Below are 230,686 nucleotides of genomic sequence, written 5' to 3'. Positions count from 1 at the left end.
TCCCTTTCCCATTAACGACAATCACGGAAATATCGGAACGATTTTCAGGCTTTACCTTCACGCGAAACCCAGAAAGAGAGATATCTAATTGATCAATTTCATCTTTTTTCGCTGAAGCTGTTGTGACTGCTTTTTCACGGGAGAAACTCAAATGAAAGAGATCTTCATTTTTGAAAAGCATCCCAATCATTAAAAAGACACCTACAAGTATACAAATTAGACCGATTAACCGCTTCATTCGTACCATCCTTTTATCTTCTGACCTTTTCATTATAAGGAAAAGCGAAACAGAAAGAAATCAAATATCGGAAGAAAAATCCTGCTTTTCTTCCGATCTGACATCGATTCCTTAGTTTGCTTGCTGCTCAGGCTTCTTCTCCAGCTTGAGCTTCTGCCATTCTTTTTCAACCTCATCCGCATAGTCTAGATGAGCATATGCTCCTTGATCGGCAAATTGTGCATAGCTGCCCGCTTTTGTCTCCATTTCTTCGATACGGTTCTCCATTCGAAGAAATTCCTTATATGCACTTTCACTGTCTACTTTGTTCATGGATTCGTTCATATGCTGCTTTGCCTGTGCAGCATTTGCTCTTGCAATCAGAGCCTGCTTCTTGTCTTTAATATCACGCAGCTTCGTTTCTAACTGCTGCAATTGCTCTTTCAGCTCTTTCAATTGTTTCACAGAGTGCTGATAAGCTTCCTGATATTCCTGGTGCTTTTCTTCAAAATACTTCATTTCTGTGAGCGCTTTTCGTGCAAGTTCCTCTTCTCCCGCATGATATGCCAGCTCAGCCTGCTTCTTTCTTTTATCAGCAAATGCTTCTGTCTCTTCTGCTTTGTGCAGGAAGCCTTGTTGAATCGTTTGCTGTTTGATGATCGCATGTTTCGCTTTGGCAATATCGTCCTCCATATCACGAACGTACTGATTCAGCATGACACGCGGATTCTCCAATTTATCTAAGCCTTCATTGACCGTTGCAACAAACATATCTCTTACTCTTCTGAATACCATTTGATATTCCTCCTCTTATTTTTTCTTTAAAAAGTCTTCCCATTCTTGATCAAATGACGTGTGAATAGGTTCTTCCATTTTCGGTGCCGTGTTTGGCTCCATATATGATCTGCTTGATGATTCTTTTGCCTGTTCACCATTGATCATCGTCCAGCCGAAGTAGAGAAGCCCCCCAGCCAATGCGATTCCAAGGATAAATGGCAGAGATTGCACAACAATCAGTACACCAATGACCGCTAGAATGACACCGAAGGTTTGACTGCCTTTCTCATATTTCTTTACACCTACATAGATGAGCCATGCCCCAATCAGAATCGGGATCAGCCCTCCTAGTGAACCACCGAAGAAGATGGATAGACCGACAAACATTAAAATCGAACCGATGATGGTTTTACTTGTTATTTTCATCTTCATGCCTCCTTTCTTGCTCCTTGCTTTTACTTTAGTCAAAAAAGAGAGCTGGCAAAACGTGTCGCAGATTGATCTTTCATTGCGACCAGAGTCGTAACTTCGCTCAGACTAAGCGATAGAACCTAATAAAAAAGCACTCTTCTCATTCGAAGAGTGCTTCAGATTGTTGACAAAGGGCTAAAATGATCTTTATTTTAGCCCTTTGTCTTCTTTTCAGCGTGTAGACCGAAACACGTCTGCGCTTCGTTCATATTCAACATCAGCTTCACCGAGCCGATGATTCACGACTCGTGCGGCTGCAAATAAATAGTCGGATAGACGGTTCACATAGGTGAGTGTAACCGCTGGAATCTCCTCCTGCTTCGCAAGCGTCACAATATGCCTCTCTGCTCTTCTGACGACTGTCCGCGCCACATGTAAGAGAGCTGCTCCTGCCTGGCCGCCCGGTAAAATAAACTTTGTGAGAGGCGTGGCTTCTTCTACATAGATATCCATTCTTTGTTCAAGGACTGCCACTGATGCTTCAGTTAATTTGCCTTCTTTACGTGGTTTGACTGCTGCCAAATCACCGCCGCAGTCAAAGAGCTCGTGCTGTATCACAATCAGCTCTGACAAAATGTCTTGAAACAATTCTCCATGCTGACGTAAATGTGCATGTGCGAGTCCAATGAAGCTATTCGCCTCATCTAACGTGCCGTACGCCTCGACTCTTACATCATCTTTATCGGCTCTCCCGCCGATCAAGCCTGTTTGGCCTTGATCCCCTGTTTTTGTATAAAGTTTCATCGGTGTTCCTCCTTGTCTATTGCTTTGTCCTTTTAGTATAACCTGAAGTGAAAAGGATGTATTTGTTTAACTAAAGCACTGTGATTTTCATCGCATCATAAACAAAAAAGCGAACCCTTTGGTTCACTTTTGAATGGCATTCAATGTATAAAGAAGACGGTGCACTTTCTGTTTTAATCTTTCATGTAAATGCTCATCATCTTCTGTTTCCTGCATACCCGCAGCAGCGATACAAAGATGATGAATGGACATGCTCGTCTCCTGTTTAATCATGTGGACAAGCTGCCCCATGAGCTGAACAGACGATCCGTCTGATAAAGATTCTTTCAGTACAAGCCAAATGGTCAGCTCTTCTTGATGACGCATGCCGTAAAGCACCATGTCGTTTTCTGTGTCTTCAGCAGCAAATTGGTTTGGTCCACTCGTTTGGTAGTAAAACAATATTCCTTCACGATCATCCAGCTCGTCACGAAGTATCTCAGTTCCTGTTCCGAGAGATCTTTTCCAAAAAAAGCCGCCCCTTTTCTGATGTGAGGAAAGGACGCGGAGCGGCTGTTTGAGGGAAAACGTCATTCCTTCTGAGCCATACGTTTTCCAGCCATCCGCTAACTTTGCATTTGATGCTATAGAAGCCCCCGCAGGCTCAATGATCAGCTGAGGGTTTGCTCTTCGCGGGTGTTGGAGCGGTGTTACCTCTGTTTCATACACACGGTTGATTCGCTCAGGCGTCAAGACGTGATGCGGCAGTCCTATCATTTCCGTCTTTCCTTCATCAAGCAGCAGCAGCCGGTCACAATATAAACTGGCGATGTTCACATCATGAAACACGCCGATCACCGTTAGCCTAGAGGAAGTGGTCTCTTCTTTAATTAAATCAAGCAAGTCTTTTTGATAGGCCAAATCAAGAAAACTGGTTGGTTCATCCAGCAATAAATATTCAGGCTGCTGGGCTAATGCCTGTGCCAAGTACACACGCTGCTGTTCTCCCCCGCTCAACTCATGAATGGATTGATCCTTAAATTGTGCAACATCCGTTTGTTCCATTACTTTGTTTACGACCTGCATATCTTCTCGAGTAACAGATTGCAGCCATCCTTTTTGATATGGGTAACGACCGAATTGAACCGTTTCTTCCACTGTAAATGAGAAGGCTTGGTCCGTTTTCTGCGGTAGAACAGCCATTTTTTGCGCAAACGCCTTTGGACGGTAGGATTGAACCAATTGACCGCTCAGGCGTACCTCGCCACTCTCAGGTGCCAGCATCCCAGAAATCATTTTAAGCAAGGTCGACTTACCGCTCCCATTTGGACCAAGTATACCGAGAAATTCTCCTTGCTTTACCTCAAGACTGATCCCACGTATGACCTCTTTCTCTCCATATCCACCTCTGACTTCCTTCACTTGAATCATAGATGCGTCCCTCCTCTATATTTACGGATGAGGATGATGCCGAATACAGGGGCACCAATTAACGCAGTAATGATGCCAATCGGTAATTCAGTCGGTTCAATGATCGTACGGGATAACACATCTGCTAAAACGAGAAAGGAAGCGCCGTTCAGCATAGACAAAGGCAGGAGGTGCCGGTGGTCTGTGATGGCTAAGAGGCGAATAAAATGCGGAATCACAAGTCCCACAAATCCGATCGTCCCTGACACCGCTACCGCACTACCAGTCAGAATTGAGCCAGCAAGCAGCACTATATATTTGCTCCTTTTCACATGTACACCTAATAGCTGTGCCTTCTCCTCGCCATACGTCATGACATTCAAATCTCGTCCCATCAGCATTAATGCAAAGATCCCCACAAGAAAGAAAGGAAGGAAAAGCGCAATATAGCGCCAGCCCCTCATGGACACACTGCCGAGAAGCCAATGAATAATCTCTTTTAGATCATCACCTGTTAAAGCAATCATCAATGATATAAGCGCACCCAAAAAAGAGCTAAAAATCACCCCTGTTAAAATTAAAGAAGAGATGCTCATCCCCCGATGAACAAGACGCGCAAAAAAGAGGACGAGACATAGGGTCACAAGCGCTGTTGTCATACTGAAAAAAGGCAGTGTGAAACTGCCGAGCAAAGGGAGCTGCAAGCTGAAAAATAGTGTCGCGACGGCTCCAACTGATGCCCCTTGAGATACACCTAGCGTATATGGGTCAGCGAGAGGATTTTTTAATAAACCTTGAAAGGCTGCACCTGATAACGCCAGCGCTGCTCCGACTAGTGCCGCTAATATCACTCTCGGCAGCCGGATATTCATCATAATATTGCGATCAATTGAATCTATTGTGCCAATCTGCACCCCGAATAGTTCATGAACAAATATACGGAGAATAGAAGGAATGGGAATCCCTAAGCTTCCAAAGGAGATTCCCATTCCAATGCTCACCACAAGAAGTAAAACACTTAGTGTGTATGCGATGATGAATTTATTTGAACGTGTCAGGATAGATGCTTTTCGCAAGAGCCTCGACTCCTTCAACCAATCGCGGTCCCGGTCTTGATGCGAGATCCGTATTCAATTGAAAGACTTGTTTTTCCTTCACTGCTTTGATCGCATTCCAGCCGTCTCTCTTTTTCAGATCAGCTAAGCTGGAACCATCAATTGTGACGATCACATCAGGATTTCGTTTGATAATCGCTTCTTCTGTCATTTGCACCCAGCCAGTTTGATCGCCAGCAGCATTTTTCGCATGGATAACAGAAAGCATTTCGTCCATAAATGTATTTGTACCTGTTGTATAGATTTCAGGCGCACCTGATACTTCGACAAAGACTGTTTTTTGTTCGTCTTTGGAGATCGCCTCTGCTTGTTTCTTGATGTCATTCAATTTTGTTTTCATCTCATCTACAAGCTTTGTTGATGCTTCTTTTACACCTGTTGCTTCACCGATCATATTGATCGATTTGTACACATCCTTAAAGGAGGTGGCATCATTTATAGTCAGTACTTGAATTCCTGCATCTTCAAGCTGTTTAAATCCATCTTTTGATCCCATCTGCGATGCATGAGCTAATACTAGATCAGGCTTTAAGGAAATGACCTTCTCGACATTGAATTCAAGTCCGCCAATCTTCTCTACCTTTTCAACTTCCTTTGGATAATTGTCAAAATCTGATCGTCCAACCATTTTATCGCCAAGACCAAGCGCATAGGCAACCTCTGTATTACTTGGAATTAATGAAACAATACGCTTAGGCTGCTCTTTGATTTCGACTGTTTTACCAGCTGCATCTTTAATCGAGACAGGAAATGCCGCAGCCGCTGTTTCGTTATTTTGTGAACTCTTTGCTTTATGATCTGTCTCAGCACCTGTACATCCTGCTAAAACACCCATCACAAGCAATAGCGATAGCCAAATGGCCGTTAACTTTTTCATGAATGAACCCCCTGGTTTATGTACTGCTTGACGACATCTCTTCCGTCAATTCTTTTCTAATTTCGGGAATATTATACTACAGTGCAGATAGGTTGTATATGTGATTTCTAAAAGCGTCTTTTTCGTTCTTACTAAAAGAAAAACAGCCTCCGAAAAGACTGTTTTTCACTCATCTATCAATTGATTTGTTCCCCATTGATGACGACTTTCTGAAAAGAAGGAGATACTGCATGCTCCAAAGAAAGTGGATACGTCACATGATCTATGACACAATTTTTCATATTGAAGTGTGTAACGGGGGAATGTGAGTAGGCGGCTATTTTCACACCATATCGTCCGCCGCTGCTTTTCAATCCTTCTACTTCAATATGACGCACAACAGGACGATGTGGACCCGCATCCCCTTCCTCATACATCATGTCGATACAGACCACTTCATGCTTTAAGCTTTTGACTGTGTTGTTTTTAAAGTAAATATGTTCAATGGTACCGCCTCTGACAGAGTTGGTTTTAATACGCAGTGCCCGGTCAAGGTTCGGACTATCCATTACATTATTCTCTGCATATACATACCTGACCCCGCCAGAGATTTCACTCCCGATCGTCACTCCGCCGTGTCCATCACGCATCTCATTTCTACGAATGACAATGTTTTCAGATGAAACCCCTATTCTCCGCCCGTCCTCGTTTCTGCCAGATTTGATGGCAATACAATCGTCTCCATTATCAAAATAACAATCTTCAATGAGCACATTCCGGCAAGACTCCGGATTAACACCATCTGTATTTGGTCCATGCCCGATGATATGGACTCCACGGACGATGACATTTTCACTTAGCACAGGATGAATTTGCCACATCGGTGAATCCTTCACTGTCACTCCTTCAATGAGAACTTGCTGGCATTGGTAGGGCTGGATAAAGCTTGACCTTAAATAATGGCCTTCTCCAAACACTCTTTCTTCTACTGGTATCCTCTTTTCAGCCATTTCAAATAGAAGCTGCCGATCCCGGTCCTGAGACGGCTGGCCATTCGTGCCATACTTCCAAGGCCACCAATGATGTTCATCCCCTCTGCCATCAAGCGTTCCAGCTCCTGTGATGGCGATATTTTCTGCATGGTGTGCATAAATGAGAGGTGAATAATTATAAAGCTCAATCCCTTCATATCTTGTCAGTACAATCGGCAGATAATCCTTTGGATCTTGGCTGAATGCCACATAGGCTTTCTCATGCAAATGCAGCTCTACATGACTCTTCAATTCTAGAGCACCTGTCACAAACGTCCCTTCTGGAATAAGCACACGTCCCCCTTTCAAACGGTGCGCATCATCAATCGCAGACTGGATAGCATCTGTTGAAAGCTCTATCCCTTTCCCATCTGCACCATAATGAACCACATTAAATTCACGATCAGGGAACAGCGGCGCTTTTATCTGCTTTAACACTTGATCGATTCCGTTTGCTTTTTTGTCTTTCTTCTCTTGCCTTGCTAAACGCGTGAGTCCGATTCCTGTGAGTACCGTTCCTGCTGTGATATACATCAAATCCCGCATTTTAAACACGTTCTCATCCCCCAGTCGCCTTAAAGTGTGACACCTGTTTTGAAAATAGCCAGCTCTCTAAAATTGTTTTTTTCATGATTTAATAGCTTTCCGCTCGCCACATCAATGACAGTTGAAATGAATTTTTCTAATACAACATCTTCTGGTACATCTTCAAGCAGTTCTCCCGCATTAAAGTCAATCCAGTGCTTTTTTGTTTCATATAAGGCTGTATTCGTCGAGACTTTCATTGTAGGGACAAACGTACCAAATGGTGTCCCTCTTCCTGTTGTAAAAAGGACCAACTGACAGCCGGAAGCAGCAAGTGCGGATGAAGCAACCAAATCATTACCTGGCGCACTTAATAAATTCAGGCCCTTTCGCTTCAGCAATTCCCCATATTTCAATACATCTTGAATGTCAGAAGTCCCTGCTTTTTGTGTACAGCCGAGAGATTTATCCTCTAATGTCGAAATTCCACCAGCTTTATTTCCCGGGGAAGGATTTTCATATACTGGCTGTCGATGATCCATGAAGTATTGTTTAAAGTCATTGATCATTTGCACAATATTGTCGAAAGTCGCTTCTGATTCCGCTCTCTCCATTAAAATCGTTTCAGCTCCAAACATTTCGGGCACTTCTGTTAACACTGTCGTGCCGCCTTGAGCAACAATAAAATCGGACAGCCTTCCTAAAAGCGGATTTGCGGTAATGCCGGAGAATCCATCTGATCCTCCGCACTTCAAGCCGATTTTCAGCTCAGATAACGGGATCTCTTCACGGTGATCTTCTTTCGCCGCATCATAAATTTCCTTGAGTAAAGCGACTCCCGTCTCAATCTCATCTCCTACTTCTTGGCTTCTTAAAAATTTCACTCTCTCACGGTCATATTCACCTAATGTGGACTGAAAATCTTCAATATCATTATTTTCACAACCAAGTCCAAGGACGAGCACCCCTCCAGCGTTAGGATGCTTCACGGCATTTTGTAAAATGGTTTTTGTATTTTCATGATCGTCCCCAAGCTGGGAGCATCCATAATTGTGCTTTAATACGAGAGCTGTTTCAAACGGATGGATGTTTCCGCCCATTTCAGCGGTGAATATTTGGATGATTTGATCGGCAATGCCATTCACGCATCCAACGGTTGGGACAATCCAAAGCTCATTGCGAATCCCGCTTTCCCCATTTTTTCGTTTATATCCTTTAAATGTAAGATTCGTTTTTTCATAGGGGTTGTCTGTGAATGAAGGCTCGTATTCGTAATCGAGCTTTCCTGATAGATTGGTTTTGATATTATGCGTATGCACCCATTCTCCAGCAGAAATGGTAGTCGTTGCATGCCCAATGGGGTAGCCATATTTCATGATATTCTCTCTTTGCTTGATATCAGCCAAAGCAAACTTATGACCTTTGGGAACGTTCTCTTTTAAGACAACAGAGTGATCTTGATGATGCAGCTCCTCCCCTTGTTCAAGTACTTTTAATGCAATACCGACATTATCTGAAGGGTGAATCACAATAAAATCTTTCATGCCTTCTCCCCCTGACTTTCATATTGATGATGCAGCATTCGTTGAACAGCCGCTCTCATCCCTTGCTCCTGTATGAAGGTAAGCTGATCAGCTACAGCGTGACTCAAATCATCTACATCCGTTAAATTTTTCCCCCATAATGGCTCGCATGATAGAATCCTGGCTGCGATCGCTTCATTGGATTGGTTCTCCCCTTCCCAGGCTTCCTCCATAAATGCCATTACAGTCTCATCATCCTTTATCCTTTCTGCATATGCTCTGTAAAAATAAATGAGACTGCTGAGTGAAAACACGAGATTCATTGGCAGCTGTTTCTTTTGCTCAACATAATCAAGCAATGACGGAAGAACTCGGGTTCGGAACTTGGATATACCATTGAGCGCAATATCGAGCAATTGATGCTTCACAAATGGATTGCAAAAACGATCCCAAACCGATTGTGTATAAAGAAGAAGCTCATCTTGAGAGAGCTCAAGCCCTGGCAGTACTTCCTCCTCCAGCATACGCCGGATGAACGGACCAACATGCTTGTCATCCACAGCTTCTTTTACAGTGTCTATACCACATGAGTAAGCGATTGGCACCATTGCTGTATGTGCACCATTTAAAATTCGTACCTTGCTCATGCGATAAGGCGCAATATCTTCTACAAAAAGGACATTTAATCCTGCTTTTTGAAAGGGAAGCTCTTTTTGTACGAAGGCAGGTGCTTCAATAACAAAGAGGTGATAATATTCTGCCGTGACAAGCAACTCGTCGATATACCCATCTTCCTTTTGGACAATTTCAGCTGCTTCCTTAGAAAACCCAGGAACAATCCGATCCACAAGCGTATTACAAAACGTGTTGGCTTCTTTGATCCATGTGATAAACGCAGGCGGCAGGTCCCACTCAGCTGCCATGTCTATCACATATTCCTTCAAACGGTCACCGTTATGTTCGACCAGTTCACATGGAAGGATGATCAGCCCTTTTTGTTCATCTCCAGTAAATGCTTTAAACCGGTGATATAAGAACGCTGTCAGCTTTCCTGGAAAACTGGCTTGCGGTCGATCCTCCAAGCGATCCTCCTTTCTGAACATAAGTCCTGCCTCTGTCGTGTTTGAGAAGACAAAGCGGAGATCGGGGTTTTCAGCTACGTATAAAAAACCATCGTAATCCGTATACGTACTGATTCCTCTGCTGATCGATTGAATGATCATGCGCTCATTCATTTCTTGCTGGTCATGATAGCCCTGTATACATAAAGTATATAAGCCATCTTGTTCATTTAAAGCCGCAACGGATCCTTTTCGCGGAGGAACAACAACAGCTCTTCCTTTAAAATCTGTGCAGTCGTTCAGCTTCTGGATGTGCCAATTAATAAATCCTCGCATAAAATTCCCTTCACCGATCTGTAAAATCGTTTCCGGATACTCAGGCGCCGGGTACATGGCTTTTGATAAACGTTTCAAATGGATTCCCCTCTCTTCGTGATATGCACACGTGAACATTTATCTTTAAAAGGTGCTGATTACTGCACCTTTTTGACTGAATCTCTGATCATCAGCTCTGTGTGGACATAGATTTTTCCCATTTGATCTTCTTCCTGCTCTTCACCGTTTATGACTGATAGGATGGCTTCTGCTCCAAGTGCACACATTTTTTCGATAGGCTTTTTTACCGTTGTCAGTGCAGGCGTGGTGTAGGATGAGAATGCTATGTCATCAAAACCGATAATAGAGATATCACCTGGACATGTCTTGCCTTTTGCATATAAAGCATTCATTGCACCAATGGCCATGTCATCGTTAGAGCAAAAAAGCGCTGTTGGCGGATGATCAAGGGTCAGCAGGGATTCCATTGATTCATAGCCGCTTTTCATGTGGTAGTCACCTGTGATCATATATTCTTTCTTCATAGGAATATGGTGATCAATTAACGCTTGGAGAAAGCCGGCTTTTCTCTCCTGAGTCGATTTAAAGCCTTCTTTTCCTTCAATGATGGCGATTTGATGATGGCCTTGCTGAATGAAATAGTGCGCTGCCTGATATGCTCCTTGACTATCATCTGCTAATATATTCATCACTTCATTACTTTCTACACGGCGATTCAGCACAATGATTGGAATGCCCTGTTTCTTGACATGATGGATAAACGCTTCATCGTGCTCGCTTTGACTCATAAGCAAAATGCCATCGTAGCGCTGTTTATGAATGGTTGTGTAATCGTGAAAGTCGTCAATTCCCCTTACAAACAGATTATAATGCTCAGTCATCACGCTATTAACGCCCTTTAACGCATCTACAAAGAAGCTTGAAGATGTGCCTTCTGTTAAACTCGTAAAAAACAGACCGATTGTAAACGATTTTTGTGATACAAGGCCTCTGGCATGGACATTCGGTGAATAATTCAGCTGTTTTGCAATCGACAAAATCTTTTGTTTTGTCTTCTCTTTAATAAAAGGACTGTTATTCAAAGCCCTTGATACCGTAGTATGAGAGACGTTTGCCAATTTTGCTATGTCTTTAATTGTGACTGTCATGCTATTCCGCCTTTTATGATTTTTTTCCATCTTATCATAAAACCGCTTTCATTTTCTTACCTTTTTCTTCATGTGATTTTACTTTGATGCTGGAGCTGCTTTGCCCGGTCAAATTGAAAATATTGCTTGGCATTTTCATAGCTGATTCCTTTCACGATCCCCCCTAACAGCTCAAGGTCATAGGGGACTTCTCCTTTTTCTACCCAATCTCCGATGATATCACAAAGCAGTCTTCGGAAATATTCATGCCTTGTATACGACAAAAAGCTTCGTGAATCAGTCAGCATCCCGATGAAACGGCTGATCAGTCCAATACTGGAAAGAGCCATCATCTGCTCTGTCATTCCTTGCTTCGTATCATTAAACCACCAGGCTGTGCCGTGTTGCATCTTCCCCGGTGTCTTCCCGTCTTGAAAGCTTCCAGCCAATGTTGATATCACCACATTGTCCCTAGGATTCAAGGAATAGAGAATGGTGTTTGGCAATGCATCTTCTTGTTCTAAACGATCTAATATTCGGCAAAGCGGCTTTGCAATGTCCTCATCATTCATCGCATCATACCCCGTATCTGGTCCGAGCCGCTCAAACATTTTCGTATTGTTGTTTCTAAGCGCATTGATATGAAGCTGCATCGCCCAGCCACGCTCACAGTATGCCTGACCTAGCATAATGAATGTCTCTGTTTTAAACTTGATCTTCTCTTCTTCCGTCAATGGATGACCAGACATTCTTTTATGAAAGATGGTCTCCACTTCTTCTTCTGACGTTTCTTCATATGTCATTTCATTTATAGCATGATCTGAGATCAAACAGCCGTGTTCATGGAAGAAATCAATTCTTGCACGGAGTGCTTTTAAGAAGTCTTGGTAGGATTGTATTGGAGTAGCTGAAACCTCTGCCAGCTCGTGAACATATTTTGCAAACAGATCATTCGCTATATCGAGTGCTTTATCAGGTCGAAACCCTGGGAGCACTTGTACAGAGAATTCCTCTTCCCGCAGTTTTTGATGATAGTGAAGCGAATCGACCGGATCATCTGTTGTCACAACGGTTTCAACGTTTGATTTCACAATGAAGTCCCTCGCACCAAATCCCTCTCCTTGCAGCTTTTCATTGACTTTCTTCCAAATAATGTCTGCGTTTTTTTCGTTTAATAGGTCTTCGACTTCAAAATATCGTCTTAGCTCTAGATGAGTCCAGTGATAGAGTGGATTTCCAATGGTCATGGGTACGGTCTTCGCCCACGCCAAAAATTTCTCATGATCTGATGCATCCCCCGTAATGTGCGTTTCAGGGATGCCATTTGTTCTCATGGCACGCCATTTGTAATGATCTCCATAAAGCCATGCTTCGGTGATATTTTGAAAGGTTTTATTTTCATAGATGTCTTTAGGACTTAAATGACAATGGTAATCTATAATTGGAAGGTCCTTTGCAAACTCATGGTATAGCTTTTCCGCCGTTGGACTGTTTAGTAAAAACTGCTCATCTAAAAAGGCTCTCATCAAATTCCCCCATCCCTCTTATCGTATGAAAAATAATTTGTTCACGTTAACAATTTAATTGTAATCGTTTACAAAGTTGATTTCAATCCTAAAACAGGAAAAAACGATCTCCTTAAGAAAGGAAAATCGTTTTTTGCCTATTTTACAGAAGGTGATTTTTTTAGGATAATCGCAATAGTTGTTCCAGCACCTAGTTCGCTTTCCACTTGAATATCACCGTCATGCAGCAAGACAAGCTCTTTTGCTATTGCCAGCCCAAGTCCTGTTCCATTCGTTGGGTCATTTGTATTTGTCCCTCTGTAGTAGCGGTTAAATAAGTGATCTACCGTTTCTTGTGCCATTCCGCATCCGTTGTCTTTCATTTCGATCCGAACTTCTTCATTTGTTTCAGATAAAACAGCTGTAATATGAGTGCCTTTTTGGTTATGCTTGACTGCATTCGCCAGCAGGTTCTCAATCACTCGTCTGAACCAGGCTTTGTCGATCTCAAACATGACACCGTTTGTTTGATCTTCAAAAGAGGATGAAAAATCCTCAGAAAAGGAGCTTCTTGAAAACTCGTCCATAATAGAGGCTAAAAATTCACCCAGCTCGACCGGCTTTCGATTAATAGGCAAGGCCCCATTTTTCAATCGGTACGTGAGGTTTAAATCCTCAATCAAGGTCGACATGTATTCTGATTTCTCACGAATCACCTGTCCCATTTCCATGACTTCTTCCTTGGACCATTGATATTGATCAGATTCAAGCATGAGCCCATAGCCGTAAATCGTACTAAGAGGTGTTTTCAAATCATGAGACAATCCTGCAATCCATTCTTCCCTTGTGGTTTGAATTTTTCTTCGGTTTGCTTCATTCTCTTTTAATGTAAGCGTGAGCTGATCCATTGTTTTTAGGATATCCTCAAATAATCGGTATTCCCGCTTAATACGACCTTTTTTATTTTTACTGATTGGAATTCCTTTTCTATTTGTTGGTTCCTGCAATTTATTTCTAGATAAGAAAATCAGCCAGCGGATAATGTGATAGATCGGCAGACCATAGCGATACGAGTACCATAATGTCATGACGATAATAATAGTGAGTGCAAGACCTGCAATCAAGATGGTTCTATATTGATTTAAAGCATCTGTCTCTTTATCATACAATTCGTCTGGGCTATATACTTTGTTTGGTACCGAAACGATCAAATATAGACTTTTATTCACTCTGATATAAGATAGGTCACTTCTAAACTCCCAAGGCTTCGATTGGTACTTAAGCAATTCAACATCTGTTACGTTATGTTTCAAATCGTTTTTGGCTCGAATGCCTTTTAAGTATTTTCCTTCTTCATTAAACAGGTGTACCGATCCATTCATTCTTTTCAAGAACTCTATCGTTTCAAGCGAATATTGAGAAAGTGCAGCCAGATTTTTCTCATGCTGCTTAAGATAATTGGCTACCTTTGTGCTGTTCGTTTTGAACCCATATAACACGATAAAGCTTTCTTGATCAATCTCAATTGGCCAGAAGTACATCTTGTAATCTTTAAATTGTCTTTTTTCAAAGATCTTGATCATTTCATCCTTTTGATAGGATGTTGGAATATTTTTAGGAAGGTGATAGCTATATACGTTATGTTTTTTTGAATCAATCACTTGCAGCCAGCCGTCACGTTTTTTCACTGCTTGCTTGAGCTGATCTTCGGCTTCCATTTTGCCATCCTCGTTAAAATAGAGCCAGCTCATGAGTGTGTCCCCATCAGCCTTTGTTAAACCAGTTTCGGTCATATTCTCATAGTATTTTTTATAATATAGATTCTCAGTAAACGTATTCCCGATCAGCAGAATCGCAATGACGATAAACATCTGTCCGACAAAGTGAAAGAAAAGTTTTGTTCGTAAATTCATGAATTAATTAAGAACCTTCACAGGGTGCGGAATAAATTTATATCCCATACCACGGATGGTCACAATATATTCAGGCTGACTTGGATCTAATTCAATCTTTTCTCTCAGCTTTCGAATATGAACCATGACGGTGTTGTTATCACCATACGACGGGACGCCCCATACTTTCTCATAGATTTGATCTTTTGAAAGAACCACATTCGGATGATCACAAAAGTACTTCAGCAAGGATAGAAGCTGAGCTGAGCATGCCGTCATCTCTCCTCTCACTTTCAGTTCGGCTGAATGAGGATGATATGAGAAATGGGCATATTCATATTGGTTTTGAGCCTCTTCTTGCTCTTCCTGTAAGGAGATATATGTTCGGTTTAAGTGAGCCTTAATTCTAGCCACAAGCTCTAGCGGATTAAATGGCTTTGTAATGTAATCATCTGCCCCCTGCGCAAAGCCGGTCAGTTTATCTACATCAGACGTTCTTGCAGTTAAATAGAAAATGGGTGCTTTCGTATATTTTCTCATTTCAGGAAGAACATCAAAGCCAGACTTACCGGGCATCATCACATCTAGAAGTAAGAGGTGGATGTCCTCGTTTTTGACAACATCTAATGCTTCATCTGCATGGTAGGCTTTATAAATATGCTTGAATCCTTCTTTTTTTAATACGCGTTCAACCATTTTTACAATTGCTTCTTCGTCATCTGCAATCAATATTTTTGCTGTTTCCACGCATCTCTTTCCTTTCTAGCTATGATCTCTAACCGTATATTACCATTGTCTAAAGTAAAAAAGTACCTCTTTTCTGCATAAAAGCGAAAAAATATCAACTGGAGAAAATGGCAGTACTAGGAAGTTTCAGAGACGCAAAAAAACTCGGCTATTCCACCGAGTTCCTTTTACTTTTATTATCCATTCACAGCTTCTAGCTTTCTTTCATGATTCATTAAGTCATATGTTAAACAGATCGGCTTATTTGTTCTAGGATCAAGTACAATTTCTGCATCAATGTGGAATACCTGACCAAGCACCTCTTTGGTCATGACCTCATGAGGCGTCCCATCTTTGATGACTTTTCCTTGATTGAGGGCAATCATGTAATGAGAAAAACGTGCCGCATGATTCAAATCATGAATGACCATCAACACAGTTCGTCCCTGCTCTCTGTTTAACCGTTCTAACAGCTGAAGAATCTCGAGCTGATGCGCAAGATCCAAATACGTCGTTGGCTCATCTAATAGAAGCAGTTCTGTTTCCTGGGCAAGTGCCATCGCAATCCATACACGCTGACGCTGTCCACCGGAAAGTGCTTCAATTGGCCGGTCATGAAAAGCGATCATGCCCGTTTCCTCAAGTGCCCATCTGATGATTCGTTTATCTTCATTTGATAAGCGACCAAATCCATTTTGATGTGGGAAACGTCCATATGACACAAGCTCATACACTGTCAGTCCGCTTGGTGCTTCGGGCGTTTGCGGTAAGATCGCCATTTGTTTTGAAATTTCTTTTGTAGGCGTTTGATGAATAGCCTGACCATTTAAGTGAACAGCTCCTTGATGGGACTTCATGATCCGGGACATTGTTTTTAAAATCGTTGATTTCCCGCATCCATTCGGCCCGATCAGTGTTGTCACCTTGCCTTTTGGGATACTGATATTTAAATCATCTACAATCAAACGGTCCTGATAACCGATACAAAGCTTTTCTGTTTCGAGCGATTTCATATGTTTTTCTCCTTCCTCATTAGTTCGTTTTCATCAATAAGTAAATGAAGTAAGGTGCGCCTAAAGCAGAAACGACAAGGCCAACTGGCACCTCTGATGGTGCAAGTATGACGCGGCCAAGTGTATCTGCCAGTAATAATAACAGTGCGCCAATCAACGCGGAGGCCGGTATCATTCCTTGATGCTTTGGCCCAACAAGCTTTCTCGCCAAGTGCGGTGCGGCTAACCCTAGGAACGAGATACTACCTGCAACAGCGACACTTGCACCTGCTAATGCAACGGCAATCAGCATCAGAAAGCTTCTTTCTTTATGAACCGAGATCCCTAAGCCATAGGACAGCTGGTCACCTAAATTCATGATATTTAGGTAGCGTGCTCTCACAAGCGCTAACACAAGGAAAATGAGCATCCATGGCAGAACAGACAGGACATACGTCCAGCTTGAGCCCCAAATGCTTCCTGATAACCACACGATGGCTTGGTTAAAGTCATTTGGGCTCATTTTTAATTGGATGACCACAATCGCTGCTGAAAACGCAGCATTAACGCCAATTCCCGTTAAAATCAATCGAACAGGTGTGATGCCTTTTTTCCACGCTAACACATAGATGAGAAATGCAGCAAAGCCTGCACCTGCAAATGCGAAAAGCGGCAGTACAAAAATCGTCAAATTACCTAAGTTCGACATCGTGCCTTGGAATGCAAAGATAAAGAGCACAACGGCAAATCCTGCGCCCGCATTCACACCAAGAATACCGGGATCAGCCAAGCCGTTTTGAGAAACACCTTGCCAGATAGCTCCTGATACAGCGATGGAAGCACCAACAAGTAAAGCGATGATCATTCTTGGAAGTCTGAATTCGAACAGCACAAGCTCATCCATTTCACTTCCGAATCCAAAAAATGTTTTCAATGTATCTATCGGAGAAATACGAATTTCTCCGGTATTTAAACTAATCAGAAATACCGCGACGATGGCTAAAAAGATCATCAGCATCGTTCGTTTATATTTCTTTTTCTTTGCCTGCTGCACCATTTCCATTTAAATTCCGCTCCTTTCACGTCTAGCTAAATATAAGAAGAAAGGAACGCCTATAATCGCAGTAATGGCACCGACTGGCGTTTCAAATGGAGCATTGACTAGCCTTGCAGCAATGTCTGCATAAATTAACAAAATGGCACCTAAAATAGCTGAGCAAGGGATAATCCATCGATAGTCCACTCCGACCAAGAATCTAGTGACATGGGGAATGACAAGCCCGATAAAACCAATTGAGCCTGCCACCGACACAGCAGCACCGGTTAAAAGAATTACGACCAATATTCCTAGCACCTTGACCGTTTTCGTATACTGCCCGAGCCCTTTAGCCAATTCATCACCTAAGCTCAGTACAGTGATCGAGCGAGCAAGGATCATCGCAATCAAAAGTCCTGCAATAGCGACTGGAATAATGACCTGAATGTTGCTCCAATTCACACCTGCAACGCCGCCCGCATACCAAAAGCTCATGTCCTGAGCGACATCAAACCGGATGGCAATTGCTGAAGAGATGGAGCTTAAAAGTGCCCCAACCGCCGTACCTGCTAGTGCGAGCTTCACTGGGGTCAGTCCTCCCTTAGACAGAGTACCGACACCAAACACAATAGATGCACCGAGTGCGGCTCCAGCAAATGACCAAAGAATTAATGTGAAAGAAGATTGACCTGGGAAAAATGCAAATGCTATCGCAATCGCAAATGCAGAGCCATTTGTCACACCCATAATTTCAGGAGACGCAAGCGCATTTCTTGTCATCCCTTGCATGATGGCACCAGATACAGCTAAAAAGGCACCGACGAGTGCAGCCCCAACTGTACGCGGCAGCCTCAATTCCCGAATGATTTGATGTGAAGTTTGTTGTGGATCAAATTGAAAAATGGCTTCCCATACCGTGTGAAGATGAATATTTGCTGCTCCTAATGATACCGATAAAAAAAGACCAAATGCTAAAGCGATAATTCCTATGATGACAACAGCTGCTGTTCCAAAGGGTTTCGTGACAATATCCATTGCATCGTCCTTGGCTGGCAGCTGTTTATTCGATTGTGAGCCCAAAACCAGTCTCTTCCTTTCCGTTCATATCTATTCCTCATTAGTGATAATGATTATCAATCTCGAAGTCTAGTATATCATTTTCTTTTCTTTTTGAAATCATTGTTCTGAACATTTTCTTTATTTTCATCAAAAAACCGGGAGAAACTTACCATTTTTCTTTAGGTCCTAAAATAGCCGATGCATTTTTCATCCCATCATGTTACGATATAATTGAAATTGAGAATCATTATCAAAAGAAAGTGAATAGGAGAGAATCTTTGTGAAAAAACGATCGGGATTTCTTTTGATTTTCTTAGCCGTTCTTATGCTTTTTACAGCTGCTTGCGGCAGCACTTCAAATAAAAAATCTGGCGCCAACCAGAATGACACAATCACCTATCAGGATGTCAAAGGTGAGGTCAAACTCCCTAAAGATCCGAAACGAATTGTGCTTCTGGCGGAAAGCTACTATGGAGACCTCGTGACACTTGGCAAGACGCCAATTGCTGCAACTGCACCCATCTTTAAAAACCCTTTCTATAAGGGAAAAACGGATGGTGTCAAAAACCTTGGACCAACCCCTTCTGTCGAAAAGGTAGCGGCTTTGAAGCCAGATATGATTATCGCTTGGGGAGAAGACGAGAAATTTGATCAATACAAAAAAATTGCTCCAACCGTTGCAATTAAATACAATCAATATTCCTTTAAAGATCAGCTAAAAGAATTCGGTAAAATGACAGGTACACCGAAAAAAGCAGCAGAATGGATCACAAAATGGGATACAAAAATAGCTGAGGTAAAGCCTAAAGTAACAAAAGCGGTCGGCAGCAAAACCGTTTCAATCGTGTCGCCTTTTGATAAAGGTATTTATATCTTTGGAAACACCTTTGCGCGCGGAGGCGAAATCATTTATGACGAGCTGAAATTACGTGCGCCAAAGGCAGTTAAAAAAGACGCTATCGACAGCGGTGTCGGCTATGCAAACATTTCCCTTGAAAAGCTGCCAGAATACGCAGGCGACTATATTTTCACTAGTCCATGGAGTGGTTCAAAAAGTAAAGGAGACCAAGTGTATGAAAGCAGCATTTGGACATCACTGCCTGCTGTACAAAATAAACACGTATTTGAAATCGATCCTGTCGGTTATTTCTTTAATGACCCAGTGTCACTAGAAGGACAGCTTGAGTTTATTGTGGACCGATTAACATCCGCATCATAAAAAAACGTTTCTCCATATGTGGAGAAACGTTTCCCTTATTCCGTTCCTTTGGCGAATCCTTTTGACATGAATGGATAAAGCAAAATACCTACTAAGAACAGACCGATGCCAAGTCCAAATGTTTTCAAATCAGCTGTGCCTGAAATAATGACCCAAGCGGAATACCCCATCGCAACAAGCGCAATGATTCCGTCTCTTGTTCGCTTCCCTTTTTGAAGATCATACGTGTCACCTTGCATGATGACCTTAAAGCTATAGATCGAAGACACAATATACGGAATGAGATACGCAAGTGTCGCTGATGTCGTTAAAAAGGTAAAAGCTTCATTAATCGTACGGGACATCACTGAGAAAATAAACAGTTGTGACATGATATTTGTAACTGTCAAAGCAAAAACAGGACTGCCTTTTTTGTTTGTTTTTGCAAATACTGCTGGGAAATCGCCAGCCTTTGCTGCTTGATACGGTACTTCTGAACCAAGTAAGATCCAGCCAAGCATCGAGCCAAATAAACAAATGATCGCAAGCAGTGCCATGACTATTCCGCCAGCCGGTCCAATAATGAGCTGAAGCACGTCAACGAATGGTTTATCTGAGCCTTGCAACTGATCATGCGGCAGGACGCCCATTGTAATCAATGTAATAATCATGTAGATGGAAAGTGCGATTAAAAGACCTGTAATCGTTGCACGTTTCACATCGCGCTGCGAGGATGCTCTCCCTGATAAAATCACAGCTGATTCGATGCCAATAAATGCCCATAGTGTGGAAATGGCCGCATGATGAATTTGGCCTCCAAGTCCGAGCACTCCTTCGCCTTCTGCTGCAACTGGGAAGTAATAATGTTCAAATAATGCCGTTTGGAATGCAAATAATCCCGCAACAATAAAAAGGACGAATCCAAGTACCTTTGAAAAGGTCGTAATAAAGTTTAATTTACTTGCAGCGCTTAAGCTTGTAATTAAGATCGTATGTGTGCCCCAAAGAAGAATGGTACATACAATAAACGTTGTCAGCTGACCAAGTGTGATCGCTTCTTTTCCAAAGGTGAAAATCTCCGTCTTCACGGTGAGAATAGGGAAAAATGTCGTTAAATAACCGGCAAGACTCGTAATAATTGCGACATTACTAATCCAGCTTGCCACCCAATATCCCCAAACCATTGTAAAACCGGCCGCTTTCCCTTTTTTCGGATCGTTAAAAAGCGCTCTTGCATAACTTTGTGGTCCAGCCGTCAGCTGCGGCTTATGAATGGACAAATGCCCAAAAACAAGTGCAATCATCAGCACACCGCCACCTGTAACAAGCCATGCCATCGTCACACCTAAAGGACTGGCATGCTGGGCAAGTGTACTTGGCAGCATAAAGATGCCTGACCCTACCATATTTCCGACGACAAAAGCCGTCAATAACCAAAAACCCCATTTTTTTGTCTGTTCCATTTCCGTACCTCCGTTATATTCACTTCGGACCAGACCCGGCAGTATCTTCATTGATATATTCGTGAAGCAATGACTTGTATTCTTTATGTTCATCATGGGTCACTTTCTTAACAGCATACCCTTATCTTAGATACTCAGAACATAAAAAAAAGCCTGAACAACAGTCCATGCTTTTCAAAACATACACCTTGATCTCCGGATAGCCCTCCACGCTTCAAAGACGTGGCAGTCCTGCATTTATTCAATGCAGACCCAGCATAAAGAAAGTTGGAGCTCTCTCTACACTTCGGCGCTGATGCCTTTTTTCTCATGATCTTCGATTCCATCTCTCCCATGAGTGACTCATCATCCGCGCAACCTCTACCTCACTGAGACATAGCGTGAGGATTTCTATTCATTTTTACTACACGAAGGTTATCAAACATTCTCACATCTGTCAAAGGGAAAAACATAGAAAAAAGGCAGAGAATCATTTCTCTGCCTATTACCTGCTTATTGATCGTTGTTTTTCTTCTTTTGTACAGCTTCCTGAAGCGGATCGCCTGCTAGCTCTTTGCTTGCTTCTTCTAACAGCTGATCAACCTGCTTGTGGTCTTGCTCGCTTTTCGCCTTTTTATCCTTTTGGAAAAATGACATCGCTGTTTCCTCCCTTTTCATAAAATGCGGTTGCCTGTTTAATTTGTGCTACAGTGCGCCTCATTATACAAGGTGGAAAGGCTCAATCATCATGGAAGGTCTGTCTCATTTTTTGCAAATACGTCAAAAAGGTCTTTAAGTCTTCCTTTGTGAAGTCTGACATCATATGCTGAATCACCTTTCCGAAAAGACGTGTATGCTTTTCATAAATCGCTACCCCTTTTTCCGTAGCTTCTAACCGGACTAGCGTGGGGTCGTCTTTGTCACGTTCTCTCTGAATATAGCCCTGCTCACATAATTTATTGAGTGCAATGGAGGCTGCACCTGGGTTTAAGGAGAGTCTTTGTTTCAGCTCTTCGGCATGTGATACTTTGCCTTGTATCAAAATAGAAAGAGCATATATCTGCGGTGGCGTGATGTCTTTTTCTAACTCAAGTAACTTGCGGTTTAATTTACGGCTGACTTCATAATGTACGAGAACAATTTCTTTTAAAATGTCTGCATTACTCATCCGAATCGCATCCTTATCGTTAGTATCAACATGACTTCCCCCTTATTATAGAATGTTTTTCCAATCAGCCAACCCTTTTGTCCTCTTTTTCTTTAGAAATAAGCCTTGCTGAATGAATTCACCCTTGATATAGTGAGTACTTGAACAAAAGATAGAACAGGAGTACGCATCATGACAGGAAAAACACACATTATGGGCGGAATCGCCGCCTCAGCGGCCGTCGCCTACTACTACGGACTCGACCCAGTCATCATGGCTGCAGCTGGATCAGCAGGTGCTCTGATCCCCGATCTTTGCCATACAAAAAGTAAAATCGGCAGAAAATTTCCGCTGCTCTCGACACTAATCAGCAGCGTGTTCGGTCATCGCACGTTTACACACAGTTTATTATTTCTGCTGATCATTTATTTTCTCGCGACAACATACATTCCAAATGACAGCTTAAGTACCGGTTTACTCGTTGGAATGGCGAGCCACCTTATCCTTGATGCAGGAACAGTGAACGGCATTAAATTTTTATTTCCAGCTTCCATTAAAGTGCGTCTCCCCTTCTATGTCAAAACAGGCAGCACAGGAGAACAAGTCGTACTAGCTGCTCTCACCGTCGTCACCTGCTATTACATCGCCGTCATCTGCGGCATATCTATCCCAATCCAGTTCTAACAGAATAAAAAAAGAGTTTTGCGAAAAAGACAGGATATGAATTGATCATTCCTCATTTTTTTAGTAGGTTTAAGATAAGTGTTTTTGCCTTGCAGCTGAATACAGAATGGTGAGGAGATACATAAATGAAAGCGTTTTTCAAAAATCACTGGTTTTTAGTGTATTCCATCCTTTTCATGTGGATGAAAACATACATCATTTATCAATTCGGATTTCACATACGAACGGCCAATCTGTTTCATGAATGGCTGCTTTTGATCAATCCACTTAGCTTTTTGCTCCCTTTGTTTGGGATTGCTCTTTTTTTAAATGAAACCAACCAAAAGGTTTTTTTATTGACCGCAAATTTTATTCTAACGGCGATTCTCATCTCGAATACGATCTTTTATGGTTTTTATATTGATTTCATTACCATTCCCGTGTTATTCCAAGCGAAGAACATGGGAGATATGGGCAGCAGTATGACGGAATTATTCCACCCGCTCTTTGTGCTGATGCTCATTGATTTTGTGGTACTGGCATGGCTGCTCAAGCGCAAACCATTAGCCCCAAAAGCGTCATTCAAGACGATCAAAACGTATTATGCGGTCTGCTGCAGCTTCTTATTGTTTCATGTCAGCTCAGCTATGATGGATCACCCTCGATTTCTGACAAGCTCTTATGATCGTGAAGTCATTGTCAGAAACCTCGGGCTTTTCCAATTTCATCTGTATGACGGTGCTGCCCAAACGGCACGCATTGGACAAAAGGCCTTTGCAGATGAAGATACGCTTTCTACTGTAGCAAACTACACAAAGGCTGATTACAGCGCACCAAACGAAGAGTATTTTGGACTTGCTAAAGGCAAGAACGTTGTGTTCATTTCACTTGAATCGACGCAGCAATTTGTCATGAATCAAAAGGTGAATGGACAATCCATCACTCCCTTTTTAAATCAACTGGCTAAAAAGAGTTTTTATTTTGATGAATTTTATCAGCAGACAGAGCAGGGGAAGACGTCGGATTCAGAGTTTATTGTCGCTAATTCCCTCTACCCTTCTAGCAGCGGCGCTGTCTTTTTCACAGCGAGTGACAACGAATATGACACGTTATACAAGCAGTTGAAAAAGGAAAACTATCAATCCGTCCAATTTCATGCGAATAATAAAACGTTTTGGAATCGTGATGTGATGTATGAATCGCTTGGAATTGATCGTTTTTATGATGTCGATTCATATCATGTCAATGAACGGAATTCAACTGGCTGGGGCTTAAAAGATATCGACTTCTTTGATCAATCCATTGATCATTTAAAAAAGTTGAAGCAGCCTTATTACAGCACATTCATTACACTGACCAATCATTTTCCATTTGAAATTGACCCGAAGGATCAGTTTATTGATGAATATGATTCGTCCAGTACCATTTTAAACCGCTATGTGACGACCGTCCGCTATCAAGATGAAGCGGTTAAAATGTTTTTTGACCGTATGAAAGAAGAAGGATTGTATCACAATACGATGTTTGTCCTCATGGGTGACCACTATGGCATCTCAGAGGCACATCATGAGGCAATGGCACAGCTGCTCAATAAAGAGGAAATCACGCCGTTTGATGCGGTCAAACTGCAGCGGGTACCCTTTTTGATTTACATTCCAGGTGTCACGGATCAAGCACCGCAGACCATTTCTGAAACAGCTGGTCAAATGGACGTAAAGCCGACACTTCTTCACTTACTTGGGATTGAAACGAAGGATGCCATTCAATTCGGCAATGATTTATTTTCAAATGAACGTACGCCTTTCGCTGTACTGAGAAACGGGAACTTTATTACAGATGATTATCTCTATACAAAGAACACCTGCTATGATCAAAAAACAAAAGAACCTGTTGAACAGGATGAGGTGTGTCAGCCTTATATCGAAAAAGCCAATAAAGAGCTTTCCTTATCAGACAAAGTGATCAATGGGAATTTGCTGCGTTTTTATCAGAAGTAAACAGGATAAAACGATCCCTTTTATCTTCACGCTGAAAGTCGCCATTTGGCGGCTTTTTCTTTTCTCTTTTTACTGAAAGCCTATGAATGCTCAAATAAGTTTGCTTATAATAAAGGGAACCACATGATATTGAATGATAAGAGGTGTGAACATGAAGTATACATTCTTAGCCTTCATCTCCATATGTTTGCTCCTGAGTGGATGCCAAACAGAGATGATGCCATCTAATTCGAATAAAAAAACAGAGCTTGTGATTTCAGCAGCGGCAAGTCTTCAGGATGCACTAAAGGAAATTGAAGCCTCCTTTCACAAGCAACATCCGAATGTGTCATTAACGAATAACTTCGGGTCATCCGGCGCATTGAAGCAGCAAATCGCTCAAGGAGCAAAAGCGGATCTTTTTTTCTCAGCAGCTGAGGAGCCATTCGATGAACTTGTTCAATCTGGAGACATTGATCAAGATTATATCAAGGACGCTATACAAAACGAGCTAGTCCTTATTGTGCCAAAAGATTGCTCTTCCTCTATTAAAAGCTTTCAAGACGTCCGGCACGTAAAAGGAAAGATTGCTCTTGGTACACCTGAATCGGTTCCTGCTGGTACATATGGCAAAGAGATCTTCACACAACTGAACATATGGGACCAAGTGAAAAAGAATGCTGTCTACGGCAAGGATGTGCGGCAAGTCCTAAGCTACGTCGAAACAGGAAATGTAGAAGCAGGTGTTGTGTATAAAACAGACGCCCTCGTTTCCAAAAAAGTAAAGATTGCAGCTGAGGCAAATCCGGACATGCACTCCCCGATTATGTATCCAGTAGGGATTGTAAAAGAGACAGAACATCTAACGGAAGCCAAGGTCTTTTTTCAATTCCTTCAATCTGATAAAGCCAAATCCATTTTTAAGAAATACGGCTTTCAAGTGTCGTAATGGCTATGCTGACTGAAGAATTTCTACCACCCATTTGGCTGTCCATTCAAGTGTCCATCGTCAGCGGACTGTTGGCCACTGTTTTTGGCACAACGGTCGGCTTTTGGATGACGCGAACAACTTTTAAAGGGAAAATGATTGTGGAAACGTTCCTGATGATGCCGCTCGTTCTCCCACCAACAGTCGTTGGCTTTTTATTGCTCGTCGTATTCGGAAAACATAGTGTAATAGGGGGCGCGATTGAATGGATCTTCCATCAGCCGGTCATTTTCACATGGTGGGCGGCGGTCATTGCTTCGACAGTCGTGGCATTTCCGCTCATGTATCAATCAGCAAAGGCGGGCTTTTCTACAATTGAGTCAGATATTGAAGGGGCTGCAAAAGTTGATGGTGCTCATTCATTCCAAGTCTTTGCCTATATTACGGTACCTCTTGCCCTGCCTTCCCTGCTGTCTGGCAGCGTCCTCAGCTTTGCGAGAGCCCTAGGAGAATTCGGAGCGACCTTAATGTTTGCCGGCAACATCCCAGGAAAAACTCAAACACTCCCAACCGCTATCTATGTGGCGATTGACTCTGGACGAATGGAACTTGCTTGGGCCTGGACGATTTGTATTGTGATCTTATCTTTTATTATGCTTTTGGCTGTGCGCAGAAGCAGTACATAAAAAATCCCCTTTCTCATATGAGAAAGAGGATTTTTTTCATTTATTCAAACCCAACCGTCATCGTCTCTGGATTCGAGCCGACGCGCTCGTTATTGTTTAACGCATCGATTTTTTCCATGTCTTCTTTGGATAGTTCGAAATCAAAAATATCTGCATTTTGTTTAATGCGTTCTTCGTTGATTGATTTAGGAATCGTCACGACGCCGCTTTGCAGATCCCAGCGCAAGATGACTTGCGCAACAGATTTGTTGTAGCGTGCAGCAATGTCCTTCAATACGTCATGATCTAATAGCTTTCCTTGCATCAGCGGAGACCACGCTTCAATTTGAATGCCTTTTTCTTTTGCGTATTGACGCAGTTCGACAAGTGTCAGTTTCGGATGAAATTCAACTTGGTTCACGGCTGGAACAACCTCAGCATCTTTTAACAGCTCTTCTAAATGCTGAATGTAGAAGTTGCTGACGCCAATGGCTCTCACTTTCCCATCCTTGTAAAGCGTCTCAAGCGCACGCCATGTGTCTTTAAATGTATCTGCATTTGGGCCAGGCCAATGAATCAAATAGAGGTCTAAGTAATCAAGACCTAATCGATTCAAGCTTGCGTCAAACGCAGCCAGCGCTTTGTCATAGCCTTGATCCGTGTTCCATACTTTAGACGTAATGAACAAGTCTTCTCGTTTCACGCCAGATTCTTTAATCGCTTTGCCTACGCCTGTCTCATTTTTATAAACGGCAGCCGTATCAATACTGCGGTATCCGTTTCGTATGGCTGCTTTTACGGCATCTACCACTTGATTGCCGTCCTCCACTTTGAATACACCTAAACCAAACCAAGGCATTTCCACTCCGTTATTCAGTGTTACGGTATCATTCAAGCTTTTGACCATTTTAACAACCACCTTTTTCATAGATTCCATCTTTTTCATTATCTCACGTTGTCCATTAAAACTCTATTATCAGGCGTTTTTCTTCGCTTCGATGGCTAACAGCAAAGCACCTGTCATGCCGGCCTTGTCCTCAAGTCCAGGAGAGACAATGTATGTATCAAGCGGCGGCAGGTCTACATAATCATTGAGATAAGCAGCAAGCTTCTCTCGAATCAGTGGAAACAGCTGCTTTTGCTTCATGACACCCCCGCCCATCATGATGCGCTCTGGGCTTAAAATGAGCGAGTACTGCATCAGCGCCTGAGCCAAATAATCAGCTTCAAGTGCCCAAACTGATTCTTCCTCCGTGAGCTCTTTGGCAGATTTCCCCCACCTTTTCTCAATCGCTGGGCCAGCTGCCAGTCCTTCTAAACACGTCCCATGCGCTGGGCAGACTCCTTCAAACGGGTCTGATTCATGCTGCCTGACAAGGATGTGCCCCATCTCTGGGTGCGAATGACCGTGAAGAAGTTCGTTTTTTACAACAGCGCCAGCACCGATACCCGTACCGACCGTGATATACATACAGCTATTCAGCCCTTTGGCTGCTCCTTTTGTTAATTCACCTAATGCTGCCGCATTTACATCTGTTGTAAAAGATACTGGGACCCGTAATTGCTTCTCTAGCTCTGGAATGAACGGGTAATGCTTCCACTCTACTTTCGGCGTGTTCATGATATAACCGTAAGAAGGATCGTCTTTTTGAACACAGATTGGTCCAAAGGAGCCGACCCCTAATGCTTCAATGTCATGCTGCTCGAAAAATGGAATGAGCTTTTGTAATGTTTTTTCTGGGTGCTCTGTTGGAATCGTCATTTCCTCGAGAATGTCCCCATGCTCATTGCCGATTGCACAACAAAACTTTGTACCGCCAGCTTCAATTGCTCCATAATACGCCATCATTGATCTCCCCCTGCTTGTTCTCTTTCTTCATCATAAAACATAGGGGAGAAGATCACAACATTACGTATTAGTCAGGAGAACAGCTTCCATGTCATTGATATACTCCCTTAAATGATGGGCAATGTCACGATTGATTTCACCATCTTCATACAGAGTTTGAATTTCATTTCGTATTGTCTGTACAGCTTGGAAGTTAAGCTCTTTTTTCTTCCGGTCAAATGAACGGTCTTTTTGCTGAAAGAAGCTTGGACCGTGTTCACATCGATAAATGACTTGGTTGTAAAAACCAATCACTTGATGACACGTTTGTTTATTTTCATCGGTCATATGCTGTTTGATCGAGTCCACAGCAGCCTCAGCCGTTTTCTTACGGATTTGTTTGTACGAGCCCTCGTTTTCTAAAATGCCGCTGGAAACGTGCTGATTCGGCCGCCATAATTGGAGCCATTGAAGCAAGCGCAGAAACTTCACTTTTGAAAAACGGATTTTGAAGGAGTTTGAATACAGCATTTCTAGCTCATGAAATCTTTCTTGCAGCTCATAGGCTTCTTCTTTATCGATTTTCTCTTCCTCAATGAGCTGTTGCAGCTTCATCTGCTCAGCTTTGATTCCGTGCAGCCTGATCTTTCTCTCTTGTTTTCTCATCCCGAATTGATACGGTTCACGCTGGATATTGCGCAGCTTCATTCGGTAATCATTGATGAGTGCAAGAGACACTTCCCTATTGTCTTCATTCATTCCTTCTCTTAAGGTTTTAATGGCACTTCTTAGCAGCTTCCGTTTCGCATGCTGAATCTTTGTATCCAAATCCACAGCGATTTGCTTGTCTTTTTTCTCAGATAAAAGAGGCAGTAACACACTAGCTAAAATGAGTGTACATAAGATGACGCCTGCTGCGAGGAAAATAATCAAATGCCGTTCAGGAAACGGTGATCCGTCCGCAAGTGTAAATGGGATGGAGAAGGCACCGGCTAATGTCACAGCCCCACGAACACCAGAGAATGTCATGAGCATCGAGGCGCGAAGCTTCGGTTTTTTCACATTTTGCTTTTTCGTTGCACTCCAATTCCCTGCCCAGAACAGCCATACCCATAAGAACCTCAGGATCATAAGACACAGCGTGATGATTAAGATGTAACTGATGACCTGCATATTATTAAAGGCTTCATCCTGGAAAATGACCGTCGATACATCAGGAATCTGCAATCCAAGGATAACGAAAACAAGTCCGTTTAAAATAAATAAAATAATATTCCATGTGTTTGATGAAGCAATTTGCAGTTTGGCTAAATTTGCTTCCATTCGATCCTGCTCAATAGCGTGTGTCACACCGCCAGCAACAACCGCTAAAATACCGGACACACCGATTTCTTCCGCTGCTAAATAGATGACAAATGGTGTAAGAATTTGCAGGATGATGTGCATCGTGACATCGTCCATTCCTAGACGGCGGAGGAAATAGCGAAAACGAATGATAAAAAAGGATAGAATAAATCCAGTCAATAGACCACCTGCGGCAATCAGAACAAAGCTAAAGGATGCCTCAGCAATCGAAAAAGCGCCAGTCACTGTTGCAGCAATGGCAAATTTAAAGGCGACAAGTCCTGATGCATCGTTCATCAATCCCTCGCCTTCCAGCAGTCTCATGATACCCTTTGGCATGTTCACACGGCTGGAAAGAGCACTGACTGCTACCACATCTGTCGGTGATAAAATCGCTGCAAGCGCAAATGCGGCTGGAAGCGGAATGCTTGGGATCATCCAATGGATGGTATATCCTGCTACAATGACTGTCGCAAATACTAACCCTAGGGCTAACAGAAGAATCGGCGCTCTTAATTTCCACAGCTCGTCCCTTGGGGTACGCTTCCCGTCATTAAATAACAGCGGCGCAATGAATAAAACGAAGAATAGTTCGGGATTTAAAGAAATATGTAAACCTGAAGGAAAAGCCGCCACCAATATTCCTAAGCCCACTTGAATTAACGGGACTGGAATAAAGGGGACAAAACGATTGATAATATTAGATGATGCGATGAGTGCTAGTAATACAAGCACTGCCAAAAAAATCTCCACTAGTACGTGTCCCTCCTATTTCAATTTTTTCGTCAAGTTTTGCTTACATGCAAAGATGTGTTCATTCCATGTTGATTCATCCGTCCGATCATAGGTGCTTCTTTAGTATTCCGCAAAATGTGAAACCAACACATAACAATCCATCTAGGCAAAAAAAGCTGAATCCAGATATTCAGCCAGCTGACAAAATTTTCATCCCATGTATTGTTCCAATGATGAACAAAAAGACCCTGCTTTTATTTTACACGAAAACTCCATTACCTGCTGACATCCAGCTCGTATCAAACACAAAAAAAAGAGCGAAACCGCTCTTTTCTCGTTTTACCCTTTATTTAGAAAATAAGACCTAGCGGGAAGCCGCCATTTGAATAGGTAGGAACAAACCCTGCATACGACAAGGATGAGAAACAGCAAATACAAAGCAATCTCTCCTTGTGCTAAACCGAGTCCTACGAGTAAGCCGCCAAGTGCTGCCCAAACTGCGTAAATCTCCGCTTTTAGCACAAGCGGCTTTCGCCCTGCCAATAAATCACGCACAATTCCGCCTCCGCTTCCAGTCAAAATGGCTGCCACAATGACCGCACTGAGCGGAAGCTCTCTTTGCACAGCAAATAATGCACCTTGAATCGCAAACGCTGCTAAACCAATCGCATCCGAGAAATTCCCCCATGTGCTCCAGTGCTTGAGCAAAAGCTTTGGAAAAAGAAACACAATCGTAATGGATACAAGAGCAATGGTAAACATTTTGCCCTGTGACCATAAAGCAGACACCGGAAGACCGATTAATAGATTTCGAATCGCTCCACCGCCAAATGCTGTCACAATCCCTAAAATGTACACACCAAGAATATCGTACTCTTCCTCCATTGCTACTATCGCACCACTAATGGCGAATGCGATAATACCAATGATACTTAAGACTTCCCATGCCATTTTCCGCTTATCTCCTTACATGATCTGATCATCTAACACTACTCCCTTAATGTATATCTGACATAAGCGAAAAGCAATACAAATTTTCTTTAAATTTTATCTTTTTGCAAAAATAAAAAATAGCCCGCTTAAAAGCAGGCTATCTCTCAATCTTCTTTTGCATTTAACAGCAGCATACTGAGGATGATAAGAATAAATGCAATGAGAGCCAATAGTGGAATGGTAATAAAACCAAACCAGTTCAGATAATCAACGGAACAAGGAATGCCGCTTAAGCAAGGACGAATCGACGCAAAGCCCGGGATCTTTTGTTCCATATAATGATAGATGGAAAAGCCAGCACCGATCACAGCCAAAGGGAGTACGTAATACTTCACTTTGACATCGCCCCGGAACGTAGCAATTCCAAGTAAGAGCACGAGCGGGTACATGAAAATGCGCTGAAACCAGCACATATCGCATGGGATAAACTTCTTTATTTCACTTAAATACAGGCTGCTCATCGTCGCAACGATAGAGACAATCCAAGCACTGTATAAGTAAATGAGCTTATTCTTCATGATTTTTTCCCTTTGAGCTCTTGATCAATTAATTCTTTGATTTCATCATAGTCATAAAAGTTTTGAACTTGTTTATTGTTAATCAAAATCGTTGGTGTTGAATTCACTTTATATTTGTTCACAAGCTGATCGTCTGTGTTCAGCTGCGGCTGATACGTTTTCTTTGATAAGTTATCTTTGAGTTTGTCCGTATCAATTTTTGTTGTCTTTTTCGCTAGTTCAGTCAGCTTAGCAGGCGTAACCCATTCTGCTTCACTATCTGGCTGTGCTTGATAGACAGCTTCATGGAATGCCCAGAAGTTTTTTGGATCTTCTTTCCACACTTCTTCAGAAGCTAGTGCTGCTAACACTGCGCCATCTCCATGAACAGGCAGTGGTAAATTAATAAATGAAAAGGATACATCGCCTTTATCTATGTAGTCTGCTTTCAGCTTTGGGAAAATGTCTGTTTCAAATGATTTACATGACGGACATTTGTAGTCCCCAAACTCAACGACTTGCACCGCTGCGTTTTTGTCCCCTATGACAGGCTGTCCTTTAATCGAAGGCTTACTGTCAACTGTTTGTGCTTCTTGGCTGTTCTTGTTCCCAATCACAACAAATAGACCGATGAGAAGAGCTGCGATGATGGTTAAAATGACAGCAAATTTAATGGATGAAGATTGATTATTTTTCTTACTCACATAAGCACCTACCTTATCTTTTTCATTCCTTAAAAAAGAAAAAGGATAATAGCTTAGAAAAATGCCATTATCCAACTTCTTCTATTTTAACAAGAGGGGGTCGATTATGAAAGATGGTATTCATGAAATTTTCCTTACAATTTTATTTCATGACCCTCATGGCATTTAAAACAGCGAGTACGGTGACACCGACATCCGAGAAGACGGCTTCCCACATGGTCGCAATACCGAATGCACCGAGTAATAGGAAAATGCCTTTGACACCAAGGGCAAATGCGATATTCTGCCATACAATCCTTCTTGTTCGTTTCGCGACAGCGATGGCTTCTGCTACCTTTGATGGCTGGTCCGTCATGATGACGATATCAGCTGCTTCGACAGCTGCATCCGAACCAAGCCCGCCCATTGCAATTCCTATGTCCGCTCTTGCTAATACAGGTGTATCATTAATGCCGTCCCCAACAAATAACAGTTTTTCTTGAGGCGCTTTTTTCTGATCAATTTCTTCTAATTTCGTTACTTTATCCTGCGGCAATAATTCTGCATGTACTTCGTCGATACCAATTTGCTTGGCGACCGCAGTTCCGACTTGCTTAGCATCACCAGTGAGCATGACGGTTTGAATACCAGACGCTTTTAGAGCAGAAACGGCCTCGATTGCATCATCCTTCAATTCATCTGCAATCAAGATCGATCCGGCAAACTCACCGTTAATCGCCATGTATACAACAGTTCCACTTCTTTTTTCTTTTTCATACGCAATGCCTTCTCGCTCCATCAGGCGGTGATTTCCCGCTAAGACGTGAGAACCGCTGATGGTCGCTTTAATTCCATGTCCCGCGATATCCTCATATGCTTCAATCTGGCTTTCATCAAGCGGTGAGCTGTACGCCGCTTTAATCGATTCTGCAATGGGGTGAGAGGAATGGGCTTCTGCTAGTGCTGCAAAAGAAAGCAGCTCTTCTTCTGACCACTTGTCACTGGCTGTGGCAATATTGGTCACTGTAAAGTTTCCTTTTGTAAGCGTGCCTGTCTTATCAAATACCGCATATTTCACAGAATTCAATGCTTCTAAATAGTTACTGCCTTTGACAAGGATGCCTCGTTTAGACGCTGCCCCAATTCCCCCGAAAAACCCTAATGGAATGGACACAACAAGAGCACAAGGACAAGAGATCACGAGAAAGACAAGTGCCCGGTACACCCAATCAGACAATTGTGCTGATGGAATAAGAAGTGGCGGCACAAAGGCAAGCAATAAGGCGAGCACCACGACAGCCGGTGTATAATATTTTGCAAACTTTGTGATGAAATTTTCTGTCTGTGCTTTTCGGCTGCTTGCATTCTCAACCAAATCTAAAATTTTCGTCACTGCCGATTCGCTTAACTCTTTTTGCACTTCAATTTCAAGTATACCGTTTTGATTCACAAATCCTGCAAGAACTTCTTTTCCCGCTTCTACATCCCGCGGCACCGACTCCCCTGTTAATGCGGATGTATCAACAAGCGAGAAGCCTTCGATAACGAGCCCATCCAGCGGAATTTTTTCACCAGGCTTCACGACAATACGGTCACCGGCTTTTACTTCTTCTGGATTTACTTTTTTCGTTTCATTTCCGACTTTTAGATTCGCGTATTCTGGACGTATATTCATTAATTCACTTATTGAACGTCTTGAACGGTTCACTGCCGCCCCTTGGAAGAGCTCTCCAATTTGGTAAAAGAGCATGACAGCCAGCGCTTCAGGGTATTGCTGAATGACAAAAGCACCAACCGTTGCAATCGTCATTAAAAAGTTCTCATCAAAGACTTGACCTCGCACAATATTTTTCAGCGCTTTAAAAACCACATCACCGCCGACTAGTAAATATGCTGCGAAGAACATAATGAACTTTAATACACCATCTTCAGGTATAAAGAAAGCTGCTGTTCCAATGACTGCACCGCCAATTAATTTCAGCACAATCGTTTTTAAATTTTTCGTCCCATGATCATGATCGTGATGATGTCCTTCTTCTTTCGATGATACACTCACATGAGGTTCAATGGACTGAACGGTTTTTTCAATGCGCTTTGACATCGTTTCTTGCTTATCTGCATGCGTAACAGTCAATGTGCCTGTCGCAAAATTAACAGAGCAAGCTTCAACACCATCCATTTTGCTGACACCTGTTTCTATTTTACGTGCACAGTTGCCGCAATCAAGACCGCTTAATACGTATTCATCCTTCATCTTTTTCATGTTCTCACCTTTTTCTATATAAGTAGCCTTCCCTGATTCAATCAAACCTATCAGCTGCTGTGGATATTATATATGAGCACATATTCATATATTGAATTATCTTTATTATATGAGGAGTTCTGATCAGCTGTCAATCATTTATAAGCAAATGTTTGGTTTTTTTATGCCCAATCCTGCCACATGGATTTTCAATAATCCAAGCTCATGTCCCCCGCTCCCCGCATAACATAAAAACGATCGTTTGACCTCTGACAGAAAAAGTGCAGCTTTTCTCTTTACAAAAGAAGGACATACACTTAGAATGAAATAAAAGTTTCCCTAAGGAAACAAATTAGCATTAGAGAATCATTTCATCCTTTAGTCAAAATTATTTAATGTATGCATATATCTTTAGGAAGTGCAATGATGATTGAAAGGGGCCGCAAGACATGCCAAATGCTTTAACAATCGACCGTCTTCATGTCTCATATCACGGGCAGGATGCATTAGAGAACATCTCTCTTTCCATACAGGAAGGAACGATGACAGGAATCATAGGTCCAAATGGTGCCGGTAAATCGACTTTACTCAAGGCATGTTTGGATTTAATTGAAAAAGACCAAGGGGATATTCGCTTTTTTGAACAGCCCTTTAAACAAGTCAGAAAACAGATCGCCTATGTACCACAGAGAAATGATCTAGACTGGACGTTTCCTATTCATGTGCTGGATACCGTGCTACTTGGAACATATCCGAAGCTTGGCCTGATGAAACGTCCGAAAAAAGAAGACCGGGCATATGCGTACCACTGTTTAGAAAAGGTCGGTATGCAGGACTTTGCCAAAAGACAGATTGGTGAGTTATCCGGCGGTCAGCAGCAGCGTGTCTTCCTTGCAAGAGCACTTGCGCAAAACGCACAGCTCTTCTGTTTGGATGAACCGTTTGTTGGGATTGATATGGCCAGTGAAGAAACGATGGTTCGCATTTTGCAAGAATTACGGGATGAAGGAAAAACCATTTTGGTTGTCCATCATGATTTAAGTAAAGCCGATGATTACTTCAGCCACCTCGTTCTGTTAAATAAAAAACTCATCAAAGCTGGACCTGTACACGACATCCTTCGCCCAGAGGTCATGCTGGAGGCATATGAAACGCAGCTACCATTCTTAAAAACAGCAGGAGGAGACGTGTAATGGAATTTTTAACCGGACTCTTTGAATATGCGTTTTTACAAAAAGCGTTATTTACATCCGTCATGGTAGGCATTATTTGCGGGGTCATTGGCTGCTTTATCATTTTACGGGGCATGGCCCTGATGGGAGACGCCATTTCGCATGCAGTGTTGCCAGGTGTCGCCATCTCTTATATGCTGGGAATTAACTTTTTCTTCGGGGCCGTTTTAACTGGAGTGTTAACAGCGATTGGGATCGGATACGTGAGTCAAAACAGCCGCATTAAAAATGACTCTGCCATCGGCATTGTCTTCACCGCCTTTTTCTCAATCGGAATCATTTTTATCACATTTTTGAAAAGTTCCAGTGATTTATATCATATCTTGTTTGGAAACGTCCTAGCTGTTCGGTCATCTGATATGTGGATTACACTTGGCATCGGCATTTTTATCCTGCTGGCTGTTATCGTTTTCTACAAAGAACTGCTCATTAGTTCATTTGATCCGGTCATTTCTTCGGTTTACGGTTTACCGAATCGAATGATCCATTATTTTCTCATGACCTTGTTGACCCTTGTGACCGTTGCGTCACTGCAAACTGTTGGGATTATTCTTGTCGTTGCCATGCTTATTACGCCGGCAGCCACTGCTTATCTCTTAACAGACCGGCTATGGATCATGATTTATTTATCTGCTTTTTTCGGTGCAGTTTCTGCCGTCGTGGGACTTGGGCTTAGTTTTACGTATAACTTGTCGTCTGGCGCTTCTATCGTGCTGGTCGCGACCATTTTATTCGGGAGTGCCTTTATCTTTTCACCAAAGCAAGGAATTCTATGGAGATCATTAAATTCTAAACGAAAACGAACGCAGCTAAAAAAGGAAGCGTCTATGTAAAAGGAGGACATATATGAAGAAGGTATTTGCAATCCGTTTGATCGCAGTATTCATTGCCCTTGTGGTCATCGCAGGCTGTTCTACTAAACAAAATAATTCCGGCAAAGATGACGGCACATTAAAAGTCGTCACGACCTACTCCATTCTTTATGACATTGTGAAGGAAGTAGGCGGAGAGCACGTCTCTATTCACAGCATTGTTCCCATTGGTACAGACCCACATGAATTCGACCCACTGCCAAAGGATGTTCAGCATACAACGGATGCAGACCTTGTTCTATATAATGGCTTAAACCTTGAGACAGGGAACGGCTGGTTTCAAAAGCTGCTCGAATCGAGTGGCAAGGATGGGGATGATGCACCTGTAGCCGAACTAAGTAAAGGCGTCAAAGTAAAGCACTTGTCTTCAAAAGGACTCGAAAGCCAGCAGGACCCCCACGCCTGGCTGAATGTCGAAAATGGGATTCTTTATGCTCAAAATGCCCGGGATGCGCTTATTGAAGCGGACCCTGAGCATCAAGAGGATTACGAAAAAAATACAGAAGCCTATATCAAAAAGCTTCAAGCGCTTCACGATGAAGCAAAAGACAAGTTTGATCAGCTGCCAAAAGACAAAAAGCTCCTTGTGACAAGTGAGGGAGCCTTCAAGTATTTTGCAGATGCCTATGGACTGAAAGCAGGCTACATTTGGGAGATCAACACAGAAAATGAAGGAACACCTGGACAGATGAAGCGCATCATTCATTTTGTCAAAGATCATCAAGTGCCTGCGCTCTTTCTTGAAACAAGTGTCGATCAACGCAGCCTTGAAAGCCTATCTGAGGAAACCGGGGTTCCGATTAAAGGAAAAGTATTCACTGACTCTATTGGAAAGAAAGGTGAAGACGGAGACAGCTACTATAAGATGATGAAATGGAATATTGACACCATTTACAAAGGGCTTTCATCATAAGAAAAGACAGGCGGAGTGATTTCGCCTGTCTTTTTTATTAGCTGGCTATATTTTGCGGGTGTTTTTTCGGCCAGATCACATAGCTAATGCTAATGACGAAATCAATGGCTAAGACCATCCCCCACACACCGGCGAGCTGCATCAGTGATTCCGTTCGTTCTGGTGCTTGTATGAGATAGGATAAACCAAATAGCAGACCAGCTCCGATGACATAAGAGACGAAATGCCGCGTCCAGCTGACCATTTCATACACTGACCGTTCCTTCCCGTACTTAGGTCTTCCCTTCGGCTTAGGGCCTCCTGCAAATCGATAAGCAAACCGAGCATCTGCCCATTTCACCATTTGATGTCCAAAGGCGAGACTCACCCCAATATAAACAGCCGCAAGCCCGTGGATGACACTCGCCACAGCCCCTTGCCTTAAATCCATATAAGTAGCCGCAAGAAGGATTAGATCCAAAATCGGCGTACAGACCAGAAAGAAGGCGCCCCACTTTTTCTGTCTAAATACATAACGCAGTGTTAAACCCACCAGAATAAACAGCCAAAAACCAATTTCACATGCCACAATCAATAACCCGACCAATTTTCACCACATCCTTTTTAACACAATTGTATTAAATAAAAATAACACAACTGTGTTAAAAAAACAATAGCTGTGCTAAAATCAATGTATGCCAAAAATCGTCGATCACCATAAACAAAAACAAAAAGTCGCTCAAGCTGCCATGAGAGTGATTAAACAGGATGGATTGGAAAACGCTTCTGTACGAAAAGTAGCGGTAGAAGCTGGTATTTCAGCGGGCTCTATGCGTCATTATTTTTCCACACAGCAAGAGTTATTTCTTTTCTCTATGACATTGATTCAGGAAAGAGTCAAAGAGCGTATTACAGGACTTCAGCTTAATGGTTCAACGGAAGAAAATGTCCTCGCGTTATTGGAACAGGTTCTTCCACTTGATGAAGAACGAAGATTTGAAATGGAGGTGTGGCAGGCTTTTACAGTCAAGTCGCTGACTGAACCAGATTTACAGCCGCTCAATGCAAAGATGTATGACGAGCTTTTCCAAACGACCCAATATTGTTTAATGAAATTAAAAGAGGATGGGCTTTTGCTTGATCATATCGATCTTTTAGTCGAAACTGAGCGGCTTTATGCGGTCATCAATGGGCTTGCATTGAATGGAATCTTGCAGCCTCATCGTTTACCGCCTGAGCTCTTACGCTCCGTGCTGCAGATGCATCTGCAATCGATCACCAAAAAAGACATGTCTCCCTCATGAGGGAGCATGTCTTTTTTTAATCTTCCATAAAAATACGTTTTGCTTCATAGTAGAGCACCTGCACAAATTTCTTCACATTGATACGAGTATGTTCTTCTCTACCGCTCGTCTCTTTTGTTAATTCACTCATTTTCTTTCGCACGATGGTGAAATCAAAGAATTTAGATGCGTAATTTTCAAACGTTGGATGAGAAAAATCAGTTAACCCAAGTGATGCGATGTGTTTCAAAGATTGGTTGATCGCACGTCTTACCCGCTGTTCCGCTGCCTTCGCTTCTCTTGCAATGTCTGCTGATGTGTACGGCTCATTTAATTTATCCTCCGTGATTCCGGTAAAAATGATCTTTAAAGAAGGAAAGGAATCGTGATGATCGGTATGCAGCGCTACATACTGATCTGTGAAGAGAATCATATCTAATAAATCTTTAGACCCCTTCTCACCGACAATCCCAAGCTCCGCCAGCAAGAACTGACCTGCCTCTGCAAGACTTTTCCCCCGCTGCTTCGTTTTCGTCTGACCGCGCTGCTGAAACTGCATGACGGATTTGAGTGAGTGCTGAATGTTTTCAATTGAATGCTCTAAATGAAGACGTTCAATCATGAGATGGAGCACGCTTAAGACCTCTACACGATTGATTGGCTTTGTCACATAATACTCAACACCAAGCGTATACGCCTGGCCGATTAATTCCTTTGTTTCTACCTGCGACAGCATTAAGTATTTCCCATGAAACTCATCCTTAATGGCTCGAATCGTTTCAAGACCGTCTCTTTCCGGCATCAATAGATCAATACATAAGATATCAATGTGCAAATCATTTAAGTAGCTTGCCGTTAACTCTGCGCCATCCTCTGCTTCCCCTGCGACAATGCCAAGCTCTTCATCTTCAATGAGCTGAGCCAGTGAAGAACGCACGGCTTCATCATCATCAACAATAAAAAATCTCATCTCCCAATCCCCTCTTTTCTACTGACTTGATCCACTGGTATCGTTAACGTGAAAATCGTTTGTTTATTTGGGATACTCTTCATCTCAACACTTCCGCCAAGCTTCTCCGCTGTATCCTTCACATAGGAAAGCCCGATACCGCTTGATGGATTCCCAGCCTGGTCGTATTTTAAAGTAAAACCGGGTTTAAAAATCACATGATGATTACGCTCTTTAATGCCAGGCCCGTTGTCACTGATTTGAAAGATCACCTGGTTCTCTTTCTGTGAAATAGAGAGTGACACCTCTCCATCCACTGGAATGGCTTCGACAGCATTGGAAACGATATTATTTAACAAAGATAGAATGGTATACACGTGATAGGCGGGATGCTGCCCATCTTCATCATAATGAAAGACAATGTTTTTTTTAAGAGATTCTGCGTAATTTTCATGGATACGAATCACAAGCCCAGCAATATGGGCAGGACTTGCATAAGCCTGGAAATTTTCTTCATGAATCAGCTTTGATAATGCAGAAAAAATCCGCTGGTTATCCTTTTTGATCTCATGTACCTCTCCTGCAATTTGCAGGGCTGTTTTTCCGAGCTTTTTCAAATCCAATGATTCTGTATCCTTTGCGTGGTGCAGGGATTGATACAATTGATAGGATGTCGCTGTAATGTGCTCAGCATGTGCAAGTGTTTTATGAAAATATGTAGATTCCGTGTAAAGGTTAGACAGAAGCATCAGCAGATGTTCCTTTTCCTTTTTCATTTGACGCTCTCTCGCCTGCTCTTCATATAATCGAATCATTGTATAACAAGCCAACACGAAAAAGCTTCTGAAAATCGCCAAAACAAAAAGTTGAAACAGCGTCCGCATCGTTAAAATTTCATCGATGGTGCCACGAAGTGCAATCATCTCAACAACGCTCGCACACAGTTCCATGATGATGCCTGTCGCACCAATCAGCCAAGGCTGATCGCGGAAACGTCTGACCTGTAATAAATAAAAGAGCGTGCCATAGACGACATAATAAAGCAGGGAAGGAAATCTTAATGAAACCGCCTCTTCCAGCGGAAGATGACCTGTGACGGCTGTATCAAGAAGCACGCGAAACGCAAAAACAGATACCCCTGCAATAATACCGCTTGCCCATGCCGGGAATTTTTTCATTTGAAGCAGGATAAAGAAAAAGACAACGGTTCCAAAGCTGACCCGAAAGCTGTCCTCAAATGGATAAAATTTAAACTCTCCGCCAATCGGTGTCAGTACAATGAGCATCACAATTAAATAAGGCTCTGTATTCAGCCATTTTTTTAGTAGATTCAAACGCAGTCACATCCCTAATAATTGACGATAGTATACTATGTGAGCTTGAGAAAAACAAACATCCATGAAAAAGCGCACACCGGAACTTTGTCGGTGTGCGCTTCTCATGATGCCGCTTAATCTTCTAAACGATCCTTTTCTAAAAGTGATGCGCCAGCAATACCTGGTTTGGTCATTTCAAAAGGATTCAAGATGACGTCAAGCTCTTCTTCTGTTAACACATCATTTTGCAGACAAAGCTCACGTACAGATGCGCCTGTAAGAATCGCTTCTCTTGCAATTCGTGCAGCAGCTTCATAACCAATATGCGGATTCACCGCTGTCATGACACCAGCACTTCTTTCTACATATTCTTTTAATCTTGTTTCATCTGCTTTTAGATCACGCAAGCAGTTGTCCACGAAGGATTCGAATACATTTTTCATCATGCTGAGAGATTGCAGTAAGTTGAATATTAAAACTGGTTCCATGACGTTCAGTTCAAGCTGACCAGCCTCTGATGCAAGACAGATCGTGTGGTCATTTCCGATCACTTGGAATGCCACTTGGTTCATGACCTCAGGCATTACTGGGTTAACTTTCCCTGGCATGATAGATGAACCTGGCTGTCTCGGCGGCAGGTGAAGCTCACCAAAGCCTGCTCTTGGACCTGATGCCATCAAGCGAATATCATTCGCCATTTTGGACATATTCATCATACATACTTTCAGTGCAGCTGATACTTCTGTATAAGCATCCGTATTTTGCGTGGCATCGACTAAGTCTTCTGCTCCAACTAACGGTAATCCGCTAATGTCAGATAGATAGCCAACCACTTGGCGAATATATTTAGGATCAGCATTTAAGCCAGTTCCGACTGCTGTTGCTCCCATATTAACTTCATATAAATGCTGTCTAGACTGCTTGATACGTTTAATATCACGAGCAAGAACCTTTGCATAAGCACTAAACTCTTGACCAAGTCTGATTGGAACAGCGTCCTGAAGATGCGTACGCCCCATTTTAATGACATGATCGAATTCCTGCGCTTTTTCCGTCATGACTTGATGCATGTTTTCCATCGTATAAAGTAGTTTTTCAATCATATTCAATGTTGAAATATGAATCGCTGTTGGGAAAACGTCGTTTGTTGACTGCGACATGTTCACATGCGTGTTTGGACTTAGCTCAGTATAAGCGCCTTTTTCCTTTCCTAGTAGTTCAAGCGCTCTATTTGCAATGACTTCATTGGCATTCATATTCATTGAAGTGCCAGCCCCGCCTTGAATTGGATCGACAATAAATTGGTTGTTCCATTTTCCTTCAATAACCTCATCTGCGGCTTGAACAATTTTTTCTCCAAGACCAGAATATAGTCGCTTTGTATCCATATTTGCAAGTGCGGCTGCCTTTTTGACAATCCCTAATGCTTTGATGAGTTCCTCATGAACATGGTAGCCAGTAATTGGAAAGTTCTCTACTGCACGTAATGTTTGAATTCCATAATACGCTTGAGTGTCTACTTCCTTTTCACCTAGAAAGTCTCGTTCGATTCGAACTTGCTTGTCCTGTAGCTTCGTCATTTGAAAAGATCTCCTTTTACGCTGCTTTTGTTTGTTGTTTTAATTCCTCAATATACTTCTTCGATTTCTCTTGATCAAAAACTTTTTCCCACTTAGACATGACAATGGCTGCAAGTGAGTTACCAAATACGTTAACAGTTGTACGAACCATGTCAAGTATACGGTCGATCCCAACGATGAAGGCAAGTCCTTCAAGCGGCAGTCCCATTGCACCAAGTGTTGTGATGACAACAACGATTGATGCACCTGGTACACCAGCCATTCCTTTAGATGTCAGCATCAAGATTAATAGTAACGTAATTTGCTCATAGATGGAAAGCGGCATGCCGTACATTTGTGCAACAAATATGGCGGCAATGGATTGATAGATGGCACTTCCATCTAGGTTAAAGGTGTAGCCTGTTGGGATAACGAACGACGTGATCGCTTTCGGGCAGCCGAACTTCTCCATTTTATCCATAAGTCTAGGCAGTACAGCTTCTGAACTTGCTGTTGAGAATGCAAGAATGATTTCTTCTTTTAGCACTCTAAATAGTGTAAAGACGCTTGTTCCAGCTAATTTTGCGATAATGCCAAGTACGACAATGACGAAGAATGCCATTGTACCGTAAACGACAAGTACCAGTTTACCTAGCGGGAGAAGCGCTCCGACCCCGAATTTGATCACCGTCACACTGATGAGCGCGAATACACCAAATGGTGCAAACTTCATCACTTTATTGGTCACCCAGAACATGGCTTCGAGTATACCCTCAAAGAATCCTAATACTGGTTTCCCTTTGTCTCCTACTGCGGCAATTCCTAATCCGAATAAGACTGTAAAGAAGATCGTTGGTAATAGATCACCTTCTGCAATGGATTGGAAAACGTTTGTTGGCACTAGATGCACAATGGTTTCAGAGAAACTCGCTTTTTCGGAAGAAGCTTTCGATGTCTCTTCATATTTAGAGATATCGCCTTTTTCCATGTTGCTCATGTCAATTCCTGTACCAGGATGGAAGACGTTTGCTGCAAGCAGTCCCACTGCTAATGCAATCGTTGTCACAATTTCGAAGTAAAGAATGGTTTTTCCGCCGAGTCTTCCGATGGTTTTCATATCCCCTACACCAGCTACTGCTACAATCAACGCAGCAATAACAATTGGAAGAACGATCATTTTAATTAAATGGATGAATATATCGCCAATCGGCGTTAACACATTAATAACGGTTTCATTTTGATAAAACAGCGCTCCCACGATAACACCCAGAACAAGTGCAATGAGTATTTGAGAAGCTAACCCTAACTTTTTCATACGTGAACCCCCTTTTTTTGATAACGCTTTCTTTGTTGCTTAATCGCATCTTAACGATGAACCTACAAAAAACGACAAAAAGGAACAAAAAGAAGTGAATTTTTTATGAAAAATCTTTTAAAAGGTGGGTTTTTCCACAAAATTGTTAAAAAAAGACTTCGCTTTTGGCGAAGTCTTAATGATGTTGCATTTGTTCACTTGGCGGTTCTTGATAAAATTCATCATACATAGCATATCCAATAAGAACAAGAGCAACATAGAACAATGCACTAATCGTCCAAATCCATTTGACATTCAGCTTCATTGTGCCACTCCCTCTCTAACCGGTTTCAAACGCTGCAATCTGAGCGCATTCAATACAACCGACACGGAGCTAAAGGCCATTGCTGCTCCTGCAAGCCATGGCGCAAGAAGTCCAAAAGCAGCTATCGGTATCCCAATGCAGTTATAAGCAAGCGCCCAAAATAGATTTTGCTTGATGTTTCTCATTGTTTTTTTACTAAATTCAAGCGCATCTGCAATGGCATGGAGGTCTCCTGTCATGAGCGTGATATCTGCTGCTTCCATGGCAACATCTGTCCCTGTTCCAACTGCCATCCCAATATTCGCTGTCGCAAGAGCCGGGGCATCATTGATGCCATCTCCGACCATGGCGACTTTCTTTCCTTGTTCCTGAAGCGCCGCAATGTGAGCAGCCTTTTCCTCAGGCAGGACTTCCGCAATGACATGATCAATGCCCGCCTGTTTCGCAATCGCCTCTGCCGTCAGCTTGTTATCACCTGTCATCATCACAACGTGAATCCCTTGCTCTTTCAGACGCTTGATAGCTTGAGGTGAGGATGATTTGATCGTATCTGCCACTGCGACAATGCCGGCGACTTCGCCGTCAATCGCGACAAGCATAGCCGTTTTCCCTTGCTGCTCCAGTAGTGTGACGGATGCTTCGACTTGATCATATGGGATATGATGTTTCTGTAATAGCTTACGCGTTCCAATCAAAAGCTTGTGTCCTGCGGCCTTTGCTTCAATTCCATGGCCTGGGTCTGCTTGGAAGGCTTCGATCTCGACCGCTTCAAGACCTTGTTCCTTCATTCCGTCTGTGATCGCTCTGGCAAGCGGGTGTTCCGACTGCTGTTCTGCCGATCCTGCTAGCTGAAGCAGCGTATCTTCTGTCCAATTGTCAGATACCATCACATCTGTCAGACTCGGCTCCCCTTTTGTCACAGTCCCTGTTTTATCTAAAACCACCGTGTCAAGTGATTGGGTCACTTCTAAATGCTCCCCGCCTTTAAACAAAATGCCTGATTCAGCTGCACGGCCGCTGCCAGCCATTATAGAGGTTGGTGTGGCAAGACCGAGCGCACACGGACATGCGATGACGATGACTGCGATAAACGTTTCAAGGGCTGACGTCACATTTCCTGGGTCAATAAGGAAAAACCATATCAGGAACGTGAGCACAGCAATTCCTACAACGATGGGAACAAATATCCCTGATATTTGATCTGCCATCCTTTGAATCGGTGCTTTTGAGCCCTGTGCTTGTTCTACGACTCTGATAATCTGTGAAAGGGCGGTCTCTTTCCCAACCTTTGTCGCTTTCACTTTCATAAACCCATTTTTATTGATGGTTGCCCCGATGACCGCATCACCAGCCGTTTTATCAACAGGCAGACTTTCTCCCGTAATCATGGACTCATCAATTGCGGTTGTTCCCTCCACGATCTCTCCATCTACCGGCACTTTTTCCCCCGGTTTGACAAACACAAGATCATTCACTTTTACTTCGGTAATAGGCACGGTCATCTCTTTTCCATCTCGCTCGATGACCGCTTCTTTCGCTTGTAGGCCCATCAGCTTTTGAATCGCTTCTGATGATCTCCCTTTTGCTCTTGCTTCCATTAATTTTCCGAGCACGATCAACGTAATAAGCACAGCACTTGTTTCATAATAGAGGGCTGCCTCATGTGTGCCTTGAACCGCTGACTGAATGCTTTCGTATAAACTATAGAAAAACGCTGCTGATGTCCCAAGTGCGACAAGAACATCCATGTTGGCACCTTTATTACGTAAAGCTTTATATGCTCCTACATAGAAGGGCCAGCCGACAATGAATTGAACCGGCGCTGCTAAAGCCAGCTGAACCCATGGATTCATGAACGCTTCTGGCAGCCAAATAAAAGACGTGAAGGAAAAATGGCTGACCATTGCCCAAAGAAGCGGCAGTGACAGGATCATTGAAAATAAAAAGCGTGCCGTCTGCTTCTCTATTGCTGCTTGGCGATGATCTTTCTTTCCTTCTTCTGCTTCGTCTGCAGCTGGTTCAATTAAAGAATATCCAATGGACTGAACCGCCTCCTTTATATCACTTGTAGACGTTTGGCCAGGGTGATACGTGACCTGAAGTGTCTCAAGCGCAAAGTTCACAGATCCGTGATCAACACCATCCATCCGGTTAATTTTTTTCTCGATTCGGTTGGCACAAGCCGCACACGTCATTCCCTCTATATCAAACTCTGCTTGTTCCATCACCACACCGTAGCCAAAGGATTGAATTTTTTGCTTCAGATCATCTGGTGTTAGTTGTTCTGTTTCATACACAATGTGAGATGTTTCCAGAGCTAAATTCACATTGGCATCCTCCACACCTTCCAGCCTGTTCAATCCCTTTTCGATGCGTCCTGCACAGGCAGCACAGGTCATCCCCGTAATTTGAAAGTCGATTTCCTTTTTCATTGATCTCACCTCTCCACATACTCCATAGGGGTATCTTTTTTTGAAAAAAATACGCGCTGACACATGCAGCACGTATATCATTTATACGACATCATATCCCTGTTCTTCAATCACATCAGAGATTCGGTGTAACGTGACTTGATCAGGATGAAATGAAACATCCACCTGTCCCTTGTCTAAATGGACTTTCACCGATTCAACACCTGTTAATTCTCCTACATTTCCTTCGACTGCTTTCACGCAATGTCCACAAGACATGCCCTGCACTTGAAGTGTTGCTTGTTCCACTTCTCATCGCCTCCTTCAATCATTTACTACAACTTACTATACCCTAGTAGGGTATCGATGTAAACATAAATAATTCTTAATGTGCTACGATTTTGCCAGTTTCGTAAAGACGTTCATTAACTCTTCAATGGCTTCATCCCCATTGCCGCTCTTAATGGCATCCGCTACGCAGTGATGTGTATGCTTTTCCATCAATTGAAGACTGACTTTTTTCAAAGCCGCATTGACAGCGGAGATTTGATTGACAACATCTATACAGTAACGATCGTTTTCAATCATTTGCTGAATCCCGCGCACTTGTCCTTCCACTCGTTTCAACCGATTGATCAATTGATCTTTATCCTTCTCGGCTCTAGGCGAAGCCATATGTCTTTCTTCATGTTCTGTCATGTGATCACCTTTTTTCTAATAAGACTTGTTTTTATTTAAATTAAAGCATATCTTCACCGGAAAAGGCAAAGATATGCTGAACACACTCTATAGTGTTTGCCTTAGTTTGTTAATTGTTCAATGTCCTGCAATAGATTGACGGACTGCTGAAGCTGCTTGATCAACCCTTGCTGGTCCTCAAGCATAGCAGCAACGTCGATGTTGTCCGCTTTCAATTGCTGTAAATACGTTTGAATTTCCTCTGACAGCACCTTATTTTTTTCAATGATCTGCACATGCAGGTCTTCTGCTATTTTTGGTGCTGTCAGTTCATTAAATTCTTGAATGTCTGCTTTCAATGATTCAAGCTGCTGGGTTAATTCTGCTTTTTTGGCGGCGTTTTTTACAGCTTCTTCTGCGAGCTGTGGAAAGTCCTCCGTAAATTGCTGAATGTCCGTCACATACTCATTTGCCTCTGTGACATATGTCGTTGTATCACTTACTTGGTCAAGCAAACCGGAGCATCCACTTAATACAAGCGTGCCCGAAAATAACAAAGAGATCACATATTTTTTCAAGATCGATCATCCTTTCATCTGCGGTATTGAAAACATCATTTGTCCCGCTCCCCCATCACACAGATGCAATAAGACCTTAAAAAAGCCAGACCTTTGCCTCATGTGTGATAGGCAAAGGTCTGGCTAACATGTTCATGCCGGAATGGCCGAGAAACAACGTGAGTTTCTGTAATGACGACCAAACCGTAAAAGCTACTCCCCTTTAGGAAACCGTTCAAATGTTATGTTTATCATATCGAATGTCAGGACAACAGTCAATGAGAAGCTGGCGGTAGATCATGCTCTTCATACAGCATATAGTCCGCTCCAGTTGACGCATAAATCCGGTTGCGCCCTTGGCGTTTTGACATATACAAGGCTTGGTCCGCTTCAAATAGAAGAGTTTCTAATACATTTGGATCATAAGCTGTATGAGCGATTCCAAAGCTCGCTGTCACTCGCACTTTTTCCTCATCAGTCTCAAAGAAACTCGTCTCAAACGAATGTCTCATTCGCTCCGCAATATGACATGCCTCTTCAAATGAATGATGCGGCAGACAAATAGCAAACTCTTCTCCGCCATATCGTCCGAATAAATCGTCCATCTGTAAATGCTGCTGACAAATGGTGACAACATGACGCAGCGCCTCGTCTCCAATATGATGTCCATGCGTGTCATTGATTTGTTTAAAGAAATCAATATCAAACAGCAAGATCGCCGTATCCTGCGCATCCTCTTCCAAGATCATCTGCGTTCGTTCAATAAAAGAAGAACGATTGAAGATATTCGTCAACCCATCAATATACGCACGACGCTCCAGCTCTTCCTGCAGCAAACGCTGCTCTGTTACATCACTGATCACAATTTGCCTGCCCTCGATCTCTCCTCTTCTATTAAATAGGGACGATGCGGTCAAGTGATAATAGCTGGAATGATCTTTTTCCCTTTTAAACATTAAATCATATTGCGAATGATCCTGCGGAGAACGCAGCCACTGAATGAACGCGGTATCTTTGATGATCCCTGAGAAAATATCGTCAATTTTAAAGCCAATCCCCTTTTTATTAGAAAGTGCTGGAATGATCGATGCAGCAGCGGGGTTGTAATCTATGAGTGTCCGGTATCGATCTAAAATGAGAACCCCTTCAGACATATGCTCAAACACACGCTCCATTGCAATGGGAGAGAGCTTAAAGAGCTGGAACGACATAATCGCCCATAAGTAGAGTGCATTGGTTAAAAACATCACCACAGGGACCGGGTCAATGTGAAGAGGCGTAACGCCTAATAAATAGATAAAAGATGTCGTGATTGGCAGAAACATTCCCACTAGCAGAATGAGGATCTGCTTTAAATATTCTTTTTTTGTGACACGTAAAAACCAAACCAGCATAAAAATAGCGAGCATCGAACAGCCAAATGTATAGACGCCATGAATGATATACCAATAGCCAATCGTAAAATCAGCCAATAAAAAACCGTCTACTGGATTCATCGTGATGCTACGATAAAAGAGTGAATGAAAAGAGTTGGTGAACACCATAATGGTGGTGAGAGTTGGAATCAGTAAGATGAGAAGCACGCGGCGCTTTGTGAAATATTGATGGAATCCCGTAAATTGCAGCACAATCATCAGACTGAAGGGTGCGATGAACGGAAGACCTATGTATTGAAAACAAACCCAGAACATGATCTGTCCAGGTGTACTTGCCAATAATTCAAACGTGTGCCCAAAGATATAAATCGCAGTTGCTCCAGACATGTACATAAACAATTGACAGCCAATATACCGGCGGCGGTTCGCATGAGCAATGATTGATAATATCACGGACAGAATGCCAGAAACACTCATGATCACAATAAAATGTAAAACAATCGAATCCATGTAAACGCCCCAATTTCAGTTATTTAGAACTAGTCTAATCTTACTATATATGAGGAAGTCATAAATGGGAAGATGTGATTTTGATTTGGTTGGAGGTTTTTTAAACTCTTTATGACATTTGTCTATTCTTCTTTTTTTACAACACATCCCACAAGGGTCTTAAGGCACCTTTTTAACTAATTAAAAAATCGCCGAAAATTAACTTCCAGCTCAATATAAAACCTACTTTTTTACCCTTTTTTATAATAATGACCACACCATATTTTATTTGCAGTACAATGATGACAACATTAAATGGAAGGGGAAAATTTAATGAAGAAAAACAATCGTAGAAAGTTTTCTAAACTATTGATAGGCTTGTTAACAATTATCATATCCACAACGGGTTTTTCCAATGTAGGCTCTGCGGAAGAAAAAAAATCAGATGTTAACAACTCTGAACAAAATCAACCACTTCATTCTGAACAAAAAGATGTTAAAAAAACAAAGGTAAGTATGAAAGACATAAAGAAGATAGAGTCATATCTATATTTATCTAAAAAAGGAACACTTATTTTAAAGTCAAATTATACTGATTTGAATCTAGATCATTCAATAATTAAAGAAGTAAAAGCGTGGCTTAAGTATAGTAACCAATTAGTACTTGAAAAGAAAGCTGTTATTCAACCTGATTTTAGTATTAAAATGCTAGATGAATCTAACACTAATTCACTTGATCATAAGGTATCAACATTATCTAAAGGATGCGGGAAGAACGGTCACAATGTTTATTGGTGGGGATATAACTTATACTTTGATTGCAATGAGACCAGATCTTTATATCAGTCTTTCAAAGCTGGAGGAGGCGCTACTAGTGGAATCGCAGCCATTTCTAGATTCATACCGGTTCCTCCTACTCAACTAGCTAGTTCTATTGCTGGAGTAATAGGTGGAGGGCTTGTAGGCTTTGGTCAAATGATTCAAGATGAACATGAAGGACATGGCGTAAGAATAAGATTTACCGGATTAGGTTATGCAGCAGTTCCATCTGGTGTATTCCCACAATAAATATAGGGAGGTAAAAAAATGACCTTCATCATAATCATGGCAGGTTTATTTATGCTCATTCTTTTAGATAAACCGTTTCAAAAAAGAAAGTCTGGTTTACTATTCTTAGTATGTTATTTATTACTCATTTCATTGTATATCATTAATACAACGTTTATGAAATTTATATCAAATAAACTTCTACTCATTATAGCTATTTTCGTAGTTAGCCCTTTGTTTATTCGATTCCTTAAACCTTCTCAAAAAACTGAACAGTGATTACTACAAAAAAAGATGACGGACCGTCATCTTTTTTCTTATAGGACTTAGACAGATATTGCGATAGAATCATCATCGATTCACTTCTCCGTATACCTCATTTAACATGTCTTCCATAATATACGACTTAAATTCATCGTTCTCTAAAATCTTCATAAAGAACTCCTGATTGCTACTCATTCTGTCGATAACAAAATTCATAAATGTTTTTTCGAAAGCAAATTTGAAGTTTTCTTTTGTATTGTTTTTCGCTTTCTGACGAAGATCATCATCATTCAACATGTCCTCTTTCACTTGCTCACGAGAAAGAAAATCTGTTTCTGTAAATTGTGTACCAAAGCGCTCATTTAACTTTTCTAACACGCTTGATAATCGCACCTTCTCATCTTCAGCTACACCACCAGCACCATGCTTCTGTGGATCAAGTTCAATGCCTCCCGTTTTTTCCAGCTCGATGCTTCCTTCGAATACTTTTTGATTGCGGTAATATTCAAGTGCGATATCATCAGCTAAATAAACATCCTTATCACCAGTTGTACGAGGTAGTTTACGCAACAAGTATGTTAAATAAATATATTGCTTGTGTAAGCTTAGATCAATAAATGTTACAACTTGTAGCACAAAACTATACGTACGAATAAATTTTGTTGCGGCTTGTTTAAAATCAAACTGTTCTTCTTCTGAAAGCTTTTTATATCGCTCTACACCTTTGTCAAGAATTGCATTTAACTCTGTTTGCGCCTTAGTTGACTTTTTCACACCGTCTTTTACTTCAAGTTCATTAACCCTTTGCACCTCATCTTCCTTAAATACTTGATGAGGCTCGATATCAGCCTGCATATCATAAAGGATATTAGGGTCCGTAATTTCAGATAGACTTGTTGATTCGTAATATGGTTGGAACGAAGCTTTCATAACCTCTGGTTCATTTACAAAATCGAGTACGAATGTGTCCTCTTTACCTGGGCAAGTACGATTTAAACGAGATAGAGTTTGCACCGCTTTAATACCACTTAATGGCTTATCTACATACATCGTATGCAACAGTGGTTCATCAAATCCCGTTTGATATTTCTCAGCTACAAGCAATACTTTGAATTCATCTGAATTGAATTTATCAGGTAGCTCTTTTTCAGAGAAACTGTTCATGTCCGGCTCTGTATAATCTATTCCACCGTCTTTTACAGTACCTGAGAATGCCACAACTGTTTTTAAATCGTTATATCCCTTTTCATGAATATACTTATCAAAAGCAATTTTATAACGTACTGCATGTAAACGGCTTGCTGTCACGACCATTGCCTTGGCACGTCCACCAATTTTCCGCTGTACAAAATTCCGATAATGTTCAATGATAATTTCTGTTTTTTGTTCAATGCTGTGCGGATGCAATGAAACGTATTGAGCAAGCTTTTTGGTGGCTTGCTTCTTCGATACCTCCGGATCATCATCGACAGTCTTGGCAATTTTCCAGAACGTTTTATACGTCGTGTAGTTTTCAAGTACATCTAAAATAAACCCTTCTTCAATTGCTTGGCGCATTGTGTATTGATGAAAGGCCTCTGGCTTACCATCAATACCAACCGTACCAAACTTTTCTAAAGTCTTGGGCTTGGGAGTCGCTGTAAATGCAAAAAACGATACGTTATCCTGTTTCCCACTTTTCAAAATGGCTTCCACAATTTTCTCGTCTACATCAGCTAAGTTTTCTTCGGCAATGCGGTCTTCCTCATATGCTGCTTCTAACGTCTTATCTGATAGAACATTTGTTAACGCAGTAGATGCTTTACCACCTTGAGATGAGTGCGCTTCGTCGATAATAACTGCATATTTTTTTCGCTCTAAACCCGCTACTTTCTCCAAAATAAATGGGAACTTTTGGAGCGTTGTAATAATAATGCGTGTTTCACTATTAATAGCACGTGCTAATTGCTCTGAGTTTTTATCGACTGGTTCGACCATTCCTGCTTTATGCTCTAACTGATACACTGCGTCTTGCAATTGCTTATCTAACACTCGGCGATCGGTAATCACGATGACACTACTAAAGATCGATTCATTTTCCTCGTTATGTAGCTTAGCTAAACGGTGTGCAAGCCATGAGATCGAGTTCGTCTTACCAGATCCCGCAGAGTGCTGAATTAAATAATTATGACCGACAAGTTTTTGTGCAACATCTGCTTCTAACTTACGTACAACATCAAGCTGATGGAAACGAGGAAAAATGAGCATTTGACGCTCACCTATTGTTTCACCGTTTGAATCTTTAATGTCGTCTTTCTTAATAAAGATGAAGCGATATATAATATCGAGTAAGCTATCAGGTACTAAAATGTCTTCCCATAAATAATGCGTCCGATAGTTGTCACCATAAGTTAACGGATTGCCTTTCCCGCCATTATTGCCTTTGTTAAATGGGAGGAAGTAAGTTTTGCCTTTATCAAGCTTTGTTGTCATAAACACTTCATCGGGGTCAACGGCAAAGTAAACAGCAACACGCTCATTAAATTTAAATAGCTGCTCACGTGGATCACGATCATTCTTTAATTGTTTCATCGCATCTTCAACTGTTTGATTTGTTAATGGATTTTTCAGCTCCATCACTACAAGAGGTAAACCGTTTAAAAACAGCACCATATCTAAGCTATTGTTATGCTTATCACTGTAAAACACTTGGCGAGCAACATTAAAACGGTTTTTCCTATACTGCTGATTTAATGTTTTATTCATATCAGTGGGTGGCTGGTTATACGCAAGTTGTAATGTGACACCACGGTCTTTAATCCCTTTACGTAAACATTCAATCAAACCTTGTTTATGTAGCTGACCTTTAATGCGCTTTAACACTTGTTCTTTATAAGTAGGGCCATACGATTTTTCTAACGTACGCATCCGCTTTTCCTGCGTATCTTCTAAAAAAGCAAATAGCTCTTCTACGTCGATTGCATGCTGCTTGAAAGAACTACTTGCCTCACCTTCTAACACACGCTTTTTATAGCCATTCGCGATTAATGCTAATTCGATATTTGTCTCAAAACCTGTTTCTGTAGTATCGATCGCCATTACAATTCACCTCACTTCATCAAATTCCATATCACGTACGTCTATTTTGCCTGTTACTGCTTCGTAGATAAGGGATTGGCGGTATTCTTTTAGTTTTTCGATTTGACTTTTCACCTTTTCAATAGTACAACGAACTTCTTGATTAACGACATAGAGCTTTTCTGCAATTTCTAACTGTTCATTAAATGGTGGTAATGCGATCAAACCATTTTTTATCGCCTCTTTTGAAAGCCCAAATCGTGTAACACCATTAGCTCTTGTATAAAACTGTTCTCTTATTTGAACAGATTCTAAGGTGTAGTATAAATAATGACCTAATGTATTTTCGAAACAGCGAATCAATGAAAGATGATAACCGCAAACTACACCATCTAAGTCTTGAGAAACCCATGTTGGTATAGCAATATCTGTAGATGATTCGGAATCTTTTGTGATGATGACATCATGTTTTTTCAACGTAAAAGTTTTAATTTGTTCATCTTTAGCAGTTGCCTTCATAAAATCTATGTCAGCAGTTATTGAATCGTTATAATAAACGTCTACATAATTACAAAGTAAAACTTCTACTTCACCATCAACACTTTTTTTATCTACATTACTTGAATAGACATTGGCTATCTCTTTTATTTTTCGAATTTCCCAATGCTCAGGAATCTCACCAATCCACTCAACACCTGAATCTTTCATTTTCACATTCGGATTTAAACCTTTTGTAACAGCTTCTGTGATGATTGATTGGCGTTGTTCTTCTAATAGCTTTATATTAAGTTCCTTCATCTCAATAAGTTTATCAATCTGAACTACTTTATTTTCTATATAATGCACCAACTTTTCTTGCAAATGTAAAGGTGGTATTGAGATAAAAAGATTCTCAATTACCTTCATTCCTATATTTTGCTGCGTACCAAAGCTCCAACTAATTTCTACTTGTTCTCTAAATGCGGCTGAACCAATGAAATAATATAAATATTTCGGTTGTATTATCTCTTTATCTGCTCTAATTAATGCTAGTGGAGACCAAATACTGAACTCCTCATCAGTTTCAACCATAGCTACGTTGCCAGTGGTAGCACCCGACTTAATCATAAAAATATCATCACGTTGTGGCTTACACTTCTTTATATATTTTTCATGGTCTTCTCGAGAAATATATCCTCGTTTTAAATTAAAATCTATCTTTCCCTTTTTTACAGACTCAGCAGATAAAAAAGGGATACCTTCATCCAATAGTTCTGGAGTTTCATGAGGTCCATCAGTAATAGGCGTATCTAATACTCGCTTTATTTTTAATACTTTCCAATCAACATTAATTGCCGTTTTCTCCAATTCAAATAAAGGTCTCATCCCATCACCTTCTTCAACTGCTCAACAATCTCAGCTTCTAATGCACGAATCTCGTCCATAATTTCAGTTGAACTGCGTAATGCTGTGTATTTGTAGAATTGGCGAGTGAATGGAATTTCGTAGCCGATTTTTGTTTTTGATTCATCAATCCATGCGTCTGGTACATGTGGTAATACTTCACGTGCAAAGTAGTCATGAATGTTTTCTTTTAACGTTACGTTTTCAGTATCACGTAAATCTGTATCTGGTTCGATATCTGTTTTGTTTTTCATGCATACATCGGCTGTTTCATCTTTTTCAGAAAGCCCCGCTAAAATTGCCTTTAAAACTGGTGATCCGATAGTAATGCCCGCTTGTTTTAATGCACCTTTTAGTACTTTCGTGAACTCGTCACGATTTTTATATACTGTATCGCTTTCTAACGTGCGTAACACATATATAATTTGCGTTTGTAGCTTCTTACCTTCTTCAATTTCAAAGTGACCTGCATCGCCTTTTTTCTTCGATATTGCTAAGTTCTCAAAGCCTTTTTGCTCTACAACACGTGCCAAGCGCTCTTCATTTACTTGGAAGTTTAAACGTAATGGACGTTCTACTGTAATTTTCGAATAACCAAAGTCTTCATTCTCAAAAATCTTCACGTACTCGTTTGGCTGTGCATCGCCGTATAAACGAACAATCTCATTCATTTGCTCTTCCGTAATTTCGTTACGCTTGCTACCCATCGACTTTTTCATTTTTTTCGAGAAGTCTACAGCATTGACTAAACGTACTTTCCCTTTATGAAGTGGTGCTTTATTGTTTGTTAAAATCCAAATGTACGTTGCAATGCCTGTGTTGTAGAAAAGGTCGTTCGGCAGTGCCACAATCCCTTCTACTAAGTCGTTTTCAAGAACATACTTTCGAATTTCGCTTTCACCAGAACCTGCATCACCTGTAAATAACGGCGAACCATTCATAATAATAGCTAAACGAGAGCCTTGTGGATTTTCTACTGTGACTGGCTTCATTTTTGAGATTAAGTGCATGAGGAATAATAGCTGCCCATCACTTGTACGAGGCGTACCAGGTCCAAAACGACCATCAAAACCTTGTTTCTCATGTTCGTTTTTAATTGCTTTCTCATATGATTTCCAGTCCACTCCGTACGGTGGATTTGAAATTAAGTAATCGAATGTATCATGTGGGAATTGATCGTTTGATAACGTGTTTCCTAAACGAATGTTACGTGCATCTTCACCTTTAATAAGTAAGTCTGCCTTACAAATCGCATAGGATTCAGGGTTAATCTCTTGACCGAAAAATTCTAAATGTGCTGTTGGATTTTGATTAAGTAAATATTCTTGGGCAACTGAACCCATACCACCTGTACCAGCTGCACAGTCATACAATGTTTGTGTTAAACCTGGCTTCGTTAAAATACTCGCATCATCATGTAAAAATAACAAATGTGTCATTAAACGAATAACTTCACGTGGCGTGTAATGATCCCCTGCTTCTGCATACTCGTTGAAACGACGAATTAGTTCCTCAAATACATAACCCATCTCAATGTTTGAAACTGTTTCTGGATGTAAATCGATTTCACTAAAGCGTTTAATCGTTAAGTATAATAAGTCATTTTGATCAAGCTTATCGATTTGGCGATCGAAGTCGAAGTGCTCCATGATATCACGTGCCACTTTTGAGAAACCATTTATATAGTCACGTAAGTTATCAGCGATATTATCAGCATCTGTTAATAGCTTGTTAAAATCATACTTACTTATGTTGTGAAAGTTTTGCTTAGAAACACGATTTAAAATCTGCTCACGTGCTTCATCTGTCATATTTGGATACTGCTCTGCTTTCACTAACACTTCTTCTTTTGTGCTTTCTAATACGCAGTCAAAACGGCGTAATACAGCTAATGGCAAAATAATTTCACCGTAGTCTTCTGGCTTATATGGCCCACGTAGAATCTCTGCAATTGACCAAATGAAGCTTACTTTATCTTGGAAGTTGATCATGTTACGTACCTCATTTTAAATTTATTTTCCCGACAATAACCTTGTAAATATAATGCAATATTACATTCAATTATAAATGTTCCAACAACAAAACGTAACTGCAAAAAATAGAAACTTTAACCAAAGACATTGGAATTGGTAACTCTTCAGGTCAACCTGATATAAAGAACACTTATTATTAGCTCTCTACATTGTGAATTTTATAAATCACCGACAATAGAAAAAAGCCAAAACCCTTGATATGAAAGGACTTTGACCTCATTGATTTCCTTCGAAATCATATGTATGGAGACGGTGGGAGTCGAACCCACGTCCAGAGACATCGATTACTTAAGCGTCTACGAGCGTAGTCAACATATTTCGTGTTCACTCATCCGCATGCCTGCTGACGGGCGCTTGGAGAGCTAGTCTGATGGATCTCTTCTTACGTCCTCAGACGGAAACGTAAGCGTAGCCTACTTCATTGGGCTCCTCACAGACACATAGGCGATGTCAGGAAGAGCTCGCTGCGCTTATTAGGCAGCTAGTGCTAAGTTTTGGTTAAAACTTTTAGTTTTGCCAGTTACATTTAAGTGCGTGTTAACGAGATCGCCTCTCGGCTCGCAGCCTAAGCTCGAACCATCCCTGTCGAATCCGTAACGTCCCCTTGTAAAAGGGATATACGGGATGGAAACGTTCAGCTTAACTGCTTCCGTATATAACTATTATAACAATCTCTTCGCTTGAAACAACTGGTGGTTTCTGTAAGAAAAGCAATGATTGTTTACTGCATAACATATTGTAGCATAATGCTTCCGCTCTCAGCAAGCCATCTGCATGAATCTAGAATTGCTTTTGGCGATCACGGAAAGCACGCTCGATTTCACGTTTTGCATCTTTTTTCTTCAGATCGTCACGTTTATCATATTTCTTTTTCCCTTTACCAATTCCGATCAGCACTTTGGCAAAGCCATTTTTTAAATAGAGTTTCAGAGGCACGAGTGAGTAGCCCTCTTCCTTTGTCGCACCAATCAATTTGCTGATTTGCTTGCGATGAAGCAGCAGCTTTCTCGTTCTCAGCGGATCATGGTTATAACGGTTCCCCTGCTCGTATGGGCTTACGTGCATGTTGTGAAGAAACACTTCTCCTCGCTCGATTTTGGCAAAGGAATCTTTTAAATTCACTTTTCCTGCACGAATCGATTTGATTTCAGTTCCTTGTAACACAAGGCCGGCTTCATACGTTTCTTCTATAAAATAGTCATGATTTGCTTTTTTGTTTTGGGAAACAACCTTTCCCTCTCCCTTTGGCATTGGCGTACACCCTCCTTTTGACACAAACACGGTCCAAATCGTACGGATTATTTTATCAAACAATCCAGCTTTCGACAATGCTGACGCCATGTGGTCAAAAAGCAAATAGAGCGTGATGCCCTATTTGCTTTTTGGCACGTTACTTTTTCTTTTTGCGCTTTTGTTTTGGAGCGTTATCAAATACGCGTTTTTTCTTTTTTTTCTTCTTACTGCCTGTGAACCAGTCACTTCCGCCTTTATCTTCCTTTGGTTTATCCCCAGAGGCATTTTGACCTCCGCGCCCTTTTTTCGCTGGTGAATCTGTCCGTTTTTTGAACTTGAAATCTTTTGGCGATTTACGGCGGGTGCCTTTCATGCCGACGATTTCAAAATCAATGGAGTGCTCATCTTTATTAACACTAACCACTTTGACAGTGATTTCGTCACCGATGCGATATACATTTCCTGTCCGCTCACCGATCATGGCAAAATGCTGTTCATCAAAACGATAATAGTCGTCTGTCATGTAGCTGACATGGACAAGACCTTCAATTGTATTCGGCAGTTCAACAAATAGCCCAAAGTTCGTCACGGAACTAATCATGCCATCAAACTCTTCACCGATTTTATCAAGCATAAATTCTGCCTTCTTGAGGTCATCTGTTTCACGCTCTGCATCGACTGAACGGCGCTCCATTGTAGACGCATGATCTGCGATTTCAGGCAGCAGCTGGCCCCACTTTTCTAGGGTTGCTTCGTCTGTCTTTTTCTGAATCAAATAGGTTCTGATCAGTCTATGCACGATTAAATCCGGATAACGGCGGATCGGTGATGTAAAGTGCGTATAGAATTCCGTTGATAACCCAAAATGGCCGATGCTTTCTGGATCATACTTCGCCTGTTTCATAGAACGAAGCATCACGGTTTGTATCACAACTTCTTCTGGTTGATCCCTCACAGCATCAAGTACACTTTGAAGTGCACGCGGGTGGATGTTTGTCGACGTTCCTTTCACAATGTAACCAAACGTTGTCACGAACTCTAAAAAGCGCTGAAGCTTCTCAGGATTTGGTTCTTCGTGAATTCGATATATGAAAGGTACATTCAACCAGTGGAAATGCTCTGCAACCGTTTCGTTTGCAACAAGCATGAATTCTTCAATTAATTTCTCTGCGACAGATCGCTCACGAATGACAACGTCTTTCGCCGCTCCTTCATCATCTACAAGCACTTTTGCTTCCTTGAAGTCAAAGTCTACTGCCCCGCGCTCCATCCGTTTGTCTCGAAGAATCTCTGCAAGCTTCTCCATCTCTTGGAACATTGGCACAAGCGGCTCATATTTGTCTAAAAGCTCTTCGTCTTGGTCGACTAAAATCTTATTCACATCAGAATAGGTCATTCTTTCCGTCGTTTTGATCACACTTTGGAAAATCTCATGTTTGACGACCTTCCCATTTCGATCGATGACCATTTCACAAGACAGTGTGAGACGATCGACCTTCGGATTCAATGAGCAAATACCGTTTGACAGGCGGTGCGGGATCATCGGAATGACGCGGTCTACGAGATACACACTCGTTCCACGCTCATAAGCTTCCTGATCAATCGGGGAGTTCTCTGTGACATAATGAGAGACATCTGCAATATGCACCCCTAGCTTATATTTGCCATCATCCAGCTTTTGCACCGTAACGGCATCATCTAAGTCCTTCGCATCTGCTCCGTCAATTGTTACAATTGTTTCGTTGCGCAAGTCACGTCTGCCTTCCAGGTCTTTTTCATCAATCGTTTCAGGTGTGTCTACTGCCTGCTGAAGCGCTTCTTCTGGGAACTCACCTGGCAGGCCGTGTTTATGAATGATCGATAAAATATCAATGCCAGGGTCATTTTTATGACCGAGGATTTCAGTCACTTCGCCCTCTGCACTCATTCTTCCTTCTGGGTAGCTTGTCAGCGTCACGACCACTTTATGCCCTTCGACCGCTCCATTTTTAGCGGATTTCGGGATGAAGATATCGGTTGTGATTTTTTTATCATCAGGAATGACAAAGCCAAAGCTTTTCGTTTCTGTGTAGGTACCGACAACCGTCTGAGTATTACGCTCCAGAATTCGGATGACAGTTCCTTCTTTTTTTGTTCCGTTTGATTTGTGGCTGACACGAACCATGACCGTATCACCATTCATCGCTGTGCCTAGCTCATTAGGCGGAATGAAAATATCATCCTGTCCAAACTCTTCTGGTGTCACAAATGCAAAACCTTTTGCATGAGCAGACAGCTTTCCTTTTACCAAGTTCATTTTTTCTGGTACACCGTAGCGATCGCTGCGCGTGCGAACGATGAGTCCTTGATCTTCCAGCATCACAAGTGCTTTGACGAGCTCTTTATAATCATCAGGATTGGTAATCTCCATCATCACTTCCAGCTCTTGAACGGTTAACGGTTTATAAGCTTCATCTTTCATAAAAGCGAGTAATTCATCCATAAATTCTTCTTTTTGCACACTCTAACCCCCTATATATTTAAATTGACCAATTAAGTGATTCTAAGAATGCATATACATCCTGATGAACCTTCTCACGCTCTTTATCAAGCGTGATCACATGGCCTGATTCTTCATACCATTTCAAATGCTTTTGATCTGTCTCTACTTCGTTATAAATGATATTCGCACTGTCTGTATTAATCATATGATCGTGACGTGCCTGAACAACAAAAGTAGGTGAATAAATCATGTCGACATTGTTTCTGACATCTGCAATCAGTTCTTGCAGGCTTTTGAGTGTATCCATTGGCGTTTTCTTGAACTCTTCCATTTCCTGTTCAATCTGCTCCTCTGACTTACCCTCGAATTTCTTATAGTTACGGGCATATTCTAGTACACCCTGGTACATGACTTCTTCACTTTTTATGTACATAGGTGCACACATAGGTACAATTCCCTTTACAGGTACAGTGTAACCTAATTTCAATGAAAAAACTCCTCCGAGGGATAGTCCGCAAACCGCAATTTCCTCATAGCCTTCATCTTTTAAGAATTGATAGCCTTCTTCTACATCTTTCCACCAGTCAGCCGGGCCAGATTGGACAAGCTCTTCTGGCGGCACACCGTGTCCTTTATATTGAGGTGCATGGCATGTATACCCTCTTTCGTTCAAATAACGGCCTAGCATTCGAACATCGGCTGTATTCCCAGTAAAACCGTGAAGAAGAAGCACCGCCTTTTCTCCACCTTTAAACGTAAATGGTTTCGGTGTAACAACTTTCATGATGTGACTTCCTTTCCTTCTGATATGGTTTATATTTTCCACTTGTATGTATGAAACAAACACAAAAGAGTGCTGATAATAAAAAAAGGTCTGAAAAAAGATCAGACCTTCTGTTACTCGCGCCTTACACGCCTAGATATGCCAATGCAAGTGTTAAGATGAAGAAAAGCACTGACAAAATAACCGTTAATCGGTGAAGTATCAAGTCAAGGCCTCTCGCTTTTTGCTTACCGAAAAGCTGCTCGGCTCCACCTGAAATAGCGCCTGACAGTCCAGCACTTTTACTTGATTGTAACAATACAACGATGATAAGTGCGATACTGACAATTACGAGTAATGTGATAACAAATGCGTGCATGAAAACACCTCCAGACAAACTGGTACACATAACTTTATTTTACATGAAAACAAGGTGCATGTCACGAAACATCAAAATAAAGATTCCCTCTATATTGTCGACTTTATTCGTTATTTTGATTCAATTTCATTCCAAAGAGTAGTATGCAGCATTTTTTATATGCAATTTTCGGTTAAAAATACGTTTTTAACGGGTTGCTTCTTCTTTCAATAGCTGTTTTAATTCTACTAACAAACGTTCAGCTCCTTCAGGACTCAGCATCACATTCCCATTTCCATAGCTTTTGTTATACTTCGTCACTTGTCCAGTTAACAGGCAGCTCTTATCTGCATCATATTTTTTCAGCATAATGGTTTGATCTTCAATGAAAATTTCTAATAGCTGCTCTTCTTTAATATTGAGCACCTTGCGCATTTCTGAAGGCAGAACAATTCTGCCTAGTGAATCAATATGTCTGACCATCCCAGTTCTTTTCAACGACATTGCCTCCTTGATCATTTCATTCGTTGACTTTTGTCAATATCTTCATAGTAAAATAGATCTTCAAATTTTTTATCAAAGTAATGAATCATTTTGCCAATGACAAGCTGGCCTGGTTTCCGGTGACCATTTAATACCCTGCTGAGTGTGGCAGGAGAAATGCCAATTTCATCAGCGAGCTGATTTAAAGACATATCGTTTTCGATCATATACTGCATGACAAAAGCCCGCCTGATCTGAATCTTTTCGACCATCATTACAACCTCCTATGGAATCAATATGTACAACGTGCAGGTGCTCACTTGAAACAGACCATTAACTTAAGTCAACACTTTTACCCCTCTGCTATTTCCTTTGGTCAATGATCATACTAAAATAAGTCATATACTGAAATGTGAGGTTCGATGTCATGAATCACTTTGGTGAACAATTACGCATTTTAAGAGAAAATAGAAAAATGTCTGTCAATCAACTCGCCATGTATTCAGGTGTAAGCGCTGCTGGTATTTCTCGTATTGAAAATGGAAAGCGCGGTGTGCCAAAACCTTTGACTATCAAAAAATTAGCACATGCCTTGAAGGTGCCTTATGAGGATTTAATGCTGCTTGCCGGTCATATTGAACAGGAGCAAGTTCATGAAATGAAACCAAAATATGAATCCATGTTGAAAATCTATCAAACGGCGCTTCAAAAGGATGTAGAACATCTTCCCATTTTTGATGGGGACAAATGGGAAAGGCTCTCCGCACAAGACATCAGCCAGCTGAATGAATACTTTCTCACGCTCATCAACCAAAAAAAGGCGAACAAATAGCGGGGCATAAACCTAATGTACATCCACTATTAACTAATGTCAATATTTTCATGGTATACTTGTTGCCAATAGTCAACAAATCAGGTAAAATAGACATATCTAATCTATAACCATGTGAGGTTTTGCCTTGATGAACTTTGGTGCATATTTAAGAGCATTACGTGAGGAAAAGAAGCTGTCAGTGAACCAATTAGCGATGTATTCAGAGGTCAGCGCTGCTGGTATTTCTCGTATTGAAAACGGGAAACGCGGTATTCCAAAGCCTCCTACGATTAAAAAACTAGCCGGTGCATTAAAGGTCCCTTATGAGGAAATGATGCAGGCTGCGGGCTATATTGAGGAAGCCTCTTCTGTCCATCAGTTGAAGGAAGAGGAAATGGCATTATCCAAAATAAAGGAAGCTGCAGCGCTATATGAACTTGGTGATCTCGAAATATTTGATGGAGACATTTGGTCAACTCTTTCGAAAAAAGAAATAGAGGATCTTAACCGCTATCTGTTATTTATGTTAAACAGCCGTTCGTCATCATAGAATGTTTTGAGCATTGACAAGCTTTTCGAGCTGATTTATGACAGATTTACGGTATAATGAGTTCAGATTGGAGTGAAGAAAGATGAATCAATCTGACATGTGCCCGCGGTTTGAAAAAGCAGTTGAGTTATTGAGTAAACGCTGGGTTGCACTGATTGTTTTTCAGCTTCTCTCAGGTCCGCAGCGCTTTAGTGAAATTGAGGCTGCTCTGACAAATTTAAGCGGAAGAGTATTATCTGAGAGATTAAAAGAGCTGGAAGCAGCAGGCATTGTAAAACGGGAGGTTTTTGCTGAAACACCCGTGCGCATTGAGTATTCTTTAACTGATATGGGGCGTTCCCTTGCACCCGTTTTTGAGGAAATTTCGAAGTGGTCCTCTGAATGGATCACGCTTGAATCATAAAATACCTGCATGTGAACCGCCTGATCATCATAAAACAACCTCCCTTACAGATGTAAGGGAGGTTTTGTCTTTTTAACCGCTTAAGCAGATGTGATGTTTTTTGCAGCTAATGCTTTTCTTTCTTTTTTCTTGTTAGTTGGGCTTAAATAGCGTTCGAGCCAGCCCATGACTAGGTCAGCGATAATGGCCATGAGCGCAGTTGGAATAGCACCTGCTAAAATGATGGCTGTTCCATTTGTGGCGTTTGATCCTCTGATGATGATATCACCTAGACCTCCCGCACCAACAAATGTCCCAATCGCTGTAATGCCGATGGCGATGACAAGGGCGGTTCTTAAACCAGCCATAATGACCGATAAAGCAAGCGGTAATTCAACCATTCTCAGCACTTGCCATTTCGTCATGCCCATCGCTTTACCCGATTCTAAATAAGCATGTTCAATGCTGACAATCCCTGTATACGTGTTGCGGATGATCGGCAGAAGCGAATACAGAAAGAGTGATAAGATGACTGTATTTGCGCCAAGTCCTAATACAAGCATCAGCACGGAAAGCATCGCTAACGCCGGTATGGTTTGTATAACATTGGTAATGGCGAAGATCCAATTGCTCAGCTTACGGTAATGCGCCACAAAGATGCCTACTGGAATTCCGACAATCGCCGCAAACAGCACCCCATACGCTGACATGAGAAAATGCCGATAAAATTCTTCTAACACATATGAACCGTTCTGCTGATAATACGTCCATAATTGCTGCAGTGTGTCCATCAGCCGTGACACCTCCCCATCTTACTCAAAGTAATTGTGCTTTTTCAGGAAATTTTCCGCAACGGTGGCTGGTTCTTGAAGCTCCCCGTCGACTTGATAGTTAAGCTCTTGCATTTGCTCTGTATCGATTTTTCCGATCAGCCTGTTGATCACCTTATCAAGCCCTGGGTTCTCTTTTAGGACTTTTTCCGGGACAACTGGCGATGCATCATATGGCGGGAAAAACCGCTTATCATCTTTTAAAATTTTGAGGTCATAGGCTTTAATTCGTCCATCTGTTGAATAGGCAAGCACAATATCCATTTTTTCATTTTTTAATGCATCATAGACTAAACCAATCTGCATTGGATACGTGCTTCCAAATTCAATTCCGTATGTTTTCACGAATCCTTCATAACCGTCGCCTTTCTTTTTGAGCCAAATATTATCGACACCGAACCGGTAATTTTTCGCATTCTTTTTCAAGTCAGAGACGGTTTCTAACTTGTTTTCCTTCGCCATCTTTTGCGTCACGGCAAAGGCATACGTATTATCAAAGCCATAGGAATCAAACCATTTGTAATCATAGCGTTTCTTAAATTCTTTTTGGACGATCTCCATCGCACGCTCCGGGTCTTTTTCCGCATCCATTCCAAGCGTACTCGTCAAATCTGTCCCTGTATATCTTGTGGCAGAAATGTCGATATCTCCGTTTTCCATTGCTTTCTGCTGTACGGTATTAGAGCCTAGGTTTTTCACAATGGTTGTCTTTTTATCTGTGTAATGTTCGATGATATCGCTAACCATGTAGGCCATAATTTCTGATTCGGTAAAGTTTTGTGCTCCAATTCGCAGCGTATTGCCTGAAGAGCCGGCTAGTCCAGGTAGTGAACAGCCGCTTATCAATAGCAAGCATCCGGCAAGCAGTGCACTGATCCATCTTGTTTTTCGATTCTTCACATAAGCCAACTCCTTATGAAACTTCCTTCAATCCTTTTAAGCCTTCTGGTGTTACTTTTTTCTCCAGCTTCATCAATGTAAAGTCAATGATGACCGCTAAAATAGTGACTGGGATGGCACCCGCAATAATGTATTCCGGCTGATATAACTGAAGTCCAATTAAAATGTAGTCACCAAGACCTCCCCCACCGATAAAAGCAGCAAGTGTTGTCCAGCCAATTAAATAAATCGTTGACGTTCGGACACCTGCCATAATGATCGGTACAGCAAGCGGGAGCTCAACAAGACGAATTTGCTCCCATGTGGTCATACCGATCCCTTTACCGGATTCAAGCAAGTTTTTGTTTACACCTTGGACGCCGGCATACGTATTTCTCAAAATAGGCAATACCGAATAGAAAAAGAGCGCAACGATTGCAGGTATTTTCCCCACCCCCAAAATAGGAATAAAAAATGCAAGAATCGCTAAACTAGGGAGTGTTTGAAAGATATTCACGACACCGATAACAAAACCTGCGCCTCGTTTCATTCGTGTGAGAACGACGCCTAAAGGAACGGCAACGATAATTCCTAGCACGACGGCAATTAAGGAAATATATAAATGCTCCCACATTTTTGTGAGGAGTTCCCCACCATTTTTCTCTAGAAAATCGATGATTTGATCCATGTGTCCACCTCCCTTAGTTCATTTCAATGGCAGACGCCGGCGTATCGTCTCCCCAAATAGAGTCGTACACAACATCTACAAGACTTGCCCGTGTTACAATGCCTTTTAAATGCCCTTTGGCATCCACAACCGGTACATATTTAATACCGCGTATTAAGATTTTCCGAACGGTGTCTCTTAGAAGTGCGCCTTCTTGTACAGTATAGAACTCTGTATTTAAGATCTCACCAACGAAAGCCGCTTTTCTGCGGTTCGCATCGATTGTTTCAATATCGATATAGCCTTTTAGCACATGATGTTCATCTACTACAAGCAAGGAATCGACCCGCTTTTCTCTCATGATGTAGATGGCATCAGTCAACGTTTGTTCGACTGTAATGGTGACTGGTGACGTGTTCATCATTTGTTCTACACGTTCCATATTCGGATTTGATTGAAGCAGGCGTTCTTTTCCGATGAATTCTTCTACGAACTCGTTGGCGGGGTTACGCAAAATATCTTCAGGTGTGCCTACTTGGACAATCTCTCCATCTTTTAAAATCACAATTCGGTCAGCGAGTTTAATGGCTTCATCCATGTCATGTGTGACGAATACGATGGTTTTATTTAACGTTTTTTGCAGTTTCTTAAATTCTTCCTGCAATGTATCTCGTGTAATTGGATCAAGTGCACCAAATGGTTCATCCATGAGGATCAGAGGGGGTTCTGCTGCCAGTGCGCGAAGAACTCCGATGCGCTGCTGCTGTCCTCCACTGAGTTCATGAGGATAGCGCTCTAAAAATTCCGGGCCCATGTCGACGAGCTTCAGCAGTTCGCGAGCTCGTTCTTTCCGTTTTTCTTCCGGCCATTTTAAGAGCTTCGGCACAAGTGAGATGTTTTGCGCGATGGTCATATGGGGGAACAGTCCAATTTGCTGAATCACATAACCGATTTCTCTTCTTAATTGAACTGGATCTTTTTTCATAATATTTTCTCCCTCGATGAAAATGTTTCCTGAGGAAGGTTCAATGAGTCGGTTGATCATCTTCATGGTTGTTGTCTTACCACAGCCACTCGGTCCAATAAAACAAATAAATTCTCCTTTTGCTATTTCTAAATCAATATTTTTGACAGCTTTTTTTCCGCCTTTATACGTCTTAGATACATTCTCTAGTTTCAGCAAATGAGACACCTCCAATTAGTTGGATCTATATATTCAGAAAATTTACACCTTATTCATTATAGTGCAAACTTTATAAAATAAAAAGTTTATGATGTGTTTGTATTGCATAAGATTTATATAAAATTTTCAGTTAACGCTGTAATATCTAGAGATCTCTCCTTTTTCCTTCAAATTACTAGCAATTACTCAATATTTATTGTTTTCATCAACAAACAGGTATATGATATATTGTGTTACAAATTGTCAGTCGTGAAGGGATGAAGCGGGGAGTGGACAAGCAAGCGTTAGGCGCCATTCAAAAAGCACAGGATCATTATATTGAAAAAGCTGCGGAGAACATGAATGCCTTTGGTCTTTCTTCTACAGTGGGTAGAGTGCTTGGTATCATTCACATGAACCGTAAACCAATGACGCTGGAAGAGCTATCAGAGGCGACCGGCATGAGCAAAACGAGGATGAGTCAAGTCGTTCGAGAAATGCTCGATTTGAATATTGCGGAAAAGGTTTATGAAAAAGGAATACGTAAAGATCTTTATGAAGTTGAGCAAGATCAATACCAAACGTTTATTTCATTGTTTGCAGCCAATTGGTCCCGAGTTGTCAGCAAAAACCGTAAAGCACATAAGAAAACGTGCAAGGAATTGCAAGAGCTGCTTGAACAGGACGACTTACCTGAAGAAACAGAGGATAAAATCAATCTGCTTCTTTCAGAAATCAAGGAAAGTCTTGATTACTATGATTGGATTAGCCGCTTAATTGAATTCTTTGAAAGTGAAGAAGTATTTAAGCATGTGCCGAAACCTTAAAAAAAGCTGTTTTATTTTACATCATTGTAGAAAAAAAACAGCTTTTTTATATACACTTATGACATAAACATCGGAAACATCCCTTTTAAGCCTGCGCCGATCATCTCAACTGCCACTACAGCAAGAATTAATCCCATCAAACGCGTCACAACATTCATCTCTGTTTTCCCCATTTTCCGCATAATGAAACTGGAATAATGAAAGGCATAATACGTCATGGCAAGAACAATGACAATGCCGATTAGAATCGAAAACATGTGGAGCATCCCTTGACTTCCCGGGGTTAAACTCATTACTGTAGCGATTGTACCGGGCCCAGCGATGATCGGGATTGCCAGCGGCGTAACGGAGATATCTGCCTTCTCTTTGCTTTCTGCCTTTTCCTCCGAATGAGGATTTTGGACGTGTGATTCTTTTGCATTCAGCAAATTGTAAGCGATACCAAAAATAAAAATACCTCCGGCGATGCGGAGTGCATGAATATCGATCCCAAACAATTTGAATATGAGCCTGCCTGCCAATAGAAAGGCAATCAAAATAATGAAAGAGACCACGATGGCTTTTTTGGCTGTCTGAGCGCGTTCTTTCTCTGTATAGCCTTCTGTTAAGGTGATGAAAAGAGGCACGTTTCCAATGGGGTTTGATACAGCAAATAATGAGACCACAACATGAATCATAAAGGCAATCAACAGACACCCTCCTTTTTTCATAGTGTCTGCCAATCTGATGTGAATATTCCCTTTGATGTTAAAACCTGTTTATCTTTAACCGATGATAATAGAGGTTTAGAAAGGGGTTCACACTTGAAAAAACCATTACGATCATTCTTCTGTCTGTTGCGGTGTTAGGCGCAGCTGGCTGGATTGTTTGGCAGCAGCAGAGGAAAAACATCAGCAAGAAAGCAAAACGAACACTAAGCAGGTTTCGAAGTTAAAATCAGATCAAACGGATATGAAGCATGAAAACGATGATCAAAAAAAGCAAATAGCCACCGTCACAAAAAAGCTCAAAAAAGAAAGCCTATGAAAAAGAGGTCAAACAGCTTAAAGCGCTTGAGGTGAAAGTCGACCAGCTTCAAAAAGAGCAACAAAAACTGCTGCTCAAGCGAATAAGCAGACCGCACAGACTCCTAGGAAAACAACTGTCAAAAAAGACCCGAATGTCACTCATCACCCTCCCTCTCAGGTGGGTACAGGACCAATATGATTGGGGCGTGAAACAAGGGTATATGAAAGAATAGAAAGGATGAAAACATGTGATACAGATTCGACCATTATCTCATGATCAATCTCTCCCTATGGATCTTTTACTATTAGCTGATCCTTCAAAGAAAAAGGTTCTCGCGTATGTGCAATCCGGCTCTTGTTATGCCGCCTTTCATGAAGAGGATGTGATTGGTGTTTATGTGCTATCATCGCTACCTCAGCATACAGTCGAAATCATGAATGTTGCTGTGAAGGAGTCATGGCAAGGAAAGGGAATTGGGAAACAGCTGATCCGTCATGCGATCGCTGAAGCGAAAGCCGCTGGTTTCCATAGGATTGAAATCGGCACAGGCAACTCGAGTATTCAGCAGCTCGCACTTTATCAAAAATGCGGCTTCCGCCTGACTTCGATCGATCGCGATTTCTTCCTTAAGCATTATGATGAACCGATTTATGAAAACGGGATTCAATGTATGGATATGGTACGGCTGTCTCTCACTTTTCAAGCAGACTGACTATTTGCTCAGCCTGCTTTTTTTATGCTCTTCGCTTTTTCACAGCTTGAATCACATATTGAATGAAAAAGTATAGCACAGCGCCAGCTAAAAAGCAGACAACACATCCAAAAAGCGTCGCCTCTGAGCTGAATTGATACTCTTCAATTTTCATGATATAAAATGGCATACCAAACAGTGTTGGACTTGATTCAACATGATTGACCTCTAGCAGCAGTAAAAAGACAGGGGTCATAAACACAGCAAATATATACAGCATCGCAAGTGTTAAGCCGCTAGAAAACGAATGAAATACTTTGATCATCTTTTTCTCTCCTTCATCTCTTTTAAACTGGCTGTGATATTTTTCCCGTCTGGGCAAGCTGGATGCAGCATCACAGTGTTCAGTAAAGAAAAAAACAGCAGCTGATGACTCACCGGATGCTTCCACATTAAAAAAAGCATACTCGAGCAGAGCACAGGAAACAGCGGACCCGCAAGTGCCACCATCAGATTAAAGCTCGGCCGGGCAAATGTCTCATGGACGATCGCCACTTGCTTCCAATCAATCATCATCACAAAATCAAAAAGGGGTCTTTTTTCGAATTTGTTACACACCATGACCATCAACATATGACCGAGTTCGTGAATGAGCACAACCGCTAGTAAACTAATGACAAGCCCCATCATCGCAATACAGGCCTTTTTAACATCGCAGCATATATACAACTGAAAAAGGCAAGTGAACCAAGCAGATAAGCGGTGGCGAGAAGAGATACATCAGATGAAAGCCATTCTAATAAAAGCATATCGATAAAGCTGAATACAGCAATCATCAACACGATCACAAACAGCTTATTAAAATCACTGATTTTCACGACAAACCCTGTACAGGCCGCCATGGCGGTAATCAATAAAATGGACAAACTCGCCAATCCATGACCTTCACTTTCAATACCGATCACCAAATAGGCAAGCCCAATATACACAAAATATGTCAGCAGATTAATGGTGTAATAAAATAACATTCTCGACATTAAATAAGCGCCCTTTGATGTATTTAACATAAAGATGGCCCTTTGATTGATATGATATTCCCTGCCAATCATCAGCGGAAGCATGATCAATATTTCCTTTAACGCAAACTGCACAATAAAGGCATACAGCCAGCCAGTTTCTGCCGGGGTAAAAACAAATGGCAGCCCCACCGTCAAACAAATGAGAAAGAGAAACAAAATGCCTTGCTCTTTAAAAACAGCTGATCGGCTGAAATAGACCAATTCCTGCCGCAGATGCGTCAGAAAGGAAGAGTGCGTTCTGATTTTCTGGTAGGAAAACGACTTCACCTCTTTTTTCAGCTGCAAAAACATCTGATGAACATAGCAAGCTGCTAAACCCTTCACCCATAGCCATCCAGCGCTTAGGATGATGACAAGTAACAACAGATAGACAGCCGGCCATACATGGATCATCTCCACCGCTTTTTGAAAAAGGAGAAATATTAGTACATGAAGCGCCGCAAAGCCGATCGTTTGAAGCAGCAAATGCTCTTTTGTTTTTGATACGAAATGGCTCACACCGATCCGCAGCAGCATCCATGAAGAGACCGTATAAAGTGCCAATATGCAACATGTGATGCAGACAACGATGATCCAATACAGAGATGGGGTGACATCCGTGATCAAAAGACCTACTATAGTCGGTAAAAAAAGCAGTCCAGCCATGAGGAAACAAAAGAGCACTGGAAAGAAATACACGCAAAGGATAAATGGCACACTCTGAATCGCACTGTTTAAAAAGTAGAATTGATATTCTTGGCGCTTCAATTTATTGCGGGATAACACAATACCTGCCCCTAATAGTAAGAGCGACATTTTGACAAATTGGAGGTATAGCGTAGCTGGCTCACTTTCACCTACCTGCATGTAAAAGCGCAGGCTGATGACAACGTATATCGCATAGATCAGCAAGAGAAAAACGGCAGCTGCGAGAAGCTGCAAAGGATACTTTTTTCCAAGCTGCTTTCCTTTCGCTGTCAGCATGCCCCATTCTATTTTATGAAGAACGTGTCGTGTCCAAATCATTGAGTAACCTCTCCACCTGCATATAGTAATCTCGATTTACTTCTTTATAAATCTCTTCAAGTGCCTGATGAGGAAATGTCTCATTCGTCTCTTGGCGGGACATATTCAACTTGACGTCACCATTTCTTAAGATCATGAGATGATCATATAATGTATCACCAAAGCTCAAATGATGAGTTGATATCAGAATGCCAGCGCCTTGATCTCTCAGCTTCATGAGCACCTTTTTTAAGATAATCATCATATCTGGATCAAGTCCGTTCGTTGGCTCGTCGAACACATAATAATCACATGGCCTGAGAAGCTGCGAAATGATTTGTGTTTTTTTTTGATTGCCATGGGACAGCTGAGCGATTGGCTGATCCATATATGGACTCAGCTCAAACAAATCGGTGAATGTCTCTTCTCGTGTGACATCTTGCTCATTTGGCAGCTGAAGTAATTGAAAGTATTCCCTCGGTGTTAAATAATCGAACAACGCATGATCGTCAGGAATATAGGAAACATGTTTTTTCAAAAGGGAAATATGAGCTGAGGATTGAAGGTTCAGCTGTTCGCCATGTAAGGAAACGTACCCAGTAAATGGCGTCAGCCCAAACATGGCTTGGATCATCGTTGTCTTTCCTGCACCATTATGCCCTAAAAGAAGCATCGTCCGGCCTTTCTCCACGTTCATTTGAATATTGCGGAGAGAGAAGGTGCGGCTATACGTTTTTTCTTGTAATTGTAATGTCAGCATCATATCCCTCCGTTTGTTTCAGATGGAACAGATGACCTTGCATCTGTTCTCATCCCTGTTAGAACCCGCATTGGATTTTAACGTACATGCCTAATAATTTGAACTCTCCTAAAAATTTGGAGCCCTTTCCAAAGGTCTTACATGCCCAAATCAATGCTCCAAGTGAAATAATGCCCAATATAGCGGCAAGGACATAAATCCAAAATGCGTTTTTCTGTACATTCTTAGAAGTCAGAATTCGTTGCTTCCTTTCATCATATGCCGCCAATAGGTGAAGGACATACATATACACACCTACTGGAAAACGAAGGCTAAAAGGATTCAGCATCTCATCACCCCCTAATATATGTAAAATGATACCACCCCCTTACAGAAAGCATAAGTTCATTTCAGATCATATTTTTAGTCGATTTTTCATGATTTAGTGCTTATAAATGGAGGGGATTTTGACTTCTTCTCTAACTGAAGGAGGATTTTTTACAAAAATAGGATAAGACAAATGAATTAGCTATCGGATTTCGCTCAACACAAAAAAAACGCTGCGTCCCGCTCTCATGAAAGAGCGGGACGCAGCGCGTAGCTGGCATTATTTATTCAAGTTATAGAATGTTGCAATGCCGTGATATTGTGCTGTTTCAGCCAATTGATCTTCGATGCGAAGTAATTGGTTGTATTTCGCCACACGGTCCGTACGAGACGGAGCACCTGTTTTGATTTGTCCAGCGTTTGTTGCAACAGCGATGTCTGCAATTGTGCTGTCTTCTGTTTCACCAGAACGGTGAGAGATGACTGCTGTGTATCCTGCGCGTTTTGCCATTTCGATTGCATCAAATGTTTCAGTTAATGTACCGATTTGGTTTACTTTGATCAGGATAGAGTTACCGACACCATTTTTAATACCTTCAGAAAGCTTCTTCGTGTTTGTCACGAATAAGTCATCTCCTACTAGCTGAACCTTGCTGCCAAGGCGCTCAGTTAATAGTTTGTGACCTTCCCAGTCGTTTTCATCAAGGCCGTCTTCGATCGAGATGATTGGGTATTTCGATACCATATCTTCATACCAGTCAACCATTTCAGCAGATGTTTTCACAACACCTTCGCCTGATAAATGATATTTACCGTCTTCTTTGTTGTAGAACTCAGAAGATGCAGCATCCATTGCAAGTTTCACTTCTTCACCTGGTTTGAAACCAGCTTTTTCAATCGCTTCTACGATTGTTTGAAGTGCTTCTTCGTTAGAACCAAGGTTTGGAGCGAATCCGCCTTCGTCACCTACAGCTGTGTTTAAGCCTTTTGCACTTAATACAGATTTCAGGCTATGGAAGATTTGTGCGCCCATGCGAAGTGCTTCACGGAAGTTCGGTGCACCTACAGGCATAATCATGAATTCTTGAATGTCTACGTTGTTATCCGCATGCTCTCCGCCGTTGACGATGTTCATCATCGGCACTGGAAGCGTTTTGGAGTTGAATCCACCAAGGTATTGGTAAAGTGGAATTTGTAAGAAATCAGCAGCCGCACGTGCTACAGCGATAGATACGCCAAGGATTGCGTTTGCGCCTAATTTCCCTTTGTTTTCTGTTCCATCAAGTTCGATTAACATTTTGTCAATCGCTACTTGTTCTGTTACATCAAAGCCTAAAAGTTCTGGTGCAATGATTTCATTTACGTTGTTTACAGCTGTCAGAACACCTTTTCCAAGGTAACGGTCTTTGTCTCCGTCACGTAGTTCTACTGCTTCATATTCACCAGTAGAAGCACCACTTGGTACTAATGCACGGCCAAAGCCGCCAGATTCTGTGTAAACTTCTACTTCAACTGTTGGGTTACCGCGAGAGTCTAATACTTCGCGTGCATATACGTCAACAATGTATGGCATCGTTATTTCTCTCCTTTTGAATCAATTTTTTTATTTCTGAATCAATGATGTTCCTGTCATCTCTTTTGGTTTTTCAAGACCAAGTAAGTCTAAAAGCGTTGGAGATAGATCGGCTAGAATGCCGCCTTCTCTAAGCGTTGCACCTTTTTTCGTCACGATTACTGGAACAGGGTTTGTCGTATGTGCAGTATGCGGCTTGCCTTCTTCGGTTATCAGCACGTCTGCGTTACCGTGGTCTGCCGTGATGATGGCATGTCCGCCTTTTGCTAGGATTGCGTCGACTACAGCTCCTAAGCACTCATCTACTGCTTCAATGGCTTTGATTGTTGGCTCGAGCATACCTGAATGACCAACCATATCCGGGTTAGCAAAGTTCAGGATGATCGCATCATGCTTATCAGCATTGATGTCTGCAACAAGTGCATCCTTTACCTCGTAAGCGCTCATTTCTGGCTTGAGGTCATAGGTTGCCACATCTGGCGAATTGATCAAGATGCGGTCTTCACCAGGAAATTCTTCTTCACGCCCACCACTCATAAAGAACGTCACATGAGGATATTTCTCTGTTTCAGCAATCCGCAGCTGTTTCAATCCATTTTGAGAAAGCACTTCTCCTACTGTGTTATCCAAATTCACTGGTTTGAAGGCGACATAGCCATCAACCGTTTCACTGAAGTGTGTAAAGCAGACGAAGTGTAAATCCTTCGGATGTGCTTCCCCGCGATCAAATGAGCGGAAATCTTCATTTGTGAAGGTGTTCGAAATTTGGATCGCACGGTCTGGACGGAAGTTATAGAAAATCACAGAGTCTCCGTCGTTTACTTTTGCAACTGGCTCACCATTTTCTCTCGTGATGACAGATGGAATAACGAATTCATCGTAGATTCCATTTTCATAGGAGTCATCAACGACATCATAAATGTTTTGATAACTTGGGCCTTCACCATACGCCATCGCGCGATATGCTTTCTCCACACGATCCCAGCGTTTGTCACGGTCCATTGAGTAATAGCGTCCAGAAAGTGTTGCCACTTCTCCGACACCGATTTCTTTGATTTGTTCTTCAAGCTGTTTTAAGTACACTTTGGCTGTCTTTTGACCAACATCACGTCCGTCTAAGAAGCCATGAATGTATACCTTTGTTAAGCCTTCTTTTTTCGCCAGCTTCAGCAGGGCAAAGAGATGCTGGATGTGGCTGTGCACACCGCCGTCTGACAAGAGACCGAATAAATGAAGGGCCTTGTCATTCTCTTTTGCATAAATCATTGCATCTAGGAACGTTTCGTTTTTCTCAAATTCCCCTTCACGAATGGCAACATTCACTCTTGTTAAGCTTTGATACACAATGCGTCCTGCACCGATGTTCAAATGCCCAACTTCAGAGTTCCCCATTTGACCTTGCGGGAGGCCTACTGCCTCACCTGAAGCCGTTAAGGTTTGATGCGGGAATTCATTCCAGTAGCGGTCGAAGTTCGGTTTCTTTGCTTGGGCAACAGCGTTACCGACTGTTTCGCCTCTTAAACCGAATCCATCTAAGATGATTAATGCAGCTGGTTTCTTACTCATATTGACCTTCCTCCAATAATTGAACGAAAGACTGAGGTTCTAAGCTTGCGCCGCCTACCAAAGCACCGTCAATATCGGATTCTGCCATATATTCTTTAATATTCGCCGGCTTCACGCTTCCGCCATATTGAATGCGAAGGCTGTCTGCCGCTTCTTGACCATATTCGCTTGCAACGGTTTGACGGATATGCGCGCAAACGTCGTTTGCATCTTTCGCTGTAGAAGATTTCCCTGTACCGATCGCCCAGATTGGCTCATATGCAATGACAGATTCAGCGACTTGCTGAGTCGTTAAACCAGCTAGTGCTTTCTTCACTTGATCAGCGACAAGTTCATTTGTTTTGCCAGCTTCACGCTCTTCAAGCGTTTCACCTACGCAGATAATTGGAACGATGCCATGCTTGAATGCAGCATGTGCTTTTTTGTTCACTGTTTCATCTGTTTCAGCGAAGAATTCACGGCGCTCTGAATGACCGATCACTGAGTAGCCGATGCCAAGGTCTTTTAGCGCAGCAGGGCTGATTTCACCAGTGAATGCACCATTTTCTTCAAAGTGCATGTTTTGTGCACCAATTTTAAGGTCTGTTCCGTTAGAAAGGCTGTTTAGCTTTTCAAGGAAAAGTGCTGGCGCACAGACAATTGATTCCACTTTGTCAGGAGATGGAATGGATGACTTGACTTCTTCAACGAAGCTAACCGCTTCGCCAAGTGTTTTGTTCATTTTCCAGTTCCCAGCTATAATTGGTTTTCTCATGATTGACACTTCCTTATAGCAGTTTTGGTCTTATTTATCGTTTAATGCAGTAACACCTGGAAGCTCTTTGCCTTCCATAAATTCAAGTGAAGCGCCGCCGCCTGTAGAAATATGGCTCATCTGATCAGCAAGACCAAACTTCTCAACAGCTGCTGCTGAGTCTCCACCGCCAATGACAGAATATGTATCTTTTGCTTCTGCCAGTGCTTCTGCGATTGCTTTTGTTCCTTTAGCGAATGCATCAATTTCAAATACACCCATTGGTCCGTTCCAGACAACAAGTTTGCTGTTTTTAATGACATCAGCATACTTCTCTCTTGTCTCTGTTCCAATATCAAGTGCTTCTAGATCACTTGGAATTTCAGAGATTGGCACAATGCTTGTATTCGCATCATTTGAAAAGTCGTCGGCTACCAGAACATCTGTTGGAATCAGGAAGTTCACGCCTTTTTCTTTTGCACGGTCCATAAAGGATTTCGCTAAATCTACTTTGTCTTCTTCTAATAAAGATTTTCCTACTTCGTGGCCAAGTGCTTTCACAAATGTGTAAGCAAGTCCGCCGCCGATGATGAGGTTGTCCACTTTATCCAGAAGACTTTCAATCACACCGATTTTATCCTTTACTTTTGCACCACCGATAATCGCTGTAAATGGACGATCAGGGTTTGAAATGGCTTTTCCTAGAACCTCAAGCTCTTTTTGCATGAGGAAGCCCGAAACAGCCGGAAGATATGCTGCAATACCAGCAGTGGATGCATGTGCACGGTGTGCAGCACCGAACGCATCATTGACATACACATCGGCTAAATCAGCAAATGCTTTTGATAATTCAGGATCGTTCTTTTCTTCACCAGGATAGAAACGAACGTTTTCAAGCACTAGCACATCTCCTTCTTTTAAGTCAGAGATTTGCTTTTTCACGTTGTCTCCGTAAGCTTCATCCGCTTTTTTCACTTCTTGTCCAAGAAGCTCTTGCAGACGTTTTGCCACAGGTGTCAGACGCAGTTCTTCAGTAACTTGACCCTTCGGACGACCCAAATGACTAGCTAGCAGTACCTTTGCGCCTTGTCCTGTTAAATACTCAATCGTTGGTAATGCTGCGCGAATACGAGTATCATCCGTCACTTCTCCGTCTTTCATTGGAACGTTAAAATCTACGCGGCAGAACACAACTTTACCTTTTACGTCAATGTCTTTTACTGATTTCTTATTCATGCTCGTCAGGAGATCCTCCTTTATTCTGGTTTCCTTACGCATTGGACAAGTCTCTCTTTATCCTTTTCCCATTTTGCCCTCATCAAAACGAGAAATCGTGCAGAACGGATAAAAACAGAGAAAAAGGGAAAGGGATGCTTCCCCTTCCCTTGTCCGTCTTCATTATATCGTGTCTCTAGGAAAGAACCAAGTGAGTTCCTTCAGTGTGAAAAATTAAAGACCTTGTTTTGCAATGTAAGCTGCAAGGTCAACAACGCGGTGAGAATATCCACTCTCGTTATCGTACCAAGAAATGACTTTCACCATGCTGCCTTCCATCACCATTGTAGAAAGAGCATCGATTGTTGAAGAGTTTGCATTACCATTGTAGTCACCAGATACTAATGGCTCTTCGCTGTAGCCAAGGATTCCATTAAGTTCTCCTTCAGCTGCTTCTTTAAGTGCTGCATTTACATCTTCAGCTGTTACATCTTGGTTTAATTCAGCCACAAGGTCAACTAAAGAAACGTTAGGTGTTGGAACACGCATAGCGCCACCGTTTAATTTACCTTTAAGTTCAGGCAATACAAGTGAAACAGCTTTCGCAGCACCTGTAGAAGTTGGGATGATGTTTTCCGCAGCTGCACGAGCACGACGGTAGTCTTTGTGCGGAAGATCAAGAATTTGTTGGTCATTTGTGTATGAGTGAACAGTTGTCATCATACCGCGTTTGATACCAAATTTATCGTTAAGTACTTTTGCAAATGGAGCTAAGCAGTTTGTTGTACAAGATGCATTAGAGATGACATCGTGGCTAGCTGCATCGTATTTGTCTTCGTTTACACCCATAACGATTGTGATATCTTCTTCGTTAGCAGGAGCAGAGATGATGACTTTTTTAGCGCCAGCTTCTAAGTGTTTTGCAGCGTCTGCACGTTTTGTGAAGAATCCAGTAGATTCAACAACGATTTCTACGCCTTGTTTACCCCAGCTTAATTTCGCAGGGTCACGCTCAGCTGATACTTCGATTGTTTTACCGTTCACTACTAAGTTTGTACCGTCTACAGAAACCTCTGCATCTAGTTTTCCGTGAACAGAGTCATATTGTAAAAGGTGTGCAAGCATGTTAGCGTCTGTTAGATCGTTAACCGCTACTACCTCAACTTCAGGATTGTTTAATGCTGCACGAAATACGTTACGTCCAATACGTCCAAATCCGTTAATACCGACTTTTACTGCCATGATGTTTCCTCCTTTTATAGGTAACAATGTTTTATATTGAGGGATCAATTGACTCCCTTAATAACTCTTTTGCGGCTCCTTCGTCTGTGACGAGAACCGTTCGGCGGGGTTTTTTGAAATAAGCTTCAATGGCCCCTGCCTTTGATGATCCACCTGCAACAGCAATGATGTGTGGAATGCTTTCTAAATCATCTAGCTGCATGCCGACGGAGTGCACTTTGTGGACGACCTCACCATCACGATTAAAGTAATAGCCAAAGGCCTCTGTCACTGCGTCATGCTCATCAATCTTTTTTAAATCTTCAGCTGGTGTATTTCGTCTCATCGCCATTGTTTTTGCTTCACCGATCCCATGAATGAGCATCGTGGATGATTTAATCGTGTGAAGCACTTCTTTGACTGACGGCTCTTCAATAATAGAAGAGTAAGCACCTTCTGACAGCTGCCCTGGAACAAACAGCAGTTTGTAAGTACCGGAAGCTTTTTCAGCCATGTGGGCACAAATGGTGTTTGCCTGATTTTTTACATTCTCCCCAAGACCGCCTCTCGCAGGGACAAACATCATGCCTCTGTTTTTGGCATCAGGGGTCATCATTTCGGCAACGGCTTCCATCGTCGTTCCGCCAGTGACGGCGACGATATTATTTCCAGTAAACCTTTTTTTCATACATTGGACAGCAGCTCTTCCCATTTCTTGCTTCACCCACGGGGATTCGTCACTGTCACCAGAAACGATGATGACTTCTTCTAGGCCTAACTTCCTCTTTAATGTATTTTCCAAAAAGGTTAAACCTAAAACGTCCTTCATCATTCCTTCAAGCATTTCAAGCAAAGCGTGGCCTTCACTCGTCAGCATCATGCCGCTCGTTTTGACATCCAGCAGGTTTTGTTCTTTTAGAAACTGAACTTCAGCTCTTAAGATGCGCTCACTGAGACCTAGGCTCGTCGCAAGGCTTCTGCGGCCGATTGGTTCAGCTAACCTGATGTATTGCAAAATGTCGTAGCGTTTTTGCATAACGATGAGAAGATCTGGCAATAATTTTTTTTGAGCTTCCAATAAACGATTCATGGCTAACGACCCTTTCTTTTCACGTTGGACTAAAAACGTCCCACTGTGACAAAAAACGTCCCGCCACAGCCAAAAAAAATCAATCCCTGCTTTCTTTAATATTTTAACAGGATAATCTTGCATTTTCAACTCTTACAAACACATTTAGACAAAAAATAGACACATTTTCACCGATAACCTGCTTGTCATCAAGGTTCTTGCTATGATATTTCTTTTCAAAATATTTATTTTCTTCTATATTCAATGAATTCACCATTGAAAATGTGCATGCGTGTGAGATCCGCATGCACATTTTGTTGATATAGTTGGTCTTTTAAGTTTTTGGGATGGTTCCTTCCTCTTCGGTGAAACGCTTTGCCTCTTCCTTCGGTTTGATTTTGAAATAATAAATGATGTAGCAGACAGCCATGAACGGAACGCCGCAATAAAGGCCAATCCGCTGATCCTCAATAAAGAATAGGCTGATGAGAACGATGCCAAATGCGATGAAGCCTGCCAATGGCACAAATGGATAGAGCGGTGTACGGAAGACGAGATCCTTTACATCTCCACCCGCTTTTATGAATTGTTTTCTAAAGAAATACTGAGACAAACAAATGGACATCCACACCACAACTAGAACCATTCCGGAAATCGAAATGAGCCACACATACACCGTTTTTGGTGCCACAACACTTGTGAGCAGGGATAAAGCGGATACACCCATTGTCACCAATAATGCATTGATCGGGATTTTACGCTTGGACAGCTTTTTCGTAAAGCCAGGTCCTTTCCCGTCCTTTGAAAGCGACCAAAGCATACGTGATGATGCATATAATCCAGAGTTTGCTACAGATAAGACAGCTGTGATGATAATAAAATTCATGATATCTGCAGCATATGGGATGCCGACCTTGTCCAGCACGACCACAAACGGACTGTCAACAGTGCCTGCTGTCTGCCATGGAAGAAGTGCGGCAAGAACCGCAATTGATAAAACGAAAAAGACCATTGTTCTCCAAATAATATTTCGTATCGATCGAGGCAATGTTTTTTCAGGGCTTTCACTCTCACCTGCTGCGATCCCTACAAGTTCTGTTCCTTGGAAGGAGAAATTGACCGTGACCATGGTTAATAAAATAGCAAAAACACCATTAGGAAATAGTCCGCCATGATCTGTCAAATGACGAAATAAAGGGGCTGGTTCTCCGCCTTTTAAATGAATCATTCCGAAAATTGCGCCAATTCCGATGATAATAAACAATAGGATGGCAGCGACCTTGATAGCTGAAAACCAAAACTCCGTTTCAGCGAAGCTGCGAGCTGAGATGGCATTCACGGCAAATAATATCACACTAAATGCTAGGCACCAGAGCCAAACCGGGATATCTGGGAACCACCTTTGGAGCAATATGCCTGCTGACGTAAACTCCAGTCCAATCGTACACGCCCAGCTAAACCAATACAGCCAGCCGATCATAAAGCCTGTGGACGGGCCTATATATTTGGTTGCATACTCCTGAAAGGAACCGGCTGTCGGCATCGCCACTGCTAATTCTCCAAGACACAGCATGACCAAATACATTAACAGTCCGCCAATGATAAACGATAGAATGGCTCCGCCAGGTCCTGCCTGATGGATAATCAATCCTGATCCAAGGAAAAGGCCCGTACCGATGACGCCGCCTAAGGCAATCATAAAGAGATGTCTGCTTTTCATGGAACGCTCTAGTTCATTATGCTGTTCTTGCTTCAAATCCACTTCCCCACTTTCTTTCTTCTATTCATCATCCTTTGACAAAATTCGCTGTTCGTTGAAAAAGAAAGGGAGAAAGTGAAGGTTCCTCCCCCTTTGGCATTTAGGCTTGAAACAGTGCTTCAATATGACCAATTGCCCAGTCTAAATCTTCTTTTGAAATGGTCAGCGGCGGTGCAAAACGGATAACTGTCTCATGGGTTTCTTTACATAACAATCCTGCTTGCTTCAGCTTTTCACAATAAGGTCTAGCTGCCTCTGTCAGCTCCATTCCTATAAATAATCCGCGGCCGCGCACTTCCTTAATCACAGGGCTTTGAATGCGTGATAGTTTGTCTTTGAAGTATTCGCCAAGCTCCATGGAACGTGCTGCAAGCTTTTCGTCGATTAAAACATCCAGTGCAGCAAGCGACACCGCACACGCAAGAGGATTTCCTCCGAAGGTAGACCCATGAGAACCAGGGTTAAACACGCCTAATATATCGCGGTTTGCTACGACACACGAGATTGGAAAGACGCCGCCGCCTAAAGCTTTCCCGAGGATCAGCATATCTGGCTCAATGTCTTCCCAGTCACACGCAAACATCTTACCTGTTCGTGCTAACCCCACTTGAATCTCATCCGCAATGAACAGCACATGTTCTTTCTCACAAAGCGCCTTGGCATCTTTCAAGAAGCCTTCTGGCGGCATGACAATTCCCGCTTCTCCTTGAATCGGTTCTATGAGGAAAGCCGCTGTCTGTGGTGTGATAGCTTCACGTAACGCTTCAATATCTCCGTAAGGAATCAGTTTTATTCCGGGAAGCATTGGACCGAAGCCTCTTTGGTATTCTGCTTCAGAGGAAAGAGACACAGCCGTCATCGTTCTCCCATGGAAATTGCCAACACACGCAATGATTTCTGCACGATTCTCTTCGATTCCCTTAACATCATAGCCCCAGCGTCTTGCTGCTTTTACAGCGGTTTCTACAGCCTCAGCACCAGTATTCATTGGCAGTGCCATGTCTTTATTTGTCAGTTTGCAAATTTTTTCATACCAAGGACCAAGCTGATCATTATGAAAAGCTCTCGAGGTGAGTGTCACACGGTCTGCTTGTTTTTTGAGCGCCTCAATAATGAGGGGATGGCGATGTCCTTGGTTCACTGCGGAATACGCACTGAGCATATCCATATATCGATTGCCTTCAGGGTCTGTCACCCACACTCCCTCAGCCTCTGAAATCACAATTGGCAGCGGATGATAGTTTGCCGCTCCATATTGTTCTGTTTGTTGAATCAATTCATTTGTCTGTGTCATCATCTATTCCTCCTTCTGTAAGGTAGCTTCTTTCAATTGGGTTCATCTTCATCCATATGTTATGCAAGGATCGTGCCAACTTTCTGACTGCTTGATCATGAGGGTCTACCTCATTATTTACGCAAAATTTCTTTGCGCATGCCAAATTTTTTAGAGGAAACCGCAAAATTTTTCATGTAAAATAGAGGTAACGTCAGGAGGTGGCACAAGTGAAAAAAGATCTGCATGCCGCAAAGCTTGAAAATGAGATTGATTTGTATAAACAAATGCTCGATTTAATTGATGTCGGGGTTCATGCAATTGACGAGAATGGCCATACGGTTGTTTATAATAAAAAAATGATGGAGATTGAGTCTTTAAAACGCTCTGATGTTCTCCATAAAAATGTACTCGACTTCTTCACCTTTCAAGATGAGATGCACAGTACACTTGTCCAAGCGCTTCGTACCGGGAAACAAACCGTTCATGCCAAGCAGACGTATCATAATTACAACGGAAAAGAAATCACAACGATTAACCATACATACCCGCTCGTTCGAGACGGCCTCATTCAAGGGGCAGTTGAAATTTCAAATGATGTGACCAAGCTGGAACGGCTGATTCATCACAATATGAAGAAAAAAGGAAGCACACGCTTTACCTTTGATTCCATTATTGGACAAAGCCCTGCATTTTTAGAGGTGATTGAACATGCGAAACGAGCGACACGCACCTCTTCTTATGTGCTCATTGTTGGCGAAACAGGGACTGGGAAAGAACTGTTTGCTCAAAGCATTCATAACGGCAGCAGTCGGTCATCTGGACCATTTATTACCCAAAATTGTGCAGCACTGCCTGATAATCTGATTGAAAGTCTGCTCTTTGGTACACAAAAAGGGGCTTTTACGGGGGCAACTGATCAGCCTGGTTTATTTGAACAGGCGCAAGGAGGAACATTGCTTTTAGATGAGATCAACTCATTAAATCCTCCTCTTCAAGCAAAACTGCTGCGCGTCTTACAGGAGAAACGCGTGAGAAGGCTAGGCAGCACAAAAGAAATCGCTGTTGATGTAAGAGTCATTGCCAATATGAATGAGGACCCTGTTGATGCGATCGCAGGTGGACGCATGCGCAAGGATTTATTTTATCGGCTCGGTATTGTCACCTTATTTATCCCGCCGCTTTCTGAGCGAAAAGAGGACATTCCTACGTTTGTGAATCATTTTATTCAAAAATATAATGAGCTGTTTCAAATGAAGGTGAAGACGGCTGACGAAGAGGTACTTGCCCTTTTCCAAGCGTATCATTGGCCAGGCAATGTAAGAGAACTGGAGCATGTGATTGAGGCGGGGATGAATATGATGATGGATGAAGACGACTTAAGCATGCATCACCTTCCCTATCATTTTAGATTTAAGCACGGGGAAGGCCGTCCTAAGGCGCAATTGCAAACAAATTCTCTGCAGCAAACCGCAGCTGCTGACACCTTTGTCTATACAAGCCCAGAACAGACGACTGATTTCCAAACCCAAATGGAGCGATTCGAAAAACAATACATCGTCCATTACTTAGAAAAAATGGACGATAATATTTCACAGACTGCAAAGTTATTGGGCATGAGCAGGCAAAGTCTGCAATATCGAATGAAAAAGCTACATATTTCTCGTCAATAATAGAGCTGTGCCATCATTCGGCACAGCTTATTGTGTATCTGACTGTTCTGCTGTTTTTTGCAGCACATCACCGAGCAGATTTTCTACATTTTTCAAATGCGTAAGCATTGCTTTCTCTGCTTCTTCTGGCTGCCTTGCCATGACGGCTTTGTAAATTTGTTCATGTTCTTCGTAAAGCTGCCGAATGGAGGCTTTCGTTGAGAATAATACGACTTTTCTCGTTTCCCGCATCGTTTCTACTAACAAGGTTGAGACTTGATTCATTAACACCTTTAATACATCATTCTTCGAGGCTTTGGCTAAGGCGAGATGGAAGGTGAGATCTGCCTCTTCACCAATTTCTTCATGTGCTTCTGCCAGCTTCATTTGTTCGAGTGCATCACGCAGCTGATGAAGGTCATCGTCCGTCCGAAGCAGCGCCGCCTTTTTAACAGCACCTGTTTCAATGATGGTTCTCACTTCAAGGAGCTGCCTGACATCATGCTGCTTCATTAAAAATGCAGGAGATAAAGAAAATGCGAGCTGTTCAGGATCGAACTGCTTCACATACGTGCCTTCCCCTTGCTTCATCTCTATTAATCCGATCGCTTTGAGAGCAGACAGCGCCTCTCTTACAGCGGAACGGCTGACTTGAAAGCTTTCTGAGAGCACTTGAACCGAATCTAATTTTTCCCCCGGAAGAAGCTCACCTGTACGAATGAATTCGATTAATGCATCCGCAATTTCTTCATATATTTTTTTGGTTTTGATTTGTTTATATTTCAATTGGTCTCACCTCATCACTGTTGTCTATCCTTATCGGCTCATGCCCTATCTTATACTTTACCCCAAAATTTCCGTTCAGACGTCTCCCCGATTTAATTTTCAAAAAATCTTCTGTGTGCCTTGCTTTCAACAAAAAAGAAGCACCTGCCCTATTTCTGGCAAGTACTTCTTTTTAATCATGGCGCTTCCGCAGTGTAGATGATGGAAGATTCATTTGTTCACGATATTTCGCAATGGTTCTCCGCGACACACGGATACCAAAGGTTTGCTGAAGCTGCGTCATCATTTGCTGATCTGAATACGGTTTTTTCTTATTTTCCGTTTGGATCAGCTCTGCGATGTGCGTCTTGACTGTGTAGCTGGACGCCTCTTCCAGCGAAGGTCCTTCTAGTTTTGCTTGGAAAAATTGTTTCATTTCCATGAGACCATAAGGGGTTTGCACCATTTTCCCTTTCACCGTTCGGCTGACTGTTGACTCATGCACTTGCAATATATCTGCGATTCGCTTCATCGTAAGCGGTTTCATTTTATGTTTCCCTGTAAGGAAAAAATCTGTCTGATGGAAGATAATCTCACGAACGACATGGGTCATCGTTTGTTTTCTTTGCTTCAGCGCTTGGACAAGCCAATTGTATTGCTGCTCTTTTTCCTTTAGATACACATATGCTTCATGCCGCTTCTGGTCTTGAATCATGGCGAAGTATCCTTCATTCATTTCAACGTCTGGAAAAGCGCGCTGATTCAGCTCAAATGTGATGTGGTCCTGCACGACAGTAATCGTCACATCTGGCTCTATATACACAGGGTCCTCTTCATATGAGAAATGTATGCCCGGTCTTGGTTCCAGCTGCGACACCTCATCTTGTACCGCTTGAAGTGTTTTCATTGAAACGCCTGTTTTCGCCGCGATTTCCTTCCAAGCCTTTCTTGCAAAGAGAAAGAAGTGCTCGTCGATGATCAGCTCGGCTTCATACCAGCGCTCCTTTTTTCTTCTCAGCTGAAGCAGAATGCATTCTTGTAATGATCTTGCGCCAATACCGGCAGGCTCTAGCGATTGAAGCTGATGAAGGACGGCTTCTACTTCTTCAGCTGGCACCTCTAAGACAGCTGCCATCTCGTCAACCGGTTCATTTAAATAGCCATTGGAATCAATGGACTCGATCATAAAGTCAAAGATCCTTTGATTCTTTTCACTTAGATTCAAATCAATAGCTTGTTTCTTTAAATACATTTGCAGGCTTTCTTTTTGATGCGTTCGATACGGCTCTGTCATTAGATCTTGAGATTTTTTATGATAAACTGGTTGATAGCTGTCCGTGTCTTTCCGCTCAATCAGAGGGTTCTCAAGCACTAACTGGTCAAGATACTCGCCAAGCTCAGCGCTATTCAGCTGGAGCAGCGTAATGGCCTGCCTGAGTTCTTGTGTGAGCACCTGCTTTAATACTTGTTCTTGTTGCAGATTAAGGCTCATTGTCTCCCCTCCCTCTCATCATTTTACATGAAGATTGACGGACCGTATATACGAAATAGGAGTGATTCCCATGTCTGAACTTTTTTCCGTTCCATACTTTGTTGACAACTTGAAACAGCACATCGCCATGAATCAAAATGAAGACAAGATTCATGCCATGAATGCCTATTACCGCTCAGTGGTGTCCACACTTGTACAAGACCAGCTGACCAAAAACGCTGTGGTCTTGAAGCGTATTCAGCATCTTGATGAAGCATATCAAAAAGTGAAAAAAGAAAGCGAATGAATGAACGAAAAAGAGCACCCTTTGTCATGATGGCAAAGGGTGTTTTTCATTTGCGAAAAGCTTCTGATCCAGCCTTGATTTGTACATCATCAAAAAGCCAGACCGTCCGGTAGTATAGATGATAAAGGCAAACCATAGTCCGTGATTGTGCCAAATAGGCGTGACCGCTGCTTGAACAACGATAAACAAGATCATCGCAAACAGCATCGAATTTCTGACAGGGGCAATTTCTGTCGCACCTGTAAATACGCCGTATATGACCAAACCGAAACAAGCGGCAAACGGATAGAGAACGAGCCAGTCTGCATAGCCTAATGTCACATCAAGAAGCCGGGGAAGATTTGTAAACAAGCTCAAGATCGGCTCTTTTAAGAGAAAATAAACCGACGCAATGACGCATGCCATGACAAGTGCCCACTGTCTCGAAAGAGTTAAAGTTCTTTCATAAAGGGTACGGTCATTTGCACCAACTGATCTGCCCACAAGGATGCTGGATGCATTGGCAAAACCATCGAACAAATAAGCCATGATATAGTGAATTTGAAATAAGATGGCATTGGCCGCCAGCATCTCTGTTCCAAAAGAAGCACCTTTTGCTGTAAACATGTTAATCACCACTAGCAGACAAATCGTCCGAATAAACAAATCTTTATTCACATGAAACATTTTCTGAACTGCCTGTGTATCCATGATTTTCTTAAGAGAAGGCATCTGGAACCCGTTTTTGGAATGCTTCATGATGATCCATGCGCCTAGCACAAAGGCAGTTAATTCAGATATCAATGTCGCAGCCGCCACCCCTTTGACTGCAAACGAAAAAACATGAACAAGCAGAAGGGCAAGGACCATATTCATGACATTGATCAAGATTTGTAAAGAGAGGGCTTCTTTCATTTTTGCCATTCCCATCAGCCACCCTAATATCACATAATTCATCAAGGTAAACGGGGCACCCCAAATACGAATATGAAAATAATCTGCTGCAAATTGCCGGACATCCGCAGCGGGAGAAATCACTAGAAAAGCAGATTGAATAATTGGCCATTGCAGGGCAATAAAACAAAGGCCGACAATGATGGCGATTAAAAAAGGTCTTAGAAAAGCAAGTACGCCCTGCTCCTCACTCTGCGCCCCGTTTGCCTGGGCGGCAAAAGCAGATGTACTCACCCGCAAAAAACCAAAGAGCCAATATAGTGTACTGAAAATGAGACTGCCAACCGCGACGCCTCCAATATAAGCGGGATTGGCGAGCTGACCGACAACTGCTGTATCAACAGCTCCAAGTAATGGGGTGGTCATCGTTGAGATGGTTAAAGGAATGGCCAAAGCTAAATACGCTCGATGGTTCACGATGCCACCTGCCTTTCATGAAAAATAGCCTCTTCTAAAAGAGGCGTTGATGAAATGAAGATTTACCGAACCGGTCTGCCAATTGTTCGGGACAAAGGATGGTCTGCGAGCATTGCATCTCTCATTTTCTGCACCGCTGTCTCTTCTGATGAAAAGAAATCATCCTTTGATTGAAATTGAGCAACAAGTTCACCTTGATCCAATATCGCCAATTGATCACTTACATGATAGGCTGCCGTCATATCATGTGTAATAAATAAGTAAGCGACACCCAGTTCCTTCTTTAATTCTACTAATAAATCTAAAATGACAGCCTGTGTAACCATGTCTAAGCTGCTGACGGATTCATCCAGTACGACGAGCTTTGGCTGCAGCAATAAGGCTCTTGCGATGTTGATCCTTTGCAGCTGGCCGCCGCTGAATTGATGCGGATATTTAGACAAGTCCTTTTCACTGAGCCCGACTCTTTCCAGCCAGTGAATCAACACGTTTTTGCGTTCTTGTCGGCCCATAGCTTCATAGTTTTCAAGCGGCTCGGATAAAATTTGTTCGACTGTCCACCTTGGATTCACCGCCGAATATGAATCTTGAAACACCGCTTGCACATGCCGGCGATAATGTTTGCGTGTTCGCTGATCTGCACAATATATATCCTGCCCTTCAAAAAGGACCTGACCGGCTCTTGGTTTCTCTAGACCAAGTATGATGCGGCCTAGTGTACTTTTCCCTGCGCCGCTTTGCCCCAGCAATGCGAGGCATGTGCCTTCTTCAATGATTAAATTGACGCCGCTTAAGACTTGGTCTGCGCCTTTTTTTCTCATCAGAAACGACCGGCTGTTGTATGAATGACTAACTGCTTTCACTTCTAATAAATGCAAGGGCCTTCTCACCTCAAATCGGGCAAACAGCTGGGATGGATGGACGAGCTGCTAATAGTTTCTTTGTATAATCATGCTTCGGGTTTTCAAAAAGCTCAAGCACTTCTGCCTTTTCAACCATTTCTCCTTGTCTCATGACGACAACCTGATCTGCCATTTCTGCAATGACGCCAAGATCGTGAGTAATGAGCAAAATGGCAGTTCCATACTCATGACGAATTTGATTTAGGTGCTCAAGCACCAGCTTCTGCGTGTGTACATCTAAAGCAGTTGTTGGTTCATCTGCTATGAGAAGAGGCGGGTGCATGCAGGCTGCCATGGCAATCATGACACGCTGCAGCATGCCGCCACTTAGTTCAAAGGGATACTTGTTTAACAGCTTATCTGGCTGGGGCAGATTCATCTGCGCTAACGCATCCATTGCCTTCGCTCGTGCCTGCCTTTTACTGACAGCGGTATGCCGGCGGATGGTTTCAATCAGCTGATGACCGATCGTCCATACTGGTGTAAAGCTGTTCATTGGATTTTGCATAATATATGAGATGTCTTTGCCCCGAATAGAGCGCATATCCTTTTCACTCATACCGATCAATTCTCGTCCTTGTAATGTGATGCTGCCAGTGACTTCCGTTGTTTTCGGGTCAAGCATATGTAAGATCGACATACTTGTCACCGTTTTCCCGCAGCCGCTCTCACCTATTAATCCAACGATTTGACCACGCCCTACTTCAAACGATACGTCCTGAATAAGAGAGGTTGTCCCATGAGGCGTTTTCGTCTGCACATGCAGGTTCTCTATTTGTAAAATGGACTCTTGCACATCGATCATTCCTTTACACACGGCGTTTGATACCATATTTCTCTGAGAGGGCCTCTCCTAGTAAATTAAAGAGGACCACGACAGCCATGATCACAAGACCTGGGTATAGCATCAACTGAGGATTCGTTTGAATGTACGACTTCCCTTCATGGATCATCGCCCCCCATTCAGGCATAGGAGGCTGAACGCCTAATCCGAGAAAGGACATCGCAGAAATGTCCATAATCGCCCAGCCCATTTCGAGTGTACCTATGACCGCGAGTGGCGGCAGGACATTTGGAATCATATGCTTTCTCATGATGTTCCAGTGGGACGTCCCGCTGATTTTTGCGGCAGCAATAAAGTTCTGTTCTTTTAAACTCAGCACCATTCCTCGAAAGACGCGAGCATAGTATACCCATTGTACCAGCATCAAGGCAAGCACTACTTGAGAAAGTCCAGGACCGAAGATGCCGACTAATCCAAGAATCAGCACCAGGTTCGGGAATGCCATGATCCCGTCACAGATTCTCATCAAGACGTGATCGATCCAGCCGCCTTTGTAACCTGACAACAAACCAACGATTAACCCAATCAATAAAGAAGAGAGAAAGATTAATAACGCACAGCCTAGTGAAACACGTGCACCATATAAAATTCGAGATAAATTGCATCGGCCTAATTGATCTGTCCCAAGAGGATACTCCCACGAAGACCCCTTTAGCTTCATCGCTAGATTGACAGCCGCCGGATCATGTGGAGCGATCCACGGTGCACATACTGTCACAATCAGCAATAGACCAAGGAGCACCACACAGATCGAGATCATCTTTTGATGAGAGAAGAGATATTTTCCTTTTGTCATCATGGCTGGCGGCCTTCCTTTCTGGAAATACGGGGGTCAATGATCAGCTGGAGCAAGTCCACAATCAAGCTGCTCAAGATAAAGATACATGCTGCCATGAGGACATAGAATTGAATGACCGGCAGATCCCGGTTAAAGATCGCTTCAATAAAGAAGCGCCCAAACCCCGGCCATGAAAAAACCGCCTCTACGATAATGGTTCCTGTCAGCAGCTTGCCAAGATTCACCCCAAGCCCTGTCAGCATTGGCGATATCGCGATTCTCAATACATGCTTGAACATGATCGACCGTTCCTTTAGTCCTCTGATTCTCGCATATTGAACAAAAGGCTCTTGAAGCGCCTCACTCACACTTGATCGTAATAGCCTTGTATACGTAGCAATTAAAGGGACGGCCAGTGTGATCGACGGCAGGATGAGATGCTCCCATGTTCCGACCCCTTCAACTGGTAAAAGATCGAGCTTCACTGAAAAAAAGAAGATGAGCAAATACCCCAAGACAAACGTCGGGATAGATGCTCCTAAAAAAGAAATAAGCCGGCTCATATGATCAACGACGCCATTTTTCCTCATGCCGCTGAAAAAGCCGAGCGGAATGCTGACACAAATAGCTATCAGCAGACTAGTCAGCGCCAATTGAATCGTCGCTGGTATTCTATAGATCACCTCATTGAGCACAGGCTGGTTCGACATATACGACTGGCCAAAATCAAGGTGAATGACTTTTTCAATGGTGTGAAGATACTGCATATAAAACGGTTGGTCTAAACCAAATTCATTTCGTTTTTGCGCTAAAATTTCATCCGTAGGCTGGATATGAGCCGCTGCTAAATATGCCTCAGCCGGGTCAACTGGTGAAAGGTGAATCATACCAGTCGTAAAAAGTGTGGCTAATAAAAATACAGGGATGATTGATAGCATGCGTTTGACGATATAGCGGCCCATTTCCTTACCTTCCTTCTATTACTTCAGCTTAATGCCTGTGAATGGATGTTCATCACGATTTGCTGGGAACTCAAAGTCCTTCACATTTTTTTGATAAACGGCTGTCTTTTTAAAATAAGAGATTGGCACAATCGCCCCTTGATCCTGTAATGAAGATAACACAGACGAATAAAGTGCTTTTCGTTTGTTTTCATTGGTTGTTGATGGAATTTCGCTCATTTCTTTGATCAGCTTGTCCTTATTTGGATAGGCTGAGATGGCTTCTTTGAATCCAAAACCATCTGATGAGACGACGTTCATAAATGTATGCGGATCATAAGGCGCTCCGTAGTTGCTAAAGAAGTTCATATCAAATTTGTTGGCTTTAAAGCGCTGCACCTGTGTTGCCAGCTCCACACCTTCAAGTTTGACGCCAACGCCAATGGCTCCCCATTCTGCTTGAAGCGTCTCAGCCATCGCTTTTTGAATCGATTCTGCTGAGTCATACATCATACTAAATTCAAGCGCTTTTCCATCTTTTTCACGAACGGTTTTTCCTTTTGGAAGTGTCCAGCCTGCTTCATCCAGCAATGCTTTCGCTTTGTCTACATCATACTGGAAAGACTTCACCTTAATATCAGATGTGTAAGGCATGTTGGTCGGCAATATGTGATCTGCTTCATCCTCTAAGCCAGAGGTGACACCTTCTACCATTGATTTCTTATTAATAGCATATTGAAGGGCATGACGCACTTTCTCATCTGACAGCTGATCCACTTTTGTGTTCATGACAAGCTGTCTCGTTGCTACAGGCTCTGACATTTTTGTTTCATACTTGCCGCTCGCCTCTAGCTGTTTGTAGGCATCAAGGCTAATGGTTCCTTCTCCGTAAAGGACATCTACATCGCCTTTTTCAAATGCCATGACTCTCGTTTCCGCATCTGGGATCACCTTGACTTTGATTTCTTTAACCTTTGGTTTTTCTCCCCAATAATGATCATTTCGTTCGAAAATGGCATAGTCATCTTTTTGATATGTTTTTAATACCCAAGGGCCTGTCCCCACTGGTTTTTCAATCCCTTTTGACGTATCTCCGTTTTTAGGGAAGCCTGCTTCTCCTAAGAAACGAACCGGGCGGACAACTGCTAATTCTTGAACAGTTGGATAATATGGCTCTGTTAATGTGAGTTTAAACGTTTTCTTGTCTACTGCTTCTGTCTTTTTGATTTTTTTTATAACACCTAACCAGCTATGTATATCCTTGTTTTTTAAGATGGAATCAAAGTTCTTTTTCACAATGTTAGCATTAAACTCAGATCCATCTGAGAACGTCACATTGTCTCTTAAATGAAAAGTATACACCTTGCCATCCTTTGAAACATCCCATGATTTCGCTAATTCAGGTTTTAGCTTTCCATTCTTTTGATAGCTGACCAATGGCTCATAAATCATTGATTGTGCAAACAATTGCGATGGGTTGTATACGTGCGGATTCATTTCGCCAATATCTCTCGGCCAAGCCATCGTGATCATGTCAGGATGATCCTTGTTTCCTTCTGCTCCATTGTTTGCTTGAGAGCAGCCTACTAATAAAAAGATTAGCAGGAAAGGTAATACTGTATTTATTTTAATTTTCGGAAAAAATTTACTCCAAATAGACATAAGATGTTCCTCCTAATTGACGCTGATAATCATTTTCATTTTAAGGAGGAAGGACCCCTTTGTCAATATCATATTTAAAACGAATTGACAATACATATACCTATTTATTCCATTAATTGATGAATTTGATAGAAAGAGAGACAGGCTGCTTACGAATGAGCAGCCTGTGAAGAGGTGAATGTTTTTTCTCGCAGGGCATTACGAAGTGTGTCAATGATACGATCCTGTTCAGCTTCTGTCATACTTGTTCCAGAGGGGAGACAAAGCCCTGTTTCAAATAACAACTCAGATACGGGAGTGCCTTTCGCTGCTGAATAAAAAGGACAATTACGAAAGAGCGGCTGCTGGTGCAGCGGCTTCCATACACGCCTTGCTTCGATCTGTTCTTTTTCTAGTGCAGCAATGATGTCCACTGGAGACGTTCTCTTATCACGATCAATAGTCAATGTCGTCAGCCAGCGGTTGGACTTGGTGCCTTGATATTCTGGCATGAAATACAGGCCCTCTACCTTAGATAAAGCATCCTGATAACGCTTGAAAATGCGTCGCTTCTGTTCAACACGCTCGTCCAATATTTCCATCTGAGCAATCCCGACGCCTGCTAGCAGGTTGCTCATGCGATAGTTGTATCCTATCTCTTGATGCTCATAATGCATGGCGCGTTCTCTAGCCTGTGAAGCGAGAAAGCGGCAGCGTTCGATCGCAGCTTCATCATCACTCACAAGCATACCGCCACCTGATGTTGTAATGATTTTATTTCCATTAAACGAATAGACACCGAACCTGCCCATTGAGCCGCTTTTTTTCCCTTTATATAGAGCACCTAACGATTCAGCCGCATCCTCAATGACTGGTACATCATATGCTTCACACAACGCCAGAATCTCGTCCATTTTTGCGCTTTGTCCATATAAATGCACGACAATAACAGCACGGGGTCTTTTTCCAAGTCGTTTTGATTCCACAAAGGCTTTCTCTAAAGCAAGCGGGCACATATTCCATGTATCTCTTTCAGAATCAATAAAAACGGGTGTGGCTTGTTCGTATAAAATCGGATTTGCAGTTGCAACAAATGTGAGGGTGGAACAAAAGACAATGTCACCTTTTTGAACGCCAATAAGCTTTAATGCAAGGTGAATTGCTGCTGTTCCAGAAGATAAAGCCGCTCCTGCATTCACTCCTGCATAGCGTGCGACTGCCTGCTCAAATTCATTCACAAGAGGTCCAAGCGGTGCAATCCAGTTACTCTTGAAAGCTTCCTCTATTTTCAGATACTCTTTTCCGCTCATATGCGGTGGTGATAAGTAAATTCGTTTCCTTTCTTGCATCATTTCCCACCTTCTCTCCGATCTTTGATTTCTATTGCAGGAATGCCTACAGCGACTTTCTGATCGTGTATATCTTTTGTTACTGCGGCTCCTGCGCCAATGATTGTCCAGCTTCCGATCGATATCCCGGGTATCACAACAGCACCTGCCCCAATATGGGTACCCATTCGTACAGACACACAGCCAGTTAACACTGCTCCTGGTGATAGGTGCACAAACGATTCGAGTATACAGTCATGCTCTACGATAGATCCTGTGTTGATAATCGCATGTTCACCGATTGCTGCATCTGCTTGAACCACTGCTCTTGCCATCACGACAGTTCCCCCTCCAATCACCGCTGATGGACTTATGACCGCCTCTGGATGGATGAGTGTGGCAAACGCCTTGTTTTCAAATGAGAGGCGTTCCTTTACTAGCTGTCTCATCTCATTTTGCCCAATAGCAATCAGCCATTTCATATGAGGCATTGTCTCTCTCAGCTGTTGACTCATGGAGATCGGTCCATACAAGATGCCGCTTTGAGTGGCCTCCTCTTCAAATTGATCATCTAATACGGCACATAATGAGTAATCGGGATGTGCAACAATCATTTCCTGAATGACTTTGCTATGCCCGCCAGCCCCAATTAAACCTATGGGTTGCTCTTTACATATCGGTTCCTTTGAATTTTTCAGCTGTAGCATGATGCGGCTGCTGCACCCCCTCTGTTTTGATGACTTTCAGCAAGGTCATCCATAAAATTTTCATATCAAGCCAAAACGTTTGATGCTCGACATACCAGAGGTCATAGGTGAATTTCTCCTCCCAGGAGATCGTGTTCCTTCCATTCACCTGTGCCCATCCAGTAATGCCAGGCTTTACAAGATGGCGCCTTGCTTGCTCCTCTGTATACATCGGCAGATACTCCATCAGAAGAGGCCTTGGTCCAACGAGACTGAGCTCTCCTTTTAGGACATTGACTAATTGCGGCAATTCATCAAGACTGAGCTTGCGAATCAAGGCGCCGGTTTTTGTTAATCGAAGATGATCTGGCAGGAGCCCCCCGTGCTCGTCGCGTTCATCGGTCATCGTCCGAAATTTATATAGCATAAATGGCCGGCCATACAGACCAGGCCGCTTCTGCCGAAACAACACAGGCGTCCCAATTTTCCACCGAATCAGTCCATAAATCAGAAGAAAAAGAAGACTGCCTGCGATGAGCAGCGTCAATGCCACCATCACATCTAACATTCTTTTCATCATTAAATCTCCTTATCTCACTAGCGGGAAACAGCTTGTTTTACCTTATGCACCAGCTGCTGCCGCTCTCGTTTTGTTCCTGCAAATTGATACAAGTAGCCCATATAGAGAATGAAACAAAGACCACCAATACAAAACAGCTCCAACCATGAGGTCACGTCATAAATCGCTTGAATCCCTGCACAGACGCCCCAAATCATGAGCGCTCCTGCAAGTGGAACCAATGTATGTTTGTAAAAGATGGTGCGTTTCTGATTCGTGATGCGGGCCGTATAAAATGGCAGAAACACGATATTTTTCATCAATAAAACTATCGCTCCTGCTGATGCAATGCCATATAAGCCAAGCTGAAGCATATGAGTCAATCCATAGGCAAAAAGCACATTGGATACTCCTAATATGAGCGTGACCACCGCTGGAACTTTCAATCGATTAAAAGCGGTCGGCACATATGTCAGCGGTAAAAACATCAAGGTCAAACATAAATAAGCTGCATGAATCATGAGAAGCCATTTCAGCTCTTCAAAGGCAGGTCCAAGCCATAAAAGCATGAGCGGACCGGCGAGCCCTCCTAGTAGAGCGGCTGGGAACGCGACAAATAAACCGCTCCATTTAATGGCACTGGCTGCATATTGGATGAGACCTTCTTCATCTTGATTCGAGTAAAATTTCGTGATCGTTGGGGCAAATACAACCGCCAGTGTCCCTGCGAGTGTGCGTAATAATAATGGGAATTGTAAAATCGCCGCATACTGTCCCGTCGCTTCCGCTCCAATGAGCAGGTTGGTCATCAATAAGTCAATTTGTAAAAACAACAAAATTCCCATTTGCTCAAAAGAATGCCAGACCCCTGATCGAACAAGTGTGAGACTAGAAGATAATGAGACGTGCCGCCACTTAAACGAAAACCAAGGAATGAGTTTTTTAAAATAATAGATACCGATTCCCATAGCCGCCAAGCTTCCTATGACGGCCGCAAGCGGAATATGCCAGATGGCTGGTGCCGTCCATGTAAACAGCATCATAATCATAAATGCCCTCAAAAACATCTGAATGGCCTGACCAACACTTGATACATATAACTTATTCGCATAAAACGGCGCAGCCCCAATGCCGGACATGACAAAATTGAGCATAAATAAAAGACCCCCTAATATAAAGGCGGTCTGTGTGTCTTTTGCGAGATAATCAGGCACATGAAGCCACTCTACCAGCTGACGGGACATGAACAGACAAAACAGAAAAAGACTGATCGATAAAAAAATGGAACTAACGAAATAAGATGAGAGATAGCGCTGCGCCTTCTCCATTTCTCCTTTATGAGCCGCCACAGAAAAAAAGCGCACAACAACAGCACTTAATGAAGCCGTAATAACCGATAAATAGTTGATCATATTTTGCGTCAGATGGATTAAGCCGAATGCTTCCACTCCAAGTGTATGAACGATGTACGGTGTTAAACAAACAGACATAAGCATCATCAAGACAAACGTCATGAAGTTTGCACTGGCATTGTAAAGAAACGCTCGATTCATTTTGTTTTCACGCAGCGTTTAAAAGCTTTCATCCAGCTTCCTCTCCCTTTTGTCCGCTCGTTTTCATCAGCTGATGAATCGCCTCTTTCACAGCCGCCTCATTCGGTTCTTTTAATAGCGTCAAAAACGGAAGATGAGCCACCCATTCATACCCTTCCATCACCTTATGATCAAACGACCTGAGGACAACACACGGTGTATGCGTAATCGCACAAAAGATCATGCCATGAAGCCGATCTGTCACGACGACCTGCGCCTTTCTTAACTCTGTCCATAAGGCAGATAATTCATCTAAGCGAGTCGTTCGATCAACTCGTTTGCCAATTGTCGTTGTGATGAAACCGACTTGATCATACGTGTCTTGAATATGCTGCTGCAGCTGCTGCCGGCTCTCCTTGGTGAGATAGGCTTCCTTATCCTCACGCAGACAAAGCAGAACCCCTTCACGTTTTTGTTCCTTTGATGCTTCGTCTAATGTCAGCACCATATCAGGCTGTTTCCACACATCTTGATCAGGGAAGTGCTGCTTCATCCAAGTATAGGTTGTTTGATCTCTTGCCATGAGAAGCAGCCTTGGATGATGTTTGTATGTCTGAATGGCGCGGCGTTCCTCTCTTTTTCCTCTCTTTGTTTCTGTAAAATGGGCAGTGGCCGGCAGTTGAATCACCGGATAGGACTTGAAGGTCTTCATGATAAATTGTCTCGTCCATTCTTCATAACGGTATAAGTCCCCCATATTGCCCCCACCGATGATACAGACGATGTCTTCTGGGTGCCGCATACGCTTTAACGGACGAGCGAGGCGATAGATCTCTTTCATGTCCACTTCCATGATGTCATAAGCGGGAAAGTGCTCTTTTAAAAAACAATAACTCGCATAGGCAATCGCATGATCCCCTAAATTATCATGCCCCGGCTGCAGCGTGAGAATGATTTTCTTCTGATGACTCAGCTCTGGCAGGCTTTGGCGGCTCAGTCGATATTCAAGTGGATATTTAACCTTTAAGAGCAGCCACTCTGCGGCGTGCGCCTTCAATTGCTGCAATGTCAATCTCATCACCCCTATTTCCTTGTTTGATATTCGATCCATTTTTGATAGCTTGAAGCGACGGCAGAAAGCGGATAAACCAACCGGCACTTAGCAAGGAATAAAATCATTCGCTTTCGAGCGGTGAGCTTCGATGGTTCCACTTGTTTGACGGCATACAGAAAGGCCTCGTGTGTCACCATTTCCCGCATGTGATCAAGCTTTTCCCGAATAGAGAGGGCATTTTGGCTCTTCCATTCGTTGAGCATACAATGAAGAGTATGATTGACAATAAAAAAATCAAGTGCCTTCTCATACAGAGAGATGTCATCATATTCTTTCAAAAACAAGCGCTGCGCATGATAAAAGGTTAGTCCATGATGAAAATACTGCTTCTGATATCGCTGCACAATAGATGACAGATGAACCCTGTAGTAATAAAGAGGTTCATGAACAAAGGCGATGCTGCGTGATAAAGAAAAACAGCGCAGCGTCACATATTGATCTTCTATGTTCTCAAGTTCCCCCCGCAGCGGAAATCGAATGTGATGTTCTTCGATAAAGGCACGCCGATACAGCTTATTCCATGAAAACCCCGTGATGTCTCCGTGCAATAACGCTTCAATTAAACTCGTCTTTTCGGCTGATCGCTCGGCTAACAGCGTTGTTGGTATGGTTCGCTTTGACTGTTCAAATTGAATCCAGTACTCACTGACAACAAGATCTGCGCCGGTCATTTCAGCTTTTTCATACAAGGCTTCACAGTAATGAGGCGCGAGAATATCATCTGAATCAATAAAGGCGATATACGTCCCTTTTGCTTCTTCGATGCCCCGGTTCCTCACAGCGCCTAACCCTTGATTGGTTTGATGAATGACCCGAAAGCGCTGATCTTGCGCAGCAAACGCTTCAAGATATTCTCCGCTGTGATCCGTCGATCCATCATTCACGAGAATCACCTCTATATCTGAAAAACTTTGATCTGCAATTGATTGAAGGCATTGCTCCACATATTGACTCGTATTGTAGACTGCGACCAATAGACTGATAGCTGGCATTACAACATGCCCCACCTTTCTCCAAATCTACTTTGTAAATATCGTCCTGTACGGTAAAACAGATGAATCGAACGGCATCAGCATGATGCTGTACAGAATATAGCAAACAGCAATCCCTACATAGATAAAGACATTAGACCGCTGATCAAAAATACGGGTGAAATATGGCAGTAAAATGAGCTGATACAAGCCAAAATAAATATGAAATCTTGCATAAATGACATCCTTTGTAGCAAGGATGCCAAACAAGAAACCGAGCAAACAAAAATTCACAACGTAATCACTCTCAGGCGTCAGCTCACGAAGTCGTTTTCGATAAAGGAAAGCAAGCAAAAGCGGCAAAACCAACACACCAATTTTTGTCACATTCATTCCATTCGTATTCGTTGTGAGCCATTCCTCGTAATGCCCATATGAACTGCCTTGCAGCATCACGACAAACACGGAAACAAAGCGGTCATAAAGAGCGGTTAACCCTAAGAAAATCATGCATAAAACCAGCATCATCCAAGACCACGATTTTGTTCTCACGATAAAATACACAGGAATCATGATGAGAGCCGATGAATGAAACAATGAACATACGAGGACAAGCGGAAAATACAATTTCCACTGACCATTGATCACAAGACGGATGGCATAAAAAAGAACCGCAGCCACCATATACTGACGCATGCCATTAAACGAAGCGTAATAATGAAAAGTGCCGAGAAAAAGCAGCATACTCAGCTCAAAGGGACGGCCATATTGAATGAGCGTCTTGATGATAAAAAAATAGGTGATCGCCCCAACCGAGATATACATGATTTGCGGATCACGGGACAGTTGATTGAGCATCCATAAAATAAACGTAAATCCTGGGTCAGTGGCCGCCTTGTCCACACCAAGTCCGAATATATGCCAAGGCTTTTCATAATTGACGGAGAACTCATACATCTGTCCATATGTGACAAAATCGGTTCCTACTTTGTACCGAATACCAGCGACAATACAAAGAAACAAAAACGGAAATAACACCAGAATCTTGTTAGGCCGCCATCCGCTTTGAATGGTATCATCACGCCTGCCGTAAAATGCGGCAAAGCTCGACCATAAATAGACCATGATCATGTTCACCAAATAAACCGCCATCTGCCATTCCTTCCTTACAGTCCATATCCATTCATCACACGTGTGATGTTCTGTTTGACATCAAATCCTCTTTGTTCAAGCTGGGACGTAATGGTCTCTTGAAGAGGAGGCTCTGCATGATATGCTTCAAGCACCGCCTTCATCCATTCATGCGCAGAATCCCCCAGCGACATTCTTTTCACAAGACCGCAGCCTAAATCCACTTCCTCTGTAATATGATCTGAAATCACACAAGGCAATCCAGATGCCTGTGCTTCCACTAATACAAGCGGAAGTCCTTCAAACAAGGATGGCATCACAAATACATCAAATGCTTTCATATACTGCGGAACGTCTGATACGACGCCTGTAAAGACAATGTCGTCTAACAAGCCTGCCTTCTCCGCATATGATTCAACCACCTGCCTCAGTGGTCCATCCCCTACAAGGACAAGTTGAAATGAGACCCCTTGTTTCTTTAAGGTCTGTGCCAGTTCCATAAAAAAAACGTGATTTTTTTGCTCATGAAACCGGCCAATATGACCAATAATCATGCTCTTTTCGTGAAGACCCCGCTGCTTTTTGATCTTCACCTTTTCGTCTGGATCAGGCTGAAAGAAAAGGGATAAATCAATCCCATTCGGCAGCACCTCAACTTGTCCATTCTTCATTTTTTTCTGCCCAAATAAAAAGGAACCGGCATCCTCACCGCATGCAACAAGCTGTGTAGAAAATGCAAAGATCAGCTGGCGAAACCCTTTGAGCATCATATGGTCTACCCAATTTGGCGACTGTTTCCAAGCTGTATTATGCGAATGACAAATCCGCACCTTCACACCCGCCAATTTCGCAGCAAGTGCGGAGAAACCTGTTTGAAAATCCGTATGGGCATGCACTGCCTGATACGGTCCTGTTCGTTTGATTGTCTTTGTCAATGTTTTCACAAATGCCAAAGGAGAGGACGCCCCAATACTTGGGACGTACAAGATGCGTCCCCCGAGCCTCTGAATTTCCTCATCATAATCACAGACATCCTTTCGGTGGGTAATAAAGTCAAATTGAAGGACATTTCTATCGAGTGCACGATAGATGTTCATGATCATCGTTTCAGCCCCGCCGCGGTTCATCCCGCCCACAATATGGAGTACACGCTTTGGCTCACTCATCCCGAATCGTCCTCCTTTTCAACAAAGACGCCTCCAACTTCCGCTGGTGATAAAATTTCATGATCTTCGGTGATAAACAGGCGCGCACCACCGGCTTTAGTGCAAACAGATAATGAACCGGCGACAATTTTAATAACCAGCATGCTTTTAAAACGAGCCAGGCATTATCCATCGAATATTGAAACTTACGGCGCTGAAAGGCCGCTTCATCCTCTCTCACAAGGTATAACGGCTCTTGTAAATTAAAGCCTTTTCTCCCCGCAGCAAAAAAGCGGATCCAAAGATCGATATCTTCCATCCGTCTTGTTGTTTTCACAGAGCGATACCCATGTAAAGCCTTGTATGCAGCAGCCCTCATCATAATGGTTCCATGACAAAACGGCGTCCCTCTTGCCAGCACTTTCCGATCAGGCTCTGAAATCAGTGCACGTACACCTTTTGTACCCGATTCATCAAACACCGTCATCGCCGTACCGACCACATCATATTCAGGATGTGTTTCTAGGAAATGAACCTGTTTTTCTAAACGAACTGGTACTGATACATCGTCGCCATCCTGCCGTGCAATCAAGTCTCCCCTTGCTTCAGCGAGACAGCGATTCAGACTGGCAGCGAGCCTTTGATTATGCTCATTGCGGATAAGGCGAATTCTTTCAGGGTCTCGTTTTGTATAAGACAGCACTTTTTCATAGGTGCCGTCTGTTGATGCGTCATCACATATGATGAGCTCCCAGTTGTCATATGTTTGATGAAGAATGGATTCAATACTTTCTTCTACTGTGTCTTGGCAATTGTAGACGCCCATGATGATAGACACCTTTGGCTTACGCATGCTCACATCACCTTCTCTGCTTGATCCATATAGGTTGTATAAATTTCTTCCATAGCACTCACCGCCTGCTCCTGTGCAAATGCATGCGCTAAGGAGCGTCCCGCTTTTCCCATGAGGGGCAGCTGATCCCTTTTGTGATAGAGCTGGTGCAAATATTCAGCCAAGCCATTTACATCATGCGGTTTGACTAAAAAACCATTGACGCCATGTCTGATCAGCTCACAGTGTCCTCTATTTTCTGTTGCAATGACCGGCTTTTCCGCAGACATTGCTTCAAGCAGATTCATGCCGAGCCCTTCTCTCAAACTAGTCGACACACATACATCACTCATATGCATCCATTCCTCAATTCGTTTGCAAAAACCAGCAAAGTGGACATGCTTTTCAAGATGGAGCCCGCAAACCAGCTTTTCATACATCGGCCTCATTGTGCCTTCCCCGGCAAATACGATCTTCACATTTGATATTTTCCTATATAGCTGTGCACATGCTTTGATGAGCATCCCTTGGTTTTTATTCGCATTTAATTCACCAGCACACAGCACAATAAAATCTTCCGAGGAAAAGCCATAGACTGCACGAAGACGCTGCTTCTCTTTTTCATCAACTGGTGCAAATCGTTTCATATCCACACCCATACCGGGAACATAATAGACAGATGAACGCTCTTTTGATAGACGATCTGCTCTTTTAAAATCCTCTCCATTAATAGTGATCAAAGCGTCTGTATGGCGGGCGAGCCATCGCTCAATCGGATAATAGAGCAGCCAGTTTTGAAGCGGCGCCCCCTGCCAAAAGTGAAAGCCGTGTGCTGTGTAAAGAACCTTCGTTCCTTTTTTGCGCGCGCTTTTGGCTGCAAGTCTGCCAATAACACTTCCCATTGGTGTGTGACAATGGATGAAGTCGTAGTGCTCTTTCGCTAACAGCTTCTTCAGCTCCACATACGCAAACCGGTTGTGCACATGAAAAGGTGAGCGCTGAATCGGAATTGAGTGCGCTTGATCCACATAGGGCAGCTCCAGCTGACCATTTGCTGCTGTATGCACTTCCCATCCTTGTTCCTGAAACCACCGGAAATATGGAAGGTGAAATGCCTTAAAATGATAGTCAACCGTTGCGCAAAACAAGACTTTTTTCTTCATTGGCAAGCGCTTCCTCCTCTCTGGTCATCTGTTCAGACAACAAATCATGCGATTCGATGGCAGCAAACAATGCTTCTCTCATTTGCTCTTCACTCATCATGTCAAATTCATGGATAAAGCGGTTCAGCACATATGGGTCCCCATCCAGCGCATGACCGATATGAATTTTCGGAAAAATTTGTTCCTGTGCTTTTTCATGCTGGTTGAGTAATTCTTCATACATTTTCTCCCCAGGACGAATGCCTGTGAACGTAATCGGAATCTGGTCTGTGGTATAGCCTGAGAGGTGAATGAGGTTTTCTGCGAGGTCAACAATTTTCACTGGCTCCCCCATATCTAATACAAAAATCTGTCTTCCTTCTGCCAGTGCACCCGCCTGAATGACAAGCCTTGATGCTTCTGGAATGGTCATAAAATATCTTGTCATGGCTGGGTGCGTGACCGTGACCGGCCCGCCTTGTTCGATCTGTTTCTTAAAAATTGGAATGACGCTTCCCCTGCTTCCGAGTACATTTCCAAATCGAACCGCTACAAATTTTGTTTCACTGCTTGCCCCCATTTGCATGATCAGCATTTCAGCAAATCGCTTTGTGGCGCCCATCACATTGGCAGGATTGACCGCTTTGTCAGAGGAAATGAGGACGAATGTTTCAATGCCATGCTCATGTGCAGCTTCTGCGACATTTTTTGTCCCGATAATATTGTTTTTCACTGCTTCTTTTGGACTGATCTCCATGAGCGGGACGTGCTTATGTGCCGCGGCATGATAAATCATATCCGGCTGAAACTGACCAACGATTTCACTCATTTTCTGTTTATCTTGGATATCTGCAATTTGTGGATAGAGACTGATGGTGTCCCCATAAATTTCTTTCAGCTCTAGTAAAATAGAATGAATGCTAAATTCCCCGTGTCCCACAAGCACAATCGCTTGAGGAGCAAACACACAAATTTGACGACAGATTTCTGACCCAATCGATCCGCCTGCTCCTGTGACCATAATCGTTTTCCCCTTTAAATGGACAGATAGACGGCTTGAATCTAATTGAATCGGTTCTCTTCCGAGTAAATCCTCTGGCTGTACATCCCGTAATTGATTCAGCGCATGAGTTCCTTTTAAAATCTGCTCCATCTCTGGCATGATCTGCGTTTTGACCCCAGTCGCTACGCATTCCTTATACAGCCCTTTTAAGGTATGGCTGCTTTTGGACGGAATGGCGATGATGATCTTTTGAATATCCATCATCACAACAGCTGTTTGAATCTGTTCTTTTCCCCCTAGAACAGGCAGTCCCATGATTTCAAGCTTATGCTTCGTCTTGTCATCATCTATGAAGGCGACTGGTTCAATATGTACATCACTCGATTGCTGAAGCTGACGAACGATGATGGTCCCGGCTGATCCGGCGCCAATGATTAAGGCCCGCTCCTTTTCTACCTGCAGCCGCTTTGCACCATCATGAAATAGCCGAGAGGCCATTCGAGATGCACCGATGAATAATACGTGGAAAAGCCACACAATGAACAAAAACCGAAAGGGCCATGTCTGCACGAAAAGGTACAGCATTGCCATTGAAAATAAAAAAGAACACACAAAGGTCTTCATTAAAGAAAATAGCTCTCTTACCCCTGTATAAGCCCATACTTGCTTGTACACGTGAAAAATATACGAAAACAAATGGTGCCCAATGAGCAGACTGAGCGAAGAAATGACGAGCATTTCAAATGTATAAACAGTTAACGCCGCTTCTTGGACAAATTGAAAGCCAAAAAAGACAGCCACTAAGATGAGATATGAATCTAGTGCCACGATGATTGATAATCTTTGGGCGTAAGTCAACGCTCCTCCCCCTTTTTCAACATCACTATTCTTACGTAAAATGGGCATCAAACCCGTCCTCACACCCCACTATTGATGACGAGCATCTAAGGCATTTGTCATGCCCACAGCAGGATCGAGTGCCTCCATTGTTAAAGATTAGGAGACATCACCTATCAATCTTGTTAATACATATACAGCCTTCCCTTTTTCTCTTTCTTGCCATTTAGCATAGCCCCAAGCAGTTTACCTGTTGTTCCTTCTAACACTTCTTTTGATTTCTTCACAGCCGCTATCTTTGTTTTGCCGCTTAAGACAACAAGAATGCTCCCATCGGTCCGGTTCGCCAGGATCTTTGCATCGGCCACTGGCAGAAGCGGCGCGGAATCAACAATCACCATGTCATATTGCTGTTCAATTTCATAAAACAGCTGCTTCATGACAGAAGAGGAGAGCAGCTCAGCTGGATTCGGCGGAATGGTTCCGCTCGGAAGCAGCTCTAAATGCTCAATGGGTGTAGGCAAAATAGCTTCCTCCAAGCTGCAATTATTTAATAGTACATTGGTCAAACCCGTGTGATGACTCAGGTCAAAATATTCATGAACAGCCGGCTTTCGCAAATCAGCATCCATCAGCAGCACCCGCTTTTTCTGCTGTGCAAAAACAGCTGCTAGGTTTGCAGCCGTAAATGATTTCCCTTCCTTCGGCAAGGAGGATGTCACCAATATGGATTTCAGCCTTGTTTGGATTGATGTGAATTCGATGTTAGTTCGGATTGTACGGAATTGTTCTGCAATGACAGAGTGAGGATTTAATACAGAAATACAGGATAAATCTCTCTTTTCTCTTTTCTTCCTCTTAAAGATCAATGTTCTGTCCTCCCGTTATGACGGACTGCTTGTCTTTTTTTGCCCTCCTGTCTGCCTGCATCTGATAGACACTTCCGAGCGACGGCAATCCGATCTCTTCTCTTATTTGATGTGTTCGTTTTACAGTATCATCGAGTAAATTCATTAAGAAAATGAGTGTCATCCCCCCTAATAAAGAGGCACCTAGTGCCAGAACGATATGAACGAATTTTCTTGAATTCATGAGAATCGTATTGGACAGCTTGGCTTCAGACAAAACATTAATGCGATCCATATTCATGGTTTTTTTGATTTCTTCTTGCAGCACCTCTGTTGCGGTATTCGCAATGGCGACTGCCTTTGCGCGATCCTCATCTTGTACAGAAATATTGATGACCTCAGACTCATTTTCTGTACTTGTGGCAATTTTGTGTTTTAATCCTTCAGCTGATTCTGTGAGGTTGAGTGTTTCTTTTACTTTTTCAATGACGATCGGACTTTTTAATAAAACTTGAAAGGTACGTGTATATTGAAGGTTCATCTGAATATCGTTTAAGTTTGCTTGTGCGTCATTGCTGCGTTTATGAACAAGAATTTGAGTGGTTGCCTGATATACAGGAGTCGAGACATAGAACTGATAGTAGGCTGAAGTGCCCGTTACGATCAGGACAATCAGGATCAGAAGGGCCATTTTCTCTTTAATGACAGAAAACAGCTGCTTAAAACCTATATTCTCATTCATAGATACCTCCCGATTTCATCATAAAAAGGTTATATATGGTTTCTTTTTGTTAATGATTGGATTATAAAAGATAATACCCGCAAAGAAAAATGTCATAATAGGTCTTATAGTTCTTTTTAAAGAACGAAATCGTTCGTTTTCTTTTGTTTACTTCCTGTTTCTTACGTTTTTGAATTTTATAAAGAACAATTTATTTCTTATAATGAACGAAAAGGTCGCAGTACGATTCGCCAGGGAGAAGGGAGATCATTGATAAGAATGATAGGAAAGGTGATACGCATTTACCGAAAGAGGAAAGGATACTCCATTCAGCAGCTGGCTGAAGATGCCCATGTCTCTAAGTCGTATTTGAGTAAAATTGAGCGTGGTGTCCACAGAAATCCATCTGTCCAGTTTTTAAAAAAGGTATCCTCTTCACTAGAAATTGATTTACAAGAGCTGTTTGATGCAGAGACGATGATGTTTCATTACTCTGAGGGTGGTGAACACGAATGGCGGGAGCATATCGTCAATGCCGTCCAATCCGGCATGCCGAAAGAAGAACTCTATCAGCTGCTCCAAACGTACCGAAAGGAGCAGGAAGAAAAGACGTTACATGTCACTCATAGAAAGCTGACTGATTCGAATATATCAGAGTGGAAGCGTCTGATGAGTGAGGCGAAAGCTATCGGCTTAAGCATTGAGGAAGTAAAAGCATTCCTCGCCAACATGGGAGAACGACGGGCGTAAGCCTTTCAGGAAGAGTCAAATTGCGGGGAGAGGCGTTTGACGCTTCGCTGAAAAAGAGCCTTTTATCATGAAAAGGCTCTTTTTTCTCTTATTCTTCTTTTTTTGTTCGTGCTTTTTTCGTTATATCATTGTTTTTCCAATAGGCCCATAGTGATGTAATCCCAAGAAAGGCTAACGTGATAAATTGCTGAATACCTTCTTCATCAATAGGAATTGGGCTTTTTCCCGCAGCGGTTAGAGCACTGTTGACAAGCGCGAGCAAAAGCAGCACAAGCCTTGCGATTGTACCTGCACTAATTTTTTGAACCTTCAACTGTATCCCCTCCCTTTCTTCCCCTTCACGGGCGGTACTGCTCGTTCTCTCTCATATGTATGCAAAAACCGAATGAATAGAAGACCGGATCAAAAAAAGAGACATCATTCCCATATAAGGAATGATGCCTGATTTCATTTTATTTTGATGTAGAAAACATCTCTTTTGCTTCATCCAATGCCATTTTATTGCCTAGTGCTGAGTAATCGAGCCATGGCTGATCGGCAATCGGATAGACTTGATTTTTCTTCACGGCTTTTAGACCCTTCCAAATCGGAGTCTTTTCTAATTGCTTGAATGCCTGCTGCGCTTTATCATCACGATTCACGACGACAAAGATAGCATCTGCATCATAGTCAGGAAGAACCTCTTGAGAAATTACTTCAAATGGCCGCTTGCTGTCCAGTTTCTTCACACCATCGACAGGTGTCAGACCTAAATCCTCGTATAAAATAGGACCCATTGGGCGCTTCATGCTAAATACTCGAAGCTCCTTTGCCGTCACACGGATCGCCATTACTTTCCCGTTTCCAATCTTTTGTTTGATGAGCGATTTGACTTCTTTTGCTTCTTGATTGTAATCCTGAATATATTGATCGGCTTCTTTTTCTTTATTGACGAGCTTGCCGATTTTTTTCAAATGATCACGCCAAGTGCCGTCATTTAAATTAAACACTTCCGTTTTGGCGATTTTCTTATATTTCGATAAGTCTTGTCCAGCTAGTTCTTCATCGACATAAATGACATCTGGTTGTAATGCAAGCAGTGACTCCATATCGGGATCGGCTGCGATGCCCAGCTTCTTCGTACCACTCAGCTGCTTTTTCGCATGTGGAAGGAAATCTTTTAAGTCCCCTCCTACAACAGAGCCTGCCGGCTTGATACCGAGTGCTAATAAGTCATTGGTTAAATGGATAGACAAGGAAGCAATTTTCGGTGTTCCATGATCATTTTGAGTTGTTGTATTCTTTGTTTCCTGTTGACCACAAGCGGCAAGCATAATGAAACAGAGCGTTAAACCAAGCACAAGTAATTTTTTCATGATGAGTTCCTCTTTCACGTTTATTTCGTTTTTGTTAATAAATAGAGAAAATAAGGTGCGCCAATAAAAGCCACAACCACACCCGCTGGTATGGCATTTGGGGCAAAGATGGAACGTCCTATTGTATCGGCACTGACCAAAATCAACAAGCCAAGCAGCGCACTAACCGGTAAAAAATACTGATGGAGTGAGCCGACAAGCCGCCTTGCCAAATGCGGGGCGACAAGTCCAATAAAACCAATACCGCCTGTCATCGAAACACTTGCACTCGCCAAACCAACAGCTAAGGTCAGCAAAAGGAGACGTTGACGCTGGACACGTACACCTACACTTGAGGCGACAGCATCTCCTAATGTCAATGCATTGAGCGTGTTTGACTGCATCAGCGTAAGCGGCACAAGGCATACAATCCAAGGCAGAAGCGCTAACACATGAATCCAGTCTCTCCCCCAGACATTGCCGACAAGCCATCTTGAAGCAAATGTGTAAGTATCTTCATCCAGCTTCAATGACAAATATAACGTCAAAGCACTGAATCCCGCCGCAACCGCAATTCCTACTAGGATCAGCCGGATGGGAACAAGCCCTTCCTGCCGGTTATACGCCAGAAGCACGATGACCGCTGCCGCAAGAAGCCCTCCCCCAAATGTAAAGAGCGGAATAAGAAGAGATGGATTGCCTTCTAGTGCATGGAAATACGTCACAAACACGATTAAGCCAAATGCTGCTCCTGCATTCAGTCCAATAATTCCTGGATCGGCCAGCGGGTTACGAGATAAGCTCTGCAAAATGCCGCCCGCAATGCCAAGACCAATTCCCGCCAGCATCGTCACCACGATTCGAGGCAGACGATAGTCAAACAGCACCGTTTCACTTTGAAAATCCCCAAAGCCGAATAACGTTTTGACGACCACAAGAGGACTTAGTTTCAGCGTGCCGGTATTTAAGCTATACAGCACAACAGCCGCAGTCAAACAAAGCAAAACGACTGTCACGACAAGAGCCCGCTGTTTCTCTCTCATGACAGGTTCCTCCCTTCTTTTCTGGCAATATATAAGAAGAAAGGAACACCGACAAGTGCCACCATCACGCCAATGGCAAGCTCTCGGGGCGGATTAACGGTGCGGCTGGCAAGGTCAGCAAAGACTAGCAGCACCGAGCCTAATATCGCCGACATCGGAATGACAAAACGATAGTTTACACCAACCAGCTTTCTTGCGATATGCGGGATGACAAGACCGACAAACCCAATCGATCCGACTGCTGATACAGAAACCCCTGCTAATAATACGGCAGCTGCCATTCCTAGTATTCGCACTTGTCGTGTTTTCACCCCTAAATTTGCCGCTACATCTTCACCGAGCGACAGCAGCGACAGTGAACGCCCTAATAGCATCGCCCATACGATCACTATCAGAATGACTGGGGCAAGAATCGTCAGCTGCGGCCATTTCACACCAGCCACACCGCCTGCATACCAAAACGCAAGGTCCTGACTCAAGTCAAAATAAATCGCGATCCCAGAGCTAAGCGCATGAAGCAATGCAGCCACAACGGCTCCTGCTACAGTTAAGCGCAGCGGTGTCAAAACTCCACCAGCCGCCCCAATCGCAAAGATCAGCAGCGTACTAAGCACTGCACCAATAAAGGAAAAAAACATAAGTGCCGAATAAGGCATTTCTGGGAAAAAGGCAAAACAGAGAGCGACCACAAACATCGCACCGCCATTAATGCCCAGAATCCCCGCATCTGCCAGCGGGTTTCTTGTGATGCCCTGCATGAGCGCACCTGCTACGGCAAATGCCGCTCCAACAAGAGCTGCTCCTAAAACACGAGGAAGTCTTAATTCATGGATGATCTGCTGCTCTGTGACATCTGACTGATAGTCAAATACAGCTGTCCAAACCGTTTGCAGAGACAATGTTTTGGCACCATATGACACAGCCAAAAACATGGCAGCCGCCAAACCAATGACGGCGAGAAAAAATATCAAAAAGAACAGAATATGTGATGATCGTTTTTGTTGAGGTGTTCGCTTATCCTGCAAAATCGGTGTCATCCTTTTCTTCATTAAAAGTCAGTTTGAAAATGAGAATCATAATCATCAAAATTATAGCCGTCTGCCTCTGAAAAATCAATGTACACCCTATTTTTTAATTAATGAAGGTATGTGCGTGGCAGCAAAATGAGGTGTCTTTTGCTCGTTTGGAATGGCCTATCATTTTTTCTCATAGTTTAATAGGAAAATAGTTGACATTCCGCCTGAACATCCTCTAAAATTACAAAAGTAAGTCAAATGTTATAAAAATATTACAAACAGATGTCAAACTGATAAAGAATGGCCCGTCATGAGAGGAGATTTGAACGTTGTGTCATTAAAGGGAAAATGGAGTATCAGCCTATTTGCACTTGCGATCATCATTGGAGTCGTTGCTTTCTTTCAAAATCAACAAGCAAGCGGTACAGAGAAGAAAAATGTAAAGCAGGATACGAACTATAAAAATGTCGAAATCGTTACTCTCGTAAATGACGGGAAATTTATGAGATATGCAGTCAACTATCCTCTTTTTCATCAAAAACAGCTAGATGACAAGATTCAAAGCTACGCCAATTCAGCATTAGAGCATTTCAAAAAGACGTTTAGTGAAGCCAAGGACATCGATGAAAACAAACGCTTTGAACTGAATATTGATTATGATATGGTGCATTATGCGAAGCAGTCTGCTGCTATTCGCTTTACGACTTATACCTATACAGGTCAGCAAAATGGGACCACCAATCATCTCACGATCAACTATGATTTTCAGAAAAAAACCTTTCTTGACACAAAAGATTTATTTCTGCCTAAAACCAACTTTTTGAAGAAATTATCCTACATTACATATTCAGAGCTTCAAAAGGACAAAACCTTATCTAAGGATCAGACTCTCCTTCAGAAAGGAACAGCCCCTACTGCTCAAAACTTCAGTCAATTTGCCTTGAAAGAGAAATATGTAGAATTTTATTTCCCAGCATCTCAAGTAGCCGACAAGGATCTTGGTACGCAAACACTCGCGATTAAAAAGACGCTGCTGAAAGATATATTAAAGCCAGAATATATGAATAAAACCAATAACCAAAATGAAATGAAAGAACCAAATCCGAAAAGAAAAGCCGTCAAGCTGCCGCAAAAATCAAAGCTTGACCCAAATAAAAAAGCCATCGCCCTCACATTTGATGATGGTCCGAACCCAGCGACAACATCAAAAATTTTAGATGCATTAAAGGCAAATAAAGGACATGCGACCTTTTTCGTATTAGGCAGCAGGGTGCAGTATTATCCTAGTATGCTTGCAGATATTCTAAAAGGCGGGAATGAAATCGGAAACCATTCTTACAGTCATCCTTTATTAACAAGACTGCCTTTAAAGGAGGCGGTGAAACAAGTGAAGGACACCCAGCAGTTGATTGAGAAAGCGAGCGGGTATACACCTACGCACTTTAGACCGCCATATGGTGGAACAAATCAAGACATCAATCAAGCGGTTGGGATGAAGGTCTCTTTATGGGATGTTGATCCAGAGGATTGGAAAATTCGCAACAGTCAGCAGATCACAAACCATGTTCTCTCACATGCAGCAGATGGCAGAACAGTGTTAATGCACGATATTTATGACAGCTCAGCTCAAGCAGCAGTGAAGATCATCCATGAGCTCACCAAACAAGGCTATCAGCTGGTCACAGTAAGTGAACTTGAACAATTAACAAAAGAACGGCATGAACAAGCCCCTGTGCAGTAAACACAGGGGTTTTCTTTATGACTCCAAAGACTTCTTTTGTTTCAATAATGCTTGAAATGTCTCTTCCAGCTCCTGAGACGGCTCAATACTTAAACGGCTGAGCACTTCAGACAGCTGCATATCAATTAAAAGAAGCTCCTCTTCTCTTTGTGTAACAGCTGGTTTGTCGTCCTTTTGTTTATACGCTTCATATGTGCCGTCAAATGCTTCAATACGCTTTTCATGAACATGGAAAATGCGAGTGGCCACCTCCTCAATCAGTCTGCGATCGTGGGAAACAAACACAACGGTACCTGGGTAATCCTTCAATAGACCTTCAAGCGCTTCAACTGCCGACAGATCTAGAAAGTTTGTCGGTTCATCCAGCATGAGGACATTGGCATCACTGACAAGCAAGGACGCAAGCATGGTCTTCACCCGTTCTCCCCCGCTTAACACCCTAACAGGTTTATGCACATCATCCCCTCGAAATCCCAGTCTCGCTAAAACCGTTCGTACCACTGTCTCATCTTGAACAGCCTCTTTCAGCGCATTTTGTAAAATCGATTCATCTACCTTCAATCCTGAAAGATCCTGACGAAAATAGCCGAGCTTGACAGCTTCTGAGCGAGACACTCCGGGATGCCCATTCACCAGCATTCGGAGAAATGTCGTTTTCCCGCTCCCATTCTTGCCGATAATGGCGACTTTGTCCCCGCCTCTCACTTCCACATTTGCCTGCTTCCAAAGCAATTGATCGCCCGCCTTGCCATCTACATTTTTCACTCGCAAAATAGTACGGCTCGCTACTTCCTTCATTGTATGCTGAGTCATTTGAATGGGCTGAATGTCTTTTACTTTCTCAACCTTTTCTAATTTCTCCATCCTTGTCTCAATGGATTTGGCTGTTTTTTGCAGCTTTTTTTGCTTATTTGCATAGTAGGGCTTTGCAATTTTTGGCCCTGAGGATTTCAGCTTTTGGGATGGCTTTGTTGCTTTGTCGGCTTTTTTCTTTTTCTTTTCAAGCGCATGCTCTAACTGTTTTTTCTTTTGTGTATAAGCTTCGTACGCTTCCACCTGCTGACGATGCGCCAGCTCTTTTTGCTGTGCAAATTGCGAGTAGTTGCCTTTGTATTGATTAAGCCGTCCATGATCCAGCTCCCAAATCTCCGTACATACCGCATCTAAAAAAGCACGATCATGTGAAACGACAATGAGGGCCCCTTGATAATGATGCAGCTTCTCTTCCAGCCACTCAATGTGCTCTGTATCTAAATGAGTCGTCGGTTCATCTGCTAATAAAAGGGCAGAAGGACGGTTTAACGCGCTTTCAATATAAGTCTGGGTCATCTCACCACCGCTCTGTGTGCCATCTGCTTGTTTCAGCTGAGGAAGCAGTGTGCAGGTCGTTGTGGCAGCAAACGTGCCACTGTCTGGTTTCTCTTGCCCAGCCAGCACATGCAATAAAGTCGTTTTCCCGCTGCCATTTGTCCCCACAAGGCCGATGCGGTCATCTTGATGGATGGCAAGCTCCTCAATATCAAATAACAATCGATCTTTTCGAAAAATCTTTAACTGATTGGCTTTTACTAACATCCAACCCTCTCCTTTCGTATCAGGAGACATGAAAAAGCCTCCCATTCTCAGAATAGGAGGCAAAATGGTGTACAAAAATAAGCAGATCAATCCAGGATGACGTGCCGCGTTCCTATCTGAACACACACATCCCCCGTATCAATCACCTCATTCTTTGATTCCCAAGCTGTACCATCCTATTCCGAAGCTAAAAAATGAAAACGCAGCAAACATGGCAAACCAATCGTTTGCTCACTGCCTTCGTTTTTTCATTTTGCTTACAGGTCATAGGATTAGTACTTCATTGCATTGGGTCACCCTTCCGTCGTTTGTTACGTATACGATAAAAGATTGGTTATTTTTTGTCAAGCTGAAATGGCATAAGTGAGTCCATTAATTTCAGCGTAAATGGATGGACCGCATCAAGCAGTTCATCCTTTTTGCATTCTTCCACTATGCTTCCTTCATGTAAAAAAAGGAGACGATCACATAGATACACCGCCGCTTCTATATCATGAGTAATCATAAGGATGGTCATGTCTAGCTCTTGTTTTAATGTCTCGAGCAGCTCCAATATTTGCACCTGAACAGAGACATCCAGTGAGCTCAGAACTTCGTCTAGTATGAGAATGGCTGGATGCGTTGATATGGCTCGTGCGATGCACACTCGCTGGAGCTGACCGCCGCTTAGCTGATGTGCATATTGATACAGCAAAGAAGAGGGTAGTCTGACTTGTTCAAGCAACGATAAAACCTTCTGATCCACATTTTTTTCCTGCTTTAACAATCGCATAGGCTCAGCAACGATTTCTTTCACCGTAAAGGAGGGGTGAACAGAAGATCGATAATCCTGAAAGACAACACTCATTTTTCCTCGGTTCATCTTTCGCCATGTGTCAGCTGGCTTTCCATCAATCTGTACCTTGCCGCCATCTATTTTTTCTAAACCGAGCAGAATTCTTGCCAATGTACTTTTGCCGCTGCCGCTCTCACCGACTAACCCGGCACATTGTCCTTTTTCGATTTCAAACGAGACGTTTGATATGCGTGGTTTTGACTGCATTTGTCGAGAGAAGAAACCTTTCTTCTCTCCATGTTTGATGAGGCTATCAGCTGTAATCAACATGGAAATGCCCTCACTCTCTGCTGCTGCCGCAGTGCTTCAAGAGGCGCAGATAATCGGCGCCTCGTCTCAAGTAAATGCTTCGTTTGGGGATGCTCAGGCGATGTGAATACCTTATCAGCTGGGCGATGCTCAAGCATCTCGCCTTGATGCACCACCAACACCTCGTCAGCGATCGCCTGAACGACGCCTAAATCATGCGAAATGATGATCAAGGCCGCGCCTGTTTCTTCTTTCAGCCTCTGTAATTGCCTGATGACTTCACGCCGATTATATGCATCAAGCGACGCCGTTGGCTCATCGGCAATGATCACATCAGGAGAAAGCATCATCGTGATCGCAATCATCACTCGCTGAAGCATACCGCCAGATAATTCATAAGGATATTGCTTCAACAATTCATTTGGATTTTTTAAATGAACACGCTCAAGTCCTGCGATGGCATGTGCTTTCCCTTCTTTTCCTTGTAAGCCCAAATGACGCTGGAACGTTTCCATCATTTGATGACCAATGGTTTCGATGGGATTGAACGCATTCATCGCATCTTGTGAGATGAAGCCAATTCGTTTGCCTCGCCACTGCTCAGCTGTCTGAGTTGTCAATGTTTCGCCGTCAAACATGATCGCTCCCTCCACTTCTAGCGAAGAAGGAATCAAGCCAATTAACGCTTTTGCGACGGTTGACTTTCCGCTTCCACTTTCTCCAATAACAGCTAAACAACGTTGTTGCTGTAGGGAGAACGTTATGTTCGCCACTAAATCCTTTTGCTGCACTGGATCATGTACGGACAGATTTTTTACGTCGATGAAAGGCAAATGGTCTCCCTCCCTTTTGATTGTTGTGATGCATGGCAGGGGTCGTGGCCTGCTGAAGGCTGTCTCCTAAAAAGTTCAGCGCCATGACCACAAATAAGATGGCAAGTCCAGGCGCAAGCATATGGGCTGGATGTGTCACCATGACATTCTTCGCTTCGTTGAGCATCATCCCCCATTCCGGTGTAGGTGCGCTCACGCCTAACCCAAGAAAAGACAGAGCAGATATATTTAAGATGACCCAGCCCGCATCAAGTGTCGCAAAGACAGCAATTTCTCCTGAAATGCGAGGAAATAAATGCTTCCTCAGTATGTAAAATGGGGAGCCGCCAGACACTTTTACATACTGAACAGAAGGTTCATTCGCATACTGCAGAACGGACGAACGAATCATTCTTGTATACCAGGCCCATTTCGCTAGGACATTCGCCAAAATAATATTGAATAATCCAGGCCCCAGTATCCCCACAACAGCTAGAATCATTACTTCTGCTGGGAAGGAGAGCATGACATCACACAGTCTCATCAACACGCCATCCACTTTTCCTCGGAAGAAGCCCGCCATGAGTCCAAGTGTGCTGCCAATGAGCATCGTGATACACATCGTCAGCATGGCCGCAAGCATCGTAGTCCGAATGCCATATAAAAGCCGTGACAATACGCATCTCCCGAGCTGATCCGTTCCGAGCGGATAAGTCAGGCTGATGCCGGCATATTTTTGAAGAATGTTCGTTTCTGTTGGATCATGTGGTGCTAACACTGGTGCAAGCAGTCCTGCTAAAGCGACAAGTACTAACAGCCAGATAGAAACAACCGCCATACGGTCTTTTCTTAATTGATGCCATCCTATCATCATTCTCAGACCTCCTTTCGCAACTGCGGATTCATGGTCATTTGCACAACATCAGCCATGAGGTTACACACAACAAAAAGGAACCCCATCACAAATAAATAGGCTTGAATCATAGGGAAATCGGCATGAAAAATAGCTGTTACACACAACCGGCCAACCCCTGGCCAAGCAAAAAGATTTTCAATAATAACTGTGCCAGCAATGAGTTTTGGGATAGACATGCCAAGTGCTGTCACAGCTAATTGAAGTGCATGTCTCATCACTTTCAGTTGAACAGCCCGTTCCTTTAAACCGCGAGCTCTTGCATAAAAAACAAATGGCTCGTGCTGAAATTTCAGGATTTGATTGCGGATCAGTCTCACATAGGTTGATAAGTACCCAAGTGATAGTGTGACAGCTGGTAGAAGAATTGATTTGAATCCTTCCATTCCACTCGTATTGACCCAATTGAATTTGACAGAAAAAAGCCAAATAAACAAAATCCCTAACCAAAAACTAGGCATTGAAGCAGCGATAAACACAAAGGCTCTCAGTACTCGGTCCACCCATGTATGAGCAGCATATGCACAGATCACTCCGAATAACAAACTCAATACAATGATGAAAAAGAGCGCTGCTCCCGCAAGCTGCAATGTGGCAGGCAGCGCCTCCATGATGAGATCAAAAACTGGCTCTTGTGTAACATAACTCCTGCCAAAATCACCTGTTAATCCATCTTTAAGCCATGTGGCATATCTTATAAGAAATGGCTGATCTAAGCCTAGCTCCTGCCGCATCGATTCAATCATGTCTTCTGTTGGAGTGACTTGATTCACCCGCAAAGCGACCTCAGCTGGATCACTTGCCCGCATCGTCAGCAGTACAAAAGCAAAGAAGGTGATGAAGATCATGAGTGGGAAAAGCAGTAATATTCGTTTTAAGAGATAGCGTGTCATCTTTCTGCCTCCGCTTTATGAAGAAAAATACATACGGTCAAAGGGAATTTCATACTGTGACACATGAAAACCTATGCCTTTCAGGCGCTTATTATAAACAGCCTTTGTCACAGAATAAGAAATTGGGATGTAGACATTTTCATCATGGATATACGTCAAGATGTCTCGATACATTTGTTTCCGCTTTTGCTCATCTGGTTCTACCAATACTTTCGTAATCGTCTCGTCCAGCCACTTTTTCTTCTTCAATCCTAACTGGGCTTGATAATCAGCATGCGATGCTACACGGAACGAAGAAACATAGGTTTGTGGATCATAAGGAAGTCCCCACGATAGCGAGTACATCAGATCGAATTTCCCTGTTTTTTGGCGATCTAAAAACGCCTGTTTTTCTTCTCCTCTAATATCCAGCTTGATCCCCACTTGCTTGAAATCTTGTTGAATGGATTCACTTATCGTTCTTTCACCTGCATTATCGGAATTATAGTAAATGGCGACACTCAGCCTTTTGCCATTTTGATAGCGGTAGCCGTCTTCTTTCAGCTTCCAGCCTGCCTCATCCAGTAATGCCTCTGCTTTCTCTTTTTGATAGGTTTTCTTTTTCAGCGGGATATCTGCGTAAGGAACGGACGGGGCAAGCAGCGTATGTGCCACCTGTTCCGTTCCATTTAAAATGCCTTTTGTGATCATCTCTTTTTGAATGGCATATTGAAACGCTTCTCTGACTTTCGGATCTTTTGTCATTGGCTGGTTTGAATTGATGACGATCGATCTTGAACCAACAGGAGGACTCACGGTCACACCGTATTGACCTGCTTCCTTTAAAGCCTGGAATGAGTCTCCGTCGATCATGTCGCCATCTGCTCCAAATAAGAGATCAATCTCTCCTTTTTGCAGGGCAAGTAAAATCGTTTGGTGATCCGGCATGACTTTCCACTTTACTGTTGAAATGTTTGGCTTTTTCCCCCAGTAGTGGTCATTCGCTTTAAAAACGGCAAATTGATTTTTTTTATGTTCCTTTAGCACATAAGGACCTGTGCCTGCATAGCTTTGAACTCCTTTTGCTGTCGTTCCATCAATGAAGCTTTTTGGAGAAATAAAACGGAAGGGGCGTGTTAAGCCCAGTTCTTCTAACGTAGGGTAATAAGGCTCCTTTAACGTAAGAACAAATGTATCGTCATCCACCGCCTTTGTGGATTTGATTTCGGATACGAGATTAAGCCAAGCGTTCTTTTCAATATTTGTGACGACAGCGTCCATGTTCATTTTCACTGCCTTTGCATTAAAAGGCTCGCCATCTGAAAAAGTCACGCCTTTTCGAAGGTGAAAGGTGTAGGTCCTTCCATCTTTTGAAATATCCCAGCTTTTCGCTAAGGCAGGCTGAACGCCTTTCTCTGTATTGACGACTAGCGATTCAAACACCATATTTTGAGCGGCCATCTCTCCACCATATAAATGGGGATTGATGTCCCTTATATCTTTTGTACTTGCATACACCAGCTCATCTTCTTCTCTGTCATTCATGCTGGAAGATGCTTTATTATCAGAGCATGATGCCAATAAAAAACATGCCATGACTGAAAACAGCATCAAGGTGTATGTTACATAGGATTGCTTTTTCTTTATGTAAACAGGCTGATCACTCATATGTACTTCCCCCAAATTTATATTATCGTAATCATTACGATTATTAATCGAAATGATTACGAATTGAATAATATCATACAGAAATGGGGAATACAATCTCTTTTTTTATCAAAAAAACAGACTCACGATTGAGTCTGTTTCGTTTGCAACAATTGATCGATCACCCGCAATGCTTTTTCTGTTCCACCTGCTGTTTGGAAGCTTTCTTCAATTTTTTCAATCCCAGCACGGTACGTGTCACTTCCCAGAACAGATTCCACCGTTTCTCTTAGCTGCTTTGCTGTCAGCTGATCTTTATCAAGTGCACGGGCAGCAGATAGCTCTGTCAGTCTTTGTGCGACCATCGGCTGATCTTTGTCGACCGGAATGACGACCATCGGAACGTGATAATGAATGCCTTCATTGACACTGTTCATTCCGCCATGGGTCACAAACACATCTGTCAGCTCAAGCACTTCAAGCTGCGGTACATAAGGTTCTATCAGAAAATGAGAAGGCGCCTCTTTCAAGAGAGACCGATCCACTTTTTCACCTGTTGCGAGCACCACTTTTCCGTCAAAGTCGGCAAAGGCATCAATACACATATTAAAAAATGCTTCTGTATCCCCAAGAACTGTGCCCATCGAAATAAAGACGACTTTTTCTTGCTCAAGTGCTTCCAGCGGGAAATCATGCTGATCTGCCCTTTTTAGAAAGCTCGGTCCAATGAAAACAAACGAGTCGTTCACTGCATCGACAGACGGCTGGAAATATTCACTTGTATACACGATATTGAGCTCTCCGCGGTTTTTCATGAATTGCATCAAACGCGTTGGCTGAACGCCAAAACGCTCTTGTATGTTTTCTAACAGATGATCGGCTTTCTCATCCTTTCTGTATAGCGGTGTATCAAAATGCGCCTCTTGCAGCACAAAAGATGGGTTTGAGCCGATCCCTGGAATTTGTAAGTAATCTCGAACAAGCTCTCCTGCCCCAAACATATCAAAATAGACAAAATCAAATGAATGCTGCTGAGAAAGTGTTTCCACCACCTCTAAAATATCAAATGATGTTTGCAGCATGGCATGAAAGAACGGCTGCATGGAATCGAGATTTCCTTCATCCACATGTAATGTACGAATATAGTCTGGATGTTTATGTACGTGAGCTCCTAAGCGTTTGATTCGCTGCTCATAATGTACAGTTGTGACCGCATGTACTTCATCTCCTCGATCCGCCCATGCTTTGATGATCCCTAACATAGGGTTCACATGCCCTTCAGCTGGAAATGTAATCAATAAAATCTTCGCCACAAGAAATCCCTCCTCATTGTCAATTCTCTTCCATGTTAATCATATACAGCCAGCAGGCTCAACAAATACGCCTGTAAAGGGAAGAAATGAGTCTTATGGCCAGTATTTTAAGAGATGACAAGAAGAAAAAAGACAAAGCCCCATGTTATGTGCTTTGTCTTTTTTCTATTATTTTTTGAGCAGCATTTGTTTAAACGCAGCAGACTGTTTTTCAATTGAGATCGGATCTGCATAGATAAATTCGTTGATTGAATAATAAAGAACATGTCCCTGCTTCACCGCTCGATTCTTTTTCCATACACCGCTGTTTGTGATATCAAGATTCGGTGCTTTTCCATCCTTTGTGGGTACAAGTAAATAGTCACCTGTATACTGGTTCATCTCTTCTAATGAAATACCAAGATAGCCTTCTTTCGGAAGAGCTTTTTCTGCCTTTTCAGGCAAGCTGAACCCATAGCCTTGATAGATGACTTCCCCGCCGCGGCCAAAGTCTGTACCAAATAAGTAAACTTGCTTTGGCTGCACGTCCATAATGGAGAACGTCTTGTCATCACCAATTTTTGCTTTGACCTCTTTGCCGTCTTTCTTCAGCTGCTCGTCCATTTCTTGTATTTGTTTTTTCGCTAACGCTTCTTTTCCAAGAATCTTTCCGATTTCAATATGCATCTCTTTGAAGCTGTGTTCACTTGTCGTAAACGTGATCGTTTTGGCAATCTTTTTATACTTTTCAATCTGTTCGTTTTGGGAATATGCAATGATCAAATCAGGCTTTAGCTTGGCAATCGCCTCCACATTTTCGATCGGTACACGCTTCACACCTGATTCATCTAAAAACGACGATTCTGGGTAAACATCTGTCATGCCAACAGGTGTCACACCTAACTTTTTAAAATTTCCAAGCTGTGCTGTTAACACAACAACACGCTTCGGCTTGGCGGGAATGGTGATCTTTTCACCCGTTTCAGTTGTATATGTACGTGTACTTGCTGCTTGCTCTTTATTCTCTTTCTGCCCGCATGCCACTAATAATAATGCCAGCAGACTGACCAGCCAAATTAATTTTTTCACTAGTGAAACCACCTTTAATTGAGAATGATTATTAATTATAGCATAAATGGCTAGTCATAAATGAAAAATTTTAAAAGTGAAGGATATATATGTGTAAACGAAAAAACCCTCTCAAAGGAGAGGGTTTCAGCGTGTAGACAAACCCTCGCATTCGGTGTCAGTCCTGTGCGCCGATGCTCACGAATGTTAAATTCGATCCGCTTCGGTGCTCGTCCTTCCTAGACTTCAAAGGTTTTCTATCATGCTGAAAAGAAGACAAAGGGCTAAAATAAAGATCATTTTAGCCCTTTGTCAACAATCTGAAAACCCTCTCAAAGGAGAGGGTTTCATTGGACCTTTATCGATCGTGAACAAGATCAAGTACGCGCTCGGAGGGATTCGAACCCCCGGCAGACGTGGTACCGGAAACCACCGCTCTATCCAACTGAGCTACGAGCGCACGATATGTTTTTGAACGTCAGCATATCAAATTATAAGGGAAATGCTGCAAGAAAGCAATGATTAATCATCAGTCCTGAACATGTATTTTCTTCTTTTGGATACATAGACTAATATGATGGTTTGAAGTGGAATGAGTTTGGGGAAAATGGATAGGGGTATTTGAATTTAGGTCAGCGTTTTGTTTGACCTTTATTGACCAAAAATGTATCATTGAATTACATACTTACCTAAAAGGTGAAGGAGGAACATTATGAATTTAATACCTACAGTCATTGAGCAAACAAATCGTGGGGAAAGAGCTTACGACATTTATTCTCGTCTTTTAAAAGACCGTATTATCATGCTTGGTTCTGCGATCGATGACAATGTTGCCAACTCCATCGTGTCACAGCTGCTTTTCTTAGAAGCTGAAGATCCAGAAAAAGATATTTCTATCTACATTAACAGCCCTGGCGGTTCGATCACAGCTGGTATGGCCATTTACGATACGATGCAATTTATTAAACCAAAGGTATCAACCATTTGTATTGGTATGGCTGCATCTATGGGTGCGTTCCTGCTTGCTGCTGGTGAAAAAGGTAAGCGTTATGCCCTTCCAAACAGTGAAGTCATGATTCACCAACCACTAGGTGGTGCCCAAGGTCAAGCAACAGAAATTGAAATTGCGGCAAAACGAATCCTTTCTTTACGCGATAAACTGAACCAAGTACTTGCTGAACGTACTGGTCAGCCAATTGAAGTGATTGAGCGCGATACAGATCGTGACAACTTCAAAACAGCGGAAGAAGCACTTGAATACGGACTTATTGACAAAGTCTTGACCCGTAATTCAGAAGAACAAAAATAATATGACAAAACAAACCGTCTGCTCCTTGAACAGACGGTTTTTTGTGATTCAAAAACGCTTTAAGACAACTCTGTCCATTTCTGCTGAAGAGATGGTGTTTGATAAGAAGCCATCTGCGTGATTAATTCCTCCGGTTCGCTGGAAGCATGTAACAATTGAAGGTGTGATTCATTCGAAAAACCTTCCTGTACACTAAACTTCACCATGTCAATGAGCGGATTGAAATACTCATTCACTTGATACAAGCCGATTGGCTTTTGGTGGATGCCGATTTGTGCCCAGCATAGCACCTCAAATAATTCTTCATATGTACCAAAGCCGCCGGGCATCGCAATAAATCCATCAGCCAGCTCGCTCATTTTCGCTTTTCGTTCATGCATTCCTGTTACCTCGATTAATTCTGTCAGCTCTTGATGCACAACTTCTCCTCTAAAAAGCCCTTTAGGCATGACCCCAATCACTTGCCCGCCTTGTCTTAAAACCTCATCTGCAATGGCACCCATTAATCCAATTCGTGAACCGCCGTATACAAGACGGATGTCTTGCTCTGCCATATAAGTCCCCAGCTCTACAGCCTTTTGTTTGTAGACGTCCTTCACGCCTGGATTCGAACCAGCAAACACACAAATCGTTTTCATCAGAACAGCTCCATCTCTCTCTATGATTTCTTCTCCCCACTCATTCTACTATAATTAATTGTAAAAAAACAGCCGATCTATCTATATATAGTGTAAAATCAAAAGGCAAACACCATATAAGGAGCTGTATAAAGAAAATGCAAACAACGGAGATGGAGAAGTGGATCAAGGATTTTTATGAAATGAGAAATTGGACAAAATACGGGCCGTTTATCCGGTTAGGCTTCCTCATGGAAGAAACGGGAGAACTCGCTCGTGCTGTTAGAGCAATAGAAATCGGACGTGACCGGCCTGATGAGCAAAGACAAAAATCATCCGAGTTGAAGAAAGAACTCGTTGAAGAAATGGGTGATGTGTTAGCGAATCTACTTATTTTAGCCAATCTCTATGATGTCACAGTAGAAGAGGTCTTCTCCTCTCATCAACAGAAACTCACAAAGCGTTTTTCAGAAGAAATAGAGCAAGTGAAAAGCACGTGACCACATTGTCACGTGCTTTTTTTCCACCTTATAACTGCTGTGGCGAGATATCATCTGTTCGTTCAAAGAAATGCTGCTTTCCAATATGATGAAAAAGACCCGTTCGACGCAAAAGCTCTTTCGGCTGCGATTGAAGTCCGACAATCATCAGCTTTCCATTATGATGCTTTATACGATTGGAGATATTCATCAGAACCGCTTCTGCTGATGTGTCCATATAATTGACTTTATTCATGAGCAGAATGAGCGTTTTTGGCTTTGTCTGAACATGGTCCAAAATCGAATTTTCCAATGAATCTGTTGTTCCGAAAAACAGCGGCCCTTCAATGGAGTACATACTGATGCCTCGCTGGTCTGTCTGTTTTTCTAAAGCAGCTGCCGTTTCCATTTGGGGAACCGCAACATTAGTTTGAATGCTGGTCGTCTGGCTCATTTTTTTGATAAAAGCGATAAATGCTAAAATGAGACCTGCGGTGACGCCAATAATCAAATCACCGATGACCGTCAGCAGGAAGGTCACAACAAGTACAAGTGAATCCGCATTTTTCACTTTTACAATATTGATAAACTCTTTTTTCTCACTCATATTCCAAGCCACAAACATTAAAATCGGTGCCATCGCAGCAAGTGGAATCATCGACGCATATGGCGCAAATAGCATTAAGATGAGCAGCACGACGACGCCATGTACCACACCAGAAATCGGGCTTGCTCCGCCATTTTTGATGTTTGTTGCCGTACGGGCAATCGCCCCAGTCGCCGGAATTCCTCCGAACAGCGGTGCCGCCATATTGGCGATCCCTTGTCCGACAAGCTCCTTATTGCTGTCATGCTTTGAGCCTTTCATATTATCAGCAACCATAGCTGACAAGATTGACTCCACTCCGCCTAAAAGCGCAATGACAATAGCTGGAGGCAGGAGGTATATCATTTTTTCAATCGTTAATTCAGGAAAAGCGAAGCTTGGCAGCTGACGAGGAATTTCCCCATATGCCGAGCCAATCGTTTCAACTTGTCCTTGGAAAAAGAGAACAGCTAGAAACGTTGAAGCCAATAGACCTAATAGAGCACCAGGTATTTTGGGAATGTATTTTTGAGCCGCCACAATCACGATGAGCCCAATAACGGCTGTGATGATGGCAAGACTGTTTGCGGTACCGAGATGGACCACAATTTCTCTCATATTGAGGAAAAAGCTTTCATGCTTTTCAACACCCTTTAACCCGAGGAAGTTGGCAATCTGCCCTGAAAAAATAATGACAGCAATGCCAGCAGTAAAGCCGATGATAACCGGACGAGGAATAAATTTCATGAGCTTCCCTAGTTTGAATATTCCGAATAATACAAGCATACAGCCTGCCATAAAACCGGCTATGAGTAGGTTTTCGATACCATACTGGCTGACGATACCAAATAAAATCGGAACAAACGCCCCAGTCGGCCCGCCGATCTGATACTTTGAACCACCAAACAATGAAATCAAAATGCCGGCAACGATGACTGTGTATAATCCATATTCTGGTCCGACACCAGATGCAATGGCAAAAGCCATGCCTAAAGGAATTGCCACAACGCCCACGACAAGCCCAGCGATTAAATCGCGTCTAAACTTTGATGAATCATATCCTTCAAATCTTCCATAAAAACGCATGGTATGTGTTGGCCTCCTTCAAGTATGTGTAGATGATTTAGGTATACTGCGCGTCAATCTGTTTATCTTTCACAACAACATCCAGCTTTCCCGTTGCTGGATGAATGACTAGTCCATGAACAGCCACATCACTTGGCATCAATGGATGCTCTTTGACCAATTTCACACTTTGGGACACGCTCTCTTCAACCGAATCAAAGCCTGTCAGCCACCCCTTTAAATCAACTCCTGAGTTTTTCACAATGCTCAAACATTTCTCTTCAATGCCGCGTGCTTTCGCCTTTTCAAGTAAAGGATCTGCCGCAAGACCTGCCATTCCGCATTCATGATGTCCTACAATGCATACCTCTTCTGCCTTTAGCTCATAGATGGCTAGTAGAATACTCCTCATCACACTGCCGAACGGATGAGTTACAATGGCGCCCGCATTTTTAATGATCTTGGCATCACCGTTGCGCAGCCCCATGGATTGCGGCAATAATTCCAAAAGACGTGTATCCATACAAGTTAATATGACCAGTTTCTTTTCGGGAAATTTCCCCGCTTTGTAAGGCTCATAATGTCTCTCTTGTACGAACTCTGAATTGTGCTGAAGAATCTGTTCTAATTTTGATCCCATCTTGCCATCTCCCATCTTTTTATAAGTCACGTAAGTCCCTGCCTGTCCCCCTTTTCTTTCGTGTGTTCTCAAGCATAGAGAAGAAAAATGATAGAAAAAAAAGAAAAAAATGAGAAAACGATGAGAAAAAAAGTCATCATTTTCTCTATTTTCCGCTTCAACGTAAGGGAGACGCGGTCTTCCTTTCAATCTATCGTTCTCAGATCGCCAAAAGACGATGAAATGGTTTAGTAGAAAACGACCTTCCCGTTTAATACGTTTCAAATATAATCATTTTTCTATCAAAAAATCTCGATCTATTTTCCAGTTTGTCAGATAATCTCTCAGAAAATCAGGCTTTTTCATATGTCACATCTCCCATTAGCTGACTCTTATCGATGTAAAAAATGGATCAGATGGCATATGAATATACTTTTTCACTAAGAAAATGTCTCTCTTTTCCGTTATTTTAGTATATTAAATATTGAGCAGATAACCTTCAAACGTGTTCAGCCGAAATGGTTGCTTTATAATAAAAGGAGTAAGATGATCATGTGAAAGGAGCGAGTTGACAGTGAAACCACACATTTTTGTCGCCAAACCATTACCTGCTTCATTTGAGGAAATACTAAAGGAACATTGTACATACGAGGTGTGGCAATCCAAAGACCCCATTCCAAAAGATACTTTATTTCAAAAACTGCAGCATGCTGATGGTCTTTTAACGTCTGGAACGAAAATCGATCAAGAGCTATTAGATCACGCACCAAAACTCAAAGTAGTGAGCAATAACTCTGTTGGCTATGACAATTTCGATATAGAATTGATGAGGCAAAGAGGCGTAATTGGTACACACACGCCTCATACACTCGATCATACTGTTGCTGACCTTGCATTTTCACTCATTCTTTCCTCTGCGCGAAGAATTGCCGAGCTTGATCGTTTTATCCGCGAGGGGAAATGGACGAAATTTGTACAGGAAGAAGATATCTTTGGCATCGATGTCCATCATCAAACGCTTGGCATTATTGGCATGGGACGAATCGGAGAGCAAGTAGCCAAACGAGCCGCACATGGTTTTGATATGAACGTCCTGTATCATAACCGCAGCCGGAATGAAAAGGCTGAATCAGCATATGGCGCTTTATATTGCACACTTGATGACCTGCTAAAGCAAGCCGATATCATTGTGTTGATTACACCGCTGACCAATGAAACGTATCATATGATTGGAGAACGGGAATTGAAGTTAATGAAGCAAACGGCTTTATTTGTAAACATCTCACGCGGGAAAACAGTGGATGAAAAAAGCCTCATTCAAGCGCTTCAGGAGGGATGGATCAAAGGCGCAGGTCTTGATGTGTTTGAGCAGGAACCGCTTCAGGAGAATCATCCTTTCAAAGAAATGAACAATGTCACCCTTGCTCCTCACATCGGTTCTGCTACTGAAACAACACGGGATCTTATGCTGAAACGAGCCATTCATAATGTGATTCATGGAATTGATGGCAAAGCCCCTGTTGATATTGTGAAGGAGCTTGCTTCATCTTAATCGGAAAAGACGCAGGATTCGGAGCTGCGTCTTTTTATTTATTTCATCAGAAGGTTATCAGGAAAAAAGCCTCATTTTAGCAAAGAACCTGTTTCTTTACATTTCCTTCATGTTCGGGTGCTATAATATGAGGTAGACAAGCATCAAGAGGACAGCATCCGATTTCCTTAATAGGAGGATGAAGATGAAAAAAATCAGTTCGGTTTTTACTATGTTTGCTCTGATCGCTGCTATTCTGTTTTCTGGTTTTATTCCGCAGCAAGCCTATGCCGAAACACCTCTTACACAGACCGCCACAAATGAAACAGCTACTATTCAACTTACATCAGATGTTCATACCCTTGCCGTCATTAATACGTTTGATGGTGTAGCAGATTATTTAATTCGCTACAAACGACTGCCTGATAACTACATCACAAAATCACAAGCAAGTGCTCTTGGATGGGTGGCATCAAAGGGAAATCTAGCAGAGGTTGCCCCAGGTAAAAGCATCGGTGGAGATGTTTTCTCTAACCGGGAGGGACGTCTTCCTTCAGCAAGCGGCCGAACATGGCGTGAGGCAGATATCAACTACGTCTCTGGCTTCCGAAATGCTGACCGCCTCGTGTATTCAAGTGACTGGCTCATTTACAAAACAACAGACCATTATGCAACTTTCACACGTATTCGATAATCAATCAAAAAAACAGCCCCATTTGACCTAGGGCTGTTTTTTTGATGCTGCTTACGGCAAAAGAGTTTTCACGTATTCCTCAAAAGGCAGTGGCAGCGGTTTTTTCGACACTTCTTCATGTTCATGTGTGGTGACATGATCCTCGGTGACGACTACACGTCCTGTTGGTGTGAGCTTTGACGCAAGCGGTCTTTTGTTAAAAGGAGAGGCTTCATTTTCATAAATCTCATGTCTCATTTGGACCAAAGTAGGCTCGCTCACCTCTTCCAATGTGAAAGCATAGCCTGTTTCAGCGCCTTCCCCCTTATCTAATTGGAGCAGATGCGTTCCTTTTTCGGTTTCCTCTTCTTTGACTCGAAACCGAATAGACGCTCCTTCCACCCATTCTTCTGTAAAAGGTACAGGCTGAAGAGGTAAATTCACACCAAATCCCGCATCAATAAGGAAGCGTTCGTTGTGATGGTTCAACGTCATGGCTACGTGCGTGCCATCAATTGCCCATGTGCACGCTTCTTTGTTATACACGGTCCCTTGAACGAGCTGTACAGCAAGCCCTGCCTCTTTTAACACATAATATAAGAGAGGATTGAGATCGTAGCAAAGACCTCCTCTTTCTCCTTCAAGAAGATGCTGCTTCAACCCCTCTTGATTCAAGGCATAGGATTGTTTGTTCAGCACAGATCTATTTTCAAATGGAAAGGTGTAGGCCATCTTTTTTAATAATACAGGCAGGTCATCAAAGGTGATGGACTGGCCTTCGTATCCGATCTTCTGTAAAAATGCTGATTGCATCATATTCATTCCCTTCTAAAAAAACTGAGTCTGTGAAGAGACTCAGTTTTCTTGATTGATAAAATCCGTTAACGCATCAATGGCTTCTTGTTCATCCGCACCATCTGCTATCAGTGTGACAGTGACCCCAGAGCTGATCGCAAGGCTCATGAGACCCATAATGCTCTTCGCATTGACTTTTTTTCCGTCCTTCTCTAGAAAAATTTCAGCCCCAAAGCGATTGGCTTCTTGTACGAACAAAGCAGCGGGACGTGCCTGCAAGCCTGTTTTTAACTGGATGGTGACCGTTTTTTCCACCATATGATCTGCCTCCCTTTTTCATTCTCCTATTTGAGTGTAACAGCTTGTCCGTTTCGTAATTGTTCTGCAATTTGATCTAGCTTTCTTAAGCGGTGGTTAATGCCTGATTTGCTGATCTTGCCGCTTTCCACCATTTCTCCCAGTTCCTTTAGCGTGACCTCTTGATAGTCGACTCGCAGTTTTGCAATTTCTCGCAGCTTATCCGGCAGGGCATCAAGTCCAATTTTTTCATCAATGAATTGAATGTTCTCGACCTGGCGCAGTGATGCACCAATCGTTTTATTTAAGTTTGCTGTTTCACAATTGACGAGCCGGTTCACGGAATTTCGCATATCACGGACGATCCGAACGTCTTCGAAGCGAAGAAGTGAATTATGCGCACCTACAACGCTTAAGAATTCGGTAATTTTTTCGGCTTCTTTCATATACGTGATGTATCCTTTTTTACGCTCAAGTGTTTTACTGTTGAGTTGAAATTGATTCATCAGCTCACAAAGGGCATCATTGTGTTCTTTATATAGTGAAAAAATCTCAAGGTGATAGGAAGACGTTTCTGGATTATTCACAGAACCGCCTGCTAAAAAAGCACCTCTCATATAGGAGCGCTTGCAGCATCTTTTCTTTACAAGCTCTTCTGAAATATTGCGCTCAAATACAAATTGCTCACCTAATATTTTCAAATCCTCTAAAATGGTTTTCGCTCGTTCTACCAGTCTGACAATATACACATTATTCTTTTTTAATCTCATTTTCTTACGAACGAGCAGCTCGACTGTGACATCATATTTCTTTTTCAGCAGCGTATAAATCCGTCTTGCGATGGCTGCGTTCTCTGTCTGTATATCTAGAATTAATTTTCGATTAGAGAAAGATAATGAACCGTTCATACGGATGAGGGCAGAAAGCTCTGCTTTTGTGCAGCAGTCCTTCACGTCCAGATTAGTCAGCTCTTTTTTTGTTTCGGATGCAAATGACATCCTTGCCACCCCCATTCCTATTTTTTCTTATGCAGCAGGTCGACAAGCAGCGAGGCTACTTTCAGCGTGTCGTGACGAATCACATGCTGGTCATATGTAATGATTTCCCCAGGGATGACTTCCAGTCCCATTGCCTTGAGTACATCTGTGTCGAACTGTACAGGCTGTGCCTGTTCTTCTGCATATTTTGCTTTGATCTCTTCTGGAATTTCTTTATTGTTCACAAAAATGGTATCGATAAATGGACGAACCATATGATCATTTAATGCCTGCACATGATCAGCTGCACTGTAGGAAAGCGTTTCCCCTGGCTGCGTCATGACATTGCAAATATACACTTTTTTCGCCTTCGAGCGAATCACTTCTTCGCCAATATGCGGTACAAGCAAGTTTGGCAGGATACTTGTATACAAGCTGCCTGGCCCAATGACGATCAAATCAGCTTCACGAATGACTTGAATCGATTCTGGGAGCGGTTCAATCGTATCGGGTGTGAGGAACACTCGTTTAATTCGCTCACCGTAGGTTGGGATTTTTGATTCTCCTGTCACCACTTGCCCGTTTTCTAATTCAGCATGAAGAACAACACTTGAATTCGCTGCTGGCAAGACTTTTCCTCTCACATTTAAGACCTTGCTCATTTCTGTGACGGCATGAAAAAAATCACCGGTTATATTTGTCATGGCCGCAAGAATGAGGTTGCCAAGAGAGTGGCCTGTTAAGTCATTCCCTTTGTTAAAACGGTGCTGAAATAAGTCTTCTACAAGCGGTTCAACATCAGAGAGAGCTGCAAGGACATTTCGAATATCGCCTGGAGGCGGAATATTCAAATCATGCCGCAGTCTGCCTGAGCTGCCTCCGTCATCAGCAACCGTTACAATAGCGGTAATGTCCACTGGCTTTGTTTTTAGCCCTCTGAGCAAAACAGATAAGCCAGTGCCCCCACCAAGAATGACCACCTTTGGAAGTGTCGTCATCTATTTTCTGCTTCTCTTTTCAATGTCCCGGTGAGTGACATGAGTGTAGTAGTCATTTTTAAAATACTCCGATAAGTAGTTAGCTAGCGTCACTGATCGGTGCTGTCCGCCTGTACAGCCAATAGCGATCACAAGCTGACTTTTTCCTTCTCGTTTATAGGACGGAAGCATAAAGCTGAGAAGGTCAATTAATTTCTCTGTGAATTTTTGTGTCTCGCTCCATTTCATTACATAGGAGCGCACTTCTTCATCGTTTCCAGTCTGTGGACGCATGCTCTCAATATAGTAAGGATTCGGCAGAAATCTCACATCAAATACAAGATCAGCATCAATCGGCAGACCGTATTTAAAACCGAAGGACATCACATTCACTGTAAACACCTGCCCTTGGTTCGTGGCAAAGTGCGCGACAATTTTTTCTCGAAGCTGTTTTGGTTTTAAATCCGATGTATCAAAAATCATTTGAGCCCGGCCTTTTAACTCTTCTAACAGGTCGCGTTCCATTGCGATTCCTTCGAGGGGCAAACCTGTTGTCGCAAGGGGATGCGAACGTCTCGTTTCTTTGTATCTTGAGACAAGCACCTTATCGTTTGAATCTAGAAATAATATTCTTGGTGTGATCCAGCCAAGATCACTCATTTCATCTAAAGCTGCAATTAAGCTGTCAAAGAATTCTCGTCCGCGTAAATCCATCACAAGGGCGACCTTGCTCATCTTAGAATTCGATTCCTTCATGAGCTCTAGGAACTTCGGTAAAAGTGATGGCGGCAAGTTATCTACACAGAAGTAACCTAAGTCTTCAAAGCTTTGAATGGCAACGGTTTTCCCCGCACCTGACATTCCTGTAATAATCACAAGCTGAATATCTTCTTGTTTGTTCGTATTCATGCCTGCTTCCTCTCCTTCTTTATGAAAACGGTTCATGTATTAGTCTCCTTGAGGATCTAACCGATAAGCAATCAATTCAAAATCAGGTGTATACGTAAAAGTACCGTGCAGAAGTCCTTTTCCCTTTAGCATGAAATCAAGAATATGGGAATCTCCTGGAGCCATCGGTAAATGAGGCACATCTTTTACTTCATGCCACTTTAAAATGCCTTCCTCTGACTCTGTCACGTTTTTTCCAGTAAATGAATCTGCCATAAAGGTGAACATCATCCACTCTTGAACGATTTGATCGCCTTCTTTTATGATAAAGGTAAAAACACCTTTTAACTGAGGATTTAAAATATAAATTCCTGTTTCTTCTCTATACTCTCGAACGACTGAATCTTTGACCGATTCTCCGCTTTCCATTTTGCCGCCCGGCGCTACCCACCAGCCCCGTCTTGGCTTTTGCAGCAAGAGAACTTGATCTTCGTGATGCAGCACACAATTGGTTACTCGTTGCATCAGCTGTCACCTACTCTTTTATGTCTTTAACTTATTATACAGGTTCATCCTGACTCCCACAATGAACATGCCCCTTCTTCACCGAAAACAGACCGGATTTCGTCTGAAAGAGGTGGCGGGCAATTTCTCTACTCTTTATTTTACATCATCTAATGGTTCTCCATGCGTCATTTGTGAACATCTCATGAATTTCTGATTTTAAGCAAAAAAAAGGACACGGATTCTCATCCGTGCCAAACATGTATTCCTTATAAAAGGGGGTCAATTACTAGTTTTATCATAACGGATAATTATTTCACCCGTGTTACATTCCAGTTAAAAGCCCATGACGCTATATTAAGGATTTACGACAGCCATTTATTTCGCTGCTTTCAGCTTTTCAGCAAGCTCTTCTACATAATGCTGTGCGCTTTGTGCGGCAATACTTCCGTCACCTGTTGCTGTCACAATTTGACGTAGTGTTTTTTCACGAATGTCACCAGCGGCGAAAATGCCTTCCACTCTTGTTTCCATTCTTTCGTTTGTCTCGATATATCCTTCTTCATTTGTAATGCCGAGATTTTCAAATGGTTTAGATAGTGGGAGCATCCCGATATAGATAAAGACGCCGTCTGTTTTAAAGTCTTCTTCTTCACCAGTCACCGTATCAATCAAGGTCACACTGCCGACTTTACCGTTTTCTTCATTAATTTGTTTAACGGTTTTGTTCCACATGAAGTCGATTTTTTCATTATCAAAAGCACGCGCTTGTAAAATGCTTTGTGCACGAAGTTTATCGCGTCTATGAACGATCGTTACTTTTGACGCAAAGCGTGTGAGGTATACACCCTCTTCTACCGCAGAGTCTCCGCCGCCAATGACCACGAGCTCTTTGTTTTTAAAGAAAGCACCGTCACATACTGCACAGTAAGAGACGCCCCGGCCGCCAAGTTCTTTTTCACCTGGTGCACCGATTTTTTTGTATTCAGCACCTGCCGCAATAATGACAGAGCGTCCTTTGTATTCTTTTGAACCGGCTTTGACGATTTTGTACTCTTCACCGTCTACGATTTCTTTGATATCGCCATATGCATACTCAGCACCGAATTTCTTCGCATGCTCAAACATTTTATTTGAAAGTTCTGGCCCTAAAATGCTTTCAAAGCCAGGATAGTTCTCGACATCTTCCGTATTTGCCATTTGACCGCCTGGAATCCCTCTTTCAATCATCAATGTTGAAAGATTTCCCCGTGATGTATAAACAGCGGCTGTCATTCCGGCAGGTCCCGCTCCAATGATGATCGTATCGTAGATTTTTTCTTCTGACACAACTGTCACTCCCTCTTCAATTGCTGCTAGCATTTCTTATTAGAATGCCCTTGGGTGATGCTTCCATTCATGACAGAGAGCATCAATTCCACTCTTACTTTTATTCCTTACCCATATCCTATTAAATCTGCGGATAATAAGCGAATCATTTGCTCATATCTTCAAAAAAAGAAAAAGCTTCCTTAAACTGCTGTTTAAGGAAGCCTGTTTACGGTTATATAGTAAGTAACGATTTATTCAACGACTCTTCTCACAACGCCATTGAATGCTTTTTTCCAGTAAACATTGCTCATAGAGTCAACTGAAACACCGCGAGAGCTGTTATCGTTCAAGAATGTACCGTTTCCTAAGTAAATACCAACGTGTCCATTTACTTTATACGTATCAAAGAACACAAGGTCTCCGCGTTTCATGTCAGATGCACTTACAGCTCTTCCTTTACCTACAAGCGTATCTGTTGTTGTACCGCCAACTGGTCCAAGGTTGATGCCTGCTGATGCGAATGCCCAGCGAACGAATGAAGAACAGTCAAAACGACGTGCATCAATATCGGCTTGTGATCTGCCGCCGCCCCATTTATACGGAGATTGTCCAACGATGGTAGAACCTGTGCTGATTGCCCCTTCGATTCCGCCTACGTTACTGCTGACAGGTGATCCACCGCCAGAAGATGGCTTCTTGCTTGGTGAACTGCTGTTGTTATTATTATTTGAAGATCCACTGTTACTGTTATTTGAAGACGGGCTGCTGTCGTTAGTTGAGCTGTTGTCTTCCGCTTGAACACTCGCTTGACGCTGCTGTTGTCTTTGTGCTTTTTCTTCTTTTGCTTTTTGAGCTGCTTCTCTCGCTTCTTTTTCAGCTTGTTTTTGAGCAGCGATTGTTGCGTCTTTTTCAGATGCAATGCTGTTAGCCTCACTGTTTAACTCGCTGATTTCAGAAGATGCACTTCCCTTTTGCTTTTTCACTTGCTTGAATAGCTTGTCTTTTTCATCAAGCTGTTTATTCAAGTCTGTTTGAAGCGTTTCAAGCTTTGCAAGTGTCTTTTGAACATCTTCAAGTTTTGTGTTTAATTCGTTTTCAGACTTTTGAAGCTCAGCTTTGTCTTTTTCTTGCTCTTTAATGATTTCGCTGTCTGCGTTGATGAGTGTAGATACTGCACCTGCACGGCTGATGAAATCGCTAAAGCTTTTCGCTCCTAGTAATACATCTATGTATTTCGTAGAACCGCCGCTTTCTTGAAGCGCACGTACACGCTTTTTCAAGAACTTGTTTCTATCTTCAATACGTTTTTCAGTATCAGCAATTTCTTGTTTCAGTGCTTTGATTTCTTTTTTCGTTTGTTCATTTTCTTTTTGTTTTTCTTCGATTTGATCACTTGTTTTTAAAGCTTTCTCGTCAATTTCTTTTAGCTTTAGTGCAAGTGCCTCTTGTTTTGCTTCAAGCTTTGAAAGCTCATCTTTTTTCTTTTGAAGGTTTTTGTTGACCTCAGATTGCTTGCTGTCCAGCTCTTGTTTCTTTTGTTCAAAGTTCTGTGCGTTTGCTTCATGAGTAAATGGGATAAATAAACTGCTCGCTCCGATGACCGAAGCTAAACCGAAAGTAATAAACTTTTTCACGAATAGTTCCTCCTTTGACAATTTCCAAGCGACATGAGAAAGCAGCAAATTCTCTGCGGCCAATCTGTGCTATCTATGTCTTTCTTCCTGATTGATCAGTCAGATGTTGACCAGATTGTTTCTATCACTAGGTGTTTCATTATGTATAGTAAAATATCTAAATATATGTCTTTGTTTTAATCCACGATTTTCATTATACATGAGACATCGACAAAATGAGCTAATATTTTTATTACATTTATGTTTCAAAAACATGTCGTGATTGTCATACTTCGCCAAATCCTTGCAAATCCCACCTTTTTATCCAAGAAAAAAGCATGACCTTTTCGGCCATGCTGCAATCTGCTGAATCTATTTACCTATTTAATCGATTAACGCACAAATGACTTGTTCATATTTAGACAGTGTTTGAACGCTGATTTGAAAAGAGGCTGCAATCTCTTTTTTGCTCACAGCTGATTCTTCTTGCTCCTTCATCCATAAATAATAAGATGCTGCTGCCCATGCAGGCGCATTTTTCTTATCTACGCCAGAAGCACGTGCCTGCTGAATAATATGGAATAACCAAAAATAAGGCATATGGCTGTCAGGCTGAACAGCTTCTTCCAAGCTGGATGCCGCCTGTTTTGCGAAAACCGCATCTTCTGAAAACGACCGCACTTCCATTTCATCTTCGTATAAGAGCAGTTCGATGAATTGCTGTTCGAAGGCTGTTTTCGCTGCGTGTGCATCAAGGACAGATTGAAGAACGTCACGTTCCCCTTTTTGTTTGCTCACATAGTACGCAGTCAGCCGCTCCTCAATGGAGACCATTGGCTCAGTCTCCTCGGGTTTATCCTGCCACGGCTTGATTTCATCTGCATCGATATCTTCTTCGACCATCTTATTCCAAACCGTCTGTGCAAGCGTTTTGTGGCCTGTATAATAAGCTGCGCTTGCGAGCCAGTATAAAAATGTACTATCTCCCTGAAAGCCTGTTTTGTACAAAGAATAAAGCCATTTAAAGGCCCATTCAAATTCTCCAACTAGGGCAAATGTTGCGCCAAGCTTATAACGCTGTTCACTTAATATTGGATACACGTGCGTTAATTGCTTCGCTAACGTATTGACCTTTTCTTCTTCTTTTTCATAATGATAGAAGACAAGCTGGTTGCAAAGGGCATGCAGATTACCCGGATTTTCATGAAGAACCCGGTTCAACATCTCTTTCGCCTGATGGATTTGACCAGAATAAAAATAGGCCAAAGCGAGATTATTATACGCTGACCAAAATTCTGGATACTCAACAATCATCTGTTCCAGCATTTCAATGGCTTCATCAAGCCTGCCGCTTTCTAGCAAGTGATTCGCTTGATCCTGCTTGACAATCAGGTCATCCTGATCGTAAGGAAAATCTTCGTCCTCTTCGTCGCTCATATCGAGCAGGTCGAGGAGATCGTCATTTTCATCTGCAAATTCCCCGTTCTCTTCCAATGAAGCATAGGCAGTAGCTGACTTATATGCCTCTTGAAAGAGTCCTAGATTCGCATAATTATTGGCTTTAAAATAGTGACACTCAGACATGTTTTCATCGATATGTTCAAGTATGAAATCAAGCAGTTCATTTGATTGTTGGTAATGACCCATTTCAGTATAAATAATGGCAAGCTGTGATAGCATTTCTACATTTTCAGGCTCAAGTACGATAGCCCGCTGTATCAGCTTACTCGCTTTAGATAGATTTCTTTCTCTATAAGCTTTTAGACCTTTATGAAAAAAGTAATGCCCATCTTGGAATAGCTGGACGACTTGTGTGTGATTATTTTGAGAAGTGTATTTACTCACCGATACCCTCCATTTCGAACAGTGTACCGTGTGTAGTATAACATACTTCACGAGTCGTCACATAGAACAAAAGAAAAGGAAGGATTGTTTTTCACTCAAAAACAAAAAGCCAGAGGTGCCCCCGGCTTTTCACTCACCTTGATGACGCTTTTTTAATACTTTTAATACCTCATCAAGCGGCAATTGCTGTTCACGTAATAATACAAGCAGATGATACAGGAGATCGGCTGTTTCCCATTTCAATTCTTCTTGATCCCGGTTTTTCGCTGCAATGATGACCTCTGACGCTTCTTCCCCTACCTTTTTTAGGATTTTATCGACCCCTTTTTCAAATAGATAGGTTGTATAAGCGCCTTCTGGCATTTCTGTCTGACGTTTTGCAATCACCTGTTCAAGTTCATTTAAAATCGCAAAACGATCCTGCTCTTCCGTTTGAAGCTTCACGCCTTCTTCCGAAAAGCAGCTATAGCTGCCAGTATGGCAGGCTGGTCCACTTGGTGTGACAAGAACAAGCAGAGCATCTTTGTCACAGTCATATCGAATGGATGTGACTCGCTGAGTATGTCCAGATGTGGCGCCTTTGTGCCAAAGCTCGTTTCTCGACCGGCTGTAAAACCATGTTTCCCCTGTCTCCAGTGTTTTTTCATAGGATTCTTGATTCATATACGCCAATGTCAATACTTCCTTACTTTGAGCATCCTGTACAATTGCAGGTATCAGGCCTGCCTCATTAAAGGATAATTCGTTTGCCTGTTTCATCTGACCTTCACCCCGTGTTCTCTCAAGTATGTTTTTACCTCTTGAATTGAAGTCTCTTTATAATGGAAAATGGAGGCTGCTAATGCTGCATCAGCTTCTCCTTTTGTAAATGCCTCCAGCATATGCTGGGCATTGCCAGCGCCTCCCGAGGCAATGACAGGCACGGTGACGGCTTCTGACACAAGCTTTGTTAATCGATGATCAAAGCCTGTTTTCTCACCGTCGGCATCCATACTTGTCAGTAAAATCTCTCCTGCTCCCCTCAGCACGGCTTCTTTTGCCCAATCGCTGACCTCTATATCCGTTTGACGGCGCCCTCCGTGTGTGTAGACCATGTACTCTTTTTTCTCTTCATCGTACTTTGCATCTATTGCGACGACGATGCACTGGGAACCAAAGAAATCGGCGCCTTCTGAAATCAGTTCTGGTCTTAACACTGCCGCTGTGTTCACAGATACTTTGTCTGCACCCGCTCTTAATATGCGCTTCATGTCATCAAGGTGGTTAATCCCGCCGCCTACCGTAAAAGGGATGGCAAGAGTGGACGCCACTTGCTTGACCACATCCACCATCGTTTTCCGGCCTTCATGAGAGGCAGAAATATCAAGAAAGACGAGTTCATCCGCCCCTTCCTCATCATACATCTGCGCTAATTCTACCGGATCACCAGCATCCTTTAAGCCGAGGAATTGCACCCCTTTGACCACACGCCCTTCCTTCACATCGAGACATGGAATGATTCGTTTTGTCATCATACGCGGTCAAGCCCTTCAATTGCTTCAGCTAAAGTAAACCGCTTCGTGTAAAGGGCCTTTCCAATGATCGCACCAGAAACACCTGACTGTTTTTGTGCTGACAGCTTTTGAAGATCAGCTAGCGCGCTTACACCACCTGAAGCAATGACTTGTTTGCCGGTAGCTTCCGCTAAGCGAACTGTACTTTCCACATTGGGGCCAGACAGCATGCCATCCATTTGAATATCCGTGAAAATAAAGACCTCCGCGCCTTCCTTTGCCAATTCTTTGCCGAGTTCCTCCGCCTTCACTTTCGACGTTTCAAGCCACCCCTCAGTCGATACAAAGCCATTTCGCGCATCGATCCCAATCGCTATTTTCTCCCCATATTGCGCAAGCATTTTTTTCACAAAGGCGGGATTAGAAACAGCGGAGCTGCCAAGGATGACTCTAGCTACACCATTGTTTATATAAAAGGCAACGTCTTCTTCAGTCCGAATGCCGCCGCCAATTTGTACATTCACATCTAAGGATGAAGCAATCGCCAGTACATGCTCATGATTGACGCGATTCCCTGCTTTCGCACCATCTAGGTCAACGAGATGAATCCACTTTGCTCCTTCATTTGCAAACCGCGCAGCCATATCAAGCGGCGAATCTCCATAAATGGTTTCTTGATCATAATCTCCTTGCACAAGCCGTACACATTTGCCATCTCTCATATCAATCGCTGGATACAATGTAAATTCACTCATTTGTTCACCCTCTGTTCGTTTGCTAATTGAATAAATTGTTTGAGCAGCGCCATTCCCGTTGTACTGCTTTTTTCAGGGTGAAACTGTGCGCCAAGCACATTCCCCTTGCCGACAACTGCTGGTACTTGAACGCCATAATCCGCACTTGCTAATTGCTCTTTTGGATTCATATCACTTACATAATAAGAGTGAACAAAGTACGCAAATCCTTCCGGTACACCATCAAACAATGGGGAGGGCTGATGAAATGTGAGCTCATTCCACCCCATATGAGGCACCTTCAGCCTTTGCCCATCCTGGTCGCGATCCTTTAAAAGAACGACACGCCCTTTTAACAGCCCCAAACCTTTCGTACGTCCTGCCTCTTCACTTTCTTCAAATAACAGCTGCATCCCGAGACAAATACCAAATAGCAGCTTTCCTTCCTGCACAACTTGGTGGATAAACTCTTCAAGTCCTGTCTGTTTTAACAGCTGCATCGCATCACGAAACGAACCGACCCCAGGCAAAATATAAGCATCTGCCTTTTTGAGCTCCTCCACATCAGAGGAGACGATATAACTGGCACCTGCTCGTTCCAGTGCTTTTGATACGCTGAACAAATTTCCCATTCCGTAATCAATGACTCCGATCATTAGAGCATCCCCTTTGTCGAAGGAATCCCTTTCACACGTGGATCAATGGTTGTTGCCTCATCTAGGGCGCGTGCCATCGCTTTAAAAATGGCTTCAATCATATGGTGCGTATTGGTTCCGTAGTGAACAATCACATGAAGATTTATACGAGCTTCTAGCGCAAACTTCCAAAGAAACTCATGCACGAGCTCTGTATCAAAGGTACCGACCTTTTGACTTGGAAAGGCCGCTCTCATTTCCAAATGAGGGCGATTGCTTAAGTCCACCACGACCTGGGCAAGCGTTTCATCCATCGGAACAAAGCTGGAGCCATACCGCTTAATTCCCTTTTTATCACCTAACGCTTCCTTAAACATTTGCCCAAGCACGATGCCGATATCTTCTGTTGTGTGGTGATCATCAACATCCGTATCTCCTTTCGCATCGACGGTCAAATTAAAGTGTCCATGCTTCGTAAATAAATCAAGCATGTGTGTCATAAAAGGGACATCTGTTTGAATATCTGCTTTTCCTTCCCCATCAATCTCTAACGCTAACGAAATATTCGTTTCATTTGTTTGTCTCGCTGTTTCCGCCTGTCTCATGACGATTCCTCCCGCTTTCTCGATTCAATCGACCTTGCATGCGCTTCGAGCCCTTCTAATCTGGCAAAAGCTGCAATGCTATCCCTGTGTGTCTCAAAGGCTTCTTGACTATATGAAATAATGCTCGTTTTCTTTTGAAAATCGGTCACACCAAGCGGGCTGGAGAATCTAGCTGTTCCGTTGGTTGGCAGCACGTGATTTGGTCCTGCAAAATAATCTCCCACCGGCTCAGGGCTATAACGCCCTAAAAAAATCGCCCCTGCATGCTTGATTTGACCAAGAAGTGATTCTGGATATGCTGTCAGCACTTCTAAATGCTCTGGCGCTAACTGGTTGACGACGTCTACTGCACGATCCATGGAATCTGTCACGTATATACGGCCATGATTTTGTATGGATTGTGCGGCGATTGATTTTCTTGGCAAGGTGTCCAGCTGCGCTTGCACCTCAGCCTGCACGTTTTCAGCAAGTGTCTTAGACGGTGTCACCAAAACACTAGATGCCAACGCATCATGTTCTGCCTGCGAAAGTAAATCAGCCGCTACCTCATGTGCCGATGCCGTATCGTCTGCTAGAACCACAATTTCACTCGGACCGGCAATCATATCAATGTCTACCAGGCCAAATACTTCCCGCTTTGCCAGGGCTACATATATGTTGCCTGGACCTGTGATTTTATCAACAGACTGGATGCTTTCTGTTCCATAGGCAAGTGCCGCAATCGCCTGCGCACCGCCCATTTTATACATCTCAGAAATACCGAGCTCCTTTGCAGCAACGAGTACAGCATCTGAAAGATGCCCATCTTTCCCTGGGGGTGTCACAAGGACAATTCGCTCAACACCAGCGACAAGCGCCGGAATCACATTCATTAAAACAGATGAGGGATAAGCAGCTGTTCCGCCGGGGACATACACACCGACTGCATCGAGCGGTGTCACCTTTTGTCCGAGCATCGAGCCATCCTGCTGGTGATAAAACCAAGAGGATGTCAGCTGACGCTCATGGTATGTGCGAATATGACGGATAGCCGTTTGAATCACCTGAATCATGGCTGGGTCCATGCGTGCGGAGGCTTTTGTCATTTCCTCCTCTGTGACAAGCGGATCTTCAAGCAGCACTCCATCAAATTGCTTTGTAAAAGACTGTACCGCTTGATCACCATTTAGCCTCACTTCTTGTATAATCCGCTGAACAGCCAGGCGCTGCTCTTCCGTACCTGTATCTAAAGTCCGCTTGAGTGAGAGTGTCTCTGTCTCACCTTCTTGTATGTAGGTGATGTTCATGATGTTTCCTCCCCTTCAATGATTCTTGCAAGGCGCTGCGCCATTTCATCGATCACCGCATCCTTCATCCGATAGCTCACAGGATTGACAATAAACCGTGACGTAATATCACAAATATGCTCCGTTTCAACAAGTCCATTTTCCTTGAGTGTTTGACCTGTAGAGACAATGTCAACAATACGATCGGCGAGTCCGATGAGCGGTGCTAATTCAATTGAACCATTCAGCTTAATGATCTCCACCTGCTCCCCTTGTTCTCTAAAATAGGAAGATGCGACATTTGGGTACTTTGTTGCCACACGCGGCGCGACACCGCCCCAGCTGGCTCCCGGTAATCCGGCAACCGCTAAATGGCATTTGCTGATGTTTAAATCGAGCACTTCGTACACATCACGAGCTTCTTCGAGCATAACATCCTTCCCTGCAATGCCAACATCTGCTACACCGTGCTCTACATAAGTCGTCACATCCATTGGCTTCGCTAAAATAAAGCGGAGGTTTTCTTCCGGTACATCAATGATTAACTTTCTTGAATCCTCGAATTCCTCTGGCAGCTGATATCCCGCCTGTCTTAACAACCCAGCTGCTTCTTCAAATATCCGGCCCTTTGGCATCGCCATCGTCAACACTTTACCCATTTGACTCTCCCTTTCTAGCGCCGATAAAATAAGTCACCTGCTCAAATGCCTTGGTCATCGCGTCAATATTTTCAATCCCTGCTAAGTCTTGCAGGACGATCTTTTTCCCTTTTGACCGCTCCTTTTCTGCAAAAGCAAAAGCCTCCAGTCTTTGTTCTTTACTAAAAATCACTGCCTCCTGCGGCTCATTGATTTCTTTTGCATCAAGCGCTTCAAGCAGACGGTCTAATCGAAGTCCGAATCCTGTAGCTGGTGCAGGTGCATCAAAATGAGCCAGCAATTGGTCATATCTGCCGCCACTTCCGATGACTGACCCAACATGATCTGCAAATACTTCAAACAAAATGCCCGTGTAGTAGCTCATATGACTCACCATGCTTAAATCTAAACGGATATATTCTGTACAGCCGTAATCTTCAAGTGTTTCCCAAAGCGATTTTAACTGTGTGAGCACCTCTTTTCCCTCTTGTGAAACGACGATTTCCTTTGCCCGCTCTGTGACTTCCTGGCCGCCTCTTAACTCTAAAAGCTGTAACAGCCTCGTTTTATCGATGGAGGAGAGTGGCAATTGCTTCACATGCTGGCGGTATCCTACATAATTCTTTTCATATAAGAATCGGCGGAGGACGTTTGCACGCTCTGTATTTCCCAATACATCTACAAATAACGTCTCTGCTAAAGCGACATGCCCGATCGCGATTTTGAAGGAATTTAGCCCGGCATTTTTTAATGCAAATACGACAAGCGCGATCACTTCAGCATCTGCACTAATCGACCCATCACCAATCAACTCAATTCCGACCTGCTCAAATTCTGATGGCCTTCCGCCTTCTCTTTCCTGCGCCCGGAACACATTGGCCGCATACCCAACGCGAAGCGGATACGCCTGTTCATGAAGCTTTGAAGCCGCCACTCTCGCAATAGGTCCCGTCATATCAGGTCTGAGTACAAGGGTTTGCCCGTTCTGATCTAAAAGCTTAAAGAGCTGTGTATCTGTAATCGCCGATTGAACACCGACTGTATCGTAAAATTCAAGCGTTGGTGTCTCCATCAAACGATAACCCCAGCCATTCATGACCTCTGTTAATGAATGTCTCACTTTTTTCTTCGTCTCATACAATCCTGGTAATGAATCCCGCATACCATATGGTTTCTCAAACATAAACATGCTCTTCTGCACCTCCAACACATTAAAACAAAAAATTCCGAATCCTTTAGTTCGCTAATATGATAATATGCTAACAAAATAAAGTAATTAAATCAATCATTTTTATTTTCTCTCTATTTTCATGAAAAATTTGTGGAATTATTACATTCAAGTGACACCTGTCCCTTTTCTGCATGTTTGATAAAAGAACGTGCTATAATACTTAAAAATATTGAATAACACAGGAGATTACAGTGAAGTTCATCCAGACATTAATCTTAACTTTGTTGTGCGCATGCCTTGTTTATTTCGGCTTTATATACGTGACACAAATCGACCAAGTCAAGAAGGCAGCTTCACCACACAAAGCAGCCAAAGAAAAAGAAAGCGATACGGCACTCGCAGCTGAAGAAACACGATCAACGCAAAAAACAGACAACACATATTCTTCTTTAAAAGGAAGCAAAAAAGCCATGGACGTCATCCTCTACAATCAAATGGATGCCCCAAAGCTTTATAATGGATGCGAAGTCACAAGCTTAGCGATGCTTCTTCATTACAGCGGCTATGAGCAAGTGACGAAAGACGCATTGGCAAATGAAATCAAACGTGTTCCGCTCAATTATGAAAATGGCTTAAAAGGAGACCCGCATGACGGGTTTGTAGGCGATATGGAGAATGGACCAGGTCTTGGTGTTTACCATGAGCCTATTTATCAGCTTGCGAAAAAATATGCGGGCACTCAAGTCGTCGACTTAAGCGGAAAACCTGTCAAAAAAGCCATCTATCAATCACTTGAAAAAGGGTATCCTGTTTGGGTGATTACCACATCCACCTTCGACAAAATAGATAACATCGAAACATGGAATACACCCAATGGCAAAATAGATGTGAGCTTTAATATGCATAGCGTGGTCATCACGGGCTATGACAAGGAACATGTCTACCTAAATAACCCATACGGAGAAAAGAATCAAAAAGTCGATCGCAATCAGTTTGAGGATTCTTGGGAACAGATGGGCCGGCAAGCGATTATCATTAAAGCGTAGAACAACGTTCTCATTGAAAACATGAAAAAACATCCTCTATCCGGATAGAGGATGTTTTTTTCATGATGATCTTTCTAGTATTTCCTTCAGGCGGTCTTCAAGCTTTGCAGCTGTCATTACTCCTCCGCCTACAATGAAGTATCCAACCTTTTTTTAGTAAAAATGAGAGATAATCCTTGATCGTTAGACTTCTCACTCATCGTTTTTAGCGGCAGTGAAACGACTTATTCTGCTTCAGATACAACGGTAAAACGTTCTCCAACATGGGCAGCCTGCTCCATTTCATCGACAAGGGCAATGGCGTAGTCGGCATAGCTCACATAGCTGTCACCTTTAGAATTGAGAATCAACTGGTCTTTCCCTTTCACATAAGAACCTGTGCGTTTACCTGCTGGGTCAAAGAATGCAGCAGGGCTGAGGAAAGTCCATTTTAATCCTTCGGTCTGTTGAAGATCTTTTAGGTTTTCACCTTGCTGTGAAGCAGTCGCCACATACTCCTTTGGAAATTCTGGTGTATCAACAAGTCTTGTTGTTTGAGCCTCATCAACAAATAGACTGCCTGCTCCGCCCACAACGATTAAACGCGTATCGGGTACCTCTTTCAAAATATCAATAAGCTTTTTCCCAGCCTCTACGTGAAGGTGCTCTTGTCCAGCAGGTGCACCAAATGCATTGACGATGACATCAAAGCCTTTGATGTCTTCTGCTTGTAAATGAAACACATCCTTCTCGATAACAGCTACGGATGAATCTGTCACCTTTTGTGCATCTCGAACGATGGCTGTCACTTCATGTCCTCTAGATTGAGCCTCTTTTACAATTTCCTGTCCTGCTTTACCTGTAGCGCCAATAATACCAATCTTCATATGAATTCCTCCTGTAAAATGATTTTATTTAATAAATAAAGGTGTAACAATTATAGTTACAACAGAGGTAAAAAAAATTGAATAATCATCCAATTTTTTTGATTAACAAATGCGTTAGTTCACTTAATTTGATCTCAGCAAGCACTTGCTCCATCGCACTTTGAGCGCGGCACAAGATTAACTCAAGCACAGCCTGAATATTTGCACCGATCGGACAGTCAGGATTTGGGCTTTCATGGATTTGAAACAACTCTCCCTCATCCACGACTTCAACCGCTTTATACACATCAAGCAGCGTGATGTCGTCTTCACTGCGGTTCAACTGAGAACCACCTTTGCCAAGACTCGTTGAGATTAGGCCTGCTTTTTTTAATTTACTCATAATGCGGCGGATGACCACTGGGTTTGTATTCACACTTCCCGCGATATCCTCCGATGTCTGTAATGATCCTTTTTCAAGTGATAGCAAGGCCAGAATATGGACAGCGACAGTGAATCTGCTGCTGATTTTCATGTTTTCTCACCTCTGTTGTAATCATTATAGTTACACCACAACATATTGTCAACAAAAAAGTCTGCCGAACTACTCAGCAGACGTAGATTGACGTGCTTTCATTTCTTCTTTCGTATAAATCATGCGCATTGGATTTCCTCCAACAAATGAGCCTGCTGGAACATCCTTATGAACAAGTGTACCAGCCGATACGATCGCCCCATCCCCAATGGTTACACCAGGTAAAATGGTTGAATTGGCTCCAATTAAGACTTCATCACCAATATAGACTTCCCCAAGTCTGTATTCTTTAATCAAATACTCATGGGACAAGATGGTCGTGTTATAGCCAATCACACTATTTCGACCGACCGTGATTTTCTCAGGAAACATGAGATCCACCATGACCATTAAGGCAAACGCTGTATCCTCGCCGACCTTCATACGAAGAAAGGTTCGGTATATCCAATTTTTCATTCCCATAAAAGGCGTGTACCGTGCTATTTGAATGAAAATAAAGTTTTTCACCACTTTGAAAAAGGGAACCGTCCGATAGACTTGTCGTAACGAATTGACCCCTTTTACAGGATAACGATCTGTTTTTCTCAACTCAATCAGCTCCAACAATCGCCAGGAGATCACTCATTTTCTTCAGCATGAAATCAGGGCGATGCTTTAAAAGGGCCTCTTCTCCCTTAATCGTCCAAGCAACACCTGCTGTTTTTGTCCCTGCCGCTTGACCAGACAAAATATCGTGATAATTATCGCCGACCATCACCGCTTCATGCGGATCACTGCCAAGCTTGGATAATGCCAGCTGGACAGGTTCTGGATGCGGCTTCTCATTTTGGACATCATCGAGCGTCACAATCACCTCAAAGAATGGCTCTAAACCTGTCAGCTTCAAACCCATTAAAACCGTATCACGTATCTTTGTTGTGACTATCCCAAGTTTAAATCCTTGATCCTGCAGGACTTTCAATGTATCTAAAACAGTCTCATATTCAGTCACAAGCAGATCATGCTGTTGATGATTAAACGTTCGATACATCTGAATCATATCATCCGTTAGCTCAGGGTCCATCGCAGAGAATGTATCAAACAATGATGGACCAATGAAATGAAGGATCTCTTCACGGCTGTACTGACCAGGATAATAATGATCAAGCGTATGTTGAAATGAAGCAATAATTAATTCATTCGTATTGATTAATGTGCCATCTAAATCAAATAGCACGGTGTTAATAGTTGATTCGTTCATATGGCTTCCTTTCTAACAGCTGCAAGCTCCCGCTTCCGCCAAATATAGCTAATGGCAGCTGTTAATAAAATAGCAGATATCAGACGGATGACAAGAAGCGGCCACACAGGAATCCCAAGTGGAATAAATATCAGCGTATCTTCGACCACTGCATGGCAGGCAACAAGGAAAATAAAGGCAAGGGTTAAATCCTTTTTACTCACGCCGTCCTCTTCCACTGCCTTCATCATCACGCCGGCTCCGTATGCCAGACCGATGGTTAATCCAGCTACCATTGTCATCGACGTATTTTCTTTCATTCCAAGCATTCTCGTAAATGGAGACAGCCACTTAGACAGCGTATGGAGCCATCCTAAATCTCTCATGAATTGAATGATGATCATGAGAGGGATGACGATACAGGCGAGCTGGACCACACCGAGTACGGCTTTTTGTAAAGCGAGAAGGACAATCATGTACCAGCTGGAAGGCACATCAGCCGGCTGAGCTGCCGTCAGCAGTCCATATTGTGCCGGCTCCTGGCCTCCCTGCCAAACGAGATGAATGACAATAGCCGAAATAACAGCAAGGCTGATTCTGACCAGCAAAATGATAGACACTCTGAGTCCAACCTTTGCTGCCACTGTCGATTCGATGATCAGGTTATGGCAAAAGGACAGCATCACGGCCAAAATGAACACTTCCTTCACAGGAAGATCTAGTGTCAGAATGGCGGCTATGCCCGCATACAAGTTCAGCACATTTCCTAATACAAGCGGAATGGCCGCTTCTCCTGAAAGACCAAACAACCCCATAAATGGCCGTATGAATTGTATGATCCAATTCATAACAGGCGTATGCTGCAAGATACTGACGAGAATGGTAACCGGAAAGATGACTTTTCCAAGTGTCCAAGTTGTCGATAGCCCTGCTTTTAAGCCGCTTTTCCATGTCTCTCCCATCTCTTCTGATCCCCCCTGCTTAATTCGATGAGTTGTTCTCTTTATAAGGAATCGATGCGTATCCTTTCATTCTTCTAAAGATCATCAGCAGAACAGCCACTGCAAAAATGGCAATCGAAATCATTTGAGCGATTCGTAGATGTTCTGTCAGCATCAAGCTGTCCGTTCTCATCCCTTCAATGAAGAAACGACCGATTGAATACCAGATTAAATAAGACAAGAAGATTTCGCCTCTACGCAGCGATGTTCTGCGTAATAAAATCAAGATCACAACACCGGCAAGATTCCATAATGATTCGTATAAGAACGTTGGGTGATAATAGGTCCCATCAATATACATTTGATTAATGATAAACTCTGGCAGATGCAAATTCTCTAAAAAGGCTCTTGAAACCGCCTCACCATGCGCTTCCTGGTTAATAAAGTTCCCCCAGCGACCAATCGCCTGCCCTAGTAAAATACTAGGTGCTGCTACATCGGCTATTTTCCAAAAGGATACCTTTTTCACTTTTGTAAAGACGATCGCTGTCAGCACAGCACCTATCAGCCCGCCGTGAATAGCAATTCCGCCATTCCAAATCTTAATAATTTCATTTGGATGCTGCTGATAGTAATCCCATTCGAAGGATACATAATAAATTCGTGCACAAATAATGGCTATTGGAATCGCAAATAAGATTAAGTCAATAAACGTATCTTTATTGATTCCTCTCTTCTCACATTCTCTCAGTGCGAGCCAGAGGCCAAGCAAAGCTCCGACCCCAATGATCACACCATACCAATGAACCGAAATAGGTCCGAGCTGAAAAGCGATCGGATCAATTGGCTGAATCGCTTCGTTCATATAGACAACTCCTATTCATCCTGACCATTGTCTTCAATGACATCGGCAAGTTTACTTGTAAATTGTTCCGCCGCATTATGTCCCATGCGTTTTAACCTGAAGTTCATCGCAGCCACCTCAATGATGACCGCTAAGTTTCGTCCTGGTCGTACAGGGATGGTCAGCTTCGGTACATCTGTATCGATGATTCGCATCTTCTCTTCTTCAAGTCCTAAACGATCGTACTGTTTGCCTTGTTCCCAAAGCTCAAGGTTCATCACAATCGTAATTCTCTTATAGCTTCTGACAGCACCGGCTCCAAATAAGGTCATCACATTAATGATGCCTAATCCACGGATTTCTAAAAGATGTTCAATCAGCTCTGGTGCGCTTCCAACTAACGTATCCTGATCCTCTTGACGGATTTCCACGCAATCGTCTGCGACCAGCCTGTGTCCTCTCTTCACTAATTCTAAGGCTGTTTCACTTTTTCCTACTCCGCTTTTTCCAATTAACAATACACCTACACCATATACATCTACGAGCACGCCATGAATCGCGGTCGTTGGTGCAAGCTTACTTTCTAAAAAGTTGGTCAAACGACTCGAAAGTCTTGTCGTTTTCAGGCTTGAACGTAACACAGGTACGCCATTTTCATTTGAAGCTTCAATTAATTCCTTCGGCACTTCACGATCTCGTGACAAAATAATTGCAGGGGTAATATCTGTACAAAGAGACATCATTCTCTGCTTTCGTTCGCGTTCTGGAAGTTGTTCAAAAAAAGAAAGCTCTGTTTTCCCTAAAAGTTGAACTCTTTCTTTTGGGTAATATGTAAAATAACCAGCCATTTCAATACCTGGTCTGGAAAGATCACTGATTGTAATGGGACGATTAATCCCTTCTTCCCCACTTACCAGTTCAAGATGAAATTGTTCCATTATGTCCTTCGTACGAACTTTCGGCACGTTTCTTCCTCCTTTTATCACAGGCGATTCAGAAATACAGCTCTATTTTATCACTTTCAATGATGATCCCAAAACAGTATTTTATCCTGATCCTGTTTCATCTGTTTTACTGGTATAGACAACTATACTTAAAAAGGGTAAACTAAGTCAAAGACAATGACTAAAGGGGGCACAATCATGAGCAGCTCTTTATTGCTCTCCAATATTCATATTGTGACAAAGACTGAAATGATTGCAAACGGTTTTGTCGGTTTACGCGACGGCAAGATTGACTATATTTCAACATCACCACCGACAGGAAATTATGAAAAAGTATATATTTCCCGGGAAAACTTTTATTTACTTCCCGGAATGATTGATATTCACATCCATGGCGGATATGGAGCAGACATGATGGATGCGACATCAGAAGCCATGAATACACTCGCTGACTACTTACCGTCAGAAGGAACGACAAGTTTTTTAGCAACAACCATCACTCAAAACCATCATGAGATTGAGCAAGCACTTAAAAATGTCGCTCAGTGGAAACATTATAATGAAGAACAAGCAGGAGTTCAGGCACAATGTTTAGGTATCCATCTTGAAGGTCCTTTTATTTCTAAAGATAAAGCAGGGGCACAGCCTGTTCAATGGATAAAGCAGCCCGATCTCCCTCTTTTTGAAAAATGGCTGGATGCTTCTCAACAGCTTATTCGAATTGTCACGTTTGCACCTGAGGAAGACCCTGACTTTGCTTTTCTTTCTCTGTTGCAAGAAAAAAACATCATTCCTTCTATTGGACATACGAATGCCCATCATGACATGATTGAATTAGCAGCTAATCATGGTGCACGCCATGTCACGCATCTTTATAATGCACTGAGTTCATTTCAGCATCGTGAACCAAACGCTGTTGGGGCTGCTCTTACGAACGAGAATCTTCATACTGAGCTGATTACAGATGGGATTCACTCTCATCCACTTTCCATCAAGCTTGCATATTTGGCAAAAGGAAGTGATCGTTTGATCATGATTACAGATTCGATGCGCGCAAAAGGACTCGGGAATGGGACGTACGAATTTGGCGGTCAAACAGTCACAGTCAGCGGCGAAAAAGCATTACTCTCAGATGGTACACTTGCAGGATCGATCCTGAGAATGAAAGATGGCGTCAAACGGATGAAACAGATTACACATTGTGAATGGACAGAGATAGCGAAGATGACCTCAACCAATGCAGCCATTCAGCTAGGACTTGACCAGCAGCTCGGTTCGATCGAAGTTGGAAAACAAGCAGACCTTGTGATTTGGGATCAATCTGGCGAACTAATGATGACGATCTGCCGTGGACAAATCGTCTTTGAGAAAAAGGAGGCCAACCACTAATGAAGATCATCGAATTTGAAGATAAAGAACAATTAGGAAAAGAAGCAGCAGCCCTTATCGCACGCACAATCGCTTCTAAACCAGATGCAGTACTTGGCCTAGCAACGGGCGGTACACCTCTTGATACATATCAAGAGTTAATTCACCTTCATCAAGCACACCAATTGTCTTTCAAACAAACAAAAACAGTCAATTTAGATGAATATGCAGGACTTGATCCAGATCATGAAAATAGTTATATGACCTACATGAAACGTCATTTATTTGATCATATTGATCTCCCTCAGGATCAGTATTTCCTTCCAAATGGCGCTGCACCTGATTTAGAAAAAGAATGCTTAAGATATGATCAGCTCATTCAAGATATAGGCGGCATCGACCTTCAGCTTCTTGGAATCGGTCAAAATGGACATATCGGGTTTAACGAGCCCGGTACCCCGTTTAACTCAAAGACTCATGTCGTGCAACTAGATGAAAACACCCGGCAGGCCAATGCAAGATACTTTTCTTCTATTGATAAGGTGCCTACACATGCCATTACCATGGGCATTGCAAGCATTCTTTCAAGTAAAAAGATTCTCCTTCTTGCATCAGGAAAATCAAAAGCGAAAGTGATACAATATTTAGAACAGACTGAGATACATCCAGACTTCCCAGCATCTGCTCTGAAACTTCATGAAGATGTGACAATTTTGATTGATCGAGAAGCTGGTTCACTACGCTAAAGCTAAACACGAGAGGATTTTCACATGTTTATTGATAAGCAGTCACCTATTCCGATGTACCATCAGATTATGGAGAACTTGAAAAAACAGATTGAGGATAGAACATTAGCACCTGATACACTCATTCCTTCTGAAAGAGAATATGCCGAACGCTTTGGTATAAGTCGAATGACTGTCAGACAAGCCTTATCGAACCTTGTGAACGAAGGATATTTGTATCGACAAAAAGGAAAAGGCACCTTTGTTAGCCGAAAAAAGTTTGAACAGCCGCTTCAAGGCTTAACAAGCTTTACAGAGGATATGCGCCAGCGTGGGCTTAAAGCTTCAAGCCAGCTGATTGACTTCAAAAAAACCGTATGTCCAGAGCACTTACTGCCTGTCTTACAACTGTCAAATAGCGATGCTATCTTTGAACTCAAACGGATACGCCTTGCAAATGATGAACCGATGGCGATTGAAACGAGCTATATCCCTGAAGCATTTGCAGGAGATTTAACAAAGGAACATTTAACTGGCTCTATATATGAATATATAGAGACTCAAACAGGCCTTGCAATTGCTCATGCAAAACAAGAGCTTGAAGCGAATGTAGCTTCAAAGGAAGAAGCACACGTGCTGTCTATTTCAACAGGCGATCCCGTGCTCTCAATCGCAAGAACGACTTATTTTCAGAATGACATTCCGTTTGAGTATGTTCTCTCCGTGTATAGAGGGGATCGTTACAAGCTCATTCATACAATGGAAAGATAAACAGTGCCCTCATAAAAGGAGGAGCACTGTTTTTTATTTCCTAAGAAATGTTGCTTCACGATCATCTTTTGTATGAATTTTCCATATAGGCGAAATTGCTTTTCCTTGAAAACGATCTTTTGCTACAGTGTACCAATAATAGTCTTCATTTGGCCTTAAGCCTTTCCACTCAAAGCTTGCTTTTTTGCCGCTTTTTACACCGCGTGCCTCTCCTATCAGGACATTTGTGTAGACATTAAGTTCAAAATAATTGGTTTTAACAGATTTCATTTTCGGCGTCAAATCCACATCAATTGAAAATTCATCCTGATCTCCATACGTTTTAGGATCATAGAAATGCTCTTGATTCATATAAGGTGAGTACGTCGTAAAATGAAGCTGGTTTTTTTCTTGATCGGCTGTTATCAGCCTCATAAACCCTTGTCCACCTTCAGGTCCTGACTGATAATCAGCGAGTATTTGATATACTTTCCGGTCTACTTTGCCATCCTGGTCATCGTCAAGCTCATCTACTTTCCTGCTTGCTCCGTGATAATGGCCGCTAAATACTGCCACAATATTGGGATGGCGTTTCACCACCTGATGGAAGATGAGGTCGCCAATCGGGCTGCGGTTGCCACTCACCAACAAATACTCATGGAAATTTAAAATGACGATGCGATCTGGATGCTCAGAAATCACACGGTTTAACCAATCAATTTCATCTTGCTTAATCCCCCAGCCCATGTATACCATCATATAATCATTGCCACCGGCAGAGATGAGATCATAATGACCTCGATTGTTTTGATAGGATTCACCATAGTAAGGTTTATTTGCAAAGCGTTTCTCCCCGAAATATTTCCCATATTCCGCATATAAGCCGTCCTTATGTCGAACATCATGATTTCCTGCTAAAACACCGTAAGGAATCTGATGCTCATCTAACACACGCATAAACGTATCGGCACGATGCCATTGTTTATCCTTTGAATCATCCACAATGTCACCTGTATGGAACACATATTGAATGTTTAACTTCTCCCTCTGGTCTCGGATCCACTCGACCATTTGTTTAAAGATATGAGGATAGCTCTTTGCATAATATTGTGTGTCAGACATCCAAACCATCTTATATGGCTTTTGCGCTTTGCTGATTTCATCCTGTACAAGCAAATCAAACGTATGATTCTTCATGTACTGTCTTACTGACAGCAGTCCTTTCAGGTAAAATTCTTTTTGATCTTTAGCAAAATGATGAGTGATTTTATCCCACTTTTCTTGCTGATGATTCCATGCATACATGGTCACCTTTCTCCCTGACAATGAACTCCCTTTCCACATCGCTTCGACGACATCCTTTTCACGTACATCTTGATGAACCTTGATTTGAAAACGATGATAGGGAAAACGATGTAAATCCTTCGTTTCAACTGACTTACCATCAGCAAATGCAATGCGATTCCTTTCTTGATTAGAAAAGATCATTTCTCCTTTTTCGTTAAAGCTTTTTGGCGGTTCTGTATCCGCTGCATATTTCAAAATCTTCATTGATGGATGCAGCGATGTATATTGGTAGGCACGGTAAAAGGAGTAATCCAGCTTATCATTCGTTGGATCCTTGGTGAGCACAGTTTGCTTAGACGATTTCATTTTCGTCTTATCTGCTACTCGTTCTGGTGTCTCAGGGTGTTCATGTACCGTTTTGAATTCTTTTTTCAACGTCGACATGTTCCCTGCGGCATCTTTTGCTTTAATTGTCAATGTGTGCTCACCAGGGTTTAATTCGCTAGAGGACGTCTGATATGGCAAGGAAATTGGCTTGCCATCTACATATGCCTTCATCTCCTCTATGTCACTCCAACGATCCGTTACCTTTGCTTTTAACGTAAAGGCACCTTTATATGGATCCTTTGTTTGAACGTTGGTCTTGATTTTCGGACCTGTGTTATCGACATTCACATGTACAGATGCATGCTCGTCTGAGGTTTTGGCCTCAATCAAATGTGGCCCCTCTTTCAGCCTTCTTGTGTCCCACTTCATATAGGTTGAAACATAGGCTTCTTTTGGAATTTCAAATTGAAATATTCTTACCTTTTTGGCGTTACCGCTGTCTCCCATTTTCCATTCTTTTTGCGGCTTTGCATTGATTGGAGGAATTTGTGTTCCATTCGACAGGATCATCCGGACGTTTTTTAATTCAAAATCATCGTGATTCTCTCCAGGCAGCCGATCTACTGGAGAAGACTTCGTTCCAGCATGGAAGGAGATCGTTTGGGGACCTGCTTTTTTCATCTCTGCTTCTGGTATTGGCATTGTATAGGTACGATACACTTTTGTCGAATCATCAAAAATAGAAAGTAAGTGCTTACCTATGGACACACCATTTTTAAAATATAAATTTGTCCCTTTGACATCAAATGCGATATATGGATCTGCTTCAAGGGCAGAAAATACTTGCTGATTCCGCTTTCCATCTATCAATAATTCAATGCTTTTTTTCCGATCAGACGTTGCCTTTAATGGAAATAATCCTGAAACCGTATCTCCTTCTTCTACATTGAATCGAAGGCCGTGGGCTTTGCTAACCTGCTCCACATCAATCATTTTTTTCATCGTCATTGCTGTATTTTCGCCGTCTGACGCTTCAAGCTGATATTCCAATTGTTCTTTACCAATCAACTCGGGTGAGTAAATAATATGATGAAATAACCGGTCGTTATGATCTTTTTGAAGCAGTATTTCCTTGAAATCATCTTTCCGATTTGTTCGATAGCGAAGCTTGACGGTTTTGACGGCCTGATCATCCTGTACATCCGCTTTAATCTCTATGCTTTCAGTTGGTTTCACTGGTTTCCTCACTGTCATATCTTCAATCACAGGTTTATGGATATCTTGAGAAATTTCTTTTTTCTCAGATGGAATTTGTGCTTTTAGCACTTTTCCAGGCGTAGGCTCTTCTTCAATTTTCGAGATCAGCTTCATTTGCGAAGTACCGTCCATTGGATATTTAAACAGCAAAGATTTATGCTCACTAAACCATGATGGCTTCAAACGAAATGCTGCTGAAGAAATCTCCTCCCCTATATTTGTTGTGATTGAAACAAGACGAGATTTAGAGTTGGACAGCCCTTTGCTCTCGATGACAGATACATGCTCACCCTCTTTTAATTGACTTTTGTACATGGCATTGAAGTCCGCTACAGTTAAATGCTCCTGCCCTTTTTTCCTCAGCCAGAAAACATAAGGTTTTCCAGGTGAAATGGTGACTGGATTTGCGTGAAAGGAATACACATCATCCATTTCAGTTCCTTGTGCAGGATTACGGTAGCGAAGTTGATAATGTTTAAGAGAGATTGGCTCATGTGTCGTGTTATACACCTCGATAAATTCAAAGGCATCTTTGCCTTTGCGATTCTTTGAATTGACAACAATTTCCGAGATGACTAAGTCCGGAATGCGAGAAAGATCCTCTTCAAATCCATTTAAGTGGACAGAATGTTCTGCCGTTTTGATCACGGACTTTTGCGTAAGAAACTCTGTATAGTAACGAACGGTTGAATTCCATAATTGATCTGGCGGAATTTTCGCTGTAAATTCTGGCTTCATACCTGGTAACCGTTCCATTGGGATCAAACGGTACCCTAGTTCATCACTTTGTTTATAGTACAAGTTCGCAGACAAAATTTGTTCCGGATCCGTAATAGACGCACGAAACTGGAGATCACGGCTTTTTTCCCCTAGAACTGGACGGACATCCACATGAAATCGATCAAAGATAAAAGGAGAAAAAGGCTTGTCCGGTATATTGACTTGTGTTTGAATAAAAGGCCCTGCTGAAGCAGGCTGATTGAAACAAAAAAGAATGATAAAAAAACATAAAAGCATGATTTGTCTGCTCACGTTCACCATCGTGCACCGCCTCCTTCGGATATTGTGTCTCCTGAAGGAAGTTTTTATGACAGATGAAACGGAGAAACGATACAAAATGGTACAAAAAAACCGTTAGCTTTTTTTCGCTAACGGCTCCACAATTCCTTTTTGTATCAACAGATGGAAAATGGATAAAATGACAGCCATCCAAATGGCCGTTCCAAACCCATCAATGTTAAAACTATCACCCATAAAGCTCGATGTCATCATCAATGTGATGGCATTAATCACAAACAAGAACAATCCTAGTGAAAGGACGGTTACTGGAAGCGTTAAAATGATCAAAAACGGCTTCACTAAAATATTGAGCAAGGATAAAATGATACTTGCGACAATGGCTGCCCCAAACCCTTCAATATATACGCTTCCGAGCCCTGGCAGAATGCCTGAATCAAAATATCCAGCAATGACGATTAAAAGTAATGCATTTACTAAAATACTGACGATCCATCTAAGCATTTAGTTAGTGCCTTCTTCCGGAACAACAAAATACCAGATGAAGTAGACCAGAAAGATAGGCATAAATGCTGTCAAAAATCCGATGATGACCGTTAAAATGCGAAGCAGGGATGCATCGACACTTAAGTATTCTGCAAGTCCACCAACAACACCCGCTATTTTTTTATCTGTTGCTGAACGATAAAGCTTCTTCATGTAGAATCACTCCTTGTCTGATTGGTGCTTTACTTGAATTGAACCTGTTTTTGTTTCTGCAAAAATGGATATACTGTTCACTGCCTGTTGATTGGCTTTGATCATTTTCTCTTTTTGTAATGTTTCATTTTTCTCTTTAATCATCTCTGCATCAAGCAAATCATGAGAAATAGACCCAAGATTGCTTTTCAGTTCAGCGGTCACTGCACACGTACGCGGGATCTGGACGTCCACACTGCCTGTTGTCGTTTTCGCATAAATGGAACGGCACTTTTCATCCGACAGCTGAACAGCAATGTTTCCGTTAAAGCTTTGGGCATCAATTGATTCACTTTTCCCGCGCAGGTCAATGAGCCCATTGATGGTTTCTACTTCAATCATACCACACTCGTGATCCGCCAGTTTAATTTGTCCGTTTGCTGTTTCAATTCCGACCTTTTCTGCCTGTAACGAGGCAAAAGAGACAACACCATTGGTGGTTTTCGCAGCAAGTTCTTTTGTCTTTAGCTTTTCCCCGCGAATCGGACCATTAAACAGTTTAACCTTGATTTTATCGTATTGGATACGAGGTACATATAAAGTGACATTGACTTTCATCGTCTTCTTTTCGGTCCGTATAAAAAATTTATCCCCTTCCAGGCCGCAGTCCAATTGATTGAGAAATTGCTGTCTTGCCTGCTCTCCGTCCTCTGCACGGTAGATTTTCGCATGGCACTCTGCACGAATATCCCCATCGTCCCAAGGCATCACATTGAGACTGCCGTTCGCCAATTGAATATCTAAATGAGAGAGCGTGGCGTCTTTAAACTGAAAAATGTGCTCAACGTCGACCGACTGTCCAAAGTTTAAATCAAGATCTACGTCTTTCACCTTTTTCACCGCAGAATCTAACCAGCCAAACAGCTTTGCACCAAGATTTTCAGTACCAGTTCCTTTGCTCTCTGTGCCAGCTTTTTCTTCATGAAAGGTGTGATCAGCTGTAGACTTTTCTAATGAAACAGACTGACTTTCTTCTAGTTTTTCAAGCAGCGTAATCGCTTCTTTTGCCGATAATGTCCCGTCTTCTACTAATTTTAAAATGCGTTCTTTTTCATTCATACAAAGCCCTCCTACGATTTGATGGATTGAAGTACTTTAATACCTTGAATGATATTCCAAATGACAGAGATCAAAAAGCCAATGGCGACTAAAAAGGACAAGATGAGCATCGTGATCACTGGAATAAGTGAGTCACTTGCCTGTGTCGCCAATAAAAATGGGATAGATCCAAAAACCAGTATCACGCACGCTGCGACTGGCAAAAGGTGTGACCACAATGCCCGTATCGCGTGCCGTTTCGTTTCCTTTTGATCAACTACAAAATATGCCACGATCGGTACAATAAACGGCATAAAAAATACACTAAAATAACAAATAGATGCAATGATCGACTGATCTCTATTCATATATTCGCTCCTTCATGATGAAAATTCCTTTCTCACTCATACGTTTATTGCGTATCAAAAGTTTCAAAATCATTCGAATTACATATGACCTTAGACACAAATTATATCTTTTTGCACCTAAGTATAGATTCTTCACGGATTACCCTTTAAAATATGTTGAAAAGATGGTGATTATCATTATAGGGGGTAATTATTTTGACAGATCATCATAATACTAACCACACGGCTCAAACGCTTTTAGACCTTATACAGAAACAGAAAAGCATGAACAGCGATATGATCAGGGAGCTTGAGACCATTCATCCGTCTCATCCAAAGTATGGTGATATCCGTTATTTAAAAGTACTGCTCGACAGCAGCAGCACCCATATTTTAAAGGATTTAACGCAACTCAGTCATTTAATGCCGAAGGAAGATGCGCAATAAAAGAAAAACCCCTCTTAACGAGGGGTTTCAGCGTGTAGGCAAACCCTCGCATTTTTTGTCAGGACTGCGCGCTGGTGCTCCCGAATGTCAAATTCGCTCCGCGCCAGTGCTCATCCTTCCTAGACTTCAAAGGTTTTCTATCACACTGAAAAGAAGACAAAGGGCTAAAATAAACATCATTTTAGCCCTTTGTCAACAATCTTAAACCCCTCTTAACGAGGGTTTTTTTATGATGACGTTACACTTTCTGTTTCTTTGACCAACTGTTTCATTCGTTCACGGTCACGTTCTAAAATAGGCTTCAAGTATTGACCAGTGTAAGAAGCTTCTTCTTTTGCAATCTGCTCAGGAGTCCCAGAGGCAATGATCGTTCCGCCGCCTGCACCGCCCTCTGGTCCGAGATCAACGAGGTAATCAGCAGCCTTGATAATATCAAGGTTATGCTCAATCACTAGCACCGTATCTCCGTTTTCGACCAAACGCTGAAGCACTTTTAATAAACGGGCAATATCATCCACATGCAGACCTGTTGTCGGCTCGTCTAAAATATAAAGAGACCTTCCGTTTGAACGGCGGTGAAGCTCAGATGCTAATTTCACACGCTGCGCCTCTCCCCCGGACAATGTCGTCGCAGGCTGTCCAAGTGTAATGTATCCTAGCCCAACATCAAAAATCGTTTGAAGTTTCCGCTTAATTTTCGGGATATTCTCGAAAAATTGGAGTGCGTCCTCCACAGTCATTTCAAGGACATCGGCAATGTTTTTCCCTTTATATGTGACCTCAAGTGTCTCGCGGTTATAACGTTTCCCGTGGCACACCTCACAAGGCACATACACATCAGGTAAAAAGTGCATTTCGATTTTAATAATGCCATCTCCACGACACGCCTCACAGCGTCCGCCTTTGACGTTAAAGCTGAATCTGCCTTTTTTATAGCCTCGTACCTTTGCTTCATTGGTTTGTGCAAACACATCCCGCACATCATCAAATACGCCTGTATACGTAGCTGGATTGGATCTCGGCGTACGGCCGATTGGAGATTGATCAATATCAATCACCTTATCTAAGTGATCCATTCCTTTGATCTCTTTGTGCTGTCCTGGCTTCGCCTTCGCTCTGTGCAGTTTTTGCGCAAGTGATTTTAATAGAATTTCATTCACAAGCGTACTTTTCCCTGAGCCGGACACACCGGTCACAGCTGTAAAGACGCCTAGAGGAAACTTCGCATTGACGTTTTTCAGGTTGTTTTCTTTTGCACCTTTGATCTCAATGTAGCGGCCGTCAGGCTTTCTTCTTTCGATCGGCAGCGGAATAAATTTCTCACCCGATAAATATTGTCCTGTTAAAGATTTCTTGTCCTTCATGACTTCTTCCGGCGTCCCAGCTGAAATCACTTCCCCTCCATGAACACCTGCTCCAGGTCCAATATCAATCAAATAATCAGCGGCCAGCATCGTATCCTCATCATGCTCTACGACAATGAGGGTGTTCCCGATGTCACGCATGTTTTTCAATGTCCCGATCAACCGGTCATTGTCACGCTGATGCAGACCAATGGATGGTTCATCTAATATATAAAGAACACCTGTCAGCCTTGACCCGATTTGAGTCGCCAGACGAATCCGCTGCGCCTCTCCGCCGGATAGTGTGCCCGCTGACCGGCTCAATGTGAGGTAATCTAATCCCACATTATTTAAGAAAGACAATCGTTCTTTGATTTCACGTAAAATGAGCTGGGCAATCTGCAAATCTTTCTCAGACAACTCGATTTCACCATATAAATCAAGGGCATCAGAGACAGACAAATCAGTGATTTCTCCGATATGTTTGCCATTGATCAGAACCGCAAGCGTTTCTTTTTTCAGACGATATCCTTTACATGTCGGACATGGCTGATTGGCCATATATTTTTCCATTTGCTCACGAATATAATCAGAGCTGGTTTCCTTATAGCGTCTCTCAATGTTACGAAGAACGCCTTCAAATTCAATTTCATTTTCACGTACCTGACCAAAATCATTTTCATATTTAAAATAAATCCGTTCAGAGCCGCTGCCATATAAAATTTTATCGAATAAATGCGACGGTATATCCTTCACTGGAATGTCCATGTCGATGCCGTAATGTGTACATACTGCCTCAAGAAGCTGAGGATAGTATTGTGAGCTTTGCGGCTCCCATGGGGCAATAGCATGCTGTCGTAACGTCAAATCCTTATTAGGAATGACGAGCTCAGGGTCAACTTCTAGTTTAGAGCCAAGCCCATCACAGCTCGGGCAGGCACCGAAAGGACTATTAAATGAAAACATTCTCGGCTCAAGCTCACCAATAGAGAATCCGCAGTGCGGACAAGCATGATGTTCACTGAATAACAGCTCTTCTTGTCCAATCACGTCAATCATCACACGGCCTTCACCTAGTCGCAGCGCCGTTTCAAGGGAGTCAGACAGCCGAGCCGCAACGCCTTCCTTCACCACGATTCGGTCAATCACGACTTCAATGGAATGCTTCTTGTTCTTTTCAAGCTCGATCTCTTCTGACAGATCTTCCATCTCTCCGTCGACTCTTACTCGAACATAGCCCTGCTTTCGAATTTGATCAAGTACTTTGACATGTGTTCCTTTGCGGCCAGATACAACCGGAGCAAGCACTTGCAATTTCGTTCTTTCTGGATATTCTAAAATACGATCTGTCATCTGCTCAATCGTTTGGGACGTAATTTCAATTCCATGTATCGGACAAATAGGTTTCCCGACTCGAGCATACAAGAGACGTAAATAATCATAGATTTCAGTAACGGTTCCAACCGTTGATCTAGGGTTCCGGCTCGTCGTCTTCTGGTCAATACTAATCGCCGGAGAAAGACCTTCAATGGCATCTACATCCGGTTTATCCATTTGACCAAGAAATTGGCGCGCATACGCTGAAAGAGATTCAACGTACCTGCGCTGACCCTCTGCATAAATGGTATCAAAGGCAAGAGACGATTTTCCTGAACCAGATAAACCCGTGATGACCACTAGCTGGTCACGCGGGATATTCACATCAATATTTTTAAGGTTGTGGGCTCTAGCACCTTTCACCTCTATTCGTTCCATAGCCATCAGGCAATCATCCTTCCGCTTTTAGCTCTAGCAATAGATCTCTTAATTCTGCTGCTTTTTCAAAATCAAGCGCTTTTGCTGCATCTTTCATTTCCATCTCGACCTTTTCGATCACTTTTTCTCGTTCTTTTTTGCTCATTTTTGACAGCTTTGGTGCTGCATTTGTTTCATATTCTTCCGATTCCTCATGTATCTTTGTTGCCTTAATGGCATCTCTGATTTTCTTATGGATGGTTTGCGGAGTAATCCCAAATTTCTCATTATACGCCTCTTGCTGCTCTCGTCTGCGCTTCGTTTCTTGAATCGCAATATCCATTGATTTGGTCATTTTATCTGCATACATAATGACCCGGCCTTCTGAATTTCTCGCTGCACGGCCAATCGTCTGGATGAGGGATCTTTCAGAGCGTAAAAAGCCTTCTTTATCCGCATCTAAAATCGTCACGAGCGACACCTCTGGAATATCCAGTCCTTCACGAAGAAGGTTGATTCCCACAAGCACATCATATTTTCCGAGACGTAAATCTCGAATAATCTCAATCCGCTCAAGGGTTTTAATTTCTGAATGCAGATAATTGACCTTGATTCCGATCTCTTTTAAGTAATCTGTGAGATCCTCAGACATTTTCTTCGTCAGCGTAGTCACGAGCACACGCTCATTTTTCTCAATCCGCGCATGAATTTCTCCAATTAAGTCATCAATTTGACCTTCAATCGGACGCACTTCAATGATTGGATCAAGTAAACCTGTTGGACGAATAATTTGTTCCACAACCTCTGGAGTTTTCTCAAGCTCATAAGGACCAGGAGTGGCAGATACATGCACAATATGGTTGATATGCTTTTCAAACTCATCAAAGGTGAGCGGTCTGTTATCAAGTGCTGAAGGCAGACGGAATCCGTGATCAACCAACACTTGCTTTCTTGCTTGGTCCCCGTTGTACATCGCGCGGATTTGCGGGATCGTCACGTGTGACTCATCGACAACAATCATAAAATCATCTGGGAAATAATCAAGCAATGTGTAAGGTGTTGAACCAGGAGGGCGCAAGGTCAGATGCCTTGAGTAGTTCTCGATTCCTGAACAAAAGCCCATTTCTCTCATCATCTCAAGGTCATATCTTGTCCGCTGCTCAAGGCGCTGCGCTTCTAGCAATTTTCCATTATCTCGAAGCTTTTCGAGCTGCTCCTCAAGCTCTTGTTCAATATTAATAATTGCTTTTTCCATTTTTTCTTCTCTTGTGACGAAGTGAGATGCTGGGAAAATAGCCACATGTTCACGATCACCGAGTATTTCTCCAGTCAGTGCATCCACTTCACGAATACGTTCAATTTCATCACCGAAAAACTCCACTCTGATACAATGCTCATCACGTGAAGCAGGAAAAATTTCAACGACGTCTCCTCGTACTCTGAAGGTTCCGCGCTGAAAATCTATATCATTACGAGAATACTGAATGTCCACCAGCTTACGAAGAAGCTGATTGCGTTCAATCTCCATTTCAGTACGTAAAGACAGCACAAGCTCTCGGTATTCCTCTGGCGAACCTAAGCCATAAATACAGGACACACTGGCAATGATGATGACATCTCTCCGCTCAAATAACGAGGACGTAGCGGAGTGTCTCAGCTTATCAATCTCATCATTGATGCTGGCATCCTTTTCAATAAATGTATCAGTCTGAGGCACATACGCCTCTGGCTGGTAATAATCATAGTAACTCACAAAATATTCGACAGCATTATTCGGAAAGAATTCCTTGAACTCGCTGTATAGCTGACCGGCAAGTGTCTTGTTATGCGCAATGACAAGTGTCGGTTTGTTCACTTCTTTGATCAGGTTGGATACAGTAAAGGTCTTTCCCGTACCTGTAGCACCTAACAGCGTTTGATGCTGTTTCCCCTGATGGATCCCCTCAACAAGCTTTTCAATCGCCTTCGGCTGATCTCCTTGGGGCTGATAGTTAGAAACTAATTCAAAGCGGTCACTCACATCAAAGCCTCCGTTTCGTTACGAAATCTATCTAATGAATATATTATCATAAAAGAACACAAAAATACGAACTAAAGTTCGGCTCTTGCTTGATTTTTATTTCCAATACAGTCATACCCTCTCTTCAATGGCAAATAACCCTCTTACGAAAACCTTCCTTTCAGTATGGAACATTTTGGTGAGAGATATTCGATGAGCAGAAAAAGAGCACAAAAAGAAAGCTGCACTCACTAGAATTCGTAAGCACAGCTTAAAAAACGTCACCTTTCGGCCTATCACGCTCTTAATGATGACATCAATGATGTTTTTCAGCCTTTTCTCTTTTTTCAATTTCTTTTTTAGCCATATATAATGCCCCAGCTACTAAAGAAATTATATCTAATCCCACAATAAAGTAGGTTTCTGTATAGCCCTTCATGTACGAGGCAAATAAAAGCGCTGCTGTTAATGCAATGCCCACATAATGATTATAAGTAACCTTTGAAAATAAAATAACGAGCAGGAAAGGAAAAACAAGTGCAAATATGGCTTTTGTAATCACAAAAACCCTCCCTCTTCTTGGTCTACTTCCTTGATTATAGTAAAGATTGGCATATTGAACAATTCACAGTTTTCAATTTCACCTATTTTTCTTTCTGTTCGGAGACTTTTGTTATAGATATAGAAGGAAATTAGTGAGAATGTCCCCTTTGTAAAGATAGGTCTTTCCGTCTTTGACAGTAACATCCAATACATCCTATGATTAAAATGATAGTGCGCACTATCATTTTAAAAACTATAGAGAGACATACAAACCATTGGCTATTTGGATAAGGGGGCATTCCCATGTATTCAGTTTTATTTCATGCGGCTGAAGAATCCGCAGCACTCACAGGGGCAAAAGGCCTGAATTTAATTAAATTAAACAATCACGGACTGCCAGTCCCAGATGGATTTATTATCAAAACCAACAGCTTTTCAAGCTTTCTTTCATATCACAACCTGCATCCAACTGAACAAAACCTTGCTAACAAAATCAAAGAAGCATCGTTTCCTTCTCAAATGGAAGCAGAACTCCTTTCGTCCTTTCAATCATTGCGGAAGACTTATCCCTCAGTTGCAGTTCGATCCTCTTCTGTTGCTGAAGATCTCGAAGGCGCCTCATTTGCAGGACAGTACGAGACCTATTTAAATATCAAAACAAATGAAGAATTCTTACAGGCTGTCAAAGAATGCTGGTCTTCTTATTTTGCAGCGAGAGTGACAGAATATAAGGAAGAGATGGATGAAAACGAGGAAGAGATGCCGCTCATGGCTGTTGTCGTTCAAGGATTGATCCATTCTGACGTCTCCGGAGTCATCTTTAGTGAGAATCCCGTATCAGGAAAAACAAATGAAATGATGCTGACAGCAAGCTACGGACTAGGAGAAGCAATCGTCTCCGGGCTTGTGACACCAGACACATTTATTGTAGACAAAGAGACACTTTCTATTGAAAAATCACTTGGAACGAAAGAGCTGCAAATTATTCCTTATCAAGAAGGTGTCATTGAACAGTCAGTAACGGAGGAAATGGCTGGGCAATATTGCCTGAATGATGACGAATTAGTAGAAATCACGCAAATCACCAAACAAGTAGAAGCACTTTATGGACATAGCGTCGATATCGAATTTGGAATAGCAAATGGCACATTTTATTTACTTCAAGCCAGGCCGATTACCGCAGCCCTCTCAAAAGCAGCAGATGAAACAGCGGGTACTTCTTTTCAAATGCAGCCAGATGAGCTGCAGGATTTCTGGATCTCAATGGACGATCATATGCCTGGGCCAACGAGTCCTCTCTTTTCAAGTCTGATCATCCCAGCATTAAAAAGCGGAATGAAGAAAAATGGTGAAAAATATCAAGTACCTGATCTGAATATTAAAAATATCAAGCTTTATAGAGGCCACCTGTACTCAGCACCGTCACTGCCTGAAGCGAGTGCAGAAGCTGCTCCAGTTTTTGATGAGCGCATATTTGAGTTATTTCCGCATTTAAGTGAACGTATGTATGAGATTTTAGAGAAAAATTTCTTTCCCTTTTACGAAAAACTCGATCACCAAATGAAGGAACCTATGACCATTGAAGAAGCCATCATCGGCTTCGAAGAATTAAAGGCTTTTTATATACAAGCCTACGATGATCATTTTGATATTGTCATACCACAAGTTATTCTATCGGCTATGATCGAAGACATGCTTGTGACATATACTGGTGATCAAACACAAGTGGTCCTGCTGCATGAGATGTTGATAGGCGTGATGAACAAATCTCTTGAAACAGACAAGAAGCTTTCTGATTTTGCAAAGAGTGTCCTTCAAGATCCTGAACTTCATCAAGCATTTATGAAGCATGAAAAGAACCCAGAGCTGCTTGATGCACTCAATCACTCGGAAAAAGGCAGACACTTCATTTTGGAATTAGAGGAGTTTCTTCAAGTCTATGGCTGGCGATCTGTTAAAAGTCATGACCTTACGGAAGAAACATGGGTGGAAAACCCTGAGTTTATACTAGATATCATCAGAAACAACATTCAATACCAATGTGATTTTGGTGAAGAATTTGCACAAGCCGTCATCAAAAGACAAGAGACATATGAACATTTTATGAGCCAAGTGAAGGATGAAGCGTTTAAAACAAAATTTGAGACACTTTATCAATTTGCCCTACAGGCCGCTAATATCCGTGATGATCATCACTTCTACATTGATGCCATGTTAGATGCTAAAGCCAGAGTATATCTATTAAAAATTGGCGAACTTCTTGTACAAAAAGGAGCGATTCCTCATCAAGAAGATCTATGGTATCTCTACGATGAGGAGGTACACACAGCGCTCACAACGTCTACAACATTCGATACGGTCATTGCACAAAGAAAAATCGAAATGAAAGAAAATGAAGACATTCAACCACCAGCTTATATGGGCACCCCAACTGAAGCTGAATTGCAGCAAGTGGAAAAAATGCTCGGTTCATTAAGAGAAAATGAAAATAACACAAACGATATGATCTATGGAATTGGCGCATCTAGCGGTATTGTTTCTGGAAGAGTAAAAGTCATTACATGTGCTGAGGAATTCTCACAATTTCAAAAGGATGATATTTTAGTTTGCAAAACAACCACACCTTTATGGACGAGCTTATTTAGAGATGCAAAAGCAGTCATAACCGATGCTGGAGGCATTTTGTCTCATTCAGCTATTATCGCTAGAGAGTATATGATGCCAGCTGTCCTAGGTACCCGAATAGCGACTGAAACACTTCAATCCGGTGACCTTGTGACAGTAGATGGTAGCAATGGACGCATTCAGATATTAAAACAGCATGCACGTGTCTAACTTTATCGTTTTGGGTCATATTGGCGGTCATAGGTTTTATCGGTATACTTACTTTGTTGCAAACACATTCATAACCTGAGGTGAGTATGCTTGTTAAAATCTACAAATCAACGAATCATTCGCGCAACAATGGATTTATTAACTGAAAAGGGCTATCAAAAAACCACAACCAAAGAAATAGCCACAAAAGCGAATGTCAGTGAAGCGACTATTTTTCGCAACTTTAAAAACAAACGCGGCGTCATTGCTGCCATTATGAAAATGAAATCAACACCGACGAAAACCTTAGAAGCAGAATTTAAAGGCGATTTATACACCGATTTAAAGTTTCTCGGTTCCTATTTCCTTGAAGATTTAACTTCAAAAAAAGAATTTATTTATATCAGCATGCGAGAACCGGCTATGTTTAAAGATTTGACCAGTCATGAAAAAATTTATCCTCAAGAACTAAGGGAAATGCTGATACAATATTTCAAAAAGATGAGTGCTCAGCATCATGTCTTAAAAGGAAAAGAAGACATTTATGCAGACATTTTCATTAGTACGTATTTCGGTTTTTTTATTCAGCAGCTAGAGCAAGACTTTCAACTCGTTTTAACACAAAAAGATGATTTTATTGAGACATACACACACATTTTCATGAGAGGAATTTCTCCCGCTTAAAGGGTGGAATTCTTCTTTTTTACAAAAGGTGGTATACACATTGAGGTTACAAAAAGAGAGCTTGATCATCTATTCTTTGTTACTTGGAGCTATACTAGTTCCGGTCAACTCAACGATGATCGCAGTCGCTCTATCATCCATATCAACTTATTATGATCAATCCATTTCAAACATTACTTGGGTTGTCACGATTTATCTTATTGTCATGGCGGTCACTCAGCCTATCGCTGGTAAGTTAGGAGATATATACGGACACCGCCGCATGTATTTAACCGGAGTAACACTCTTTTTAATCGGCTCGATTGGCTGTGCTTTAGCACCTAATCTAGCATTTCTCATCATCTTTCGATCCATTCAAGCAGCTGGCGGGGCTATTTTAACACCGAATAGCATTGCATTGATTCGTGCAACAGTATCACCCGAAAAACTGTCTAAAACAATGGGTTACTTTGGATTTGGTGCTGGTATTGGTGCCGCACTTGGACCTTTTATTGGATCGATTCTCATTCAGAGTTTTGACTGGCATTCCATATTCTTAGTGAATATCCCATTTCTGTTTCTTACACTTGTCACCGGTGTTTTACTCATTCCAAACATAAAGCATACACGCTTACAAGCAAGGGTAGATATCATCGGTTCATTGTATTTAACCATCGGAATTGCCACAATCATTCTATGCACAAAAAGCCAGTTACTAAATGAATATTTAATTTATGGCATTTTAGCATTGATTGTGATTCCTTTATTCTTTAAACATGTACGGAAAGTAAAGAATCCGATCATCGATTTGTCCCTATTTAAAAACAGTTCATTTACAAATGCGAATCTGTCGATCATGCTAAGTAATTTTGTCATGTACGCCATCCTTCTTATTATGCCGCTGTTTATGGAACAACAACTTGCCCTTTCTCATACACAAGGCGGTATGATTCTATCGGTATTTTCGCTTTGTATGTCTCTTAGCGGTTTGCTAGGGGCTAGACTTCATCCGAAAAAAGGCGCGAAAAAAATGATTCGCTTTTCATTTCTCTGCCTCACTTTATCAGGCATCATGTTAATTACACTGAGTCAGTACCCCTCCTTACCACTGCTAATCGTGACACTAATCGCAGGTGGAATTTCATCAGGGATTGGTATGACCAGTATGCAGATGGCTTCTTTAACTGCTGTTGATCAAAGCTTATCTGGTTCGGCATCTGGTATTTTCTCTACCTTTCGATATTTTGGCAGTATCATTTCATCGACATTGATTGGTATCATGAGTGGTTTCCAATCTTTATTTATTGTATTAATGGGCGCAGGAATCCTTGGTTTCCTTTTATCTCAACGCGTCAAAACAAGTTCCACCTCTCCATCATCGGGGCATTCCGCCTAATGACTCCCTGCGCTCTATGTTGATTTAGAGCGGGGGAGTTTTCATCATTTGTATCACTGTAAGCTAGAGCGGGTACAGTAATCAAATATTGAAAATCCTTTTTTAAAGATGAAAAAAAGCCATATGACTAGACAAAAAAGGAACTTTCGATCGAAATTGTCCCCGTTCACCCACCTAAAAGCTGTTTTTCATCTCTTCCAGTACTGATAACTTCGATTTTTTTTCACAATTTTTGTGGTATGCTTTTTGAAAATATAGGACGCAAAGGAGCGGAAGAATGGAACGTGCAAAATATGTTTTGATCTGTTTATCAGCTCTAATATTATTCCTGTCAGGCTGTGGCAAAGACCAGCAATTTAATCCACCTGGCAGCTCTCAATCGATCGCGGTCATCTCTCAATTAAAAAAAGCTTCCTTTTCAATAGTTGATTTACAAAAGAATAAAATGATCTCTTCCGTTGATTTAAAACATCCGCTCACTGACCTTATCCAAATCAACAAAGACGTCATCATTGCAACAAGTAAAGAAGGAGAATCGCTTATCGAAATTAATTTAAAAAAAGGTACAGCAACAGATTATATGGATGTGAATAAAGGGCTGACTTCTCTTACATATGATGCAGCTTCTCACACCTTAATTGCAGCGGATACACAGAAAAATGTCATTTATTTTATTGATACGCAGCGTAAAAAAATAAAAGCAACTGTGAAGACCGGAAAGTTACCTTCTTCTATGACACTTTCTTCTTCAGGTACTTTATTTGTTTTAAATGCAGAAAGTCATACTGTCTCCGTCATAGATATTGAGAAGCAAAAACATATACGTACGTTCTCTGTACTTGAACGGCCTTCTGGTATTCATTTTGATGGAAAGTCCATTTGGGTCGGTGGACACGGTAAACAAGGTACCTTAAATAAAAGCATTTTTTCTTACGACCCAAAAACAGGTAAAAAGCAGCGAGAAATGAAACTAGGCGTTATGCCCGTTGCATTCTTTTCAGAGAAAAATTCTTCTACTTTATATGTACTTTGTCATGGAGATCATACGCTATACAAAGTAGATACAGAGACAAATAAGCAGCTTGCTTCTGTTGAAACTGGTCAAAACCCGAATTATATCACCGCTGATACCACATCAATATATGTGAGTAACTTAGATGACAATTCAGTATCAATTATTGATAAACATACATTCATGATGAAAAATCGACTGAATGTCCCATCAGGACCTTATGCTATCGTGTTGGAGGAAAAGAAATGAAAGAACAAATGAATATTTTAATCGTAGACGATGAGTTCGATATGCTTGAGTTAATCGGATCCTTTTTAAAGAGACAAGGCTTTCACATCATCACAGCTAATAATGGAATGGATGCCTTACGTCAGCTTGAAAAGGAACCCGTTGACCTTGTTGTACTGGATATCATGATGCCTGATATGGATGGATTTGAAGTCTGTCAGCGTATTCGGCAAACATCTCAAATCCCCATTTTATTCTTAACAGCTAGAAGTTATGAGGAGGATCGAATTAGAGGTCTAGAAATTGGTGCGGATGACTACATCATGAAGCCTTTCAGTCTACGTGAGCTTGCAGCAAGAATTGAAACAACCTTGAGACGAATTAGAGGTCTTTCGCTAAAGCGCAGCCGAATACAGATTGGTGACATGGAGATTGATCAGGATGGCAGACAAGTCTATATCCATCAGGAGCCCATTAATTTAACTAGAAGAGAATTCGATTTACTCATGTTTCTTTTACTCAATCAAGGCCAAGTGTTTTCACGAGAACAGCTATATCAAAAATTGTGGGAATCACATTCCACGAGCGGCTCTTTACGAACAGTCGATACACATATCAAAACGCTACGACTGAAATTAAAGGGAGCGGAACGGCATATTAAAACCGTTTGGGGTGTCGGCTATAAGTTTGAGGAGGAAGAATGAAGCCTTTATCGATTAAAAAGAAAGTGCTCTTCTTAATCCTTGTAGTGACCGGAATCGTTGCTGCCTCAGCTCTTGCCCTTACCTATTACTTATACCAGCACTTATATATTGATAAACAGATCGATTCCTTAAGTTTACAAGGTAAAAAGTTGGCACAAATCTATCATAAACACGGGAAAGATACGTATTTTACCGATAGAATAAAATGGGCAAACGACTCAAGTCAGGCGAACATTATTTTTACAGATGACCCAATGGAGCTTTCAAGTGGTCTTCCTTTTGATACGAACACAAATGATAATCTCATTACGTTCAAGGAACGCCAAAAGCTCCTTCAAGGGGAAACCGTCGTGCTGATTAGAGAACACTCACAGTTTCATCAAGATATTCTTGGCATCGCTATCCCTGTTTTCTCAAGCAAAGATGAGCTATCGGGGACAATTTTTCTATCCATGCCCTTATCGGATGTGTATGAACCCTTTGTCCAAATCAGATTGACACTTGGCATATCCATTTTATTGATCCTGCTCCTGATTTTCTTTATCGGATATAAAAGCTCCAATAAAGTCGTGCGGACAATTAATCAAATGAAAGAAATTGCTATGGAAATGGAATCTGGTGATTTTTCAAAACGTATGGCTGTGACCAAAAACGGAGATGAGTTAAACCAGCTGAGCCGCTCCTTTAACAAACTGTCTTCTACCCTTGAAAAAGTTGAGCAGCACCGCAGGGAATTTCTTGCGAATGTCTCTCACGAACTTCGGACTCCGCTAAGTTATATGAAAGGATATGCTGAAGGAATTGAAGAAGGGATCATTGATCAAAAAAAAGGAATGCACATCATCCAGGATGAGGCCGCACGTTTAAGCCGGCTTGTGCACGATCTTTTAGACCTTGCGCAGCTAGAAGGTGATTCTTATCCACTAACGATGGAGCCAATTGTCTTTGCACAGCTGATTCATGACGTTCTTGATCAAATGGCATTTATCGCTAATCAAAAAGGCATTTATCTGAAACGAACACTTGATGAGGATTGTATTGTGTATGGCGATAGCGATCGGCTGCAACAAGTGGTTCGTAATTTACTGGACAATGCCATTCATTACACTCCCTCTGGAAAATCGATCTCGATTGAATTACTAGTTCACCAGCATATGGCTGAATTGAGAGTGACAGATGAGGGCAACGGCATTCCAAAAGAAGACCTTCCACATGTTTCTGAGCGATTTTACCGAGTAAATAAGGCACGTACGAGAAAAGATGGCGGCTCCGGTCTTGGACTAGCCATTGTCTATCAAATCATGAAAAAACATCATGGCACGTTCGATGTTCAATCTGAGCCAGGATGCAGTACGACAGCCATCATTCAGCTGCCAAATACTCCGATCGATGAAGACCTGCCTATGACATAACAAATTAGATTTTATAGGTAGGGTCATTCGCTTGATCCATATATGTGCATCAGTCGTCTAAATTCGAACAGCTATTTTCAGCCCCTTTTTGATCATCTACTTTTATGCATCAATTCCTTTCAAAAGGAGAGTCGATTGCTTCAGTTCAAACAATAAAACTACATTAAAAAAGCGTGCCAGACCTTCTTCAAAAGTCCTGCACGCTTTTAAATTAAACAGCTGTTTCAAACCGCTTTCTATTGATGAAGAAAGAAAGAGTGATGATGAGATAGATACCCATTGTGACCAAGGTTTGAACGATCGGAGTTGTTGATACTACGCCAATAAAAATGGCAATGATCGCAATGACAGAAAACCATGTCGTGAAAGGATACAGCTTGACGCGATATCCTCCTGGTGCTGTTACGCTTCGAGACTTTAGATGCCCGACAGCAATAATAAACCAGATGAATAAGACTGTGTAGCTTAAAGATCCCATTAAATAATTAAAGGTTTGACTTCCTACAAAAAGAGAGATTAATACGGCTGCATACAAAGTAGATGTACATACTAGAATTGCTCTGACTGGCACCTGCTGTTTCGACAGCTTAGAAAAACCTTTCCATACACGGCCATCCATCGCCTGTGTAAATAGTACCCTTGAAGAAGCATACAGACCAGAGTTCATAGAAGACAAGATCGCTAGTAAAATAATCCCGTTCATGATATCACTTGCATATGGCACACCAATCGTTGCAAACACCGTGACGAATGGACTCACTTGCTCATTGTTTACTTGATTCCAAGGAATCAAGCTGACGATGATGAAGAACGGAAGTACATAAAAACCGATGATTCGTACAAATGTACTTTGAATGGCCTTTGGGATGACTTTTTCAGGGTTTTTTGTTTCTGCTAATGTGACCCCAATCATTTCAGTTCCCCCATATGAATACACGACCACCAGCATTGCCGCAATTAAGCCGCCCGTTCCATTCGGGAAAAATCCCCCGTGGTCGGTTAAGTTGGATAATCCCGGTGCTGCATGCTGTCCGAATGAGACAAACAGCATCGTTAACCCAATGATAATAAATAAAAGAATGACAGCAATTTTTATAGAGGCTAACCAGTATTCTGTCTCAGCAAACATTTTGACTGAACAAACATTGATCAATGTCACAACAAGTGAAATGATTAACACAAGTGTCCATATTGGTACTTGCGGGAACCAGTACTGAATAAAGATTGCAGACACGATCGCTTCTGCTGCAATGTTCAGCACCCACATTTTCCAATAGATCCAGTCTAAGAAATAGGCGGGGTATTTGCCTAACACAGGTTCAATTAAATCACGAAATGTTCTAGCGCCAGGTCGTGCAACCGTCATTTCGGCAAGTCCTTGCATAATAAATAATAAAATAAGACCACCAATCATATATGCCAAAATGACAGCAGGGCCCGCGATATCAATGGCAGAACTGCTTCCTTTAAACAGACCAGCACCGATGGCACCGCCAAGTGCGAGCATCATGATATGCCTTGACGTCATTGTTCGTTTTAACTGCACATGTTCCTTTTCCATTTTCTATAGCTCCTTTAAATTTGAATCTTCAGACAAATATAAGATAAAAGCATATAAAAAGGCCAGTCATCTCCTTGAAGAGACGACTGACCTTGCAACCGCGTTACCACTCTTATTGATTCAGACATAGCTGAATCCAACTTGAAACCCGATAACGGAGGTCACACGTAAAGACTTACTATTCATTCAGTCTTGCCGCTCCTTGAGCGAGTTCAATGATTCGTTTTACTGCGTTGCACCACCCCGCAGCTCTCTTAGAAAACGGATATTCATTTACTATTCTCAAGTCAAAGCGTTTTATAGTCAATTTGTCTATTTATCAAAGATTTTATTTTTTAAATATACTGACTAACCACGCAATTGTCAACAGCCTTTTTCAGACATTTTCTTTTAACGAATCCAAACGGCTACTTCATCCATCGGACGACGCGTTTTGCCGCGCTTTGGCTCAATGACTCGATACCCAAAGGCTGCCATGACAGAGATGTCGTACTGACCATCTTCAAGTAATTCTTCTTCCTTAAGAATACGATGAATCTCATCGTAGCTGAATCCCTCAACAGGGCATGAATCAATGCCGATTTGTGCCGCGGCTGTCATCATATTTCCAAGGGCAATATACGTTTGTTTGGAAGCCCAATCGAAGAGCGTACGGTCATTTTCCATCAAATGAAGATCATTCTCTTGGAATTCTTTGTAGCGTTCTTTTACCATTTCAAACGTTTCGTCTGTCATTCCCTTGATTTCCTTGTTGATGTATTCTGCATATGCTGAATCATACCGGGCGTCTGTTCTTGCCAAAATGATCACAAAATGGCTGGCAGTTGGAAGCTGCTTTTGCGCACCCCATGTATATTCTTTTAATTTCTCTCTAAATGCTTCATTTTGAACGACGAGAAATTTCCAAGGCTCAAATCCGACAGAGCTTGGGGAAAGTCTTCCTGTTTCTAAAATGAACGCAAAGTCATCTTCTGGAATCTTTTTCGTCGGGTCAAACTCTTTTGTCGCATGACGGAATTCATACGCCTCAATGATTTCTTTTTTTAATTGCTCTTTGTCTCGCATGGTATTCATCCTTTCTAGTGAACGATTAGGGTGAGAAGTTTCATCAATCCAATTTCTTTCCATTCCCATATAGAAATTGTTATGATAATAAAACAAACAGCCCGAATGTGTGATGTGATATCTCTATGGTAAAAGAAAAGCTTCCATTGATTCAAGTACGCACATTTTTGTTCGTTAGGTACAATCATGTTCGTTTATCACCCATTTCGTCTTAGAAAGGAGTGTAAAGATGAGTGCACCATCCAATCCAGTCAGTATTGTCAATCATGGCTGTCCCGTTTCAACCACAACGAGTGTAATAGGAGGAAAATGGAAAGGAGTGATCCTTTATCATTTGACTTGCGGTCCAAAACGATACAACGAATTACGCCGGCTTCTGCCAAGAATTTCTCAGCGTGTTCTCACGCTGCAATTGCGCGAGCTAGAACAAGACGGCGTTGTTCACAGAAAAGTCTATGAGGAGGTCCCTCCTCGTGTCGAATATTCACTCACTTCTCTTGGAGATACTTTAAAACCCATCATCTTCGCTATGCGTGAATGGGGCGAATCCTATGGAAAAGAAGCTCGTCCAAAAGAAAAAAGCTGCCATCTCTAGCAGCTTTTTTTTATGATGAAATCGCCGTTGATTCTTGCTGTGGATCATCCTTCACAAACAGGATGCCAAGCTGATGATGCTCCCCTTCGTAAGAAGCGCGTTTCTCAAACCTTGTCTGACCATTCAAGCCAATGATCTCAAGCTTTGTCAGAGCACGATTGGTTTGAAGGGCTTCGTAAAATTCCGAAACGGTTTTGACTTCAATTCCATTCACCTTTGTAATGACTTCTCCGATCTCAAGCTTTAAATCAGCTGCAGGTGTATTCGGAATGATTCCCAGCACCATCAGCCCTTGATTACGCTTAGAGAAGTAGAATGGAGCCGCATTGTCATTGACTCTCTGTTTCCATGAGAGGAAAGCTCTTCCGACAATCGCTATCAATACAGCTCCCCATGCAATCGGCTCAAACCAAATACTTGCAGCACCTAGTAAAGCAACAGCGAGTCCAAGCATGAGAATACGCCGTGCCGTAATTTGAATGCTCACAATTGGCAGTGATCCTTGAATCCGCTGCCCGAAACCGATGATGTATGGAATCAAAATAAATGAAAAGCTTTGATCGTGTACTTGAAGCACCGGCCACCATGGCAGAGAAGAAGTAAATTCACCTGCCGGCATCAGCAAAACAAGCGGTAAAAGCCACAGGCGGTTTGCCCGCTGCTGGCCAATCAAAAGTCCTCTCGCACTCATCACCATTGCAGGCGATGTTCGTAAATGCGCCGTTCGATAGGCTAGAATCCCCTCGGTCATTAATAAAAGACCTAGCAAAATAACAACGGCTGATGCATTCATCATTGAGAGCTGCGGCAGCCAAGAATGGCTCACTTGGACATACATTAGTCCAAGTACCGCAATAAAACTGAAACCGAGTGTGTATGCAGACGAAAGCGCACTCGCCTTAAAGAATAAAGAGCAAACGATGGTCATCGCTGCAATCAGCACGATGAATCCAGGCGGGAGGGAAATCCCTAAGCCTACTGAAATGACGGATAGGCAAATCCCTAGAATCCATCCCTTTGAATATGTAAATTTAAGTTCATCGTATACATCTTCTATTCTTGTTTGAAACGCTTTTCTCTCCCGCTTTACGCGGATGTAGCCATGTAACAGGCTGATTAATATCATGAAATAAAAAAGAGGGTGGATTAAAAACAGACCGACCGCTTTTAATCCAGCTCCCATCCACTCCGAGCTCATTATCGTTCACCGCCCAAGTCAAGCATTTTCTCTTATTCTATCAAATAAATCGATGCTTGACACCAGGTTTATTTCTCCTGATTCATCCATAGTGTGACATTCGACAGTGAAAAATCTTTTAAGTAGTGATTGACATCTACATCTAGTATGCCGCCGAGCAGCTGCATCGACCTCTTGATGTCGGTTAAGTTTATACCAAGTCTCTTATGATTATCCATTAAATAATTGAAGTATATCTCAGCACAGTCTTCATCGATTTCGTCGACTGATTCTACCGTTGTGTAATTGACCAAGTACCTGCTTAACAGCATGAGCAGACTTAATGCCTTTGTAGCGGAAAACGTCACATCTTTCGTACGACTCTTAAGCTCCTCTACCAACTCGTAATATTTTTTCTCTCTCACAATACTTGCCCTTTTCAATTGTGTACCCCCATTTACTAGTTCTTTTAAGAAAAGCGCAAACCTCGGTACAGCTTAATGCTCAAGCTGAATATCCGCAAAAAATAAAATATTTAAAATGAGTGCTACTTTATATTGTAAGAATTATTTATGTAACATACAACTTTCAAAAGTTTCATTTTCATGACATGTTTAAATCAACAGAAAGTCTCTTATATAAATATGTTATCGGGTAAAATCGAAGGAATGTTATGTTTTTTGTAAAATAAATGAATATATTTCTCGATATAATTTATTTTTAAGAATAAACTATTACATGTTCGTGACACTTATGAACCAAAAAAAAGAGGCATTTATTCGCCTCTTTATTTTTTAAGATATAGTGCTTTTAGTGCAGTCTGCAGTTGAAGATCATTTTTCTCATAGGATTTCACTTCATCCACCATTTTGTTCATCATTTTCGCTGTCTTCAGATCAATCACACCTGATTTATCGAGATTGTATGTGCTTTGGAAGGCTAGAACTGCCTTTTTCGTTTCTTCATCAAAGTAGCCGTCTACTCTGCCGGGGTCGAATGACAATCCCTTTAACAGCGTCTGTGCTTGTCTCACTTCTTCATTGTTCATATCCAGCTGAAGCGGTTCTTTCAGTTGAAGTGGGCCTACGGTAAAGTAATCTGGCTGATGAATCGCAATTGTCGGTACGACACCTTTTTTGTGAATCCAATTCCCTTTTGGCGTGAGCCATTTATAAAGCGTTAATTTAATGTTACTGCCGTCACCCATTGGAACCGCCTGCTGCACAGTACCTTTCCCAAAGGAGACATCACCGACGACTTCATATTTTCCGGCTTCTTTCATAGCACCAGCAAGTATTTCAGAAGCGGATGCACTGCCTTTATCGATTAAGACATTGACTGGATAAGGCTTCTGTTCTTTCCGTTTTGAAAAATACCGTTTCCTGTCGCCGTTCCGTTCTGCAATTTGAATATAAGGCTGATCCTTCGTAATAAAATGCTTCAAAATGTCTTCTACACTTTGCAGATAGCCGCCAGGGTTCCCTCTCACATCCAGCACAAGACCTTCTATGCCCTTTTTCTCGAGTTGTTTCAGGCTTGACGTGAAATCCTTCGCAGTATCTTCAGAAAAGCTAGAGATCGCGATATAGCCCGTTTTATGACCATTTACCTCTTTCACAGAAGAAATCACGGTTTCAAGCGGAATTTCTTCTCGTTTGATATGGAATGTTAACTCTTTTTCAATCCCATTTCGTCTGATTTTCAGAGCGACAGATGTTCCTTTTTTTCCTCTGATTTTCAGTACAGCATCGTTTAAGCTTTTTTCTTTCATCGGCTCACCATCAATGCTGATGATTTCATCTTTCGGCTTTAGACCTGCTTTTGCCGCAGGGGATTTTTTAAAGGCAGAGACGATAATGATTTTTCCTTCATCCATTCCCACTTCTGCCCCAATTCCCTCAAAAGAAGAATCAAGCGAATCAGAAAATTGCTTGGCGGTTTGCTTGTCCATGTATACTGAATACGGATCATTTAAAGTTGAAAGCATTCCTTGAATGGCGCCTTCAAGCAGCTTTTGGCGATCCACTTCCTCTACATATTCATTCGATATCAGGTCATAGGCTTTCTCGATTTTCTCCATCCCATTCTCTTTCGCCTTATCACTTGATTGAGCTTGTCCAGCCATTGCAACAGCTGCTTGCGGTGACTCCGCATGAGTTCCCTCTTTATGCGTCATCACCCCTGCACTTATTAATAGAACGACACTTGCCATAATAGATGCGATTTGTTTTTTCATATTTGGCCTCCTTCTTCAACTCTTCCTGATGACCTGAGTTATTATATGCCAGAAGAAGGGATTTCATGTAAAGACATTCTCCCGCGAAGGCTTGACTAATCATTTCATTAGGTGTAATTTTTATTTTGTTATGATCGAGAAGGAGTCTTCGCTATGTATATTATATTGACGATGCTTTTATTAGGAATTTTATTAGGATTTGTAGGAGCAGGCGGGGCTGGTTTTGTCATCGCATTGCTTACGTTAATTTTTGATATCCCTATCCATACCGCACTCGGGACGTCTTTAGCCGCAATGGCATTTACGACGTTATCAGGTGCATACAGCCACTACCGGGAAGGGAATATTCAGCTGAAATCTGGTTTGATTGTCGGAGCTTTGGCTTGTGTTGCTTCTTTTGCAGGAGCTAAGGTTGCTCCTTTTATTCCAGAAGAAAGTCTGCACTATTTAACAGCTGGAATGCTCTTTTTATCCGCTGTGTTTATGATGATCAAATTATTTGTTCTTAAGGAAGACACTGAGCATCAGCCGCTTTCTTCACGTCAGCTGCTCATAAGGGGTATTATTTTAGGACTTGTATCCGGATTGCTGTCAGGTATGTTTGGTATCGGGTCTGCACCATTTATTCAAGTAGGACTTTTGATTTTACTGAGACTTTCCATTCGACAGGCAGTTGGCACGACAATGCTTGTCATTATTCCGATTTCCATCGGTGGTGGAATTGGATATATTACAGAGGGCTATGTTGATTTTATCTTGCTGATTCAAATTTTAATCGGAACAGTATTAGGGGCATTTATTGGCGCAAAATTCACACGCCTTGCACCGAAGCTCTTATTGAAATCGGCTGTACTGTTAACACCTATTATTGCCGGTTTACTGCTGTTATTTTAATTTCATTTAGAATCAAAAAGGCCGATAACATGATGTTATCGGCCTTTTTGATTAGCGGATATATTGCGCTGGATTGACTGCATTTGATTTAGCGCCATTCCATAATCCTTTATGAATTTCAAAGTGGAGATGCTGACCATGTGATTGGCCTGTATTCCCCATATATCCAAGGAATTGTCCTTGCTCGACTCTCTGCCCTGTGGACACACTTCTTGTAGACAGGTGGGCATATACCGTTTGATAGGTCTGTCCATTGATATTATGCGTAATGAATATCACATTCCCGTAGCTCGATGAGTAGCTTGAGTTCGTGACTGTTCCAGCTGCAGCTGCGACGACAGATACTGTGCCTTTTGCTGCAATATCTAAACCGTAGTGCTGTCCGCCTGAACGTCCGCCAAAGCCAGATGAGAATCGGCCAGCAGCTGGTTTAATAAAGCCGGAGCTGCTTGCTGGTGTATCAGATACTTGATCCGAGCCGCCGCTTTGAGGTGCAGGTGCACTTTTTTCAGCAGCTGCTTGTTCTGCTCTCTTCGCTTCTTCCTTTTGGCGGCGTGCTTCCTCAGACTTCACAGCCGCTTTTTGGTTCGCTAGAATTTCTTGTTCATTTTCAAGTTTGCCTAATTCATCATGGGCATGGTTCTTTTTATCTGTTACATCCCCTAAGATTTTCTCTTTTTCTTTTTGCTGTTTAGACAAATCCTTTTTCAACTCTTCTAGCTCTTTCAGAGATGTTTCAAGTCCATTTAGCTGATTATTTAGCTCTGCTTCTTTTTGCTCCACCAGCTTTAAATCATTTTCATGTTCTGTAATCATGTCTTTGTCTGCTTCGACAATGGTTGTGACAGCTCCAACACGACCGACAAAATCACTAAAGCTGCGAGCACCCAGCAGCACATCTAAATAGTTGATCGTACCGCCGCTTTTTTGCATCGAACGAATTCGATCTTTGAATATAGCTTTTCTTTTTTCAATTCGATCATTGATGACTTGAATGTCTTTTTTTAGTTTCTTGATCTCTTGCTTCGTTTGTTTGACTTCTTTTTCTTTTTCAGCGACTTTTTCAGTTGCAGCACTTACCTTGTGGTCAATCTTTTCAATTTCTTTTTTGAGCTTGGATTCTTTCTTTTCAAGCTTAGCCAGCTCTGATTTCTTTTTCTTCAAAGTGGATTCAGTCTTTGATGTTTTCTCTTCGATTTGTTGACGTTTTTGATCTAGGTCTTCGTATGCGAATGCACGATTCTCGTTCCCTGGAATGTATAGCCACGTTGTTCCAATAAATGCTGCCATTCCAGCCATCATCAGCTTTCTTTTCAAAACGATATTCCCCTCCTATGACAACTGCCTGCATAAAGAGTCGACCGGATGAATCGGTTCAACCGGTCACACCTTCTATCAAATTCTCGAGTGCTGCCATCAAAAATAGATTTATACTTTTAAGAATTTACGGATGGACGTCAAGCTTCCCCATACACCAATGATTGCACCGATCAATAGAAGGACCAGTGAAACTTGATAGACAAACGGGTTATATGGAAGCATGGAAATAAATGAGCCTTGTACTCTCGGTGCCACCCAGCCCACTGCATATTGATATGTGCCAAGCAATAGAGCTATTGGTATAATAGAACCAAATACACCAAGCAGTAATCCTTCAATAAAGAATGGCCAGCGGATAAACCAGTTCGTTGCACCTACGAGTTTCATAATCTCGATTTCTTTACGTCTAGCAAAAATCGTAATTTTGATCGTATTAGAGATCAAGAACATGGCTGTAAATAAAAGCCCAATAATGAGCGCAATACCTACATTTCGCGCCACTCCGACCACATTAAAGAGTCGGCTGACTTCTTCTTTTCCATAGGTTACTTTATACGTACCCTTTAAGTTTTCTAATTTCTTCGCTACTTTTGGTGTATCGTGTGGATCAGATGTTTTCACAATAAACGCATCGTTTAATGGGTTTTCTTGATCAACAAGTCCCATGGATTGTCCATTTTCACCAAAGCTTTTAATCAGCGCTTTTAGTTCGTCATCTTTTGATGAGTACTTCACATCACTGATTTCAGGAATCTTCTCAATTTCTGCTTTTAATTCATCCTGCTGCTTTTGATTCGCCGTTAATTCGATTAACACTTTTACTTCTACTTCTTTTTCAGCGTTCGATGCCATGTTATTCAAGTTGAGCATAATCACAAGAAAAACCCCAACTAAAATCAATGTGACAGTGACCGCACTAATTGATGCAAATGTCATCCACGTGTTTCTTCCAAGTGAACGGAAGCTCTCACGTAAATGCCGCGAGAGAGTTTTAATCATAAATGCCGTACTCCCCTCTTGCTTCGTCACGCACAATCATTCCATCTTCGATTGCGATGACACGTTTCTTCATGCTGTTTACAATTTCTTTGTTGTGTGTCGCCATGACGACTGTTGTTCCGCGGTTATTAATCTCTTCAAGTGTCTTCATGATTTCCAGAGATGTGTCTGGATCAAGGTTTCCTGTCGGCTCATCTGCAATGACAACCTCAGGACTATTCACGATCGAGCGAGCGATAGATACACGCTGCTGTTCACCGCCAGACAGCTGGTCAGGAAATTGTCGTGCTTTGTGCTTGAGCTGTACCAAATCAAGTACATCCAGCACTTTTTTCTTAATGATATGAGGCTGTTCCCCAATGACTTCAAGAGCAAATGCCACATTCTCAAACACCGTGAGGGTTGGAAGTAGTTTGAAATCTTGGAATACTACGCCAATTTCTCTTCTTACGTAAGGAATTTCTTTTTCCTTAATTGAGGCTAAATCTCTGCTATTAATTAAGATTTTCCCTTTGGTTGGCTTCTCTTCACGATACATCATTTTGATGAAAGTGGATTTACCAGCACCACTGGGACCAACAACATACACAAACTCTCCTGGGTGGATAGAGACATTGATTCCATTGATCGCCTTTACACCGTTAGGATAGATCTTGTAGACTTCCTTCATTTCAATCATGTAATCACCTAATCTTTTCTTATTGCTGACTAACAGCTTATCATGATGTTTTGACACTTATCGTCAAAAAACGTTATGTATGGTCACGCACATACCCTTCGATACGTACAAGCAATTTATGTCCTTTTCATCCAAAAAGATGAAAAAAATGAATCGTCTAAATTTCAACAACTCCAATTATACGTCATGAATCGACGCAATGGTATTACATTTATATTTCAAAACTTATAGTTAAAAGGTAAAAAGAACAATTAAAACCGATAAACATGTCTTTTTACCCTTATTTTTTTAATAAAATTTAATATAATACGTTTTCATACTATTCAAAAGTCTTTTTCTACATATAAAAACAAAAAAACCTTGTCGATTAGACAAAGGTTTTATTTTTTCTCTGCAAGCCATTTTGCCACTTCTTTTGCTTGCTTCTCATCTACCATTCCGCTTGGCATAGAGCCTTTACCATTCTGTGCAATATCTGCGATTTGGCTTTCATTATATTTCTTCCCTACTTCTTTCAGGCTTGGTCCGCCTCCACCAGATAGGTCTTTCCCATGACAGCCAATACAGTTTTGCTGATAAATTTCCTCACCACTGCTCACAGTTGAAGCACTTTTGCTGCCTTCTTTGTCACTGCTGCTTGAATTTCCTCCACAAGCCGCAAGAACAAGAAGCATCACTGCAAACAGCATCATTAATCCGCTTTTTTTCATCAATTTCCCTCCCTTACAATCATTTGGTCAACGCTATTATATCCTTGTTTACGCCCTTTTAAAACCCTCACCAAGCACCTCTTTTGCATCCATTACGATGACAAATGCTGATGCATCGATTGCTTTCACCACTTGTTTCAACTTTGTGAATTGTGACTGCCCAACGACACACATCAGAATTGGACGGTCATGGTCGGTATATCCACCGACTGCTGAGATCTTTGTGACACCACGGTCAATTTGATCAAATACTGCCTGCCTGACCTCATCCTCATGCCCTGTAATGATCATCGCCATTTTCGAATGACTGAAGCCGGCCTGTACGACATCAATCGTTTTACTTGAAATAAACACACCAATGACAGCGTACAGTCCCTCTTCAATCCCAAAAACAGTCATCGCAGCCAGGACAATTAGGCCATCCATCATCGCTAAACAGGTGCCAAGCGTGAGGCCTGTATATTTATTGATGATTTTGGCAGCGAGCGCCGTTCCACCTGTTGATCCATTTCCAAGGAACACGAGCCCTATTCCGATCCCAATCACCACTCCGCCAAAAATGGCTGCTAAGAGCGCTTCATGTGTCACAGGTGCAATATGTCTTGTGACAAACACCATCAAAGGTAAAAAAATAGAGCCAACGAGCGTTTTCACGCCAAATGTCCCGCCTAATAAATAAAAACCAGCGATAAACAGCGGAATATTGAGTCCCCATTGCACATACGCCGCCTCAAAGCCGAATGACTGCATAATCGTACTAATACCGCTCACTCCACCTGCAGCAATCTGATTAGGTAATAATAACGTATTAAATCCAATCGCCACAATGGCTGATCCGATTAAAATGAACAAGTAATTTTTCGCTTCAATCCATAATTGTGAATGTCCCTGCTTCATGTCTTTCTTCCTCCGTTACTTCTGAATGCACACCTATTTTAAGCCCTTCTAAAACGAATGTAAATAACAGCCAAATGCAGTGCTAATGGATTAATACTTTATCACACAAACGGATCAGCGTGCTTGCCGTTTGGCATAGGAGCAAATGATGGTATATTTAATATGTACATGAGAAAGAAGGGACATGCGATGAAGAAAATACTGAAGATAACAGGCATGACATTACTTGCACTGATCATCTTGGCTTTTGGTGCTTTCTATACATGGAGCTGCTTTACATACGGACCATCCGCCGCATTAAAAAAGCAAGTGAACATCGAGCAAGTGGAACATAAAAACGATGTGTATACATTTGCATCAGCAAAAAGCGATACTGGTATTATTCTCTATCCCGGGGCAAAGGTGGAACCAATTGCGTATACCTATATTGGGAATGAACTGATGAAAAAAGGTTATTCTGTCTTTATCCCTGACATGCCATTTTCGTTTGCGATTTTTAATACAAACAAAGCACACGATATTATGAAAGTTCATCAAACGATCAAACACTGGTATATTGGCGGTCATTCACTAGGCGGAACAGCTGCCGCTATGTTTGCAGAAAAAAACCAGCGCAAGCTCGACGGTCTCTTTTTCTTTGCGTCTTATCCAGCATCAGATAACTTGAAATCATCGTCCTTGAACGTACTCTCTATATCAGGTGAAAAGGATGGGCTTGCGACACAAGAGAAAATCAAGAAATCGAAAACAAATCTGCCGTCTCAAACCGTTTACCATGAAATAAAAGGCGGGAACCATGCTCAGTTTGGCATGTACGGCAAACAAAAAGGTGATCAGCCTGCGGACATTCTAGCCCTCACGCAGCAAAAGGATATCATTCAGACCATGCTTGAATGGCTAAAACCAGCAAAAAAGCTCCCGTAATAGGAGCTTTTCATTTTTACTTTTTCGTCGCTTCTAAAAACTCTTCAGCGTCTGCTACAGCTAAACCAATGGCTTCCTCCCAAAAGGCTTTTTGGGTAAGATCGACGCCTAAATGCTTATGAGCCAAATCTTCTACTGTCATTGAAGCTGTATCCTTTAGTAATGCAATGTACTTCTCTTCAAACGAAGTACCAGCCCGCAAGGCTTTTGCATAAATCCCTAGTGAGAACATGTAGCCAAATGTGTATGGGAAATTATAAAACGGTACACCTGTGATATGGAAATGCAGCTTAGACGCCCAGAAATGTGGATGGTATTCATCTAAAGAGTCACCGAAGGCTTCCTTCTGCGCTTCTACCATCAGCTCATTCAACCGATCCGCCGGCACTTCTCCTTGTTTACGCTCTTCATAAAAACTCTGTTCAAATAAGAAACGAGATTGAATGTTCATGAAAAATGCTACACTCCGCTGAAGCTTATCCTCTAACAAACTGAGACGCTCCTCTTCATTTGCCGCTTCTTTTAATGAAGCATCAGCCACAATCATTTCTGCAAATGTCGACGCCGTTTCAGCTACATTCATCGCATATTTGCGATTAAGAATGCGAACATCCTGCATCACTTCCTGATGGAACGAATGACCAAGCTCATGCGCGAGTGTCGCCACATTGGATGGACTTCCTGAGAAGGTCATAAAAATGCGTGACTCCCCGCTGTCAGGAAAATTTGTACAAAAACCGCCTACTCGTTTGTTTGGACGATCCTCAGCTTCTACCCAGCGTTCATTAAAGGCTTTTTCTGTAAAGGCAGCAAGCTCTTTTCCAAATCCAGCGAAATGTTTCACAATAAAAGCAGCTGCTTCTTGATAGGGATAGATCTTGGTTTCACTGCCAATAGGAGCCCCAACATCAAACCAGCTTAGCTTATCCACTCCAAGCATGTCAGCCTTTCGATGTAAGTAATCAATGAATGGCTGCTTATGTTCATCAATCACAGACCACATTGCATCAAGGGTTTCTTGTTTCATCCGGCAAATATCAAGCGGCTCTTTTAAAATATGATCCCAGCCTCTTGCTTCATATACTTGTAAACGGAAACCTGCCAGATGATTAAGCGTGCTTGCAAATAGATGTTCATCCTGTGTCCATGCGTGCTCTAAGTTATGATATACGGCCTTTCTGACTTCACGATCTGAATCATCCATCGCATTTTCCGCTTGGCCGACAGAGATCATCTGCGTTTCACCATCTTGTTCAAATGGAATCATAATCTTATTCACCAAGCTAGAATAAAGCTCATCCCACGCATGGTAGCCATCTACGGCTAGCTTTTGAATCAACGTTTCTTGTTCAACAGGCAATTGATCCTTCACGCGCTCTCTGCGTTCATTTAATATGTAGCGTACATCTGAAAAGGCCTCTGAATTCAAGAGATCTTCCCATTTTCCAGGAGAGATGGCAGCAAGCGCTTGATCAAACAGCGCAAGAATGGTACCTAAATCAGCTTCAAGCTTGGCTATCGTACCTCGAAGACTGCCAGCCTTCATATCCTTTGTATTTTGAGATTGAAGACAGGATACAAATGAACCTGCTTGAGACAGTTTTTTATATGTGGTTTCATACGTGTCAAGGACAGACGTTAACCTGCTTTCAATGTGTGTATCTTCTTTTGAAAAGGCATCGACCTTTTGTCTTAATTCATCTAATAGCTGCTGAATGTGTTGCAGGTATGTTTTAAATTCTGGTGAAGAACTGCCTCCTTTAAAAAAGGCATCTAAATCCCACGTCTCTTGTAATGGTGTTAATCCCAAAATATTTCCCCCTTTATTTGCTAATTTCATCATACAAAGGATATAGAGTCAGTATGGCATATGTATTCCTTTATATTCATTATATTTTCTCACAATTAAAAAAACCCAGCAAGAAGCCGAGTTTTTATGATAATTTCGAACGTAAGTAAGCATCGATAAATGAATCTAAATCTCCATCCATGACCGCTTGAACATTTCCCATCTCCGTATTGGTTCGATGGTCTTTCACAAGAGAATACGGATGGAATACATAAGAGCGAATTTGGCTTCCCCAGCCAATTTCTTTCTGCTCTCCTCTAATTTCATCCAATTCAGCCTGCTGTTCTTCGATCCGTCTTTGATAAAGTTTCGATTTCAGCATTTTCATCGCACGTTCTCTGTTTTTGATTTGTGACCTTTCTGTTTGGCATGTGACCACAACATTGGTTGGTATGTGTGTGATACGAACGGCAGAGTCAGTCGTATTGACGTGCTGTCCACCTGCGCCGCTTGCACGATACGTATCTACCTTGATATCTTCTGTCCGAATATCAATATCAATTTCTTCATTGAACTCTGGCATGACATCACAGGAAACGAAGGACGTATGCCTGCGGCCAGATGAATCAAAAGGAGAAATACGAACCAAACGATGGACACCTTTTTCTGCTTTTAAGTACCCGTATGCGTTATGCCCTTTGATGAGCAATGTCACAGATTTAATTCCTGCTTCATCACCAGGAAGATAATCAAGCGTTTCAACCTTAAAGCCTCTGCGCTCTGCCCAGCGAGTATACATTCTCAGAAGCATAGAACCCCAGTCCTGTGATTCAGTACCGCCTGCACCAGGGTGAAGCTCAAGAATGGCATTGTTTTTATCATATGGTTCACTTAAGAGAAGCTGCAGCTCAAACTCGTTAAACTGCTTGGTTAAGTTCTTCAGCTCTTTTTCAAGCTCTGCATGAAGCTCCTCGTCATAATCTTCCTTTAATAGGTCATGTGTCATTTGCAGCTCTTCATGAGATTCACTGAGCTCATGGTATGCATTCACATTATCCTTTAGTGCATTGGCTTCATTGATGACGCCTTGTGCCTTTTGCTGATCATTCCAAAAATCAGCTTCTGACATTGTCGCTTCAAGTTCTGCAATTTTGGCTTCTTTTGTTTCGAGGTCAAAGAGACCCCCTAAAATCAGCTAGCCTGCTAGCCATATTTTCAAGCTCTTGTCTAATTTCTACTAATTCCATATCCTTCACCTCATAGATGTATGGGAGCTGACATGAATAGAAAGAGGTTTTCACCTCTTTCCATTACTTATTCTGTCTTCCCATGACAATTTTTATATTTCTTGCCGCTACCGCAGTGACATGGTGAGTTTCGTCCAATGTCTACGACTTTACGTACCGGCTTCTTTTTCACTGTCTTCTCCTCATCACCCTCTTGAGGCTGATGAGCTGTTGTTTGACCTTGAACGACTTCTTCACGTTCTAGGTTGTTTTGGATTTCTGATTTTAAGACATATTTGGCTACATCATCTTCGATTGAAGCAACCATATGCTCAAACATCGCAAATCCTTCCATTTGATACTCACGAAGCGGATTCGTTTGTGCATACGCGCGTAAATGAATCCCTTGGCGCAGCTGATCCATTGCATCGATATGATCCATCCACTTTGAATCCACCGCACGAAGAACGATGACTTTTTCAAATTCTCGCATTTGTTCATCACCATATGTTTCTTCTTTTGCATCGTATTTTTCTTTAATACGATCCATGATGAAGGAGGTGATTTCATCTGCTTCTTTGCCATAAATATCTTTGACCGAAATAGCTCCTTCATCTAAATAGTTCGTGTTGATTAATTCAACAAGCCCATCTAGTTTCCATTCTTCAGGAAGCTCTTCTTTCGGCGTATAAGAACCAACAGCCCGCTCAATTGAAGATTGAATCATATTGATGACAATCGATTTTAAGTTATCAGAATCGATGACTTCAAAGCGTTGTTTGTAAATCACTTCACGCTGCTGACGAAGTACATCGTCATATTGCAGAAGCTGTTTACGGGAATCAAAGTTGTTCCCCTCGACGCGTTTTTGAGATGATTCAACGGCTTTAGACACCATTTTACTTTGGATAGGTGTAGAGTCATCCATGCCAAAGCGGTCAAGCATCGCCATCGTGCGCTCTGCACCAAATCGGCGCATCAATTCATCTTCCATGGAGAGATAGAATTGAGTAATCCCTGGGTCTCCTTGACGACCAGAACGTCCGCGAAGCTGGTTATCAATACGTCGTGATTCATGACGCTCTGTCCCAATTACAGCTAGACCGCCAAGCTCTTTGACGCCTTCGCCAAGCTTGATGTCCGTACCACGACCTGCCATGTTTGTCGCAATGGTGACGGCTCCTTTTTGACCAGCCTCTTCAATAATTTGTGCCTCACGCTCATGGTTTTTCGCATTTAATACTTGATGAGGAATCCCTTTATTTTTAAGCAGCTTAGAAATAAGCTCAGATGTCTCAACCGCTACTGTTCCGACAAGAACTGGCTGCCCTGTCATATAGCGCTGCGCAACATCCTCAGCCACTGCTTTAAATTTACCTTCCATTGTGCGGTAAATTAAATCAGGTCTGTCATCACGAACCACTGGTTGATTGGTCGGGATTGTCACAACCTGCATGTTGTAAATGTTACGGAATTCTTCTTCTTCCGTTTTCGCTGTACCAGTCATACCAGATAGCTTTTCATACATACGGAAGTAGTTCTGGAACGTAATCGTTGCAAGGGTCATACTTTCGTTCTGCACTTCGAGACCTTCTTTTGCCTCAATAGCTTGATGCAGACCTTCACTATAACGGCGTCCTTTCATTAAACGTCCTGTGAAAGAGTCAACAATAACGACTTGGCCTTCTTCAACGACATAATCCACATCTTTTTGCATCGCAACATGTGCCTTCAGCGCCTGAGCGATGTGATGGTTCAGCGCAACATGCTTAACATCAAATAAGTTCTCGATGCCGAATGCTTTTTCCGCCTTCGTCATTCCGCTTTCTGTCAGCTGTACACTTTTTGTTTTAATATCATATGTGAAATCATCTTCTATTTTTAATGTACGAACAAATGCATTGGCTTGTACGTAAAGCTTTGTAGATTTCGCAGCTTGTCCAGAAATGATAAGAGGTGTTCTCGCTTCATCAATTAAGATGGAGTCAACCTCATCGATCACGGCATAATGAAGCGGTCTTTGAACCATTTGCTCTTTGTAAAGCACCATGTTATCTCGTAAATAGTCAAAGCCCAGTTCATTGTTTGTTGAATACGTGATATCAGCGGCATACGCTTCTCTTTTTTCATCTTTGTCTAAGCTGTTTAAGTTTAAGCCAACCGTTAAGCCAAGAAATTCGAAAATCTTGCCCATTTCCTCTGCATCACGGCTTGCCAAATATTCGTTGACTGTCACAATGTGGACGCCTTTTCCAGAAAGAGCATTTAAATAAACAGGCATTGTTGATGTCAACGTTTTACCTTCACCTGTTTTCATCTCAGAGATGTTGCCTTCATGAAGCGCGATCCCCCCCATGAGCTGCACCTTAAACGGGAACATTCCTGTCACGCGGCGTGATGCCTCGCGAACCGTTGCAAATGCTTCAACCAACAGGTCATCCACGGATTGTCCTTTTTCAAGTTTTTCTTTAAATTCAATCGTTTTATTTCGTAAAGCCTCGTCAGATAATTTCTCGAAATCTTGTGCGAGAGCTTCGATTTCATTTGCTTTTTTTTCATATTTGCTGATCGTACGTTTCGTAGGATCAAACACTTTGTTTAAGATTCCAAGCATATAATAACGCTCCTCTATTTCATGCAATTTTTCGGCATGTCCAAAAGATTGACAGGTCCATATTTACCTGCATTTATCATACCATACCTTCCTTCATTTCCAAAGAATTTGCAATGATTTCGCACAAAAAACCCGTCCCTTATGAAGGGAACGGGTTTACTTTTTTTAGGTTGTTTTTAGATCAGATTAAGCGTTTGGCTCAATGAGTCCATATTTTCCATCATTTCGGCGATAGACCACATTGGTCAAATTTGTCTCAGCATTTGTGAAGACGAAGAAACTATGACCTAACATGTTCATTTGAAGAATGGCCTCTTCGCTATCCATCGGTTTTAAATTGAATCGTTTTTGTCTGACGATTTCTGTTTCATCAATTTCTTCGTCATCTTGAACAGCTACATCAGCCGTCCCATTTCCTCCAGCAAATAAGTGTTTTTTGGCACCTTGCTCGCGGAATTTACGGTTTACTTTTGTTTTGTGTTTTCGAATTTGACGTTCTAATTTACTGGCTGCTAGGTCTACTGCATTGTACATATCTTCATTATGCACCTCAGCTCGAAGTGCTAGATCAGTCATTGGAATGGTAACCTCAACTTTAGATTCTTGATCATTGTAAAACTTCAAGTTCACGTTGACTGAAGCATCTACGTCTGTTTCAAAATAACGCTCCAGCTTTCCAATTTTTTTCTCGACATGATCTCTTAGTGCAGGTGTTACGTCGATGTTTTCTCCTCTGACATTGTAATTCATGTAAAGAACGCCTCCTTTAAAATTAAGGATATGTAAACCTATTTCTACTTTTCCCTCCTTTTCTCCTGCTCAAACGTAAAAAAAATGTGAATATTCATTGAAATTTGTCGAATTTTGCGGTGCTTCAACTGTTGCTTGATAGGTGATGAATATATATTCGGCTCATTCTTGAAAAAGACCAGCTCACGTTTAAATCGTGAAAGATGAAATGGATGTTTTCAGCGAATGAGATAAGGTTTTTAAATCTTCCGCCGCTGCTTTCATCTCTTCATTTGCCGCCAATGATTCTTCAACAACCGCAGACATGTACTCCGTCTCTTCTGAATTACGTTTGGCTCCTTCTTCGATGACCCCAACCGTCTGAGAGATTTCCTCTGTACTAGCTGAAATTTGCTCTGCAGTGGCTGAAAGTTCTTCTGATTTCATTGAAATATCACGAATAGATTCCAGAATTTCATGAAAGCTCTGTTCAGACAATTGCGATACTTTCACACCTTCTGCTACATCCTGCTCAACCTTTGTCATCGAATGTGATGATTTTTCAGTATCTTTGTTCACGTTCGCGAGTAATTGACTAATTTGATCTGTCAGCTGACTAGATTCTTCCGCCAGTTTCCTCACTTCATCTGCTACAACCGCAAAGCCTCTTCCATGTTCTCCAGCTCTTGCCGCTTCAATAGCAGCATTTAAAGCAAGCAAGTTCGTTTGGTCAGCAATGGCATGGATATGACCTAACAAATCTTCAATGCCAGTAAACTGGCCTTGTACATGAGCCATTGTGGAATGGTGTTCATTCACAGACGCTTTTATAGAGCTCATTTGTTTTACAAATTGCTGAATAAGAGCTGCACCCTCTTCAGCCTTTTCAGTCACTGAAATTGAGTGACCCGAAACATCGGATGTGTGTTCAGCTGCATTTTGCATACCAGTCGAGACTTCTTGAATCGCAGAAGCTACTTTTCCGACCGCGTCTGATTGTTCACGTGAAGCTTCACCGACCTGTTCAATCGAACTAGACGTCTGCTCACTTGCCGATATGGTTTCATGAATGGTTTCCTCAAACTGAGCAGCAGAATCAGCTAATTGTCTTGATCCATGTTGCACCTGTAAAATGAGCTGACGTAAATGAGTCGTCATTTGATTAAAAGCGGTACCGAGTTGGCCAATCTCATTTTTAGAGGTCACTTCGATCTCTTCAAGTGTAAGATCACCATCTGCCATTCTTCTCGCGGCATTTGTGACAGACACAATCGGCTTTGTCATACGATAAACGAATCTTGTCCCAATCAACAAAAAGCCAACAATAATGACCGCACTAACTAGAATGAGTGTGAATAATAATTTATTACTGTCTTGATTGAGCTGATTGATTTTCTGGTCACGTTGCTTCAACTGGGTTTGAGCAAATTCTTTTGTGAAGGTATGTATTTCTTGTTCGATAGGCTGTAATTCTTGACTGAGGCGGGTGTTGAATTCTTTTTGATTTTGCATATTCAATGAATTAAATAGTCGGTTCGTTGAGGTGTAGTAAAGATAATTTTTTTCTGAGATTTGATCTAATAGATTTTTTGCTTGTTTGACAGCGCTCATTTTTGAAGCTTCAGTTGTTTTTTTATTAATCTCTTCATATGTTTGCTCAATTTTCTGTAAATTTTCAGCATCTTGCACGACAACATAGGTTTTGATTTGCGCTTCCTGCTTTTGCAAAAGCGCCTCTAATTCCAGTGAGGTCTGATAAAGCTTCACTTCTTTGCTGAGAAGCGTCTTGTAGGATTGATCTGTTTTGTAATAGATAAAGCTTGAGAACCCTAAAATACTGACAAACAATACACATATGACAATAAGCCCAAACAAAAATTGATTTTTTAGTCTCATAATTTCCTCCGAATGGTCTGAATTGAACAAAAATTAATGAATGACATACGGCCTCATACAGGCATGTATTTCATCCATCCACTTTCTATATTCAGGTATAAAATATGATGTAAGGAATGATTGGAAGTGTATTGAAGGGAATGTATAGAAAGCTAGTATATCAAAACTTAAAAAAATTTGATCAAACGAACGAATCGTTTTGGCAAAGTGCTCATTTTCTATAATTGAAAGCAGAAGGGGATGTGTTGTCTCTAAATGAAAGAAGGCATGGATCAGATCATTAAAGATCCGATCCCCTTCAGTTTTAGCAAAATCCTTCTCAATTTCATCTAAATATTTTAGACTCTCTTCTATCGTATATAGAAGTTCATAATATGTGGTTAATAAAATATAGTCATCTGAACGATACGCCACAGGTCTCACCTAATTATTTCCGTTTATCGTAATATACGCCGTCACTCGTCATAGGCTGGTATGGATTTTGATAATTCAGCTGTTTCGTTTTCTTTTTTTGAATGGCTTGAATATCTGCTTTGATCCCATTTTGGATAACAGTTAATTGCTTCGCCATCTGTTGATCTGTTTGGATGATTTCTTTGATTTTCTCTTTTTCTTGATCCGTCAGCTCATGCTGAATATCTCTCATTAATTCGTCTCTCTCAATTAAAAAGGCATCAAAATCTTCAACCAAGGTGTCACTTTGTGGATTTGCCGCTATTTCGGCTGCCATTTTTAATGTTCGGTCATACAGCTGGTCCACAATACTCATAGAGATCCCCCGATAGAGTGGTGGCGCCCTTTTCGATCGGTTTGAATAACTTCCTTCCATGCATCACGAAAATCAGTTACGTATTGCTCTACTTCATTCAACATCTCTTCGTCATTTTGAAGATTGGCTTCAATCAGTCTGCGATAAATGTAATCATACATACTTGCCATACTCTTTGATACGTCATAAGAACGATTTAAGGTAACATTTAATTCTTGAATGATGTTTTGAGCCTTTTTCAGGTTCACATTTCTCGTTTCTGCATCCTCTTTTTGAATGGCATACTTCGCTAGTCTAATGAACTTTAAGCAGCCTTCATAAAGCATAAGCGTCAACTCGGCAGGTGTTGCAGTCTCAATAGAATTTTTCTGATAGGCGGCATAAGGGTTCTGTATTGCCATATGTTATAAACCTCCAATTATTGTCCAAGCAGTTGAGAAAGATAGCCAGATTGGTTGTTTAGCTTTTGAATCGCGCTATCCATGGCGTTAAACTTTTTGTAGTAGCGGGTTTCAACCATTTTTAAACGATCTTGGAATGTATCCATTCGTTTTGTTAAAGAATCAAGGTCCTTACCAAGTCCGTATTCCTTTAATTGCATTGTTGTGCTGCCAGCTTTAGTTTGAATGCTCTTCGTGAAGGCTGATAAGGAATTTTTGATACGATGAATGATTCCTTGTTCTTGATATTGCTGCTGCGCTTTATCTTTATCTTTTGAATCCACATTTAGCGAACCTGACATAAATATTTGACTGATCTTCTGTGGGTCTTCTTCAATGGCTTTTCTTAGTTTCGGTTCATCAATGACAAGCTTTCCGCCATCTTTATATTTATCTGAAGTGGTAATTCCGATTTGTGTCATGTGAATTCTATTCCCATCACTTGTCGTAATATCAGCATAAAAATCACTTCTTATTTTAGAGGCACCACCTCGTAAAATGGAATCACTTCTCAGCAAGCCAGACTTCGCTGTCGTTTCCCATAGCTCCACTTCTTTGTCAGACATTGCTTTTTTCTCTTCAGCTGTTAAAGGATGATAGTCCCTATTTCTTTTTTCATTGACTTTGCCATTGACCTGCTCAACAAGTTCATTGTATTTATCAACAAATTGTTTAATTTTATCAAAGATTGTATCGACATCTGTTGAAACGTTTAAGCTGACAGGCTTATCGGTTGTCCCTTTAAGCTCGTACGTAATACCAGCTTGCTCAAATGTATTGTTGTTATTTTCCATTTTCAGACCATTAATCTCGTATTGTGCTTTTTGCCCTTGAGTGGTCGCAACTAATTTGTTATCTCCATCCACTTGGAAGCCTAATTGAGTGAAGAATGAAGCTGAATTACCATCAGCTGCTTTAATACTGACACCTTCTCCCGTTGTCCGTGAAGTGAGAGCGACCGTATCGACATAGTTTGATCCGTCAAAGATCTGTCCTTTGTAAGCCGTCACACCTAATTGCGAGTTGTTCAGCTTTTTCACGATGTCATCAATTGTATCGGTATCAGAAGTATTGATCGTCACCGCTTTCGGTTTTGTCGAATCTGGTGTCGTCACTTCGAATGTAAACGTGCCATTTGTTGGTGTAAATCCAGATGTACCAGATGATCTGAAGACGGAAGCTGTCGCTAATTGGGTGACATTGATTGAGCCAGAGGCAGCATTTGTTGATCCAGTTGCTGTGACAGCAGATTCATTTGAGCTTGTCACCTTTTTTGCGCCATATGTACTTGGACGCGTTAAGTTTAAACTGTTGATCAAATCATCTAATTCTTTGACTTTCGAGTTCACCTCGCGATAGCTGTCTCTTTGCCATTCAAGTGTTTGTTTCTGGCGTGTCATTTTATCAAGTGGTGCTTGCTCAGTTTTCATTAGCTTTGATACGATTTCATCAATATCAAACACATTTGAAAATCCAGTAATTCGATTGACCATTTTTTATGTTCTCCCTTCACTTACATTCTTTTATCTACAAATAAACCGACAATTTCTGTCATTGCCGCATAGAAATCAAGCCATTCCTTGGAAGGAATTTCTCTAATGACTTCTTCTGTTTGGTTATCTACGACTTTGACATAATATTCATTGAGTTTTTCATGTAATTCAAATTGCAGATGAAATTGAGTGGGTTCAATCAGCTTGTTTGCTCCTTGAAGCGTTTTTTCAATTTCTTCTTTTGAAACGACCTTGCCATTTGCTTGTAAATCAGAGTTTACATTGTCATTCTGGTTATTAGAAACACGGGTTTGAAATGCATCGATAATTGGCTCTAGCGATGTCAACTTACCAACAGACATAGTTATTCAGCTCCTGTGCTTTAATCTATCTTTTATATCGGCTTTGAATTTTCAAATTAAATATAGATGGACCGATTTGTTAAAGTTTCATATAGATGGTGAACATCCACACAGAAACGTGGAGAAGGATAGCTGAATCAGATAAAAAAATCCTCACTTTTTTTGTGAGGATAATTGAGAGAGGAGATCTACAGATAAACTCGCAGCACGACTGTTCTCTTCTTGAATAGACAGGTACACTTCTTTTCTATGAATATCAATGTGCTTAGGAGCCTCAATCCCGATTTTCACTTGATCGCCTTCGATTGAAATAATCTTGACTTCAATATCATCGCCAATTTGAATCGACTGGTTTAATTTACGCGAGAGAACTAACATGAGGATGCCACCTCTAACAAATGTTTTGTATGATAGGCTGAATCATGCAAAATCACCTGCTTGGCTTTCATGTTTTTCCGGTTCACAATAATAGGCGCTCTTAAATTGGCTGTCGTTTTTTCAATAGAAGATTCCATTGTTAAGATCACCATGACTTCCACATCATTGGCATCTTCTACTTCTAGAATATCTACGACCGTTTCGTCTAGATCGAATTCATATTGATTGAAGAATAAAAACGGACTGCTGACAATAAAGCCTAACTCTGCGTTTTTCAATGATTGAAGAACTAAAAATGGAGACTCTTCTGATAAAGGTAAAATGACAAACTGTTGTTGATCTAGAAATCCTGGTATTCCATTAGAGAAGTTGATGATTTGCTCCTCTTTGATTGTCATTTCACCATGGTATTTTGTTTGAATGATCATAATTCACGACCTTTTTCATTTTTCTTAACTATACCTTATCACCATTTTGGCCCGTTTCGTCAACTTCTATTTTTAAATCTGGGTATTGTAACATATCAATATTGACCTTACCTGGCTGGTAGTTAACGATTGGTTTATGAGGCGTTGCCTCTATAATAGCTTTTTGAGGCTCCACATCAATTTGAAGCTCAGATGGCTGATAGTGAATTTTGACACTAAAGAATGAAGGGATCACACCAATGGTGAATTGTTTGGCTGGAGGGGTGCCATTGATTTTGGCAAACTCGGCAATTGCATTCCCACCATTCTCGATCTTGATGAGTTCACTGCCTTCTTCCGCTCTTCGGCCCATTCCCTCTCCAACAGCACGTTTCCCCTCAGCTGCCCATTCCTCAGATCGTCTAAAAATCGACTTGATATCCATATCGGCAAATGCTTCGGTTTGATCTATTGTTAATTTTGACGGTGTCCTTGTCATATTCATGACGGCTCTGGGCTGCTGAATCTCAAGGTCTGCTCTTGGCTGCTCTACTTCTTGCCGAGAAGGAGTTGTCGACATTTGCAGCTTTGCATAGGTTTGTTGCATTAACAATCTAGGGATTTGCATATAGGTACACCTCCATGATGCAAAAAAGCACCCAACGGATGCTTTTTATTATCTTAAGAAATCGACAAGGGATGGCTGAATAACTTTAGCCGTCGTTGCTAAAGCAGCTCTATTCACAACCTCTTGTTGAAGAAGATCAATAATTGCTTTTTCACTTTCTACATCTTCATTATCTGATTTGGCATTTTTCAGTACTTCGAATTGTGAAGTCAAGCGACTGCCTACTAAGTCAACACGATTTGAACGGGCTCCTAGGTCCGAGCGCTCAGCACTCATCACTTCTTTAAACTGATCGATACTTCCTAACGCATCATCAGAATTTGCGAACGTTCCATTTTTCAATGAGTTTTCTAAATCCGTCAGCATTTCAATGACATTTTGACCGCTGGCAGACTGTCCACCAAACGCTGAAATTGGATTTGAGTTCACATTTAAAGTGATACCATCAGAAATGTTCGACTTAACGGCATTTGCATCTGTATAGTTTTCAAAGTTAAACGTAAACGTACCATCTGCGTTCTCGACAACTGGTTTGACATTTGTATTCGTTCCATTAAATACGAATTTACCTAACATCTGAGTGTTCATTGCGTCAATGATTTGTTTCTTCATCTGGCCAATTTCCACTCCGATAGCTGCTAAATCTTCTGGCTGCTTTGTTCCGTTAGCCGCATCAAGCACTTTATCTCGTACATTTGACATAATATCAATGATTTCAGTGACACTTGTTTCAGATGTATCAATCCAGTTTTGTGCTTCATTTAAGTTTTTTTGATATTGTTCATTTCGAAACATTGCTGTGCTATATTGAAGGCTTTTTACTGCTGCAACGGGATCATCAGACGTTTTTGTGAAACGTCTCCCTGTTTGTGCTTGCTCATTTATTTTAGAAAGTTTTTCATAACTTTTACTAATATTACGAAGTGAGTTTTGAGAAATCATACCTTGTGTGACTCGCATCAGCTATACCTACCTTCCTACGACACCCATGCCGTTTATTACTTTATCCAATATTTCATCTTGTAATGTCACAACTCTCGCAGCTGCATTATATGCATGCTGAAATTGGATCATATTCGTCATTTCTTCATCAATGGAAACAGCACTCGTCGACATTCTACGTTCATTGGCTGAATTGACAAGAGCGGCTGAACTGCTTTCTAGCGTCATGTTCTTTTTCCCTTGAATCCCCATCTCAGCAATGACATTTTGGTAGTAATCCTGGATCGTCGTTGTATTGCCGCCGATTGGTAACTTTAAGTCTTGTATATTTGCTAATTTTGTAGCATTCGAACCGTCACCTTTTGTTTGATTGAGAGATGCTGCAATATTATCTGTTGATGCTAAAATGACATCACTCACTTTGATACGAGCTGCTAAGCCTTTATTCAATTCATTGTTATTCTCAATATCAAAGAAGTCTTGTCCACTTGTGCCATTTAACGTGTACCCCTGCTTATGCACATCGTTAAATGTATCCATAAATACTTGTGCTACTTCATCCAGCTCTGCAAGCATATCCGGATACATGCCTTTTTCAGCACCATTTGACATGTAACCATAAGCCTCAACAAGTGCTTTTACTTTACCATTCACTTGAAGCTGATCTGCTGCAATGGTTGTTGTTCCGAATTGAAGTGAGTTAACAAGTCCCGTTGTGTTATCATAGGAGATTTGCAGTTCAGATTTTTCGCTCGTAATGCCATTCAAAATCGTTCCAGCAGATTGTCCATTTGCACCGATAATGTCGATGTTGACAGTTCCTTCAGCAATTTTGAGTGCATTCCCGCCAGATGGATTATAGCTCACTTTAATATCAACAAGTGAGGATAATTGATCTACCAACGCATCACGCGTATCATATAGATCATTTGGAAGATACCCGTTTGGTTCAACTGCTGCAATTTGTTTGTTCACTTCATCTATTTGAGATAAAATCGTGTTCACATTTTTGGCTGTTGAATCGAGTTCTGTTTTTAAATTCTTTTGTATCGTTGTTAAAGACGAATTAAGTAGACGGAATTGATCTACTAAAGCCTGTGCACTTGTTTTAACAACTGTACGCGCAGACGCTGTATCGGCATTTTTTGTTTCGGATAGGACCTGTAATGATTTCCAAAGGTTATCAAAAGCTCTGTTTAAGCCTTCATCCGTCAAATCATTCATAACTCCCTCCATTTGCGAAAGGGCATCAGATTTTGTTGAGTAGTAAGACAAGTTATTGTTATGATCTCTGAATTGCAGATCTAAAAAGCTGTCTCGAATTCTTTCAACGGTTCCAACTTGAACTCCTGTCCCCATTTGGCCATACGTCTTGCCGTCATAAACTGAAATGACTGGATAAGGATTATCTGCTTTAAAGGTAACTCTTTGTCTTGAGTAGCCATCTGTATTTGCATTGGAGACGTTGTTTGATGTGACATAAAGCCCTGCACGCTGGGCTGTGATTCCTCTTTTTGCCGTTTCTAGACCCATGAATGTAGAACCCATTGGTATCCTCCTTGTTTACGCCTTTGAATCAAACAAAGCCCTCTGCTGTTTAGGCTTTGAACTCTCAAGACCATTTTGTCCGTAATTCATATTTTCTTTATTAGGGTTAACGAGATCGAATGTCAGTGAAATAAATTGAAGCGACTGCTGAATGAGCTGTTTGTTCAGTTCATTTACATCTTTCAGTTCCACCATGATGTCATTTAATTTGTCATATAACGAAATGAGCTCTTCTTGATCCGAACCTTCAGCCTTTTCGATACACGCGGTGATGGTTGGCGGTTCATCACTTTGTAAAAATTGAACTGTGGCTTCAATTCGTTTTTCTTCTAATTGAGAAATGGCTTGAATATATTTTTGCTCTAAATTCAGAACCTCTGAAAGAGCATCAATCTCATTGCTTTTCAGCATTTCTGTTTTATCCTTCGACAGCTTCAAAAGCTGTTCATGCAATCCATAGAGACGATGCAGCTCTTCAATGATTATTTTAACTGACATTCACGCTACTCCCTTTTGTTATTGTTGTTTATAAAAATTCAGCATTTTATCAGCAATGCCTTTTGTATCTACTTGATATGTTCCGGCTTCAATGCTTTTTTTAATTTGGTCTATTTTATCTTGGCGTTCTTTCATGATATTCGGCACCTTTTGCATTTCGATTGCCTTTTTAGAAATTTCGACTTTATCAGTTGATTTTGCTTGATTTGATTGCAACGTTTGTTTCTCATATGTTTTCTTGTAAGGATTTACTGGTTGTGTTCCATATCGATTAATTTTCACGGGATTCCTCTCGCTTTCCGTTACAGTCTGTCTTGATTCTATCCATTTTATCGACCAAACTGCAACTTAGTTTAGGGAATCAATCGTTTTTAGGATTAATGGCATAATAGGTGTCTTTTTTCCTAGATTCAATCTCCCTTTTACGCTCTTCTTCTTGATTCATTTGACTCATTTGCGAATGAATATCCTGTTCACATTGGCTGCACAGCTTGTTTTTTCTGATCGGTTGGCCACATCTTTCACAAGGATAGTTGATATTCGGAAATTGACTAATTTGAAGTCTTTTCAAACGGATAAATTTCAAGATTAATTCTTCAGCAACTTCTGTTGCATCTACTATTTCAGCAATGGTTGATTGTCTATTACTTTGCTTTCGCAAGAATTTATAAACGATATCAAAAGAACGTTCTTCTTCTTCGAAGCATTTGTTACAAACCGTTTGGATGGTGGTTTTTAAAAACAGCTGATTACATTGTGGACAGTTTGCCAATTGATTCATAACCAAAACCCCTTACGTTATTTTCTCTTCTTATTATCGGTTAATTATCCTGAATTTTAACTACGGATCAACGTAAAAGAGGAAACACTTTTGGCACCTGCTTCTTTTAAAATTCTTGCCGCATCATAAATGGTGGCCCCCGTTGTATAGATGTCGTCAATTAAGATAACATCCCTTTGAACGATCGCATCTGTCTGCTTGATTTGAAACATTCTTTTTTGATCTAAACGTTCATTTTTCTTTTTCTTAGACTGCTTGCTTTGATGTATTTTCACAAGCGGCTGCAGGATCGGCTGACCAATCAAGGAAGCAAGTATGACTGACTGATTAAACCCTCTTTCCTTTAGCCTTTCTTTACTTAAAGGAATCGGGATCAGCACAGGTTCTTTAATTGAAAAGGAGCGCTTAAATACTGCTTGGACATCTTGTTTAAAAAGCTCAGCTAAAGCTGTATCACCTCGAAATTTAAAGCGGGAAAGGACATCTTTCATCAAATCGTTGTAAGCATAAACAGACCTATTTTTCACAAGTACTGTAGTAGAATCAGGGCGTTCTTTCCACCTGGAACAGTCTTGACATAATTGATCATTCGACTGTGCTCTCCCACAAGCTGGACAAATCGGGCGTTGAATTTTTTCTAGGTGATGCTTACATGCTATACATAGATGATCATCATTTAATAGAAGTAATGATTTCCATGTAAAAGCAGCGACAAAATGCCCCTCACAAATTAGGCAGATCAATTGTTATCCTTATTTATCGGCAGACGATTTTCGCATCTTGGAAATGTGGTGACCTTTGAAGCAGCTTCTGTCAGAATGACCAGCATGGCCGTATTCTTCTGTTTATCCACCATCTCGGATTTACTGTAAGATATTTTATCGATATCTGTTATATACTGAGGCTTCACTTGATTTAGTGAAATCGCTAATACATCTTCTATACACTTTTCACAGTGACAAATCATGTTTAATTGGTTGAGATATTGATAGAGGATTTCCTTGAGTAGTATTTCTTTTGCATTGAGTAGCATATTTGTCTCTCCTGCCATTTGTGTATTGTGAATATAAATGTACCATGAAATTTAGTTGGACCCACATTATTTTTCAGAAAACTCTTTTGCAGCTGTATCATTCATTTTTACGATATGCTTCTTTGCTTGTTTCATACTTCTCGTTAAACCAAAATGAAAAAAGATTACATCTCCTTTAAAAAAATCGGGATGTCTACCTGCTCTACCAGAAATCTGAACAAGTGCACTCTCTGTAAAGATAGTAGATTCCGCACCTAGTACCCCCACTTGAACATTTGGAATGGTAACGCCTCTTTCTAGAATGGTGGTTGTAACTAGTACATCGTATTTATAATCTCTGAAGTGCTGGACCTTTTGTTTCCTGTCTGGATCATCAGCAGACACCCCCTCCACATTTAAGCGGTGTTCTCTAAGGACCTTCGTTATCTTCTTCATGGTCGAAATAGAAGGAACAAAAAGTAAAATCCTTCTCTTCTTTGTGATATGTTTCTGCATCCAATTCATTACTTTAGGTGGGAGCTGGTTCTTTTTTAATTTCTTCTTCCAATGTCCAATCCATTGAAAGGACGGGACAGGTAACGGTTGTTGGTGAAAGCGCAGAGGAATTTTTATGGCTTCTAGTTGTCCACGAGATACATCTCTTTTCATTTTCTTAGAGGGCGTCGCACTTAAATAAACCCTAACCCCTTTCTTTCTCATTGCCTTTAAAACAGCAAATTGGAGACGTTCATCGATTGAATAAGGAAAGGCGTCGACTTCATCTATAATAAGCACATCAAATGCAAGTTTGTATCTCATCAACTGATGAGTTGTGGCGATCACTAGCGGTGCTATTTGGAACCTTTGAGGACTTCCTCCATAAAGAACAGCTATTTTCATTCCTTGAAATGCTTTTTTAAGCCGCGGCTCTAGTTCAAGGACAACATCTGTTCTAGGTGTCGCAATGCAGACGCTCATTCCTTGATGTAAGGCATATTCAATTCCGTGAAAAAGCACCTCTGTTTTCCCTGCCCCGCAAACTGCCCAGATGAGTAGATCAAATTTGTTTTTTATCGCTTCGATCAATTTTTCTGACGCCCTTTTTTGTCCTTTAGACAGGTTTCCCTGCCATGTTAATTCCGTATGACATGTTTCTTCCATTTGTGGACCCGTCCATTCATAAAGAAAGCCACATTCCGTTGTTTTCCCCATCATGATGCATGATCTACAGTACACACAATCTTTTTGACACATGTCACACGGAGTGTGGGCAAAGTACCGCTTTTTTGATACACCACATCTACAGCAAGTAAGACCATTTGCTTTCCTCTCAATAGCAGGTGTTCGGATGACTAACCCTTTCTCCACCAACCAATCCAAATCGGACTGTGAGCATCTTGTTTCAGCGGTAAGCAGGTGGCGTGACTGCAGTTGCTGCCTTAGTTCCATTGCTTTGTCCATGTTCAATTTCACCAAACACCTTTCAACTGATGTTTGCCTATTATGCGCAAAGACATGACCTTTCGTCCAACAGCTAAAATAGAAAAACAAAACCCCTTTTCTATTAGAAAAGAGGTTTTTTAAGATTTATCTAATCACCCAGCCAAGAGCTATAGAGCCTTCGCCTAGATGAGTGCCAATCACGGCACCAAAGTAGCTTTTATAAAATTCAACATGAGGATACTTTTCTGATAAGTGCGCAATTAAGTCGTCTGCTTCTTCTTCTCTATTACCATGTATCAGTGTTGCTCTCATCGGGACACCACGTGATGCATCTTCGTCAAATAATTCAAAAATACGTGAAATGGCTTTTTTCCGTGTACGAATCTTCTCAAAAGGGACAATTAGCTTGTTGTCAAAATGCAGTATAGGCTTTACCTTTAAGAGGCTCCCAATAAAAGCCTGAGCACCATTTAATCTGCCGCCTCTTTGTAAATGAGTTAAATCGTCTACCATAAAATAAGCTCTCTGATTCTCTTTCAGATAATTGAGATGGGCTAACACTTCTTCTAGAGAAGCACCACCTTGGATTTTTTCAGCAGCTTCTATCGCATAAAAACCTTGCGCCATACAGCTAGTTTCTGTATCAAACGGATAAATATCAATCCCGTCAACTAGGTCATTTGCTGAGGCTGCACTATTATATGTTCCACTAATTCCGCTTGAAAGGTGAATACTAATCACGGCATCGTATGTTTCACTTAGTTTTTCATATAATTCTATTAACTCACCGAAAGCAGGCTGAGAGGTGGTTGGAAGGTCTTTATGCTTTTTGACTTCTTCATAATATGTCTTCCAATCCATTTCTATTTCTTCACGGTATGATTCGTTGCCAAAAATGACATTAAGAGGGATCATATGAATATGATGTTTATCACGCAGTTCTTGTGGTATATAAGCAGTACTGTCTGTTACAATGGCTATTTTCATTCTTAAATACCTTCCTTATCCGTTAAGTTGCTCTTTTTTATTTTCAAAGAATGATCATTGTTATTCATTAGATTTATAATAGTAATCAAAAAAGCCTGCCTAATCAATAGGCAAGCCCGTTATATCCGAAAAAGACTCCTTATCTACCTATCAATTCTCTCCAATTAACATGTGAGAGAACCAAAAACAGGCGAAAAAGGAGTACTTGTCCGGAACATTATCTCATTTCTACCCAGCCGTTTTTAATTGCTACAACAACAGCTTGTGTACGGTCGTTTACATTCATTTTTTGTAAAATGTTACTCACGTGGTTTTTGACTGTTTTCTCACTAATAAAGAGCGACTCACCAATTCCTCTATTGCTCTTTCCGTCAGCTAACATTTGAAGAACTTCGCACTCACGTCTCGTTAAGATATGAAGTGGTCTGCGAATTTCAGGATATACCTCGTGCTGCGGATGTGCTGAAACGCCACTAGTCGCTAGGCGTCGGAATTCATTTACTAAGTTATGAGTAACTTTCGGATGTAAATAAGATCCTCCGTCAGCTACGACTTTCACTGCTTCAATGAGCGTGTCTGCATCCATTTCTTTTAACAGGTAGCCTCTTGCCCCTGTTTTCAATGCATGTGTCACATAGTTTTCATCGTCATGAATAGATAGAATAATGACTTTTGATTCGGGATAAAGCTCAACTAGCTGCTTTGTAGCCTCTACACCATTTACATTCGGCATATTAATGTCCATAATGACAACATCCGGATGATAGTGTTCTACGATACGTGCAGCTTCGTCACCGTCGTCTCCTTCTGCAACTACTTCAAAAGTAGGTTCAAAATCTAAAATCCGTTTGACACCTTCACGGAATAATTGGTGATCATCAATAATTACAATATTTACTTTAGTCACAAGCTACGCCTCCCCATGTTTATTGTTCTACACCTGAACTTTATGGTCAATATGTCTTTTGTCTCTATTTTACAATTTTATTTTGCAATGTTAATGGCACGCGAATCATGATGAATGTCCCTAGACCTATTTTTGAGTCTATGGTCATTTTACCTTCCAGTAAGTCTACGCGTTCTTTCATGCCAAGTAAACCGAAGGATTTGTTTTTGTTTGTTTTCACATCTTTCATATCAAAGCCTTTTCCATCGTCTTTGATAATTAACGTGACAAAGTCTTTCGTCACTTCTACTTTTACAGAGATTTCTTCAGCTTCGGAATGCTTTAGTGAATTTGTGACAGCTTCTTGGGCTAGTCTAAACAGTGCCACTTCAAATTGAGAAGCAATTCTTTCGCTTTCTGTATCCCCTAGGCATTGGAACGTAATCTTGGTTTTTCCATCATACTCTTCGATTGTGTTTAAATATTTTCTTAGCGTCGGAATGAGACCCAAATCATCTAAAGCCATTGGTCTTAAATCATAAATGATTCTTCTCACTTCGTACAGAGCATTTCGCACATTCTGTCTGAGACTTCTAATTTCTTTAAAGCCTTCTTCTGTCCCACGGTCTCTGAAAATCCGTTCAATTAATTCGGAACGCATCATCACGTTTGCCAGCATCTGGGCCGGACCGTCATGAATTTCCCGGGACACCCTTTTGCGTTCTTCTTCTTGGGCTTCAATAATTCTTAGTCCAAAATCTTGTTTTGCCTGAGCATCTTCAAGTAACACGCCAACTTGGCGTAAGTCCTGATTGAGATAGTTGAGAACAACTGTGATCTGACTCACAAGCGTTTCAGAGCGTTCAATGACGTCTTGCAGGCTTAACAATCGTCTTTCCAGATCGTCTCTTCTTTCTCTCAGCTGCTTTTCGCGCTGCTGGATCATGGTGAGTTCCACTTGTAGATTATGTGCTTTTTCGTAGGCCTCCCGTATTTCTTCTTCGCTAAATTTGTTGAAGTTTCTGCTGACCTCAGATAAGCGATTTCTAGCATGTCTCGTATGGACTTCGAGTTTATCCCCAAAATCAATTACTTCGTTTACTTGCTGCTTGATTTGCTTCAGCTCTTCTACTAGGCTTTCATATTGTTGACGGGACTGTTCGCCTATCCTAAATACTTCGTCCTTGCTGCCATCAACTGTACTTAGCATTTTCATGATGATTGAATCCAATAATTTCGGATCCATTTTAGGTGTTGTCATGGCTTTTCCCTCCCGTAACAGTGATGTCATCTTTTTTTATTATAAATGTCATTGATCTGCATTTTATGTCGAATTATAATGAAAGAATGCGTATAAATCATGAAGTTTTTATGACGACCCTTTTTCCGCCCCTATCATCATAACAAAATACGCTGTAAAATTCTAAAATCAATGCAAATTTTCTCTAGTCTTACAATTTGCTTGTCAGGAGGGTAAGTCTTTTGCTGAATCGCTATCTTACAGTAAAAAGTCGTGGCGAGCATGAGATCGTCATTGAAAAATCACGTTTTATTTGTCATATACAGCGTGCTGTCTCAGAAGAAGAAGCACAAGCATTTATACAATCCATTAAAAAACAACATTGGAATGCCACACATAATTGTTCTGCCTATCTCATTGGAGAACATGACCTGATTCAAAAAGCGAATGATGATGGTGAACCAAGCGGTACAGCAGGTGTGCCAATGCTTGAAGTGTTAAAAAAACGGAAGCTGAAAGATACAGTCGTAGTGGTCACTCGTTATTTCGGCGGTATTAAGCTAGGCGCCGGTGGATTGATTCGTGCCTACGGAAAATCTGTATCAGAAGCCATCAACCATGTTGGTATGGTAGAACGCTGTTTAATGCGTACGATGCACACAACAATAGATTATACATGGCTTGGAAAGGTAGAGAATGAGCTTAGAGCCTCATCTTTTCAGCTAAAAGAAATTCATTATGCAGAAGATGTTATTTTTGAGACGTATGTAGAAGAAACACAAACAGAGCAGTTCATTGAATGGATGACTGAGCTGACAAATGGAAAGAGTGTTACAAAAGAAGGCGAACTGATTTATTTAGAAAAGGACATTGGTCCGATAAAGGAGACAGATGAATGGCACAACGAGTAAGAGTGCGTGTACGAAAGAAAAAGAGTAAGAAGAAGAAAATTTTCAAACGTATCCTGGTCTTATTTTTACTTCTTATCATCTGCATGGGCGGATTTGCAGTATATAAAATAGTCAATACACTTCAGGCTGCTGACAAAACATATGATGAGCTAGACCGAGGAGAGAAATCGAAGCTTCGTGATGCGGTCATTGATATTAAGAAGAAACCTTTCTCTGTACTATTTGTCGGAATTGAGGATTATGCCACAGATGGTGATCATGGCCGTTCAGATTCACTCATTGTCGCAACGATTAACCCTCAAGACAAAACGATGAAAATGGTTAGTATCCCTCGTGACACACGCGTACAGCTTGCAAGTGACACGACAGGAAATAAAGAAAAGATCAATGCAGCATTTGCTAAAGGTGGAAAAGACGAGACGATTGAAACTGTCGAACAATTCTTGCATATTCCGATTGATAAATATGCAACCGTTGATTTTGACGGATTCAAGGATGTTATTGATGAAGTCGGCGGAATTGATATCGATGTTCCATTTGACTTCAATGAAAAAAGTGATGTGAAAAAATCGAAAAAGATTTACTTCAAAAAAGGCAATATGCATTTAAACGGGGAAGAAGCACTTGCTTACGCGCGGATGAGAAAACAAGATCCACGCGGTGATTTCGGACGTAATGATCGTCAGAAACAAATTTTACGCGCAATGATTGATCAAATGTCGAAGGCAAATAACATTGCGAACGTCGATAATATCGCTAAAGAAGTAAGTGATCACATTACAACCAACTTCCGTATCACAGAAGGTCTTGCGCTTCAGCAAATCTACAGCGGATTTAAAGGAAACGACACAGAAACACTTTCTATTAAAGGAACAGACCTTTATTTAGGACCAAATCGAACGTATTACTTTGAGCCAGATCAAACCAATCTAGCTAACGTACAAAATGAATTACGGACGCATTTAAAGCTTCCTGCTGAATCTTCGAGTGAAACAGATTCACAAACCAATCCACCCTCTGGTGAAACAGGGTCAAGTGATACAACTAATCCTTCGACCAGCACACCAGGACAATAATAAAAACAGCCCAGTTCCTAGGAACGGGCTGTTTTTTATTGTCTTTTCACCATTCGTTTATAGAATTTCGTAAATGGTTTGAACTCTTCGTTGACCAAACCCGTGACTTCCGCAATCACTTGCATAAACATTACCAGTAAAAAGATAATGATGAGCGATAACCAAATGGTGGCGCTTGTCAGCAAAATCGCACTTAAGCTAAAGACTAAGCCAATCATGTAAATCACGATAACCGCCATGCGATGGGACAAGCCAAAGGCCATTAGTCTATGATGAATATGGGATTTGTCCGGCGCTGAAATCGGCTGTTTGTTTAATATGCGTCTAATGATTGCAAAGGTCGTATCAAATATAGGAACACCTAGAATGATCACAGGGACAACGACGCTAAACAAAGTGACACTTTTGTATAATCCTAAAAGTGACAGCACCGAGATCATATACCCTAAAAATAGCGAACCAGTATCCCCCATAAAAATCTTCGCTGGATGAAAGTTGTAAAAGAGAAAGCCGATCGTACTGCCAATGACGACAAGAGATAAAGAAAGAATCAGAATCTTATCAGCAGAGAATGCCATCACTGCAATCGTTGATAAACCGATGACAGAAATACCGGCAGCTAGTCCATCAAGACCGTCAATTAAATTAATGGCATTTGTGATGCCGACAATCCATAGCACGGTGAGGGGATATGCCATCCAGCCTAACTCAATTCGATCTGTTAAAAAAGGAACAGAGAAAAAATCCATTTTTAAGCCTGTGCTCACAATCAAACAAGCAACAAGAACTTGTACGAGAAATTTAAATTTTGCACTTAAATTATATTTATCATCAAATATACCTAAAATGACGATGAGTACGGCACCAACTGAAATTGCTGTAATTTTATTATGTAGAAACAGCCCGCCTGCTAATGCTCCAGCCGCTACCCCAATAAAAATTGCCAAACCACCCATTCGAGGCATTACTTTATCATGAACTTTTCGTTTATTCGGCTGGTCCACTGCACCAATCTTAATTGCAAACTTTTTGACGATTGGTGTCACAATTAAAACTGTAGCCAGAGAGACAAAAAACGCTAATAAGGCGCGTTCGTAATCCATAGGTCAGTCTCCTTCTAAATTGAAATCTGTATTTTGTATATTGGCCGCTCTTTCCATTATACAATTGAATAGAGGATGATCACAAGCTCCCCCGGTGAAGAAGAAACAAATAAAAACGCACAATCCCGAATGAATTATGCGTTTTCTTTAATATTCGTTAGTTCCACCATGTTTGTGAACAGCGCGTGCCAATCTTTTTTCATTGCACGGCTTTGTCTTAGATGTCTATAGGTCGTGTCGTCTTTTTTGCTGATCACTTTCAGGCAGGCTTCTACGAAGAGCGCAGGATCATCGCCCTCTAAATATTCATACACATCCTTCTCTTTTAGCCTTTCCGTTGACGGGAGATTTAAACCGACAACCGGTATTCCAGCTGCTAAAAATTCATAAAGCTTGAGAGGGAACACCGCTTGATTGTAAGGGGATTGTTTGTATGGCATCATGCCTACATCAATCAGCTTCATATAAGCAGGTACTTCTTCTGGTGCAACAGCTCCTGTCCAAATCACATTTGGCAGTTTGAGTGCATGCTGAAAAGATGGATCTCCATTCGTTCCATCCGGACCGACAAATAAAAATGTCCAATCAGGCCGCATGCGAGCAGCTTCAGCCATCATGTCAAAATCGAGCTTTGGCTTGATTCCTCCGATAAAACCAAGCACGGTTCCTTCTCTTCCTTCCAGCACATCTTCTTTACATGGAAGATTGCTTTTCGCAAATACATCGTACTCGACGCCATTTTCCACAGTAAACACATCTTTCGGTTCTCCCATAAGACGTTTTTTGATTTGATCGTGTAAATATTGAGAAGAGCATGTAATGCTGTGTGCGTATTTAATGATTCGATTTTCTGCTTTGACAATGACACGCTGCCTCATATAAGAAAGAATGTTGTGTTTGCCGCTTATCGGCTCTCCCCACAGGTCACTGCAATCATAGACAATGTGTTTCCATTCAAATAAGGAAGATAAGAGCGGAAAGCCCGGAAACGTATACCATAAACAAACAGCAATCCCCTTCTTTTCCTCCATCCGCAAATGCTCAAGAAGAGGGGACAATTTATGAATATAGAACATGTCTTGATATCGGCCAAAGCGAAATAATTTACTCTTGAGCACATCAGGAATGGCCAATTGCTTCATTCGATCTGTTATGGGCTGAAAGGGAGCTGTATGACGAGATGATGACGGGCATACCCAGATGACCTCTTTCGTTTCCGGATCAGATGCTAAAAATTCGGCCAACCGATGCCGTCTGTACCTCAGTCCGTCCTGTCCCCATTCTCCCGTCGCTACGACAACATGTATGATCGAGTCTGCTTTCACCTTTATCACCTTTTTTCCCTTCTGTTTATAAGCGCTTCTTCACAGCATTTGTCGCATAGTGCATAAAACACCAGGACGCTTTGACAAAATGAAGCTGCTCAATTTCTCTGTAGACAAACCACGTTTTTTTCGCTGCTTTCCACTTGTTGCTAGAGATGGAGTTTCCAACGATGCGATATTCACTGAGCGGTTCGCTCATACCATAGGCTGTAAATCCTCTTTTTAATATAGACAGCCATGTAGCTAAATCCTGCCTTGTGCGAATGTTCGGCATTTCCACATGTCCTACCTTTTGAAGATCAAGCATGACCGTTAAACAGCCGATAATGGTATTTTTCAAGGCTTCATTATAATCTAATCTCGCTGGCGCAATGACGGTTTTTTCTAACGGTTCTCCATTTTCTGCAATGATGTCATATGCCGTAAATGTAAAGGCATAATCATTTGTCAGCATGAAGTCTACCTGTTTTTCAAGCTTCGTCTCTTTCCACTTATCATCGCTATCTAAAAAAGCAATAAAGCGCCCTTTTGCCTGGTTGATGGCTGCGTTTCTAGCAATGGCAGCTCCCCCATTTTCCTCTAAATAAATGACGTTGATTCTGTCGTCCGCTTGACTTAAATCCCCTAATAGCTTTCTCGTTCCATCTGTAGAACAATCATCTGCAATGATCAGCTCCCAATTGGAATAGGTTTGGGCAAGGACGGAATGAACTGTATCCGTTAAATAACGTTCCGCATTATACGCCGGTGTAATGATGGATACTAACGGTTGATTGTTCACCTAAGACTCATCTCCAGTTCATCATTAAGATTCTTTGAACACTTCGGGTAAGACCACAAACATGAGCGAGATGCTAAAGCCAATGACAAGCCCAAGCAGTGCACGTTTTTTGGCTGACATGCCTTTATTGCCCTCATCAAGTACTTGTGCAGGATCGACAATCTTTGCCTGCTTCATTCCAAGCTTTGTCGACTCCAATTCATATAAGAATCGTTCTTTATCGACTTTGGAATCATTGCTGACAGATTCGTCTTCAAGAGCAGCTAATCTACTTTCAATCACCTGCTGCCTTTTTGTAAATAATGCTTTGTCTTGCTTAAGAAATGTATCCGACACCTGCTTCACGACAGCCAAAGCGCGATCCTTATTGGCATCTGTGAAAGACAGCTGTAATTGTGTATCTGATTGATTGGTAAGGATGAGACGGGTTTTCACATCCTGCCTTTCTTCTTCTTTGACATCACTGAGTGCTTCATTTAGAAATGCATCGCTTTTTAATAGAGATGTCACTTCTGCCATATTGTTATACACCCCATCATCATATTTACCAAGAGTGAGGGTAATAGCAGCTGTGTAACTGGACTGCTGCGTAGTTCCTTTAGCAAAAAAGAAACCAAAGGCGCCTAATATGACAGGCAGCAGGATGAGCCATACGATGTACTTTTTGATTCGCTTCCCTATCCTAGATATGAAACCAGACATGTTCATTCTCCCAACATTGACGTATTTGCTCTTTCACTAGTGTAGCCATACACACGGTTTACCACAGCTTGAGTCGTTGTTTATTTTTCAACATATTCACCGCTGCGATCACCAGTCCTAAAAATACCCAGTGGAAATATAAATTCGAGACGGAGCTAGGACTGATACTTGAAACGAGAAAGCTCAGCATGGCTGCAAACAACCCCTCAATGATCATTTTTGCCGATCTTGTGTCAGCCCATTGGTATTGTTTGTACAGTGTGAACATGAGATAGGCGTATACTGAGATATAGCCCAGCATGACTGCAAACCCAAAGTTCGTCATCAATTCCAGCAGCCAATTGTGCACTTCTACAACCTGGTCTGTATCAAAGATCGAAAAGTGAGCTAAGTAGTAAGACACATTCCCCGCTCCAACCCCGAATCCGTATGAATTCGTAAAGAAGTGCCAAGCATTTTTAATCAAATTCGCTCTCGCGATGTTAGACGGGAGTGGTTCACTAAAAGAATGTGCGACCTGAGAAGCGAGAAACAAGTCATAAAAAACCGAATAAATCTTGGCTGAAAAGACAGCGATACCGATGACTACAAGTCCGCCTGCTGCAATGATTGACCACTTTTTGAGAAATCGCGGCAGCAGCAGCCATACATAGACCGCCACTCCTGCAAATATGCCAAGCAGACTGGCTCGGGATTCGGTTAACAAAATGAGATACAGTGCGGCGATTGCCCCTAATAATCCAAACGCTTTGATATAACCGTTTTTCATTTGACGCATGCACGCTAGATATAAAAAGAAACTAATCGATAAAAACGTCGCAAAGTCATTTTGATTAAAAAAGACAGATGTAGGATAGTGCTGTTTATACGCTGGTCCTAGATACAATGAGGTATTCGGTAAATGGTTCAATGTAAAGTGATTATAGAAACCAATCCCCATCACAAACACAGTCATGACCAGCCAAATGCTATAAAAGGTCACCACTTGATCCATTCGCTGAATGAACATGACGACAAGAAAGACAAACCCCATCCCCATTGCAAGCAGGGACATATATTTCAGGCCGTCTGTGACCGAATGAGCCCAAAGCAGTGAGATGAGCCCGTAAAGAAACCATGCAGCGAAAAAACCAAGAATTCCTTTGACACGAATCTGCTGCCACTGCGATATGTACGTCCCCTTATCTCTCATCCGCCATATGAATAAAGCAAAGACGGCGATAAGCATAATACGGTAGAGAAAAAGACTAAAGAATCCGGCACTAATAGAAAAGAAAGCGTTGTTGAGAAAAGTCAATGCAATCAAAAGATAGATGGCTGACATGAAGATTTGCTCACCATTCATGTATAGCTTCATCAACACGAGAGCAGCCGACAGGATCAAAAGTATAACCGGAACAGCCACCATCTTCTTTAACCCGACGGGCTGGGCGGATGCCATTTGTACAAGCCCGATCCCTGCTGCAAACAAAATACATCCAATCATGATTTGCCATGCTGTTTGTTTCACACTCATACCCATTTTCCTCCTAAGCAACCCATCCGATTTGAGGGATTAAGCCTTGACTTCCTGTTCATAGTAGGAAATGGTACGAGCCAAACCTTCCTGTAAACTCACAACAGGCTCCCATGCTAAGACTTGTTTCGTTTCCTCATTTGCCAATGTACTATGCACAATATCTCCTGCACGCTGCGGCTTGTAAATTGGTTCAAGATGCGACCTCGTCACCCGCTTCATCGTTTGAAACAGCTCATTCACAGTAATCGAATCACCACATGAAATATTTAAACAAACGTTTGATTGAGCTGTTAAAGCCGCAACATTCGCTGCTGCTAGATCACCTACATAAATGAAATCTCTTGTTTGTTCCCCGTCTCCGAAAATGAAAGGAGCCTCATCTTTTGCAAACTTATCAGAGAAAATAGAGACAACTCCACCTTCGCCAAGTGCGTCTTGTCGCGGACCATAAACATTGCTGTACCGAAGAATACAATAGTCCACATCATACAGTGATTTTGCCATTTCTAAGTATCGCTCTACTGTGAGTTTCGATAACCCATAAGGCGAACCAGGCTTTAGCCGGTGAGCGGTGTCTACTGGCAGATACACTGGATCTCCATAGACAGCTGCTGATGAGGCAAATACCACTTTCTTGACACCAGCCTCTGAAGCCGCTTTGATCACATGCAAAGATCCTTTAATATTCACTTCTTGATCATATATATAATCATTGACCGATACTGCGACACTTACTTGTGCAGCAAGATGAATGATGTAGTCTGGTGCGATTTGTTTAATGATTTCAATCACTTCTGGTTTTGTTACATCCTCTTCAATACATGGAACAGATAAATGTGCAATATTTTCCTTCCTACCTGTTGAAAAGTTATCAAGCACGATGGCTTCATATCCCTTTTCTATTAATTTTTCAACAGTATGTGAACCTATAAATCCACTACCTCCAGTAACCAATACTTTCTTCATCCAAGTTCCTCCTAAAATCAAGCTTCTAATAACATCTTAACATCCTGTACATGAGGACGACCGATCGAATGATAAATAAAACCGTTTTTTCTCATTTGTTCTGGTTCAAATATATTACGTCCATCAATGATAACTGGACGTTGAAGTAGTCTTCTGACTTTCTCCATATCCATTTTTAATACTTCTTCCCATTCAGTCAAGATTAAACAGGCATCTGAATGTTCTATTGTTTGATATAGATTGTCACTAAATATCGTTTGGTTCCCAAGGATCTTCTTCGCTTCTAAGTGAGCAATTGGGTCATACGCTTTTACATAAGCTCCTAGATCTTGCAGCATTGGAATAATATCAAGAGCAGGAGAGGATCTTAAATCATTTGTATTAGGTTTAAATGCCAATCCTAATACAGAGATCGTTTTCCCCTTTATTTCACCATAGACATCCATCAATTTCTTTACGAGATACGCTCGTTGATGTGTATTTGTTTCGACAACTGATTCAATTAGTTTAAAACGATAGCCTACTGTTTCAGCTATTTTTAATAGCGCCTTGGTATCTTTTGGGAAGCAGGAACCTCCAAACCCGACTCCAGCTTTTAAAAACTTCTGCCCAATTCGGCTATCTAGGCCAACGCCTTCTGATACTTTTTCAACATCTGCGCCCACCCGATCGCAAATATTGGCAATATCATTGATAAAGGAAATTTTGGTTGCAAGCATCGCATTTGCTGCGTATTTAATCATCTCTGCACTTTCTAGATTGGTTTCAACCACTGCTGTTTGAAATGGTTCATGTAACTCCTTAATGATCTCCAATGCATGAGAGCTTGTAGACCCTATGACCACTCGCTCCATACTCATCGTATCTTTAATAGCAGAGCCTTCTCTAAGAAATTCTGGATTTGACACAACGTCAAAGGGGTATTTACTTCGTGAAGCTTTCTCTACTATGGCCTTAACAAGACGACCTGTGCCCACGGGAACCGTACTTTTATTCACAATGACTTTGTATCCATTCAAGGATTCACCAATTGTTTGAGCGACGGCTTTCACGAACGTTAAATCTGCTTCCCCCTGTGCTGTCATCGGTGTCCCTACAGCAATATAGATAATCTCTGATTCCCTGATAGCGGCAGGAATATTGGTTGTAAAAAACAGTCTTCCTTCCTCCGTATTCTTTTCAATCAATTCCTTTAAACCCGGTTCATAAATGGGAACGACACCACTTTTTAAGCTGTTGATTTTTGATTCATCGATGTCACAGCAGATGACACGATTTCCGATATCAGCAAAACAAGTACCCGATACTAACCCGACATACCCTGTTCCAATCACAGCAATTTTCTTCAACATTTTTCATCCTCTCAGTAAAAGCATATTGTCCGTTCCAAGCTGTTTATCTATCTATCATTCTTTGCACATTTCATCTTGTTTAAACGATGGATATTGATTGATTAAGCACCTTTTCATATTGCTGTATGAGCTGTTTCGCATTATTTGCTGATGAATATTCTGTGTGAACGATTTGATGAAGATCGTTCTTCACTCGCTCATTCCATCTGTTTTCATAAAGATAGGCGTGAATGGCCTCTTTTAACTGATTCGTCGAACGCGGATCAACGAGCAGGTGTTGATAGCTAGAAAATAAAGATGGGAGACCACCGACTCGTGTCGCAATGACAGGTACTTTTAAAGCAAGCGCCTCTAGGACGACGGTAGGCATTCCTTCACTATAGGAAGGAAGTGCAAACAGATCGGCTGCCATTAAGTAGTCTTTCACCTGCTCATTCGGCACCTGTCCTGGGAGTACAATGGATGCTTCAGCCCGTTCTTCCAGCTCCTTTGCAAGGGGGCCTTTTCCAACAAAGACTGCTTTCACACCATCCATGCCGCTGACAGCATCAGCTAATTCAAGTAAGCCCTTCTCTTTGACTAATCGCCCGACGAAGACAACGAGCTTGTCGTGAAGGGGTAAGCCTAACTTTTTCCTGATGCCTTGTTGATCTTCTTCCGTTTTAGAAAATGACTGAAGCGGAATACCGAGCGGGAGACATTGCGCTTCCACCTTTGTCATGTCATTTGTCTTTTTAGCAAGCTCCTCGCTCACCGTCAGAACAGCAGATGCCTGTTTCACCGCCGTTTCAAAGGCTGCATGTGCCCCTTTGCTATAGCCCGGATACACGTTCACATCACTGCCATGTAAGGTCAAAAGATAAGGAATTTGCGTTTCTTTCTGAATCACAGCCGCCGCTCCGCCAGACGGCATCGCAAAGTGCGCATGGATAAAATCTGGTGACAGCTGAAAACGCTGCATGGCGCCTAGAACAGAAGCCGCTATTCGTTTACTCGGCTGTGCCCATTTCAGCTGTCCAGGGAGCGCTGTATAGGGCGGCCTGTATACTGTCACTCCGTTTCTCACTTCCTGTTCAAGCAGATTTTTTTTCTGCCGATAGGACGCCTTCAGCATCCGCAAAACCGGTGGAATTACCGGATTGGGACATACGACGGTCACTTGTATTCCTTGTTTGAGCAGCTCTTGCACTTGCGTTTCATGGAATACACCTTCACTTGGATGTTTTTCACTAGGATATACACTTGTCAGCCATAGCACCTTCATGACGAACGACCTCTTCTCAATAATCTGCCTGCCACCTGCGGATACATTTTGATGAGCAGCAAGCCATACAATGCAGCACTGACACAAATCGTCAATCCTAATTGAAGTAAAATATCCGCTGACGTCAGCTTCATGCCTTGATGCAAGAAAACCGCACAGGCGGCCATCAACAGCGTCATGACAGCAGGCTTTCCAAGTGATTTTAAATACACCTTCATATCAAGCTGAATGACATACGCCATGAGCCATCTGCCAACAATAAAGTTGAGCAGGCTGACACCTGAGTAAACCCAAGCTACTGTGAGCAGACTGCCTGTGTTGACACCTGCATATAAGGCGCATCCATACACGATGAGCATCCCCGTATCCCAATAAAAGGCTAAGTCCGCTCTCCCTTTGGCAAGAAGTATTGAACCGTTTGGATTCATCAGCACACGCAAAAGGCCGACAATGCACAAAATGTTAAGAACCGGAACGGCTACGAGCCATTTCTCTCCAAACACTACTTCTATAAAGCTATCTGATACGGCAGCAAGACCGATTAATAATGGAAAACTAATCAATGCGAGCATATTCGTCATACTGAGGAAGCCCTCTCGCAGCATGGAGTGATCACGCTGACTTTTTGCGAAAACAGGGAAAGCCACTCTCGTCACGATTGGGTTAATCTTCAGCACCGGGATCGTTACAATTTGATACGCCAAGCTGTAAATACCTAATGCTTCTGCTCCAAGAAAACGGCCAATTAAAATCATGTCTATGTTCGATCCTGCTCGATTGACCAGTCTGGATGCGAGCTGAAATGCTCCAAATGAGAAAAATTCTTTCACTTCCCCTAATGCAAAAACAGGTGCTGGGCGCCACTTCTTCCAATAAGCTGCGGCATACATTAGCCCTTTTCCTGATTGCAGCAGCACTTGAGAAATGACATAGGCAATAATCGGATTGATGAAGAAGGCCAAAGCGAGTAAAACAAACAGCGATATCATGGTTGCAATGGCTTCAATGGTACTTAATGTTTTAAAGGCTAAGTCCTTTTGCATCATGTATTGGTATTGCTGGCCAATTGGTGCAATCAGAAACATGATGGATAATAGTTTGAGCAAACCCTCCAGCTCTGGCCGGTTATAAAAGGCGGCAATCATTGGGCTTACTAGAATGAGTAAACAGAATAAGACAATTCCAGTGAGCAAATTGATCCAATATAATGTAGATAATTGACGTTCTGTTGTTTGTTCCTTTTGGATGATCGCTGCCCCAATCCCTAGATCAAGTAAAATCTGCGTAAATATTGTGACAGTTGTGATCATGCCAACGAGTCCAAACTCCTTCAGTGACATCACGTTCCCTAAAAAAGCGAACTGTGCGATTTGGATAATCGTAATGATGAATGCGGACAAGCTTGTCCATTTTGCCCCGCCTAGCATGCGTTTTTTCATACTTGCCATTTCTCTTCCCTACTTTACTTATCTGGCTCCGTCACCCGTCATGATGACTTTTAACGTTTTTACCATAATCTTCGTGTCGAGAGAAAATGTCAAGTTTTGAATATACTGTAAGTCGTGCGTTAATTTTTCGCTCGGACTCATTTCATATCCGCCATTTACTTGAGCAAGACCTGTCAATCCCGGCTTGACCGCTAATCTTTTCGTAAAACCTGGAATCGTCCGATTAAATTCTGCGGTAAACATCGGTCTTTCCGGCCGCGGACCTACGATACTCATTTCTCCTTTTAACACGTTGATAAATTGCGGAAGTTCATCGATTCTTGTTTTACGAATGAAGGCTCCCACTTTGGTGATACGCGGGTCATTTTTTTGTGCCCATTTCGCTCCTCCGCTTTCAGCGTCGGTTCTCATCGATCTGAGCTTCCATAATTTAAAGTAAACACCGTCTTTCCCGACCCTCTCCTGCATATAAAAGGCTGATCCCGGTGTTTCCAGCTTAATCAAGAGAGCAAACAGCAAAATGATTGGCGTACTCAACATCAATCCGATGAACGAGAACATTAAATCTATGAAACGTTTTGCAAATAAATAACGAACCATATGTTCTGTTAAGGCAAAAGAGTGGTTTCGTCTCACTTCATATTCTCTATAAAGATTCATCGCTTTCTCTGCACTCACTGACCTGCACCTCACCATCTAAAGTAGTTGTTGTGTAAAGAGATGTTCTATGAAAGTCAGTTTATCAGAGCAACATTAAGCAAATGTAAATGCGCTGTTAAGTCTTGTAAAACTGTGTTAAGAATGTGCACTTATATCAAATTATGCCCATTTCAACGTAAAAAAGACCCGCAATTCTGCGGGTCTCCGGGTCTTTCTTTATTTTGCTTTGACGGATTCGATGGTTTTTAATCGAAGGGTTCCGTTTGCATCTTTTGTATAGGTTACTTTCACTTTTGATTCTTCTTTTAAGCTGTTCACTTGTTTAGAAAACGCATTTCCGAACTGAATAGCTACTTCTTTGCCATCAATGTTCACAGCAATGGTATGTCCATCAGCCAAACCGACATATGTGCCTTCTTTGGTGACTTCATTTTTCTTATTTGTTGTTGATTCTTTCTTTGTTTTAGAATCAGCTTTTGATTGATCCTTAGCAGGTTCTTCTTTTGTGATTTCTTTACTTGAGCTGTCTTTTGCCGCTTCATCAGATTGACCAGCTTGCTCTTCTTTTTGAGCAGCTGTTTCTTTGCTTTGATCATCTGCTTTTTCATTAGATGACTGATCTTCTGTTTTTTCCTCTGAAGCATTTTCTTTCTTTTGATCAGCCGCTTCGGTTGTTTCCTTTTTGCTGTCATCCTTATTGTTGTCGCTTGATTGATTTGTTGTGCCGCATGCTGTAAGTAATACACCTAGAAGCAATACTAGAAACGGCATTGTGATTAATTTTTTCAAGATCGTCACCTCTTCATGATTTGTCGATTTGCTGTCGCTTGAAGATTCATGCGTAAACCATTCACCTTCTATGTTTCAATTATAACAAAGATAACCAAAAATGAAATGTATTTTTAACTTGACACATTATTGATTACCCGATCACTTCATAGACTTTTGAAAAAAGGCTGCCGAGAGACGTTCTCGAGCAGCCTAAGAGGAGTATCTGAGGCACCCCTCATGTTTGTATTTTCTTATCTAAAGTAACCTGACACACCGCTTGAAATGCCTGACGCTAAACGATCTTTATACGTAGCAGATTTCAAGATGTTTGAATCAACTGGACTGGACACAAAACCAGTTTCTAAAAGAACACTCGGCATTTTAGAATATTTAATCACGTAGAATCCAGCTGTTTTCACACCACGGTCTCTTGTACCAAGTGCACTGACCATTTTAGGCTGAATGTTTTGCGCAAGCTTCAAGCTGTTTGCAGACGCATAGGTTTTGTCATAATACGTTTCTGTTCCGTTTGCACTGCTGTTATCATTTGAGTTGGCATGGACACTAATGAAGATATCTGCTTTCGCATTCGCACCTTTGCTCACTCGTGTTTGAAGACTGTCAAATGTGTCTGATGTTCTTGACATGGTAACAAGTGCACCAGCGTTGTTTAATTTCGTATTTAAACGTTTTGCTACATCTAAATTCAAGTTCTTTTCATATAAACCGTAGCCTACAGCTCCTGAATCATGTGCACCATGACCTGGATCAATGAATACTTTTTTTCCGACGACAGGATTTTTTAATTGATTCACAACAGTTGGTGTCACCGTATTTGTACTGCCTACGACAGTAAATTTGGTGATTTTTTTACTGCTAATTGTTGCTCTTGTTACTTTTGGTAATGTCTTTTCATTCGTTAGAAGCAATGCTTTGTTTTGCTTCGCTGCGATCCCTGCAGCAGAAGATGAAGTGGCATAGCCAAAACCTCTTCCTACATAGGTATTATACGTGCTCATATTATACTTTTTCACAATATTAGCGGCAACGTCATAACGAGTGGAGCCTTTGATTCGTGTTGGAGATTTCAATTGATTATAAGCTGCTTTTGTGACGTAATTTTCTCCACCGACGACAATGGTTTGTTTGACATTGCTTGCTTTTGCAACAGAAGCGATTTCAGAACGAAGTCCCTTTTTATCTGTGTAGAGAATTGGGAATCCTTTTTGTGCTGCTACCGGTGCAATTGCAATCCCATGAGCATAGAAGGAACCTTCAACGACAACGACGCCTGCTGGCTTTTTCATTTTTTTCGCGATATTTGCAGATAGCTCATATCGATTTTTTCCTGAAATACGTTGTGTAGAGATACCCATTTTCTTCACTTCGTTGACTACGTTGTTCGACACACTTGATGTACTGCCTAAAACGATAACTGTCTTTGTTTTTAAAGCCTTTAGGGCTTTTTTCGTGTCACCCGAAAGACTCTTACTGTTTGTATAAAGAACTGGTCCATTTTTTTGGTGTGCAAGTGGAATCCCTGCTGTTGCATCTGCATACGCAGTTTTCCCTACTAAAACGACTGTACTTGCAGTTCCCCATCCCTTTTTCGCTACGTTTGCTGCTACAGCATATCTGCTCCCGCCATCAATTCGTGAGACGGAATTATCTGCTGAAGCTGTCGGAACAATAACGAAAATGGCGATAAGGCTGAGGATGGCTGTTTTCATGCTTGAGCGCATCATCTATGTCCTCCTTTAACCCTTTAATAGTTTGTTAGTTTTGTACCTGGATAGTAGAACGAAAGTATGGAAGAATATGAGTTTCCAGATTCTGCTCTAGCTTTGGCTCCGTATTGGCTCATACCAATGCCGTGACCATATCCTTTTCCTGAAATCGTAAAGTCATTTGTATTGTTTTTGACAGACGCAAATGTGCTTTTCACCTTTGTTGCGCCCATGACGGATCTAAACTCGGTCATCTTCATACTTGCCGTTGTGCTTTTGTTTACTGCATACGTGCCTGTTTTATTTTTCAGATGATATGTCAGCTTGATCGATACCGTCTTCGCACGCTGGCCTTTTGTTTTTCCTGAGAATGTCAGGCTTGAGATGGATGCAATCTTCATATCAGATGCAGCTGTTTCTTTGTTTTTGAGTAGCCATGATTTGAGACCAGCAAGGTCCGCTGCATTTGTCTCTTTTGTCTTAGACCACTGAGATGCTGCTGTGCTAGCAGTCAATGTTGTGCCTAGTTGTTTTTTAGAGAGTTTTAGCGTCCATGCATTGACCGGATCTTTTGTATCCTTTTTGGCCACTAAGTACGGCAGTGCATTTGCCCACACTTCTTCACTTGCCTCTGTATAACCGCCATTACTAGAATAATAGGTTGCTGAAATGAGCTGATTGTTGTATTTCAGTACCTTCCCTTTTGTGGCATCGACAGCTTTTGTCGAATTCGTGTACCAGTTATATCCTCCATATACTTGGAAGGCAGTTGTATCAGGTACGACTTTTCCAATACTTTTCACTGAATACGTTCTAGCGGCAACTGCCTGTGCTTTTAGCGCTTCAACATGCCAGCTTGCAGGCATTTCATTTGGTACTACGCCTTTTAGATAGTCTTCAAATGGAATATTTTCGAGAGTCGGCCTGATATAACCTGATTCAATTGCAAAGTTGACGCTGCCTAAGTACGGCTTCCCTGCAATTTGAAGGACATTTTTCGTTGAATATTTCTCAGGAACAACTCTTACTGTGTTATACGTCTTTATGCCTTTTAATGAAATTTTTCCGTTAGAAATATTCAATTGGTAGTTTTGATTTTTTTTCAGATAGACTTGTTTAGCTAATGAGTTTTTCAAGCTATCTTTAATCGCACTTGTGCTACCAGCAAGGTGATAAGCATATGTACCCTTTTGTTTCAGCAGTGCTTTTAGTGACGCTGTGACAGAATCTGGTTTCACATACACAACGGTACTGTTAGACTTTGCAGCCAATTGAGACAGCGGCATAGCATAAATATAGCTAGAGGCTTTTGCCAAATAAACTTTATCTGCATTGATATTTAATTTCTTAATAATATTCACAGATAGTTCATAGCGATTGGCACCACTGATTCTTGTCACCTGTGACGTTTTTTTAATTTGATTCTCTACTTTTTGTCCCGTACTTTTCGTACTGCCGATGATGATGACTTTACTTGGCAGCTTGTAAGACGGAATGGAATCTTTTTTTGTTAACAGGATTGGATATCCCTTTCTCGATGCATAGGATGCAATCGCAATCCCATTCATAAATGAGTTTCCGCCGACAACGACAGCTTGCTTATAGTTACCCATTTCTTTAGCGATTTTTTGAGAGATTTCAAACTTGTCTTTTCCACTAATACGTCTGACTTTGCCATACTTTTTAATAGATTTCTCAGCAGCTGTGGAAATACTTTTCGTGTTACCGATGATCAGGATGTTATCCGGCTTCATTTTCTTCAGCTGGTTTTCAGTTGTTTTTGTCAGTCTTTCAATGTTCGTATACAAAATGGGTGCGCCTAGTTTGTAAGCTAACGGTGATACAGAAATGGCGTGATCAAATGCATCACGGCTCACAATGACAACAGTTGATGGATTCTTCCAGCCGGCAGACGCGATGCTATTAGCAACTTCGTATCGATTTTTGCCATCATATCTTTTCGTGACAGCCACATTCGATCCTGACAGCTTGTATTCTCCAGCTGTGGATAGATCCATCGTTTTTTTATTTCCGATATAATTAGACAATTTCACTGAAATTGTCGAGCTAGCCATGGCAGACTGAAAGGGTGCGACTAGTAGAGTCAGTGTCATGAGAACAATAAGTGTAACGCCTGTTTTCTTCAATTTTGTTCATCCCGCCCATCTTTTTTACTTCTGTTTTTCAATCTTTTGAATTTCCTTTTGACCACTGTCATTGATAAAGTAAGAGATTTCTACTGTGTCTCCTGGTTTGAATTCATTTAACACATCTTTAAAATTATCCGTAAATTCATAGCTTAAGGTCGTATTCACTTTTTTCACTTCGACTGTATGTGCATCAGCCATTCCAATAAATTCAGCTTTTTCTTCCAGCACCTGAGGAGTTGAACTGCTTGTCTTGTTTTCTCCCGAGGACTGCTCAGCCGTTCCACATGCTGTGAGCACGATACCAAGTAGTAGTATTAAGAACGGTAAAACGACGATTTTCTTCATTTTTTTCACCTCATGTCTTTGTATCGTCTTATAACTTAATATTTTAAGGTAAATTTAAGGTTTTTTGAAACCTTTTTTTTGTTACAACGTCTATATCTAGGTTCAGAGTAAAAAAATAACTTGTTTATCAAGATTCGTAAACCTATAATCATGGAAGAATCATAGAAAAGGTGAGGGACATTATGAGAGCTGAAAGAAAACGAAAGAAAAAAAAGGTTCTTTGGATTGTTTTATCGATTATTGGCTTATTCGTATTAGCAACTGGCGGATATGCATATCATCTTTGGAATACAGCAGCATCAACCGTGGCAGGCATTCAGGAGAATTTAAAGAAGTCAGATAAGCGTGACAAAGATGTCGATTTAAATAAGAAAGACCCGATTTCTATTTTAGTTATGGGTGTCGATGAAAGAAAGAATGACCGCGGTCGTGCGGATACATTAATATACATGACCGTTAACCCAAAAACCAAAACGACCGAGATGGTGAGTATCCCGCGTGATACGTATACAAAAATTGTCGGAAAAGGCACAATGGATAAAATCAACCACTCCTATGCATTCGGCGGCACACAAATGGCAGCAGATACAGTAGAGGAATTGCTTGATGTACCTGTTGATTACTTTGTGAAAGTCAATATGGAAAGCTTTAAGGATATTGTCGATACACTTGGCGGCATTACAGTTAACAGCACATTTGCTTTCAGCTATGACGGCCATTCATTTGGTACAGGAGAAATTAATCTAAATGGTGATCAAGCCCTTGCCTACACAAGAATGAGAAAGCAAGATCCAAAGGGTGACTTTGGACGTCAGCAAAGGCAGCGCCAAGTCATTGAAGGCATCATTGCAAAAGGGGCAAACATTTCATCTATTACGAAGTTCGGCGATATGTTCAAAGTCGTGGAAAACAATATGAAGACCAACATGTCATTTGATGATATGTGGACGATGATGAATGACTACCGTGACGCAAGACAGCGTGTGGAGCAGCACGAGCTGAAAGGAACAGGAGCACGCATCAATAACATCTATTATTATCAGCTTGATGATAATAGTTTGGCTACAGTGAAGAAGGAATTGAAGGAAAGTTTGGAGCAGTAAAAAAGAAGACTACATGACTGTAGTCTTCTCAGATTGTAGAGAAACTCATGTTTTTCTACAATCTTTTTTATTTTCATCGTAATTATGATGGATGGGATTTAATGAAAAAGGCCTCCCACACACCTAGCCTAGCTTCGCTAGGTGTGTGGCAATC

222 protein-coding genes, 1 tRNA gene, 1 other RNA gene, 1 riboswitch and 1 other annotated feature (1 of these 226 cut by a window edge) are annotated in these 230,686 nt (G+C 41.9%); of the genes, 41 read left to right on the top strand and 183 right to left on the bottom strand.

Going from position 1 to position 230,686, the window contains the following annotated elements; translation table 11 throughout:
• From liaG to C6Y03_RS07135, 17 genes are all read right to left on the bottom strand, one after another.
• Positions 1 to 238, bottom strand: partial view of a LiaG family protein gene (gene liaG / locus C6Y03_RS07215; RefSeq protein WP_106030480.1) — the 5' end (the start) only. 632 nt of this gene lie to the left of the window's left edge; only the first 238 of its 870 coding nucleotides appear in the window; the start codon lies at positions 236 to 238; the stop codon falls past the left edge of the window.
• A gap of 111 nt (positions 239 to 349) precedes the next feature.
• Complete coding sequence (liaH, locus tag C6Y03_RS07210) at positions 350 to 1,012, bottom strand: stress responsive protein LiaH (protein WP_060597278.1); 663 nt, start codon at positions 1,010 to 1,012, stop codon at positions 350 to 352.
• Between the two features lie 15 nt (positions 1,013 to 1,027).
• The gene (locus C6Y03_RS07205) at positions 1,028 to 1,420 is read right to left on the bottom strand and encodes a membrane protein (RefSeq protein WP_034659942.1); all 393 of its coding nucleotides are present in this window, start codon (positions 1,418 to 1,420) and stop codon (positions 1,028 to 1,030) included.
• Positions 1,421 to 1,636: 216 nt separating this feature from the next.
• A complete protein-coding gene (locus tag C6Y03_RS07200; protein ID WP_060597279.1) occupies positions 1,637 to 2,209 on the bottom strand; it encodes a cob(I)yrinic acid a,c-diamide adenosyltransferase in 573 nt (190 codons plus the stop codon).
• Positions 2,210 to 2,332: 123 nt separating this feature from the next.
• Entirely contained in the window at positions 2,333 to 3,619 is a 1,287-nt protein-coding gene (locus C6Y03_RS07195; protein ID WP_106039089.1) for a heme ABC transporter ATP-binding protein, read from the bottom strand.
• Entirely contained in the window at positions 3,616 to 4,674 is a 1,059-nt protein-coding gene (locus C6Y03_RS07190) for a FecCD family ABC transporter permease (protein ID WP_106039088.1), read from the bottom strand. The genes C6Y03_RS07195 and C6Y03_RS07190 overlap by 4 nt, the downstream gene beginning before the upstream one ends.
• Positions 4,640 to 5,590: an ABC transporter substrate-binding protein gene (locus tag C6Y03_RS07185; protein ID WP_106039087.1), complete on the bottom strand. Its 951-nt coding sequence runs from the start codon at positions 5,588 to 5,590 to the stop codon at positions 4,640 to 4,642. The genes C6Y03_RS07190 and C6Y03_RS07185 overlap by 35 nt, the downstream gene beginning before the upstream one ends.
• A gap of 176 nt (positions 5,591 to 5,766) precedes the next feature.
• Positions 5,767 to 7,155, bottom strand: a complete 1,389-nt coding sequence (locus C6Y03_RS07180) for a glycoside hydrolase family 28 protein (RefSeq protein WP_034660694.1) — start codon at positions 7,153 to 7,155, stop codon at positions 5,767 to 5,769.
• Between the two features lie 20 nt (positions 7,156 to 7,175).
• The gene (locus C6Y03_RS07175; protein ID WP_106039086.1) at positions 7,176 to 8,669 is read right to left on the bottom strand and encodes a UxaA family hydrolase; all 1,494 of its coding nucleotides are present in this window, start codon (positions 8,667 to 8,669) and stop codon (positions 7,176 to 7,178) included.
• Positions 8,666 to 10,123, bottom strand: a complete 1,458-nt coding sequence (locus tag C6Y03_RS07170) for a tagaturonate reductase (protein WP_106039085.1) — start codon at positions 10,121 to 10,123, stop codon at positions 8,666 to 8,668. Before C6Y03_RS07170 ends, C6Y03_RS07175 begins: the two co-directional genes overlap by 4 nt.
• A gap of 59 nt (positions 10,124 to 10,182) precedes the next feature.
• On the bottom strand, positions 10,183 to 11,193 hold the full coding sequence (locus C6Y03_RS07165; RefSeq protein WP_060597286.1) for a LacI family DNA-binding transcriptional regulator: 1,011 nt from the start codon (positions 11,191 to 11,193) through the stop codon (positions 10,183 to 10,185).
• 68 nt (positions 11,194 to 11,261) lie between these two features.
• Positions 11,262 to 12,698 carry a glucuronate isomerase gene (uxaC, locus tag C6Y03_RS07160; RefSeq protein WP_106039084.1) on the bottom strand — a complete coding sequence of 479 codons (1,437 nt, stop codon included), beginning with the start codon at positions 12,696 to 12,698 and terminating at the stop codon, positions 11,262 to 11,264.
• A 137-nt stretch (positions 12,699 to 12,835) separates the two neighbouring features.
• On the bottom strand, positions 12,836 to 14,590 hold the full coding sequence (locus C6Y03_RS07155; protein WP_066030418.1) for a HAMP domain-containing sensor histidine kinase: 1,755 nt from the start codon (positions 14,588 to 14,590) through the stop codon (positions 12,836 to 12,838).
• Positions 14,591 to 14,593: 3 nt separating this feature from the next.
• Positions 14,594 to 15,316: a response regulator transcription factor gene (locus C6Y03_RS07150; RefSeq protein ID WP_034659958.1), complete on the bottom strand. Its 723-nt coding sequence runs from the start codon at positions 15,314 to 15,316 to the stop codon at positions 14,594 to 14,596.
• Positions 15,317 to 15,492: 176 nt separating this feature from the next.
• The gene (locus C6Y03_RS07145) at positions 15,493 to 16,308 is read right to left on the bottom strand and encodes an ABC transporter ATP-binding protein (RefSeq protein ID WP_106039083.1); all 816 of its coding nucleotides are present in this window, start codon (positions 16,306 to 16,308) and stop codon (positions 15,493 to 15,495) included.
• Between the two features lie 19 nt (positions 16,309 to 16,327).
• Entirely contained in the window at positions 16,328 to 17,350 is a 1,023-nt protein-coding gene (locus C6Y03_RS07140) for a FecCD family ABC transporter permease (protein ID WP_034659961.1), read from the bottom strand.
• Positions 17,351 to 18,403, bottom strand: coding sequence for a FecCD family ABC transporter permease (locus tag C6Y03_RS07135; RefSeq protein WP_060597289.1), 1,053 nt, complete (start codon positions 18,401 to 18,403; stop codon positions 17,351 to 17,353).
• Between the two features lie 259 nt (positions 18,404 to 18,662).
• Here C6Y03_RS07135 and C6Y03_RS07130 point away from each other — a divergent pair, with 259 nt between their 5' ends.
• Positions 18,663 to 19,601 (top strand): iron-hydroxamate ABC transporter substrate-binding protein, encoded by a 939-nt coding sequence (locus C6Y03_RS07130; RefSeq protein ID WP_060597290.1) that lies wholly within the window; start codon positions 18,663 to 18,665, stop codon positions 19,599 to 19,601.
• Between the two features lie 35 nt (positions 19,602 to 19,636).
• Here the strand turns inward: C6Y03_RS07130 and C6Y03_RS07125 are convergent, their stop codons facing one another.
• The 3 genes from C6Y03_RS07125 to C6Y03_RS07110 form a co-directional block, all read right to left on the bottom strand.
• The gene (locus C6Y03_RS07125) at positions 19,637 to 21,043 is read right to left on the bottom strand and encodes an amino acid permease (protein ID WP_060597291.1); all 1,407 of its coding nucleotides are present in this window, start codon (positions 21,041 to 21,043) and stop codon (positions 19,637 to 19,639) included.
• 192 nt (positions 21,044 to 21,235) lie between these two features.
• A riboswitch (Lysine riboswitch) is annotated at positions 21,236 to 21,414 on the bottom strand.
• 121 nt (positions 21,415 to 21,535) lie between these two features.
• Positions 21,536 to 21,679: a small acid-soluble spore protein SspJ gene (gene sspJ / locus C6Y03_RS07115; RefSeq protein ID WP_034659969.1), complete on the bottom strand. Its 144-nt coding sequence runs from the start codon at positions 21,677 to 21,679 to the stop codon at positions 21,536 to 21,538.
• A gap of 82 nt (positions 21,680 to 21,761) precedes the next feature.
• Entirely contained in the window at positions 21,762 to 22,190 is a 429-nt protein-coding gene (locus C6Y03_RS07110; protein ID WP_034659971.1) for a MarR family winged helix-turn-helix transcriptional regulator, read from the bottom strand.
• Between the two features lie 171 nt (positions 22,191 to 22,361).
• On the opposite strand from C6Y03_RS07110, the gene C6Y03_RS07105 reads away from it, so the two are divergent.
• From C6Y03_RS07105 to modB, 4 genes are all read left to right on the top strand, one after another.
• Positions 22,362 to 22,853 carry a metal-dependent hydrolase gene (locus C6Y03_RS07105; RefSeq protein ID WP_106039082.1) on the top strand — a complete coding sequence of 164 codons (492 nt, stop codon included), beginning with the start codon at positions 22,362 to 22,364 and terminating at the stop codon, positions 22,851 to 22,853.
• A gap of 125 nt (positions 22,854 to 22,978) precedes the next feature.
• Positions 22,979 to 24,829 (top strand): LTA synthase family protein, encoded by a 1,851-nt coding sequence (locus C6Y03_RS07100; RefSeq protein WP_106039081.1) that lies wholly within the window; start codon positions 22,979 to 22,981, stop codon positions 24,827 to 24,829.
• Between the two features lie 151 nt (positions 24,830 to 24,980).
• The gene (gene modA, locus C6Y03_RS07095; protein WP_106039080.1) at positions 24,981 to 25,757 is read left to right on the top strand and encodes a molybdate ABC transporter substrate-binding protein; all 777 of its coding nucleotides are present in this window, start codon (positions 24,981 to 24,983) and stop codon (positions 25,755 to 25,757) included.
• Entirely contained in the window at positions 25,757 to 26,422 is a 666-nt protein-coding gene (gene modB / locus C6Y03_RS07090) for a molybdate ABC transporter permease subunit (RefSeq protein ID WP_106039079.1), read from the top strand. Before modA ends, modB begins: the two co-directional genes overlap by 1 nt.
• A gap of 40 nt (positions 26,423 to 26,462) precedes the next feature.
• On the opposite strand, the gene C6Y03_RS07085 is transcribed toward modB, so the two are convergent.
• The 7 genes from C6Y03_RS07085 to C6Y03_RS07050 all read right to left on the bottom strand — a co-directional run bounded on the left by C6Y03_RS07085 (position 26,463) and on the right by C6Y03_RS07050 (position 34,744).
• A complete protein-coding gene (locus tag C6Y03_RS07085; RefSeq protein WP_034659979.1) occupies positions 26,463 to 27,308 on the bottom strand; it encodes an aldo/keto reductase in 846 nt (281 codons plus the stop codon).
• 69 nt (positions 27,309 to 27,377) lie between these two features.
• Positions 27,378 to 28,247, bottom strand: coding sequence for an ROK family protein (locus C6Y03_RS07080; RefSeq protein ID WP_034659981.1), 870 nt, complete (start codon positions 28,245 to 28,247; stop codon positions 27,378 to 27,380).
• 63 nt (positions 28,248 to 28,310) lie between these two features.
• The gene (locus tag C6Y03_RS07075; RefSeq protein ID WP_034659982.1) at positions 28,311 to 30,326 is read right to left on the bottom strand and encodes a Na+/H+ antiporter; all 2,016 of its coding nucleotides are present in this window, start codon (positions 30,324 to 30,326) and stop codon (positions 28,311 to 28,313) included.
• A 321-nt stretch (positions 30,327 to 30,647) separates the two neighbouring features.
• Positions 30,648 to 31,259: a trimeric intracellular cation channel family protein gene (locus C6Y03_RS07065; RefSeq protein WP_003212961.1), complete on the bottom strand. Its 612-nt coding sequence runs from the start codon at positions 31,257 to 31,259 to the stop codon at positions 30,648 to 30,650.
• A gap of 146 nt (positions 31,260 to 31,405) precedes the next feature.
• On the bottom strand, positions 31,406 to 31,819 hold the full coding sequence (locus C6Y03_RS07060) for a disulfide oxidoreductase (protein ID WP_060597297.1): 414 nt from the start codon (positions 31,817 to 31,819) through the stop codon (positions 31,406 to 31,408).
• Entirely contained in the window at positions 31,816 to 32,502 is a 687-nt protein-coding gene (locus tag C6Y03_RS07055; protein ID WP_060597713.1) for a DsbA family protein, read from the bottom strand. Before C6Y03_RS07055 ends, C6Y03_RS07060 begins: the two co-directional genes overlap by 4 nt.
• A gap of 142 nt (positions 32,503 to 32,644) precedes the next feature.
• The gene (locus C6Y03_RS07050) at positions 32,645 to 34,744 is read right to left on the bottom strand and encodes a heavy metal translocating P-type ATPase (protein ID WP_106039078.1); all 2,100 of its coding nucleotides are present in this window, start codon (positions 34,742 to 34,744) and stop codon (positions 32,645 to 32,647) included.
• 428 nt (positions 34,745 to 35,172) lie between these two features.
• On the opposite strand from C6Y03_RS07050, the gene C6Y03_RS07045 reads away from it, so the two are divergent.
• Genes C6Y03_RS07045 through C6Y03_RS07035 form a run of 3 tightly spaced genes read left to right on the top strand, consistent with a single transcriptional unit; the run spans position 35,173 to position 37,740 of the window.
• Positions 35,173 to 35,916, top strand: a complete 744-nt coding sequence (locus C6Y03_RS07045) for a metal ABC transporter ATP-binding protein (RefSeq protein WP_106030495.1) — start codon at positions 35,173 to 35,175, stop codon at positions 35,914 to 35,916.
• Entirely contained in the window at positions 35,916 to 36,788 is an 873-nt protein-coding gene (locus tag C6Y03_RS07040; RefSeq protein WP_106039077.1) for a metal ABC transporter permease, read from the top strand. Before C6Y03_RS07045 ends, C6Y03_RS07040 begins: the two co-directional genes overlap by 1 nt.
• 13 nt (positions 36,789 to 36,801) lie before the next feature.
• On the top strand, positions 36,802 to 37,740 hold the full coding sequence (locus tag C6Y03_RS07035) for a metal ABC transporter substrate-binding protein (RefSeq protein WP_106039076.1): 939 nt from the start codon (positions 36,802 to 36,804) through the stop codon (positions 37,738 to 37,740).
• 37 nt (positions 37,741 to 37,777) lie between these two features.
• Here C6Y03_RS07035 and C6Y03_RS07030 read toward each other — a convergent pair whose 3' ends face one another.
• On the bottom strand, positions 37,778 to 38,326 hold the full coding sequence (locus tag C6Y03_RS07030; protein WP_034659988.1) for a hypothetical protein: 549 nt from the start codon (positions 38,324 to 38,326) through the stop codon (positions 37,778 to 37,780).
• Between the two features lie 88 nt (positions 38,327 to 38,414).
• On the opposite strand from C6Y03_RS07030, the gene C6Y03_RS07025 reads away from it, so the two are divergent.
• Positions 38,415 to 39,023 (top strand): TetR/AcrR family transcriptional regulator, encoded by a 609-nt coding sequence (locus C6Y03_RS07025; RefSeq protein ID WP_106039075.1) that lies wholly within the window; start codon positions 38,415 to 38,417, stop codon positions 39,021 to 39,023.
• A gap of 16 nt (positions 39,024 to 39,039) precedes the next feature.
• Here C6Y03_RS07025 and C6Y03_RS07020 read toward each other — a convergent pair whose 3' ends face one another.
• The 10 genes from C6Y03_RS07020 to C6Y03_RS06975 all read right to left on the bottom strand — a co-directional run bounded on the left by C6Y03_RS07020 (position 39,040) and on the right by C6Y03_RS06975 (position 49,977).
• Positions 39,040 to 39,972: a response regulator gene (locus C6Y03_RS07020; RefSeq protein ID WP_066030411.1), complete on the bottom strand. Its 933-nt coding sequence runs from the start codon at positions 39,970 to 39,972 to the stop codon at positions 39,040 to 39,042.
• Positions 39,969 to 41,285, bottom strand: coding sequence for a sensor histidine kinase (locus C6Y03_RS07015; protein WP_060597303.1), 1,317 nt, complete (start codon positions 41,283 to 41,285; stop codon positions 39,969 to 39,971). Before C6Y03_RS07015 ends, C6Y03_RS07020 begins: the two co-directional genes overlap by 4 nt.
• A gap of 116 nt (positions 41,286 to 41,401) precedes the next feature.
• Entirely contained in the window at positions 41,402 to 42,847 is a 1,446-nt protein-coding gene (gene aspA, locus C6Y03_RS07010) for an aspartate ammonia-lyase (RefSeq protein WP_060597304.1), read from the bottom strand.
• A 16-nt stretch (positions 42,848 to 42,863) separates the two neighbouring features.
• A complete protein-coding gene (locus C6Y03_RS07005; protein ID WP_003213370.1) occupies positions 42,864 to 44,141 on the bottom strand; it encodes a cation:dicarboxylate symporter family transporter in 1,278 nt (425 codons plus the stop codon).
• Between the two features lie 175 nt (positions 44,142 to 44,316).
• On the bottom strand, positions 44,317 to 44,445 hold the full coding sequence (locus C6Y03_RS19480) for a hypothetical protein (RefSeq protein ID WP_262982397.1): 129 nt from the start codon (positions 44,443 to 44,445) through the stop codon (positions 44,317 to 44,319).
• Complete coding sequence (locus C6Y03_RS06995; protein WP_106039074.1) at positions 44,442 to 46,877, bottom strand: heavy metal translocating P-type ATPase; 2,436 nt, start codon at positions 46,875 to 46,877, stop codon at positions 44,442 to 44,444. The genes C6Y03_RS19480 and C6Y03_RS06995 overlap by 4 nt, the downstream gene beginning before the upstream one ends.
• Positions 46,878 to 46,958: 81 nt before the next feature.
• On the bottom strand, positions 46,959 to 47,165 hold the full coding sequence (gene copZ, locus C6Y03_RS06990; RefSeq protein WP_095285778.1) for a copper chaperone CopZ: 207 nt from the start codon (positions 47,163 to 47,165) through the stop codon (positions 46,959 to 46,961).
• An 84-nt stretch (positions 47,166 to 47,249) separates the two neighbouring features.
• Positions 47,250 to 47,555 (bottom strand): metal-sensing transcriptional repressor, encoded by a 306-nt coding sequence (locus C6Y03_RS06985; RefSeq protein WP_034659999.1) that lies wholly within the window; start codon positions 47,553 to 47,555, stop codon positions 47,250 to 47,252.
• Between the two features lie 101 nt (positions 47,556 to 47,656).
• Positions 47,657 to 48,112, bottom strand: coding sequence for a DUF6376 family protein (locus C6Y03_RS06980; RefSeq protein ID WP_034660001.1), 456 nt, complete (start codon positions 48,110 to 48,112; stop codon positions 47,657 to 47,659).
• A 254-nt stretch (positions 48,113 to 48,366) separates the two neighbouring features.
• A complete protein-coding gene (locus tag C6Y03_RS06975) occupies positions 48,367 to 49,977 on the bottom strand; it encodes a histidine kinase N-terminal 7TM domain-containing diguanylate cyclase (RefSeq protein WP_106039073.1) in 1,611 nt (536 codons plus the stop codon).
• A 312-nt stretch (positions 49,978 to 50,289) separates the two neighbouring features.
• On the opposite strand from C6Y03_RS06975, the gene C6Y03_RS06970 reads away from it, so the two are divergent.
• Positions 50,290 to 51,024, top strand: a complete 735-nt coding sequence (locus C6Y03_RS06970; RefSeq protein WP_223260736.1) for a hypothetical protein — start codon at positions 50,290 to 50,292, stop codon at positions 51,022 to 51,024.
• Between the two features lie 330 nt (positions 51,025 to 51,354).
• On the opposite strand, the gene C6Y03_RS06960 is transcribed toward C6Y03_RS06970, so the two are convergent.
• The 10 genes from C6Y03_RS06960 to C6Y03_RS06915 all read right to left on the bottom strand — a co-directional run bounded on the left by C6Y03_RS06960 (position 51,355) and on the right by C6Y03_RS06915 (position 63,334).
• A complete protein-coding gene (locus C6Y03_RS06960) occupies positions 51,355 to 54,345 on the bottom strand; it encodes a type I restriction endonuclease subunit R (RefSeq protein ID WP_106039072.1) in 2,991 nt (996 codons plus the stop codon).
• A gap of 6 nt (positions 54,346 to 54,351) precedes the next feature.
• Positions 54,352 to 55,689: a restriction endonuclease subunit S gene (locus C6Y03_RS06955; protein ID WP_106039071.1), complete on the bottom strand. Its 1,338-nt coding sequence runs from the start codon at positions 55,687 to 55,689 to the stop codon at positions 54,352 to 54,354.
• Positions 55,686 to 57,698 (bottom strand): type I restriction-modification system subunit M, encoded by a 2,013-nt coding sequence (locus C6Y03_RS06950; protein ID WP_106039070.1) that lies wholly within the window; start codon positions 57,696 to 57,698, stop codon positions 55,686 to 55,688. Before C6Y03_RS06950 ends, C6Y03_RS06955 begins: the two co-directional genes overlap by 4 nt.
• A gap of 283 nt (positions 57,699 to 57,981) precedes the next feature.
• Positions 57,982 to 58,344, bottom strand: a transfer-messenger RNA (tmRNA) gene (ssrA, locus tag C6Y03_RS06945).
• 176 nt (positions 58,345 to 58,520) lie between these two features.
• Positions 58,521 to 58,991, bottom strand: a complete 471-nt coding sequence (smpB, locus tag C6Y03_RS06940; protein WP_060597311.1) for an SsrA-binding protein SmpB — start codon at positions 58,989 to 58,991, stop codon at positions 58,521 to 58,523.
• Between the two features lie 139 nt (positions 58,992 to 59,130).
• On the bottom strand, positions 59,131 to 61,473 hold the full coding sequence (gene rnr / locus C6Y03_RS06935; protein ID WP_060597312.1) for a ribonuclease R: 2,343 nt from the start codon (positions 61,471 to 61,473) through the stop codon (positions 59,131 to 59,133).
• Positions 61,474 to 61,492: 19 nt separating this feature from the next.
• Positions 61,493 to 62,239: an alpha/beta hydrolase gene (locus C6Y03_RS06930; protein WP_060597313.1), complete on the bottom strand. Its 747-nt coding sequence runs from the start codon at positions 62,237 to 62,239 to the stop codon at positions 61,493 to 61,495.
• 124 nt (positions 62,240 to 62,363) lie between these two features.
• Positions 62,364 to 62,597 carry a preprotein translocase subunit SecG gene (gene secG / locus C6Y03_RS06925; RefSeq protein ID WP_003212746.1) on the bottom strand — a complete coding sequence of 78 codons (234 nt, stop codon included), beginning with the start codon at positions 62,595 to 62,597 and terminating at the stop codon, positions 62,364 to 62,366.
• A 186-nt stretch (positions 62,598 to 62,783) separates the two neighbouring features.
• Complete coding sequence (locus tag C6Y03_RS06920) at positions 62,784 to 63,074, bottom strand: AbrB/MazE/SpoVT family DNA-binding domain-containing protein (RefSeq protein ID WP_060597314.1); 291 nt, start codon at positions 63,072 to 63,074, stop codon at positions 62,784 to 62,786.
• A gap of 17 nt (positions 63,075 to 63,091) precedes the next feature.
• Positions 63,092 to 63,334, bottom strand: coding sequence for a helix-turn-helix domain-containing protein (locus C6Y03_RS06915; RefSeq protein WP_106030503.1), 243 nt, complete (start codon positions 63,332 to 63,334; stop codon positions 63,092 to 63,094).
• Between the two features lie 152 nt (positions 63,335 to 63,486).
• On the opposite strand from C6Y03_RS06915, the gene C6Y03_RS06910 reads away from it, so the two are divergent.
• From C6Y03_RS06910 to catR, 3 genes are all read left to right on the top strand, one after another.
• Positions 63,487 to 63,891 (top strand): helix-turn-helix domain-containing protein, encoded by a 405-nt coding sequence (locus C6Y03_RS06910; RefSeq protein WP_034660010.1) that lies wholly within the window; start codon positions 63,487 to 63,489, stop codon positions 63,889 to 63,891.
• A 130-nt stretch (positions 63,892 to 64,021) separates the two neighbouring features.
• Positions 64,022 to 64,423, top strand: a complete 402-nt coding sequence (locus tag C6Y03_RS06905) for a helix-turn-helix domain-containing protein (RefSeq protein WP_060597316.1) — start codon at positions 64,022 to 64,024, stop codon at positions 64,421 to 64,423.
• Positions 64,424 to 64,505: 82 nt separating this feature from the next.
• On the top strand, positions 64,506 to 64,826 hold the full coding sequence (gene catR, locus C6Y03_RS06900; protein WP_034660013.1) for a catDE operon transcriptional regulator CatR: 321 nt from the start codon (positions 64,506 to 64,508) through the stop codon (positions 64,824 to 64,826).
• 80 nt (positions 64,827 to 64,906) lie between these two features.
• Here the strand turns inward: catR and C6Y03_RS06895 are convergent, their stop codons facing one another.
• The 4 genes from C6Y03_RS06895 to C6Y03_RS06880 are packed head-to-tail and all read right to left on the bottom strand — an operon-like array spanning position 64,907 to position 68,364.
• Positions 64,907 to 65,596, bottom strand: a complete 690-nt coding sequence (locus C6Y03_RS06895; protein ID WP_034660014.1) for an ABC transporter permease — start codon at positions 65,594 to 65,596, stop codon at positions 64,907 to 64,909.
• 21 nt (positions 65,597 to 65,617) lie between these two features.
• A complete protein-coding gene (locus C6Y03_RS06890; protein WP_106039069.1) occupies positions 65,618 to 66,535 on the bottom strand; it encodes an osmoprotectant ABC transporter substrate-binding protein in 918 nt (305 codons plus the stop codon).
• A gap of 13 nt (positions 66,536 to 66,548) precedes the next feature.
• Positions 66,549 to 67,202 carry an ABC transporter permease gene (locus tag C6Y03_RS06885; RefSeq protein ID WP_003213477.1) on the bottom strand — a complete coding sequence of 218 codons (654 nt, stop codon included), beginning with the start codon at positions 67,200 to 67,202 and terminating at the stop codon, positions 66,549 to 66,551.
• A 13-nt stretch (positions 67,203 to 67,215) separates the two neighbouring features.
• Entirely contained in the window at positions 67,216 to 68,364 is a 1,149-nt protein-coding gene (locus C6Y03_RS06880) for a betaine/proline/choline family ABC transporter ATP-binding protein (RefSeq protein ID WP_034660016.1), read from the bottom strand.
• 269 nt (positions 68,365 to 68,633) lie between these two features.
• On the opposite strand from C6Y03_RS06880, the gene C6Y03_RS06875 reads away from it, so the two are divergent.
• Entirely contained in the window at positions 68,634 to 69,170 is a 537-nt protein-coding gene (locus tag C6Y03_RS06875; RefSeq protein ID WP_034660700.1) for a GbsR/MarR family transcriptional regulator, read from the top strand.
• 56 nt (positions 69,171 to 69,226) lie between these two features.
• On the opposite strand, the gene C6Y03_RS06870 is transcribed toward C6Y03_RS06875, so the two are convergent.
• Positions 69,227 to 69,859 (bottom strand): MarC family protein, encoded by a 633-nt coding sequence (locus C6Y03_RS06870; protein ID WP_106039068.1) that lies wholly within the window; start codon positions 69,857 to 69,859, stop codon positions 69,227 to 69,229.
• Between the two features lie 178 nt (positions 69,860 to 70,037).
• On the opposite strand from C6Y03_RS06870, the gene C6Y03_RS19330 reads away from it, so the two are divergent.
• Positions 70,038 to 70,196, top strand: a complete 159-nt coding sequence (locus C6Y03_RS19330) for a hypothetical protein (RefSeq protein ID WP_223260735.1) — start codon at positions 70,038 to 70,040, stop codon at positions 70,194 to 70,196.
• 229 nt (positions 70,197 to 70,425) lie between these two features.
• On the top strand, positions 70,426 to 70,890 hold the full coding sequence (locus tag C6Y03_RS06860) for a GNAT family N-acetyltransferase (protein WP_081311373.1): 465 nt from the start codon (positions 70,426 to 70,428) through the stop codon (positions 70,888 to 70,890).
• A 22-nt stretch (positions 70,891 to 70,912) separates the two neighbouring features.
• Here the strand turns inward: C6Y03_RS06860 and C6Y03_RS06855 are convergent, their stop codons facing one another.
• The 13 genes from C6Y03_RS06855 to C6Y03_RS06795 form a co-directional block, all read right to left on the bottom strand.
• Positions 70,913 to 71,194 carry a hypothetical protein gene (locus C6Y03_RS06855; RefSeq protein WP_066030362.1) on the bottom strand — a complete coding sequence of 94 codons (282 nt, stop codon included), beginning with the start codon at positions 71,192 to 71,194 and terminating at the stop codon, positions 70,913 to 70,915.
• Positions 71,191 to 71,559: a hypothetical protein gene (locus tag C6Y03_RS06850; protein ID WP_066030361.1), complete on the bottom strand. Its 369-nt coding sequence runs from the start codon at positions 71,557 to 71,559 to the stop codon at positions 71,191 to 71,193. Before C6Y03_RS06850 ends, C6Y03_RS06855 begins: the two co-directional genes overlap by 4 nt.
• Positions 71,556 to 72,953, bottom strand: coding sequence for a hypothetical protein (locus tag C6Y03_RS06845; protein ID WP_106039067.1), 1,398 nt, complete (start codon positions 72,951 to 72,953; stop codon positions 71,556 to 71,558). The genes C6Y03_RS06850 and C6Y03_RS06845 overlap by 4 nt, the downstream gene beginning before the upstream one ends.
• A complete protein-coding gene (locus C6Y03_RS06840; RefSeq protein WP_106039066.1) occupies positions 72,925 to 73,692 on the bottom strand; it encodes an ATP-binding cassette domain-containing protein in 768 nt (255 codons plus the stop codon). Before C6Y03_RS06840 ends, C6Y03_RS06845 begins: the two co-directional genes overlap by 29 nt.
• A gap of 58 nt (positions 73,693 to 73,750) precedes the next feature.
• Complete coding sequence (locus tag C6Y03_RS06835; protein ID WP_034660022.1) at positions 73,751 to 74,020, bottom strand: hypothetical protein; 270 nt, start codon at positions 74,018 to 74,020, stop codon at positions 73,751 to 73,753.
• 258 nt (positions 74,021 to 74,278) lie between these two features.
• The gene (eno, locus tag C6Y03_RS06830) at positions 74,279 to 75,571 is read right to left on the bottom strand and encodes a phosphopyruvate hydratase (RefSeq protein WP_003212752.1); all 1,293 of its coding nucleotides are present in this window, start codon (positions 75,569 to 75,571) and stop codon (positions 74,279 to 74,281) included.
• 30 nt (positions 75,572 to 75,601) lie between these two features.
• On the bottom strand, positions 75,602 to 77,137 hold the full coding sequence (gene gpmI / locus C6Y03_RS06825; RefSeq protein ID WP_106039065.1) for a 2,3-bisphosphoglycerate-independent phosphoglycerate mutase: 1,536 nt from the start codon (positions 77,135 to 77,137) through the stop codon (positions 75,602 to 75,604).
• Entirely contained in the window at positions 77,130 to 77,891 is a 762-nt protein-coding gene (tpiA, locus tag C6Y03_RS06820) for a triose-phosphate isomerase (protein ID WP_003213530.1), read from the bottom strand. The genes gpmI and tpiA overlap by 8 nt, the downstream gene beginning before the upstream one ends.
• 30 nt (positions 77,892 to 77,921) lie before the next feature.
• Complete coding sequence (locus C6Y03_RS06815) at positions 77,922 to 79,106, bottom strand: phosphoglycerate kinase (RefSeq protein ID WP_034660025.1); 1,185 nt, start codon at positions 79,104 to 79,106, stop codon at positions 77,922 to 77,924.
• 213 nt (positions 79,107 to 79,319) lie between these two features.
• Entirely contained in the window at positions 79,320 to 80,327 is a 1,008-nt protein-coding gene (gene gap, locus C6Y03_RS06810; RefSeq protein WP_012011304.1) for a type I glyceraldehyde-3-phosphate dehydrogenase, read from the bottom strand.
• A 31-nt stretch (positions 80,328 to 80,358) separates the two neighbouring features.
• Positions 80,359 to 81,396: a sugar-binding transcriptional regulator gene (locus C6Y03_RS06805; protein ID WP_066030357.1), complete on the bottom strand. Its 1,038-nt coding sequence runs from the start codon at positions 81,394 to 81,396 to the stop codon at positions 80,359 to 80,361.
• 313 nt (positions 81,397 to 81,709) lie between these two features.
• Positions 81,710 to 83,095 carry an amino acid permease gene (locus C6Y03_RS06800; protein ID WP_223251085.1) on the bottom strand — a complete coding sequence of 462 codons (1,386 nt, stop codon included), beginning with the start codon at positions 83,093 to 83,095 and terminating at the stop codon, positions 81,710 to 81,712.
• A gap of 139 nt (positions 83,096 to 83,234) precedes the next feature.
• Positions 83,235 to 84,428, bottom strand: a complete 1,194-nt coding sequence (locus C6Y03_RS06795) for an ornithine--oxo-acid transaminase (RefSeq protein ID WP_060597328.1) — start codon at positions 84,426 to 84,428, stop codon at positions 83,235 to 83,237.
• Between the two features lie 209 nt (positions 84,429 to 84,637).
• Here C6Y03_RS06795 and C6Y03_RS06790 point away from each other — a divergent pair, with 209 nt between their 5' ends.
• Entirely contained in the window at positions 84,638 to 86,080 is a 1,443-nt protein-coding gene (locus tag C6Y03_RS06790) for a sigma-54 interaction domain-containing protein (protein WP_106030514.1), read from the top strand.
• A 27-nt stretch (positions 86,081 to 86,107) separates the two neighbouring features.
• Here the strand turns inward: C6Y03_RS06790 and C6Y03_RS06785 are convergent, their stop codons facing one another.
• Positions 86,108 to 86,845 (bottom strand): FadR/GntR family transcriptional regulator, encoded by a 738-nt coding sequence (locus tag C6Y03_RS06785; RefSeq protein ID WP_106039063.1) that lies wholly within the window; start codon positions 86,843 to 86,845, stop codon positions 86,108 to 86,110.
• Positions 86,846 to 87,017: 172 nt separating this feature from the next.
• Positions 87,018 to 88,316 (bottom strand): RNA polymerase factor sigma-54, encoded by a 1,299-nt coding sequence (rpoN, locus tag C6Y03_RS06780; RefSeq protein WP_106039062.1) that lies wholly within the window; start codon positions 88,314 to 88,316, stop codon positions 87,018 to 87,020.
• A 70-nt stretch (positions 88,317 to 88,386) separates the two neighbouring features.
• Here rpoN and yvfG point away from each other — a divergent pair, with 70 nt between their 5' ends.
• A complete protein-coding gene (yvfG, locus tag C6Y03_RS06775; protein WP_003213121.1) occupies positions 88,387 to 88,602 on the top strand; it encodes a protein YvfG in 216 nt (71 codons plus the stop codon).
• Positions 88,603 to 88,626: 24 nt separating this feature from the next.
• Here yvfG and C6Y03_RS06770 read toward each other — a convergent pair whose 3' ends face one another.
• The 19 genes from C6Y03_RS06770 to C6Y03_RS06680 form a co-directional block, all read right to left on the bottom strand.
• Complete coding sequence (locus C6Y03_RS06770; RefSeq protein WP_060597330.1) at positions 88,627 to 89,952, bottom strand: MATE family efflux transporter; 1,326 nt, start codon at positions 89,950 to 89,952, stop codon at positions 88,627 to 88,629.
• 62 nt (positions 89,953 to 90,014) lie between these two features.
• Positions 90,015 to 90,830: an ABC transporter ATP-binding protein gene (locus C6Y03_RS06765; RefSeq protein ID WP_060597331.1), complete on the bottom strand. Its 816-nt coding sequence runs from the start codon at positions 90,828 to 90,830 to the stop codon at positions 90,015 to 90,017.
• Positions 90,831 to 90,843: 13 nt separating this feature from the next.
• Positions 90,844 to 91,659 (bottom strand): nickel import ATP-binding protein NikD, encoded by an 816-nt coding sequence (gene nikD, locus C6Y03_RS06760; RefSeq protein WP_060597720.1) that lies wholly within the window; start codon positions 91,657 to 91,659, stop codon positions 90,844 to 90,846.
• Between the two features lie 4 nt (positions 91,660 to 91,663).
• Positions 91,664 to 92,497, bottom strand: coding sequence for a nickel ABC transporter permease subunit NikC (nikC, locus tag C6Y03_RS06755; protein WP_034660032.1), 834 nt, complete (start codon positions 92,495 to 92,497; stop codon positions 91,664 to 91,666).
• Positions 92,494 to 93,438 (bottom strand): nickel ABC transporter permease subunit NikB, encoded by a 945-nt coding sequence (gene nikB, locus C6Y03_RS06750; RefSeq protein ID WP_066030350.1) that lies wholly within the window; start codon positions 93,436 to 93,438, stop codon positions 92,494 to 92,496. Before nikB ends, nikC begins: the two co-directional genes overlap by 4 nt.
• 18 nt (positions 93,439 to 93,456) lie before the next feature.
• The gene (gene nikA, locus C6Y03_RS06745) at positions 93,457 to 95,079 is read right to left on the bottom strand and encodes a nickel ABC transporter substrate-binding protein (protein ID WP_060597333.1); all 1,623 of its coding nucleotides are present in this window, start codon (positions 95,077 to 95,079) and stop codon (positions 93,457 to 93,459) included.
• Between the two features lie 149 nt (positions 95,080 to 95,228).
• On the bottom strand, positions 95,229 to 96,407 hold the full coding sequence (locus C6Y03_RS06740) for a DegT/DnrJ/EryC1/StrS family aminotransferase (RefSeq protein ID WP_106030516.1): 1,179 nt from the start codon (positions 96,405 to 96,407) through the stop codon (positions 95,229 to 95,231).
• The gene (locus tag C6Y03_RS06735; RefSeq protein ID WP_106039061.1) at positions 96,407 to 97,093 is read right to left on the bottom strand and encodes an acetyltransferase; all 687 of its coding nucleotides are present in this window, start codon (positions 97,091 to 97,093) and stop codon (positions 96,407 to 96,409) included. The genes C6Y03_RS06740 and C6Y03_RS06735 overlap by 1 nt, the downstream gene beginning before the upstream one ends.
• Positions 97,056 to 97,649: a sugar transferase gene (locus C6Y03_RS06730; RefSeq protein ID WP_060597336.1), complete on the bottom strand. Its 594-nt coding sequence runs from the start codon at positions 97,647 to 97,649 to the stop codon at positions 97,056 to 97,058. The genes C6Y03_RS06735 and C6Y03_RS06730 overlap by 38 nt, the downstream gene beginning before the upstream one ends.
• A gap of 20 nt (positions 97,650 to 97,669) precedes the next feature.
• The gene (locus C6Y03_RS06725) at positions 97,670 to 99,184 is read right to left on the bottom strand and encodes an MATE family efflux transporter (RefSeq protein ID WP_106039060.1); all 1,515 of its coding nucleotides are present in this window, start codon (positions 99,182 to 99,184) and stop codon (positions 97,670 to 97,672) included.
• Between the two features lie 28 nt (positions 99,185 to 99,212).
• Positions 99,213 to 100,241 carry a polysaccharide pyruvyl transferase family protein gene (locus tag C6Y03_RS06720; protein ID WP_106039059.1) on the bottom strand — a complete coding sequence of 343 codons (1,029 nt, stop codon included), beginning with the start codon at positions 100,239 to 100,241 and terminating at the stop codon, positions 99,213 to 99,215.
• Between the two features lie 5 nt (positions 100,242 to 100,246).
• Positions 100,247 to 101,269 (bottom strand): glycosyltransferase family 2 protein, encoded by a 1,023-nt coding sequence (locus C6Y03_RS06715; protein WP_106039058.1) that lies wholly within the window; start codon positions 101,267 to 101,269, stop codon positions 100,247 to 100,249.
• 27 nt (positions 101,270 to 101,296) lie between these two features.
• Positions 101,297 to 102,400 (bottom strand): EpsG family protein, encoded by a 1,104-nt coding sequence (locus C6Y03_RS06710; protein ID WP_066030345.1) that lies wholly within the window; start codon positions 102,398 to 102,400, stop codon positions 101,297 to 101,299.
• Positions 102,401 to 102,414: 14 nt separating this feature from the next.
• Positions 102,415 to 103,545, bottom strand: a complete 1,131-nt coding sequence (locus C6Y03_RS06705) for a glycosyltransferase family 1 protein (protein WP_066030344.1) — start codon at positions 103,543 to 103,545, stop codon at positions 102,415 to 102,417.
• Positions 103,538 to 104,377, bottom strand: coding sequence for a glycosyltransferase EpsE (epsE, locus tag C6Y03_RS06700; protein ID WP_060597340.1), 840 nt, complete (start codon positions 104,375 to 104,377; stop codon positions 103,538 to 103,540). The genes C6Y03_RS06705 and epsE overlap by 8 nt, the downstream gene beginning before the upstream one ends.
• Positions 104,378 to 104,379: 2 nt before the next feature.
• Entirely contained in the window at positions 104,380 to 105,519 is a 1,140-nt protein-coding gene (locus tag C6Y03_RS06695) for a glycosyltransferase family 4 protein (RefSeq protein ID WP_106039057.1), read from the bottom strand.
• On the bottom strand, positions 105,485 to 107,359 hold the full coding sequence (locus tag C6Y03_RS06690; RefSeq protein ID WP_066030343.1) for a polysaccharide biosynthesis protein: 1,875 nt from the start codon (positions 107,357 to 107,359) through the stop codon (positions 105,485 to 105,487). Before C6Y03_RS06690 ends, C6Y03_RS06695 begins: the two co-directional genes overlap by 35 nt.
• Positions 107,360 to 107,523: 164 nt before the next feature.
• Complete coding sequence (locus tag C6Y03_RS06685) at positions 107,524 to 108,207, bottom strand: CpsD/CapB family tyrosine-protein kinase (protein ID WP_034316653.1); 684 nt, start codon at positions 108,205 to 108,207, stop codon at positions 107,524 to 107,526.
• The gene (locus C6Y03_RS06680; protein ID WP_034660050.1) at positions 108,197 to 108,928 is read right to left on the bottom strand and encodes a YveK family protein; all 732 of its coding nucleotides are present in this window, start codon (positions 108,926 to 108,928) and stop codon (positions 108,197 to 108,199) included. Before C6Y03_RS06680 ends, C6Y03_RS06685 begins: the two co-directional genes overlap by 11 nt.
• A gap of 258 nt (positions 108,929 to 109,186) precedes the next feature.
• Here C6Y03_RS06680 and slrR point away from each other — a divergent pair, with 258 nt between their 5' ends.
• Entirely contained in the window at positions 109,187 to 109,657 is a 471-nt protein-coding gene (slrR, locus tag C6Y03_RS06675; RefSeq protein ID WP_034660051.1) for an HTH-type transcriptional regulator SlrR, read from the top strand.
• Between the two features lie 88 nt (positions 109,658 to 109,745).
• Here the strand turns inward: slrR and C6Y03_RS06670 are convergent, their stop codons facing one another.
• From C6Y03_RS06670 to C6Y03_RS06655, 4 genes are all read right to left on the bottom strand, one after another.
• Positions 109,746 to 109,970, bottom strand: coding sequence for a phage holin (locus tag C6Y03_RS06670; RefSeq protein WP_034660052.1), 225 nt, complete (start codon positions 109,968 to 109,970; stop codon positions 109,746 to 109,748).
• A 139-nt stretch (positions 109,971 to 110,109) separates the two neighbouring features.
• A complete protein-coding gene (locus C6Y03_RS06665) occupies positions 110,110 to 111,015 on the bottom strand; it encodes an iron-hydroxamate ABC transporter substrate-binding protein (protein WP_060597722.1) in 906 nt (301 codons plus the stop codon).
• A gap of 17 nt (positions 111,016 to 111,032) precedes the next feature.
• Positions 111,033 to 112,034, bottom strand: a complete 1,002-nt coding sequence (locus C6Y03_RS06660) for a FecCD family ABC transporter permease (RefSeq protein ID WP_060597343.1) — start codon at positions 112,032 to 112,034, stop codon at positions 111,033 to 111,035.
• The gene (locus C6Y03_RS06655) at positions 112,031 to 113,059 is read right to left on the bottom strand and encodes a FecCD family ABC transporter permease (RefSeq protein WP_181185428.1); all 1,029 of its coding nucleotides are present in this window, start codon (positions 113,057 to 113,059) and stop codon (positions 112,031 to 112,033) included. Before C6Y03_RS06655 ends, C6Y03_RS06660 begins: the two co-directional genes overlap by 4 nt.
• A 322-nt stretch (positions 113,060 to 113,381) precedes the next feature.
• On the opposite strand from C6Y03_RS06655, the gene C6Y03_RS06650 reads away from it, so the two are divergent.
• Positions 113,382 to 114,791 carry a polysaccharide deacetylase family protein gene (locus C6Y03_RS06650; RefSeq protein WP_106039056.1) on the top strand — a complete coding sequence of 470 codons (1,410 nt, stop codon included), beginning with the start codon at positions 113,382 to 113,384 and terminating at the stop codon, positions 114,789 to 114,791.
• Between the two features lie 15 nt (positions 114,792 to 114,806).
• Here C6Y03_RS06650 and abc-f read toward each other — a convergent pair whose 3' ends face one another.
• The 9 genes from abc-f to C6Y03_RS06605 form a co-directional block, all read right to left on the bottom strand.
• Entirely contained in the window at positions 114,807 to 116,366 is a 1,560-nt protein-coding gene (abc-f, locus tag C6Y03_RS06645) for a ribosomal protection-like ABC-F family protein (protein WP_223251432.1), read from the bottom strand.
• Between the two features lie 334 nt (positions 116,367 to 116,700).
• Positions 116,701 to 117,471, bottom strand: a complete 771-nt coding sequence (locus C6Y03_RS06640) for an ABC transporter ATP-binding protein (RefSeq protein ID WP_106039055.1) — start codon at positions 117,469 to 117,471, stop codon at positions 116,701 to 116,703.
• Positions 117,465 to 118,283: an ABC transporter ATP-binding protein gene (locus C6Y03_RS06635; RefSeq protein WP_106030528.1), complete on the bottom strand. Its 819-nt coding sequence runs from the start codon at positions 118,281 to 118,283 to the stop codon at positions 117,465 to 117,467. Before C6Y03_RS06635 ends, C6Y03_RS06640 begins: the two co-directional genes overlap by 7 nt.
• Positions 118,246 to 119,133, bottom strand: a complete 888-nt coding sequence (opp1C, locus tag C6Y03_RS06630) for a nickel/cobalt ABC transporter permease (RefSeq protein WP_066031726.1) — start codon at positions 119,131 to 119,133, stop codon at positions 118,246 to 118,248. Before opp1C ends, C6Y03_RS06635 begins: the two co-directional genes overlap by 38 nt.
• Positions 119,134 to 119,138: 5 nt before the next feature.
• Positions 119,139 to 120,068, bottom strand: coding sequence for a nickel/cobalt ABC transporter permease (opp1B, locus tag C6Y03_RS06625; RefSeq protein WP_034660061.1), 930 nt, complete (start codon positions 120,066 to 120,068; stop codon positions 119,139 to 119,141).
• Between the two features lie 15 nt (positions 120,069 to 120,083).
• Complete coding sequence (gene nikA / locus C6Y03_RS06620) at positions 120,084 to 121,715, bottom strand: nickel ABC transporter substrate-binding protein (protein ID WP_106039054.1); 1,632 nt, start codon at positions 121,713 to 121,715, stop codon at positions 120,084 to 120,086.
• A gap of 122 nt (positions 121,716 to 121,837) precedes the next feature.
• Positions 121,838 to 123,007 (bottom strand): macrolide family glycosyltransferase, encoded by a 1,170-nt coding sequence (locus C6Y03_RS06615; RefSeq protein ID WP_066030336.1) that lies wholly within the window; start codon positions 123,005 to 123,007, stop codon positions 121,838 to 121,840.
• Positions 123,008 to 123,175: 168 nt separating this feature from the next.
• Entirely contained in the window at positions 123,176 to 124,075 is a 900-nt protein-coding gene (locus C6Y03_RS06610) for an ABC transporter substrate-binding protein (RefSeq protein ID WP_106039053.1), read from the bottom strand.
• Positions 124,076 to 124,438: 363 nt separating this feature from the next.
• Positions 124,439 to 124,514 (bottom strand) — tRNA-Arg (locus C6Y03_RS06605).
• A 252-nt stretch (positions 124,515 to 124,766) separates the two neighbouring features.
• On the opposite strand from C6Y03_RS06605, the gene clpP reads away from it, so the two are divergent.
• Entirely contained in the window at positions 124,767 to 125,363 is a 597-nt protein-coding gene (gene clpP / locus C6Y03_RS06600) for an ATP-dependent Clp endopeptidase proteolytic subunit ClpP (RefSeq protein ID WP_034660066.1), read from the top strand.
• Between the two features lie 59 nt (positions 125,364 to 125,422).
• Here the strand turns inward: clpP and C6Y03_RS06595 are convergent, their stop codons facing one another.
• Positions 125,423 to 126,001 carry an LOG family protein gene (locus tag C6Y03_RS06595; RefSeq protein ID WP_034660067.1) on the bottom strand — a complete coding sequence of 193 codons (579 nt, stop codon included), beginning with the start codon at positions 125,999 to 126,001 and terminating at the stop codon, positions 125,423 to 125,425.
• 137 nt (positions 126,002 to 126,138) lie between these two features.
• Between C6Y03_RS06595 and C6Y03_RS06590 the strand changes: the two genes are divergently transcribed.
• A complete protein-coding gene (locus tag C6Y03_RS06590) occupies positions 126,139 to 126,480 on the top strand; it encodes a MazG nucleotide pyrophosphohydrolase domain-containing protein (RefSeq protein ID WP_034660068.1) in 342 nt (113 codons plus the stop codon).
• Between the two features lie 28 nt (positions 126,481 to 126,508).
• Here C6Y03_RS06590 and C6Y03_RS06585 read toward each other — a convergent pair whose 3' ends face one another.
• Together C6Y03_RS06585 and C6Y03_RS06580 are read right to left on the bottom strand one after the other, a co-directional pair.
• Positions 126,509 to 128,131 carry a SulP family inorganic anion transporter gene (locus C6Y03_RS06585; RefSeq protein WP_106039052.1) on the bottom strand — a complete coding sequence of 541 codons (1,623 nt, stop codon included), beginning with the start codon at positions 128,129 to 128,131 and terminating at the stop codon, positions 126,509 to 126,511.
• Between the two features lie 37 nt (positions 128,132 to 128,168).
• A complete protein-coding gene (locus C6Y03_RS06580) occupies positions 128,169 to 128,750 on the bottom strand; it encodes a beta-class carbonic anhydrase (RefSeq protein WP_034660712.1) in 582 nt (193 codons plus the stop codon).
• Between the two features lie 553 nt (positions 128,751 to 129,303).
• Here C6Y03_RS06580 and C6Y03_RS06570 point away from each other — a divergent pair.
• Both C6Y03_RS06570 and C6Y03_RS06565 read left to right on the top strand, forming a co-directional pair.
• Positions 129,304 to 130,281, top strand: coding sequence for a 2-hydroxyacid dehydrogenase (locus tag C6Y03_RS06570; RefSeq protein WP_060597351.1), 978 nt, complete (start codon positions 129,304 to 129,306; stop codon positions 130,279 to 130,281).
• 184 nt (positions 130,282 to 130,465) lie between these two features.
• On the top strand, positions 130,466 to 130,954 hold the full coding sequence (locus tag C6Y03_RS06565; protein WP_034660072.1) for a ribonuclease: 489 nt from the start codon (positions 130,466 to 130,468) through the stop codon (positions 130,952 to 130,954).
• Between the two features lie 51 nt (positions 130,955 to 131,005).
• Here the strand turns inward: C6Y03_RS06565 and C6Y03_RS06560 are convergent, their stop codons facing one another.
• From C6Y03_RS06560 to C6Y03_RS06480, 17 genes are all read right to left on the bottom strand, one after another.
• The gene (locus tag C6Y03_RS06560) at positions 131,006 to 131,749 is read right to left on the bottom strand and encodes an arylamine N-acetyltransferase family protein (RefSeq protein ID WP_034660073.1); all 744 of its coding nucleotides are present in this window, start codon (positions 131,747 to 131,749) and stop codon (positions 131,006 to 131,008) included.
• A 39-nt stretch (positions 131,750 to 131,788) separates the two neighbouring features.
• Positions 131,789 to 132,046 (bottom strand): HPr family phosphocarrier protein, encoded by a 258-nt coding sequence (locus C6Y03_RS06555; RefSeq protein ID WP_034660075.1) that lies wholly within the window; start codon positions 132,044 to 132,046, stop codon positions 131,789 to 131,791.
• Positions 132,047 to 132,072: 26 nt separating this feature from the next.
• Positions 132,073 to 133,023, bottom strand: coding sequence for a DNA-binding protein WhiA (gene whiA / locus C6Y03_RS06550; RefSeq protein ID WP_034660076.1), 951 nt, complete (start codon positions 133,021 to 133,023; stop codon positions 132,073 to 132,075).
• A gap of 17 nt (positions 133,024 to 133,040) precedes the next feature.
• Positions 133,041 to 134,000: a gluconeogenesis factor YvcK family protein gene (locus C6Y03_RS06545; protein ID WP_034660077.1), complete on the bottom strand. Its 960-nt coding sequence runs from the start codon at positions 133,998 to 134,000 to the stop codon at positions 133,041 to 133,043.
• Positions 134,001 to 134,888, bottom strand: a complete 888-nt coding sequence (rapZ, locus tag C6Y03_RS06540) for an RNase adapter RapZ (protein WP_034660713.1) — start codon at positions 134,886 to 134,888, stop codon at positions 134,001 to 134,003.
• Positions 134,889 to 134,927: 39 nt separating this feature from the next.
• Complete coding sequence (locus C6Y03_RS06535; protein ID WP_003213484.1) at positions 134,928 to 135,392, bottom strand: 8-oxo-dGTP diphosphatase; 465 nt, start codon at positions 135,390 to 135,392, stop codon at positions 134,928 to 134,930.
• A gap of 357 nt (positions 135,393 to 135,749) precedes the next feature.
• The gene (gene trxB, locus C6Y03_RS06530) at positions 135,750 to 136,700 is read right to left on the bottom strand and encodes a thioredoxin-disulfide reductase (protein WP_034660715.1); all 951 of its coding nucleotides are present in this window, start codon (positions 136,698 to 136,700) and stop codon (positions 135,750 to 135,752) included.
• 233 nt (positions 136,701 to 136,933) lie between these two features.
• Positions 136,934 to 138,316: a C40 family peptidase gene (locus C6Y03_RS06525; protein WP_106039051.1), complete on the bottom strand. Its 1,383-nt coding sequence runs from the start codon at positions 138,314 to 138,316 to the stop codon at positions 136,934 to 136,936.
• Positions 138,317 to 138,679: 363 nt separating this feature from the next.
• The gene (locus tag C6Y03_RS06520) at positions 138,680 to 140,140 is read right to left on the bottom strand and encodes a tetratricopeptide repeat protein (RefSeq protein ID WP_034660079.1); all 1,461 of its coding nucleotides are present in this window, start codon (positions 140,138 to 140,140) and stop codon (positions 138,680 to 138,682) included.
• A 129-nt stretch (positions 140,141 to 140,269) separates the two neighbouring features.
• Positions 140,270 to 140,899, bottom strand: a complete 630-nt coding sequence (gene hisIE, locus C6Y03_RS06515; protein ID WP_034660080.1) for a bifunctional phosphoribosyl-AMP cyclohydrolase/phosphoribosyl-ATP diphosphatase HisIE — start codon at positions 140,897 to 140,899, stop codon at positions 140,270 to 140,272.
• The gene (gene hisF / locus C6Y03_RS06510) at positions 140,896 to 141,654 is read right to left on the bottom strand and encodes an imidazole glycerol phosphate synthase subunit HisF (RefSeq protein WP_060597354.1); all 759 of its coding nucleotides are present in this window, start codon (positions 141,652 to 141,654) and stop codon (positions 140,896 to 140,898) included. The genes hisIE and hisF overlap by 4 nt, the downstream gene beginning before the upstream one ends.
• On the bottom strand, positions 141,651 to 142,388 hold the full coding sequence (gene hisA / locus C6Y03_RS06505; protein WP_060597355.1) for a 1-(5-phosphoribosyl)-5-[(5-phosphoribosylamino)methylideneamino]imidazole-4-carboxamide isomerase: 738 nt from the start codon (positions 142,386 to 142,388) through the stop codon (positions 141,651 to 141,653). The genes hisF and hisA overlap by 4 nt, the downstream gene beginning before the upstream one ends.
• A complete protein-coding gene (hisH, locus tag C6Y03_RS06500) occupies positions 142,385 to 143,023 on the bottom strand; it encodes an imidazole glycerol phosphate synthase subunit HisH (protein WP_034660083.1) in 639 nt (212 codons plus the stop codon). The genes hisA and hisH overlap by 4 nt, the downstream gene beginning before the upstream one ends.
• A complete protein-coding gene (hisB, locus tag C6Y03_RS06495) occupies positions 143,023 to 143,607 on the bottom strand; it encodes an imidazoleglycerol-phosphate dehydratase HisB (protein WP_034660084.1) in 585 nt (194 codons plus the stop codon). Before hisB ends, hisH begins: the two co-directional genes overlap by 1 nt.
• A complete protein-coding gene (gene hisD, locus C6Y03_RS06490) occupies positions 143,604 to 144,893 on the bottom strand; it encodes a histidinol dehydrogenase (RefSeq protein ID WP_106039050.1) in 1,290 nt (429 codons plus the stop codon). The genes hisB and hisD overlap by 4 nt, the downstream gene beginning before the upstream one ends.
• Positions 144,890 to 145,531 carry an ATP phosphoribosyltransferase gene (gene hisG, locus C6Y03_RS06485; protein ID WP_003213329.1) on the bottom strand — a complete coding sequence of 214 codons (642 nt, stop codon included), beginning with the start codon at positions 145,529 to 145,531 and terminating at the stop codon, positions 144,890 to 144,892. The genes hisD and hisG overlap by 4 nt, the downstream gene beginning before the upstream one ends.
• Positions 145,524 to 146,699 carry an ATP phosphoribosyltransferase regulatory subunit gene (locus C6Y03_RS06480; RefSeq protein WP_106039049.1) on the bottom strand — a complete coding sequence of 392 codons (1,176 nt, stop codon included), beginning with the start codon at positions 146,697 to 146,699 and terminating at the stop codon, positions 145,524 to 145,526. Before C6Y03_RS06480 ends, hisG begins: the two co-directional genes overlap by 8 nt.
• Positions 146,700 to 146,932: 233 nt before the next feature.
• Between C6Y03_RS06480 and C6Y03_RS06475 the strand changes: the two genes are divergently transcribed.
• Positions 146,933 to 147,727, top strand: coding sequence for a C39 family peptidase (locus tag C6Y03_RS06475; protein ID WP_106039048.1), 795 nt, complete (start codon positions 146,933 to 146,935; stop codon positions 147,725 to 147,727).
• 224 nt (positions 147,728 to 147,951) lie between these two features.
• On the opposite strand, the gene C6Y03_RS06470 is transcribed toward C6Y03_RS06475, so the two are convergent.
• The 7 genes from C6Y03_RS06470 to hprK all read right to left on the bottom strand — a co-directional run bounded on the left by C6Y03_RS06470 (position 147,952) and on the right by hprK (position 153,076).
• Positions 147,952 to 148,593: an NAD(P)-dependent oxidoreductase gene (locus C6Y03_RS06470; RefSeq protein WP_106039047.1), complete on the bottom strand. Its 642-nt coding sequence runs from the start codon at positions 148,591 to 148,593 to the stop codon at positions 147,952 to 147,954.
• An 85-nt stretch (positions 148,594 to 148,678) separates the two neighbouring features.
• Positions 148,679 to 149,107, bottom strand: coding sequence for an Rrf2 family transcriptional regulator (locus C6Y03_RS06465; RefSeq protein ID WP_060597360.1), 429 nt, complete (start codon positions 149,105 to 149,107; stop codon positions 148,679 to 148,681).
• Positions 149,108 to 149,176: 69 nt separating this feature from the next.
• A complete protein-coding gene (locus C6Y03_RS06460; RefSeq protein WP_060597361.1) occupies positions 149,177 to 149,695 on the bottom strand; it encodes an acyltransferase in 519 nt (172 codons plus the stop codon).
• 1 nt (position 149,696) lies between these two features.
• Positions 149,697 to 150,347 carry a pyrophosphatase PpaX gene (gene ppaX / locus C6Y03_RS06455; RefSeq protein WP_106030541.1) on the bottom strand — a complete coding sequence of 217 codons (651 nt, stop codon included), beginning with the start codon at positions 150,345 to 150,347 and terminating at the stop codon, positions 149,697 to 149,699.
• Complete coding sequence (locus tag C6Y03_RS06450; protein WP_060597362.1) at positions 150,344 to 151,288, bottom strand: nucleoside recognition domain-containing protein; 945 nt, start codon at positions 151,286 to 151,288, stop codon at positions 150,344 to 150,346. Before C6Y03_RS06450 ends, ppaX begins: the two co-directional genes overlap by 4 nt.
• Positions 151,289 to 151,307: 19 nt before the next feature.
• Positions 151,308 to 152,132, bottom strand: a complete 825-nt coding sequence (gene lgt / locus C6Y03_RS06445; protein WP_106030543.1) for a prolipoprotein diacylglyceryl transferase — start codon at positions 152,130 to 152,132, stop codon at positions 151,308 to 151,310.
• Positions 152,133 to 152,143: 11 nt separating this feature from the next.
• Positions 152,144 to 153,076, bottom strand: a complete 933-nt coding sequence (hprK, locus tag C6Y03_RS06440) for an HPr(Ser) kinase/phosphatase (protein ID WP_003212943.1) — start codon at positions 153,074 to 153,076, stop codon at positions 152,144 to 152,146.
• Positions 153,077 to 153,253: 177 nt separating this feature from the next.
• Between hprK and nagA the strand changes: the two genes are divergently transcribed.
• Genes nagA through C6Y03_RS06425 form a run of 3 tightly spaced genes read left to right on the top strand, consistent with a single transcriptional unit; the run spans position 153,254 to position 155,919 of the window.
• Complete coding sequence (nagA, locus tag C6Y03_RS06435; protein WP_066031700.1) at positions 153,254 to 154,444, top strand: N-acetylglucosamine-6-phosphate deacetylase; 1,191 nt, start codon at positions 153,254 to 153,256, stop codon at positions 154,442 to 154,444.
• On the top strand, positions 154,444 to 155,169 hold the full coding sequence (nagB, locus tag C6Y03_RS06430) for a glucosamine-6-phosphate deaminase (RefSeq protein ID WP_034660097.1): 726 nt from the start codon (positions 154,444 to 154,446) through the stop codon (positions 155,167 to 155,169). The genes nagA and nagB overlap by 1 nt, the downstream gene beginning before the upstream one ends.
• A 24-nt stretch (positions 155,170 to 155,193) precedes the next feature.
• Positions 155,194 to 155,919, top strand: a complete 726-nt coding sequence (locus C6Y03_RS06425) for a GntR family transcriptional regulator (protein WP_034660099.1) — start codon at positions 155,194 to 155,196, stop codon at positions 155,917 to 155,919.
• A gap of 33 nt (positions 155,920 to 155,952) precedes the next feature.
• Here the strand turns inward: C6Y03_RS06425 and C6Y03_RS06420 are convergent, their stop codons facing one another.
• The 5 genes from C6Y03_RS06420 to C6Y03_RS06400 form a co-directional block, all read right to left on the bottom strand.
• Entirely contained in the window at positions 155,953 to 159,810 is a 3,858-nt protein-coding gene (locus C6Y03_RS06420; RefSeq protein ID WP_106039046.1) for a lamin tail domain-containing metallophosphoesterase family protein, read from the bottom strand.
• 93 nt (positions 159,811 to 159,903) lie between these two features.
• A complete protein-coding gene (locus tag C6Y03_RS06415; protein ID WP_024423577.1) occupies positions 159,904 to 160,290 on the bottom strand; it encodes a phage holin family protein in 387 nt (128 codons plus the stop codon).
• Entirely contained in the window at positions 160,291 to 160,485 is a 195-nt protein-coding gene (locus tag C6Y03_RS06410) for a PspC domain-containing protein (RefSeq protein ID WP_060597366.1), read from the bottom strand.
• A 6-nt stretch (positions 160,486 to 160,491) separates the two neighbouring features.
• Positions 160,492 to 161,583, bottom strand: coding sequence for a DUF4097 family beta strand repeat-containing protein (locus C6Y03_RS06405; protein ID WP_066031696.1), 1,092 nt, complete (start codon positions 161,581 to 161,583; stop codon positions 160,492 to 160,494).
• Positions 161,584 to 161,594: 11 nt separating this feature from the next.
• The gene (locus C6Y03_RS06400; RefSeq protein WP_106039045.1) at positions 161,595 to 161,930 is read right to left on the bottom strand and encodes a DUF4870 domain-containing protein; all 336 of its coding nucleotides are present in this window, start codon (positions 161,928 to 161,930) and stop codon (positions 161,595 to 161,597) included.
• Positions 161,931 to 162,125: 195 nt separating this feature from the next.
• Here C6Y03_RS06400 and C6Y03_RS06395 point away from each other — a divergent pair, with 195 nt between their 5' ends.
• The gene (locus C6Y03_RS06395) at positions 162,126 to 162,356 is read left to right on the top strand and encodes a hypothetical protein (protein WP_034660106.1); all 231 of its coding nucleotides are present in this window, start codon (positions 162,126 to 162,128) and stop codon (positions 162,354 to 162,356) included.
• A 227-nt stretch (positions 162,357 to 162,583) separates the two neighbouring features.
• Here C6Y03_RS06395 and uvrA read toward each other — a convergent pair whose 3' ends face one another.
• The 3 genes from uvrA to C6Y03_RS06380 form a co-directional block, all read right to left on the bottom strand.
• The gene (gene uvrA / locus C6Y03_RS06390; RefSeq protein WP_060597368.1) at positions 162,584 to 165,460 is read right to left on the bottom strand and encodes an excinuclease ABC subunit UvrA; all 2,877 of its coding nucleotides are present in this window, start codon (positions 165,458 to 165,460) and stop codon (positions 162,584 to 162,586) included.
• Between the two features lie 7 nt (positions 165,461 to 165,467).
• Complete coding sequence (gene uvrB / locus C6Y03_RS06385) at positions 165,468 to 167,453, bottom strand: excinuclease ABC subunit UvrB (protein ID WP_034660110.1); 1,986 nt, start codon at positions 167,451 to 167,453, stop codon at positions 165,468 to 165,470.
• 295 nt (positions 167,454 to 167,748) lie between these two features.
• On the bottom strand, positions 167,749 to 167,994 hold the full coding sequence (locus tag C6Y03_RS06380) for a CsbA family protein (protein ID WP_012011392.1): 246 nt from the start codon (positions 167,992 to 167,994) through the stop codon (positions 167,749 to 167,751).
• A gap of 284 nt (positions 167,995 to 168,278) precedes the next feature.
• Between C6Y03_RS06380 and C6Y03_RS06370 the strand changes: the two genes are divergently transcribed.
• The 6 genes from C6Y03_RS06370 (at position 168,279) to C6Y03_RS06345 (ending at position 176,204) form a co-directional block, all read left to right on the top strand.
• The gene (locus C6Y03_RS06370; protein ID WP_106039044.1) at positions 168,279 to 170,810 is read left to right on the top strand and encodes a PEP/pyruvate-binding domain-containing protein; all 2,532 of its coding nucleotides are present in this window, start codon (positions 168,279 to 168,281) and stop codon (positions 170,808 to 170,810) included.
• Positions 170,811 to 170,900: 90 nt separating this feature from the next.
• Positions 170,901 to 171,473: a TetR/AcrR family transcriptional regulator gene (locus C6Y03_RS06365; RefSeq protein ID WP_060597371.1), complete on the top strand. Its 573-nt coding sequence runs from the start codon at positions 170,901 to 170,903 to the stop codon at positions 171,471 to 171,473.
• 40 nt (positions 171,474 to 171,513) lie between these two features.
• Positions 171,514 to 172,848, top strand: a complete 1,335-nt coding sequence (locus C6Y03_RS06360) for an MFS transporter (RefSeq protein WP_106039043.1) — start codon at positions 171,514 to 171,516, stop codon at positions 172,846 to 172,848.
• A 277-nt stretch (positions 172,849 to 173,125) separates the two neighbouring features.
• On the top strand, positions 173,126 to 174,109 hold the full coding sequence (locus C6Y03_RS06355; RefSeq protein ID WP_106039042.1) for a YncE family protein: 984 nt from the start codon (positions 173,126 to 173,128) through the stop codon (positions 174,107 to 174,109).
• Positions 174,106 to 174,792, top strand: coding sequence for a response regulator transcription factor (locus C6Y03_RS06350; protein WP_106039041.1), 687 nt, complete (start codon positions 174,106 to 174,108; stop codon positions 174,790 to 174,792). Before C6Y03_RS06355 ends, C6Y03_RS06350 begins: the two co-directional genes overlap by 4 nt.
• On the top strand, positions 174,789 to 176,204 hold the full coding sequence (locus C6Y03_RS06345; protein ID WP_106039040.1) for a HAMP domain-containing sensor histidine kinase: 1,416 nt from the start codon (positions 174,789 to 174,791) through the stop codon (positions 176,202 to 176,204). Before C6Y03_RS06350 ends, C6Y03_RS06345 begins: the two co-directional genes overlap by 4 nt.
• Before the next feature lie 211 nt (positions 176,205 to 176,415).
• Here C6Y03_RS06345 and C6Y03_RS06340 read toward each other — a convergent pair whose 3' ends face one another.
• Both C6Y03_RS06340 and C6Y03_RS06335 read right to left on the bottom strand, forming a co-directional pair.
• Positions 176,416 to 177,765, bottom strand: a complete 1,350-nt coding sequence (locus C6Y03_RS06340; protein ID WP_066031690.1) for an amino acid permease — start codon at positions 177,763 to 177,765, stop codon at positions 176,416 to 176,418.
• Between the two features lie 75 nt (positions 177,766 to 177,840).
• Positions 177,841 to 178,065: a binding site (T-box leader), on the bottom strand.
• A gap of 90 nt (positions 178,066 to 178,155) precedes the next feature.
• Positions 178,156 to 178,830, bottom strand: a complete 675-nt coding sequence (locus tag C6Y03_RS06335; RefSeq protein ID WP_066031689.1) for an NAD(P)H-dependent oxidoreductase — start codon at positions 178,828 to 178,830, stop codon at positions 178,156 to 178,158.
• 229 nt (positions 178,831 to 179,059) lie between these two features.
• On the opposite strand from C6Y03_RS06335, the gene C6Y03_RS06330 reads away from it, so the two are divergent.
• Positions 179,060 to 179,425 carry a winged helix-turn-helix transcriptional regulator gene (locus C6Y03_RS06330; RefSeq protein ID WP_034660123.1) on the top strand — a complete coding sequence of 122 codons (366 nt, stop codon included), beginning with the start codon at positions 179,060 to 179,062 and terminating at the stop codon, positions 179,423 to 179,425.
• Positions 179,426 to 179,435: 10 nt separating this feature from the next.
• Here C6Y03_RS06330 and C6Y03_RS06325 read toward each other — a convergent pair whose 3' ends face one another.
• The 3 genes from C6Y03_RS06325 to ctpB form a co-directional block, all read right to left on the bottom strand.
• Positions 179,436 to 180,623 carry a PDZ domain-containing protein gene (locus tag C6Y03_RS06325; RefSeq protein ID WP_189318314.1) on the bottom strand — a complete coding sequence of 396 codons (1,188 nt, stop codon included), beginning with the start codon at positions 180,621 to 180,623 and terminating at the stop codon, positions 179,436 to 179,438.
• Between the two features lie 68 nt (positions 180,624 to 180,691).
• Positions 180,692 to 181,045 carry a swarming motility protein SwrAA gene (locus C6Y03_RS06320; protein ID WP_007500014.1) on the bottom strand — a complete coding sequence of 118 codons (354 nt, stop codon included), beginning with the start codon at positions 181,043 to 181,045 and terminating at the stop codon, positions 180,692 to 180,694.
• A gap of 344 nt (positions 181,046 to 181,389) precedes the next feature.
• Entirely contained in the window at positions 181,390 to 182,838 is a 1,449-nt protein-coding gene (ctpB, locus tag C6Y03_RS06315) for a carboxy-terminal processing protease CtpB (RefSeq protein ID WP_106039038.1), read from the bottom strand.
• 153 nt (positions 182,839 to 182,991) lie between these two features.
• Here ctpB and C6Y03_RS06310 point away from each other — a divergent pair, with 153 nt between their 5' ends.
• Entirely contained in the window at positions 182,992 to 183,732 is a 741-nt protein-coding gene (locus tag C6Y03_RS06310; RefSeq protein ID WP_034660126.1) for a sulfite exporter TauE/SafE family protein, read from the top strand.
• A gap of 51 nt (positions 183,733 to 183,783) precedes the next feature.
• Here C6Y03_RS06310 and C6Y03_RS06305 read toward each other — a convergent pair whose 3' ends face one another.
• The 5 genes from C6Y03_RS06305 to C6Y03_RS06285 form a co-directional block, all read right to left on the bottom strand.
• Positions 183,784 to 185,049 carry a murein hydrolase activator EnvC family protein gene (locus tag C6Y03_RS06305; RefSeq protein WP_034660127.1) on the bottom strand — a complete coding sequence of 422 codons (1,266 nt, stop codon included), beginning with the start codon at positions 185,047 to 185,049 and terminating at the stop codon, positions 183,784 to 183,786.
• 111 nt (positions 185,050 to 185,160) lie between these two features.
• The gene (gene ftsX / locus C6Y03_RS06300; protein WP_034660128.1) at positions 185,161 to 186,051 is read right to left on the bottom strand and encodes a permease-like cell division protein FtsX; all 891 of its coding nucleotides are present in this window, start codon (positions 186,049 to 186,051) and stop codon (positions 185,161 to 185,163) included.
• Positions 186,044 to 186,730: a cell division ATP-binding protein FtsE gene (gene ftsE, locus C6Y03_RS06295; protein WP_034660129.1), complete on the bottom strand. Its 687-nt coding sequence runs from the start codon at positions 186,728 to 186,730 to the stop codon at positions 186,044 to 186,046. Before ftsE ends, ftsX begins: the two co-directional genes overlap by 8 nt.
• Positions 186,731 to 187,110: 380 nt before the next feature.
• Positions 187,111 to 187,440, bottom strand: a complete 330-nt coding sequence (cccB, locus tag C6Y03_RS06290) for a cytochrome c551 (RefSeq protein ID WP_106030555.1) — start codon at positions 187,438 to 187,440, stop codon at positions 187,111 to 187,113.
• A 48-nt stretch (positions 187,441 to 187,488) separates the two neighbouring features.
• Positions 187,489 to 188,337: a YitT family protein gene (locus C6Y03_RS06285; RefSeq protein ID WP_003212797.1), complete on the bottom strand. Its 849-nt coding sequence runs from the start codon at positions 188,335 to 188,337 to the stop codon at positions 187,489 to 187,491.
• Between the two features lie 189 nt (positions 188,338 to 188,526).
• Here C6Y03_RS06285 and C6Y03_RS06280 point away from each other — a divergent pair, with 189 nt between their 5' ends.
• On the top strand, positions 188,527 to 189,261 hold the full coding sequence (locus tag C6Y03_RS06280) for an alpha/beta family hydrolase (RefSeq protein WP_106039037.1): 735 nt from the start codon (positions 188,527 to 188,529) through the stop codon (positions 189,259 to 189,261).
• A 16-nt stretch (positions 189,262 to 189,277) separates the two neighbouring features.
• Here the strand turns inward: C6Y03_RS06280 and C6Y03_RS06275 are convergent, their stop codons facing one another.
• From C6Y03_RS06275 to degS, 24 genes are all read right to left on the bottom strand, one after another.
• A complete protein-coding gene (locus tag C6Y03_RS06275) occupies positions 189,278 to 191,071 on the bottom strand; it encodes a M3 family oligoendopeptidase (protein WP_106039036.1) in 1,794 nt (597 codons plus the stop codon).
• 124 nt (positions 191,072 to 191,195) lie between these two features.
• A protein-coding gene (gene prfB, locus C6Y03_RS06270) for a peptide chain release factor 2 (protein ID WP_106030559.1) occupies positions 191,196 to 192,297 on the bottom strand; the annotation gives its coding sequence in 2 pieces (ribosomal slippage) (positions 191,196 to 192,224 and positions 192,226 to 192,297; 1,101 coding nt in all).
• Between the two features lie 67 nt (positions 192,298 to 192,364).
• Complete coding sequence (gene secA, locus C6Y03_RS06265; protein ID WP_034660134.1) at positions 192,365 to 194,890, bottom strand: preprotein translocase subunit SecA; 2,526 nt, start codon at positions 194,888 to 194,890, stop codon at positions 192,365 to 192,367.
• Positions 194,891 to 195,076: 186 nt separating this feature from the next.
• The gene (gene hpf, locus C6Y03_RS06260; protein ID WP_003213481.1) at positions 195,077 to 195,640 is read right to left on the bottom strand and encodes a ribosome hibernation-promoting factor, HPF/YfiA family; all 564 of its coding nucleotides are present in this window, start codon (positions 195,638 to 195,640) and stop codon (positions 195,077 to 195,079) included.
• A gap of 189 nt (positions 195,641 to 195,829) precedes the next feature.
• A complete protein-coding gene (locus C6Y03_RS06255; RefSeq protein ID WP_106039035.1) occupies positions 195,830 to 197,515 on the bottom strand; it encodes a methyl-accepting chemotaxis protein in 1,686 nt (561 codons plus the stop codon).
• Positions 197,516 to 197,548: 33 nt separating this feature from the next.
• The gene (locus tag C6Y03_RS06250; RefSeq protein ID WP_034660137.1) at positions 197,549 to 197,929 is read right to left on the bottom strand and encodes a DUF8042 domain-containing protein; all 381 of its coding nucleotides are present in this window, start codon (positions 197,927 to 197,929) and stop codon (positions 197,549 to 197,551) included.
• A 13-nt stretch (positions 197,930 to 197,942) separates the two neighbouring features.
• Positions 197,943 to 198,284: a flagella biosynthesis regulatory protein FliT gene (gene fliT, locus C6Y03_RS06245; RefSeq protein ID WP_106039034.1), complete on the bottom strand. Its 342-nt coding sequence runs from the start codon at positions 198,282 to 198,284 to the stop codon at positions 197,943 to 197,945.
• Positions 198,281 to 198,685, bottom strand: coding sequence for a flagellar export chaperone FliS (gene fliS / locus C6Y03_RS06240; protein WP_058013567.1), 405 nt, complete (start codon positions 198,683 to 198,685; stop codon positions 198,281 to 198,283). Before fliS ends, fliT begins: the two co-directional genes overlap by 4 nt.
• Positions 198,686 to 198,702: 17 nt before the next feature.
• A complete protein-coding gene (locus C6Y03_RS06235; RefSeq protein WP_106039033.1) occupies positions 198,703 to 200,217 on the bottom strand; it encodes a flagellar hook-associated protein 2 in 1,515 nt (504 codons plus the stop codon).
• A gap of 20 nt (positions 200,218 to 200,237) precedes the next feature.
• Positions 200,238 to 200,579, bottom strand: coding sequence for a flagellar protein FlaG (gene flaG, locus C6Y03_RS06230; RefSeq protein WP_060597391.1), 342 nt, complete (start codon positions 200,577 to 200,579; stop codon positions 200,238 to 200,240).
• A gap of 153 nt (positions 200,580 to 200,732) precedes the next feature.
• Entirely contained in the window at positions 200,733 to 200,957 is a 225-nt protein-coding gene (csrA, locus tag C6Y03_RS06225) for a carbon storage regulator CsrA (protein ID WP_003212955.1), read from the bottom strand.
• The gene (fliW, locus tag C6Y03_RS06220; protein WP_034660142.1) at positions 200,951 to 201,385 is read right to left on the bottom strand and encodes a flagellar assembly protein FliW; all 435 of its coding nucleotides are present in this window, start codon (positions 201,383 to 201,385) and stop codon (positions 200,951 to 200,953) included. Before fliW ends, csrA begins: the two co-directional genes overlap by 7 nt.
• A 28-nt stretch (positions 201,386 to 201,413) precedes the next feature.
• Positions 201,414 to 201,992 carry a DUF6470 family protein gene (locus C6Y03_RS06215; protein WP_034660143.1) on the bottom strand — a complete coding sequence of 193 codons (579 nt, stop codon included), beginning with the start codon at positions 201,990 to 201,992 and terminating at the stop codon, positions 201,414 to 201,416.
• Positions 201,993 to 202,040: 48 nt separating this feature from the next.
• Positions 202,041 to 202,952, bottom strand: a complete 912-nt coding sequence (flgL, locus tag C6Y03_RS06210) for a flagellar hook-associated protein FlgL (RefSeq protein ID WP_066031682.1) — start codon at positions 202,950 to 202,952, stop codon at positions 202,041 to 202,043.
• A gap of 9 nt (positions 202,953 to 202,961) precedes the next feature.
• Entirely contained in the window at positions 202,962 to 204,482 is a 1,521-nt protein-coding gene (flgK, locus tag C6Y03_RS06205; protein ID WP_060597394.1) for a flagellar hook-associated protein FlgK, read from the bottom strand.
• A gap of 15 nt (positions 204,483 to 204,497) precedes the next feature.
• A complete protein-coding gene (locus C6Y03_RS06200) occupies positions 204,498 to 204,980 on the bottom strand; it encodes a flagellar protein FlgN (RefSeq protein WP_034660146.1) in 483 nt (160 codons plus the stop codon).
• Positions 204,981 to 204,998: 18 nt separating this feature from the next.
• Complete coding sequence (gene flgM / locus C6Y03_RS06195) at positions 204,999 to 205,262, bottom strand: flagellar biosynthesis anti-sigma factor FlgM (RefSeq protein WP_003213252.1); 264 nt, start codon at positions 205,260 to 205,262, stop codon at positions 204,999 to 205,001.
• A 79-nt stretch (positions 205,263 to 205,341) separates the two neighbouring features.
• Positions 205,342 to 205,761, bottom strand: a complete 420-nt coding sequence (locus tag C6Y03_RS06190; RefSeq protein WP_060597396.1) for a TIGR03826 family flagellar region protein — start codon at positions 205,759 to 205,761, stop codon at positions 205,342 to 205,344.
• Between the two features lie 56 nt (positions 205,762 to 205,817).
• Positions 205,818 to 206,504 (bottom strand): ComFC family protein, encoded by a 687-nt coding sequence (locus C6Y03_RS19145; protein WP_189288297.1) that lies wholly within the window; start codon positions 206,502 to 206,504, stop codon positions 205,818 to 205,820.
• Complete coding sequence (gene comFB / locus C6Y03_RS06180) at positions 206,501 to 206,794, bottom strand: late competence protein ComFB (protein WP_060597398.1); 294 nt, start codon at positions 206,792 to 206,794, stop codon at positions 206,501 to 206,503. The genes C6Y03_RS19145 and comFB overlap by 4 nt, the downstream gene beginning before the upstream one ends.
• Before the next feature lie 66 nt (positions 206,795 to 206,860).
• On the bottom strand, positions 206,861 to 208,240 hold the full coding sequence (locus C6Y03_RS06175; protein WP_142393300.1) for an ATP-dependent helicase ComFA: 1,380 nt from the start codon (positions 208,238 to 208,240) through the stop codon (positions 206,861 to 206,863).
• A 120-nt stretch (positions 208,241 to 208,360) separates the two neighbouring features.
• Complete coding sequence (locus tag C6Y03_RS06170) at positions 208,361 to 209,203, bottom strand: DegV family protein (protein WP_106039032.1); 843 nt, start codon at positions 209,201 to 209,203, stop codon at positions 208,361 to 208,363.
• A gap of 217 nt (positions 209,204 to 209,420) precedes the next feature.
• The gene (gene degU, locus C6Y03_RS06165) at positions 209,421 to 210,110 is read right to left on the bottom strand and encodes a two-component system response regulator DegU (protein WP_008348273.1); all 690 of its coding nucleotides are present in this window, start codon (positions 210,108 to 210,110) and stop codon (positions 209,421 to 209,423) included.
• A 64-nt stretch (positions 210,111 to 210,174) separates the two neighbouring features.
• On the bottom strand, positions 210,175 to 211,350 hold the full coding sequence (gene degS, locus C6Y03_RS06160; protein ID WP_003213166.1) for a two-component sensor histidine kinase DegS: 1,176 nt from the start codon (positions 211,348 to 211,350) through the stop codon (positions 210,175 to 210,177).
• 221 nt (positions 211,351 to 211,571) lie between these two features.
• Between degS and C6Y03_RS06155 the strand changes: the two genes are divergently transcribed.
• Positions 211,572 to 212,240: a YigZ family protein gene (locus C6Y03_RS06155; RefSeq protein WP_012011434.1), complete on the top strand. Its 669-nt coding sequence runs from the start codon at positions 211,572 to 211,574 to the stop codon at positions 212,238 to 212,240.
• Entirely contained in the window at positions 212,225 to 213,316 is a 1,092-nt protein-coding gene (locus C6Y03_RS06150; protein ID WP_060597401.1) for an LCP family protein, read from the top strand. Before C6Y03_RS06155 ends, C6Y03_RS06150 begins: the two co-directional genes overlap by 16 nt.
• A 35-nt stretch (positions 213,317 to 213,351) precedes the next feature.
• On the opposite strand, the gene C6Y03_RS06145 is transcribed toward C6Y03_RS06150, so the two are convergent.
• The 14 genes from C6Y03_RS06145 to C6Y03_RS06080 form a co-directional block, all read right to left on the bottom strand.
• Complete coding sequence (locus C6Y03_RS06145) at positions 213,352 to 214,419, bottom strand: glycosyltransferase family 4 protein (protein WP_034660156.1); 1,068 nt, start codon at positions 214,417 to 214,419, stop codon at positions 213,352 to 213,354.
• A gap of 134 nt (positions 214,420 to 214,553) precedes the next feature.
• Positions 214,554 to 215,750 carry a teichuronic acid biosynthesis protein TuaH gene (tuaH, locus tag C6Y03_RS06140; RefSeq protein ID WP_066031804.1) on the bottom strand — a complete coding sequence of 399 codons (1,197 nt, stop codon included), beginning with the start codon at positions 215,748 to 215,750 and terminating at the stop codon, positions 214,554 to 214,556.
• Positions 215,751 to 215,769: 19 nt separating this feature from the next.
• Complete coding sequence (gene tuaG / locus C6Y03_RS06135) at positions 215,770 to 216,525, bottom strand: teichuronic acid biosynthesis protein TuaG (protein WP_106030564.1); 756 nt, start codon at positions 216,523 to 216,525, stop codon at positions 215,770 to 215,772.
• A 24-nt stretch (positions 216,526 to 216,549) separates the two neighbouring features.
• Positions 216,550 to 217,227, bottom strand: coding sequence for a teichuronic acid biosynthesis protein TuaF (gene tuaF, locus C6Y03_RS06130; RefSeq protein ID WP_106039031.1), 678 nt, complete (start codon positions 217,225 to 217,227; stop codon positions 216,550 to 216,552).
• Positions 217,228 to 217,285: 58 nt separating this feature from the next.
• Positions 217,286 to 218,743 (bottom strand): teichuronic acid biosynthesis protein TuaE, encoded by a 1,458-nt coding sequence (gene tuaE, locus C6Y03_RS06125; RefSeq protein WP_106039030.1) that lies wholly within the window; start codon positions 218,741 to 218,743, stop codon positions 217,286 to 217,288.
• 39 nt (positions 218,744 to 218,782) lie between these two features.
• Complete coding sequence (locus tag C6Y03_RS06120) at positions 218,783 to 219,712, bottom strand: NAD-dependent epimerase/dehydratase family protein (RefSeq protein ID WP_066031677.1); 930 nt, start codon at positions 219,710 to 219,712, stop codon at positions 218,783 to 218,785.
• A gap of 17 nt (positions 219,713 to 219,729) precedes the next feature.
• Positions 219,730 to 221,064, bottom strand: a complete 1,335-nt coding sequence (gene tuaD / locus C6Y03_RS06115) for a UDP-glucose 6-dehydrogenase TuaD (RefSeq protein WP_066031676.1) — start codon at positions 221,062 to 221,064, stop codon at positions 219,730 to 219,732.
• 79 nt (positions 221,065 to 221,143) lie between these two features.
• Positions 221,144 to 222,328: a teichuronic acid biosynthesis protein TuaC gene (tuaC, locus tag C6Y03_RS06110; RefSeq protein ID WP_106039029.1), complete on the bottom strand. Its 1,185-nt coding sequence runs from the start codon at positions 222,326 to 222,328 to the stop codon at positions 221,144 to 221,146.
• Positions 222,325 to 223,776 carry a teichuronic acid biosynthesis protein TuaB gene (gene tuaB, locus C6Y03_RS06105; protein ID WP_106039028.1) on the bottom strand — a complete coding sequence of 484 codons (1,452 nt, stop codon included), beginning with the start codon at positions 223,774 to 223,776 and terminating at the stop codon, positions 222,325 to 222,327. Before tuaB ends, tuaC begins: the two co-directional genes overlap by 4 nt.
• A gap of 18 nt (positions 223,777 to 223,794) precedes the next feature.
• Entirely contained in the window at positions 223,795 to 224,454 is a 660-nt protein-coding gene (locus C6Y03_RS06100; RefSeq protein ID WP_066031673.1) for a sugar transferase, read from the bottom strand.
• Between the two features lie 198 nt (positions 224,455 to 224,652).
• Positions 224,653 to 225,225, bottom strand: a complete 573-nt coding sequence (locus tag C6Y03_RS06095) for a prolipoprotein diacylglyceryl transferase (RefSeq protein WP_066031672.1) — start codon at positions 225,223 to 225,225, stop codon at positions 224,653 to 224,655.
• A 233-nt stretch (positions 225,226 to 225,458) separates the two neighbouring features.
• Positions 225,459 to 226,949 (bottom strand): N-acetylmuramoyl-L-alanine amidase, encoded by a 1,491-nt coding sequence (locus C6Y03_RS06090; protein WP_106030731.1) that lies wholly within the window; start codon positions 226,947 to 226,949, stop codon positions 225,459 to 225,461.
• Between the two features lie 23 nt (positions 226,950 to 226,972).
• Positions 226,973 to 229,081, bottom strand: coding sequence for a SpoIID/LytB domain-containing protein (locus C6Y03_RS06085; protein WP_106030569.1), 2,109 nt, complete (start codon positions 229,079 to 229,081; stop codon positions 226,973 to 226,975).
• Between the two features lie 24 nt (positions 229,082 to 229,105).
• The gene (locus C6Y03_RS06080) at positions 229,106 to 229,429 is read right to left on the bottom strand and encodes a hypothetical protein (RefSeq protein ID WP_024423640.1); all 324 of its coding nucleotides are present in this window, start codon (positions 229,427 to 229,429) and stop codon (positions 229,106 to 229,108) included.
• 182 nt (positions 229,430 to 229,611) lie between these two features.
• Here C6Y03_RS06080 and tagU point away from each other — a divergent pair, with 182 nt between their 5' ends.
• Entirely contained in the window at positions 229,612 to 230,532 is a 921-nt protein-coding gene (gene tagU / locus C6Y03_RS06075) for a polyisoprenyl-teichoic acid--peptidoglycan teichoic acid transferase TagU (RefSeq protein ID WP_106039027.1), read from the top strand.
• Positions 230,533 to 230,686: the final 154 nt, after the last annotated feature.

The sequence above is a fragment of the Bacillus sp. LNXM65 genome (genome assembly GCF_002998575.1).
In the GTDB taxonomy this organism is placed as follows: domain Bacteria; phylum Bacillota; class Bacilli; order Bacillales; family Bacillaceae; genus Bacillus.
This window is presented reverse-complemented; position numbering and strand designations above follow the sequence as displayed.

What these genes read in the sequence shown, in the direction of transcription:
- C6Y03_RS06950 (WP_106039070.1), bottom strand. Translation starts at nt 57,698, where the DNA reads ATGATCAACTTCCAAGATAAAGTAAGCTTCATTTGGTCAATTGCAGAG.
- C6Y03_RS06795 (WP_060597328.1), bottom strand. Translation starts at nt 84,428, where the DNA reads ATGACACAGACAAATGAATTGATTCAACAAACAGAACAATATGGAGCG.
- C6Y03_RS06555 (WP_034660075.1), bottom strand. Translation starts at nt 132,046, where the DNA reads ATGGTGGAAAAAACGGTCACCATCCAGTTAAAAACAGGCTTGCAGGCA.
- nikA (WP_060597333.1), bottom strand. Translation starts at nt 95,079, where the DNA reads ATGTCTATTTGGAGTAAATTTTTTCCGAAAATTAAAATAAATACAGTA.
- uvrA (WP_060597368.1), bottom strand. Translation starts at nt 165,460, where the DNA reads ATGGCTATGGAACGAATAGAGGTGAAAGGTGCTAGAGCCCACAACCTT.
- C6Y03_RS06970 (WP_223260736.1), top strand. Translation starts at nt 50,290, where the DNA reads ATGAAGAAAAACAATCGTAGAAAGTTTTCTAAACTATTGATAGGCTTG.
- gap (WP_012011304.1), bottom strand. Translation starts at nt 80,327, where the DNA reads ATGGCAGTAAAAGTCGGTATTAACGGATTTGGACGTATTGGACGTAAC.
- C6Y03_RS06340 (WP_066031690.1), bottom strand. Translation starts at nt 177,765, where the DNA reads ATGGAAAAGGAACATGTGCAGTTAAAACGAACAATGACGTCAAGGCAT.
- C6Y03_RS06405 (WP_066031696.1), bottom strand. Translation starts at nt 161,583, where the DNA reads ATGAATGAAAAAGAACGCATTTTAAAATTAGTAGAAGACGGGACATTA.
- rpoN (WP_106039062.1), bottom strand. Translation starts at nt 88,316, where the DNA reads ATGAGCCTTAATCTGCAACAAGAACAAGTATTAAAGCAGGTGCTCACA.
- liaH (WP_060597278.1), bottom strand. Translation starts at nt 1,012, where the DNA reads ATGGTATTCAGAAGAGTAAGAGATATGTTTGTTGCAACGGTCAATGAA.
- nikA (WP_106039054.1), bottom strand. Translation starts at nt 121,715, where the DNA reads ATGAGTGATCAGCCTGTTTACATAAAGAAAAAGCAATCCTATGTAACA.
- ftsX (WP_034660128.1), bottom strand. Translation starts at nt 186,051, where the DNA reads ATGATTAAAACTCTCTCGCGGCATTTACGTGAGAGCTTCCGTTCACTT.
- C6Y03_RS06200 (WP_034660146.1), bottom strand. Translation starts at nt 204,980, where the DNA reads ATGTCAGTTAAAATAATCATTGAAGAGCTGCATCGTCTCTATGGATTG.
- modB (WP_106039079.1), top strand. Translation starts at nt 25,757, where the DNA reads ATGGCTATGCTGACTGAAGAATTTCTACCACCCATTTGGCTGTCCATT.
- C6Y03_RS06415 (WP_024423577.1), bottom strand. Translation starts at nt 160,290, where the DNA reads ATGCTTAGATGGATCGTCAGTATTTTAGTAAATGCATTACTTTTAATC.
- C6Y03_RS07035 (WP_106039076.1), top strand. Translation starts at nt 36,802, where the DNA reads ATGAAGAAGGTATTTGCAATCCGTTTGATCGCAGTATTCATTGCCCTT.
- nikD (WP_060597720.1), bottom strand. Translation starts at nt 91,659, where the DNA reads ATGATCGATGTGCAAGAGTCCATTTTACAAATAGAGAACCTGCATGTG.
- C6Y03_RS07105 (WP_106039082.1), top strand. Translation starts at nt 22,362, where the DNA reads ATGACAGGAAAAACACACATTATGGGCGGAATCGCCGCCTCAGCGGCC.
- C6Y03_RS07085 (WP_034659979.1), bottom strand. Translation starts at nt 27,308, where the DNA reads ATGGTCAAAAGCTTGAATGATACCGTAACACTGAATAACGGAGTGGAA.
- C6Y03_RS07185 (WP_106039087.1), bottom strand. Translation starts at nt 5,590, where the DNA reads ATGAAAAAGTTAACGGCCATTTGGCTATCGCTATTGCTTGTGATGGGT.
- catR (WP_034660013.1), top strand. Translation starts at nt 64,506, where the DNA reads ATGAATCAATCTGACATGTGCCCGCGGTTTGAAAAAGCAGTTGAGTTA.
- nikB (WP_066030350.1), bottom strand. Translation starts at nt 93,438, where the DNA reads ATGGGCCGCTATATCGTCAAACGCATGCTATCAATCATCCCTGTATTT.
- C6Y03_RS06150 (WP_060597401.1), top strand. Translation starts at nt 212,225, where the DNA reads ATGGCACAACGAGTAAGAGTGCGTGTACGAAAGAAAAAGAGTAAGAAG.
- opp1B (WP_034660061.1), bottom strand. Translation starts at nt 120,068, where the DNA reads ATGACACGCTATCTCTTAAAACGAATATTACTGCTTTTCCCACTCATG.
- C6Y03_RS06955 (WP_106039071.1), bottom strand. Translation starts at nt 55,689, where the DNA reads ATGAGACCTTTATTTGAATTGGAGAAAACGGCAATTAATGTTGATTGG.
- tuaB (WP_106039028.1), bottom strand. Translation starts at nt 223,776, where the DNA reads ATGGCAAGTATGAAAAAACGCATGCTAGGCGGGGCAAAATGGACAAGC.
- C6Y03_RS06930 (WP_060597313.1), bottom strand. Translation starts at nt 62,239, where the DNA reads ATGAAAGTTGTTACACCGAAACCATTTACGTTTAAAGGTGGAGAAAAG.
- C6Y03_RS06580 (WP_034660712.1), bottom strand. Translation starts at nt 128,750, where the DNA reads ATGGGATCAAAATTAGAACAGATTCTTCAGCACAATTCAGAGTTCGTA.
- ftsE (WP_034660129.1), bottom strand. Translation starts at nt 186,730, where the DNA reads ATGATTGAAATGAAGGAAGTCTACAAGATCTATCCTAACGGTGTAAAG.
- C6Y03_RS07175 (WP_106039086.1), bottom strand. Translation starts at nt 8,669, where the DNA reads ATGAAAGATTTTATTGTGATTCACCCTTCAGATAATGTCGGTATTGCA.
- C6Y03_RS06845 (WP_106039067.1), bottom strand. Translation starts at nt 72,953, where the DNA reads ATGATTTGGACACGACACGTTCTTCATAAAATAGAATGGGGCATGCTG.
- sspJ (WP_034659969.1), bottom strand. Translation starts at nt 21,679, where the DNA reads ATGTCATTTTTCCAAAAGGATAAAAAGGCGAAAAGCGAGCAAGACCAC.
- comFB (WP_060597398.1), bottom strand. Translation starts at nt 206,794, where the DNA reads ATGCTACTCAATGCAAAAGAAATACTACTCAAGGAAATCCTCTATCAA.
- secA (WP_034660134.1), bottom strand. Translation starts at nt 194,890, where the DNA reads ATGCTTGGAATCTTAAACAAAGTGTTTGATCCTACGAAACGTACGATC.
- C6Y03_RS06470 (WP_106039047.1), bottom strand. Translation starts at nt 148,593, where the DNA reads ATGAAGATTGGTATTATTGGCGCTACAGGTAAAGCAGGACAGGAAATT.
- C6Y03_RS07025 (WP_106039075.1), top strand. Translation starts at nt 38,415, where the DNA reads ATGCCAAAAATCGTCGATCACCATAAACAAAAACAAAAAGTCGCTCAA.
- tuaD (WP_066031676.1), bottom strand. Translation starts at nt 221,064, where the DNA reads ATGTTGAAGAAAATTGCTGTGATTGGAACAGGGTATGTCGGGTTAGTA.
- C6Y03_RS06425 (WP_034660099.1), top strand. Translation starts at nt 155,194, where the DNA reads ATGTTTATTGATAAGCAGTCACCTATTCCGATGTACCATCAGATTATG.
- C6Y03_RS07140 (WP_034659961.1), bottom strand. Translation starts at nt 17,350, where the DNA reads ATGGAAATGGTGCAGCAGGCAAAGAAAAAGAAATATAAACGAACGATG.
- C6Y03_RS06905 (WP_060597316.1), top strand. Translation starts at nt 64,022, where the DNA reads ATGAACTTTGGTGCATATTTAAGAGCATTACGTGAGGAAAAGAAGCTG.
- C6Y03_RS06885 (WP_003213477.1), bottom strand. Translation starts at nt 67,202, where the DNA reads ATGGATCAAATCATCGATTTTCTAGAGAAAAATGGTGGGGAACTCCTC.
- C6Y03_RS06285 (WP_003212797.1), bottom strand. Translation starts at nt 188,337, where the DNA reads ATGAAGCAGGGACATTCACAATTATGGATTGAAGCGAAAAATTACTTG.
- degS (WP_003213166.1), bottom strand. Translation starts at nt 211,350, where the DNA reads ATGACAACACCTAAAATGGATCCGAAATTATTGGATTCAATCATCATG.
- modA (WP_106039080.1), top strand. Translation starts at nt 24,981, where the DNA reads ATGAAGTATACATTCTTAGCCTTCATCTCCATATGTTTGCTCCTGAGT.
- C6Y03_RS06120 (WP_066031677.1), bottom strand. Translation starts at nt 219,712, where the DNA reads ATGAAGAAAGTATTGGTTACTGGAGGTAGTGGATTTATAGGTTCACAT.
- C6Y03_RS06170 (WP_106039032.1), bottom strand. Translation starts at nt 209,203, where the DNA reads ATGAAAATAGCCATTGTAACAGACAGTACTGCTTATATACCACAAGAA.
- C6Y03_RS06975 (WP_106039073.1), bottom strand. Translation starts at nt 49,977, where the DNA reads ATGGATTCGATTGTTTTACATTTTATTGTGATCATGAGTGTTTCTGGC.
- C6Y03_RS06995 (WP_106039074.1), bottom strand. Translation starts at nt 46,877, where the DNA reads ATGAAAAAGGAAATCGACTTTCAAATTACGGGGATGACCTGTGCTGCC.
- C6Y03_RS06705 (WP_066030344.1), bottom strand. Translation starts at nt 103,545, where the DNA reads ATGAGTGAGCCAAAGCGTGTACTCCATATTGTGGGCGGGATGAACCGC.
- C6Y03_RS06400 (WP_106039045.1), bottom strand. Translation starts at nt 161,930, where the DNA reads ATGAATAGAGATCAGTCGATCATTGCATCTATTTGTTATTTTAGTGTA.
- hisG (WP_003213329.1), bottom strand. Translation starts at nt 145,531, where the DNA reads ATGGGTAAAGTGTTGACGATGGCGATGCCAAAGGGCCGGATATTTGAA.
- C6Y03_RS06660 (WP_060597343.1), bottom strand. Translation starts at nt 112,034, where the DNA reads ATGAGAGAGAAACAGCGGGCTCTTGTCGTGACAGTCGTTTTGCTTTGT.
- C6Y03_RS06355 (WP_106039042.1), top strand. Translation starts at nt 173,126, where the DNA reads ATGGAACGTGCAAAATATGTTTTGATCTGTTTATCAGCTCTAATATTA.
- rapZ (WP_034660713.1), bottom strand. Translation starts at nt 134,888, where the DNA reads ATGAATACGAACAAACAAGAAGATATTCAGCTTGTGATTATTACAGGA.
- C6Y03_RS06480 (WP_106039049.1), bottom strand. Translation starts at nt 146,699, where the DNA reads ATGTTTATGTTTGAGAAACCATATGGTATGCGGGATTCATTACCAGGA.
- csrA (WP_003212955.1), bottom strand. Translation starts at nt 200,957, where the DNA reads ATGTTAGTTCTCTCGCGTAAATTAAACCAGTCGATTCAAATTGGCGAT.
- C6Y03_RS06080 (WP_024423640.1), bottom strand. Translation starts at nt 229,429, where the DNA reads ATGAAGAAAATCGTCGTTTTACCGTTCTTAATACTACTACTTGGTATC.
- C6Y03_RS06740 (WP_106030516.1), bottom strand. Translation starts at nt 96,407, where the DNA reads ATGCAAGAAAGGAAACGAATTTACTTATCACCACCGCATATGAGCGGA.
- flgK (WP_060597394.1), bottom strand. Translation starts at nt 204,482, where the DNA reads ATGGGTTCTACATTCATGGGTCTAGAAACGGCAAAAAGAGGAATCACA.
- abc-f (WP_223251432.1), bottom strand. Translation starts at nt 116,366, where the DNA reads ATGTTAGTAAAAGCCAATCAGTTAAAGATTTTTCGAAAAGATCGATTG.
- C6Y03_RS06720 (WP_106039059.1), bottom strand. Translation starts at nt 100,241, where the DNA reads ATGAGATTGACATTGCAGCAATTGAAGGCGCACGCCGCAGAGTGGCTG.
- C6Y03_RS06710 (WP_066030345.1), bottom strand. Translation starts at nt 102,400, where the DNA reads ATGGCGGTTTATTTGGTGAACATGATCATGGTCTATTTATGGTCGAGC.
- C6Y03_RS06800 (WP_223251085.1), bottom strand. Translation starts at nt 83,095, where the DNA reads ATGAAAAGCAGACATCTCTTTATGATTGCCTTAGGCGGCGTCATCGGT.
- C6Y03_RS06840 (WP_106039066.1), bottom strand. Translation starts at nt 73,692, where the DNA reads ATGCTGACATTACAATTACAAGAAAAAACGTATAGCCGCACCTTCTCT.
- C6Y03_RS07125 (WP_060597291.1), bottom strand. Translation starts at nt 21,043, where the DNA reads ATGGAACAGACAAAAAAATGGGGTTTTTGGTTATTGACGGCTTTTGTC.
- C6Y03_RS07005 (WP_003213370.1), bottom strand. Translation starts at nt 44,141, where the DNA reads ATGAAAAAGTTAGGGTTAGCTTCTCAAATACTCATTGCACTTGTTCTG.
- C6Y03_RS07040 (WP_106039077.1), top strand. Translation starts at nt 35,916, where the DNA reads ATGGAATTTTTAACCGGACTCTTTGAATATGCGTTTTTACAAAAAGCG.
- C6Y03_RS19480 (WP_262982397.1), bottom strand. Translation starts at nt 44,445, where the DNA reads ATGAAGCTGAATGTCAAATGGATTTGGACGATTAGTGCATTGTTCTAT.
- C6Y03_RS07145 (WP_106039083.1), bottom strand. Translation starts at nt 16,308, where the DNA reads ATGAAATCGCTCGAAACAGAAAAGCTTTGTATCGGTTATCAGGACCGT.
- C6Y03_RS06450 (WP_060597362.1), bottom strand. Translation starts at nt 151,288, where the DNA reads ATGGGAGAGACATGGAAAAGCGGCTTAAAAGCAGGGCTATCGACAACT.
- flgL (WP_066031682.1), bottom strand. Translation starts at nt 202,952, where the DNA reads ATGCGAGTCACACAAGGTATGATTTCTCAAAACTCACTTCGTAATATT.
- C6Y03_RS06835 (WP_034660022.1), bottom strand. Translation starts at nt 74,020, where the DNA reads ATGCTGAATCCTTTTAGCCTTCGTTTTCCAGTAGGTGTGTATATGTAT.
- C6Y03_RS06735 (WP_106039061.1), bottom strand. Translation starts at nt 97,093, where the DNA reads ATGCTACAGCTGAAAAATTCAAAGGAACCGATATGTAAAGAGCAACCC.
- uxaC (WP_106039084.1), bottom strand. Translation starts at nt 12,698, where the DNA reads ATGAGAGCCTTTTTAGATGAGCAGTTTTTACTAAACAGTCCAACGGCG.
- hisB (WP_034660084.1), bottom strand. Translation starts at nt 143,607, where the DNA reads ATGAGACAGGCGGAAACAGCGAGACAAACAAATGAAACGAATATTTCG.
- C6Y03_RS07020 (WP_066030411.1), bottom strand. Translation starts at nt 39,972, where the DNA reads ATGAGATTTTTTATTGTTGATGATGATGAAGCCGTGCGTTCTTCACTG.
- hisIE (WP_034660080.1), bottom strand. Translation starts at nt 140,899, where the DNA reads ATGAAACAGGCAAACGAATTATCCTTTAATGAGGCAGGCCTGATACCT.
- C6Y03_RS06730 (WP_060597336.1), bottom strand. Translation starts at nt 97,649, where the DNA reads ATGAAAAGAATGTTAGATGTGATGGTGGCATTGACGCTGCTCATCGCA.
- C6Y03_RS07155 (WP_066030418.1), bottom strand. Translation starts at nt 14,590, where the DNA reads ATGAATTTACGAACAAAACTTTTCTTTCACTTTGTCGGACAGATGTTT.
- C6Y03_RS06595 (WP_034660067.1), bottom strand. Translation starts at nt 126,001, where the DNA reads ATGAAAACGATTTGTGTGTTTGCTGGTTCGAATCCAGGCGTGAAGGAC.
- slrR (WP_034660051.1), top strand. Translation starts at nt 109,187, where the DNA reads ATGATAGGAAAGGTGATACGCATTTACCGAAAGAGGAAAGGATACTCC.
- C6Y03_RS06725 (WP_106039060.1), bottom strand. Translation starts at nt 99,184, where the DNA reads ATGAATCGAGCGTTTCTTTACAATGCCAGTGCAAACTTCATGACGTTT.
- C6Y03_RS06370 (WP_106039044.1), top strand. Translation starts at nt 168,279, where the DNA reads ATGTATTCAGTTTTATTTCATGCGGCTGAAGAATCCGCAGCACTCACA.
- yvfG (WP_003213121.1), top strand. Translation starts at nt 88,387, where the DNA reads ATGTCTGAACTTTTTTCCGTTCCATACTTTGTTGACAACTTGAAACAG.
- C6Y03_RS06910 (WP_034660010.1), top strand. Translation starts at nt 63,487, where the DNA reads ATGAATCACTTTGGTGAACAATTACGCATTTTAAGAGAAAATAGAAAA.
- flaG (WP_060597391.1), bottom strand. Translation starts at nt 200,579, where the DNA reads ATGTCTGTTGGTAAGTTGACATCGCTAGAGCCAATTATCGATGCATTT.
- C6Y03_RS06410 (WP_060597366.1), bottom strand. Translation starts at nt 160,485, where the DNA reads ATGAAGAAGCTTTATCGTTCAGCAACAGATAAAAAAATAGCGGGTGTT.
- ctpB (WP_106039038.1), bottom strand. Translation starts at nt 182,838, where the DNA reads ATGAAAAAACAAATCGCATCTATTATGGCAAGTGTCGTTCTATTAATA.
- gpmI (WP_106039065.1), bottom strand. Translation starts at nt 77,137, where the DNA reads ATGAGTAAGAAACCAGCTGCATTAATCATCTTAGATGGATTCGGTTTA.
- opp1C (WP_066031726.1), bottom strand. Translation starts at nt 119,133, where the DNA reads ATGATAGGATGGCATCAATTAAGAAAAGACCGTATGGCGGTTGTTTCT.
- tpiA (WP_003213530.1), bottom strand. Translation starts at nt 77,891, where the DNA reads ATGAGAAAACCAATTATAGCTGGGAACTGGAAAATGAACAAAACACTT.
- C6Y03_RS07060 (WP_060597297.1), bottom strand. Translation starts at nt 31,819, where the DNA reads ATGAAGAATAAGCTCATTTACTTATACAGTGCTTGGATTGTCTCTATC.
- C6Y03_RS06715 (WP_106039058.1), bottom strand. Translation starts at nt 101,269, where the DNA reads ATGCCAGCTATCAGTCTATTGGTCGCAGTCTACAATACGAGTCAATAT.
- C6Y03_RS07205 (WP_034659942.1), bottom strand. Translation starts at nt 1,420, where the DNA reads ATGAAAATAACAAGTAAAACCATCATCGGTTCGATTTTAATGTTTGTC.
- C6Y03_RS06585 (WP_106039052.1), bottom strand. Translation starts at nt 128,131, where the DNA reads ATGCGTTTTTATGGAAGATTTGAAGGATATGATTCATCAAAGTTTAGA.
- secG (WP_003212746.1), bottom strand. Translation starts at nt 62,597, where the DNA reads ATGCACGCATTTGTTATCACATTACTCGTAATTGTCAGTATCGCACTT.
- nikC (WP_034660032.1), bottom strand. Translation starts at nt 92,497, where the DNA reads ATGATGACAAAAGGAAAATATCTCTTCTCTCATCAAAAGATGATCTCG.
- hisA (WP_060597355.1), bottom strand. Translation starts at nt 142,388, where the DNA reads ATGAGTGAATTTACATTGTATCCAGCGATTGATATGAGAGATGGCAAA.
- hisH (WP_034660083.1), bottom strand. Translation starts at nt 143,023, where the DNA reads ATGATCGGAGTCATTGATTACGGAATGGGAAATTTGTTCAGCGTATCA.
- C6Y03_RS06545 (WP_034660077.1), bottom strand. Translation starts at nt 134,000, where the DNA reads ATGACGACACTTCCAAAGGTGGTCATTCTTGGTGGGGGCACTGGCTTA.
- fliW (WP_034660142.1), bottom strand. Translation starts at nt 201,385, where the DNA reads ATGATCATTCAAACAAAATACCATGGTGAAATGACAATCAAAGAGGAG.
- C6Y03_RS07045 (WP_106030495.1), top strand. Translation starts at nt 35,173, where the DNA reads ATGCCAAATGCTTTAACAATCGACCGTCTTCATGTCTCATATCACGGG.
- hpf (WP_003213481.1), bottom strand. Translation starts at nt 195,640, where the DNA reads ATGAATTACAATGTCAGAGGAGAAAACATCGACGTAACACCTGCACTA.
- tuaC (WP_106039029.1), bottom strand. Translation starts at nt 222,328, where the DNA reads ATGAAGGTGCTATGGCTGACAAGTGTATATCCTAGTGAAAAACATCCA.
- C6Y03_RS06680 (WP_034660050.1), bottom strand. Translation starts at nt 108,928, where the DNA reads ATGAATGAGAATATAGGTTTTAAGCAGCTGTTTTCTGTCATTAAAGAG.
- C6Y03_RS07195 (WP_106039089.1), bottom strand. Translation starts at nt 3,619, where the DNA reads ATGATTCAAGTGAAGGAAGTCAGAGGTGGATATGGAGAGAAAGAGGTC.
- eno (WP_003212752.1), bottom strand. Translation starts at nt 75,571, where the DNA reads ATGCCATACATTGTTGACGTATATGCACGCGAAGTATTAGACTCTCGC.
- fliT (WP_106039034.1), bottom strand. Translation starts at nt 198,284, where the DNA reads ATGAGTATTGTGGACCAGCTGTATGACCGAACATTAAAAATGGCAGCC.
- C6Y03_RS06280 (WP_106039037.1), top strand. Translation starts at nt 188,527, where the DNA reads ATGAAGAAAATACTGAAGATAACAGGCATGACATTACTTGCACTGATC.
- C6Y03_RS07100 (WP_106039081.1), top strand. Translation starts at nt 22,979, where the DNA reads ATGAAAGCGTTTTTCAAAAATCACTGGTTTTTAGTGTATTCCATCCTT.
- smpB (WP_060597311.1), bottom strand. Translation starts at nt 58,991, where the DNA reads ATGCCAAAGGGAGAGGGAAAGGTTGTTTCCCAAAACAAAAAAGCAAAT.
- fliS (WP_058013567.1), bottom strand. Translation starts at nt 198,685, where the DNA reads ATGGCAATACAGAACCCTTATGCCGCCTATCAGAAAAATTCTATTGAG.
- ppaX (WP_106030541.1), bottom strand. Translation starts at nt 150,347, where the DNA reads ATGAACGAATCAACTATTAACACCGTGCTATTTGATTTAGATGGCACA.
- C6Y03_RS06090 (WP_106030731.1), bottom strand. Translation starts at nt 226,949, where the DNA reads ATGCGCTCAAGCATGAAAACAGCCATCCTCAGCCTTATCGCCATTTTC.
- cccB (WP_106030555.1), bottom strand. Translation starts at nt 187,440, where the DNA reads ATGAAAAAAAGCGGATTAATGATGCTGTTTGCAGTGATGCTTCTTGTT.
- C6Y03_RS06855 (WP_066030362.1), bottom strand. Translation starts at nt 71,194, where the DNA reads ATGATCAAAGTATTTCATTCGTTTTCTAGCGGCTTAACACTTGCGATG.
- tagU (WP_106039027.1), top strand. Translation starts at nt 229,612, where the DNA reads ATGAGAGCTGAAAGAAAACGAAAGAAAAAAAAGGTTCTTTGGATTGTT.
- C6Y03_RS06325 (WP_189318314.1), bottom strand. Translation starts at nt 180,623, where the DNA reads ATGAGCTCGGAGTGGATGGGAGCTGGATTAAAAGCGGTCGGTCTGTTT.
- C6Y03_RS06345 (WP_106039040.1), top strand. Translation starts at nt 174,789, where the DNA reads ATGAAGCCTTTATCGATTAAAAAGAAAGTGCTCTTCTTAATCCTTGTA.
- C6Y03_RS06985 (WP_034659999.1), bottom strand. Translation starts at nt 47,555, where the DNA reads ATGACAGAACATGAAGAAAGACATATGGCTTCGCCTAGAGCCGAGAAG.
- C6Y03_RS06815 (WP_034660025.1), bottom strand. Translation starts at nt 79,106, where the DNA reads ATGAATAAGAAATCAGTAAAAGACATTGACGTAAAAGGTAAAGTTGTG.
- hisF (WP_060597354.1), bottom strand. Translation starts at nt 141,654, where the DNA reads ATGATGACAAAACGAATCATTCCATGTCTCGATGTGAAGGAAGGGCGT.
- C6Y03_RS06895 (WP_034660014.1), bottom strand. Translation starts at nt 65,596, where the DNA reads ATGGACACACTGCAGCAATTATGGACGTATTATCAGCAGAACGGTTCA.
- C6Y03_RS06565 (WP_034660072.1), top strand. Translation starts at nt 130,466, where the DNA reads ATGAAAAAAATCAGTTCGGTTTTTACTATGTTTGCTCTGATCGCTGCT.
- C6Y03_RS06335 (WP_066031689.1), bottom strand. Translation starts at nt 178,830, where the DNA reads ATGCGAGACAAAGAGCAATTAAAAAAAGAAATCATTGAGGCGTATGAA.
- tuaE (WP_106039030.1), bottom strand. Translation starts at nt 218,743, where the DNA reads ATGAGTGTGAAACAAACAGCATGGCAAATCATGATTGGATGTATTTTG.
- C6Y03_RS06850 (WP_066030361.1), bottom strand. Translation starts at nt 71,559, where the DNA reads ATGATGGGGCTTGTCATTAGTTTACTAGCGGTTGTGCTCATTCACGAA.
- C6Y03_RS06535 (WP_003213484.1), bottom strand. Translation starts at nt 135,392, where the DNA reads ATGCAACGAGTAACCAATTGTGTGCTGCATCACGAAGATCAAGTTCTC.
- C6Y03_RS06145 (WP_034660156.1), bottom strand. Translation starts at nt 214,419, where the DNA reads ATGGATTACGAACGCGCCTTATTAGCGTTTTTTGTCTCTCTGGCTACA.
- lgt (WP_106030543.1), bottom strand. Translation starts at nt 152,132, where the DNA reads ATGAACGAAGCGATTCAGCCAATTGATCCGATCGCTTTTCAGCTCGGA.
- C6Y03_RS06420 (WP_106039046.1), bottom strand. Translation starts at nt 159,810, where the DNA reads ATGGTGAACGTGAGCAGACAAATCATGCTTTTATGTTTTTTTATCATT.
- C6Y03_RS06915 (WP_106030503.1), bottom strand. Translation starts at nt 63,334, where the DNA reads ATGATGGTCGAAAAGATTCAGATCAGGCGGGCTTTTGTCATGCAGTAT.
- C6Y03_RS06255 (WP_106039035.1), bottom strand. Translation starts at nt 197,515, where the DNA reads ATGAGACTAAAAAATCAATTTTTGTTTGGGCTTATTGTCATATGTGTA.
- C6Y03_RS06640 (WP_106039055.1), bottom strand. Translation starts at nt 117,471, where the DNA reads ATGTTGATTACAGCTGATAGCCTCATCAAACATGGAGAGAAGAAAGGT.
- C6Y03_RS07050 (WP_106039078.1), bottom strand. Translation starts at nt 34,744, where the DNA reads ATGAAAAAGATGAAGGATGAATACGTATTAAGCGGTCTTGATTGCGGC.
- C6Y03_RS06235 (WP_106039033.1), bottom strand. Translation starts at nt 200,217, where the DNA reads ATGGTCAATCGAATTACTGGATTTTCAAATGTGTTTGATATTGATGAA.
- hisD (WP_106039050.1), bottom strand. Translation starts at nt 144,893, where the DNA reads ATGAACATCACCTACATACAAGAAGGTGAGACAGAGACACTCTCACTC.
- nagB (WP_034660097.1), top strand. Translation starts at nt 154,444, where the DNA reads ATGAAGATCATCGAATTTGAAGATAAAGAACAATTAGGAAAAGAAGCA.
- C6Y03_RS06310 (WP_034660126.1), top strand. Translation starts at nt 182,992, where the DNA reads ATGTATATTATATTGACGATGCTTTTATTAGGAATTTTATTAGGATTT.
- tuaF (WP_106039031.1), bottom strand. Translation starts at nt 217,227, where the DNA reads ATGTCTGGTTTCATATCTAGGATAGGGAAGCGAATCAAAAAGTACATC.
- C6Y03_RS06330 (WP_034660123.1), top strand. Translation starts at nt 179,060, where the DNA reads ATGAGTGCACCATCCAATCCAGTCAGTATTGTCAATCATGGCTGTCCC.
- C6Y03_RS07200 (WP_060597279.1), bottom strand. Translation starts at nt 2,209, where the DNA reads ATGAAACTTTATACAAAAACAGGGGATCAAGGCCAAACAGGCTTGATC.
- C6Y03_RS06190 (WP_060597396.1), bottom strand. Translation starts at nt 205,761, where the DNA reads ATGAATCAATTGGCAAACTGTCCACAATGTAATCAGCTGTTTTTAAAA.
- C6Y03_RS07165 (WP_060597286.1), bottom strand. Translation starts at nt 11,193, where the DNA reads ATGACAGTCACAATTAAAGACATAGCAAAATTGGCAAACGTCTCTCAT.
- C6Y03_RS06590 (WP_034660068.1), top strand. Translation starts at nt 126,139, where the DNA reads ATGCAAACAACGGAGATGGAGAAGTGGATCAAGGATTTTTATGAAATG.
- aspA (WP_060597304.1), bottom strand. Translation starts at nt 42,847, where the DNA reads ATGACGAAGCTACAGGACAAGCAAGTTCGAATCGAACGAGACTTTCTA.
- whiA (WP_034660076.1), bottom strand. Translation starts at nt 133,023, where the DNA reads ATGTCATTTGCATCCGAAACAAAAAAAGAGCTGACTAATCTGGACGTG.
- C6Y03_RS06215 (WP_034660143.1), bottom strand. Translation starts at nt 201,992, where the DNA reads ATGCAAATCCCTAGATTGTTAATGCAACAAACCTATGCAAAGCTGCAA.
- C6Y03_RS06695 (WP_106039057.1), bottom strand. Translation starts at nt 105,519, where the DNA reads ATGAAGAAAAAAGTCTTGTTTTGCGCAACGGTTGACTATCATTTTAAG.
- C6Y03_RS06560 (WP_034660073.1), bottom strand. Translation starts at nt 131,749, where the DNA reads ATGATGCAATCAGCATTTTTACAGAAGATCGGATACGAAGGCCAGTCC.
- epsE (WP_060597340.1), bottom strand. Translation starts at nt 104,377, where the DNA reads ATGCGTAAGCCAAAGGTGTCTATCATCATGGGCGTCTACAATTGCCAA.
- C6Y03_RS06805 (WP_066030357.1), bottom strand. Translation starts at nt 81,396, where the DNA reads ATGAATCGTTTATTGGAAGCTCAAAAAAAATTATTGCCAGATCTTCTC.
- C6Y03_RS06960 (WP_106039072.1), bottom strand. Translation starts at nt 54,345, where the DNA reads ATGGCGATCGATACTACAGAAACAGGTTTTGAGACAAATATCGAATTA.
- C6Y03_RS07065 (WP_003212961.1), bottom strand. Translation starts at nt 31,259, where the DNA reads ATGGCATGGGAAGTCTTAAGTATCATTGGTATTATCGCATTCGCCATT.
- nagA (WP_066031700.1), top strand. Translation starts at nt 153,254, where the DNA reads ATGAGCAGCTCTTTATTGCTCTCCAATATTCATATTGTGACAAAGACT.
- C6Y03_RS06465 (WP_060597360.1), bottom strand. Translation starts at nt 149,107, where the DNA reads ATGAAAATCAGCAGCAGATTCACTGTCGCTGTCCATATTCTGGCCTTG.
- C6Y03_RS06350 (WP_106039041.1), top strand. Translation starts at nt 174,106, where the DNA reads ATGAAAGAACAAATGAATATTTTAATCGTAGACGATGAGTTCGATATG.
- clpP (WP_034660066.1), top strand. Translation starts at nt 124,767, where the DNA reads ATGAATTTAATACCTACAGTCATTGAGCAAACAAATCGTGGGGAAAGA.
- C6Y03_RS07080 (WP_034659981.1), bottom strand. Translation starts at nt 28,247, where the DNA reads ATGGCGTATTATGGAGCAATTGAAGCTGGCGGTACAAAGTTTTGTTGT.
- C6Y03_RS07110 (WP_034659971.1), bottom strand. Translation starts at nt 22,190, where the DNA reads ATGAGTAATGCAGACATTTTAAAAGAAATTGTTCTCGTACATTATGAA.